The 230,686-nt window shown below is 38.1% G+C and carries 237 protein-coding genes, 1 other RNA gene, 2 riboswitches and 2 other annotated features (2 of these 242 only partly in view); of the genes, 204 read left to right on the top strand and 34 right to left on the bottom strand.

Features of this window, described 5'->3' with window-relative positions; all coding sequences use genetic code 11:
• From F7732_RS06295 to aroA, 18 genes are all read left to right on the top strand, one after another.
• Nucleotides 1–465, top strand: the 3' portion of a protein-coding gene (locus tag F7732_RS06295) for an NAD(P)H-dependent glycerol-3-phosphate dehydrogenase (RefSeq protein ID WP_151573093.1). 576 nt of this gene lie to the left of the window's left edge; 465 of the gene's 1,041 nt are visible here — the last part of the coding sequence; its start codon lies off the left edge, out of view; the stop codon is at nucleotides 463–465.
• Between the two features lie 330 nt (nucleotides 466–795).
• On the top strand, nucleotides 796–999 hold the full coding sequence (locus F7732_RS06290) for a DUF2768 domain-containing protein (RefSeq protein WP_066444135.1): 204 nt from the start codon (nucleotides 796–798) through the stop codon (nucleotides 997–999).
• Nucleotides 1,000–1,101: 102 nt separating this feature from the next.
• The gene (locus F7732_RS06285; RefSeq protein WP_151573092.1) at nucleotides 1,102–1,812 is read left to right on the top strand and encodes a hypothetical protein; all 711 of its coding nucleotides are present in this window, start codon (nucleotides 1,102–1,104) and stop codon (nucleotides 1,810–1,812) included.
• Nucleotides 1,813–2,135: 323 nt separating this feature from the next.
• A complete protein-coding gene (gene spoIVA / locus F7732_RS06280; RefSeq protein ID WP_151573091.1) occupies nucleotides 2,136–3,614 on the top strand; it encodes a stage IV sporulation protein A in 1,479 nt (492 codons plus the stop codon).
• 467 nt (nucleotides 3,615–4,081) lie between these two features.
• Nucleotides 4,082–4,354, top strand: a complete 273-nt coding sequence (hbs, locus tag F7732_RS06275) for a non-specific DNA-binding protein Hbs (RefSeq protein WP_066444147.1) — start codon at nucleotides 4,082–4,084, stop codon at nucleotides 4,352–4,354.
• A 248-nt stretch (nucleotides 4,355–4,602) separates the two neighbouring features.
• Complete coding sequence (gene folE, locus F7732_RS06270; RefSeq protein ID WP_066444150.1) at nucleotides 4,603–5,172, top strand: GTP cyclohydrolase I FolE; 570 nt, start codon at nucleotides 4,603–4,605, stop codon at nucleotides 5,170–5,172.
• A 110-nt stretch (nucleotides 5,173–5,282) separates the two neighbouring features.
• Nucleotides 5,283–5,513, top strand: a complete 231-nt coding sequence (gene mtrB, locus F7732_RS06265; protein WP_192913010.1) for a trp RNA-binding attenuation protein MtrB — start codon at nucleotides 5,283–5,285, stop codon at nucleotides 5,511–5,513.
• 359 nt (nucleotides 5,514–5,872) lie between these two features.
• Entirely contained in the window at nucleotides 5,873–6,688 is an 816-nt protein-coding gene (locus F7732_RS06260; protein WP_151573089.1) for a heptaprenyl diphosphate synthase component 1, read from the top strand.
• A 2-nt stretch (nucleotides 6,689–6,690) separates the two neighbouring features.
• The gene (locus F7732_RS06255) at nucleotides 6,691–7,398 is read left to right on the top strand and encodes a demethylmenaquinone methyltransferase (protein ID WP_151573088.1); all 708 of its coding nucleotides are present in this window, start codon (nucleotides 6,691–6,693) and stop codon (nucleotides 7,396–7,398) included.
• A gap of 75 nt (nucleotides 7,399–7,473) precedes the next feature.
• Nucleotides 7,474–8,436, top strand: a complete 963-nt coding sequence (gene hepT, locus F7732_RS06250) for a heptaprenyl diphosphate synthase component II (RefSeq protein WP_151573087.1) — start codon at nucleotides 7,474–7,476, stop codon at nucleotides 8,434–8,436.
• Nucleotides 8,437–8,566: 130 nt separating this feature from the next.
• Nucleotides 8,567–9,013, top strand: coding sequence for a nucleoside-diphosphate kinase (ndk, locus tag F7732_RS06245; RefSeq protein ID WP_151573086.1), 447 nt, complete (start codon nucleotides 8,567–8,569; stop codon nucleotides 9,011–9,013).
• Between the two features lie 161 nt (nucleotides 9,014–9,174).
• Nucleotides 9,175–9,948, top strand: coding sequence for a CheR family methyltransferase (locus F7732_RS06240; RefSeq protein WP_151573085.1), 774 nt, complete (start codon nucleotides 9,175–9,177; stop codon nucleotides 9,946–9,948).
• A 446-nt stretch (nucleotides 9,949–10,394) separates the two neighbouring features.
• Nucleotides 10,395–11,567, top strand: a complete 1,173-nt coding sequence (gene aroC / locus F7732_RS06235) for a chorismate synthase (RefSeq protein WP_151573084.1) — start codon at nucleotides 10,395–10,397, stop codon at nucleotides 11,565–11,567.
• On the top strand, nucleotides 11,567–12,649 hold the full coding sequence (aroB, locus tag F7732_RS06230; protein WP_151573083.1) for a 3-dehydroquinate synthase: 1,083 nt from the start codon (nucleotides 11,567–11,569) through the stop codon (nucleotides 12,647–12,649). Before aroC ends, aroB begins: the two co-directional genes overlap by 1 nt.
• Before the next feature lie 44 nt (nucleotides 12,650–12,693).
• Nucleotides 12,694–13,068 (top strand): chorismate mutase, encoded by a 375-nt coding sequence (gene aroH, locus F7732_RS06225; protein WP_151573082.1) that lies wholly within the window; start codon nucleotides 12,694–12,696, stop codon nucleotides 13,066–13,068.
• Nucleotides 13,069–13,109: 41 nt separating this feature from the next.
• A complete protein-coding gene (gene hisC / locus F7732_RS06220; protein WP_151573081.1) occupies nucleotides 13,110–14,210 on the top strand; it encodes a histidinol-phosphate transaminase in 1,101 nt (366 codons plus the stop codon).
• Nucleotides 14,211–14,342: 132 nt separating this feature from the next.
• The gene (locus F7732_RS06215; RefSeq protein ID WP_151573080.1) at nucleotides 14,343–15,449 is read left to right on the top strand and encodes a prephenate dehydrogenase; all 1,107 of its coding nucleotides are present in this window, start codon (nucleotides 14,343–14,345) and stop codon (nucleotides 15,447–15,449) included.
• A gap of 11 nt (nucleotides 15,450–15,460) precedes the next feature.
• Complete coding sequence (aroA, locus tag F7732_RS06210) at nucleotides 15,461–16,744, top strand: 3-phosphoshikimate 1-carboxyvinyltransferase (protein ID WP_151573079.1); 1,284 nt, start codon at nucleotides 15,461–15,463, stop codon at nucleotides 16,742–16,744.
• 136 nt (nucleotides 16,745–16,880) lie between these two features.
• Here the strand turns inward: aroA and F7732_RS06205 are convergent, their stop codons facing one another.
• Complete coding sequence (locus F7732_RS06205; RefSeq protein WP_151573078.1) at nucleotides 16,881–17,366, bottom strand: DinB family protein; 486 nt, start codon at nucleotides 17,364–17,366, stop codon at nucleotides 16,881–16,883.
• A gap of 254 nt (nucleotides 17,367–17,620) precedes the next feature.
• Here F7732_RS06205 and F7732_RS06200 point away from each other — a divergent pair, with 254 nt between their 5' ends.
• The 11 genes from F7732_RS06200 to F7732_RS06150 all read left to right on the top strand — a co-directional run bounded on the left by F7732_RS06200 (nucleotide 17,621) and on the right by F7732_RS06150 (nucleotide 26,669).
• Complete coding sequence (locus F7732_RS06200) at nucleotides 17,621–18,526, top strand: hypothetical protein (RefSeq protein WP_151573077.1); 906 nt, start codon at nucleotides 17,621–17,623, stop codon at nucleotides 18,524–18,526.
• Nucleotides 18,527–18,545: 19 nt separating this feature from the next.
• Nucleotides 18,546–19,811 carry a tetratricopeptide repeat protein gene (locus F7732_RS06195; RefSeq protein WP_151573076.1) on the top strand — a complete coding sequence of 422 codons (1,266 nt, stop codon included), beginning with the start codon at nucleotides 18,546–18,548 and terminating at the stop codon, nucleotides 19,809–19,811.
• A gap of 45 nt (nucleotides 19,812–19,856) precedes the next feature.
• Entirely contained in the window at nucleotides 19,857–20,399 is a 543-nt protein-coding gene (locus tag F7732_RS06190; protein WP_151573075.1) for a ReoY family proteolytic degradation factor, read from the top strand.
• A gap of 183 nt (nucleotides 20,400–20,582) precedes the next feature.
• Entirely contained in the window at nucleotides 20,583–21,047 is a 465-nt protein-coding gene (locus F7732_RS06185) for a YpiF family protein (protein WP_151573074.1), read from the top strand.
• A gap of 148 nt (nucleotides 21,048–21,195) precedes the next feature.
• Complete coding sequence (locus F7732_RS06180; protein WP_066444201.1) at nucleotides 21,196–21,702, top strand: QcrA and Rieske domain-containing protein; 507 nt, start codon at nucleotides 21,196–21,198, stop codon at nucleotides 21,700–21,702.
• Nucleotides 21,703–21,705: 3 nt separating this feature from the next.
• Nucleotides 21,706–22,380: a menaquinol-cytochrome c reductase cytochrome b subunit gene (qcrB, locus tag F7732_RS06175; RefSeq protein ID WP_066444203.1), complete on the top strand. Its 675-nt coding sequence runs from the start codon at nucleotides 21,706–21,708 to the stop codon at nucleotides 22,378–22,380.
• A gap of 35 nt (nucleotides 22,381–22,415) precedes the next feature.
• Entirely contained in the window at nucleotides 22,416–23,180 is a 765-nt protein-coding gene (locus tag F7732_RS06170; RefSeq protein WP_066444205.1) for a menaquinol-cytochrome c reductase cytochrome b/c subunit, read from the top strand.
• Nucleotides 23,181–23,340: 160 nt separating this feature from the next.
• Entirely contained in the window at nucleotides 23,341–23,940 is a 600-nt protein-coding gene (gene lhaT / locus F7732_RS06165; RefSeq protein WP_151573073.1) for a lipoprotein heptaprenylglyceryl N-acetyltransferase LhaT, read from the top strand.
• Between the two features lie 102 nt (nucleotides 23,941–24,042).
• Entirely contained in the window at nucleotides 24,043–24,813 is a 771-nt protein-coding gene (yunB, locus tag F7732_RS06160) for a sporulation protein YunB (protein WP_066444210.1), read from the top strand.
• Between the two features lie 314 nt (nucleotides 24,814–25,127).
• Nucleotides 25,128–25,913, top strand: a complete 786-nt coding sequence (gene ypjB / locus F7732_RS06155) for a sporulation protein YpjB (RefSeq protein ID WP_151573072.1) — start codon at nucleotides 25,128–25,130, stop codon at nucleotides 25,911–25,913.
• A gap of 75 nt (nucleotides 25,914–25,988) precedes the next feature.
• Complete coding sequence (locus F7732_RS06150; RefSeq protein ID WP_151573071.1) at nucleotides 25,989–26,669, top strand: zinc metallopeptidase; 681 nt, start codon at nucleotides 25,989–25,991, stop codon at nucleotides 26,667–26,669.
• Nucleotides 26,670–26,725: 56 nt separating this feature from the next.
• Here F7732_RS06150 and F7732_RS06145 read toward each other — a convergent pair whose 3' ends face one another.
• Nucleotides 26,726–27,598: a YitT family protein gene (locus F7732_RS06145; RefSeq protein ID WP_151573070.1), complete on the bottom strand. Its 873-nt coding sequence runs from the start codon at nucleotides 27,596–27,598 to the stop codon at nucleotides 26,726–26,728.
• Nucleotides 27,599–27,764: 166 nt separating this feature from the next.
• Here F7732_RS06145 and F7732_RS06140 point away from each other — a divergent pair, with 166 nt between their 5' ends.
• From F7732_RS06140 to F7732_RS06055, 18 genes are all read left to right on the top strand, one after another.
• Nucleotides 27,765–28,106, top strand: coding sequence for a nucleotide pyrophosphohydrolase (locus F7732_RS06140; protein WP_151573069.1), 342 nt, complete (start codon nucleotides 27,765–27,767; stop codon nucleotides 28,104–28,106).
• A 1-nt stretch (nucleotide 28,107) separates the two neighbouring features.
• Nucleotides 28,108–28,911 (top strand): 4-hydroxy-tetrahydrodipicolinate reductase, encoded by an 804-nt coding sequence (dapB, locus tag F7732_RS06135; protein ID WP_151573068.1) that lies wholly within the window; start codon nucleotides 28,108–28,110, stop codon nucleotides 28,909–28,911.
• Between the two features lie 13 nt (nucleotides 28,912–28,924).
• Nucleotides 28,925–29,335: a methylglyoxal synthase gene (mgsA, locus tag F7732_RS06130; protein WP_151573067.1), complete on the top strand. Its 411-nt coding sequence runs from the start codon at nucleotides 28,925–28,927 to the stop codon at nucleotides 29,333–29,335.
• Nucleotide 29,336: 1 nt separating this feature from the next.
• Nucleotides 29,337–30,041, top strand: a complete 705-nt coding sequence (gene bshB1, locus F7732_RS06125; protein WP_151573671.1) for a bacillithiol biosynthesis deacetylase BshB1 — start codon at nucleotides 29,337–29,339, stop codon at nucleotides 30,039–30,041.
• A 1-nt stretch (nucleotide 30,042) separates the two neighbouring features.
• Nucleotides 30,043–31,191 (top strand): N-acetyl-alpha-D-glucosaminyl L-malate synthase BshA, encoded by a 1,149-nt coding sequence (gene bshA, locus F7732_RS06120; RefSeq protein ID WP_151573066.1) that lies wholly within the window; start codon nucleotides 30,043–30,045, stop codon nucleotides 31,189–31,191.
• Nucleotides 31,181–32,386: a CCA tRNA nucleotidyltransferase gene (locus F7732_RS06115; protein ID WP_151573064.1), complete on the top strand. Its 1,206-nt coding sequence runs from the start codon at nucleotides 31,181–31,183 to the stop codon at nucleotides 32,384–32,386. Before bshA ends, F7732_RS06115 begins: the two co-directional genes overlap by 11 nt.
• Nucleotides 32,365–33,339 (top strand): biotin--[acetyl-CoA-carboxylase] ligase, encoded by a 975-nt coding sequence (locus F7732_RS06110; protein ID WP_151573063.1) that lies wholly within the window; start codon nucleotides 32,365–32,367, stop codon nucleotides 33,337–33,339. Before F7732_RS06115 ends, F7732_RS06110 begins: the two co-directional genes overlap by 22 nt.
• Before the next feature lie 422 nt (nucleotides 33,340–33,761).
• Nucleotides 33,762–34,598: a 3-methyl-2-oxobutanoate hydroxymethyltransferase gene (gene panB, locus F7732_RS06105; RefSeq protein WP_151573062.1), complete on the top strand. Its 837-nt coding sequence runs from the start codon at nucleotides 33,762–33,764 to the stop codon at nucleotides 34,596–34,598.
• Nucleotides 34,595–35,440: a pantoate--beta-alanine ligase gene (gene panC, locus F7732_RS06100; RefSeq protein ID WP_151573060.1), complete on the top strand. Its 846-nt coding sequence runs from the start codon at nucleotides 34,595–34,597 to the stop codon at nucleotides 35,438–35,440. Before panB ends, panC begins: the two co-directional genes overlap by 4 nt.
• Nucleotides 35,441–35,452: 12 nt before the next feature.
• Nucleotides 35,453–35,836 (top strand): aspartate 1-decarboxylase, encoded by a 384-nt coding sequence (panD, locus tag F7732_RS06095; protein ID WP_066444252.1) that lies wholly within the window; start codon nucleotides 35,453–35,455, stop codon nucleotides 35,834–35,836.
• A gap of 239 nt (nucleotides 35,837–36,075) precedes the next feature.
• Nucleotides 36,076–38,880 carry an ATP-dependent DNA helicase DinG gene (dinG, locus tag F7732_RS06090; RefSeq protein ID WP_151573058.1) on the top strand — a complete coding sequence of 935 codons (2,805 nt, stop codon included), beginning with the start codon at nucleotides 36,076–36,078 and terminating at the stop codon, nucleotides 38,878–38,880.
• 262 nt (nucleotides 38,881–39,142) lie between these two features.
• On the top strand, nucleotides 39,143–39,313 hold the full coding sequence (locus F7732_RS06085; protein ID WP_066444257.1) for a YpmA family protein: 171 nt from the start codon (nucleotides 39,143–39,145) through the stop codon (nucleotides 39,311–39,313).
• Nucleotides 39,313–39,789: a cell wall elongation regulator TseB-like domain-containing protein gene (locus F7732_RS06080; protein ID WP_151573056.1), complete on the top strand. Its 477-nt coding sequence runs from the start codon at nucleotides 39,313–39,315 to the stop codon at nucleotides 39,787–39,789. The genes F7732_RS06085 and F7732_RS06080 overlap by 1 nt, the downstream gene beginning before the upstream one ends.
• A 20-nt stretch (nucleotides 39,790–39,809) precedes the next feature.
• Nucleotides 39,810–41,009, top strand: coding sequence for a pyridoxal phosphate-dependent aminotransferase (locus F7732_RS06075; protein ID WP_151573054.1), 1,200 nt, complete (start codon nucleotides 39,810–39,812; stop codon nucleotides 41,007–41,009).
• A gap of 224 nt (nucleotides 41,010–41,233) precedes the next feature.
• Nucleotides 41,234–42,526 (top strand): asparagine--tRNA ligase, encoded by a 1,293-nt coding sequence (gene asnS / locus F7732_RS06070; protein ID WP_151573670.1) that lies wholly within the window; start codon nucleotides 41,234–41,236, stop codon nucleotides 42,524–42,526.
• A 134-nt stretch (nucleotides 42,527–42,660) separates the two neighbouring features.
• Nucleotides 42,661–43,368, top strand: coding sequence for a DnaD domain-containing protein (locus tag F7732_RS06065; protein WP_151573052.1), 708 nt, complete (start codon nucleotides 42,661–42,663; stop codon nucleotides 43,366–43,368).
• A gap of 28 nt (nucleotides 43,369–43,396) precedes the next feature.
• A complete protein-coding gene (nth, locus tag F7732_RS06060) occupies nucleotides 43,397–44,056 on the top strand; it encodes an endonuclease III (protein ID WP_151573050.1) in 660 nt (219 codons plus the stop codon).
• Nucleotides 44,049–44,564 (top strand): YpoC family protein, encoded by a 516-nt coding sequence (locus tag F7732_RS06055; protein ID WP_151573048.1) that lies wholly within the window; start codon nucleotides 44,049–44,051, stop codon nucleotides 44,562–44,564. Before nth ends, F7732_RS06055 begins: the two co-directional genes overlap by 8 nt.
• A gap of 85 nt (nucleotides 44,565–44,649) precedes the next feature.
• On the opposite strand, the gene F7732_RS06050 is transcribed toward F7732_RS06055, so the two are convergent.
• Nucleotides 44,650–47,286, bottom strand: coding sequence for a penicillin-binding protein 1A (locus F7732_RS06050; RefSeq protein WP_151573046.1), 2,637 nt, complete (start codon nucleotides 47,284–47,286; stop codon nucleotides 44,650–44,652).
• 128 nt (nucleotides 47,287–47,414) lie between these two features.
• Nucleotides 47,415–48,023 (bottom strand): Holliday junction resolvase RecU, encoded by a 609-nt coding sequence (gene recU / locus F7732_RS06045; RefSeq protein ID WP_151573044.1) that lies wholly within the window; start codon nucleotides 48,021–48,023, stop codon nucleotides 47,415–47,417.
• A 117-nt stretch (nucleotides 48,024–48,140) separates the two neighbouring features.
• On the opposite strand from recU, the gene F7732_RS06040 reads away from it, so the two are divergent.
• The 3 genes from F7732_RS06040 (at nucleotide 48,141) to F7732_RS06030 (ending at nucleotide 50,610) form a co-directional block, all read left to right on the top strand.
• The gene (locus F7732_RS06040) at nucleotides 48,141–49,145 is read left to right on the top strand and encodes a DUF2515 domain-containing protein (protein WP_151573042.1); all 1,005 of its coding nucleotides are present in this window, start codon (nucleotides 48,141–48,143) and stop codon (nucleotides 49,143–49,145) included.
• A 450-nt stretch (nucleotides 49,146–49,595) separates the two neighbouring features.
• Nucleotides 49,596–49,850 (top strand): hypothetical protein, encoded by a 255-nt coding sequence (locus F7732_RS06035; protein ID WP_151573036.1) that lies wholly within the window; start codon nucleotides 49,596–49,598, stop codon nucleotides 49,848–49,850.
• Between the two features lie 388 nt (nucleotides 49,851–50,238).
• Complete coding sequence (locus F7732_RS06030) at nucleotides 50,239–50,610, top strand: YppE family protein (RefSeq protein ID WP_240056553.1); 372 nt, start codon at nucleotides 50,239–50,241, stop codon at nucleotides 50,608–50,610.
• Between the two features lie 91 nt (nucleotides 50,611–50,701).
• On the opposite strand, the gene F7732_RS06025 is transcribed toward F7732_RS06030, so the two are convergent.
• Nucleotides 50,702–50,911 (bottom strand): YppF family protein, encoded by a 210-nt coding sequence (locus F7732_RS06025; RefSeq protein ID WP_151573669.1) that lies wholly within the window; start codon nucleotides 50,909–50,911, stop codon nucleotides 50,702–50,704.
• A 263-nt stretch (nucleotides 50,912–51,174) separates the two neighbouring features.
• Between F7732_RS06025 and F7732_RS22995 the strand changes: the two genes are divergently transcribed.
• From F7732_RS22995 to F7732_RS06010, 3 genes are all read left to right on the top strand, one after another.
• Nucleotides 51,175–51,741 (top strand): YppG family protein, encoded by a 567-nt coding sequence (locus tag F7732_RS22995; protein WP_240056552.1) that lies wholly within the window; start codon nucleotides 51,175–51,177, stop codon nucleotides 51,739–51,741.
• Nucleotides 51,742–52,006: 265 nt separating this feature from the next.
• Entirely contained in the window at nucleotides 52,007–52,870 is an 864-nt protein-coding gene (locus F7732_RS06015) for an ABC transporter permease subunit (protein ID WP_151573031.1), read from the top strand.
• On the top strand, nucleotides 52,863–54,059 hold the full coding sequence (locus F7732_RS06010; RefSeq protein ID WP_151573029.1) for an ABC transporter permease: 1,197 nt from the start codon (nucleotides 52,863–52,865) through the stop codon (nucleotides 54,057–54,059). The genes F7732_RS06015 and F7732_RS06010 overlap by 8 nt, the downstream gene beginning before the upstream one ends.
• A gap of 113 nt (nucleotides 54,060–54,172) precedes the next feature.
• On the opposite strand, the gene F7732_RS06005 is transcribed toward F7732_RS06010, so the two are convergent.
• Nucleotides 54,173–54,631 carry an Hsp20/alpha crystallin family protein gene (locus F7732_RS06005; RefSeq protein WP_151573027.1) on the bottom strand — a complete coding sequence of 153 codons (459 nt, stop codon included), beginning with the start codon at nucleotides 54,629–54,631 and terminating at the stop codon, nucleotides 54,173–54,175.
• Between the two features lie 250 nt (nucleotides 54,632–54,881).
• Here F7732_RS06005 and hcp point away from each other — a divergent pair, with 250 nt between their 5' ends.
• Together hcp and F7732_RS05995 are read left to right on the top strand one after the other, a co-directional pair.
• Nucleotides 54,882–56,168, top strand: a complete 1,287-nt coding sequence (gene hcp, locus F7732_RS06000; protein WP_151573025.1) for a hydroxylamine reductase — start codon at nucleotides 54,882–54,884, stop codon at nucleotides 56,166–56,168.
• A gap of 442 nt (nucleotides 56,169–56,610) precedes the next feature.
• A complete protein-coding gene (locus tag F7732_RS05995) occupies nucleotides 56,611–57,453 on the top strand; it encodes a pentapeptide repeat-containing protein (protein WP_240056551.1) in 843 nt (280 codons plus the stop codon).
• Nucleotides 57,454–57,886: 433 nt separating this feature from the next.
• On the opposite strand, the gene F7732_RS05990 is transcribed toward F7732_RS05995, so the two are convergent.
• On the bottom strand, nucleotides 57,887–58,564 hold the full coding sequence (locus tag F7732_RS05990) for a Crp/Fnr family transcriptional regulator (protein WP_151573021.1): 678 nt from the start codon (nucleotides 58,562–58,564) through the stop codon (nucleotides 57,887–57,889).
• Nucleotides 58,565–58,897: 333 nt separating this feature from the next.
• Here F7732_RS05990 and F7732_RS05985 point away from each other — a divergent pair, with 333 nt between their 5' ends.
• From F7732_RS05985 to F7732_RS05950, 9 genes are all read left to right on the top strand, one after another.
• Complete coding sequence (locus tag F7732_RS05985) at nucleotides 58,898–61,183, top strand: DEAD/DEAH box helicase (RefSeq protein ID WP_151573019.1); 2,286 nt, start codon at nucleotides 58,898–58,900, stop codon at nucleotides 61,181–61,183.
• Nucleotides 61,173–62,453 carry a ribonuclease H-like domain-containing protein gene (locus F7732_RS05980; protein ID WP_151573017.1) on the top strand — a complete coding sequence of 427 codons (1,281 nt, stop codon included), beginning with the start codon at nucleotides 61,173–61,175 and terminating at the stop codon, nucleotides 62,451–62,453. Before F7732_RS05985 ends, F7732_RS05980 begins: the two co-directional genes overlap by 11 nt.
• 308 nt (nucleotides 62,454–62,761) lie before the next feature.
• Nucleotides 62,762–63,127, top strand: a complete 366-nt coding sequence (locus F7732_RS05975; protein ID WP_151573015.1) for a CotD family spore coat protein — start codon at nucleotides 62,762–62,764, stop codon at nucleotides 63,125–63,127.
• Nucleotides 63,128–63,392: 265 nt separating this feature from the next.
• Entirely contained in the window at nucleotides 63,393–63,962 is a 570-nt protein-coding gene (locus tag F7732_RS05970; RefSeq protein WP_151573013.1) for an SLOG family protein, read from the top strand.
• A 67-nt stretch (nucleotides 63,963–64,029) separates the two neighbouring features.
• Complete coding sequence (gene gpsB, locus F7732_RS05965; RefSeq protein WP_151573011.1) at nucleotides 64,030–64,332, top strand: cell division regulator GpsB; 303 nt, start codon at nucleotides 64,030–64,032, stop codon at nucleotides 64,330–64,332.
• A gap of 79 nt (nucleotides 64,333–64,411) precedes the next feature.
• An RNA gene (gene rnpB / locus F7732_RS05960) (RNase P RNA component class B) lies at nucleotides 64,412–64,792 on the top strand.
• A 156-nt stretch (nucleotides 64,793–64,948) separates the two neighbouring features.
• The gene (locus F7732_RS05955) at nucleotides 64,949–66,091 is read left to right on the top strand and encodes a THUMP domain-containing class I SAM-dependent RNA methyltransferase (RefSeq protein WP_151573009.1); all 1,143 of its coding nucleotides are present in this window, start codon (nucleotides 64,949–64,951) and stop codon (nucleotides 66,089–66,091) included.
• A gap of 88 nt (nucleotides 66,092–66,179) precedes the next feature.
• Nucleotides 66,180–66,350: a hypothetical protein gene (locus F7732_RS22550; RefSeq protein WP_161598839.1), complete on the top strand. Its 171-nt coding sequence runs from the start codon at nucleotides 66,180–66,182 to the stop codon at nucleotides 66,348–66,350.
• A gap of 222 nt (nucleotides 66,351–66,572) precedes the next feature.
• Nucleotides 66,573–68,492: an ATP-dependent DNA helicase gene (locus tag F7732_RS05950; protein WP_151573007.1), complete on the top strand. Its 1,920-nt coding sequence runs from the start codon at nucleotides 66,573–66,575 to the stop codon at nucleotides 68,490–68,492.
• 20 nt (nucleotides 68,493–68,512) lie between these two features.
• Here the strand turns inward: F7732_RS05950 and F7732_RS05945 are convergent, their stop codons facing one another.
• Nucleotides 68,513–69,658 (bottom strand): MFS transporter, encoded by a 1,146-nt coding sequence (locus F7732_RS05945; RefSeq protein ID WP_151573005.1) that lies wholly within the window; start codon nucleotides 69,656–69,658, stop codon nucleotides 68,513–68,515.
• Between the two features lie 173 nt (nucleotides 69,659–69,831).
• Between F7732_RS05945 and F7732_RS05940 the strand changes: the two genes are divergently transcribed.
• Nucleotides 69,832–71,346, top strand: a complete 1,515-nt coding sequence (locus F7732_RS05940; protein ID WP_151573003.1) for a carboxypeptidase M32 — start codon at nucleotides 69,832–69,834, stop codon at nucleotides 71,344–71,346.
• Between the two features lie 62 nt (nucleotides 71,347–71,408).
• Complete coding sequence (locus F7732_RS05935; protein ID WP_151573001.1) at nucleotides 71,409–72,320, top strand: DMT family transporter; 912 nt, start codon at nucleotides 71,409–71,411, stop codon at nucleotides 72,318–72,320.
• Nucleotides 72,321–72,375: 55 nt separating this feature from the next.
• Here the strand turns inward: F7732_RS05935 and F7732_RS05930 are convergent, their stop codons facing one another.
• The 3 genes from F7732_RS05930 to F7732_RS05920 are packed head-to-tail and all read right to left on the bottom strand — an operon-like array spanning nucleotide 72,376 to nucleotide 74,683.
• The gene (locus F7732_RS05930) at nucleotides 72,376–74,034 is read right to left on the bottom strand and encodes a b(o/a)3-type cytochrome-c oxidase subunit 1 (protein WP_151572999.1); all 1,659 of its coding nucleotides are present in this window, start codon (nucleotides 74,032–74,034) and stop codon (nucleotides 72,376–72,378) included.
• Nucleotides 74,031–74,510, bottom strand: coding sequence for a cytochrome c oxidase subunit II (locus tag F7732_RS05925; RefSeq protein WP_080845513.1), 480 nt, complete (start codon nucleotides 74,508–74,510; stop codon nucleotides 74,031–74,033). The genes F7732_RS05930 and F7732_RS05925 overlap by 4 nt, the downstream gene beginning before the upstream one ends.
• Before the next feature lie 23 nt (nucleotides 74,511–74,533).
• Nucleotides 74,534–74,683: a cytochrome c oxidase subunit 2A gene (locus F7732_RS05920; RefSeq protein ID WP_151572997.1), complete on the bottom strand. Its 150-nt coding sequence runs from the start codon at nucleotides 74,681–74,683 to the stop codon at nucleotides 74,534–74,536.
• 381 nt (nucleotides 74,684–75,064) lie between these two features.
• A riboswitch (purine riboswitch) is annotated at nucleotides 75,065–75,166 on the top strand.
• 135 nt (nucleotides 75,167–75,301) lie between these two features.
• On the opposite strand from F7732_RS05920, the gene F7732_RS05915 reads away from it, so the two are divergent.
• The 11 genes from F7732_RS05915 to F7732_RS05865 all read left to right on the top strand — a co-directional run bounded on the left by F7732_RS05915 (nucleotide 75,302) and on the right by F7732_RS05865 (nucleotide 88,691).
• Nucleotides 75,302–75,898, top strand: a complete 597-nt coding sequence (locus F7732_RS05915) for a xanthine phosphoribosyltransferase (protein WP_151572995.1) — start codon at nucleotides 75,302–75,304, stop codon at nucleotides 75,896–75,898.
• Nucleotides 75,895–77,208 (top strand): nucleobase:cation symporter-2 family protein, encoded by a 1,314-nt coding sequence (locus F7732_RS05910; RefSeq protein ID WP_151572993.1) that lies wholly within the window; start codon nucleotides 75,895–75,897, stop codon nucleotides 77,206–77,208. The genes F7732_RS05915 and F7732_RS05910 overlap by 4 nt, the downstream gene beginning before the upstream one ends.
• A gap of 339 nt (nucleotides 77,209–77,547) precedes the next feature.
• Nucleotides 77,548–77,733: a hypothetical protein gene (locus F7732_RS05905; RefSeq protein ID WP_151572991.1), complete on the top strand. Its 186-nt coding sequence runs from the start codon at nucleotides 77,548–77,550 to the stop codon at nucleotides 77,731–77,733.
• Between the two features lie 104 nt (nucleotides 77,734–77,837).
• Nucleotides 77,838–78,593, top strand: a complete 756-nt coding sequence (locus tag F7732_RS05900; protein ID WP_205068211.1) for a DUF4236 domain-containing protein — start codon at nucleotides 77,838–77,840, stop codon at nucleotides 78,591–78,593.
• Nucleotides 78,590–78,940 (top strand): hypothetical protein, encoded by a 351-nt coding sequence (locus F7732_RS22895; RefSeq protein ID WP_205068210.1) that lies wholly within the window; start codon nucleotides 78,590–78,592, stop codon nucleotides 78,938–78,940. The genes F7732_RS05900 and F7732_RS22895 overlap by 4 nt, the downstream gene beginning before the upstream one ends.
• An 82-nt stretch (nucleotides 78,941–79,022) precedes the next feature.
• Nucleotides 79,023–79,244 (top strand): hypothetical protein, encoded by a 222-nt coding sequence (locus F7732_RS05895; RefSeq protein ID WP_151572989.1) that lies wholly within the window; start codon nucleotides 79,023–79,025, stop codon nucleotides 79,242–79,244.
• A gap of 1,394 nt (nucleotides 79,245–80,638) precedes the next feature.
• Nucleotides 80,639–81,721 (top strand): type III polyketide synthase, encoded by a 1,083-nt coding sequence (locus F7732_RS05890; protein ID WP_151572987.1) that lies wholly within the window; start codon nucleotides 80,639–80,641, stop codon nucleotides 81,719–81,721.
• Nucleotides 81,722–81,726: 5 nt separating this feature from the next.
• Nucleotides 81,727–82,260 carry an isoprenylcysteine carboxyl methyltransferase family protein gene (locus tag F7732_RS05885; protein ID WP_151572985.1) on the top strand — a complete coding sequence of 178 codons (534 nt, stop codon included), beginning with the start codon at nucleotides 81,727–81,729 and terminating at the stop codon, nucleotides 82,258–82,260.
• A gap of 382 nt (nucleotides 82,261–82,642) precedes the next feature.
• Complete coding sequence (locus tag F7732_RS05880; RefSeq protein WP_151572983.1) at nucleotides 82,643–86,281, top strand: dynamin family protein; 3,639 nt, start codon at nucleotides 82,643–82,645, stop codon at nucleotides 86,279–86,281.
• 102 nt (nucleotides 86,282–86,383) lie between these two features.
• Nucleotides 86,384–87,229, top strand: a complete 846-nt coding sequence (locus tag F7732_RS05875) for a sulfurtransferase (RefSeq protein WP_151572981.1) — start codon at nucleotides 86,384–86,386, stop codon at nucleotides 87,227–87,229.
• 571 nt (nucleotides 87,230–87,800) lie between these two features.
• Nucleotides 87,801–88,691, top strand: a complete 891-nt coding sequence (locus F7732_RS05865; RefSeq protein ID WP_151572977.1) for a 5'-3' exonuclease — start codon at nucleotides 87,801–87,803, stop codon at nucleotides 88,689–88,691.
• A gap of 64 nt (nucleotides 88,692–88,755) precedes the next feature.
• Here the strand turns inward: F7732_RS05865 and sspL are convergent, their stop codons facing one another.
• Nucleotides 88,756–88,893 carry a small, acid-soluble spore protein L gene (gene sspL, locus F7732_RS05860; protein WP_151572975.1) on the bottom strand — a complete coding sequence of 46 codons (138 nt, stop codon included), beginning with the start codon at nucleotides 88,891–88,893 and terminating at the stop codon, nucleotides 88,756–88,758.
• Between the two features lie 98 nt (nucleotides 88,894–88,991).
• Between sspL and F7732_RS05855 the strand changes: the two genes are divergently transcribed.
• Nucleotides 88,992–89,453 carry a divergent PAP2 family protein gene (locus F7732_RS05855; protein WP_066444376.1) on the top strand — a complete coding sequence of 154 codons (462 nt, stop codon included), beginning with the start codon at nucleotides 88,992–88,994 and terminating at the stop codon, nucleotides 89,451–89,453.
• A 60-nt stretch (nucleotides 89,454–89,513) separates the two neighbouring features.
• On the top strand, nucleotides 89,514–89,795 hold the full coding sequence (locus F7732_RS05850) for a DUF6123 family protein (RefSeq protein WP_066444380.1): 282 nt from the start codon (nucleotides 89,514–89,516) through the stop codon (nucleotides 89,793–89,795).
• Between the two features lie 420 nt (nucleotides 89,796–90,215).
• Here the strand turns inward: F7732_RS05850 and F7732_RS05845 are convergent, their stop codons facing one another.
• Nucleotides 90,216–90,623 carry a reverse transcriptase-like protein gene (locus F7732_RS05845; protein ID WP_151572973.1) on the bottom strand — a complete coding sequence of 136 codons (408 nt, stop codon included), beginning with the start codon at nucleotides 90,621–90,623 and terminating at the stop codon, nucleotides 90,216–90,218.
• A 115-nt stretch (nucleotides 90,624–90,738) separates the two neighbouring features.
• On the opposite strand from F7732_RS05845, the gene F7732_RS05840 reads away from it, so the two are divergent.
• Nucleotides 90,739–91,395: a ribonuclease H family protein gene (locus tag F7732_RS05840; protein WP_151572971.1), complete on the top strand. Its 657-nt coding sequence runs from the start codon at nucleotides 90,739–90,741 to the stop codon at nucleotides 91,393–91,395.
• A 20-nt stretch (nucleotides 91,396–91,415) separates the two neighbouring features.
• Nucleotides 91,416–91,592 carry a zinc-finger domain-containing protein gene (locus tag F7732_RS05835; protein WP_151572969.1) on the top strand — a complete coding sequence of 59 codons (177 nt, stop codon included), beginning with the start codon at nucleotides 91,416–91,418 and terminating at the stop codon, nucleotides 91,590–91,592.
• Nucleotides 91,593–91,661: 69 nt separating this feature from the next.
• Here F7732_RS05835 and cspD read toward each other — a convergent pair whose 3' ends face one another.
• The gene (cspD, locus tag F7732_RS05830) at nucleotides 91,662–91,862 is read right to left on the bottom strand and encodes a cold-shock protein CspD (RefSeq protein ID WP_057771282.1); all 201 of its coding nucleotides are present in this window, start codon (nucleotides 91,860–91,862) and stop codon (nucleotides 91,662–91,664) included.
• Nucleotides 91,863–92,142: 280 nt separating this feature from the next.
• On the opposite strand from cspD, the gene F7732_RS05825 reads away from it, so the two are divergent.
• The 10 genes from F7732_RS05825 (at nucleotide 92,143) to F7732_RS05780 (ending at nucleotide 101,445) form a co-directional block, all read left to right on the top strand.
• A complete protein-coding gene (locus F7732_RS05825) occupies nucleotides 92,143–92,436 on the top strand; it encodes a hypothetical protein (protein WP_151572967.1) in 294 nt (97 codons plus the stop codon).
• Nucleotides 92,437–92,675: 239 nt separating this feature from the next.
• The gene (locus tag F7732_RS05820) at nucleotides 92,676–93,611 is read left to right on the top strand and encodes a metal ABC transporter solute-binding protein, Zn/Mn family (RefSeq protein ID WP_151572965.1); all 936 of its coding nucleotides are present in this window, start codon (nucleotides 92,676–92,678) and stop codon (nucleotides 93,609–93,611) included.
• Between the two features lie 12 nt (nucleotides 93,612–93,623).
• Nucleotides 93,624–94,373, top strand: coding sequence for a metal ABC transporter ATP-binding protein (locus tag F7732_RS05815; protein ID WP_151572964.1), 750 nt, complete (start codon nucleotides 93,624–93,626; stop codon nucleotides 94,371–94,373).
• Between the two features lie 10 nt (nucleotides 94,374–94,383).
• Nucleotides 94,384–95,316 (top strand): metal ABC transporter permease, encoded by a 933-nt coding sequence (locus F7732_RS05810; RefSeq protein WP_151572963.1) that lies wholly within the window; start codon nucleotides 94,384–94,386, stop codon nucleotides 95,314–95,316.
• Nucleotides 95,313–96,200: a metal ABC transporter permease gene (locus F7732_RS05805; protein WP_151572960.1), complete on the top strand. Its 888-nt coding sequence runs from the start codon at nucleotides 95,313–95,315 to the stop codon at nucleotides 96,198–96,200. Before F7732_RS05810 ends, F7732_RS05805 begins: the two co-directional genes overlap by 4 nt.
• Nucleotides 96,201–96,326: 126 nt before the next feature.
• Nucleotides 96,327–98,483, top strand: a complete 2,157-nt coding sequence (locus tag F7732_RS05800; protein WP_151572959.1) for a DNA topoisomerase III — start codon at nucleotides 96,327–96,329, stop codon at nucleotides 98,481–98,483.
• A gap of 284 nt (nucleotides 98,484–98,767) precedes the next feature.
• Nucleotides 98,768–99,190, top strand: a complete 423-nt coding sequence (mntR, locus tag F7732_RS05795; protein WP_151572958.1) for a transcriptional regulator MntR — start codon at nucleotides 98,768–98,770, stop codon at nucleotides 99,188–99,190.
• A gap of 106 nt (nucleotides 99,191–99,296) precedes the next feature.
• Entirely contained in the window at nucleotides 99,297–99,860 is a 564-nt protein-coding gene (locus F7732_RS05790; protein WP_151572956.1) for a sugar O-acetyltransferase, read from the top strand.
• Nucleotides 99,861–100,016: 156 nt separating this feature from the next.
• Nucleotides 100,017–100,772 carry a class I SAM-dependent methyltransferase gene (locus F7732_RS05785; protein ID WP_338024074.1) on the top strand — a complete coding sequence of 252 codons (756 nt, stop codon included), beginning with the start codon at nucleotides 100,017–100,019 and terminating at the stop codon, nucleotides 100,770–100,772.
• Nucleotides 100,753–101,445 carry an AIM24 family protein gene (locus F7732_RS05780; RefSeq protein WP_151572955.1) on the top strand — a complete coding sequence of 231 codons (693 nt, stop codon included), beginning with the start codon at nucleotides 100,753–100,755 and terminating at the stop codon, nucleotides 101,443–101,445. Before F7732_RS05785 ends, F7732_RS05780 begins: the two co-directional genes overlap by 20 nt.
• A 134-nt stretch (nucleotides 101,446–101,579) precedes the next feature.
• On the opposite strand, the gene metA is transcribed toward F7732_RS05780, so the two are convergent.
• Nucleotides 101,580–102,488 (bottom strand): homoserine O-acetyltransferase MetA, encoded by a 909-nt coding sequence (gene metA, locus F7732_RS05775; RefSeq protein ID WP_151572953.1) that lies wholly within the window; start codon nucleotides 102,486–102,488, stop codon nucleotides 101,580–101,582.
• A 216-nt stretch (nucleotides 102,489–102,704) separates the two neighbouring features.
• Here metA and F7732_RS05770 point away from each other — a divergent pair, with 216 nt between their 5' ends.
• From F7732_RS05770 to F7732_RS05685, 18 genes are all read left to right on the top strand, one after another.
• Nucleotides 102,705–104,393 (top strand): formate--tetrahydrofolate ligase, encoded by a 1,689-nt coding sequence (locus tag F7732_RS05770; RefSeq protein ID WP_151572951.1) that lies wholly within the window; start codon nucleotides 102,705–102,707, stop codon nucleotides 104,391–104,393.
• Nucleotides 104,380–104,928 carry a hypothetical protein gene (locus F7732_RS05765; protein WP_161598838.1) on the top strand — a complete coding sequence of 183 codons (549 nt, stop codon included), beginning with the start codon at nucleotides 104,380–104,382 and terminating at the stop codon, nucleotides 104,926–104,928. The genes F7732_RS05770 and F7732_RS05765 overlap by 14 nt, the downstream gene beginning before the upstream one ends.
• Before the next feature lie 213 nt (nucleotides 104,929–105,141).
• Nucleotides 105,142–108,219, top strand: a complete 3,078-nt coding sequence (locus tag F7732_RS05760) for a GNAT family N-acetyltransferase (protein WP_151572949.1) — start codon at nucleotides 105,142–105,144, stop codon at nucleotides 108,217–108,219.
• 204 nt (nucleotides 108,220–108,423) lie between these two features.
• Nucleotides 108,424–109,281: an amidohydrolase family protein gene (locus F7732_RS05755; protein ID WP_151572948.1), complete on the top strand. Its 858-nt coding sequence runs from the start codon at nucleotides 108,424–108,426 to the stop codon at nucleotides 109,279–109,281.
• A 77-nt stretch (nucleotides 109,282–109,358) separates the two neighbouring features.
• Entirely contained in the window at nucleotides 109,359–110,201 is an 843-nt protein-coding gene (locus F7732_RS05750; RefSeq protein WP_151572946.1) for a DegV family protein, read from the top strand.
• Nucleotides 110,202–110,373: 172 nt separating this feature from the next.
• Nucleotides 110,374–111,039, top strand: a complete 666-nt coding sequence (locus F7732_RS05745) for an HD domain-containing protein (RefSeq protein WP_240056550.1) — start codon at nucleotides 110,374–110,376, stop codon at nucleotides 111,037–111,039.
• Nucleotides 111,020–112,903, top strand: a complete 1,884-nt coding sequence (locus F7732_RS05740) for an ABC-F family ATP-binding cassette domain-containing protein (RefSeq protein ID WP_151572944.1) — start codon at nucleotides 111,020–111,022, stop codon at nucleotides 112,901–112,903. Before F7732_RS05745 ends, F7732_RS05740 begins: the two co-directional genes overlap by 20 nt.
• Before the next feature lie 87 nt (nucleotides 112,904–112,990).
• Nucleotides 112,991–114,115, top strand: coding sequence for a conserved virulence factor C family protein (locus tag F7732_RS05735; protein WP_151572942.1), 1,125 nt, complete (start codon nucleotides 112,991–112,993; stop codon nucleotides 114,113–114,115).
• Nucleotides 114,116–114,218: 103 nt separating this feature from the next.
• A complete protein-coding gene (locus tag F7732_RS05730; RefSeq protein WP_151572940.1) occupies nucleotides 114,219–114,653 on the top strand; it encodes a BrxA/BrxB family bacilliredoxin in 435 nt (144 codons plus the stop codon).
• 68 nt (nucleotides 114,654–114,721) lie between these two features.
• On the top strand, nucleotides 114,722–115,507 hold the full coding sequence (locus F7732_RS05725) for a class I SAM-dependent methyltransferase (protein WP_151572938.1): 786 nt from the start codon (nucleotides 114,722–114,724) through the stop codon (nucleotides 115,505–115,507).
• A 386-nt stretch (nucleotides 115,508–115,893) separates the two neighbouring features.
• Nucleotides 115,894–117,090 (top strand): LL-diaminopimelate aminotransferase, encoded by a 1,197-nt coding sequence (locus F7732_RS05720; protein ID WP_151572937.1) that lies wholly within the window; start codon nucleotides 115,894–115,896, stop codon nucleotides 117,088–117,090.
• A 13-nt stretch (nucleotides 117,091–117,103) separates the two neighbouring features.
• Nucleotides 117,104–117,703 carry a YpjP family protein gene (locus F7732_RS05715; RefSeq protein WP_151572935.1) on the top strand — a complete coding sequence of 200 codons (600 nt, stop codon included), beginning with the start codon at nucleotides 117,104–117,106 and terminating at the stop codon, nucleotides 117,701–117,703.
• 108 nt (nucleotides 117,704–117,811) lie between these two features.
• The gene (locus F7732_RS05710) at nucleotides 117,812–118,393 is read left to right on the top strand and encodes a TerD family protein (RefSeq protein WP_151572933.1); all 582 of its coding nucleotides are present in this window, start codon (nucleotides 117,812–117,814) and stop codon (nucleotides 118,391–118,393) included.
• A gap of 93 nt (nucleotides 118,394–118,486) precedes the next feature.
• The gene (locus tag F7732_RS05705) at nucleotides 118,487–119,263 is read left to right on the top strand and encodes a TerC family protein (protein ID WP_151572931.1); all 777 of its coding nucleotides are present in this window, start codon (nucleotides 118,487–118,489) and stop codon (nucleotides 119,261–119,263) included.
• 369 nt (nucleotides 119,264–119,632) lie between these two features.
• Nucleotides 119,633–120,847 carry an HpcH/HpaI aldolase/citrate lyase family protein gene (locus F7732_RS05700; protein WP_151572929.1) on the top strand — a complete coding sequence of 405 codons (1,215 nt, stop codon included), beginning with the start codon at nucleotides 119,633–119,635 and terminating at the stop codon, nucleotides 120,845–120,847.
• Complete coding sequence (locus F7732_RS05695) at nucleotides 120,774–122,138, top strand: phosphoribosyltransferase family protein (protein ID WP_151572927.1); 1,365 nt, start codon at nucleotides 120,774–120,776, stop codon at nucleotides 122,136–122,138. Before F7732_RS05700 ends, F7732_RS05695 begins: the two co-directional genes overlap by 74 nt.
• The gene (locus F7732_RS05690; RefSeq protein WP_151572925.1) at nucleotides 122,135–123,244 is read left to right on the top strand and encodes a cysteine protease StiP family protein; all 1,110 of its coding nucleotides are present in this window, start codon (nucleotides 122,135–122,137) and stop codon (nucleotides 123,242–123,244) included. The genes F7732_RS05695 and F7732_RS05690 overlap by 4 nt, the downstream gene beginning before the upstream one ends.
• Complete coding sequence (locus F7732_RS05685) at nucleotides 123,244–124,050, top strand: HAD family hydrolase (RefSeq protein WP_240056549.1); 807 nt, start codon at nucleotides 123,244–123,246, stop codon at nucleotides 124,048–124,050. Before F7732_RS05690 ends, F7732_RS05685 begins: the two co-directional genes overlap by 1 nt.
• Here F7732_RS05685 and F7732_RS05680 read toward each other — a convergent pair.
• Complete coding sequence (locus F7732_RS05680; RefSeq protein WP_151572923.1) at nucleotides 124,047–124,304, bottom strand: hypothetical protein; 258 nt, start codon at nucleotides 124,302–124,304, stop codon at nucleotides 124,047–124,049. The genes F7732_RS05685 and F7732_RS05680 overlap by 4 nt on opposite strands.
• Nucleotides 124,305–124,555: 251 nt before the next feature.
• Here F7732_RS05680 and F7732_RS05675 point away from each other — a divergent pair, with 251 nt between their 5' ends.
• The 15 genes from F7732_RS05675 to F7732_RS05605 all read left to right on the top strand — a co-directional run bounded on the left by F7732_RS05675 (nucleotide 124,556) and on the right by F7732_RS05605 (nucleotide 138,571).
• On the top strand, nucleotides 124,556–126,187 hold the full coding sequence (locus tag F7732_RS05675) for a YceG family protein (RefSeq protein WP_151572921.1): 1,632 nt from the start codon (nucleotides 124,556–124,558) through the stop codon (nucleotides 126,185–126,187).
• 15 nt (nucleotides 126,188–126,202) lie between these two features.
• Nucleotides 126,203–127,300: a toxic anion resistance protein gene (locus F7732_RS05670; protein WP_420837674.1), complete on the top strand. Its 1,098-nt coding sequence runs from the start codon at nucleotides 126,203–126,205 to the stop codon at nucleotides 127,298–127,300.
• A 111-nt stretch (nucleotides 127,301–127,411) separates the two neighbouring features.
• Nucleotides 127,412–128,023 (top strand): TerD family protein, encoded by a 612-nt coding sequence (locus tag F7732_RS05665; RefSeq protein WP_151572919.1) that lies wholly within the window; start codon nucleotides 127,412–127,414, stop codon nucleotides 128,021–128,023.
• Nucleotides 128,024–128,257: 234 nt separating this feature from the next.
• Nucleotides 128,258–128,959 (top strand): anthrax toxin lethal factor-related metalloendopeptidase, encoded by a 702-nt coding sequence (locus tag F7732_RS05660; RefSeq protein WP_151572917.1) that lies wholly within the window; start codon nucleotides 128,258–128,260, stop codon nucleotides 128,957–128,959.
• Between the two features lie 39 nt (nucleotides 128,960–128,998).
• The gene (locus F7732_RS05655; RefSeq protein ID WP_151572915.1) at nucleotides 128,999–129,793 is read left to right on the top strand and encodes a thymidylate synthase; all 795 of its coding nucleotides are present in this window, start codon (nucleotides 128,999–129,001) and stop codon (nucleotides 129,791–129,793) included.
• Nucleotides 129,790–130,269: a dihydrofolate reductase gene (locus F7732_RS05650; RefSeq protein ID WP_151572913.1), complete on the top strand. Its 480-nt coding sequence runs from the start codon at nucleotides 129,790–129,792 to the stop codon at nucleotides 130,267–130,269. Before F7732_RS05655 ends, F7732_RS05650 begins: the two co-directional genes overlap by 4 nt.
• Before the next feature lie 154 nt (nucleotides 130,270–130,423).
• Entirely contained in the window at nucleotides 130,424–131,692 is a 1,269-nt protein-coding gene (ilvA, locus tag F7732_RS05645) for a threonine ammonia-lyase IlvA (RefSeq protein WP_151572912.1), read from the top strand.
• Between the two features lie 501 nt (nucleotides 131,693–132,193).
• The gene (locus F7732_RS05640; RefSeq protein ID WP_066444484.1) at nucleotides 132,194–132,391 is read left to right on the top strand and encodes a twin-arginine translocase TatA/TatE family subunit; all 198 of its coding nucleotides are present in this window, start codon (nucleotides 132,194–132,196) and stop codon (nucleotides 132,389–132,391) included.
• Between the two features lie 111 nt (nucleotides 132,392–132,502).
• Nucleotides 132,503–133,258 (top strand): twin-arginine translocase subunit TatC, encoded by a 756-nt coding sequence (gene tatC, locus F7732_RS05635; protein WP_151572911.1) that lies wholly within the window; start codon nucleotides 132,503–132,505, stop codon nucleotides 133,256–133,258.
• A gap of 125 nt (nucleotides 133,259–133,383) precedes the next feature.
• The gene (locus F7732_RS05630; RefSeq protein WP_151572910.1) at nucleotides 133,384–133,635 is read left to right on the top strand and encodes a DUF2535 family protein; all 252 of its coding nucleotides are present in this window, start codon (nucleotides 133,384–133,386) and stop codon (nucleotides 133,633–133,635) included.
• A 527-nt stretch (nucleotides 133,636–134,162) separates the two neighbouring features.
• Nucleotides 134,163–135,005: a DegV family protein gene (locus tag F7732_RS05625; protein ID WP_151572909.1), complete on the top strand. Its 843-nt coding sequence runs from the start codon at nucleotides 134,163–134,165 to the stop codon at nucleotides 135,003–135,005.
• 193 nt (nucleotides 135,006–135,198) lie between these two features.
• A complete protein-coding gene (locus tag F7732_RS05620) occupies nucleotides 135,199–136,179 on the top strand; it encodes a nucleoside hydrolase (RefSeq protein ID WP_151572907.1) in 981 nt (326 codons plus the stop codon).
• Nucleotides 136,180–136,322: 143 nt separating this feature from the next.
• Entirely contained in the window at nucleotides 136,323–136,856 is a 534-nt protein-coding gene (locus F7732_RS05615) for an SCO family protein (RefSeq protein ID WP_151573663.1), read from the top strand.
• Nucleotides 136,857–137,100: 244 nt separating this feature from the next.
• Nucleotides 137,101–137,976 (top strand): SGNH/GDSL hydrolase family protein, encoded by an 876-nt coding sequence (locus F7732_RS05610; RefSeq protein WP_240056548.1) that lies wholly within the window; start codon nucleotides 137,101–137,103, stop codon nucleotides 137,974–137,976.
• A gap of 13 nt (nucleotides 137,977–137,989) precedes the next feature.
• Nucleotides 137,990–138,571, top strand: a complete 582-nt coding sequence (locus F7732_RS05605) for a YpmS family protein (RefSeq protein WP_151572905.1) — start codon at nucleotides 137,990–137,992, stop codon at nucleotides 138,569–138,571.
• A gap of 107 nt (nucleotides 138,572–138,678) precedes the next feature.
• Here the strand turns inward: F7732_RS05605 and F7732_RS05600 are convergent, their stop codons facing one another.
• Nucleotides 138,679–139,431: a DUF4397 domain-containing protein gene (locus F7732_RS05600; RefSeq protein WP_151572903.1), complete on the bottom strand. Its 753-nt coding sequence runs from the start codon at nucleotides 139,429–139,431 to the stop codon at nucleotides 138,679–138,681.
• Between the two features lie 347 nt (nucleotides 139,432–139,778).
• On the opposite strand from F7732_RS05600, the gene rsgA reads away from it, so the two are divergent.
• Nucleotides 139,779–140,831 carry a ribosome small subunit-dependent GTPase A gene (gene rsgA / locus F7732_RS05595; RefSeq protein WP_151572901.1) on the top strand — a complete coding sequence of 351 codons (1,053 nt, stop codon included), beginning with the start codon at nucleotides 139,779–139,781 and terminating at the stop codon, nucleotides 140,829–140,831.
• 81 nt (nucleotides 140,832–140,912) lie between these two features.
• Here the strand turns inward: rsgA and F7732_RS22820 are convergent, their stop codons facing one another.
• Entirely contained in the window at nucleotides 140,913–141,077 is a 165-nt protein-coding gene (locus F7732_RS22820; RefSeq protein ID WP_192913000.1) for a hypothetical protein, read from the bottom strand.
• Between the two features lie 187 nt (nucleotides 141,078–141,264).
• Here F7732_RS22820 and msrA point away from each other — a divergent pair, with 187 nt between their 5' ends.
• From msrA to F7732_RS05585, 3 genes are read left to right on the top strand one after another with little or no spacing between them, the layout of a single operon-like run.
• Nucleotides 141,265–141,798 (top strand): peptide-methionine (S)-S-oxide reductase MsrA, encoded by a 534-nt coding sequence (msrA, locus tag F7732_RS22990; RefSeq protein WP_240056547.1) that lies wholly within the window; start codon nucleotides 141,265–141,267, stop codon nucleotides 141,796–141,798.
• A gap of 3 nt (nucleotides 141,799–141,801) precedes the next feature.
• Nucleotides 141,802–142,236, top strand: a complete 435-nt coding sequence (gene msrB, locus F7732_RS22985; protein ID WP_240056546.1) for a peptide-methionine (R)-S-oxide reductase MsrB — start codon at nucleotides 141,802–141,804, stop codon at nucleotides 142,234–142,236.
• Between the two features lie 18 nt (nucleotides 142,237–142,254).
• Nucleotides 142,255–142,749 (top strand): PTS sugar transporter subunit IIA, encoded by a 495-nt coding sequence (locus F7732_RS05585; RefSeq protein WP_151572899.1) that lies wholly within the window; start codon nucleotides 142,255–142,257, stop codon nucleotides 142,747–142,749.
• Between the two features lie 83 nt (nucleotides 142,750–142,832).
• On the opposite strand, the gene F7732_RS05580 is transcribed toward F7732_RS05585, so the two are convergent.
• Entirely contained in the window at nucleotides 142,833–143,918 is a 1,086-nt protein-coding gene (locus F7732_RS05580; protein WP_151572897.1) for an SGNH/GDSL hydrolase family protein, read from the bottom strand.
• A gap of 174 nt (nucleotides 143,919–144,092) precedes the next feature.
• On the opposite strand from F7732_RS05580, the gene F7732_RS05575 reads away from it, so the two are divergent.
• The 16 genes from F7732_RS05575 to F7732_RS05500 all read left to right on the top strand — a co-directional run bounded on the left by F7732_RS05575 (nucleotide 144,093) and on the right by F7732_RS05500 (nucleotide 161,531).
• On the top strand, nucleotides 144,093–144,263 hold the full coding sequence (locus F7732_RS05575; protein WP_151572895.1) for a YjcZ family sporulation protein: 171 nt from the start codon (nucleotides 144,093–144,095) through the stop codon (nucleotides 144,261–144,263).
• 110 nt (nucleotides 144,264–144,373) lie between these two features.
• Entirely contained in the window at nucleotides 144,374–145,729 is a 1,356-nt protein-coding gene (locus tag F7732_RS05570; protein ID WP_151572893.1) for an aspartate aminotransferase family protein, read from the top strand.
• 2 nt (nucleotides 145,730–145,731) lie between these two features.
• A complete protein-coding gene (locus F7732_RS05565) occupies nucleotides 145,732–146,424 on the top strand; it encodes a CoA transferase subunit A (protein WP_151572891.1) in 693 nt (230 codons plus the stop codon).
• Nucleotides 146,409–147,074 carry a 3-oxoacid CoA-transferase subunit B gene (locus tag F7732_RS05560; protein WP_151572889.1) on the top strand — a complete coding sequence of 222 codons (666 nt, stop codon included), beginning with the start codon at nucleotides 146,409–146,411 and terminating at the stop codon, nucleotides 147,072–147,074. Before F7732_RS05565 ends, F7732_RS05560 begins: the two co-directional genes overlap by 16 nt.
• A 27-nt stretch (nucleotides 147,075–147,101) precedes the next feature.
• Nucleotides 147,102–148,379, top strand: a complete 1,278-nt coding sequence (locus F7732_RS05555) for a peptidase (protein ID WP_151572887.1) — start codon at nucleotides 147,102–147,104, stop codon at nucleotides 148,377–148,379.
• 3 nt (nucleotides 148,380–148,382) lie between these two features.
• Entirely contained in the window at nucleotides 148,383–149,723 is a 1,341-nt protein-coding gene (gabT, locus tag F7732_RS05550; protein ID WP_151572886.1) for a 4-aminobutyrate--2-oxoglutarate transaminase, read from the top strand.
• Nucleotides 149,724–149,726: 3 nt separating this feature from the next.
• Nucleotides 149,727–151,148: an aldehyde dehydrogenase family protein gene (locus F7732_RS05545; RefSeq protein ID WP_151572884.1), complete on the top strand. Its 1,422-nt coding sequence runs from the start codon at nucleotides 149,727–149,729 to the stop codon at nucleotides 151,146–151,148.
• An 84-nt stretch (nucleotides 151,149–151,232) separates the two neighbouring features.
• Complete coding sequence (gene ablB / locus F7732_RS05540; RefSeq protein ID WP_151572882.1) at nucleotides 151,233–152,081, top strand: putative beta-lysine N-acetyltransferase; 849 nt, start codon at nucleotides 151,233–151,235, stop codon at nucleotides 152,079–152,081.
• Nucleotides 152,082–152,147: 66 nt separating this feature from the next.
• Nucleotides 152,148–153,551, top strand: a complete 1,404-nt coding sequence (locus tag F7732_RS05535; RefSeq protein WP_192912999.1) for a sigma-54 interaction domain-containing protein — start codon at nucleotides 152,148–152,150, stop codon at nucleotides 153,549–153,551.
• Nucleotides 153,552–153,742: 191 nt separating this feature from the next.
• The gene (gene kamA, locus F7732_RS05530; RefSeq protein ID WP_151572879.1) at nucleotides 153,743–155,167 is read left to right on the top strand and encodes a lysine 2,3-aminomutase; all 1,425 of its coding nucleotides are present in this window, start codon (nucleotides 153,743–153,745) and stop codon (nucleotides 155,165–155,167) included.
• Nucleotides 155,157–155,435 carry a YokU family protein gene (locus F7732_RS05525; RefSeq protein ID WP_151572877.1) on the top strand — a complete coding sequence of 93 codons (279 nt, stop codon included), beginning with the start codon at nucleotides 155,157–155,159 and terminating at the stop codon, nucleotides 155,433–155,435. Before kamA ends, F7732_RS05525 begins: the two co-directional genes overlap by 11 nt.
• A 210-nt stretch (nucleotides 155,436–155,645) precedes the next feature.
• Entirely contained in the window at nucleotides 155,646–156,794 is a 1,149-nt protein-coding gene (locus F7732_RS05520; protein ID WP_151572875.1) for a hypothetical protein, read from the top strand.
• Nucleotides 156,795–156,924: 130 nt separating this feature from the next.
• Complete coding sequence (locus tag F7732_RS05515; protein WP_151572873.1) at nucleotides 156,925–159,060, top strand: midas domain-containing protein; 2,136 nt, start codon at nucleotides 156,925–156,927, stop codon at nucleotides 159,058–159,060.
• 383 nt (nucleotides 159,061–159,443) lie between these two features.
• Entirely contained in the window at nucleotides 159,444–160,262 is an 819-nt protein-coding gene (locus F7732_RS05510) for an alpha/beta fold hydrolase (RefSeq protein ID WP_151572870.1), read from the top strand.
• A gap of 176 nt (nucleotides 160,263–160,438) precedes the next feature.
• Nucleotides 160,439–160,660, top strand: coding sequence for a YozE family protein (locus F7732_RS05505; protein ID WP_066444575.1), 222 nt, complete (start codon nucleotides 160,439–160,441; stop codon nucleotides 160,658–160,660).
• 175 nt (nucleotides 160,661–160,835) lie between these two features.
• The gene (locus F7732_RS05500; RefSeq protein WP_151572868.1) at nucleotides 160,836–161,531 is read left to right on the top strand and encodes a hypothetical protein; all 696 of its coding nucleotides are present in this window, start codon (nucleotides 160,836–160,838) and stop codon (nucleotides 161,529–161,531) included.
• Here the strand turns inward: F7732_RS05500 and F7732_RS22545 are convergent, their stop codons facing one another.
• Complete coding sequence (locus F7732_RS22545; RefSeq protein ID WP_161598837.1) at nucleotides 161,532–161,696, bottom strand: hypothetical protein; 165 nt, start codon at nucleotides 161,694–161,696, stop codon at nucleotides 161,532–161,534.
• A 178-nt stretch (nucleotides 161,697–161,874) separates the two neighbouring features.
• On the opposite strand from F7732_RS22545, the gene F7732_RS05495 reads away from it, so the two are divergent.
• The 3 genes from F7732_RS05495 (at nucleotide 161,875) to F7732_RS05485 (ending at nucleotide 163,526) form a co-directional block, all read left to right on the top strand.
• A complete protein-coding gene (locus F7732_RS05495) occupies nucleotides 161,875–162,048 on the top strand; it encodes a YozD family protein (RefSeq protein WP_066444583.1) in 174 nt (57 codons plus the stop codon).
• A gap of 145 nt (nucleotides 162,049–162,193) precedes the next feature.
• Nucleotides 162,194–162,964: a sporulation protein gene (locus F7732_RS05490; protein WP_151572866.1), complete on the top strand. Its 771-nt coding sequence runs from the start codon at nucleotides 162,194–162,196 to the stop codon at nucleotides 162,962–162,964.
• A gap of 253 nt (nucleotides 162,965–163,217) precedes the next feature.
• Nucleotides 163,218–163,526, top strand: coding sequence for a YodL domain-containing protein (locus tag F7732_RS05485; protein ID WP_151572864.1), 309 nt, complete (start codon nucleotides 163,218–163,220; stop codon nucleotides 163,524–163,526).
• Between the two features lie 66 nt (nucleotides 163,527–163,592).
• Here the strand turns inward: F7732_RS05485 and F7732_RS22815 are convergent, their stop codons facing one another.
• The gene (locus F7732_RS22815; protein WP_176215169.1) at nucleotides 163,593–163,739 is read right to left on the bottom strand and encodes a hypothetical protein; all 147 of its coding nucleotides are present in this window, start codon (nucleotides 163,737–163,739) and stop codon (nucleotides 163,593–163,595) included.
• A 203-nt stretch (nucleotides 163,740–163,942) separates the two neighbouring features.
• Between F7732_RS22815 and deoD the strand changes: the two genes are divergently transcribed.
• From deoD to F7732_RS05445, 8 genes are all read left to right on the top strand, one after another.
• Entirely contained in the window at nucleotides 163,943–164,647 is a 705-nt protein-coding gene (gene deoD, locus F7732_RS05475; RefSeq protein WP_066444594.1) for a purine-nucleoside phosphorylase, read from the top strand.
• Nucleotides 164,648–164,815: 168 nt separating this feature from the next.
• Entirely contained in the window at nucleotides 164,816–165,703 is an 888-nt protein-coding gene (locus F7732_RS22980) for a M15 family metallopeptidase (RefSeq protein ID WP_151572860.1), read from the top strand.
• 275 nt (nucleotides 165,704–165,978) lie between these two features.
• Nucleotides 165,979–167,448, top strand: a complete 1,470-nt coding sequence (locus F7732_RS05465) for a lmo1851 family serine protease (protein WP_476727083.1) — start codon at nucleotides 165,979–165,981, stop codon at nucleotides 167,446–167,448.
• Between the two features lie 218 nt (nucleotides 167,449–167,666).
• Complete coding sequence (locus tag F7732_RS05460) at nucleotides 167,667–168,584, top strand: LCP family protein (RefSeq protein ID WP_151572856.1); 918 nt, start codon at nucleotides 167,667–167,669, stop codon at nucleotides 168,582–168,584.
• A 494-nt stretch (nucleotides 168,585–169,078) separates the two neighbouring features.
• On the top strand, nucleotides 169,079–169,483 hold the full coding sequence (locus F7732_RS05455) for a hypothetical protein (RefSeq protein ID WP_151572853.1): 405 nt from the start codon (nucleotides 169,079–169,081) through the stop codon (nucleotides 169,481–169,483).
• Nucleotides 169,476–170,393 carry a CobW family GTP-binding protein gene (locus tag F7732_RS05450; protein ID WP_151572851.1) on the top strand — a complete coding sequence of 306 codons (918 nt, stop codon included), beginning with the start codon at nucleotides 169,476–169,478 and terminating at the stop codon, nucleotides 170,391–170,393. The genes F7732_RS05455 and F7732_RS05450 overlap by 8 nt, the downstream gene beginning before the upstream one ends.
• Before the next feature lie 57 nt (nucleotides 170,394–170,450).
• Nucleotides 170,451–170,621 (top strand): DUF2188 domain-containing protein, encoded by a 171-nt coding sequence (locus F7732_RS22805; RefSeq protein WP_180320209.1) that lies wholly within the window; start codon nucleotides 170,451–170,453, stop codon nucleotides 170,619–170,621.
• Nucleotides 170,622–170,670: 49 nt separating this feature from the next.
• On the top strand, nucleotides 170,671–171,537 hold the full coding sequence (locus F7732_RS05445) for a hypothetical protein (RefSeq protein ID WP_151572849.1): 867 nt from the start codon (nucleotides 170,671–170,673) through the stop codon (nucleotides 171,535–171,537).
• 23 nt (nucleotides 171,538–171,560) lie between these two features.
• On the opposite strand, the gene F7732_RS05440 is transcribed toward F7732_RS05445, so the two are convergent.
• On the bottom strand, nucleotides 171,561–171,803 hold the full coding sequence (locus tag F7732_RS05440; protein WP_151572847.1) for a DNA alkylation repair protein: 243 nt from the start codon (nucleotides 171,801–171,803) through the stop codon (nucleotides 171,561–171,563).
• Between the two features lie 239 nt (nucleotides 171,804–172,042).
• Here F7732_RS05440 and F7732_RS05435 point away from each other — a divergent pair, with 239 nt between their 5' ends.
• The 5 genes from F7732_RS05435 (at nucleotide 172,043) to F7732_RS05415 (ending at nucleotide 176,683) form a co-directional block, all read left to right on the top strand.
• Nucleotides 172,043–172,309: a hypothetical protein gene (locus F7732_RS05435; RefSeq protein ID WP_151572845.1), complete on the top strand. Its 267-nt coding sequence runs from the start codon at nucleotides 172,043–172,045 to the stop codon at nucleotides 172,307–172,309.
• Nucleotides 172,310–172,380: 71 nt separating this feature from the next.
• Nucleotides 172,381–173,364 carry a YncE family protein gene (locus F7732_RS05430; protein WP_151572843.1) on the top strand — a complete coding sequence of 328 codons (984 nt, stop codon included), beginning with the start codon at nucleotides 172,381–172,383 and terminating at the stop codon, nucleotides 173,362–173,364.
• Entirely contained in the window at nucleotides 173,361–174,041 is a 681-nt protein-coding gene (locus tag F7732_RS05425) for a response regulator transcription factor (RefSeq protein WP_066444632.1), read from the top strand. Before F7732_RS05430 ends, F7732_RS05425 begins: the two co-directional genes overlap by 4 nt.
• Nucleotides 174,038–175,432, top strand: a complete 1,395-nt coding sequence (locus F7732_RS05420; protein ID WP_151572841.1) for a sensor histidine kinase — start codon at nucleotides 174,038–174,040, stop codon at nucleotides 175,430–175,432. The genes F7732_RS05425 and F7732_RS05420 overlap by 4 nt, the downstream gene beginning before the upstream one ends.
• A 366-nt stretch (nucleotides 175,433–175,798) precedes the next feature.
• Nucleotides 175,799–176,683, top strand: a complete 885-nt coding sequence (locus tag F7732_RS05415) for a CAP domain-containing protein (protein ID WP_151572839.1) — start codon at nucleotides 175,799–175,801, stop codon at nucleotides 176,681–176,683.
• Nucleotides 176,684–176,734: 51 nt separating this feature from the next.
• Here the strand turns inward: F7732_RS05415 and F7732_RS05410 are convergent, their stop codons facing one another.
• Nucleotides 176,735–177,226 (bottom strand): Hsp20/alpha crystallin family protein, encoded by a 492-nt coding sequence (locus F7732_RS05410; RefSeq protein ID WP_151572837.1) that lies wholly within the window; start codon nucleotides 177,224–177,226, stop codon nucleotides 176,735–176,737.
• Between the two features lie 258 nt (nucleotides 177,227–177,484).
• On the opposite strand from F7732_RS05410, the gene F7732_RS05405 reads away from it, so the two are divergent.
• Both F7732_RS05405 and F7732_RS05400 read left to right on the top strand, forming a co-directional pair.
• Nucleotides 177,485–178,258 (top strand): SDR family oxidoreductase, encoded by a 774-nt coding sequence (locus F7732_RS05405; protein ID WP_151572835.1) that lies wholly within the window; start codon nucleotides 177,485–177,487, stop codon nucleotides 178,256–178,258.
• A gap of 151 nt (nucleotides 178,259–178,409) precedes the next feature.
• Entirely contained in the window at nucleotides 178,410–178,562 is a 153-nt protein-coding gene (locus F7732_RS05400; protein ID WP_151572833.1) for a DUF2639 domain-containing protein, read from the top strand.
• A 62-nt stretch (nucleotides 178,563–178,624) separates the two neighbouring features.
• On the opposite strand, the gene F7732_RS05395 is transcribed toward F7732_RS05400, so the two are convergent.
• From F7732_RS05395 to F7732_RS05385, 3 genes are all read right to left on the bottom strand, one after another.
• Nucleotides 178,625–179,188 carry a GNAT family N-acetyltransferase gene (locus tag F7732_RS05395; protein WP_151572831.1) on the bottom strand — a complete coding sequence of 188 codons (564 nt, stop codon included), beginning with the start codon at nucleotides 179,186–179,188 and terminating at the stop codon, nucleotides 178,625–178,627.
• A 382-nt stretch (nucleotides 179,189–179,570) separates the two neighbouring features.
• Nucleotides 179,571–180,692 (bottom strand): amidohydrolase, encoded by a 1,122-nt coding sequence (locus tag F7732_RS05390; protein WP_151572829.1) that lies wholly within the window; start codon nucleotides 180,690–180,692, stop codon nucleotides 179,571–179,573.
• 177 nt (nucleotides 180,693–180,869) lie between these two features.
• Nucleotides 180,870–181,658, bottom strand: a complete 789-nt coding sequence (locus tag F7732_RS05385; RefSeq protein ID WP_066444648.1) for an undecaprenyl-diphosphate phosphatase — start codon at nucleotides 181,656–181,658, stop codon at nucleotides 180,870–180,872.
• 179 nt (nucleotides 181,659–181,837) lie between these two features.
• Here F7732_RS05385 and F7732_RS05380 point away from each other — a divergent pair, with 179 nt between their 5' ends.
• The 6 genes from F7732_RS05380 (at nucleotide 181,838) to F7732_RS05355 (ending at nucleotide 185,903) form a co-directional block, all read left to right on the top strand.
• On the top strand, nucleotides 181,838–182,179 hold the full coding sequence (locus F7732_RS05380) for a DUF4870 domain-containing protein (RefSeq protein WP_066444651.1): 342 nt from the start codon (nucleotides 181,838–181,840) through the stop codon (nucleotides 182,177–182,179).
• Nucleotides 182,180–182,396: 217 nt separating this feature from the next.
• Complete coding sequence (locus tag F7732_RS05375; RefSeq protein ID WP_151572827.1) at nucleotides 182,397–182,600, top strand: PLD nuclease N-terminal domain-containing protein; 204 nt, start codon at nucleotides 182,397–182,399, stop codon at nucleotides 182,598–182,600.
• The gene (locus F7732_RS05370; RefSeq protein WP_151572825.1) at nucleotides 182,597–183,508 is read left to right on the top strand and encodes an ABC transporter ATP-binding protein; all 912 of its coding nucleotides are present in this window, start codon (nucleotides 182,597–182,599) and stop codon (nucleotides 183,506–183,508) included. The genes F7732_RS05375 and F7732_RS05370 overlap by 4 nt, the downstream gene beginning before the upstream one ends.
• Complete coding sequence (locus F7732_RS05365; RefSeq protein ID WP_240056545.1) at nucleotides 183,505–184,281, top strand: ABC transporter permease; 777 nt, start codon at nucleotides 183,505–183,507, stop codon at nucleotides 184,279–184,281. The genes F7732_RS05370 and F7732_RS05365 overlap by 4 nt, the downstream gene beginning before the upstream one ends.
• A 143-nt stretch (nucleotides 184,282–184,424) precedes the next feature.
• Nucleotides 184,425–185,219: a hypothetical protein gene (locus F7732_RS05360; RefSeq protein ID WP_151572823.1), complete on the top strand. Its 795-nt coding sequence runs from the start codon at nucleotides 184,425–184,427 to the stop codon at nucleotides 185,217–185,219.
• A gap of 108 nt (nucleotides 185,220–185,327) precedes the next feature.
• Nucleotides 185,328–185,903 carry a TlpA disulfide reductase family protein gene (locus F7732_RS05355; protein ID WP_240056544.1) on the top strand — a complete coding sequence of 192 codons (576 nt, stop codon included), beginning with the start codon at nucleotides 185,328–185,330 and terminating at the stop codon, nucleotides 185,901–185,903.
• 166 nt (nucleotides 185,904–186,069) lie between these two features.
• On the opposite strand, the gene F7732_RS05350 is transcribed toward F7732_RS05355, so the two are convergent.
• Entirely contained in the window at nucleotides 186,070–186,882 is an 813-nt protein-coding gene (locus F7732_RS05350) for an EcsC family protein (RefSeq protein WP_151572821.1), read from the bottom strand.
• Nucleotides 186,883–187,080: 198 nt separating this feature from the next.
• Here F7732_RS05350 and F7732_RS05345 point away from each other — a divergent pair, with 198 nt between their 5' ends.
• The 3 genes from F7732_RS05345 (at nucleotide 187,081) to dapF (ending at nucleotide 190,890) form a co-directional block, all read left to right on the top strand.
• Nucleotides 187,081–188,382 carry an NCS2 family permease gene (locus tag F7732_RS05345; RefSeq protein ID WP_151572819.1) on the top strand — a complete coding sequence of 434 codons (1,302 nt, stop codon included), beginning with the start codon at nucleotides 187,081–187,083 and terminating at the stop codon, nucleotides 188,380–188,382.
• A 205-nt stretch (nucleotides 188,383–188,587) separates the two neighbouring features.
• Entirely contained in the window at nucleotides 188,588–189,829 is a 1,242-nt protein-coding gene (locus F7732_RS05340) for an EAL and HDOD domain-containing protein (protein WP_151572817.1), read from the top strand.
• A gap of 89 nt (nucleotides 189,830–189,918) precedes the next feature.
• Complete coding sequence (dapF, locus tag F7732_RS05335) at nucleotides 189,919–190,890, top strand: diaminopimelate epimerase (RefSeq protein WP_151572815.1); 972 nt, start codon at nucleotides 189,919–189,921, stop codon at nucleotides 190,888–190,890.
• Nucleotides 190,891–190,912: 22 nt separating this feature from the next.
• Here dapF and F7732_RS05330 read toward each other — a convergent pair whose 3' ends face one another.
• Complete coding sequence (locus F7732_RS05330) at nucleotides 190,913–192,766, bottom strand: DNA ligase D (protein WP_066444677.1); 1,854 nt, start codon at nucleotides 192,764–192,766, stop codon at nucleotides 190,913–190,915.
• A 149-nt stretch (nucleotides 192,767–192,915) separates the two neighbouring features.
• On the opposite strand from F7732_RS05330, the gene ku reads away from it, so the two are divergent.
• From ku to F7732_RS05300, 6 genes are all read left to right on the top strand, one after another.
• The gene (gene ku / locus F7732_RS05325) at nucleotides 192,916–193,752 is read left to right on the top strand and encodes a non-homologous end joining protein Ku (RefSeq protein WP_151572813.1); all 837 of its coding nucleotides are present in this window, start codon (nucleotides 192,916–192,918) and stop codon (nucleotides 193,750–193,752) included.
• A gap of 305 nt (nucleotides 193,753–194,057) precedes the next feature.
• Entirely contained in the window at nucleotides 194,058–194,669 is a 612-nt protein-coding gene (locus F7732_RS05320) for a phosphatase PAP2 family protein (RefSeq protein WP_240056543.1), read from the top strand.
• Between the two features lie 864 nt (nucleotides 194,670–195,533).
• Nucleotides 195,534–195,616, top strand: a riboswitch (ZMP/ZTP riboswitch).
• Between the two features lie 42 nt (nucleotides 195,617–195,658).
• The gene (locus tag F7732_RS05315; protein ID WP_066444685.1) at nucleotides 195,659–196,519 is read left to right on the top strand and encodes a bifunctional 5,10-methylenetetrahydrofolate dehydrogenase/5,10-methenyltetrahydrofolate cyclohydrolase; all 861 of its coding nucleotides are present in this window, start codon (nucleotides 195,659–195,661) and stop codon (nucleotides 196,517–196,519) included.
• Between the two features lie 282 nt (nucleotides 196,520–196,801).
• Nucleotides 196,802–197,002 carry a cold-shock protein gene (locus tag F7732_RS05310; RefSeq protein ID WP_066444687.1) on the top strand — a complete coding sequence of 67 codons (201 nt, stop codon included), beginning with the start codon at nucleotides 196,802–196,804 and terminating at the stop codon, nucleotides 197,000–197,002.
• Between the two features lie 739 nt (nucleotides 197,003–197,741).
• Nucleotides 197,742–199,202, top strand: a complete 1,461-nt coding sequence (gene cshA / locus F7732_RS05305; RefSeq protein WP_066444692.1) for a degradosome RNA helicase CshA — start codon at nucleotides 197,742–197,744, stop codon at nucleotides 199,200–199,202.
• A 77-nt stretch (nucleotides 199,203–199,279) separates the two neighbouring features.
• Nucleotides 199,280–199,480, top strand: a complete 201-nt coding sequence (locus F7732_RS05300; protein ID WP_066444694.1) for a cold-shock protein — start codon at nucleotides 199,280–199,282, stop codon at nucleotides 199,478–199,480.
• A gap of 47 nt (nucleotides 199,481–199,527) precedes the next feature.
• On the opposite strand, the gene F7732_RS05295 is transcribed toward F7732_RS05300, so the two are convergent.
• Entirely contained in the window at nucleotides 199,528–200,352 is an 825-nt protein-coding gene (locus F7732_RS05295; protein ID WP_151572811.1) for a GNAT family N-acetyltransferase, read from the bottom strand.
• 194 nt (nucleotides 200,353–200,546) lie between these two features.
• Here F7732_RS05295 and F7732_RS05290 point away from each other — a divergent pair, with 194 nt between their 5' ends.
• Nucleotides 200,547–200,954 carry a cytosolic protein gene (locus F7732_RS05290; protein WP_066444699.1) on the top strand — a complete coding sequence of 136 codons (408 nt, stop codon included), beginning with the start codon at nucleotides 200,547–200,549 and terminating at the stop codon, nucleotides 200,952–200,954.
• A gap of 52 nt (nucleotides 200,955–201,006) precedes the next feature.
• On the opposite strand, the gene F7732_RS05285 is transcribed toward F7732_RS05290, so the two are convergent.
• Complete coding sequence (locus F7732_RS05285) at nucleotides 201,007–201,294, bottom strand: DUF6509 family protein (protein WP_151572809.1); 288 nt, start codon at nucleotides 201,292–201,294, stop codon at nucleotides 201,007–201,009.
• A gap of 266 nt (nucleotides 201,295–201,560) precedes the next feature.
• Between F7732_RS05285 and F7732_RS05280 the strand changes: the two genes are divergently transcribed.
• On the top strand, nucleotides 201,561–201,773 hold the full coding sequence (locus tag F7732_RS05280; protein ID WP_151572807.1) for a cold-shock protein: 213 nt from the start codon (nucleotides 201,561–201,563) through the stop codon (nucleotides 201,771–201,773).
• 147 nt (nucleotides 201,774–201,920) lie between these two features.
• On the opposite strand, the gene F7732_RS05275 is transcribed toward F7732_RS05280, so the two are convergent.
• Nucleotides 201,921–202,982, bottom strand: a complete 1,062-nt coding sequence (locus F7732_RS05275; RefSeq protein WP_151572805.1) for a DUF3900 domain-containing protein — start codon at nucleotides 202,980–202,982, stop codon at nucleotides 201,921–201,923.
• A gap of 173 nt (nucleotides 202,983–203,155) precedes the next feature.
• Between F7732_RS05275 and F7732_RS05270 the strand changes: the two genes are divergently transcribed.
• The 11 genes from F7732_RS05270 to F7732_RS05220 all read left to right on the top strand — a co-directional run bounded on the left by F7732_RS05270 (nucleotide 203,156) and on the right by F7732_RS05220 (nucleotide 215,450).
• Entirely contained in the window at nucleotides 203,156–203,989 is an 834-nt protein-coding gene (locus tag F7732_RS05270; RefSeq protein ID WP_151572803.1) for a hypothetical protein, read from the top strand.
• A 65-nt stretch (nucleotides 203,990–204,054) separates the two neighbouring features.
• Nucleotides 204,055–204,234 carry an H-type small acid-soluble spore protein gene (locus tag F7732_RS05265; protein ID WP_066444715.1) on the top strand — a complete coding sequence of 60 codons (180 nt, stop codon included), beginning with the start codon at nucleotides 204,055–204,057 and terminating at the stop codon, nucleotides 204,232–204,234.
• A 181-nt stretch (nucleotides 204,235–204,415) separates the two neighbouring features.
• Nucleotides 204,416–204,742 carry a metal-sensitive transcriptional regulator gene (locus tag F7732_RS05260; RefSeq protein ID WP_151572801.1) on the top strand — a complete coding sequence of 109 codons (327 nt, stop codon included), beginning with the start codon at nucleotides 204,416–204,418 and terminating at the stop codon, nucleotides 204,740–204,742.
• Between the two features lie 9 nt (nucleotides 204,743–204,751).
• Nucleotides 204,752–204,958 carry a copper chaperone CopZ gene (copZ, locus tag F7732_RS05255; protein WP_151572799.1) on the top strand — a complete coding sequence of 69 codons (207 nt, stop codon included), beginning with the start codon at nucleotides 204,752–204,754 and terminating at the stop codon, nucleotides 204,956–204,958.
• Nucleotides 204,959–205,661: 703 nt separating this feature from the next.
• Nucleotides 205,662–207,881 carry a ribonucleoside-diphosphate reductase subunit alpha gene (locus F7732_RS05250; protein WP_151572797.1) on the top strand — a complete coding sequence of 740 codons (2,220 nt, stop codon included), beginning with the start codon at nucleotides 205,662–205,664 and terminating at the stop codon, nucleotides 207,879–207,881.
• A gap of 19 nt (nucleotides 207,882–207,900) precedes the next feature.
• A complete protein-coding gene (locus F7732_RS05245) occupies nucleotides 207,901–208,941 on the top strand; it encodes a ribonucleotide-diphosphate reductase subunit beta (RefSeq protein ID WP_151572795.1) in 1,041 nt (346 codons plus the stop codon).
• A gap of 176 nt (nucleotides 208,942–209,117) precedes the next feature.
• Nucleotides 209,118–209,339: a hypothetical protein gene (locus F7732_RS05240; RefSeq protein WP_151572793.1), complete on the top strand. Its 222-nt coding sequence runs from the start codon at nucleotides 209,118–209,120 to the stop codon at nucleotides 209,337–209,339.
• A gap of 306 nt (nucleotides 209,340–209,645) precedes the next feature.
• The gene (locus F7732_RS05235) at nucleotides 209,646–212,117 is read left to right on the top strand and encodes a bifunctional diguanylate cyclase/phosphodiesterase (protein WP_151572791.1); all 2,472 of its coding nucleotides are present in this window, start codon (nucleotides 209,646–209,648) and stop codon (nucleotides 212,115–212,117) included.
• Nucleotides 212,118–212,467: 350 nt separating this feature from the next.
• On the top strand, nucleotides 212,468–213,229 hold the full coding sequence (locus tag F7732_RS05230; protein ID WP_151572789.1) for a hypothetical protein: 762 nt from the start codon (nucleotides 212,468–212,470) through the stop codon (nucleotides 213,227–213,229).
• Nucleotides 213,226–214,455, top strand: a complete 1,230-nt coding sequence (locus tag F7732_RS05225; RefSeq protein WP_151572787.1) for a glycosyltransferase family 2 protein — start codon at nucleotides 213,226–213,228, stop codon at nucleotides 214,453–214,455. The genes F7732_RS05230 and F7732_RS05225 overlap by 4 nt, the downstream gene beginning before the upstream one ends.
• A complete protein-coding gene (locus F7732_RS05220; protein ID WP_151572785.1) occupies nucleotides 214,455–215,450 on the top strand; it encodes a hypothetical protein in 996 nt (331 codons plus the stop codon). The genes F7732_RS05225 and F7732_RS05220 overlap by 1 nt, the downstream gene beginning before the upstream one ends.
• An 11-nt stretch (nucleotides 215,451–215,461) precedes the next feature.
• Here the strand turns inward: F7732_RS05220 and F7732_RS22540 are convergent, their stop codons facing one another.
• The gene (locus tag F7732_RS22540) at nucleotides 215,462–215,620 is read right to left on the bottom strand and encodes a hypothetical protein (RefSeq protein WP_156495756.1); all 159 of its coding nucleotides are present in this window, start codon (nucleotides 215,618–215,620) and stop codon (nucleotides 215,462–215,464) included.
• 148 nt (nucleotides 215,621–215,768) lie between these two features.
• The gene (locus F7732_RS05215; RefSeq protein WP_151572783.1) at nucleotides 215,769–216,059 is read right to left on the bottom strand and encodes a hypothetical protein; all 291 of its coding nucleotides are present in this window, start codon (nucleotides 216,057–216,059) and stop codon (nucleotides 215,769–215,771) included.
• Between the two features lie 214 nt (nucleotides 216,060–216,273).
• Between F7732_RS05215 and F7732_RS05210 the strand changes: the two genes are divergently transcribed.
• The 5 genes from F7732_RS05210 to F7732_RS23400 all read left to right on the top strand — a co-directional run bounded on the left by F7732_RS05210 (nucleotide 216,274) and on the right by F7732_RS23400 (nucleotide 221,244).
• Complete coding sequence (locus F7732_RS05210) at nucleotides 216,274–216,873, top strand: nitroreductase family protein (protein ID WP_066444749.1); 600 nt, start codon at nucleotides 216,274–216,276, stop codon at nucleotides 216,871–216,873.
• A gap of 536 nt (nucleotides 216,874–217,409) precedes the next feature.
• Nucleotides 217,410–218,162 (top strand): DeoR/GlpR family DNA-binding transcription regulator, encoded by a 753-nt coding sequence (locus tag F7732_RS05205; RefSeq protein ID WP_151572781.1) that lies wholly within the window; start codon nucleotides 217,410–217,412, stop codon nucleotides 218,160–218,162.
• On the top strand, nucleotides 218,159–219,082 hold the full coding sequence (gene pfkB, locus F7732_RS05200) for a 1-phosphofructokinase (protein ID WP_151572779.1): 924 nt from the start codon (nucleotides 218,159–218,161) through the stop codon (nucleotides 219,080–219,082). The genes F7732_RS05205 and pfkB overlap by 4 nt, the downstream gene beginning before the upstream one ends.
• Before the next feature lies 1 nt (nucleotide 219,083).
• Entirely contained in the window at nucleotides 219,084–220,952 is a 1,869-nt protein-coding gene (locus F7732_RS05195; RefSeq protein ID WP_151572777.1) for a PTS fructose transporter subunit IIABC, read from the top strand.
• 202 nt (nucleotides 220,953–221,154) lie between these two features.
• On the top strand, nucleotides 221,155–221,244 hold the full coding sequence (locus F7732_RS23400) for a putative holin-like toxin (RefSeq protein WP_367659892.1): 90 nt from the start codon (nucleotides 221,155–221,157) through the stop codon (nucleotides 221,242–221,244).
• Between the two features lie 199 nt (nucleotides 221,245–221,443).
• Here the strand turns inward: F7732_RS23400 and F7732_RS05190 are convergent, their stop codons facing one another.
• Complete coding sequence (locus tag F7732_RS05190) at nucleotides 221,444–222,700, bottom strand: bacillibactin exporter BcbE (RefSeq protein ID WP_151572775.1); 1,257 nt, start codon at nucleotides 222,698–222,700, stop codon at nucleotides 221,444–221,446.
• A gap of 130 nt (nucleotides 222,701–222,830) precedes the next feature.
• Between F7732_RS05190 and F7732_RS05185 the strand changes: the two genes are divergently transcribed.
• The 9 genes from F7732_RS05185 to cdaS all read left to right on the top strand — a co-directional run.
• The gene (locus tag F7732_RS05185) at nucleotides 222,831–223,472 is read left to right on the top strand and encodes an MOSC domain-containing protein (RefSeq protein ID WP_240056542.1); all 642 of its coding nucleotides are present in this window, start codon (nucleotides 222,831–222,833) and stop codon (nucleotides 223,470–223,472) included.
• 60 nt (nucleotides 223,473–223,532) lie between these two features.
• Nucleotides 223,533–223,792 (top strand) — a binding site (T-box leader).
• Nucleotides 223,793–223,826: 34 nt separating this feature from the next.
• Nucleotides 223,827–224,073 (top strand) — a binding site (T-box leader).
• Nucleotides 224,074–224,169: 96 nt separating this feature from the next.
• On the top strand, nucleotides 224,170–225,564 hold the full coding sequence (gene trpE, locus F7732_RS05180; protein WP_151572771.1) for an anthranilate synthase component I: 1,395 nt from the start codon (nucleotides 224,170–224,172) through the stop codon (nucleotides 225,562–225,564).
• Nucleotides 225,545–226,156 (top strand): anthranilate synthase component II, encoded by a 612-nt coding sequence (locus tag F7732_RS05175; RefSeq protein WP_151572769.1) that lies wholly within the window; start codon nucleotides 225,545–225,547, stop codon nucleotides 226,154–226,156. The genes trpE and F7732_RS05175 overlap by 20 nt, the downstream gene beginning before the upstream one ends.
• On the top strand, nucleotides 226,128–227,153 hold the full coding sequence (gene trpD / locus F7732_RS05170) for an anthranilate phosphoribosyltransferase (RefSeq protein WP_151572767.1): 1,026 nt from the start codon (nucleotides 226,128–226,130) through the stop codon (nucleotides 227,151–227,153). The genes F7732_RS05175 and trpD overlap by 29 nt, the downstream gene beginning before the upstream one ends.
• Before the next feature lies 1 nt (nucleotide 227,154).
• Nucleotides 227,155–227,940, top strand: a complete 786-nt coding sequence (gene trpC / locus F7732_RS05165; RefSeq protein ID WP_151572765.1) for an indole-3-glycerol phosphate synthase TrpC — start codon at nucleotides 227,155–227,157, stop codon at nucleotides 227,938–227,940.
• Nucleotides 227,937–228,560 (top strand): phosphoribosylanthranilate isomerase, encoded by a 624-nt coding sequence (locus tag F7732_RS05160; RefSeq protein ID WP_151572763.1) that lies wholly within the window; start codon nucleotides 227,937–227,939, stop codon nucleotides 228,558–228,560. Before trpC ends, F7732_RS05160 begins: the two co-directional genes overlap by 4 nt.
• On the top strand, nucleotides 228,557–229,759 hold the full coding sequence (trpB, locus tag F7732_RS05155; RefSeq protein WP_151572761.1) for a tryptophan synthase subunit beta: 1,203 nt from the start codon (nucleotides 228,557–228,559) through the stop codon (nucleotides 229,757–229,759). Before F7732_RS05160 ends, trpB begins: the two co-directional genes overlap by 4 nt.
• Entirely contained in the window at nucleotides 229,752–230,537 is a 786-nt protein-coding gene (gene trpA / locus F7732_RS05150) for a tryptophan synthase subunit alpha (protein ID WP_151572759.1), read from the top strand. Before trpB ends, trpA begins: the two co-directional genes overlap by 8 nt.
• Nucleotides 230,538–230,670: 133 nt before the next feature.
• Nucleotides 230,671–230,686 carry the beginning of a sporulation-specific diadenylate cyclase CdaS gene (gene cdaS / locus F7732_RS05145; RefSeq protein WP_151572757.1) on the top strand. 584 nt of this gene lie beyond the right edge of the window, so 16 of the gene's 600 nt are visible here — the first part of the coding sequence; the start codon lies at nucleotides 230,671–230,673; its stop codon lies beyond the right edge, outside the window.

The raw sequence follows: 230,686 nt of genomic DNA, 5'->3' as shown, positions 1-230,686 counted from the left end.
GCATTAAAAAATATTATTGCACTCGCTGCTGGAATAACAGATGGACTTGGCTATGGGGACAATGCCAAGGCAGCGCTCATCACAAGAGGATTGGCTGAGATCGCCCGTTTAGGGGTTAAAATGGGTGCCAGCCCCCTTACATTCTCTGGTTTAACTGGGATTGGTGACTTAATTGTTACTTGTACAAGTGTTCATTCCAGAAACTGGAGAGCGGGAAACTTGCTCGGTAAAGGCCAGAATTTGCAGGAAGTGCTTGATAATATGGGCATGGTGGTTGAAGGGGTCCGTACAACGAAGGCTGCTCATCAGCTTGCCGAAAAATATCAAGTAACAATGCCGATTACAGACGTGCTTTATAGTGTGCTTTTTGAGAATGTCAGTGCAAAAGATGCTGTAGAATTGCTAATGGCACGTGGAAAAACGCATGAGATGGAAGACCTTACAAACTTACTTGGCGGCCAGTAACCTCTATTTTAAACTGTACTCGTCTATTCATCGATTTGCTTTATATGGTCAATGCCGGTAATTTATTTAAAAATATAGGCATTTAAACGATACAGGAAGAAATGGAATTGCATACAATGCAACGAAGCAAACTGGTAACATGATCAGGGTGTAGGTTAATTTAGTCATATTGCCGGGAAATTGGAAATGCCCCTTCCGATTTCCCGGTTATTTTTATACAAAGAAAATGAAGTGTGCAAAGGTTTTAATTAGCATGAAAACGTTTGTGTACAGCCTATATTTCCTGCTTTTTCTATGTTATAATACTTTTCGGAAAAAGGAGTGAATTGAATGTCAGATTCTTTAATGAAAATGTGGATTTCTCTATCATCCATGGGCTTTATGTTTATATCCATTTTGTTAATATACTTAAGCCGCTTTAAATTAAAAAATAAAACACTAAAATTTATTACAGCCTTTATTGCCTATATTCTTATGATTATTAGCGGTATTATTATATTCCTGATCGTATTTGGAGGACCTACACCTGAATAATTTACTGTTTAAGGGATAGACCTTTCTGCTGTCTGGAGTTCCCATACAGAACTGAAGTCTTTGCAAAAAACACTAGATATACATACTAAAGGATTGATAATCATGAAAAAAAGCTTGCTGCGTTTAATAGGTGCAGCCACTATATTAATATGTTTGGCTGGCTGTGCATATCCACAGGAGCGGCTGGCGCAGAATCAAATTCCATATGAGGATCAGCTTGCTGCTGTTCAAAATGCAGTCGACCAATTCAGGGAAACAAATACGGGGCTTCTACCAATAAAAACGAAGGATATGGATACGCCAATCTATCAAAAATATTTAATTGATTTTAATAAGCTAACCCCTGCATTTATGGCTGAACCGCCAGGAAATGCTTTTGAAATGGGTGGTGTGTTTCAATATGTCATCGTAAATGCAGAAACAGAGCCTACTGTTAAGATCTTTGATTTACGTATGGCTGAAACAATCCGCGAAATTAAAATCCGTTTAAAAGGTCATGAGTACCCTCCTTTTAAAGAGCAAATCGAAAGCCATGTATTCACTCTCGATTTTGAAAAACTCGGCTATAAAGAGGATCCTGTAGCTATCAGCCCGTACTCCGGCAGAAATCTGCCATTTGTGATTACAGGTGATGGTGAAATTTATGTTGATTATCGCAGTGATTTATTTGAGGCTGTTGATCAAACGGATACTACGTTAAAACAGGGAGAAGACATCCGGAATATTTTAGTGGAGGATTCTCCTTTTGTGCCTTCCTATTCTTTGCCTTACACAATAAATGAAGACAGTGAACCAATCTTTTTGGTGAAATAGTCATAACCTTTCTTTTACAAAATATATTGTAAGAGAAAGGTTTTTTTTGTTTTACTATACTGCCGCGTAATCAGCAATACTCCTTTGTTAACATTCATGATTAGTTCTTATCTGCTATTCATAAATATTAGCTTCTCAAACCTAGTGAATACACTGTTTACAAAGGATAAGAGATATAGAAAAGATACTTTATTTGAGGGAGAGGGGAAATTTTTAAAAAAAGTTGGCATAACGATGTAGGACAACATCATAAACATATAGTGTCCAGATATACTTAATAGGATAATATTTCCCACTAACTCGGAGATTCAGGAGGGGATCACTTGGAAAAGGTAGATGTGTTTAAAGATATTGCCGAAAGAACCGGAGGCGATATCTATTTCGGAGTAGTAGGTGCAGTTCGTACAGGGAAATCAACGTTTATTAAAAAATTTATGGAATTAGTTGTGTTACCGAGCATGGCAAATGAAGCTGAACGGGCACGTACCCAGGATGAACTGCCACAAAGTGCTGCAGGAAAAACAATCATGACGACAGAACCGAAATTTGTTCCAAACCAGGCTGCATCTGTACATGTTGATGAAGGCCTTAACGTGAATATTCGTCTTGTCGATTGTGTGGGGTATACAGTTCCTGGGGCAATGGGCTATGAAGATGAAAATGGTCCAAGAATGATCAATACTCCTTGGTATGAAGAGCCGATTCCTTTTCATGAAGCAGCTGAAATCGGCACGAGAAAAGTCATTCAGGAGCATTCTACAATAGGTGTCGTCATCACTACGGATGGTACAATTGGTGAAATTCCAAGATCAAGCTATTTAGAGGCAGAGGCTAGGGTGATTGACGAACTGAAGGAAGTTGGAAAACCCTTTATTATGGTGATTAACAGCGTACAGCCTCATCACCCGAATACTGAGGCGTTAAGAGAGCAATTAGCTGAACAGTATGATATTCCTGTCATTGCAATGAGTGTGGAGGGAATGAGAGAGTCTGATGTTCTAAATGTAATGAGAGAAGCCCTTTACGAGTTTCCAGTCCTTGAAGTTAATGTTAACTTACCAAGCTGGGTAATGGTACTCCGTGATGATCACTGGCTTCGTGAGAGCTACCAGGAAGCTGTAAAGGAAACAGTGAAGGATATTAAAAGATTAAGAGATGTAGATCGAGTTGTCCACCAATTTGGTGACTTTGAATTCATTGAGCGCGCTGGATTAGCAGGGATTGAGATGGGGCAGGGAATAGCAGAAATTGATCTATTTGCTCCGGATGACTTGTATGATGATGTGCTTAAGGAAATTGTTGGTGTTGAGATCAGAGGAAAAGATCATTTATTAGAGCTTATGCAGGAATTTTCTCATGCAAAAGCAGAATATGATCAGATATCTGATGCCCTTACAATGGTTAAGCAAACAGGTTATGGGATTGCCGCTCCATCATTAGCCGATATGAGCTTGGATGAACCTGAAATTACGCGTCATGGCTCAAGATTTGGCGTCCGTTTAAAAGCTGTGGCACCATCCATTCATATGATTAAAGTGGATGTTGAATCCGAATTTTCACCAATCATTGGCACAGAAAAACAAAGCGAAGAGCTGGTTCGTTACTTAATGCAGGACTTCGAGGACGATCCGTTATCCATTTGGAATTCAGATATTTTTGGCAGAAGTCTGAGTTCGATAGTAAGAGAAGGCATACAAGCAAAGCTCTCCCTTATGCCTGAAAACGCTCGCTATAAACTGAAAGAAACGCTGGAAAGAATCATTAATGAAGGTTCTGGCGGCCTGATCGCCATTATCCTATAAGTATATGGATGCAAGGCAACGGACTCCTTATAGGGGTCTTTTTTTGCATTAAATAATAAATAAACTGCAACAATTCATAGGAGAGATAATTACTAAAACGTAGAGCGTTTAATTGTATAAATATATTCCGGTGGTTTGTCAATGTGCAAGATGGGGAATACATCTTTCTAGTTGGGCGTATTACAGTTATATTTCAAAAAAGAAAAGATTCCCATTAAATCGTGAAATATTCTTGATATGCATAAATGATTATGATAATCTTTTAACAGAATTACTGTTGTGATGCTTAAACCCTTATCACAAAAGGATTTTTTGCGTTATTGATTGAAAAATTCCGCGAGTTGATATATGATAAGGCATGCTTAAACAAATATACGTCACAACGTATAGAATTCAGTAATTTTGTTTACAAATGAATGTAAGAATCTATTTACTGAGTTATATTGTTTTGGGAGGAGGTGAAAGTAATGAACAAGACAGAACTAATCAACGCAGTTGCTGAAGCTAGCGAGCTTTCCAAAAAGGATGCTACTAAAGCAGTCGATGCTGTTTTCGATACAATTTTAGAAGCGCTTAAAAACGGTGATAAAATTCAACTAATCGGTTTCGGAAACTTTGAAGTACGCGAGCGTGCAGCACGTAAAGGCCGCAACCCGCAAACAGGCGAAGAAATCGAAATCGCTGCAAGCAAAGTTCCTGCTTTCAAACCAGGAAAAGCGCTTAAAGACGCTGTAAAATAAGTACATATATGTGCGATAGAAACCGCGAGATCATTCTCGCGGTTTTTGTTTGTGCTTAAAAAATTTAAATTTATGCTTAAGGGCTTCAGTTAGCAACATGGGCTTGAGTGAGATCGGTCATGACAAACATTAGGATGAAAAGATTAGCCCTAAACGTTTCGGCAAGATGTTTTTGCTAGTAAGTCATAGATTATGCTAATATGAAAGTTATGAGCTATAAGAACCAGTGATGATTAGGAGGAACAATCATGGCATCAGTTAATACTGCACAGATAGAAGAAGCGGTCCGTCTCATACTAGAAGCTATTGGAGAAAATCCAAACAGAGAAGGGCTATTAGATACGCCAAAACGAGTGGCAAAAATGTACGAAGAAGTATTTATGGGATTAAATCAGGATCCTAAAGAATATTTCCAGACTGTATTTGGCGAAGATCATGAAGAACTCGTGTTAGTGAAAGATATCCCGTTCTATTCTATGTGTGAACATCATCTTGTCCCGTTTTTTGGTGTCGCACATGTAGCATATATACCGAAAAACGGAAAGGTAACAGGATTAAGCAAGCTGGCAAGGGCAGTAGAGGCTGTTGCGAAACGTCCGCAGCTGCAAGAACGAATCACATCTACAGTAGCAGATTCAATCCTTGAAACATTAGAGCCGCATGGTGTTATGGTTGTTGTTGAAGCAGAGCATATGTGCATGACAATGCGCGGTGTTAAAAAGCCTGGTTCAAAAACGATTACATCTGCAGTAAGAGGAGTTTTTGCAGAGGATGCTATTTCTCGCTCAGAAGTACTTTCACTTATAGCGAAGAAATAAGCGAAAGCAATTTAAGCTAAACTGAAGGAACATGTTTTATGGGCAGAGCAGCCATGAAGTTTCTCATTAATAAATTCTCTGCCTTAAGTACTTCAAGAAAAAGGATGATCATGATGGAAAAAAACAGTAATGATTATATAGTCATCAAAGCTATTGAAGATGGTGTAAATGTAATTGGACTTACAAGAGGTTCCGACACAAAGTTTCATCATTCTGAGAAACTTGATGAAGGTGAAGTGCTGATCGCACAATTTACGGAGCATACATCAGCGATTAAAATTAGAGGAAATGCAATTATAAAGACATCCTATGGAGAAATTGAAAGCGATGCAAAGAAATAAGCACGCTGCTAAACTGGCAGCGTGCAAATTCCTTTTATATTCCTCTAACATGGTACTGTAATTTATGATATAATTGTCTCTGCCTTAAATGGGCAGCGGCAAAGTCAAATACAAGTTCAAAAGTAACCGCATGAGGTGCTTTTTTTATAGAATTGAACAGTGTTTATTAAATGAAAGAGCTTAACGTAAAAATTATATATACATATCATTTTATTTTTAAAAATGCCAAACATAATAGATAGATCTATTTCGCCAATGAAACATGATTGCTTATTCCTTAAAAGTAAAAGAGGTTTATTAGGACCGGCTGTCTGACTCAATGGTAGATGGATGAAAACTTTTGAATCAAGGGTGATTGCATGCAAAAACTTACCACTAATTTAGCAGATGTGAAATCACAAATACATGAGCATGTCAAACACTCATACTTATTTAAATATATAAATGAACCCGTTATTGATGAAGATAAACTTTTATTATTTACTTCAATTTTTTCTCTATATGATCTGCCAAAAGTGCAAGCCGAACAATATGCTGTGACTGCAATGCTCGTCCAAATAGCATTAGATACCCATGAACTCGTTGAAAATGGAGAACTGAATGCCGAATTGCATAAAAGCAGACAGCTGACCATTCTGGCGGGCACTTATTATAGCGGTCTTTATTATAAAATTTTATCATCAATTGAAGATGTAGGGATGATTCGTACGCTTGCAGAAGGAATTAAAGAGGTTAATGAACATAAAATCTCTGTCTATCGTAAAGATAGTAAAAGTATTAAAACCTTAATGGACTCGGTAAAGAAAATAGAATCTGCTCTTTTTGAAAGAGTTCTTACTTACTTTAATAGTGAGAATTTACAGGGCTTCACAGCGAATATTTTATTTTACAAAAAGCTTCTAATGGAAAGAGATCGCTTCTTTAAAGAGAAGCCTTCAATTGTTTTTGAAGCATTAGGAGAGCTTGTTTTTCCAGAGGCTGATCTGCAAAATAGCTCAATAGACTACAGAGATGAATTACTATCAATTGCTGATTCGTATATAGAAAATACAAGGCAGGAAATTGAAAAGTTGTACAAACAAATTCCTTATATGAACAGCTCACTTCAGCAAAAAATTCAGGCAATGATAGATTATGATACACATAAGGTGAAATCATTTGCGGAGGAAGGGTAAGCATGCAACAATCAAAAGAAGAACGCGTTCATAAGGTGTTTGAGAAGATTTATGGGAATTATGACAAAATGAATTCTGTCATTAGTTTTCAGCAGCATGTTAGATGGCGTAAGGATGTCATGAAACGAATGAATGTGCCTAAGGGTGCAAAAACGCTTGATGTATGCTGCGGCACTGCTGACTGGTCCATTGCATTAGCTGAAGCCGTTGGAGATCAAGGGGAAGTTTTTGGATTGGATTTCAGTAAAAATATGCTCAAAATTGGAGAGCAAAAAGTAAAAGAATTGCAGCTAAATCATGTAAAGCTAGTGCATGGCAATGCGATGGAGCTTCCGTTTCCAGATGATTCATTTGATTTTGTCACCATTGGTTTTGGTCTTAGAAATGTACCAGACTATCTGCAGGTTTTAAAAGAAATGCGCCGTGTTGTTAAACCAGGAGGAAAGGTCGTCTGTCTTGAAACCTCACAGCCTACACTGCCGGTATATAAACAGCTGTTTTATTTGTATTTCCGTCATATTATGCCGTTTTTTGGTAAACTATTTGCGAAGAGCTTTGATGAATATGCATGGCTGCACGAATCGGCAAAGGATTTTCCCGGCATGAAGGAGCTTGCAGAATTATTTAAAACTGCTGGATTGACGAATGTTCATTATAAATCGTACAGTGGCGGAGTAGCTGCTGTTCACATAGGGATGAAGGAAAAATAATATTGGATCTGAATGCTTTGTTCATTACTAAGTGTATGATGCATTAGGGATTTATAAGCTAGGTGAGATGAAGATATGAAATTGAAAATGATGTACTCATTTTTGAATTCAGATATAAACGTGATAGAAGAAGCATTGGAAAACGCTATTCAAGCCCAGTCACCGCTGCTTCACCAGGCTTCTCTGCACTTATTGCAAGCAGGGGGGAAAAGACTGCGACCTGTATTTGTATTGCTTGCAGGTAAATTTGGAGACTATGACATCAACAGAATGAAGGATGTTGCTGTTTCACTTGAGCTGATTCATATGGCTTCACTTGTTCATGATGATGTGATTGATGATGCAGAGCTGCGCAGAGGTCAGCTTACCATAAAAGCGAAGTGGGACAACCGAATCGCCATGTATACTGGCGATTATATATTTGCGCGGGCTCTTGAACTAATATCCAATATCGATAAGCCATATGCACATCAAATTTTATCAAATACACTAGTTGAACTTTGCATAGGTGAAATAGAGCAAATAAAAGACAAATATAACTTCGATCAAAACCTTCGCAGTTATTTGCGCAGAATCAAAAGAAAAACAGCTATTTTAATTGCTGTCAGCTGTCAGCTTGGAGCCATTGCAGCGGATGTAGAGGATGAGCTGCACAAAAAATTGTATAAAATTGGCTATTATATTGGCATGTCATACCAAATCATAGATGATGTGCTGGACTTTATCGGAACAGAACAAGAGCTTGGAAAACCTGCTGGCGGTGACCTGCTTCAGGGGAATATAACACTTCCCGCATTATTTGCGAGTGAAAATAAGCAAATACATGATAAAATGGTCAATGTTTCAGAGCACACAACACGTGAGCAAATACAAGAAATCATAACGCTTATTAAAAATTCTGGTGCAATCGAACGTTCTTTAAAGGTCAGTGACCAATATTTGCAAAAGGCACTTGTGCTGATTGACGAACTCCCAACTAACCGCTCAAAGCGGGCATTCCGAGATCTTGTGCGTGTGATTGGGAAGCGGCGATTCTAACTCGATTTTCATTTTTCTAAGTTATTTTATTTGACAGAAAAATTTGAAGTTGAATAATTGTCAAATAAATGTTAATATTTTCGTGGATTGTCTATGACAGCCATATACATATAACTTAGGAGTGGAGACTATGCAAAAGACGTTTTTAATGGTCAAGCCTGATGGGGTACAGCGGAATTTAATTGGTGAAATTGTTTCTCGTTTTGAAAAGAAAGGCTTCCAGTTAGTTGGAGCAAAATTAATGAGTATTCCAAAAGAGCTTGCCGAAGAGCATTATGGTGAACATAAAGAACGTCCATTTTTCGGTGAGCTTGTTGATTTTATTACTTCTGGCCCAGTGTTTGCTATGGTTTGGGAAGGCGAGAATGTGATCGCAACAGCTCGTCAAATGATGGGTGCTACTAATCCAAAGGATGCAGCTCCTGGAACTCTGCGCGGAGACTTTGGTGTCATTGTCGGCAAAAATATTATTCATGGTTCCGATTCTCCTGAAAGTGCGGAGCGTGAAATTGGCTTATTCTTTAAACAAGAAGAATTGGTTGAATATAATAAATTAATGAATGATTGGATTAATTAATCATTAGATAACTTTAGGAACTGGTTAATCAAAAAACCACTTGCATTTGCAAGTGGTTTTTTGTAACCGTATACAATGTTTAAGAGGAAATTTAGGTGATTCTATTTTCTTCTATTTTCAGTTATACTTTTAACTAGGACTATCGATAGAGGAGAATAGAAATGGTTCAAGAATATCAGGAATTTATAATGAATATTAAGAAGAAGACAGGAATTGACTTAGGGGCTTATAAGGAAGCACAAATGAAACGGCGACTGGAGTCTTTATACGATAAAAAAGGATTTACATCATTTCGTGATTTTTATCACGCTATCAACCAGGACAAAAGCCTTCTGGATGATTTCTTGGACCGTATGACCATTAATGTATCGGAATTTTACCGAAATGCAAAGCGGTGGGAGGTATTGGAGAATAAAATCCTGCCTCAAATATACGGAAGAACAAAGCAAGTAAAGGTTTGGAGTGCAGCTTGTTCTACTGGTGAGGAGCCCTATACGCTTGCTATGATTATGTCAAAAATGATGCCGCTCTCCCAAATTAACATCCTCGCAACAGACCTGGATGAAAAGGTCATTGATCGTGCCAAAATTGGGATTTATCCTGAAAGATCATTAAACGAAGTTCCTTCAGAAATGAAACAGAAATACTTTCAAAAAGAAGGCAGTTTATATAAAATTTCAAATGAAATCAAAAAAACGGTGACATATAAAAAGCAAAATCTGCTGTCTGATTCATTTGGCGGGCCATTTGATTTAATTGTATGCCGAAATGTTCTCATCTATTTTACCGAAGAAGCTAAAGATGGCCTTTATTATAAATTCAGCCAAGCATTAAAGCCAGAAGGGTTCTTTTTTGTCGGAAGCACAGAACAGATTTTCAATCCTGGAAAATACGGTTTCCAGACAGAGGATACATTCTTTTATAAAAAAAGCTGAAAAGAAGAGGCTGGACTGAAATATTTAGCACAACCATAGAAACGAATGGTTAGAAAGTGGATCTTTCTAACATTCGTTTTTTTATTTGTAATTCAAAAATATATCGTTTTAATTACAAGTATAATGGAGCGGAGGGCCTCGACTCCTGTGGATAATAAAGGAAAGCGGGAAGAACGGGCTAGGTTAAATAACCAAACCAGAACATTGAATTTCGTGTTCTAGACATATTATTCTAGTTTTGCCCCATCCAACTCTCTGCATTTTTTTCCACAGAACCTCATTTCCCAACCAGCACTCTGCTTTTCAGCTTAAAGCCTTCATGGTAAAATGACTGAAATTGATCAAACAAGAAAAATTTTCGAAATTCAAAAATTTTTCTATGTTTACATAAGGGCATATGTTATATTGGTACATAATCCTTTAACAAGTTGAAGGGGGAAAGAGTTTTGAGATACTTAACATCTGGAGAATCACATGGACCACAGCTGACAGCAATAATTGAAGGGTTACCAGCTGGGATGCCGCTAGTCGATTCGGATATAAATGAAGAATTATCAAGGCGCCAAAAAGGTCATGGAAGAGGGCGCCGCATGCAAATTGAAAAAGATACAGTCAATATTACAAGCGGTGTACGACATGGTTATACACTTGGCTCACCAGTCTGCCTTGCAGTCGAAAATAATGACTGGAAGCATTGGACCAAAATTATGGGTGCTGAGCCGTTACATGAGGACGAATTGGCTGAAATGAAAAGGGTCATTTCAAGACCAAGACCTGGACATGCTGATCTAAATGGTGCCTTAAAATATGGCCACCGAGATATGAGAAATGTACTAGAACGCTCTTCAGCACGCGAAACAACCGTGCGGGTTGCAGCTGGTTCTGTTGCCAAAAAACTTCTAAGCCTATTAGGCATAAAAATTACTTCTCACGTTCGGGAAATTGGCGGTATTAGTGCAGATATTAAAGAATATCCGCCAATTGATGAGATGATGAAAATTTCGGAAGCTTCTCCTGTCCGCTGTCTCGATGAAGATGCTGGACAGAAAATGATGAACTTAATAGATGAAGCAAAGCAAAATGGCGATTCAATTGGCGGTATTGTTGAAGTAATTGTTGAAGGCATGCCTCCTGGAGTTGGCAGTTATGTTCACTATGATCGAAAGCTGGATGCGAAGCTTGCTTCCGCCATTGTCAGTATTAATGCCTTTAAAGGAGTAGAATTTGGAATCGGTTTTCAGGCTGCAAGAAAACCTGGAAGTGAAGTACATGATGAAATTGCATGGAACGAAACAGATGGCTACTACCGCAAGTCTAATAACCTAGGAGGTTTTGAAGGCGGAATGACAACTGGAATGCCAATCGTCGTCCGCGGGGTTATGAAACCAATTCCTACACTATATAAACCATTGCAAAGTGTGGATATTGAAACAAAAGAACCGTTTACTGCAAGCATTGAAAGATCTGACAGCTGTGCTGTTCCTGCTGCAGCTGTTGTAGCAGAGCATGCAGTGGCATGGGAGCTTGCCTCAGCACTTGTTAGCCAGTTTTATGCAGACCGTTTCGAGACTCTTCTGGAAACAGTGGAGATGCAAAGAACATATGCGAGGGAATTTTAATGAAGGCTGTTTCTGTTCAAACTTCTTCAAAAGAGTATCCAGTTTTAATAGGGGAAAAGATCATCCATGAGCTTCCCCTTTTTTTACATAATGAATTTCCTCAGCTGACAAAGCTGATGATTATAAGTGATGAAAACATTGGCAGATTATATTTGCAAGATTTGCTTGAAGTGCTTTCAGACTTTGAATCCAGTCATATAATTGTTCCTAATGGTGAAAATGCAAAAACGTTTGAAGTATACCATGAATGCCTAACATTTGCGCTAAAACAGCAGTTGGACCGTAAATCACTCGTACTGGCATTTGGCGGCGGAGCAGTTGGAGATTTAAGCGGGTTTGTTGCTGCAACTTATATGCGCGGTATTCCTTTTATCCAGATCCCTACTACCATTCTGGCACACGATAGTGCAGTTGGAGGAAAAGTGGCGATTAACCATGAACTCGGGAAAAATATGGTTGGTGCCTTTTACCAGCCAGAAGCCGTTTTTTATGATTTAGAATATTTGCGTTCACTGCCAGAGAGAGAAAAGAGATCTGGCTTTGCAGAAGTAATCAAACATGCTCTTATTCATGACCTCTCTTTTTATGAGGAGCTCAAAGAAAAGGTCAAAACTATAGAAGATCTTCAAGCTCAATTGATACAACCTTATTTAGCTAGAGGTATTGAGATTAAAGCGAATATAGTAGGAGAAGATGAGAAAGAAACAGGTAAACGTGCCTTTTTAAATTTTGGACATACACTTGGTCATGCAGTTGAAGCAGAGATGGGCTATGGCGGCTGGTCTCACGGAGAAGCGATTATTGTTGGCATGAGGTATGCCATCCAATTAAGTAAAAAATATAATAATCTCGCTTTTAATGATGAAGAATTTACAAACTGGCTAATTTCATTAGGATATCAAACAGAGATCCCGGCTGAAATTCCAGCTGAAAAACTTCTGCAGCGCATGAAGCAAGATAAAAAAACGATTGGTTCATCCATTACATTCGTATTGCTTGAAGCAATAGGGAATCCAATACTGATGAAAATAGCTGATGAAGAATTAATGGCGGAACTTGAGCGTTTTGTCAAAAATGGATAAGACGAAGTAAAAATACTTAGACAGGATGTAAAGGAGGAAAAAAATTGATCAGAGGGATTAGAGGAGCAACCACGGTTGACGAAAACAGTGAAAAGCTCATTTTAGAAGAGACAGAAATGCTGCTCAAAGAAATAATTAAAGAGAATAAGCTCGAAGCGGAGCAAGTTGCCTCTGTACTCTTTTCAGTAACAGAAGATCTGACAGCGTGTTTTCCTGCAAAAGCAATGAGAGCAATTGACGGCTGGAAATACGTTCCTGTCATGTGTACACGAGAAATTCCTGTGCCAGAATCCTTGTCTCTCTGTGTGCGAGTGATGATGCATGTTAATACAAGCAAATCTCAGCAGGAAATAAATCATATATATTTGCGTAATGCCATTTCGCTGCGACCGGACTTGGCGGAAACGGAAAAAGAATAAACACTATTAATGAGGCTTTCTAATTAGAGGTGGGGATAACGATGAAATGGAAGGAACAGCTTTTAAGTTTAACACCATATCAGCCAGGAAAATCAATTGAAGAAGTGAAAAAGCAATATGGCTTAGCAGAAATTACAAAGCTGGCATCAAATGAAAACCCATTTGGCTGCTCAAAAGCAGCATCTGATGCTATGCAGAAGGACCTTTCTTTTTACGCTTTATATCCGGATGGTTATGCACAGGAACTGCGTGATACGCTTTCAAACTTTTTGAAGGTAAAACCAAGTCAGTTAATCTTTGGGAATGGATCCGATGAAATCATTTTAATGATTGCAAGAGCACTGCTAAGTCCTGGGACGAACACAATTACATCTGCTCCTACTTTTCCTCAATACAAACATAACGCTATTGTTGAAGGTGCAGAGATTAGAGAAGCTCCGCTTAAGAATGGCGGCTTTGACTTAGATAAGATGCTGGAGCTTATAGATGAAAATACATCCGTTGTATGGATCTGTACACCAAATAATCCAACTGGTGTCTATATTCCTGAAAAGGATCTCATTGCATTTATAGAAAAAGTTTCTGAAGATGTTTTAGTTGTAATTGATGAAGCTTATTGTGAGTATACCACTGCCGAAGATTATCATGATTCTGTAAAACTTGTAGAACGTTTTCCAAACGTCATTGCGTTAAGAACTTTCTCAAAAATATATGGCCTTGCCAGTCTTCGAATTGGCTATGGAATTGCTAATGAGAAGATCATTCGCGGCTTAGAGCCTGTCCGTGAACCTTTCAATGCAAATAGATTTGCTCAGGCTGCAGCAATAGCTGCCGTTGGAGACCAATCTTTTATTGAAAACTGTAAAGAAGCTAACCGGAAGGGATTAGAACAGTTTTATACTTTCTGCAAAAGCAGGGATCTGAAATATTACCTTTCCCAAGCAAACTTTATTTTAATTGATTTTGCTGCAGATGCAGATGAAGTTTTTCAATATTTACTTGAAAAAGGTTACATTGTACGTTCCGGCAAAGCGCTTGGATTTCCTGAAGCAGTGAGAGTAACGATCGGTTCAGAACAGCAGAATGCAGGAGTCATCTCTGCAATGGAGCAATACCTCAAAGATCAGAATGACCGCAATTAAAATAGTTTCAGAGGTGATCGATCTGCCTCTGAATTTTTTTCAATTTACACTTAAATTGAAGAGACTTTCCTTATTATTACAAATAAAAAGTTGATACAGTGTGAAACTCGTTTCAAAGGGAGAGGTCATATCATGCAAGGAAGAGTATTGATGATCGGATTGGGGCTTATTGGCGGATCTCTTGCCCTTTCAATTAAAAAAGCTCATGAAAAAGCTTGGGTTGTTGGCTATGATGTTAATGAAGAACAAGGAAGATTAGCAAAAATGCTGACAGTTGTAGATGAATTAGCAGTCTCAATCGATGAAGAAGCAGTGAAGGCAGATTTGATATTAATTGCAGCTCCTGTTATAGAAACCGAGCATATCCTTCATCAATTGTTGAGGCTCGAGCTTAAGGGAAATGTTATTATTTCGGATGCTGGAAGTACAAAGCAGGAGATTGTTCGTGCAGGTGCAAAATTTAAAGAAAAGAACATTGCCTTTATTGGAGGACATCCAATGGCAGGTTCACATAAAAGCGGAGTTTCTGCAGCTCGCCCGCTGCTTTTTGAAAATGCTTTTTATTTGCTCACACCTGAAGATCATATTAAAGAAAATCAACTAAATCTCCTGCAAAATTGGCTCTCAGGCACCAATGCAAGGTTTTTAGTTGTCAGTCCAAAAGAACATGATCAATTAACAGGGGTTATCAGTCATTTTCCGCATATTATTGCAGCCTCCCTCGTTCATCAGGCTAAGAGGTCTGGCGAAACCCATGAGCTTGTGCCACGTTTAGCTGCTGGTGGATTCAGAGATATAACAAGAATCGCCTCCAGTAATCCAAACATGTGGAGAGACATTTTATTGCACAACAAAGCTGTCCTGCTCGAGCTTTTGGAGGATTGGCAGCTTGAAATGGAAAAAGTGAAAACGATGCTTAGTTCTGCTAGTGGCTCGGAAATTCATCACTATTTTGCTGATGCCAAGCATTATCGTGATGATCTGCCCCAAAAGCAGAAAGGGGCTATTCCCGCTTTTTATGATTTGTTTGTAGATGTGCCCGATTATCCTGGTGTCATTTCGGAAATTACGGGATACTTAGCTAAAGAAGAAATTAGCATTACAAATATAAGCATACGTGAAACAAGGGAAGATATTATGGGTGTGCTCGTCATCAGCTTTCAAACAGAGGAAGATCGCAGCAGAGCCATTTCTTGTATAAAGTATCATACACAATATGACACAACAATAGGGTTTTAGGAGGTAAAATTGTGAAGATAGTACATGATATTCCTGGATTAAAAGGAAACGTACAGGTGCCAGGTGATAAATCAATATCACATCGCTCGATCATGTTTGGGGCAATCGCCACTGGAGAAACAAAAGTAACGAATTTTCTGCAAGGGGATGATTGTTTAAGCACGATTTCCTGTTTTAGAAAACTTGGTGTCCAAATAGAATTACAGGAAGATCAGGTGGTTATTAAAGGATCAGGCTTAGCTGGTTTAAAAGAACCTAAAGATATTTTACATGTTGGTAATTCAGGCACAACCATTCGACTAATGATGGGAATCCTGGCTGGCAGAGATTTTCACTCCGTTCTGATTGGCGATGAATCAATTGCCAAACGGCCAATGACAAGAGTAACAAAGCCGCTTCAGCAATTTGGTGCAAGCATCCAAGGAAGAAAAAATGCAGAATTCACGCCAATTTCTTTAAAAGGCGGTCCTTTACAGGGAACTACATATGAAATGCCGATTGCAAGTGCACAGGTAAAATCGGCGCTGCTGTTTGCTGGCCTGCAGGCAGATGGAACAACAACAATCATCGAGCAGGCAAGAACAAGGGATCATACAGAAAAAATGATCAAGGCTTTTGGCGGAAAAGTCCAAGTCGATGGATTGAAGGTCAGTGTGCAAGGCGGTCAAGAACTTAAAGGCACAACGGTGCATGTTCCTGGTGATATATCGTCAGCAGCATTTTTTCTCGCGGCTGGTGCCATCGTGCCAAACAGTAAAATCACCTTGAAAAATGTCGGTTTAAACCCAACGCGTACAGGTATGATTGATGTTTTATCAGCGATGGGAGCAAATTTACAAGTGGCTCCATACGAAAACGGGCAGGCTGAACCAGCTGGAGATCTTACCATTCAGACATCTGCTTTAAGAGGGACTGTTATTGATGGTGAATTAATTCCTCGGCTCATTGATGAAATTCCGATCATTGCTCTTCTCGCAAGTCAAGCAGAGGGTCAAACGATCATTAAAGATGCAGAGGAATTGAAGGTAAAAGAAACGAATCGTATTGATACTGTTGTGAATGAGCTACGTAAACTGGGTGTGAAGATTACTGCTACCGATGATGGAATGGTGATTGATGGGAAGTCAGCTATTTCAGGCGGCAAAGTATCAAGCCACGGCGACCACCGAATTGGAATGATGCTTGCTATTGCTGCTGCCATCAGCAAAGAAGAGATCCATTTAGAAGAAGCTGAAGCCATCTCGGTCTCATACCCGAATTTTTTTGAGCACTTGCACAGTTTAATTTCAGAATAATGTTTTGATTTTATCATTGTGTGAAGAGAAAACAGCCTGATAAGGAGGGATCAATTTGATCCTACCCAATCAGGCTGTTTTTTGCAGAAATGAAGATATTACCAGCTTGTTCTATTGAGAAGTAAACGATTGAAGGTTATACCTGTGGCGCAGTTTTACTGTTATGAATCGATTTCTTAATATCATTTATTGCCTGCAGATGCATTCCTTCATGGAAAATAGTTCTAATTAATACTTGCTCAATTGTTTGCATGCCCATTTCTGTTGGCGGAAATTCTTTGTCTAAACAATTGCTATATTGTTTAAGGATTAAATCAGGCTGCTTTTTCAGCAATTCTTTAAGTTCAGAATATGTAGGTGTCTCTTCATCAAAACTTTCTGGACTAGTTCCAAACCCAAAAGATTTTCGAATGCATTCAGGTATTTCAATGTTTTCTTTTGTTAAAGTCTCAATCCATAAGTATTGATCAAGATAAAGATGACCTATTTGCCACCTTATATTGTTGCGGAAATTTTCCGGAATCCATTCTGCTTCATGGTCAGTTACGTTCTCCAATGTGTGAAGTAGTTCTTCCCGGTAGGTTTTTAATTGCCTGAAAAGATTTTCCTGACGGCTATTCATTTTGAAAAACTCCTTTATTAAATTGATTAACAGTTTATGTTATAAAACTTATGCCTTAACGCTGAAGGTTGATGGAACATATTAGTTTATTTCGATTTTTTGGCTGATTTTACCTTCTTGAAACGGTGTTAAGTGAAAAAATTTTTTAAAAACTTTCTATAGGATTAAGAGTCCCGCGTTCTTCCGATGAGAAATAGTCATTATTTTCACATCATCTTCATAGCTTGTCTTAAGACCGTTAAGAGGGTGATTTGATGGCGTACATTATTGAAAATGCAAATATTGTTAGCGGAGATACAATTAAAGAGTCTTCTCTCTTCGTTGAGGAAGGGAAAATTTCCACGGTGAAAACTGCATTTCCACTCTATAAGCATATGAGGATGAATGCCAATTCTTTTTTGCTGACACCAATCCATGTAATGTATGATTCAAAATTTCCAAACCTGGGCTCTCATCCTAATCAGAAAAGCTATTTTACAGAGGAGTATATTTTAAAAGGAACCACTGCACTGCTGACATCCGTCTATGTGCACTTTGAAAAAGATCTTAAAACTAATATTAAGCGCTTGAAAACAAATTTGCTTAACAGTCCGATTGACTATATAATCGGAGTGCGCATCCCCCTGAGACTATTAACAACATCTTTTTTGTTAAAAACGAAACAGGAGAGGATTCCCGCATTATTTATAGAAATAGATAGTGTTGAAGAACTGAAAAATATGCCTTGGGGCTGGATTCGAGAAGCAATGTTTCCATACAATAGTCCTTTGATCCCTGTTATAAAATACGAGCAGCCCACCGAGCGGTCATTGGCTTTAAAGACGTGGAAGATGATTGTTAAGAATGAGAAAATCCCTGCCTTATTGGAGGAGCTGCCGGAAAAGCAAAATTTGTGCAGAAGTATATTGGCGAAAATTGGCATCTATCCTTTAAAAGCGGCAATTCAAATAGGAAGTGAGCTCTCCTACAATCTTTATCTTCCCAGCAGGGAAATCATAAAAATTGAAGAATTAGAGCTTAATGATTATCATAAAGAAAGGTTAGCGGTTACGGTTCATAAAGGAACAGTTATCCGAGCCGGTGATGAGGTTATGTACAGACCCGGATCCGGGGAACACGTACTTATTAAAACTCCTTCTTATTTTACATTTGGAGATTAGATAGCGAAAGGAAAAATACATGGATAAAGTTAAGCAAATCATTTCTCTATTAGAAAACGGTCAGCATGAAGAAGCAATTAACAATTATAAAGATATTTTAAAAGATGGGTCCCACGAAGAAAGGTTTGTGTTAGCGGAGGAGCTGCTGCAATTCGGGTTTCTTGAAGAAGCGAAAGCCCTGTTCGAACGCTTATTACAAGCCTATCCAGAAGAGGGAGAGCTGCTCGTTTTACTGGCAGAAATAGAGATCGATCTTGGCAATGAAGAGGAAGCGATTCTTGTTCTTGAGAAAATAGCTCACAATGATCCAAGTTACCCCCAAGCTCTTCTGCTCCTTGCTGATTTATACCAAATGCAGGGTTTGTTTGAGGTAAGTGAACAAAAGTTATTACAGGCAAAGTCTATCCTGCCTGAGGAGCGGGTCATTGATTTTGCGCTCGGCGAGTTATTTTCCGAGGAAGGAAAATTTCTTGACGCGATCAAGGCCTACCAGAAGGTCTTAAAGACTGATGAAGTTATTGCGGGGGTAAATGTAAACGAAAGACTTGCCGACGTTTTAAGTGCGTCTGGAGCCTTTGAGGATGCATTGCCATTCTTTGAAAAAGCATTAGAGCATAAACTTGAGATCAATACCTTATTCAGCTATGCCTTTACTGCCTTGCAAGCAGGCTTTAATCGTACAGCCATTGAAAAGTTTAATGAATTAAAAGAATTAGATCACGAGTATCATTCACTTTATTATCATCTTGCTAAAAGCTATGAGCGTGAAGAAGAGCTGGAAAATGCCTTTAATAGCATCAAAACAGGTATTGCACAAGATGAGTTTAATAAGGAGCTATTTTTCTATGGAGGAAAGCTTGCGCTGAAATTGGGAAAAGAAGATGAAGGTGTCGATTTATTCAGACAGGCGTTAGCTCTTGATCCTGAATATACAGAAGCTGCCCTAACACTAAATAAAGTATTTTTAAAGCAGGAACAATATGAAGATATGCTTGAAATTGTCACTTTAATGGAGCAGTTTGAAAATGAGGAGCCGCAAATTTTATGGGATGCTGCTGTAGCTTATCAGCATCTTGAAGAATTTTCACAGGCATTAAACAAATATCAGCATGCATATACTTATTTTAAACAGCAGCCGGATTTTCTTTCTGAGTACGGTTATTTTCTAATTGAGGAAGGAAAAAGAGAGGAAGCTGCAGAAATCTTTAAGCAACTCATAAAGCTCGATCCGGAAAATGGGGAGTATACGGATGTATTGGAACGGATTACAGACGAATACATGTAAAGGATCGGTCTAAAAATCTGGCTGTTAGCAGAGGAGGGAATCACATTGACGGCCCCTGTATCTGTCAACGAAAAAAAAGATTTTATTCGCTGGTTTTTGAATCACTATCAACTGAAGAGACGGGAATGTGTCTGGATTTTAAATTATCTGATGAGTCATGATGGTTTAATGGAAAAGGTTCATTTTGTGGACCAGGCACAATATTGTCCGCGAGGTTTAATCATGTCAGCACATTGTGTAGATGAAGCACCTTTTCGCTTCTATAAAGGCAATGTGATGACAACAGACGCGGAAAAGTCGTTTCATGACATCCGGCTAAACAGAGAAGAAGAGATTTATATTCAGTTAAACTTCCATGCGTCAAATCAAGCCCATCAGTATGCAGCTGTACTCGAAGAGAATCCATTTATGCCGAAGAAGCTGCAAATAAGTGATAAGGACCGTATCATAGCGGAAAGATTCCTTACTGAGAGCATTGAGAAATTTCAAAAAGAAAAACTGCTGTCCCTAATTGATGAAGCTTTAGATCGTCATGACAAGGATGCATTTGCAGTTTTAACAGAGCAATTAAAAAAACTTAAAAAGTAATAAATAGAGTCTGTACAATTGTGCAGGCTTGTTTTTTTTTGAATGAATTTTCATATTTTTTTCCGATGAAACTTCTTCTGAAACATCCTCATCGCAAACAGCATCCGCTTAAATAGGAACATTGTTGCCGTTTCCAGGACATGTTATGATTAGCTAAAATAGTATCTTTTTGGGGTGATTTGGATGAAGTGGAATTCAGAGGACATTGAAATGTTTATAAAGGAAAAGCAATATATTGATACAGTTGTATTGCCTTTATATCCTGTATCTTTTGGCGATGATATTAAGCAGGCTGTAGGCATGACAGAGTTTATATCATTGCTCTCCATTCAATTAGAGAGGCAGTTTAAAGGGAGATTATTAATGCTTCCTGGTTTTTCCTATTTAAAGAATGCAAATGAAGATAAACTTGTCAGTGATATAAAGCACTGGGAAACAGAGTTAATGTCACAAGGATTTTCGCATGTTTTCTATGTAACGAGTGACAGTAATTGGAAAATGTATGAAGAAAATCTGGACGGTGACTTGATCTGGCTGCCTTCGCTGCCGTTAGAGCATATGGAAGAGAAGTATAAAAATCAAATTCTGGAAGATCAAGTGAAACAGTTATTGAATTTATTTGTCCGGAAATGGCAAAATAATGAATGAAAGCAATATTAATCACTTTGTTTCCATCTTTGTGCACAGGATTATATTGACCTTATATAATTATTGATATATCATTGGTATGTCCTAGTTTTATATTGTGTTGAATTATGTCCGTTGGACTCAACTTCATAATAGAGGGGGGAAAAGTATGAGCAAAAATCGTGTTTCAAGACGTCAATTCCTAAACTATACTCTTACTGGTGTAGGCGGTTTCATGGCAGCGGGGATGTTAATGCCTATGGTTCGCTTTGCAGTGGATCCTGTTTTGCAGCATAAGGGTGAAAGCGATTTTATTCCAACAAAACAAAAGATTTCTGAAATCACTGAAGTACCAACAAGAGTTGATTACACATTTGAACAAGTGGATGCATGGTACACTTCTGAAGTTACTGGATCTGCTTGGGTTTACAGAGATGAAAATGGAGAAGTTGTGGCCTTATCACCTGTTTGTAAACATCTTGGTTGTGTAGTTGACTGGAATTCGGATGAGTCAAATCCTGAACACTTCTATTGTCCTTGTCATGGTGGATTATATACAAAGGATGGTACGAATGTGCCTGGAACTCCTCCAATTGCTCCACTCGATGTATTTCCAATTCAAGATGTAGACGGCTATTTGCATTTAGGTAAAGCAGAACCGCGAAAGGGGGCGTAATCTTTGTTAAACAAAATTTATGATTGGGTAGATGAACGTTTAGATATTACGCCAATCTGGCGGGATATCGCTGACCACGAAGTACCTGAGCATGTTAACCCAGCGCATCACTTTTCTGCGTTTGTCTATTGCTTTGGCGGTCTGACGTTTTTCGTAACTGTAATTCAAATATTATCTGGTATGTTCTTATCTATGTACTATGTTCCAGATATTCAAAATGCTTGGGAATCGGTTTATTATTTGCAAAACCACGTAGCATTTGGGCAAATTGTCCGCGGAATGCACCACTGGGGAGCAAGCTTAGTTATTGTCATGATGTTCTTACATACGCTGCGAGTATTTTTCCAAGGCGCTTATAAAAAGCCTCGTGAATTGAACTGGGTTGTTGGTGTACTTATTTTCTTCGTAATGCTGGCACTTGGTTTAACTGGTTATTTATTGCCGTGGGATATGAAAGCGTTATTTGCTACAAAGGTTACCATTCAAATTGTTGAATCGACACCGCTGATCGGGGAATACCTGAAAATTCTAATCGCAGGAGATGCAGATATTGTTGGTGCGCAAACTATTACAAGATTCTTTGCTATCCATGTTTTCTTCTTGCCTGCTGCATTATTTGCTTTAATGGCGGCCCACTTTATCATGATTCGAAAGCAGGGTATTTCTGGACCGTTGTAAAATTAAAATAATGAACGAAGGAGGGGAATTACCCAATGCATCGCGGAAAAGGTATGAAATTCGTAGGAGATTCACGTGTTCCTGCTGAGCGTAAGCCGAATATTCCAAAAGATTATTCGGAATATCCGGGGAAAACAGAGGCATTTTGGCCAAACTTCCTTTTAAAAGAGTGGATGGTTGGAGCTGTATTCCTAATTGGGTTCTTATGCTTAACTATTGCACACCAGCCTCCATTAGAGAAGATAGCTGATCCAAGTGATACAGCCTATATTCCATTGCCAGACTGGTATTTCTTATTCTTATATCAATTACTGAAATATACGTATGCATCTGGTCCGTACAATGCGATTGGAGCATTCATTATTCCAGGCTTGGCGTTTGGAGCTCTTTTACTGGCTCCATTCATTGACCGCGGACCTGAACGCCGTCCATCAAAGCGCCCATTAGCAACAGGTTTTATGTTATTAGCGCTTGCAGGTATTACATTCTTAACTTGGGAATCGGTTGCTCACCATGATTGGGAAGCAGCGGCACAGCAAGGGAAGATCGTTGCGGAAGCTGAGATTGATACAACTGCAGAAGGATATGCACTTTTAGAAGCTAACACATGCTTGTCATGTCACGGCACTGAACTGCAAGGTGCAGCTGGACCTGCATTAATCGACGTTGAACTAACTCCTGAAGAAATTAAAGAAGTTATTCAAAACGGTCGTGGCGCAATGCCAGGTGGCCTATTTGCAGGCACAGAGGAAGAACTTGATAAGCTAGTAGAATTTATTGATAGCGTAGAAAGTGAATAATGTAATCAAAAACCGGTATGTCAATTGACTGCCGGTTCTTTTTATGGTTCTGAACCTTCTGCTGAGTAATACATAACCAAAAAGCTATAGCCTTTATGTTGCTGTTGTAAATGGAATACTTTATGATAAAAGAGAAATTTAGGTAGAGATGAGGTAAGTTATGAAGTGGCTATATCCGTTTTTTGCTAATCGTACCATTCTATTATTACTCTTATTAATTAACTTAGGAGGAACTATTTACGGTTATATATGGTATGAAGGGCAGCTTGTCGAAACACCGCTGCATTTTCTCCCGTTTGTTCCGGATAGTCCTACTGCAAGTTTGTTTTTTGTATTTGTTCTTATTGCTTTTTTGCTGGGGAAAAATTGGCCGCTGTTTGAAGCTCTTGCCATTGTGACCTTAGTGAAATACGGTGTTTGGGCGGTTGTTATGAATCTGCTTGTCTTCCAAGTCACTGGTGATATTCAGCCTGCGGCTCTTATGCTGATTTTTTCACATGGTGCTATGGCAGTTCAAGGGATCTTATACGCTCCTTTTTATCGTTTGAAAACATGGCACTTAGTTGCTGCAGGAGTTTGGACCTTGCATAATGACGTGATTGATTATGTCTTTTTTATGCTGCCAAGATATCCAACCCTGGATTTATACATACCTGAAATCGGATACTTTACATTTTGGCTCAGTATTTTCTGTATAGCACTGACCTATTACTTATGTTTGCGAAAAAAATCCTTTCAATTAAGTATTACAAGTAATTAAGGATCGCTAGACTGTATAAGGGCATGAAATTGTCGGGATAAGAGACGATACTTGTTTTATTTTCCCTGTACAATCATATATTGTACAAAGGGAGGGTTTCATGTGTTCAGAAGAAAGAGGAAGGGACTGTTTAAAGGACCTTTACCAGCTAAGCATGTATTCTTCATTTCGTTAATCCTTTTTGTCCTTCTTACTTTTTTTGGTCTTCTTATGATTGATGAACAAATTGAACCAGTATTAATGGATATTGCTGAAACGCGTGCGAAGCAATTCTCAGCTCAAGCCATTAATGATGCCATTACAAAGGAATTATCGGAAACGATCGATGTAAACGAATTAATTGTTCGCCATGGTGATGGTGAAAATGCGCCTTACAGCTTTAATCAGCAGGTTGTAAACAAAGTGATGTCAGATACGAACCGGATGGTGCAGGAATATCTGGATTTAGTTGAGCAGGGTGAATTAGAGCAATTTGAAGCCTTTCGAAATGATTCTTATATTGATTATGAAGCTTCTCATAAGGAAAAAGGGATTATCTATCGAATCCCGCTTGGAATGGCTACAAAGCAAACATTATTCTCTAATCTGGGTCCAAAAGTGCCAATTAAATTTGAACTTTTAGGTCACTCAATGTCAAATGTGGAAACGAAAATTCTTGAAACTGGCATAAACAATACATATCTCGAAGTTTATGTGAAGGTTCAAGTGCAAATGAAGGTCATCATCCCGCTTGTTGAACGTGATATCGTTATGGAAAACTCGGTGAAAGTTGGCGATTTATTTTATCCGGGTAAGGTTCCTCAATATTTTAATGGCGGAAGCAGCGGGCAAGGAGATGTTAACCCTGTCATCATTCCGCAAGGCGGTAGTTGATATTGCCGTATATAGGAAAGTAAAGCCAGAGAATGTAGCTATAGCGTTCTTTGGTTTTTTTATGGTTCGTTTAAGTCATTTTAGAATATAATTTGATGATCGAAACAGGATCATAAGAGATTCCTTCTGGATGAGTCTCCGCATATAGATAGCCGGAGGATGTTCAGCATCTGCCCACAGAAGGCATGCACCAGAGGGCGTGAAAAAGAATATACTCTCTCTATATGGAATTGATCACTTCAATCATTTTTCATGTTCTAGCCTTGTCCATTTTCTCATACATTTTTTAATAGGGATTAGAGGAGGGACAAGGTATGAAGAAACCATATTTACTATTGTTAAGCATATTATTTTTAATTCTTATGCCGTTTTCGGTGTATGCAGAAAGCAGTTCACCTGTTGATAAATTAAATGAGATATCGGACGAAGCACTTCAAATGATGAAATTGAAGCGATATGATGATGCTAAAAGGCTGCTTGACTATTTCTCGGAACAATATGTATATGCGACAGGAAATGAGCGGCCATTTACATCTGAAGAACTAAGAGCAGTAACGTCCACTCATCATGAAGCGCTTAAGGCTGCTGTGAGTTCTGAAATGAACTACACGGACAGAGTAAATAGCCTAACAAAATTTCGTCTTGTTATGGATGCTGTAACATCTACATATCAGCCAATGTGGACTGAAATGGAATCACCGATCTTATCTGTTTTTAATGATGCCAAAGAGGCGGCAGAAAGGGGAGACACTGAAAAATTTCATGTTAGCTATAATTCCTTTTTAAACTTATATCATGTTGTATATCCAAGCATGAAGCTCGATATATCTCCTGAGAGAATGCAAAATGTTGATACACAGGTTCAATATATTGACCAATACCGTCCGAATATTATATCATCAGGACAACCGAATGAGCAGCTGGAAGCATTGGAAGCCGACCTGCAGTCCATATTTGAGGATATGACAGAGGATGAAGCGGATCCATCTCTTTGGTGGGTAATCATTTCGACAGGCAGCATCATTATACTTACATTATCCTATGTAGGCTGGAGAAAATATAACGGTGACAAGAGAAAACAAAAGAAGCAAGAGAGTTAATATAATTTCTATGTTTCCACGAGAGGCCATAAGGGGAAGATAACAACTAGAAGGTAAATAACAGGAGGGGTTATTATGGGAGCATATTTGATATACTTTGCCATAATTATCATCATTCCGATCTGGGCACAGTTTAAGGTAAAAGGAGCTTACAATAAATATTCTAAAGTAGCATCCTCTTCCCATATGACAGGTGCAGAGGTCGCAAGAAGAATATTAGATGCAAATGGACTTTACGATGTAAGTGTATCTGAAGTGCGAGGTCAGCTTACAGACCACTATGATCCAAGAACTAAAGCGGTTAGACTCTCTTCAGGTAACTATCATGGTCACTCAGTGGCTGCTGCAGCCATTGCTGCCCATGAAGTAGGTCATGCTATACAGGATGCAGAGAGTTATTCGTTTTTAAGATTGCGTCATACACTTGTTCCGGTAGCAAATATAGGTTCTAACTTTTCATGGATCTTAATTATGATTGGTTTTTTTGCAGGAGCCAGTGGTTTTGTCCTGCTGGGAATTCTCTTTATGGCTGGGGCTGTATTATTTCAAGTTGTTACCCTGCCAGTTGAGTTTAACGCCTCCAATCGTGCCATGGATCAAGTCGTTTCCCTTGGTGTGATCCGCAATGATGAAGAACGTGAAACAAAAAAGGTACTAAATGCCGCAGCGTTAACATATGTTGCTGCAGCTGCAGTAGCTGTTTTGGAGCTATTGCGTTTAGTACTCATATACACAGGTATGCAGAGGTCTGAATAAAAAAGAAATACCAGGTCGGTGATGGCCTGGTATTTTTATATTTGTGTAATTCTATTTTATCTTTCAATTGGCTTTTTATTTTCATCAAGTGTAAATCCTTCTCCCAGGACATCGTGAACAACAGTGACCGAAACAAAAGCGTGCGGATCAACTGACGTTATTACGCTTTTCAGTTTGACGATTTCATTGCGGGCAACAACACAGTATAATACTTCTTTATCCTTCTTCGTGTATGGTCCATAGCCTCGTAATACGGTCGCACCACGATCCATTTCTTTCATAATCTTATCTGCGATTTGACCGGTGTTTTCAGAAATGATCATCGCTCCTCTTGCGGCATATGCTCCTTCCTGCATAAAATCAATCACTCGTGCGCCAATAAAGACTGCAACAAGGGTATACATGGCTTCTTGATACGTTAAATAGAATATTAGAGAAAGTGCAATAACGACAGCGTCAAACATAAACATTGCCTTACCCATACTTATGCCTGCATATTTATTGGCAAGTCTTGCGATAATATCAACTCCGCCTGTAGTCCCACCATAACGAAAAATGATTCCAAGGCCAATACCGATAAAAACACCTGCAAAGAGGGCAGCTAAGGTAAGATCATCATTAAGCGGCATATTAATCTGGTAGCGCTGGAATATCCACAGAAAAATGGAAACACTAAATGTTCCAATAATGGTATATAAAAAGACACTTCTCCCAAGAAGCTTCCAGCCAATAAAAAAAAGCGGAATATTCAAGATTAAATTCGTATAAGATGGATCCCATTCCCACAAGAAATATAAAAGGAGGGTGATTCCTGTAAAACCGCCTTCTGCTAAATTATTTTGCATATTAAAATGAACAATCCCGAAGGAAAAGATAGCAGAGCCCAATAAAATAAAGAATATGTTTTTAAGTTTCAAACCAAATACCATAAAACCCCTCCACTTCCTTATTTAGCTCACATTATTATATAGGATAGAAATTGGAAGAGCAACATCGTGCCGTTCAGCAGAAAAACGTCAAAAATGTTTGTAAAACTTGGAGTATTTAGCTAACATGAAAGGGTGCAGTCACATATAAGTTTGGTGGTGAAAACAAATGAATAAACATAAAACAATGAAAGAGCTCCAAAAAGAAGTAGATAATTACATAAGTCAATTTAAAGAAGGTTATTTCAGTCCGCTTGCCATGACGGCGAGATTAACAGAAGAGCTGGGAGAACTGGCAAGAGAAATTAATCATCATTATGGAGAAAAGCCAAAAAAGAATAGTGAAGATGAAAAAGCGATAGAAGAAGAAATGGGAGATGTCCTTTTTGTCCTCATTTGCATGGCAAACTCCTTACATATTGATTTGCAGGATGCTCACGACAGAGTGATGCATAAATTTAATACACGGGATAAAGATCGCTGGACAAGAATTGAAGAAGGAGAACAATAAGATGACAACCAATTTAAAGATTGCTATTGCAGGTCCGCGCGGCCGAATGGGAAGAGAAGCTGTCCTGCTTGTAAAAGAAACAGAAGGATATGAACTTGCAGCTGTTTTAGATCACAAAAACGGGGGAGGTTTATTAAGCGATTCTGATGGCTTTGCAGGGATGGAAGTTCCAGTGTATTCAGATGTGCAATTGCTAATGCAAGAGGTGCAGCCTGATGTCTTGATTGATTTAACAACTCCTGAAGTGGGTATGCTGCATACAAAAACAGCACTTGAGCATGGCGTAAGACCTGTAGTAGGTACGACTGGCTTTACAAAAGAACAGCTTCAGGAACTGGAAGAACTATGTCATGATAAAGGCATTGGCTGTATTATCGCTCCTAATTTCGCTTTAGGTGCTGTTCTAATGATGAAATTCTCTCAAATGGCAGGCAGATACTTTCAAGATGTGGAGATTATCGAATTGCACCATGATCAGAAGCTTGATGCTCCATCTGGAACAGCCGTAAAAACGGCTGAGATGATTGCAGAAGTAAGGGAAACAAAACAGCAGGGCCATCCAGAAGAAAAAGAGACTATTAAAGGTGCAAGAGGAGCGAATTATGACGGCATGCATATTCACTCTGTCCGCCTTCCTGGGTTAATTGCTCATCAGCAGGTTATGTTTGGTGCAGACGGGCAAACATTAACGATTAGACATGATTCATATAACAGGGCATCCTTTATGTCAGGTGTAAAGCTTGCGGTCGATACGGTTGTGAAAATAGATACGCTTGTATACGGATTAGAAAATATTATTGAATAAGGTGGGGGTTAAGATGAATATTGCATTAATCGCACATGATAAAAAGAAAGATGATATGATGCGTTTTGCGACTGCATATAAGGGGAGCTTGTCAAGTCATAATTTATTTGCAACCGGTACAACTGGGCAGCGGATCATGGATGAGACAGGACTGCAGGTTCATCGTTTTCAATCAGGCCCGCTTGGCGGAGATCAGGAAATTGGGGCAATGATCGCTAATAACAAAATGGATATGGTGCTATTCTTCCGAGACCCTTTAACAGCGCAGCCGCATGAACCTGACGTAACGGCATTGCTTCGTTTATGTGATGTTTATGCTGTGCCGCTTGCTACGAATATGGGAACTGCTGAGATGCTCATTAAAGGTCTGGATAGAGGAGATTTAGCTTGGCGTTCGGTTGCAAACGGAGATAAAGGTGAATAAAATGGAAGACCACCACATTGATTTATTAGCATTTGGCGCCCATGCAGATGATGTTGAAATTGGGATGGGTGCTACAATCGCTAAATACACCAAGCAGGGCAAAAAAGTTGTTATTTGTGATTTGACTAAAGCTGAATTATCCTCTAATGGTACTGTTGAAATAAGAAATAGGGAAGCGAAGGAAGCAGCGGAAATCCTTGGCGTTACAGTTCGGGAAACACTTGATCTTCCCGACCGCGGCTTATTTTTAACAGCCTCCTATATCCAGGCAGCGGCAGAAATGATTCGCAAATACAAACCGCAGATTGTTTTTGCTCCATATTGGGATGATCGTCATCCTGATCATGGCAATTGTGCACGATTAGTAGAAGAAGCCGTTTTTTCTGCTGGCATCAAAAAATATTCTGCGAACGGTGAAGCCCATAAAGTGAAAAATACATACTTTTATCTGATCAACAGCACAGTAAAACCTGATTTTCTCATTGATATATCAGAGTATATGGAACAGAAAACGGCCAGTTTAAATGCTTATAAAAGTCAATTTATAAAAGATGAACATACGATAGATACTCCGCTTGTAAACGGGTATATAGAGATGATTCAGGCGCGCGAAAAGTTACATGGAACACAAGCCGGAGTGCTATATGCAGAAGGTTTTAAGTCCAAAAACCCGCTTGTCATAAATTCAGATTTATTTGGAGAATAACATGAAAAAATTAAAAATAGGCATTACTTGCTATCCGACAGTTGGCGGGTCGGGGGTCGTCGCGACTGAGCTCGGAAAAATGCTGGCTGAAAGAGGTCATGAAATCCATTTTATTTCCTCAAGCCTGCCATTTCGTTTGAAGAAAATGTATCATAATATTTTTTATCATCAAGTAGATGTAAATCAATATTCTGTTTTTCAGTATGCACCATATGATATTGCGCTAGCCAGCAAAATGGCTGAGGTTATTAAACGGGAAGACCTTGATTTATTGCATGTTCACTATGCAATCCCTCATGCCGTTTGTGCCATTTTAGCAAAACAAATGAGCGGACGGGATGTCAAAATTGTCACGACCCTCCACGGAACAGACATCACCGTTCTTGGCTATGATCCGTCGCTGACAGATGCAATAAAATTTGGCATTGAGAAATCTGATGCTGTAACAGCCGTTTCAAATGCGCTGATTGCACAAACATATGATTTAATTAAACCAGATAAACCGATCGAAGCAGTCTACAACTTTATTGATGAACGGGTGTATAAAAAAGTAGAAGCTTCACACCTTCGCAAAGAACTAGGAATAGGTGTGAACGAAAAAGCGGTCATCCATGTTTCTAATTTCCGTGCAGTCAAACGAGTGCCCGATGTTATTCATGCTTTTTCCAAGATTGCTGAAAAGATTCCAGCGAAGCTTTTGCTTGTTGGAGATGGACCGGAAATGACAACTATTTGTAAGTTAGTAAAGAAACTAGAGCTGTCAGATAAGGTCATCTTCTTAGGGAAACAAGATAATGTTGAAGACTTGTATTCAATCAGCGATTTAATGCTCCTACTATCAGAAAAAGAAAGCTTCGGATTAGTAGCACTGGAGGCTATGGCTTGTGGAGTTCCCTGTATTGTGACTAATATTGGCGGATTGCCGGAAGTGATTGCTGACGAAAAAACTGGTTTTATTTGTGAACTGGGTGATATTGCTGCTGTGGCAGGAAGAGCGATTGAGCTTTTAAGCAATTCAGAAAAACAGGCTGAATTTGCTCATAATGCAATTGCACATGTGCAGAAAAATTTTAGTGCAGACATGATTGTAGAACAATATGAACATATTTATGAAACCTTGCTTACTGGGGATGAGAAAAATGAATCCTGAGTTTCAAAAGGCAATCCCTTTATTGTCAAAAATAGAAGAAGCCGGTTTTGAAGCCTACTTTGTTGGCGGCTCGGTCAGAGATGATATACTCGGCAAACGAATAGCCGATGTTGATATTGCCACCTCAGCAATGCCAGAAGAAGTCAAAGCCATCTTTCACAAAACCATTGATATTGGCCTTGAACATGGGACTGTTGCTGTTTTGCATGAGGGAATACCATACGAAATAACGACTTTCCGTGCTGAGGCTGAATATAAAGACTTTAGAAGGCCGTCAGAGGTTTATTTTATCCGCAGTCTAAATGAGGATCTAAGCAGGCGCGATTTTACCATGAATGCCATTGCCATGAATGCGAATGGAAAAATAATTGATCCTTTTCATGGAGTTGACGATATCCGGCTGAAAGTGATTCAAACCGTAGGCAAAGCGGAAGACCGTTTTAAAGAAGATGCCTTACGCATGATGAGGGCTATCCGTTTTCACAGCCAGCTTTCTTTTACCATAAGCGAGGATACGATGAATGCTCTAATAAGAAATGCTCATCTGCTAGAGCATATTGCTGTAGAGAGAAAACTTGCGGAATTTGAAAAGCTCCTCTCTGGAGTGAATATCAATGGCGGCATTAGAGTGTTAGTTAATAGCGGGTTGTTTCATTATTTGCCGGAATTGCTGCCATATAAGCAGCAGCTTATTCATTTTGCAGAGATCGAGATGGCGGCATTAAATATAGAAGAAAGATGGGCATTACTGGTGCACATTCTTAAAAAGGATGCTCGGGAAGCGCAATCATTTTTAAAAAGCTGGCGGCTGCCGGGCAAAAGAATTAAAGTTATCATAGCGATACAAAATGGGCTGGATTTACGACTTCAGTCAGCATGGCAGCCATTAACTTTGTATCAATGCGGCTATGATACTGCGATTAGCGTGGAAAAAATCGTAAATATCCTGAATGGAAGACCGGCAAACGCACATTTAGAAGGTGTTGCTGATCAATACCAGGATTTGCCGGTTAAAAACAAAAGTGAAATACCGGTAACCGGAAATGAGTTAATGCAGTGGCTAGACAGGCAGGCGGGAGCATGGATTAAAACGGACTTGCAAAGCATTGAAGAAGCCATTATTCTAAAAAAACTGCCTAATGACAAGGAATCGATAAAGGAGTGGCTTTTGAAATGCAATCAGAGCTCCGAATGAAAATGCTTGATGCTTTTACAAAAAGCGGAGATGAGTTTGTATCCGGCCAGCATTTGGCCGATGTGCTTAATTGCTCAAGAACAGCAGTGTGGAAGCACATTGAAGAATTAAGAAAAGAAGGATTTATTCTTGAGGCAGTTAAACGAAAAGGATACCGCATTATAAAAGCTCCAGACCATATTGGAGTGGATGAAATCAGATTTGGCCTTCAGACAGACAAGCTTGGGAAGAATATTCATTATGAAGAAAGTGTCGGCTCTACCCAAAAAATCGCATCACGACTTGTTTTAGAAGGCGCACCGGAAGGTACAATTGTCATTGCAGAGGAGCAGGTAGCTGGAAGAGGCAGAATGGACAGGAGCTGGCATTCTCCAAAATATACGGGTATTTGGATGAGTGTGATATTACGCCCGAATATTCCCCCGCAAAAGGCTCCACAGCTAACGCTGATTACTGCAGTTGCCGTTGTACAGGCTATGGAGGAGGCTGGCCTTCATCCAGCCATCAAATGGCCAAATGATATTCTGCTGAATGGAAAGAAGGCAACAGGCATTTTAACTGAGCTTCAGGCTGATGCAGATCGAATTCAGGCTGTGATCATTGGGATCGGCATAAATGTGAATCAAAAACGCGAGGATTATCCAGAGGAGCTTCAGTCTATTGCTACATCGATGAGCATTGAAGCAGGCAAACAACTTGATCGTGCCCAGATTCTGCAGCATGTTCTATACCACCTTGAAAAGCTATATCTGCTCTATTTGGATAAGGGCTTTCAGCCGATTAAGCTATTATGGGAAAGCTATGCCATCACGATAGGCAAAAAGATAACCGCCCGGTCCATTAGTGAAACCATCCATGGTAAAGCGTTGGGCATTACCGAAGATGGAGTCCTTTTAATCGAAGACGAATCCGGGAAACAGCATCACATCTATTCCGCAGATATAGAACTATAAAGGGCCAGGAGATGTTTCTCCTGGTATTTTTCTGATTCCATTCAGTAACTAATAGCGATGGAGAAAACGGGACTAAGTAAAACATTTTGCCCTGCAGCAGCAAAATAAAATTCTAGCCAAAACTTATACATATTGCTATACTTTTGATGGGCAGTATCCATGCTGAACTGCACCCTTTTAAGTTCAAAAGTAGGCTTGTTTCTTAATATGATTTCATTGTTGAATGGAAAAGCTATGAACAAGATCCTATATGAAAATAGTTCTGCCTAGATCCAATATGGACCGGGACAGAGGGATGAGACACATTAATGAGTTCGTCATGTATAATCCTTCTGCTTATGCTGAAGGGTTTTATTATTTTCGTCACTTTATCTCATTACAGTCAATCAATCGCCTCTTCCCCAAAACGAGGAGGATACAGAATGAAAACAAGTACAGATTTTCTGAAAATGAAGGAGTCAGAAGAAAAGATAGTGATGCTGACAGCTTACGACTACCCTTCTGCAAAACAAGCTGAACATGCTGAAGTAGATATGATTCTTGTAGGAGATTCATTAGGAATGGTTGTTTTAGGTTACGATTCAACCGTACCAGTCACAATGGCTGATATGATTCATCACGGAAAAGCCGTAAAACGAGGTGCACCAAACACGTTTATTGTGATTGATATGCCTTTCATGAGCTATCATTTATCCGAAAGAGACACACTGTTAAATGCGGCTAGCCTTATCCAGGAAACAGGAGCACAAGCTGTTAAAGTAGAGGGTGGCGATGATGTCATCACCCATATAAAAGCGTTAACAAAAGCAGGCGTGCCGGTAATGGCCCATCTTGGCTTAACACCACAATCCGTAGGTGTGCTGGGTGGCTATAAAGTTCAGGGCAAAAACGCTGGGGCTGCCCGAAAGTTGATCGATGATGCTAAAAAATGTGAAGAGGCTGGCGCTTTTGCAATTGTACTTGAATGTGTTCCGAAACAGTTAACAGATGAGATTGTTAAACAGATTGGTATTCCTGTAATTGGAATCGGCGCTGGTGCCGGAGCAGATGGACAAGTGCTTGTTTATCACGATATTTTAACCTATGGAGTCGACAGGGTTCCGAAATTCGTTAAACAGTATGCAAATAGCGGCGAAATGATGGAGAACGCTATTTCAGCGTATAAAGACGAAGTAAAAGGCAAGCTGTTTCCCAAAGATGAGCACTCCTTTACGATGAAGGATCAGGAGCTATCAGGTTTATATGGAGGAAAAGCATGAAAGTCATCCGAAGTGTAAAAGAAATGCAAAATACAATGCTGGAACAGAAGAGCTCAGGTAAGTCTATTGGTTTCGTGCCGACTATGGGCTATCTGCATGAAGGACACTTAACGCTCATCAAACAAGCACGCAGGGAAAACGATGTAGTTGCGGTCAGTATCTTTGTTAACCCGCTTCAATTTGGAGCTAACGAAGATTTGAGCACCTATCCTCGCGATTTTGAGCGTGACAGCCAGCTGGCGGAAGAAAGTGGAGCGGATTACTTATTTTATCCTGATGCTTCTGAAATGTATCCAAGGCCATTAGCCATTAAAGTAACTGTCGGGGACAGAACAGACGTATTATGCGGTCGTTCCCGCCCTGGACATTTTGATGGAGTTGCAGCTGTTCTATTAAAATTATTTAATATAGTTGTTCCAGATTTTGCCTATTTTGGCATGAAGGATGCACAGCAGGTCGCGGTAATCGATATGCTAATAACGGACTACAATATTCCAGTCACGCTCAAGACGGTTGAAACGGTTAGAGAAAGTGATGGTCTGGCAAAAAGCTCTCGTAATGTTTATTTACAGCCAAACGAGAGAGAAGAAGCTGTCATTTTAAACAAATCCCTTAATGAAGCAAGAGAGGGAATCATTAACGGTGAAAGAGACCCTGAAAAGGTGTTATCATTCATGAGGGAACGAATTCAGCAAAATAGCAGCGGCACCATTGATTATATTGAACTATACAGCTATCCTGAATTGAAACCAGTGAAAGAAATCAAAGGAACTATTATTATTGCGTTAGCCGTGAAATTCACAAAGGCACGCTTAATTGACAATACAATCATATCCATCTAAGGGGGAATCCTCATGTTCCGCACAATGATGAACGGAAAAATCCATCGCGCAACCGTAACAGAGGCAAACTTGAATTATGTGGGAAGCATTACAATCGACAGTGATATTTTAGATGCAGTTGGCATGCTCCCTAATGAAAAAGTACAAATTGTTAATAATAATAACGGAGCAAGATTTGAAACATATATTATTCCCGGTGAAAGAGGAAGCGGCGTAATATGTGTAAATGGTGCTGCCGCAAGACTTGTTCATGAAGGGGACATTGTAATCATCATTTCTTATGCTTTTGTTGCAGAAGAAAAACTGGCAGATCACCAGCCTAAAGTAGCAATCATGGGAGAAAATAATGTGATCAAGCAGCTGCTGCATGCGGAGCCAGCGAGCACTGTTATGTAAAGTATGATGCTTGAAATGGGTACCTGTAACCCAATATAATAAGCTTGTGATCGTAAAGATCAATTGCAAACAAGGCTGAAGGGAAATTCTCCGCTTCAGCCTTTGCTACACCTATGGATATATAACAAACGATTTAATGCTGAATAGCAAAATGGTCAATTGGGTGGTAGTAGCTAAACCTTTTTCTTTTTTCTTTTTTATGTTACCGTTCTAATGACAGAACGTCCGAGGTGTAAGAGATGAGTAATAAATATGTTGTTGTTGATTTAGAAACGACAGGAAATGCCCCCAAAAAAGGGGATAAAATAATTCAATTTGCAGCAGTTGTGATAGAAGACGGGAAAATAACCAAAGAGTATTCATCACTTGTAAATCCAAACCAGCCTATTCCGCTGTTTATTGAGGAACTGACTGGCTTAACAGATCAAATGGTGAAGACAGCACCATTTTTCTCGGAAATCGCCGAAGAGATCAATGATTTATTAGAAGATGCCTATTTTGTCGCTCATAACGTGCTTTTTGATTTATCTTTTTTACAGGAAGAACTGATCAATGCAGGTTATATCGGCTTTTATGGTCCTGTCTTAGATACTGTAGAACTGGCTAGAATTCTGCTTCCTTCAGCAGACAGTTATAAGCTTTCCGAATTATCACAGAGTATCGGAATTATTCACGACCGGCCACATCAGGCGGATAGTGATTCATACGCTACAGCAGAGCTTTTATTGCTGTTATTAAATAAACTGCAAAAGTTGCCCAAAGAAACGATAAAGCAGCTATTTAGGTTATCTGGGGGCTTGAAAAGTGACCTATATACTTTACTTGAAGAGCTTCTACAGCAAAAAGAAACAAAGCTTGAAGAAACTCCTCCTATGCTTGAAATATTTAGGGGAATTGCGATTTGCAAGCAAGAAGATAGTGAAGGATCTAGTAATAATGAGACCGAACTAGATGAAACTTTTGAGCAATTGAATAAAGAATTAGTGTTAAATAAAGGTTTTGAAAGATACGAGAAAAGAGAAGGGCAATTAACTATGATGAACAGTGTTAATCATGCATTACGTTCATCAAAGCATGCCCTTATTGAAGCCGGTACAGGTGTCGGAAAATCAATCGCATATCTGCTGCCAGCCGTTTATTATGGAAGAGAAACACAAAAACCTATAATTATCAGTACATATACAACACAGCTTCAAGATCAGCTGCTTACGAATGATATTCCAAAATTGAATAAAATGCTTCCTTTTCAGGTGGACGCAGCGTTAATAAAAGGTCGTGGCCATTATATTTCAATGGAAAAATTTGAGCACACACTTAAGGAAAGAGAAGATAATTACGATACGGCTTTAACAAAAATGCAAATTTTAGTGTGGCTGACGGAAACCAAAACGGGAGATGTGGATGAATTAAATTTATCGAGCGGCGGTTCACTATTCTGGAGTCGAATTAAAAACGATCTTAATGTTTTTATTGAAACGAAAGAGTGGAAATCACGGGACTTTTACAGCAGTGCAAAAAAAAGGGCAAATGGTGCCAGTGTCATTATCACCAACCATTCCTTATTGCTGTCGGATTTAACATCAGAAAAAGCATTGCTCCCTAAATACCAGCATGTTGTGGTAGATGAGGCACATCATTTTGTAAAGGCTGCAGGAAAGCACCTCGGAAAACGGTTTGATTATTTGACGATTCGCATCCTGCTTAGCCAGATTGGCTTGCTTGAACAGAATCAGCTTCTAAATAAACTGGAAAAACGATTATCAAAACAGTCCATTCATTCTGTTAAGACCATTCATCCTCTTGAATTTAGTCGTCTAATGACTGCTCTGACTGAGAGTATGGATGAATTGTTTAAGATGATTGGAATCTATGCGAAAAGACACAGTAGTGTTAAAAGTCATCAAAACAAAATAAAGGTACTATATGAAAATGCTGGCCATATCAAAGAAAGTCAATATGTAAAAGCCAATGCAGAAAGGTTCTTATTTTCATTAATAGATGTTCTGCATGCAGTCAACGGGACCTTAGAAAGAGCAGCTCTTTTAAAGGATTTTTTAGCACCGGAAGAAAAAATTCTGCTTGAGGAAACAGCAATGTCTGTCCCAAAACTGGAAGAAATCGCCTCAATGACACGCTCCTTATTTTTGCGGGACGAAGAGGATTCTGTTATTTGGATTGAAATGGATCAAAGAGCAGCACAAAATGCGACTTCTGTATTGGCCGAACCAATTGAGACTTCAGCACATCTAAAAGATAGGTTCTTTGCTGTAAAGGAAAGTGTTGTTTTAACCTCAGCCACTTTAGTGGTGGATCATTCGTTCCAATATATTCTTAATCAAATTGGACTGACTAAGGAAGAATGTTTATTAAATCAGATTCCCTCGCCATTCCAATATAAAAAGCAAATGAAGCTAGTAGTGCCGACCGACTTGCCGGAAATTAATGCGGTGCCGTTAGAAGATTATGTCGCTTCAATAACGGAACATATAATCACGATTTCCGAAGCAACAAAAGGAAGGATGCTAATCCTCTTTACCTCATATGAAATGCTTAGGAAAACATATGAACTGATTAAAGAATCCGGGCTGCTTGAAGGATACGCCTTATTTGCACAAGGTATCTCTGGAGGAAGCAGAACACGGTTAACGAGAAATTTTCAGCGCTTTGAGAAATCAATTCTTTTTGGCACAAGCAGTTTTTGGGAAGGTGTCGACATTCCAGGAGATGACCTATCCTGCTTAATTATTGTGCGCCTGCCTTTTACGCCGCCTGATGAGCCGATTCACGCAAAGAAGTCAGAACATATTCGCAAGCAAGGCGGAAATTCTTTTTATGAATATTCCCTTCCGGAGGCAGTTCTTCGCTTTAAGCAAGGCTTTGGCAGATTAATCCGAACAGAACAGGATCGGGGATTCATACTAGTGTTTGATCGGAGAATCGTAACCACCAAATATGGAAGAGCGTTTCTCGAGTCTGTCCCTGCAATAGACGTTCAAGAAAAAAATATTAATGAAACAGTCCAATTAATTGAAAAATGGCTATAAGAGATTTTCGTCTCCAATAACAACCCTATGGCAACGGATTGCATCTGTCTGCTATACAAAAAAAAACACTGCGCCATAGAGGCGCAGCTTGCCATTTCGTGTTTGAACTAGAAGAAATATTTTTGATTTAGGTTATTCCAGCGTTGAAGTATAGCTGTTATACTGATATAAGAAGTTTTACAACTGATTGTAATACTATTTTATCCGAAATGAACGCTGATATAAGTTACAAATATTGTAGTCACTAGGGAGGAATTCCAGTATGGAAAGTAAAATTGAAGTGCTGTCAACAGTTAAAATCCAGCAAAGTCCAGATTTGTATAAAATTGTTGACGCATTGAACAGAACCTTAAAACGTGAAAACCTAATGTTTGGGTTAGCTTTAGATAAGCAAGACGACAAAAAAGCTGTTTTCACGATCTATCGTACATAATGAAAAAGGTCATCTTAATATGTTCTGTCATTTTAGTCATTTTACTCGCATTGGGTATTAATATTTACTTAAATTCAATTGAGCCAGTAAAGGCAGCAGAAGATGAAGCTGTTAAAAGGGCTAAAGAAGACACAAATCTTGTGTCAGTATCTGACTTTGAAATATATCATGGAAATGAAACGATCTTTGTTATTGAAGGCAAGGATGAAAATGGAGACAATGTTTTTGTCTGGGTTCCGGAGAATGAGGGAGAAATCCAGCTGTTAAAGCAATCTGAGGGAATTACTGAACAAGAGGCTCAGAATATTCTTCTTTCAGAAAAAGGGCAAGTGGACATTATTTCAAGGAAGCTTGGGATGGAAAAGAATATCCCATTATGGGAAATAGCTTATAAAACTGAGGGAGATTTGCTGAATTACTTTCTAATTGATTTTGAAACAGGCAATAAAAAGTTAAAAGTTATTGAAAACTTGTAATTTTTTAGGAGGCACTTTTAATGGATTTTGAATTGGCAAACAGAGTGAAAGCACTAACACCATCAACCACTTTAGCGATTACAGCAAAAGCAAAGGAACTAAAGGCACAGGGATTCGACGTTATTGGCCTTGGGGCAGGAGAGCCAGACTTTAATACTCCACAGCATATCATTGAAGCGGCAGCTGCTTCAATGAATGAAGGTCATACAAAGTATACGCCTGCAGCTGGGCTTCCTTTATTAAAAAAGGAAATCGCAAAGAAATTGGAGAATGATCAAGGACTTCATTTTGACCCATCTGAAATTATTGTGACGAATGGAGCAAAGCATGCTTTATATACATTGTTTCAGGTTTTGTTGAATGAAGGTGACGAGGTCATCATCCCTATTCCATATTGGGTAAGCTATCCTGAGCAGGTTAAGCTTGCAGGCGGGGTTCCTGTTTATACAGAAGGATTAGAGGAGAACGAATTCAAAATAACACCAGAACAGCTGGAAGCTTCCATCACAGAAAAAACAAAAGCAGTTATTATTAATTCGCCATCCAACCCAACTGGGGTTTTATATTCGGAAGAAGAATTGAAAAAGCTTGGTGAAGTCTGTTTAAAACATAAAGTTCTTATTGTTTCAGATGAAATTTACGAAAAGCTTGTATATGGAGATCATAAGCATATTTCCATTGCACAGATTTCACCTGAGCTTAAAGAGCAGACAATCATTATCAATGGTGTTTCAAAGTCCCATTCTATGACAGGCTGGAGAATTGGATATGCTGCCGGCAATCAGTCAATCATTAAAGCAATGACAAACCTGGCAAGCCACAGCACATCAAATCCAACAACACCAGCTCAATATGGAACCATTGCAGCATATGCAGGTCCGCAGGATAAGCTTGCAGAAATGAATGCCGCTTTTGAACAGCGTTTAAATATTATCTATGAGCAGCTTGTATCCATACCAGGGTTTACATGCATTAAGCCGCAAGGAGCCTTTTACCTTTTCCCAAATGTTGCTGAGGCAGCTGCATCAGCAGGCTATCAGAATGTTGATGAATTTGTTGCAGCACTGCTGGAGGAAGCGATGGTTGCGGTTATTCCAGGTTCAGGGTTTGGATCGCCAAATAATATCCGGATTTCTTACGCAAGCTCATTAGACTCCCTGGAGCAGGCAGTATCAAGAATAAAGAACTTTGTTCTTAGCAAAATAGAACAAACTAACTAACTGAAACCTGCTTTCTTGTCAGGCGGGAAATTTTATGGAATATTAACACGTATAAACCCCGCCATAAGCAATGAATGGTTTTTGGCGGGTATCTTTTATTAAATAGCAAGGCTAAAAACCGGTAATCACATGCTGATCTCAGCAAAGCATTGCTTGAGTGCAATGTGAAAGGTATAATATATTACGATACATAAGAGCGTTTCGTTTTGGAGGGAACATTAGTGATAAAAACAACAATTTCAGAAGTGTACAAGCACGCAGAAAAAGAGGTTAAAATTGGCGCGTGGATCGCAAACAAACGTTCCAGCGGTAAAATAGCATTTCTTCAGTTTCGCGATGGATCCGGATTTATTCAAGGAGTTGTCGTAAAAGCTGATGTATCTGAGGATGTATTCCAAACAGCGAAAACTGTTACACAAGAATCATCTGTGTATGTAACAGGAGTTGTTCAAAAGGATGAGCGATCTCCATTAGGATACGAATTGCTTGTAACAGGTATTGAGGTGCTTCATCATGCAGTTGATTATCCAATTACACCTAAAGAGCACGGAACAGAATTCTTGATGGATAACCGTCACTTATGGCTGCGTTCACGCAGACAGCACGCTGTGATGAAGATACGTAATGAAATCATTCGTGCAACGTACGAATTTTTCAATGAAAATGGCTTTTCGAAGGTTGATCCGCCAATTCTAACAGGCAGTGCTCCGGAAGGAACATCTGAATTATTCGCAACAAAATATTTCGATGAAGATGCCTATCTGTCTCAAAGCGGCCAGTTATATATGGAAGCTGCAGCAATGGCATTAGGAAAGGTTTTTTCTTTTGGACCAACCTTCCGTGCAGAAAAATCAAAAACGCGCCGTCATTTAATTGAGTTCTGGATGATTGAGCCAGAAATGGCTTTCACTGAGTTTGACGAAAACCTAGAAGTTCAGGAACAATATGTAGCATACATTGTACAAGCTGTTCTGAAGAACTGTAAGCTTGAGTTAAAAACATTAGGACGCGATACAGAAAAGCTTGAAAAGATTACAGCACCATTCCCGCGTATAACATATGATGATGCCATTGTATTCTTGCACGAAAAAGGCTTTGATGATATTAAGTGGGGAGATGATTTCGGCGCACCACATGAAACAGCTATCGCTGAAAGCTATGATAAACCTGTATTTATCACACATTACCCGACTTCGTTAAAACCTTTTTACATGCAGCCAGATCCAAACAGAGACGATGTTGTATTATGTGCAGATTTAATTGCTCCAGAAGGATATGGAGAGATTATCGGCGGATCTGAAAGAATACATGACTTTGAATTGCTGAAACAGCGTTTAGAAGAGCATAATCTTGAAATGGATGCATACAAGTGGTACCTAGAGCTGCGTCAATACGGCTCGGTTCCTCATTCCGGCTTTGGTCTTGGCTTAGAGCGTACAGTAGCCTGGATCAGCGGTGTGGAGCATGTTCGTGAATCAATCCCATTCCCGCGTTTGTTGAACCGTCTATATCCATAATACAAATAGTAAAAATGAAAATCCGCCAATGCGGATTTTTCATTTTTTACAGACCTTGCTGAAAAAACTTACCTTTATTTCTAACACCCAGTATGTAATCCTTCATGATATACTAAAAGGGAGGTGTCCAATTCATGGCGAAAGAACATTTATTAAAATGGCTTCAGGAAGGTAACATAAGTGTTCCTGGTGTCCTGCTTACCAATTATAAGGACTTAAATTTAAACGAATGTGAATTAGTGTTAATTCTCCAAGTCATTTCATTTATTGAAAAAGGCAATGATTTTCCTACCCCTGTTGAGTTATCTTCAAGAATGACAATTTCCGTTTCAGAATGTACAGATCAATTGAGAAGACTCATTCAAAAGGGCTGTATTGAGATAAAAGAGGAAATAACAAAAGATGGAATCCGCTTTGAAAAATATGATATTGAACCGCTTTGGGGCAAACTGATTGAGCTCTTTCTACATAAGGAAAAAAGAGAGAGTCAGTTAAAACATCAGCAGGATGAAACAGACTTATATACATGTTTTGAAAGAGAATTTGGCCGTCCTTTGTCTCCTTTTGAAATTGAGTCTTTAACATTATGGCTGGACGATGATCATCATGATCCCCATATTATTAAAGCTGCTTTAAGAGAAGCGGTGATGTCTGGAAAGCTTAATTTTAGATATATTGATCGCATATTGTTTGAGTGGAAGCGCAATGGCATTAAAACCATCGAGCAGGCGAAAAGCTATGGGAAAAAATTCAGGCAAAATCAGCAGCAGGCAAGCCGCCCTGACAAAGAGTCATCTTCACAGGCAAAGTCAGTGCCTTTTTATAACTGGCTTGAGCAATAATGTACAAAGAAACTAAGTGGTGAGGTTTATGTTAAATAAAACAGAAATTAGATACTGTTTAGACACAATCGGAGAAATGTTTCCAGAAGCACATTGTGAACTTGTTCATGAAAACCCATTTGAACTTGTCATAGCCGTGGCTCTTTCTGCACAATGTACGGATGTGCTTGTAAATAAAGTAACGAAAAACTTATTTAAAAAATACAAAACACCTGAGGATTATCTGCAGGTATCTTTGGAGGAATTGCAGCAGGATATTCGTTCCATTGGTTTGTACCGCAATAAGGCGAAAAATATTCAGAAGCTATGCCGAATGTTAATTGATGAATATAATGGGATTGTGCCAAAGACAAGAGATGAGCTTGTTGAGCTTCCTGGGGTCGGCAGAAAAACTGCAAATGTAGTTATGTCTGTTGCTTTCGGTGTCCCAGCGATTGCTGTGGATACGCATGTTGAAAGAGTCAGCAAAAGATTAGCTTTTTGCAGATGGAAAGACTCTGTACTTGAGGTTGAAAAAACATTAATGAAGAAAGTTCCTGAAGAGGAATGGTCTGTTACACATCACCGGCTCATTTTCTTTGGGCGCTATCATTGCAAGGCACAAAACCCCCAATGTCCGGATTGCCCGTTATTAGAGATGTGCCGTGAAGGCAAAAAAAGAATGAAAGCAGCACAAGCAAGTGGCTGATCTCTGGATTGAGGTTCCTCAGCAATTTTGCCACGTTTCATTCTATAAAAAAGGTACAATGATTTCAGTTAGAGAAGATATCTCTCCTGCAGATCTCACAGTGCCTTTTTTGGCGGACATTCTGTACATGAAAAGCTACTCTAAATTTTATCCTGCAGAGCATGTGGACATCTATATTCCAATGATGATAAAGCAATGGAAATCCATCAAAGAATTATTGGCTGTTAAGTTTGAACAGCGCCAGCTGGAGGGTGCAGGGGAGCAAATGAAATACGGAATAGCATTTGCGGTCCAATGGATACACTGGATGAATGGAAAAACAGTGGATTTAGGGAATATAGGTCATTTTGATGAATGGAAAATACATCCCGTGAACAGTACAGAAAGAATTCAATTTATTCTTTCAAGACCTGTTTTGTATCATTCTTTTGTTCAGCTTTGTGAGTTAACAGGAGAATTGGAGAAACAATACTTTAAAATGCTGGCAGTAAAAGGAAAGAGCAAATAGCATCTTCATAAACGTGTTAGCCGAAATATATAAAGAAAAAGCGCTCAAATTGAGCGCTTTTTCTTTATAAATAGAGAGAGGAAAGTTATTGTCCACTGCCATTATTGGTTCCTTGCTGATTATTGGAGCCTTCACTGCCGCCATCTGAGTCGCCAGAATTCTCTCCGCCTTCTTCTTCATTACCAGATCCGTTTTGATCTTCCTCTTCACCGTTTCCGGATCCTTCATTATTGCCATCTTCATTGCCAGAATCATTTCCGTTTCCATTTCCGTTTCCATTTCCATTGTTATTGCCATTACCGTTGCCATTTCCGTTTTCAGGGTTTTCACCGTTATTCTCTGATCCCTGATCATCTTCATTGTCATCGGCCTGTGGTATTTCAACACTGGCTGTAGCAGGATCACTTTGCAGGGAACCTCGTATAGCTCTCACGGTAAAGCGGTAAACGGAGCCTGGTTCAATGTCTTGAAGGGTTAATGACGTGTCACTCATCGTCCCGAGCTGCTGCTCAGCTCCTTCATTTAAAGATACTGATATATCGAACTGAACTCCATCAAGATCTTCAGGGTATGACCAGGTAACATTTACTTGATTTGTTTCAGGATTATATTGCGCCTGCAGTTCAGTTGGTGCGTTCAGCTTTTCAAATCGATCAGAGACAGCATTTGGAGCAAAACCTTTGACTGCATATTCATTTATGATTTGACTTTCCGGTGTATAGTCACTCGCAAGCTTCGCAGGATTGCTTCCTTTTTCTATCTGTACTTGTTCAACGCTGCTTGGCTGTTCAAAATCAGGTGTATCTATGCCTTCAGAGACATAACTCATGACATTGCGGAACAGCTGCTGTGCAATTCTTTGGTCATTGCCAGCTTTAATAAAGTTCTTTCTTTCGGTATATCCTGTCCAAATAGCTGCGGTGTAATTGGTTGTATAACCAGCGAACCAGGCATCAGGCACTCCGCCATTGGTTACGCCATACTCACGAATTTCTTCAGCAGTATAGTTTGTTGTCCCTGTTTTACCTGCAACAGGCAATCCGGGAACGTTTGCTTCACGGCCTGTGCCGTAAGAAGAATTGACAACACTTTTCAGCATGTCGCTGATCATGAATGCCGTATAGTCTTTCATAACGACTTCAGCTTCAGGTTTTGCATCAATCTTTGTTCCATCACGCATCTCAATTTCCTTAACAGAATATGGTTCTGTATAGAATCCATTGTTGCCAAAAGCACTATATGCTCCTGCCATCTGCAGCGGTGAAACTTCAAAAGCACCAATCGAATACGATTCAAGCATCGTTTCAACAGGGATGCCCAGCTTATTCGCAAATTCCTTCGATTGATCAAGTCCTACTTCTTGTAGTGCCTTTAAAGCAGGGATATTTCGGGAGCGGGCGAGCGCTTCACGCATGGACATTGGTCCCATATGGCGATTATCCCAGTTATTTATAGCTGTGCCGCCTGAATATGTGTATGGTTCATCCACAATCGTTTGATATGTGCCCCATTGTTTGTATTCAATGGCAGGTCCATAGTCAACGATCGGTTTAAAAGTAGAGCCCGCATGCCTTCTTAAATCGACAGCATAGTTAAATCCGCGTTTGACTTCCAGATTTCTTCCTCCGCCAATCGCTTTAATTTGACCAGTTTTCGTATCAAGCAAGGTGATTCCTGCCTGGAATTCGTCATCTGGATATTGAATAACGTCATTTCCATTCAGCAATCCTTCAACATGCTTCTGTGCATTTACATCCAGTGTCGTGTAGATTTTTAAGCCGTCAGAGAAAATATCTAAATCAGGATATTTATCTTCCACTTCATCAATCACAACATCAACAAATGAATCATAAGGCATGTCATCTGTTTCTCTTTGGTCCTCCGGTACAAGGGAGCTTTCAACTGGAATCTCCTGAGCCGCTTTCATTTCTTCTTCTGTAATAAATCCATGCTGATTCATCAGCGATAGAACGATATTACGGCGCTTTTCAGCTCTGTCTGGATGTTTAAAAGGATTGTAGTTCTCAGGACTCTGCGGCATTCCGGCCAGCATTGCCGCTTCATGGAGTTCAAGTTCATTTAATTCTTTTCCAAAATAAATCTTGGATGCAGTCAAAACACCATGGCTTCCCTGTGACATCCAAATTTTATTCACATACATTTCAAAAATTTCCTGTTTTGTATATTTGCGCTCCAGCTGGAAGGCAAGCCATGCTTCCTGTGCTTTCCTGCTGATTGTCTTTTCATTATTTAAGAATGAATTTTTAACAACCTGCTGAGTAATGGTACTTGCACCTTCTGAGCCAAAACCATCGGTAACGTTGGCTATCACAGCTCCACCTAAGCGGATTAAGTCCATACCATTATGTTTATAAAATCGGACATCTTCAGTTGCAAGAAATGCGTTTTCTACTAAATCAGGAATATCTTCGTAATTCACATAATCCAATTTTCCTGAACCAACTTTAGCGATTGTATTTCCTTCACTATCAAAGATTTCAGAAGGGATTGGATCCTTTAGGGCGGATTCATCAAGTGGCGGTGTATCCTTTACCATAAATGCAAAAGTAGCAGCACCAGCAATCATGCCGACAATGCCAAGAACAATTAAAGCAAGAAATATTCTTTTAAAGATGTTTTTGGATTTCTTTTTGCCCTTGTTTTTTGGCTTGGAGGCAAGCTCTTTTCGGCGCTCCTCCCTTGATTGGAATTTCTCTGCCATATATGTTCATCCTTTCTTACAAAAGCCAAATGTACTTCATAAGAACATTAATGTATTCGTCTTCTTATGGTCCTGCTCAAGTCATATAAATGTCAGAGCAAAACGAAACGTCTCAGCTTTTCTTCCTATTAAAGGTTATAAATATAATCTATTATTTTAATATAGTCAATTGTCGGTTGAAAGCCAAGCGGAATGGAATGGCCTTTTTCTTCAATCTCATCTTTTCTAATGGATTTTCTCCCACCATTTACCATTCTGTCCCAAAATTCAAGCAAATAGAGTGCATCCAGCAGGAATACTTCGTTGGTTTCAGAGAAGCGAAGCAAAACAAAGCAGATGCCCCTTTGATTTAACACCTTTTTCATATGGTTAATTTGGTGCTCGTGAAAGTTTTTAAGAGGAAACGAAGTCGTATTTTGCGTTTCCTTTGCCTCAAAATCAATATATTTTCCCTTATATACGCCATTATAATCAGTAGTGGATGCCTGTTTGAAATAGGCTTCTTTAATAACTGCTGCACTTCTGCTTGGATAATCGACCTGTACAATTTGCAGCGGTGTTGGTTTTTTATGAATGCAAGCTATACCATGTGTTAAATAGTATTCATTTGATTGATTGATATCTTCCTCCAATGTCATTCCTCTATTGCTGTAAGACCATTTTTTCTGAGCTGGCTGGCTTGCCGCTTTTTTCACAGCAGGCACATAACGTTTTCCATTCGGATAATGGAAGTTCATTGTAATTCACCTCACAAACTACTACCTATCATACCAAATGTACTTAAGGTTTTGGTGAATAATTAGCCCTATTAAGCAAACGCTAACCACATAAAACATCATGCTGGGGGAAAAGTAATGCTGATAAAAAGAAGACCAGCTTCCGGAAAAGAGCATCAAGATATAATCTTAGCCATTAACAATCAAACTGCTTTTTACAATAGAGACAATGTTTCACGAACAAATGCTTATTTGAACTATTATTTACAGCACCAGGACATTCAATGGGCATTTTTAGCAAGCATGGTTTCTCGCAATGCAGGCTGGAACATGTGCGATTTAGAAGGAGAACTCTTTCCTGATCTCCTCAGTGCTAATTTTCGAAGCAGATTGTTTTTAACTTATGAAAGAGCAAATTGGCTAATATTTCAAGATGCCTACCCGCAACTTCTCCTCTATCATTATTCGACGAAAATAGGGGAGCCTTTGTTTCATTTATTGAGAAATTTTCATGTTTCCTCCTTTATGGAAAAAGAATGGATGCTATATTGGCATCTTCAAGATCTGCAGAGGTTAATGACTTCATTAATTATTAATGAACAAAATGTCATTCAAAGACCTGTTATTGAATATGGTGTATACCGGGAAAAAGTTTTTGGTTCCATCCTCTTTTCCCTGCAGGATTGGTTTCATTTCAGTGTTGTCTTATTTCCTACAATCTACGGAGAACTTTATGGTGCAAGTGTGCATGGATTTAAAAATATAAGTAACCGTATTGAATTGGGAAAAGCATTAGCCACTGTCTTGTTCAGCAATGAACACTATGCTGATTTTCTTGAATTTGCTCTGAAAACAGAACATACAGGTTCCCGGCATGATTACGAAAGATATTTTCCCTTTAAACATAATCGGAAAACACCAATGCTTAGGCTTACTTTTCCTTTGGTGAGGCATCATCGGCATCAATTTGAGGATTGGAGCAATAGCACAGCAATAAAATCGCAATGGTACAAACGAGATAAAGGAATTGCAATGCCTCATTCCCTAACAGAATGGTATTTTTCTAAACAAGAGCAGCTTCAATTAGCACACGCATGTAAAAATGTGCTGCTTCGCTTTCTTAGTAAGAAGAAAAATCGCTGATTTATTTTTTCAGTAATTAAAAATAAGCAAGGAGTTTTATCTCCTTGCTTACAAGTATTAGGGCGATTATGTAGAGGGACGATCTGGGCCTTCTAGTTTTTTGTCGCCATATCCTGCTTTTTGTTCATTTTGTTTTTTGGGCTGTATATTGTTTTTCTTTTCCTGCTTTGCCATGCCTGACACCTCCGTTTATTCGCTTTATCGTGAATTATATTGCTATGACAAACTGCTTTGCTGAAACATACATTAAGCTTTTACAATTGTCATCGCTATTATTTTGTGCAAGTCCCTTACTTTCATACACAGAATATGTGTCGAAAATCGAAGGCTAATATTGGTGGAATAGTTCTTTCTTTGCCGAATCAGTTCTAGTTTTGTCATGGTGCAAGGATTTAAAAAAAGATCAGCGAAAAGTAATAGTCAAAGGTTAAAGTTATTGGAGGGTAAACAATGAACAATAATGATAAGGTAAAAGAAGAGCTCCTCACAATGCTTTCTGAGATTTGTGGACAGCTGGATGAACTGGAAGGTCTTCTGGAAAAAAATGCAGCTCGTACACGTAAAAAATTAATGAACAAACAGGCTGAGAAAATGATCTCATGTTACGGAAAAATGAATGATTTAGAAGAAAAGCTAATAAAAGATACATCTGCTCAAGGAACTTATACTAACACCCGCAGCCTTAAACTTGAACTTGGCTACTGATTTGCATAGAATAAGGCATATACTGTAAGTGGCTGGACATTAGTGTTCAAAAGATGATTTAACCGAATGATTAATGCTTTACATTGTTATTAAATGTTTGGTTTATAGTTCTGTTGGTTCGAATACTATTTTTAAAACGCGTGAAATGGAGCGGAGGGCACTCGACTCCTGCGGGAAATAGAGGAAAAGGTGAGACTCCGCAGGCTTGCCGAGGAGGCTCAGCTTCCTCCCCGAGGAAAGCGAGTGTCTGCAGCGCAATGGAACATACTTGTCCATACAGCTAACTAATTTATCAACATAAATATTGTTACAATATGTTGAGAAGATTCTTCATTTTAGTATGATGAGTTTAATTCGTCCCAGCCACGTTCTTGTGGAGTGATATATAGTGGAAAAACAAAGTCTTTTGCAGCAAACAGAAAAACTGATTGAGTATGTCAAAAGAGCAGATGAAAAATACAAAGAAATTAAACTCAGTGGAGAAAAAGGCGACTTTTATAATGAAGTGAAACCTTTCGCGGATGAAGTCAAAGAAATAAATGATCAATGGAAAAATACAGTCATTCAATGGATTCATACAGAAAGGCCTAAAAACATTCATGAACAGCAAATTGACTCATGTCATGAACATATTGAAATAATATCCATTCAATCTTTTTTCCCTGAGACAAGCAGAACAAGATTCAAAAATTTAGTCAGCTCATCTATATATGTTCTTCAAACAATTGTATTTGCATTAGACAATGACAAGCTTGGATAAAGAGTATTCAGAGAAAAAGCAAAGAGAGATCCAGTCAAAATGGATCTCTCTTTGCTTTGTAAAAACAATACGTAATATTTACGAGTGTCATTTAATTAGAACCAATGAGGGAGTTGTCCTCTAAATGATCAGGAAGTTGTGCTCCTAGGGCTTCTAGCTCTCGCACGAGGTCACGGTACACCTCAATAGGAATTTCATTTTGAATATATGCTCTTTTTGAGAAATCTAATAATTCATTGACATGCTCTGGATCACAATCGCGAAGCTGCTGAAATTTCTGTTTTAGCTCGTGAATATTCATCATCATTTGGTGCCCTCCTCAAAAGTCTACATGCATATGATACACTCCTGCAACTGTTCATTTTATAACGGTGCAGGTTTTCTATATGGTAACATGGAATAAAAAATATCTTCGTTTTTCCAAAATTTAAACTTCCGACAAAAACCTTCATCTTTTGACAAGTGCAGTCTCTTACATCAGCAAAGATTTTCAACAGTTTATCACCAGCTAGGCGGGTTCATCATATTTTGTAGTATAGATCTAAAAAAGGAGGAAGTCTGCTTATGTTTGGACGAAAAAGGCAAATAGTCCAATACCCTCATATTCGTACAAGAATGAATCATGTTAAACCTTATGCATCATCGGCTTTTGATATGTCTCAAAGCAGACAATCAAATCATCAATCCTATCAGCAGCAAGCATACTATGGAGGAATGAATCCGTACTTACCGTCATTTCAGCCGCCGCCGTCATTTCAACATAATGGGTACGACATGCAAACGAATGGCGGGATGGGCTATCCGCCAGGTGGGCAAGGGTATTATCAAAATCATCAAGGGTTCATGAATCAAAATGCAAATGTTTTTCAAAATCCGCTCGATCTCCCGCAAGAAAACAGCTATCAGAACCAGAATTACAATATGCAGCAAAATCCCTATCAAAATCCTTATCCAAAACAGTCTTTTATTCAAAAGAAACCTTCGGGTGTTCAATCGATTATGAATTCCTTTAAAGGACAAGACGGTTCGCTTGATTTTAATAAAATGATGGATACAGCAGGGCAAATGATGAATGCTGTAAACCAGGTGTCAACTATGGTTAAAGGTGTGGGCGGAATGTTTAAAGTGTAAATAAAAAAGTCCCGTTTTGGGACTTTTTTGTTGTTAAATTAGTATATCGTGAAAAGATTTACTGAACGAGAAAGTTCTAAAGGGGGTTTGCTTAAATTGACCCCCAGCCATACTGCAGAGGATTTCAGCTTAGCAAAATTACATTTAACAGGCTCAGTTAATGGCAATTTGTGTGAACAGGAAAAAGGATACGGAAAAATTTTTATTGACAATTATTTTAGAATAGTGAAAAAATACATAAAGGAAGTGATAGGGAGGAAATTGTATGTGGCGAGTTGTCCAGCAGATCATCATCATCCTGCTGCTCATTATCTTTTTGGCTTCTTTGCCAATGATGATCATGGTAGATCCAGACAGTCAATCGATTAAGCTGGATGTTCAGCAGCTGCCAGAGGTTTATGGGCAGTTTTTTACGAATTTAATGGAAGGCAGCTTAGGTACATATCAGCTAGGTTATCAGGAAAGATCAATAGCTTTGGATATCAGTGACAATTTTTTTACCAGCCTTTCGATCATGCTGATGGGAGTCAATTCTGCCATTCTTATAAGTATTGTGTTTGGCATTTTTATCAGCAGGTTTAAAATTACTAGAGTTTTTGGTGCCATTTTAAATATATTAGCGACCATACCTGACTTTATCATCATATTGTTGTCAATGATCCTGGCTGTTAATTTTTATAAAATAACAGGAATTCGGATTATTTCGATGAGACCTGAAGCAGGGGCACTTAATCTATGGTTTCCAATCATATTGACAGGCTTTGCGCCAACTGTTTATTTATTTAAATTAATCGCTGTGAAATATTATCAGACCGGCGGAGAAGATTACATTCGTACAGCAGTGGCTAAAGGGATGAAGTTAAATTACATCAATTTTCAGCATGTGTTTAAGAATATTGAACCATTCATTGCTGCTGAGCTTATAAAAGTGATTTCACTGGGGATCGGGAATTTATTTATTATTGAATACATATTAAATGTACCGGGCATCACGAAGTTTATTTTTCAAAGTGCAGAAATTCAGCCAATTGCCGTTGGATTAATTTGCATGCTGATTATTTCTTTACTCGTGTTTTTGTCTGTAAAACTCGTATTCTTTTTGTTTAAAAGAGGTTTTATATATGAATAAGGTGAAGAGCATCAATTACTCTTATTATCTAGGGATCTTTTTGGTAACATTCATCCTGTTTTTATGTGTTTTCGGCCCCATTATGGCACCACATTCTTTAAATGTCACCCTGGAAACACAGTATCAGGATGGCAAGGTTGTGGCACCGCCGCTCGAACCATTTGAGAATATAGATTTCCTGTTAGGAACCGATCGCTGGGGATATGATCTTCTTTCTATGATCTTATTTGGAATTCGTTACACAGTCTTTATTGCGCTGGCTGTTACTGTAATTAAAATGGCGGGAGGCACATTAATCGGCTTGTATGCCGGAACAATGAGAAAAACGCCTTCAATAATCATTGCTTTTGAGAAAGCGTGGAGTTATATACCATTATTTTTAATTCTTTATTTTTTTCTAATGCCTATCAGTGTGAATAGCGTGTTAGGGTCTGATACACTTGTAGTTTATTTTATTATGATTGCATCCATTATCAGTATTCCGAGTGTTGCTTCTTCCGTCAGGTTGAAGACAATAGAAGTAAATAAATCGATTTATATTGAAGCCGCCAAAACACTTGGCGCAAAGAGAAACAGATTAATCTGGAAGCATATTTTTCCGCAGCTGAAGGAATCTTTGCTCGTGATGTTCATCTTAGAGGTCGTCTATGTAATTACGATCATGGGGCAGCTTGCATTGATGAATATTTTTGTCGGCGGGACCATTATGCGTTTTGATCCAACAATCTATTTATCGGTTACAAAAGAACTGGCGGGACTTGTCGGACAGGCACAAGGCAATATTTATGGCAATGTACATATTTTATATGTCCCTCTCGCGGTTTTGCTTTTGACAACCATTTCTTTTAGTCTGCTTGCAAACGGCTTGAAAAATAAATTTCAGTCAGATTATCAGCGAACACCTTGGATAAAAACTGGACATGATCCGCGGATTACGCCGACAAGAAAGCGGTATGGTTCACATAGCTGGAAGAATGTTACGTTAAATAAAATTGTAATTGGCATATTAATGCTGCTGTTTGCCGCTGCGGGTGCGTATGTATATATGAAACAGGATGCAGATCCTGGAGTTGAACAAGGAAAACAATTTAACGGCGAGGCAGTGGTTGAAAGATTTGAAAATGAAGGGCCATCAAATACTGTGCATATTGGAGAAAAAAATAAAGCGGACGATGAATGGGTCAGCTAGTAATTTATTTCTTATAGATTGGTATGAATACCTTCAAAACTTCATCTGATACTTTAATCATTGCCTGGAGACAATGAAAGCAAGCAGCTAAAACGCTGTTTGCTTTTTTGCATTTAATCCTCTAAAAATATGGTTTTGCCTTTTTGTTTAGGAACTTTGATTTGCAGCAGCCCATTTTTATAGTTTGCTTTTACTTTTTTCTCGTTAATAGGCTGCGGCAGCGGAATGGTTCTGCTGGAACGCTGGAAAGATTGATGTCTTCTAGTGATCTGCCGGTTCTCATCTTCTTCAGTAAGGCTCTCCAATTGGTTGATTGTAATTGTAATATAATTATCGAGAACATCAAGCTGGATTTGTTCTTTATTTATGCCTGGCAGTTCTGCTGAAATAATATGGGCATCATCTGTTTCTGATACCTCAACATGAAAATGGGCAGCTGGAAATGGATTTTTAAAGAAGTCATCCATCGTTTGCATAAATCCTCTAACCGGCTTTTCATGAAAGCATTGATTCATAGATTTCATTATGTCACCAAAAGGCTCATTGCGAACTTTCTTCTTGTCATCGCTCATAATCGGACATCCTCCCTTGCACTCAATTCTGCTTATTGTATCGTATGCCTAAAGCTTGGGAATGGTTCAGTAAGCTTAGTTTAAAAATGAATAGTTTGTGACAATTGCCTATCAAGTGATTTACATCACTAAATACATATAAAATTCCCGTTAAGCTAAGGTAATAAGACAGTAGCGTCATTGCCTATTTTTTTCAATGAATAGGTGTGAACGCGGTAAGGGTATTTTTACATTAAAGGGGGATGAAGATATGTTCTGTCATCAATGTGAACAAACACCAGCAGGCGGCTGCAAAATTGTTGGGGTTTGCGGAAAAGATGAAACAATTGCAAGTTTGCAGGATACCATCATATTTGCTCTGAAAGGGATTGCGGCATACCGAACACACGCAAATCAGCTTGGCTGTACGGATTCTTTTGTAGACACAGTCACACACGAGGCGCTCTATATGACTCTAACGAATTCAAATTTTAATGTGCAGGAGCATATAGAGATGGCAATGAAGGTAGGTCAATCAGCTGTTCGGGTCATGGAAATGCTTGATGCTGCTCATACAAAAAAATTGGGGATACCAGAGCCCATTAGAGTATCACAAAATAAAATAGAAGGAAAATGCATCGTAGTCACAGGGCATAACTTGTATGCATTAGAAGAACTGCTTAAACAAACAGAAGGGTTAGGCATTAATATTTATACGCATTCTGAAATGCTTCCCGCTCATGGCTACCCTGCCTTAAAGAAGTTTGCACATCTTAAAGGAAATATTGGTAAGGCGTGGTATGATCAGCGAAGACTATTTGAAAAATTTCCTGGTGCTATATTAGCAACTACGAACTGCGTCATGCCGATTAAAGGCTCATATGCTGATCGGATGTTCACGTATGAAGTGGCGGGTCTTGAGAATGTTCAAAAAATAGAAGGTGATGACTTCAGCGCACTTATCAAAAGAGCGTTGGAGCTGCCGGAAGCGGCTATTGATTCTGATGAAACACTCTTAACCGGTTTCCACCATGAAACGGTCTTAGGTTTGGCACCAGAAGTCATTGCAGCAGTAAAGGAAGGGAAAATAAAAAGATTTTTTGTCATAGCTGGCTGTGATGCTCCAGGAAAAGGCGGAGAATATTATCGTGAGTTAGCAACATCACTGCCGCCTGAGACAGTTATTCTGACAACTTCCTGCGGGAAATTCCGATTTAATGATGTCGATTATGGAACAGTGCCTGGGACAGATATTCCTAGATACATTGATTTAGGGCAATGCAATAATTCTGGTTCCACAGTGAAGATTGCACTTGCATTAGCAGACGCTTTTGAATGTGAAGTGAATGAGCTGCCTGTAAGCATTGTGCTGTCCTGGTTTGAACAAAAAGCAGTTGCAATTCTATTAGGGCTTTTCAGCTTAGGTATTCAAGATATCCGCATTGGACCTAAACCGCCGGAATTTATCTCTGATGGAGTAATGAATGTTCTACAGGAAACGTTTGGCTTAAAGTTAATTGGAACTGCAAAAGAGGATATGGAAGAAATGCTGAAATGAACATAAAAGGAGAGGAGGGTGGGACATAAGTATTTAACACACCTATTGAACCGAATGGTTAGGAAGGTCATCTTTCTAATCATTCGGTTTTTTATTTATAATTATAAAATATATTTTATTTACATGAGTGAAATGGAGCGGAGGGCCCTCGACTCCTGCGGGCTGCAGAGCAAAGGGTGAGACCCCGCAGGAACGAAGTGACGAGGAGGCTCAGCTTGCTCCCCGCGGAAAGCGAGGGTCCGCAGCGCAATGGAACGGTCTTGATTAAATACCGAAACAAAGATATTGAATATTCGTGTTTTAGAAATATTAATTTCGTTTTGTCCCATCCTCTTTCAATTTAGTTTTTTGATGAGAGGGAATCTAGTCTTTAACTGCTGTGAAAATATGTTAATATGATGATAGAAAAGCTGTTTGGAATGATAAGAGGGAAGTGGCAGGATTGACTGATCGAGCAGTATTAAATAATGCAGCTGAAATTAATTTTAAAGCAGATTGTCTGAATTGTTTTGGGCTTTGCTGTGTAGCATTGCCTTACGCGAAATCAGCTGACTTTGCTTACAACAAAAATGCAGGCGCACCCTGCCGCAATCTGCAGAGTAACTTTTTGTGCAGCATTCACGAAAATCTGCGGGAAAGCAATTTCCGTGGCTGTGCTGTATACGAATGTTTTGGAGCAGGTCAAAAAGTTTCACAAGTGACCTTTAAAGGAAGAGACTGGAGGCAAAATAGCGACCTTGCAGATGATATGTTTCATGTGTTTCCAATCATGCAGCAGCTGCATGAGATGTTAATGTATGTGACAGAGGCCTTATCTTTTGCAGAAAACCGTTCACTGCATTCCTCTTTGAAAGAAGTCCAGTCTGAAACTGAAAGAATCACTTTTTTAGGTCCAGATGAATTGGTGAAGATTAATATAGATGAACATCGTGCTGCAGTAAACGAACTGCTGCTGAAAACAAGCAAGATGGTACGCTCTGAATTTCTGCCGAAAGATGGAAAAGAGCAGCAGGTCAGAGGGATGGAATTTATAGGAGCCAAGCTGTCGGGGAGAAAATTTAGAGGCAAGAGTTTTCGCGGAGCCCTGCTAATCGCTGCTGACCTAAGAAATGCTGATCTCCGTGTGACAGATATGATAGGTGCTGATTTGCGTGATGCAGATCTAAGTGGAGCAAATCTTACAGATAGTTTCTTTATGACACAGGCTCAGGTGAATGCTGCAATAGGAAATAAACAAACCCTGCTTCCGAAAGGACTTGAAATGCCAGAGCATTGGAAACTGTAGTTTGTTAGTTTATTTATATAAAAGGGCAGGGGACGTGGGTTAAACACCGAAGTCAGAGAATCTAGCTGAGATGGGTAGTTAAAAAGGGAAATAAACGACCGAAATCGGAGGATCTAGCCGAGATGGGTAGTTAAAAAGAGAAATAAACGACCGAAGTCGGCAGATGCAACCGAGATAGGTAGTTAAAAAGAGAAATAAACGACCGAAGTCGGCAGATGCAACCGAGATAGGTAGTTAAAAAGAGAAATAAACGACCGAAGTCGGCGGAAGCAGCCGAGATGGGTGGTTAAAAAGAGAAATAAACGACCGAAGTCGGCAGATGCAGCCGATATAGATAGTTATAAAGAGAGGTTACCTCCGCCGAAACCGGTCTGTCTAACAGAAATTGCTCTTTTATCCATAAGAATCTCCCTTCTCTAACAATTCTTTAAATTTAGTCCATTGCTGCGAGGAGCCGATCTGGTTCAATAATGATGCCGCCGGTGCTATGCTCTAAGATGATCTTTTCTTTTTTCATTTTGGTTAACGTCCTGCTGATGGTTTCTCTTGATGTGCCAATCATTTGGGCGATTTCCTTATTGGTCATTTTTAATTTAAGCAGGTAAGTCTCTTTATCGAGCATTTTTCCTTCTTTTTTCGCGAGCATAATCAGCAGTTTTACAAGCTGCATATTAGAATTATCCAAAACTTGCGCTTCCAGTCTCTCCTGAAGATCAACTATTTTTTCTCCCAGCACTTTTAGCATTTTGACCGCAAGCTCAGGGTTTGTCATGAGGATTTTTTCAAATTTTGTATTGGGTACGACAATAAGCTGAGCTTGTTCTATGACCTCTGCAAAGGCTGGATACTGTCCCCCTCTAAAAAAGCCAACATGCGGAAACATATCTCCTGCTTTCAGCATATTGACAATCTGTTCCTTCCCGCTGCTATCACATTTATATATTTTAATGCGTCCTCTTTTTATAAAGTAAACATTCTCCAGTTGTTCGCCTTGCAAAAAAACATGGCTGCCTTTATTCATTTCCCTAATGATCGAAATCTCTTTAATTTTTTTCAATTCAGTCGCGTTAAGCTGTTTAAAAACCGAAAATTGAGTAAGGAACTCTTCCATCTCTTTTCACTTCCTTATAGAGAAACCTTTATGATTTTTTGTTGGTATTCCCTATAATTAGCATAACAAAAATGTCAGAGGTGAGAAGACAGCTCTTTTGTCTATTAAATGAACTTTTCAATAGATTTTATGATCAATAAATAGTGAGCAAAAAGGGAAAAACCAGCTGTCGCTTTCACTGCCATTACTCGTTCAAATTCTTCAATGCGTCTTTATGGTCACAGTATTTAAGAAAGCAATTCCCGTTTTTCCTGCTGGAAATAATTTTTTTAGGTTAAGCTCTTTTGCAACGAACATTTATTCGCTAAAATAGATGGGAGAGGGGTGAGTGCTATGAAACTAAAAAAAAGTTTGCAGGATATATTAAAAGATTTAAATTCTTCGAGCCAATTCAATGAAAATATTGTTCATTGGAAAACGATAGAGGAGAAGGAAGCAAAGACCACCCACCTTCCAGATGATTTGCATCCATCACTTCAAAAGGCATTGCAGGAAAGAGGCATTTCAAATTTATATACACATCAAAAATCAGCATATGATGCAGTCATGCAAGGAAGAAGCATTGTTGCAGTTACCCCGACAGCATCTGGTAAAACACTATGCTATAACCTTCCTGTGCTTCAGACTATTATAAATGACTCAAATGCAAGAGCGTTGTATATGTTTCCGACGAAGGCACTTGCACAAGATCAGAAAACAGAAATAAATGAATTGATTGCCGGAACAGGCTTAAATATAAACAGCTATACATATGACGGAGATACGTCTCCGGGGATACGGCAAAAAGTACGAAAAGCAGGTCATGTGGTTATTACCAATCCTGATATGCTCCATAGTGCCATTTTGCCTCACCATACAAAATGGGTATCACTATTTGAAAACCTTAAATATGTTGTTATTGATGAACTGCATATTTATCGCGGCGTTTTTGGAAGTCATGTAGCCAATGTTATTAGAAGGCTGAAAAGAATTTGCCGTTTTTATGGAAGCGATCCTATTTTTATTTGTACATCTGCAACCATTGCCAATCCGCAGGAGCTTGCCGAAGAGCTGACTGAAAATAAAGCAAAACTTATAGATAATAATGGAGCTCCAAGCGGGAAGAAACACTTTGTTTTTTACAATCCGCCTGTCGTGAATATACCGCTTAATATTAGACGCAGTGCAACTCTGGAGGTCCGGAAGCTGGCTGGGACACTGCTGCAGAATAAAATTCAAACCATCGTGTTTGCGAGAAGCAGGGTAAGAGTTGAAATTTTGTTAACGTATCTGCAGGAACTTGTAAAACATAAGCTTGGCCCTAAAGCGATTAGAGGATATCGCGGCGGTTACTTGCCAACTGAAAGAAGAGAAATAGAAAAAGGTTTGCGCTCGGGAGATATTTACGGTGTTGTCAGTACGAATGCCCTTGAACTGGGTGTTGATATTGGTCAGCTGCAGGTTTGCATTATGACAGGATATCCCGGTTCGATTGCGAGCTCATGGCAGCAGGCTGGACGAGCAGGCAGAAGACATGAGGAGTCGCTGGTCATCATGGTAGCAAGCTCTAGCCCGCTTGATCAGTTTGTAATCAGTAATCCAGATTACTTTTTTAGTAAAAGTCCTGAAACGGCTCGTATCCATGCCAATAATCTGGTGATCCTTATTGATCATATGAAATGTGCTGCATTTGAACTTCCATTTAACCTTGGAGATACTTTTGGCAGCTTTGAAGCAGTTGAAGTGCTTGATTATTTAGCGGAAGAACGAGTGCTGCATCAAAATGGCGACAAATATTATTGGATGAATGATGCTTTTCCCGCTCATAATGTCAGTCTCCGTTCTGCATCACAGGAAAATGTCGTGATTATTGATCAAAGTGATATTGCTAATGTCAGGGTTATTGGTGAGATGGACCGTTTTTCAGCGATGACTTTGCTTCATGATGAGGCCATATACTTGCATCAAGGCAGACAATTCCAAGTAGAGCTTCTCGATTGGGAGGAAAAAAAGGCGTTTGTCAGGGAAGTAAACGCTGATTATTTTACGGATGCCAATTTAGCGGTAGAGCTAAAGGTGCTAGAACAGGACAAATCCAGAAGCGGAGGATATGGCGAAATCGGTTATGGCGATGTAAGTGTCAGAGCGATGGCTACTATATTTAAAAAGATTAAGTTCGAAACACATGAAAACATTGGGTCAGGTCCAATTACGCTGCCAGAGGAAGAGCTTCACACAAATGCAACTTGGATTTCACTGCAGGAGAACTTATTTCATAGTGATCAAAATCGCCTTGAACAGAGCTTAATCGGACTTTCACATGCCATTAAACATATTGTTCCTTTATTTGTGATGTGTGACCCGCAGGATGTTCATGTAGTGCCGCAGGTAAAGGCAACACATAATCAGCTTCCTGTCATCTTTTTTTATGATCGTTATCCAGGAGGTGTCGGATTGAGTGAAAAAATCTTTGATAACATCGAACAAATCATGAACGAGACAAAAGGGCTAATCACAAGATGCCAGTGTGAAAGCGGGTGTCCTTCCTGTATCGGGATGGATATTACGTCTTCCTCTGCCAAAAAAGATGTGCTTACTTTGATCAAATCCATTCATACCGGTGAGAAATATGAATCTTAAAAATAAACTTAATAGGCTTAAGCCTTTTCTTGGAACAGAGCAGCCTAAAAAAGAAACGATAAAGTCGTCAAGTCTGCATAATGAAACTGAAATTCCATTTCAATCGGAATGGGAAAAAGCAGGTTTTATTCCTTTTTATTTCGATCAAACGTATTGTCTGGTAAGAGAGAAACGTTATCCTCTTCATGCTAAGCATGGAACGTATGCCTTAAATGAATTTATTGATGCTGTGGAAGCTTGGAATCAAACAGATATAACCCATCCTCTTTCATCAGCTGGTCATAAACCAAGTGATCTTTTTTTCTTTGATACAGAGACAACCGGATTAGGAGGGGGAGCGGGCAATACAATCTTTTTGCTGGGGCATGCAAGCATAGCGGGAGATGAAGTAATCGTAAAACAGCATGTTCTCCCGCATCCGGGTGCAGAGGTTGCTCTGTACCAAAGCTTTTTAACAAGTGTTAATTATACAACTATGGTGACATATAACGGAAAGGCATTTGACTGGCCGCAAGTGAAAACACGTCACACTTTAATTCGTGACCAGGTGCCTAAGCTGCCTCCTTTTGGTCATTTCGATTTGTATCATGGTGCAAGAAGAATATGGAAGCATCAGCTTGAACGTATGAAGTTATCTATTGTAGAAAAAGAAATCCTTGGAGTACAGCGGCAAGATGATATCCCTGGATACTTGGCTCCAATGATTTATTATGATTTTCTGGAAAGTAAAAATCCCGAAGGCATGCTGGGTATTATTCGCCATAATGAAATCGATATCTTATCTCTGATCAGTTTGTATACCCACTTATCGTTTCAGCTGCTTCAATTTGAAAGGGAGCAAACAGCCAAGGCTGCTTATGAGACTGGAAGGTGGTATGCGGCACTTGGGGAAACAGCTGCCGCAGAATCAGCATTTAAAAAGCTGCTGAAAAGCAATGAGCCAGAAAAGTTTAAAGCAAAACATGAATTAGCAAAGCAGTATAAAAAGAATGGGAATGTGAAGAAAGCTCTTTCCCTTTGGAAAGAGGTTGCTGAATACGGTGAGCCAAAGCAAATGTTTGCAGCCTGTATAGAAATCGCAAAGTTCTGCGAACATAAAGAAAAAAACTATACGGAAGCAAGCAAATATGCGCATAAAGCCAATAGGCTCCTTAGGGCAAAGCAGCAAATCTCTATTCCTAACAATGAAAATATCCAAAAGCGCCTAGACCGGCTGGAAGCAAAATTATCGAAAGAGCAATCAATTTTGATTTCTATGAACAAAAAATGACAAATTTCTTCTATTATCCACATTTTCCTAGTTGTCTGTACATCTTAATGGCTGTAAAATGATATGTATAATGAGTAAACTTGGAAAAGTGAGTGAACTGCCAGTATGTATAAAGCGATTTTATTCTTGTTTTTTGCTGTAATCATTTTTACTGCTCTGCTTTTATCAGGCATGAAGGATAGTTTTTATAGCTTGCTATAATGGCAAAATGGGTTTAAATTAGGTTTTTTCATTAGTACAAGATACCCGGCTTCATCATAGATTATTAATGTAAATAAAATATAAATGATGAAAGGGGATCTTCACTTATGCATTGCGGACCAAAGAAAACGAATGTTTTACCTGCAGTTGTGCATCCGACGAAGTGCTGTGTGAACAACACATTCCAAAACAACGTGGTGCCACATATTCATCCAACTCATACAACTACAGTCAACCATATTAACTATGATCACGTTCATTACTTCCCGCAAACTCAATCTACTGTAAACGAGGTAACGAACCAGCAGTTTGTAGCAGGACCAGGTCCGGTACCAGGATTCGGAGCTGCTCCAGGATTTGGCGGTCCAGGACCAGGATTTGGTGCTCCAGGACCAGGATTTGGCGGTCCAGGACCAGGCTTCGGTACTCCAGGACCAGGTTTCGGCGCTCCTGGTTTCGGTTTCCGTAAATAAGGTTTTTGCTGAAAGCTTTGGAATGATGGAGATCATTCCAGAGCTTTTTTGTATTTCACAATATACACCATGGCACATTTTTACTCTAAGTATACAAAGGTCTTCTTCTTGCTGTTAGTAAATAAAGTTTTAAAACTAATAGACAAGTTCATGACTGATAAACACTTCGATTAATTTTCTTATCAAAAAGAAGTTATGTTATGGTAAAATAAAGTCAATACATAATCCCTGCTGCAGGCAGGTGATAAAATAGGGAGCTTTTTATTTGGCTAAAGTTGCAATGGTATCAGGGTACAAGCCGTTTGAACTTGGCATTTTTCAAATGGATCACCCTTCCGTTAATTTTATTAAGTTGGCACTCAAAAAGCATATAGTGCAATTAGCAGATGAGGGTTTAGAGTGGGTTTTAATCAGCGGACAGCTTGGCACAGAACTATGGGCGGCTGAAGTCGTATATGAATTGCAGCTTGAAGGATATCATGAACTGCAGCTCGCAGTTATCACGCCATTTTACGAGCAAGAACAAAAGTGGAGTGATAAAAATAAAGAATGGTATGAATCGGTGCTTGCCGGAGCAGATTTTATTGAATCGGTATCTCACAAACCATACGAGGGCCCGCAGCAGCTCAGGCTAAAAAACCAATTTGTTGTTGAAAAAAGCGATACACTAGTTTTATTTTATGATCCAGAAAAAGAAGGCAGTCCGAAGTTCTTATATGAGGCTGCTAAACAAAAGAACGATGCAGAGAACTATGAGATCAGGCAAATCACTTTCTATGATCTGCAAGTGCTTGTTGAGGAAGAACAACTGAATTCACATGACAGCTATGATTAAAATTGACAAAAGACTATAGATTTGAAAAAATATAAAGAATGATTGGCGATATACTGAGGTGAAGATGATGTTGGAGCAAAAGTTAAATTTAAGTGCTAAGGATATATTGGAAAAAGAATTTAAAACATCAATGAGAGGTTACAAACCAGAAGATGTTGATAAATTCCTTGATGTCATTATTAAGGATTACGAAACATTTTTCTCCGTTATTGATGAACTGCAGCAGGAAAACATGAGATTGAAAAAACAGGCAGAGGAAACACCTAGACGTGCTGCTGCACCGCAGACTGCAGGTACAACAAATTTTGATATTTTAAAACGTCTCTCGAATCTTGAAAAGCATGTTTTTGGCAACAAACTGTACGATTGACAGGATTTCTCTAGATTTCTTGTAAAAACCATTGCTATTGCATAACATATTTCATATAATACTATTTGTGTCATTAATAACGTTCGGGTAATCGCTGCAATTTTCATTGTAGAGGAAAGTCCATGCTCGCACTGGCTGAGATGCCGGTAGTGTTCGTGCCTAGCGAAGTCATAAGCTAGGGCAGTGTCAAAGCTGACGGCAGGGAAAACACCTAAGTCATTCCTTGATATGGTGTGAATACCTTGAAAGTGCCACAGTGACGTAGCCTTTTCAGAAATGAAAAGGGTGGAACGAGGTAAACCCCACGAGCGAGAAACCCAAATTATGGTAGGGGCACTTTCTCTGAGAAAATGAACGAAGAGAAGGACAAACATATATATGTTTGTAGATAGATGATTACCACCTATGTACGAGACTGAAGTCGTTTGCAGTACAATGGTACAAAACATGGCTTACAGAACGTTATTATTGCGATTTTTTTTGGGAATAATTATAAAGGCTCTCCACACAGGAGAGCCTTTCTTGCAGTATGTAACTAAAATTTGGCAGATAAAATTCGATCTCAAGAATTTTACATAGAATGTAAAAGCAGAGAAAATGATGTTAGGGTGAGAATATGACGAAATATGATTTAATTGCTACATCTGCAATGGGTCTAGAAGCCATTGTAGCAAAAGAAGTGCGCGATCTTGGCTATGAGTGCGAGGTTGAGAATGGAAGAATAACCTTTAAAGGTGACGAAACTGCCATTGCGAGAAGCAATATGTGGCTTCGAACAGCTGACCGCATTAAAATCAAGATCGGAGAATTTAGAGCAACAAGCTTTGATGAGCTGTTTGAGAAAACAAAAAGCATTCCATGGGAAAGATATTTGCCGGCAAACGCAAATTTTCCGGTTTCAGGAAAGTCTGTTAAATCAAAGCTTTTTAGTGTATCTGATTGTCAGGCAATCGTAAAGAAGGCAATTGTGGACCGCCTGAAAACGCATTATAAAATTCCAGGGTGGCTCGAAGAAAATGGACCAATGTTCAAGATTGAAGTAGCTCTTCACAAAGATGTGGCTCTTTTGACGATCGACGCCTCAGGAAGCGGACTGCATAAACGCGGCTACAGAATTGACCAAGGTGAAGCCCCTCTTAAAGAAACATTAGCAGCCGCTTTGGTGATGCTTACGAATTGGACAGCAGACAAGCCTTTTGTTGATCCATTTTGCGGTTCAGGCACAATCCCTATTGAAGCGGCATTAATTGGCCAAAATATTGCTCCTGGCTTTAACCGGGAGTTTATTTCAGAACAATGGGATTGGATACCACAGGATATTTGGGACAAAGTGCGTGAAGAGGCAGAGGATCTGGCTAAATATGATCAGCCCCTTGATATTACAGGTTCTGATATTGATCACCGTTTAGTGAAAATGGCAGAAGAAAATGCCTTCGAAGCAGGTTTGGGTGATTTGGTTCAATTCAAACAAATGCAAGTAAGAGATTTTACAACCACAAAAGAGTATGGAGTCATCATTGGCAATCCTCCATATGGTGAACGTCTCGGCGACAAGCCTGATGTTCAGAAAATGTACCGTGAGATGGGACAAGCACTTTCACCGTATGATACATGGTCCATTTATATGCTGACTTCCGACGAAGAGTTTGAAACTGTATTTGGAAAAAAGGCAACAAAAAAGAGAAAGCTGTTTAATGGATTTATTAAGACAGATTATTATCAATTCTGGGGAAAAAGACCGCCTCGTCAGCAGCAATAGTTATTTAAGGAACTCACTGAAACAGAAAGAATAGACTGATCCTCCGCTGAATATAATAGTTATATTATATTCGGCAGGAGGAAAGACGATGAAAGACAGCAGAATAGATTTTAATAAAATCGCTCACGCATTAAATGCCTCTATGGGGAAAATGATTGAGGAGAATGGCCAGTCGTATGCGGGTCTTGATAAACTCAAACATGCACAATTAGAACTGCAGCAGGCCATGACATTCTCGTTTTCAAAAAAAAGCAGTTAAATAGCCTACTGGCAAGTCCTAAAAGGAGCCACGATGTCGAGCCTTCTTCTGAGAGGCTCATTTATCCCTTTCTGATAGTATAAAAACGTTGTCGCATACGATATGAACTCCATCAACAAAAAAAGACGATAAAGAAAAACCATGCCCAGTGCAAGGTTTTTTATTTGTTTAATGAAATGATAGATCTAAATAAATTTAGAGCAGATTATACGGAGGGGTAGCATGCAAAGCCGAATGCCATTTGCAATTGCAAAAACAGAATCTTTTTACGAAAAACTCAGTGAGTGGATTGGAGATGTCTTTTACGATATTCTTCCTGAAGCTGGCTTTGAAATGCGGGATGAGCAGATCTTTATGGCCTTCCAGCTTGAGAAAGCTTTCAAAGAAAACAAAATAATCTTTGCTGAGGCAGGTGTAGGAACGGGTAAAACGATTGTCTATCTTTTATATGCGATTGCCTATGCCAGATACAAAAACAAACCTGCGATTATTGCATGTGCAGATGAGAACTTAATTGAACAGCTTGTGAAAAAAGAAGGGGATATTGCAAAGCTTGAAAAGGCATTGAATTTAAATGTTGATGTCCGTTTGGCAAAGTCCCGTGATCAGTATTTATGTTTAAACAAGCTTGATCAGCTTGTAGCAGCAAACGATAACGAAGTATATAATGAAGTGTTTGACATGCTGCCTGATTTTATTCATAGTGGATCTTCTATGCAAAAGTTTAACAAGTATGGTGATCGCAAGGATTATCCGCACTTAACAGATGAGCATTGGGAAAATGTTGCTTGGGATTCTTTGCAGGACTGCTTCACATGTGATAAGCGTCACCGCTGCGGACAGACTTTGCATCGCGAGCACTATCGCAAAGCAAGTGATCTTATCATTTGTTCCCATGACTTTTACATGGAGCATATTTGGACAAAAGAATCACGAAAACGAGAAGGGCAGCTTCCGCTCTTGCCAGAGAGCTCCTGTGTTGTTTTTGATGAAGGTCATTTATTAGAATATGCATCGCAAAAAGCACTGACATATCGTTTCACAGAGCAGATTTTAGAATCTCTTCTTACACGTTTAATGGCAAATGATGTACGGGAGACAACATTAAATACAATCGAAGATACGATTTATCAGAACGAAGTGTTCTTTTCAGAATTGGTTAATGCTTCTACTGAGGAACTTGGATCTGAAAAACGTACAATTCAAAAAACACCGGCTGTTCTGGCGGAAGGAAAGAAACTTCTTAATTTAATCAGCACGTTAGAAGAAGAGCTAGTATTCGAAAGTGAAATGTATGTCATTAATGAATATGATTTGAAAATTGTAGAGGAATATTTAGAGCAAATCTCTTATTCCCTTTCCTTATTCTTAAAAGAGTTAAAGGGTATTACATGGTTTGAAGACCATAACTTAGAACATACGCTGGTCATCATGCCAAAAATGGTAGAGGAAATTATGAAAGAAGAGGTCTTTTCCCAAAAACAGCCGTTTGTGTTTTCTTCTGCAACATTATCTGAAAACAAATCGTTTGAATATATGGCAAACAGCTTAGGGATGACAGACTATCTATCTTTCTCGGTAGAATCTCCATTTGATTATGATGAGAGTATGACCATAAAAATGCCAGTGTTTAAAACAGACGATTTACATGCGAAAATAGAGTATACAAAGGCACAAATAGAGAAATCAGAAGGACGGGCACTCGTTCTTTTCAATAATCAGGCTGAATTGGCTGCCTTTAAAGCGCAAGCTGCCGGGAAGCTGCAATGGCCAGTCTACTTTGAGGGTGAAAGTGAAATTAGTACTTTGGTATCTAAATTCCAAAATGAAGAACAATCAGTATTATGTTCAACGACACTTTGGGAAGGATTGGATATTCCAGGCCGTTCACTCGAAAATGTTATAATCTTTTCTCTGCCGTATCCGCCGAATGATCCAGTGTTTACTGCTAAAAGAGAAGGAGCAGAGGATCCATTCAAACAAGTGGACATGCCTTACATGATTTTAAGACTTCGCCAAGGGATCGGCAGGCTGATTCGAACTCACGAGGATCAAGGAACAGTACACATTTTATTACAGGAAAATGAAAACAGGGATGCTCTTTCAGCAATAGAAAAGGTCGTTCCTGTACAGCCGCAATAGACTGAACATATAAAATCCCCCTAAACCATATTAGGGGGATTTTTCCATATGTTATATAAGGACATCCATAATACATTACCAAATAAAAGACAGGCTGCAATCAGAAATCCGCTCTTAAAACTAACTGTCAGAGCACCGGTAATGGCTGAACCAGCAACAGAACCCAGTGAGAAAAAGGCATAAAAATAACCAAATGCTCTTCCCCTTACTTCTCTTGCTGTCTGTTGAATCAATAGGGCAGAAATAGATGGGAACAGCCATGCAAAGCCGAGGCCGTAAATAACCATCGAAACATACAGCATAAGCAGGCTTGTGCTATTGCTTAGAAGCAATAAAGCAAAGCCAATGACTGACATTCCCAGAGTCATTAAATGAAAAGGTTTATACTTGTCATAAAGCTTATTTGTTGGCAGTAAAAAGATACATATTGCCGTAATGCCAAATGTACTTAACAGTGTACCGCTTGCTGATGAGCTAAACTGCAGCATTTCCACTTGAAGAGGCAGCATATAAGCTAATACTCCTTGAGCAAACATCAAGCTAAAGGCACCGATAAAGCTGAATATCATCAGTGAACTGACGGTCCTGCCAGAATGATTGGCAGCCTTCTTTTCAGAAGAGCCTCCGCTGACTCCCTGCTTTGGAATGAAAAAAGGGACTGCGGCCGCTGTTAAAAGCATTAAAATTCCGTTTACAATAAAGACAGTCTGAACATTCCCAGAGCCGGCAATTCCGCCAAAAGCAGGTCCGGCGATAGCGGCAATTCCAACTGCTGCACCAGTAATGGCCATCGATTTGCCTTGAGCACCTGATTCGCTTCTGTTCGCAATCATGGTAAAGGCAGCAGGAACAATAAATCCGCTGATAAAACCATGAAGGAAGCGAATTCCTAATAATTGAACAGGAGTAACGGCAAAAGGGTAAAGAAAGAGAATTGCTCCGCAAAGACCAAGTCCAATCATCAGAATGGTTTTTCCTCTTTTGCGGTCGATATAATAACCGGCAAGCATGTTGCCGATCATATTAGAAAAAGAATACATCCCGACAATTATGCCGATAAAAGCAGCTCCTGCTCCTAAACCTTTTGCATATGTACTCATGATGGGCAATTGCGAAAACATGTCAAAAAAAGAAATAAACACAATGAATAAAATGAAAAATCTCATGAATTAAACTTCCTCATCCTATAATTTAAGGTATTCATAGAGTTATGGTACTTCCTAATTATAACGTACTAAAATGGCTTTGACATATGTGGGATTCAACGATTTTGAGAAATAATTTCAGAAAAATATGATAAGATGTAAATGTGAAGATGAATACATAGGAGGACTGCCTGATGGCGATTCAACAAACAGAACAAAAATTTCTTGATTATGTAAAGAAAATGGAAGCATATAATGAAGCACTTTCCCTTATTTTCTGGGATTTGCGCACAGGAGCACCTAAACAAGGTGTAGAACAGCGATCTGAAACGATTGGTGTGCTTTCTTCGGAGGTTTTTCACCTCTCAACTTCTGATGAAATGGCTGGTTTTCTTCAAGCCCTTTCCCAGGATGAAGTGAAAAATGAACTGTCTGAACGAACAGTGAAGACAGTTGAACTATGTCAAAAAGAATATGACCGAAATAAAAAAATTCCCGCTGAAGAGTATAAGGAATATGTTATTTTACAATCACAGGCGGAAAGTACGTGGGAAGAGGCAAAAGAGAAAGACGACTTTGACATGTTTAGACCTTATCTTGAAAAGCTTGTCTCAATGAATAAGCGTTTTGTTGAGTATTGGGGCTACGAAGGAAATAAATATAATACATTACTGGATATGTACGAACCAGGCATCACCGTTGAAACATTGGATGAGGTGTTTGGTAACTTGCGCGAGAAGATTGTTCCGCTCGTCAAGCAAATTGCAGAGGCAAAAGTAAAGCCTCAGACGGATTGTTTATATGAACATTTTCCAAAAGAAGCTCAGCGAGACTTCAGCTTAGAGATTCTTGAACAAATGGGTTATAACTTTAAGGCGGGAAGACTGGATGAGACGGTTCATCCTTTTGCGATCGGTCTGAGCCCTGGAGATGTGAGGGTTACGACAAAATACGATGAAAATGATTTTCGGACGGCTGTGTTTGGAACAATCCATGAAGGCGGCCATGCCCTATATGAGCAAAATATAAGCAAAGATTTAATTGGAACTCCGCTTTGTGATGGAACATCAATGGGCATTCATGAATCACAATCATTATTCTATGAGAACTTTGTTGGAAGAAATCTATCATTCTGGAAAAAGAACTATGATCTATTAAAGCAATATAGCAGCGGCCAGTTTGATGATGTAGCTGTAGAAGATTTTTATACAGCAATCAATGAAGCAAAGCCATCCTTGATTCGGATTGAAGCAGACGAGCTAACATATCCGCTCCACATTATTATTCGTTATGAAATTGAAAAGGGCCTTTTCAATGATGAAATTGAAGTAAAGGATCTGCCTGAAGTGTGGAATGCAAAATATAAGGAATACCTGGGCGTAGTGCCTGACAATAATGCAAAAGGTGTGCTGCAGGATGTTCATTGGTCTGGCGGCAGCTTTGGCTATTTCCCTTCCTATGCACTTGGATACATGTATGCGGCCCAGTTGAAAAATGCAATGCTGAAGGACTTGCCTCACTTTGATCAGCTGTTAGAGGAAGGCAATCTTACACCAATTAAAGAGTGGTTTACAGAGCATGTACATCAATTCGGCAAAATGAAAAAACCGCTGGAAATCCTCCAGGACGCAACAGGGGAAGGGTTAAACGCACAGCATTTAGTAGAGTATTTATACGAGAAATATAATAAAGTATATCAATTAAACTAAGAAAACGGTCCCTTGAACGGACAGGGTAATGGGCTCATCTCAATCAAAAAGGGATGTGAATGATGAATAAATACAAACCTGCGCTTTTCATTGCCTCAGGTGCTGCATTATGGGGTATGATTGCTTTATTTGTAAGAGAGCTAGGAAATATTGGGTTTTCTGCGATGGAAATTGTCGCAATTAGGGTTATATCTGCTGCATTTTTTCTTTTTTTGTTAGGAATCTTTTCTTATCGAAGAGAGATGCAGCTATCCAAATGGCATGATATCCGCTATTTTATCGGTACGGGGATACTTAGTATTGTATTTTTCAACTTTTGTTATTTTACAACGATGAATCAGGCAGGTGTTTCAATTGCGGTCATCCTGTTATATACCGCTCCTGCCTTTGTCACTGTTCTATCTTTCTTCTTTCTAAAAGAAAAGATAGATAGGAAGAAATTAATAGCTGTGTTCGCAACAATTTTAGGATGTGCTCTGATCACCGGCTTAAGTGGAGGGAATACAAATTTAACAGCCATCAGTTTTCTAATCGGGTTAGGATCTGGCTTGGGCTATGCTTTGTATACAATCTTTGGGAAATTTGCCTTAAGAAAGTACTCATCCTACACTGTTACTTTTTATACCTTTTTCGTAGCTTCTGTAGCGTTAGTTCCTTTTACAAGACTATGGGAGAAAATACATTTATTTATGACATTTGAAGTTTTGCTTCTAAGTCTTGGTTTAGGCTTAATACCAACTGTTGTTGCCTATATCTTATATACGAAAGGTCTGGAGCAGACAGAGGGAAGTAAGGCTGCGATTATAGCAACGATCGAACCTGTTGTTGCCTGTGTCATTGGAGTAGCGGTTTTCGGTGAATTCTTCGGTACTGCCCAAGTTTTAGGTGCTGTCTGTATTCTTGGGTCAGTGATTGCCGTCAATGTTAACAGAAAAAAGTTGAGAGTTCCAAGTGATAAAGGAGTTCACAACTAGTGAGAAAAAAAGCGTCTGCTGGTATGCAGACGCTTTTAAAATGTCTATTTTTGCTTTACCAGAGATTATTATATCCTTTTGAACCAGGCGGCGCGTTTTGAATAAGGTCAATAAACGGAATGGTATAAGCGAATAAAATTAATAAAACGGTAATGCCCATCCAAATTTTCCAGTTCTCAAAAACCATAGGAGCCGGTTCAGCATGAGTGGACATTTCACCAATAGGGAATTCCTCTTCTCCTTTAGGAGCAAAGAATGCAAGATTCACAAAGATATAGAGCATTAGAATAATCGCTAAAAATAGAATGGAACCTCCGACTGCTTGTGCGACTTGATAGGGAATCCATTCAGCGGCTTGCGGGGCGCCACCGTATTCAGAAAAAGCAGAGCGGCGCGGTGCACCTAACAACCCTGCAGCATGCATGGCACCGGACATAAACGTCATTCCAATTGCCCAGAGCACACCTTGAATGAGAGCTAATTTATTGATTGCTTTTGTTAATACACGTCCAGTTAGATGCGGAACTAACCAAAAAGTAATTCCAAAGAATGTCAAAACCACAGCGGTTGCGAGTGTTAAATGAAAGTGTCCTGTTACCCAGATGGTGTTGTGAACAACCTGGTTCATCTGGTTGGAAGCATTAATTAATCCACCTGCACCAGCGGGTATAAAGGAAAGCATTCCGATAAATGGAACAGCGAAGCGTGCATCTCCCCATGGCAGCATTTTAAACCAGCCGAATAAGCCTTTTGCTCCTTTAGAACGGCCAAATGTTTCAAAGGTTGCAAAGAGTGAGAAGGCTGTCATCAATGATGGAATAACCACCAGGAATGTTAAAACAACCTGAAGGAATTTCCATGCGGCGTCAATTCCCGGTTCTAGTAACTGATGGTGAAACCCAACAGGTATGGAGAAAAGTAAGAACAGGATAAAGGACATACGTGCTAAAGAATCTGAGAAAATTTTGCCGCCAATGATTTTTGGAATGATGACATACCAGGCCATATATGCCGGCAATAACCAGAAATAAACAAGCGGATGTCCAAAATACCAGAATAATGTACGGCTGACACCAACATTAACGGTTTCAACTAATCCAAGTGACCATGGAAGAAGCTGAATCAAAACGGTTGCAGCAACACCAAGAGTCGCGACAATCCACATTAAAACATTCACTAGAGCCATAAATGTGAGCAGCGGACTAGGTGTACCTGGATTAGCACGACGCCACTGAGCATATTTCATAATAATAGCTGCACTTCCCAGCCAGCTTCCTACTACGACTAATGTTAATCCAAGATAAAACAGGAAGTGGGCCTGAAGCGGAGCGTAGAAGGTGTAAAGCACGCTTGCTTCATTTAGAAGAATCATAACAGCAGCCATCACTGTTCCGATTGTCATTAACCAGAAACCAATCCATGCGATGGTTCGCTGTTTATTTGTAAATGTTCCTGCTGTTATACTTACACAAGCCTGCATAAATCCCATAATAAAGAAGGTTGTTAAAACGAGACCCAATACAACACCATGAACTGTTAAAATTTGATAATAACCGATTCCTGCCGGCAGCTCGAATCTGCCTGAGCGAACAAGTACCTGCAATAATCCTGCAAGTCCTCCTATTAATAATGCAATAAAAGCAACATAGATCTGTGCCATAACTAATTTGCCGTCACGGCGGTCAACTTTCAGTTTGACTGCTGAGTTGATCATGATTCAACCACCTCGATTTTGGAAGTCATTAAATGGTGACCTGCACCACAATATTCATTACAAAGAATTAAGAATTCACCTGTCTTATCAAATGTGGTGACATGTTCACTAATGTAGCCTGGCTCTAGCATCATATTGATGTTTGTGCCAGCAACTTCAAATCCGTGTATGACATCCTTTGTGGTTGCGATAATTTTCACTGTGGCACCAAGCGGAATTTCTACATCCCCCGGATTATAGTTAAATGCCTGTGCAACAAAGACAAGCTCATAATCCCATGCTTTTCCTTCTACTTTTTTCAAGCCTGGTTCATTAAATGGTGCCTGTGTTTCGACCTTTTCAGGATCAATCGTTGCCAAACAGCTAGGAGGCTGGTTTCCAAGATAGAATGCGCTTACACCTAAAACTGTTAGGAAGAAAAGCAATGTACTGACTCCAAAAATTAGCCAAATTTTTTCAAACTTATGCATATGCATGGCTATTTTCTCCTCTCAAATTATCAAAAACGATCTAAAAATAAAAAGAACACACCTACCCATGTAACAATTAGGAAAAAACCTAACAAGAAAACGGAAGCTAACGTTCCTTTAAGAGAAGAGCTATCTTCCACTTCTGTTTTTACATTCTTCCTGAGTTCCGTCTTCGCCACCTTTGTCCACTCCTTTCAAAGCTTTGAAAAATGAATGATTACAACTCCATCATACAAGAGTAAATGTTAGAATCTAGATAGATTTTACCAGTTCACAAAATGTTCATTGGTAGTATTTTCACTATGTTTATGGTGAAAAATTGATAGGTCGGTGATATATGTCACAATACAGATCGTTAATTTGTGAATAAAATGTGAAGAAGAAAAACAGAAACGAGATATGATAAAAAGGAGCACACAGCACGGGAAATTAGAACGCTATGATAATTATCACAGTTGAAATAATGATAAACACGAATATTCGGATTATTTTCAATCTATAAAGTTCGTAAAATAATGGATTTACTATTGAAATCTTTATTTGCGATGTTATAATGTTAATACAATTAAAAATGAATCATTCATATAATAGCAGGGATATGGCCTGCGAGTTTCTACCGAATCACCGTAAAGGATTCGACTATGAGTGAGCAGAAAATAAGAGACAACTCTCTTATTTTATTGTCTTTTCCGATGAAAACCTAAAGGCATTGCTTCACTCAACATGTGAAGCAATTGTTTTTAGGTTTTTTTATTAGGCAGATTTCATTTAAAAACATAGACAACAGGGGGAGAACGATGGAGAGACTTAAAGCAAAAATAGAAGCAGAAGGAAAGGTATTATCAAGTTCAGTACTGAAAGTTGACAGCTTTTTAAATCATCAAGTAGATCCGCATTTGATGATGGATATTGGAAAAGAGTTTGCATCCCGTTTTAAAGATGCGGGCATAACGAAAATTTTAACGATTGAATCTTCTGGTATTGCTCCATCTGTTATGACAGGATTGCATTTAAATGTGCCGGTCGTTTTTGCAAGAAAAAAGAAGTCACTTACTCTAACTGAGGATTTGATTACTTCGTCCGTTTACTCTTTTACTAAACAGGAAACAAACGAAATTTCGGTTTCAAAAAAGTTTTTGCAAAATAACGATACAGTTCTAATTATCGATGATTTTCTTGCTAATGGTCAGGCTGCAGAGGGACTTGTTGAGATTGTTAAAAAGGCAAATGCAGTTGTTGCAGGAGTAGGGATTGTCATTGAAAAAGGTTTCCAGGATGGAGGTAAATTATTGCGTGAATCAGGAATTAGAATCGAATCTCTCGCAATCATTGAATCTCTTGATAATGGGGAAGTCACATTTAGAAATAAAGAATTGGAGGAAGTGACACGATGAAACAGAATTCATTTAAGATCGCATCATTAGGCATTCAGCACGTACTTGCCATGTATGCAGGTGCAGTCGTTGTCCCGCTTATTGTTGGCGGTGCGCTTGGTTTAACAGGAGAACAGCTAACCTACCTTGTTTCAATTGATATTCTAATGTGCGGAGTCGCAACGATCCTACAAGTCTGGAAAAATAAGTTCTTTGGCGTAGGCCTGCCTGTTGTGTTGGGCTGTACGTTTACAGCAGTTGCTCCAATGATTACCATCGGCGGCGAGTACGGAATATCCGCCATTTATGGAGCCATTATTGCTTCTGGTATATTTGTTTTACTAATTTCTACTTTTTTTGGAAAGCTCGTACGATTCTTTCCGCCAGTTGTAACAGGTTCAGTTGTAACGATCATTGGAATTACATTAATACCTGTTGCAATGAATAATATGGCTGGCGGTGAAGGAAGTGCAGATTTTGGATCTCTTGAAAATATTGGTTTAGCTTTTGGGACATTGCTCTTTATCATTATCTTATATAAATTTTCAAAAGGCTTTATCCGTTCAATTTCTATCTTATTAGGACTTGGAGCAGGCACACTGGCTGCATTTTTCATGGGTATGGTTGATTTTACGGAGGTAGGAGAAGCTTCCTTGCTTCATATCCCGGCACCATTTTATTTCGGAATGCCAACTTTTGAACTATCTGCAATTTTAACCATGATTTTAGTCGCAATGGTCAGCTTGGTTGAATCAACTGGTGTTTACTTCGCACTTGGAGATATTTGTGAAGAAAAACTGGATGAAAAGGATTTGGCAAGAGGATATCGTGCTGAAGGTTTGGCGATCGTGCTTGGCGGATTGTTCAATTCATTCCCATACACAACTTATTCGCAAAACGTCGGTCTTATGCAATTGTCTGGCGTCAAAACTCGCAATGTTATTTACGTTGCAGGCGGTATGCTGGTATTGCTTGGGCTAGTACCGAAAATTGGTGCTCTGACAACAGTCATTCCGTCATCCGTTCTCGGCGGTGCAATGGTAGCGATGTTTGGAATGGTTATTGCTTACGGAATCAAAATGCTGAGCCAAGTGAATTTTGCTTCTCAAGAAAATCTTTTCATCATTGCATGCTCAATTGGGATGGGTCTTGGTGTAACGGTTGTGCCTGAAGTATTTGCTGAAATGCCAGCTGCCATCAGCGTTCTAACAGAAAACGGAATCGTAGCAGGCAGCTTAACAGCTATTCTATTAAATCTGATCTTTAACGAATTTGGCGTGAAAAAGTCAAAAGTTAAAGAGACAGAAATAGAAGTGCAGCAGGCTTCATAATCGTATATCTATCCACATATTTTAACTGAAAATACGTTTAATACGTCACCTGCATTTATCTTATCTAATTCATTTAGCTGGGTATTTGGAGGTGGCGTTTTTATATGCTTAGACCTAGAAAGTATGATTATCAAAAAAATATCCTGTTAGTATAGCTGCCTATGTTAAGCTTCCAATTGAGGCTGTCAATCAGTTAGATGAAATGGGTTATCCTGAAAACAAGGATCTATCAAAATTAGTTGAAAATCTGCTGCTAGAATTTTTAGAGCAGAACAAAAAAGATAAATAAAAAGACCATAAAACAGGTAATTCATCAAGAACACTAAAGAGGGGATATTTTTGGAGAAACAACCTTATGAACAAATAATAGAAGCCATGCATGAGTCATATAAGAGAACAGGGAATAAAGATGAAGTAGGTAAGCTATGTAAAGAAGCTTATGCTAAATATAAAGTCGGAGAGCTATCTAGCAAGGCTTATGACAAGATTTACTATGCTGCAATGACTATAGGTACTAATAGATAAAAAGAATTAAGATAAGATTTAGATATTTCCGGGCGAATTCCATTAATTGTATTATAATTAATGGTAATAGTAATAGTAATGAAAGTTAAAGGATGGTGTTACGAATGGGATTTGGGTTTAGAAAAAGTTTTAAAGTTGCTCCCGGTGTCAGATTGAATGTTTCACATAGATCAGTTGGTGCAAGCGTCGGTGTAAAAGGTTTAAGACACTCAGTTAATTCAAGAGGGCAAAGCAGAACTACAGCAAGTATCCCTGGAACTGGTCTATCTTTTACATCAACTAATAGCGGTAGGAGCTATAAAAGTGCTGCTCATAATCAACGTCAGCAATTATTGAGACAGCAGAAAGAGATTATGAAGCAAGAAGAACTACAACGTTCAAAATATGAGGTTGATTTGTTTAATAATCAGATAGAGTTAATAAAATCTATCCACAAAGAATGTGATGAGAATATAGATTGGCAACAAATAAGCATCTCTAAGCACCCGTACCACTCTGGTGAAAAAGGAAAACATGAACTTGAAGCTATAAATAATCTCAATAACTTTAAGCCTAGCTTTACACAAAAAATATTTAAGTCTGCTGAGAAAGAAAAACAAAAACTAAATGAGAATATTACATTAGCAATTGAACAAGATAAGCAAGAATTCGAAGAATTGAATAGGACAATAAAGATTGCGCACAAAGTCATGCAACAAGATGCAGACACTTACTTTCAAGTTATTGAAGAAATGTCTCCATTGGATGATTTATTGGATTACGGTAGTGGTTTTGAATTCTTTATTGAAGATCCCAACATTCTAGAAGTTGATTTTATGGTAAATTCAAAAGATGCAATCCCTAAAAAGCAAAAGGTATGACAAAAACAGGGAAACTGTCAGAAAAAGATATGCCACAAACTATGTATTTAGATATTTTTCAAGACTATGTTTGTAGTTGTGCAATAAGAATTGCAAGAGATATGTTTGCGATATTGCCATTTAAATCAGTTGTTGTAAACGCAATGGATGAGCAATTAAATACGGCTACTGGGAAGATAGAAGCTGCAGTAATTCTTTCAGTTAAGTTTGATAAGGATGTATTAAATACATTGCATTTTGAAGCTATAGATTGCTCAGACTCAATGAGTAATTTTGTTCATAATATGGACTTTAAAAAGACTAAAGGGTTTAAGCCTGTTGAAAAGTTAGAAGTAAATATTCAATGAAGCCATGATTTTTATATGGCTTCATTGTATCAATAAGTCAATAATTTACTCTATAGAACCGGAAGTTATAGGAGGCTTAAACTTGCTAAATGATGTTTTTATTCTTTTAGCTGCTGTTTGGCTTGTTGCTCTTATGATTACTGCTACATATACATTGCAAAGAAGGGATCCACCTAAATATATTGGTGTGTATGCTAATGGCTTTCTTTGGATTATGGTAATAGTATTTATTGTTAGAGGAATAGGACTTAAGGAGTATTATCTTAACTATCAAAGAGGACAATACTATAAATTATTTATATAAAACAAAAATGCCTGAACATACTGATGTTAGCAGTGAATTTGATGAATGGGCAAGGTACGTTAACACAGGCATTGAAATAATAGCAGTCGAAAGGTCTAAAAGAGGCAGGAAATTGAATGTTGAGAATTATTATAGTATAAAATGACAATATAATTTGTTCTTTAAATATTCACAATTATAGTTAAATATCCCCAGGTTATTATTTATAATTATAAAATATATTTTATTTACATGAGTGAAATGGAGCGGAGGGCCCTCGACTCCTGCGGGCTGCAGAGCAAAGGGTGAGACCCCGCAGGAACGAAGTGACGAGGAGGCTCAGCTTGCTCCCCGCTGAAAGGAGGGTCCGCAGCGCAATGGAACGGTCTTGATTAAATACCGAAACCAAGATATTAAATATTCGTGTTTTAGAAATATTAATTTCGTTGTGTCCCAGCCCCTTCTTTTTATTTCTCTTCCTTATTCCATTCAATTAATTTATCTATTGTAATTTTAAATACAATAGCTATCATTCCACTTTGTACTAAAGATGGTTACGTTTTATTCTGCCTCTATTTCAAAATCGTTTGTTCAGACACTCATATGCTTTAGCTATATACTTATTCTTAAATCCATTTTCTTCTATCAGGTAATCGATTCTATTTCCTCAATCAAAATCTTCATCAGTTTTCATAAAGATATTCCATATATTTCTTTAATTTCCTTTAATTATTTATTTTAAAAAATTTAACTTTAATGGATGGAGAAAATTCACACATTCTTCAATACGAAAAAGGAGTTGCCAACATGAATTTAAAAGAAATGACAGAGGGAACTTTATACCCTTTTTGGTATGATGTGATGGTGAAATACGCACTGATAGAAGTAATTGAAGAGATTGTTAATGTCTTAGAATACATTGAATAAGAACTTTTTTTAGAAAATGTCGTAGTGCTGATAACCAATCGACCGTTCGCTTTATAGCTCTATTTTTCTATCACAATTTAAAAATAATTTTATCCATAATAAGCATCATTTCTTCAATATACGAATATAATATCTCACAATCTTCTAGAATGTGGGGATCCTATGGAAAAATATTATTGTGACTATTGCAGGCAATTGTACAATGAACCAATCTTGTGTGAGAAATGCAGCACACCTGTCAGTAAAAAAATCAAAATTGATGTGCAGAATCAATCATCAAATAACTGGAAAAGTTTATACAATGAATAGAAAGTAAGAAGGATTTATAATAAAAGAGCACAACAACTCCTTCAAAACATTCGCTCCGCCCATATTGGGCGGAGTTTTTTTATATACCAAATACCTGCTTAGCTTAACTTATTATCGCAAATGAATAATTTTAAATGGTTTGGAAAAATTAACCGTATTGGAGGAAAAGGAGCGGTTATATGCCATCAATTATTTCAGTTGCTGAGGCGAGTCCAAAGCATGTCGTCGATCAGAATGAAGTGATGAATTTTGCGAGAGATTTGTTTTCTGAATCCTATAAAGATATTGAAAGATTATTAAAAGTATTTCAAAATGGCCAGATTGAAAAAAGGCATTTTGCAAAAGACTTGAATTGGTTTAAAAAAGACCATACCTTTCAGGAAAAGAATGATGCTTATATAGAATGTGCAGTTGAATTGGGAGCAGAAGCGATAAAAGCCTGCCTCACCAGCAAGGAATTTTTGGCTGAGGATATTCCTTTTGAAGAAATAGATGCGATTTTTACCATTTCAAGTACAGGCATTGCTACACCAAGCATTGAAGCGAGAATTATGAACATCTTGCCCTTTTCCGAATATACGAAACGAATCCCAATTTGGGGTCTTGGTTGTGCAGGAGGTGCATCGGGATTAGCGAGAGCCTACGAATATTGCCTTGCATACCCAAAAGCAAAGGTGCTTGTGCTGGCGATTGAATTATGCAGTCTTACGTTTCAGCGGAATGACTATTCAAAAAGTAACCTGGTTGGGACCTCTCTTTTTGCCGACGGTGTCGCTTGTGTGCTTGTGACTGGGGACGAAGGAAAACCCCCTAAATTAATTAAGGAGTCAGCACCTAGAGTGATTGCAACACAATCCACTACCATGAAACATTCATCAGATGTGATGGGCTGGGATGTTAAAAATGAAGGATTATATGTTATTTTCTCAAGAGATATCCCTTCGATTGTTGAAAAGTGGCTGAAACCGAATGCACTGGGATTTCTGGAGAATAATCATATAAAGCTGGAGCAAATTACTCATTTTATTGCACACCCAGGGGGTAGAAAAGTAATTGAAGCCTATCAGGAGTCACTTGATTTCATACCAGAGATGACCGAGACATCCCTTCAGGTGTTAAAAGAATATGGAAATATGTCCTCCAGTACAATTCTTTATGTACTGAGAAGATTCATGCATAGCGGGAAAAAAGGAGATATAGGGCTTGCAGCTGCATTGGGACCAGGCTTTAGCTCCGAATTGCTATTGCTGGAATGGAGTTGATCGTCATGAACGTGTTTTATATCGTTTTTAGCTTAATTGTGCTCCAAAGATTATGCGAGCTTTTTGTTGCAAAACACAATGAAAAGTGGATGAAAGAAAGAGGAGCTTTGGAATTTGGACAAGCTCATTATCCGTTCATTGTTCTCCTGCACACCGCTTTTTTTATTAGCTTGCTTGGAGAAACGGTGTTTTTGGAAAACTCGGTTTCATCTCTCTGGAAAATCTTATTGCCGATGTTTATTCTTTTGCAGGCAGGCAGGATATGGGCTCTTTTTTCATTAGGCCGCTATTGGAATACAAAAATTATTGTTATGCCTAATGCAGAAGCGGTACGTAAAGGTCCATACAAGTGGATCAAACATCCGAATTATGTCATCGTAGCTTTAGAATTAATGGTCATTCCTCTCTTATTTCAGGCATATATGACATTTGTTTTGTTCACATTATTAAATATTGGGATGATGATGATCCGTATTCCAGCGGAGGAAAAGGCTTTGCTGAATCTTGCAGGAGATAATCGCCTGTTAGAGAGAGAGTAAAATGTGTGAAAATTTCATGAACATATTGAAAATGATTCTCGTTCTATGTTAGAATTCTAATTGAGGTTGAAAATTATTATCAATTAAAGGATTTTAATAAGGAAGGTGTTGTTACATATGACAGCAGTCTTAGTTATTGGCACCATCGCCGCATATTCGATCGTCATGAAACACGTATTAAATAATGTAGTGAAACCAAACATATAAGAGATGCAAAACCAGGGCTGGCAGTAAAGTCCTGGTTTTTTTATTGTCTAATTTTATAGGTCCATTTTTAATGCAAAAAGTTTTGGATCTTTTAGAAAAATCAAAAGACATACATAGGAAAAGTGATAAAAATCATATACAATAATAACAATACAGATGGCAAGGGGAACTCAAAATGATTCAAACGGAACTTCAGCAGTTAGACAAAAATCAATTAATGGAAAAAATCACTTCATTTTATCAATATTTTCATAATAATGCTGATGTCAAAACAGCAGAAAGAGCGAAAGACCTAGCTCAAAAACTTCACAAGGAAGAGTATGCGATTGCGTTTTGCGGCCATTTTTCTGCCGGGAAATCAAGCATGATCAATTCTGTTGCAGGAGAGAATCTTCTTCCTTCCAGTCCAATTCCAACGAGTGCTAATTTAGTGAAAATTAAAGCAGGCGATGACTATGCAAAAGTGTATTTTAAAAGTGGTGCGATTAAACTTTATGAAGCTCCATATGATTATGAAAAAATAAAAAAATACAGCAAAGATGGAGATCAAATTCAATCAGTTGAGATAAGTCATTCTCAAACATCACTACCAGCCCATGCAATTGTTATGGATACTCCTGGTATTGATTCAACGGATGATGCTCATCGTATCGCAACGGAATCAGCGATGCATCTGGCTGACGTCGTTTTTTATGTGATGGATTATAATCATGTGCAAGCTGAATTAAATTTCTTGTTTACGAAAGAACTTGTCAATGCCGGGAAAAAGGTGTATCTAGTTATCAATCAAATTGATAAGCATAGAGAAGAAGAGCTTAGCTTTGAACAATTTCAAAATGGTGTGAGAGAATCGTTTGCATCATGGGGAGTTATTCCCGACAGGATCTTTTATACGACTTTAAAAGAAAATGATCATCCACATAACGAATTTACCGATTTACAGAACAATTTGCAGAATTTATTAAAAGATGGAAGAAAGCAGCTGCCGCAGTCTATTTATCATTCCTTAGAAAAATTAATGAAAGATCACCATATATGGCTGGAGGAACAAAACGCGGATCAATTAGATTCATATGAGCGTGTGTTAGCAGCTTTAAATGAAAGTGAGCGAGCGCTCGTTCCCGAAAAGCTACAGGAAATAAATAAGATTATCGATGAAAAAAAGAAAGCGGCTACAATAATTGAAGCTGACTTAAATGACCAGGTAGATGAAATTCTTAAGAGTGCTTATATGATGCCGTTTCAGACAAGAGAACTTGCTGAAAACTATCTGCAGGCAGAGCAGCCTGATTTTAAAGTCGGATTGTTTTTTTCCAAACAAAAGACTTTGGCTGAAAAAGAACAGCGGCTAACACAGTTTTATGATGACTTTTCTGATAAGGTAAACGCCCAGATTAATTGGCATCTGCGTCAGTTTTTGCAGAAGACACTGAAAGAACTGGAAATCAATAATGATACTCTATATGAACAGGCCCAGCAGTTTGAAGTGAAGTTCGATAAAAGCCTGTTATCAAATACCGTTAAGACCGGCGCAAGATTATCTGGTGATTATGTGCTTCAATATACCAATGATGTTGCCGAGAATATTAAAAAAATTGCAAAATCTGAGTATCGCTTGATGAGAGATCAAATCATTACTTCAATTAAAAAGAAGGGTGAAAAACAGCTTCTTCAACTATCAGCAGATCTTGCTGAACTAAAACGCTATGATGGAGCCATAAAGGAAGTACACACAGTTAAAGAACAATTAAAGCAAGCAAGGTCCTATATGAATGATCTTTTATCAGGAGCAGCTTCACCGGACAATATACAGATCACATGGGGTGATCTAATAGCAGATGAAGAAGCAAATGTAGAAATCGTTACGGAAGAATATGCTATAAAGGAAGAAAAGAAACACTCTAAAAAGATAATAGATCAGCCTGAAGCAGAAAAAGCTGCAGTTAGTCAGCAGGATACATCAGCATTGGTTGAAAAGCTTTTGCATACTTCAACTTTACTCGCTGATGTTCCTGGGTTTAAAACCATATCGGAGCAGCTGATCATAAAAGCAGACCGAATTAAAAATCAGCAGTTCACCGTAGCACTTTTTGGGGCCTTTAGTGCAGGGAAATCATCTTTTGCCAATGCATTAATAGGTGAGAAGGTTCTGCCGGTTTCACCAAATCCCACCACTGCAGCCATTAATAAGATTATGCCAATTGATACAGACCACGGGCACGGAACTGTTTTGGTATATGTAAAAAAAGAAGACATCCTCTTTCAGGATATTAATGAATCTTTAAAGGTTTTTGGTTTATCTGCATTCAATTTGAGTGATGCTCTGCAGAAAATTAATAAGATTTTTCAGCCTGAACAACAATTTGAGGCATATGAGAAAACACATTTTGCCTTTTTAAAAGCATTTTCACAAGGTTTTTCAGAATTTCAGAACAATCTTGGGGAAATGATCACAACCAATCTTAGCGAATTGGCAGATTATGTTGCGAAAGAAGAGAAATCCTGTTTTGTTGACTTAATAGAAGTGTATTATGACTGTCCGCTGACAAGAAGCGGTATTACTCTTGTTGATACTCCAGGAGCAGATTCGATTAATGCCCGTCATACTGGAGTGGCGTTTAACTATATTAAAAATTCAGATGCAATCCTGTTCGTAACCTACTATAATCATGCCTTCTCAAAAGCGGATCGGGAATTTCTCATTCAGCTTGGCCGTGTAAAGGATTCCTTTGAGCTTGATAAGATGTTTTTTATTGTCAACGCCATTGACCTCGCCAATAACGAGGATGAGCTTGAAGATGTTCGGACATATGTTAAGGAGCAGCTGACGCAATATGGAGTACGCCTTCCTTCCGTATATGGTGTATCAAGTCTGCTGGCGCTAGAGCAAAAGAAAAATAATAAGTCATTACATGAGGGAATGCAGCAGTTTGAAGAGCGTTTCTATTCATTTATACATCTTGACCTCATGAACATATCCATCTTAAGTGCTAAACGTGAACAGGAAAGATCAAAAGAGCAGCTGAATGCATTTATTTCATCTGCCATGGAAGATCAGTCACTAAAAGAGCAAAAAATTCAAGCTCTGGCAGAAGAACAGCAGCGCATGCAGCATCTGCTGAAAGAACAAAGAACAGATCTGCTGCAAAAAAGATTTGCTCAAGAAGCCGATGAGCTAACCTTTTATATAAAGCAGAGAGTATTTTTAAGATTTAATGACTTTGTCAAAGAATCTTTTAACCCCTCCTTACTGAAAGATGATGGCAGAAATTTAAAACGTGCATTAGAAGGAGCTTTAGAAGACTTTCTAAAAAGCTTTGGGTTTGATTTTGCGCAAGAAATGAGGGCCACATCTTTAAGAGCAGAAGTTTTTATAGGAAAAATACTGCAGGAGCAGTATGAACGTTTAATGAATGAAATGAAAGAAATCAATCAAAATATCTCTTTTACTTCATTTGAAAAAGCAAAGTTTGAACCTATAGAATTTACAACTGCTTTCTCTGATCTGGATCAGCAGATGTTTAAGAAAGCATTATCGTATTTTAAAAATCCTAAAGCATTTTTTGAAAAAAATGAGCGGAAGCTTTTGGCCGATGCATTACAGACTGCAATGGAGGATCCTGCGCTTGCCTACTTACAGAAAGAAGGAGAGCGGCTGAAAGATCATTATCATCCGCTGCTGGCTAATGAATATAGCCGTTTAGCCAACTCAATGCTCGAGCAAACCAGTGAATATTATAACGGCATACTTTCTGCTCTTTCAAACCAATATCCAATAGAGAAATTATATGAAATTGAAAAGCAAATTTCATAATTTTTAGAGGGGTTTTGGAAACAAAATCCCTCTTTCTTATAAGCTTTTAGGTAAAATGACAGCATATTGTAAAAGAAAACATGAAATGTAGGAGGAATTCAATTGAGAACAATTAATGCTAACTGGCTTAAACTGCACTTAAATGATGAAAAACTCGTTATCGCAGATTGCCGATTTAATTTAAGTGACCCAGAGGAAGGTGAAATGTTATATAAGAATGATCATATTCCTGGTGCGCTTTATTATGATCTAGAAAAGGATTTATCCGCTCCAGTTAAGCAGCATGGCGGAAGACATCCATTGCCGCCAATGGATAACTTTATCGAATTATTGGAGCGTTCGGGCATTGACCGGGCAACGACTGTTATCGCATACGACGGCGGACAAGGTGCTTATGCTTCGCGTTTATGGTGGATGCTTACATATGTAGGACATGAAAAGGTATATATTTTAAATGGCGGTTATGAAGATTGGAAGAAACAAGATGGTGCCATAACGAATAAGATACCAACTCCTGCAAAAAGCAGCTATAGTCCGTCCTGCAATCATGACATGATCGCTTCATATGAAGAAGTAAAAGAAGCTGTCAGTAAAAAAACGAAAAATATTGTACTAATCGATTCACGTGAGGAGAAAAGATACTTAGGAATAGAAGAGCCAATAGACAAAAAGGCAGGAAGAATACCTGGTGCCATAAACAAAGTTTGGTTTGAAGGCCTGGAAAATGGAAGATTTAGAAATGCAAAAGAACAGCAAAAAAGATTCACAGACATCGACCCTTCTAAAACACTAATCGTCTACTGCGGCTCAGGCGTCACCGCCGCACCAAACTACATCGCCCTAAAAGAAGCCGGCTACCCAAATGTCAAACTATACCCAGGCAGCTTCAGCGACTGGATCTCATATGAAGAAAATGAAGTGGAGACAGGAGCATTTAAAGGACTTTGATAGGTTCAATTGTAAAACGGAAGCTTTAAAGGACGCGAAGTATTTTTTCTGTTTTAAGCAAATTGATTTTGTAATCTACTATAGGATATAGGGAGCAATAAGAACAGAGCTTTTGATTGCAAAACAACTATACTGCTATCAAAAGGTATCTAAAATGGCGTAAATAGCTTTTAGGCTGGGCCATTAGATTTTAAAACGACAATATAACCGACTGTTAGAAAGTGTATCTAATCATTCGGTTTTTATTTGTTAATTATAAAATTTTTTCTTTTTAACACGAGTGAAATGGAGCGGAGGACTCTCGACTCCTGTGGGCAATAGAGGAAAGGGTGAGACCCCGCAGGAGCGCAAGCGACGAGGAGGCTCAGCTTCCTCCCCACGGAAAGCGAGGGTCCGCAGCGCAATGGAACGGGCTAGTTTTAATTCCTCAATCCATGACAATGAATATTTGAATTTTAGCCCAAGTATTATAGTTTTTTTAGCCTCTTTTGGCATTTTATATCCAGTTTTTATAGAACTTATTAACCTATGCTATAATAGTATCTACGCAGTTTTCCAAGGAGGAATATAAATGAAAGAAGATAAATCTACTCTACTATTAGTCGACGGAATGGCCCTTTTATTCAGAGCCTATTTTGCCACAGCAGTCAGCGGTCAATTTATGATCAATTCAAAAGGAATCCCAACCAATGCAGTCTACGGCTTTGTAAAACACTTTTTAACGGCTATGTCTTCATTTAACCCAAGCCATGTAGCTGTGTGCTGGGATATGGGCAGCAAAACTTTTAGAACAGAAATGTTTGATGGTTATAAATCTAACAGACCAGAGGCTCCAATTGAGCTTCAGCCACAATTCGAACTGGTAAAAGACGTGGTAGAAGCTTTTGATGTTCCGAACATCGGGTTATCAGGCTACGAAGCAGATGATTGTATCGGCACCATTGCAAGAAGTGCTTCCAAGGAATGCAATGTCATGATCTTGACTGGTGACCAAGACATTCTGCAGCTATTAGATGAACAGATCTCAGTTGTTCTTCTCCAAAAAGGATATGGTAACTATAAAGTGCATACAAAAGATACATTCTTTGAGGAAAAAGGAATTACACCGAAGCAGATGATTGATTTAAAGGCATTTATGGGGGATACAAGCGATAACTACCCTGGAGTAAAAGGAATTGGCGAAAAAACAGCATTAAAGCTGCTTCAGCAGTACGAGCATATTGAAGGAGTACTTGCTCATTTAACAGAGCTTCCAAAAGGGCAAAGAACGAAAATCGAACAAGATCTTGAAATGCTTCACTTAAGCAGACAGTTAGCGGAAATTAAATGCGATGTTCCTGTTACATGTACACTAGAACAATCGCACTATAAAATAAATCGCGAAAAAGTTCTTGCTAAATTTACAGAAGTTGAATTCCGCGGACTTCATAAATTGATACAGGAAGAACAGCAATACGCATAATATAAATACCGTGATAGAATACGGATTAGAAAAGGCCGATCAGTGATCGGCCTTTTTACTTGCTTTATTTTGTGTTTTTCTTCTTCGCTGCATTCTCAAGCTTGCTTTTAGGCTCTTCAGAAAACTCAGCATCCTGTCCGTAGCCTTGCGGATTCACACCAGATGCTTTTGTACCACGGTTATCATTGCCTTTTCTGCTCATTTCTTCATTCACCTCTCTTTTATGATCGATGTTTAGTAGTATGACCGAAAAGGAATAATTACACTACACAAACTCCAAAATAAACAGGAGGTGATGATATGAATAAAGGGGTCTACATAGCACTCTTAAGTATAGGACTTGCTCAAGGGTTAAAAATTCCGATCCATTATGCAAAAGAGAAAGAATTGCGGCCAGAACTCTTTTTTCAAACAGGAGGGATGCCTAGTTCACATTCAGCTGGAGTCTCCTCTCTGACAACATTCATTGCATTACAAAGAGGAGTTCCGACAGTTGATTTTGCGTTATCCCTCGTATACGGACTTATTGTCATGTATGATGCACAGGGAATACGCCGTCAAACGGGCGAACTTACATTAAAGGTAAATAGCCTTGGTGAACTAGTTGATAAAATCAATGCAGATGATACAGTAGAATTTAAAGAGGAAAAGCCAAAGAAGCTAAAAGAAATGCTGGGACATCAGCCTCAAGAGGTAATTGGTGGAGCGATACTCGGAGTTATTACAGGTACAATCGGCTATTATTTGACCAAAAAAAGGTAGATAATTGTCGAAATTTACGGTAATATTTGAGGAGGAATGCTTTGTCAATTAGGGAGAGGAATGAATATGACTGTGAAAACAGTGGAAGAATATGTTCGTTTTTTAGAAAGCAAAGGCTTTCAGCTGAAAGAAGACGCCATTGGTTTTATCTACTTCGGCAAGCATTATACGAATGCTGGGGATGAACTTGTGAATGCCGCTTTAGAACTTACTCTAAAAATACAAAAGTCATTTGATGGCAGTTTTTATATGTCCTTACTTGAAATGCTTACAACTCATGGTATAAAAAACAGGCAGGAAGCCATACAATTTGTAAAAGAAAAGCATTTGCTTGCCATATAAATTAATAAAGACAAAGAAGGCGTGCAACCACACGCCTTTTCTTTTTTATACCACGATCAATTCATAGCCTGGCACATTCGTTTATTCACCAAGCATGGTTGCCATGATGATCATATTTGTTTAATCCCATATATATATTTAAAGGAGTTAGCTAACAAGTTGTCGCCATTAAGTACAACCAGGATGTTATAATTCCTTTTCGGGATTTCTGCAAAAATTAAAATGAAAAAGTTTGCTTCTAGTAAAAACAATATGTATGAGGAATAATAATAATCCTGCTATAAAAAACGGATTGCATTAAAAGGAAAAGGCTCTAAAAAAGCCTTAGCATTTTGGACGACAACAAATGTCAGGCCAAAATGCTAAGGCTAAGAGCAGAAGAGAGAGATGGGCAACAGCTAACACTATGTTTATTATTTATCACTGTTCAATATCCTTTGTATTATTTTTCCGGATGGCAGCACGCGCCAGATCATCTGCACTTTTATTTTCAGAGCTAGGCACCCATTTTATAAAAAAAAGCGGAAGCTGCCTGCTTAGCTGCAAAGCTTGTTCTAATAAAGGAGAGTATCTTTTATTTTTTACAAATTCTTTTTCCATTGCCGCGTTAACAAGCTGTGAGTCGGTGCGAAATGAAACCGTCTGATAATTTTTCTGGATGCAAATTTCCAGAGCTTTTATTAATGCATGATATTCTGCTTCGTGATTCTCCATTATGCCTAATGGGATTGAGTACCTTTCAACATTGCCATTGGCTTTCAAAAATATGCCAGCACCGCTGGGTCCAGGGTTCCCGGCACTTGCTCCGTCAATATATACTTCAATCATTCATAATCCTCCATCAAATCCTGTAAATTATGTAAGCTAAAGATAAGTGTATCATAAAAGGATGACCACCTAAACAACATGATAAGCTTCAAATAAGGAAGAAAGGATAAATTAAATGAAATATAAATTAGAATGGAATTATAAATTAAAAGGAAGTTCCAATGTATTTTTTACATCAGATTGGCTCACAGGTGAATTGGCTCTTTTAACAGGAGAAGAACTTGCTAAGTCTGGCCGGGCTTTAGATATGGTATATTATGATGAACGGGGAACATCTTGGACGTTAAAGGAACTGGGAAAACTGCTGGAAGAAATTGAAGAAGAACCCCATGATATTGTAGTTTATTTTGATGGGGGCTATGATAAACAGGAACAGCTGGCAGGATTAGGGGCTGTAATCTATTATAAACAAGGCAAAAAAAAATACCGTCTGCGTGCAAATGAATTGCTCCATGAGATTGATGACAATAATGAAGCTGAATATGCAGCATTTTATTTTTGTGTTAATATGCTTGAAGAAATGGGTGTCCGCCATATGAGCTGTGAATTTAAAGGTGACTCACAAGTCGTTTTAAATCAGCTGGCTGGCGAGTGGCCATGCTATGAAGAAAATTTAAATCGATGGCTTGACCGCATCGAAGCAAAAATAAAGAAACTTGGATTAATACCGGCATATTCGCCAGTGGGAAGAAATGAAAATAAAGAAGCAGATAAACTTGCCACTCAAGCAATTGAAGGGAAAAACATCCACAGCAAAATGCAAATGACATAAGGAGCGGAGGTGTAAAGGTTATGGGAAGAAAAAAAGTGATCCAAGAGGCAGAATCCATTATGGAAACATATTGTAAAGGCTGTTTCTTGCATCAGCATCATAAAGAGGAAAAAGGAAGGCGCTTTGCACACCGCTTCTGCATCACACAATGTACAGTGGGGAAGAAAATAAAATCAATTGGAAAAGAATTGTGCTGATTCACCAGAAGTTGTAAGTCCTAAGAATGACAAAAGGCTGGCACAAGGCCAGCCTAGTTTATTATAAGATTATAGTTTTACTACGTTAGCAGCTTGAGGTCCGCGATTTCCTTCAACGATTTCGAAAGAAACTTCTTGACCTTCTTCTAAAGATTTGAAACCGTCACCTGTAATAGCTGTGAAGTGAACGAATACATCGTCTCCGCCTTCAACTTCGATAAAACCAAAACCTTTTTCATTGTTGAACCATTTTACTTTACCGTTTTGCATGTTAACTTTTCCTCCTAAACCTTAAAAGACACTCTAGTGCCTAAGATAAATATTATCACTCAACTTAAATATATTACAAATATATTGTATATATTCTGTTAAATGATGATTATAATATACACGAATGCCTGCCCGCAGTCAAGGTTCAAGATCGCAATAATTGGAAAAAAACCGAAAATATTAACAAAATTTAAAAAATAATATTTTTAAAGAAATAATACATAAAAATCATCCTTCTTCATACAAATATTTTAAACTCTGAGAAGAGGGTGAGAGAAAGATGTTCAGGTTTTCAATCGATGATTTAGAATGGATTTTAAGATTCTCTCCAAACTTTCATCTTGATGAAGATATTAAACAAGCAATAATCAACTCTATTCGGCTGATAGGAAAAGAGATCCTGGCATACTCTCATGGCGATTCTTTTATTATCATGAATGATCGAGTTGGATTAATTGTGTTTCATGTTGAAAAAATCCCCTCTCACATCCTAACCGTATCAAATGTTGTCAGTATGAATCGCTTTTATGTGCTTGAACATATGACGATCACTCCTTATAGAAAGAATGGTTAAAAGCAGCAAAGTATTTATAAAAGAATAAGGTTCTAATGTGAAAATCGGCTAATGGCCGATTTTTTTTTGCTTTTGAATTGACAAATATCTGAAAAGAGTTAAAATGTTGCACTAAGGAAACATTTATTGCTTAATAAAAAAAACATGTCTTATGTTAAAATGTGTGCACTAAGCATAAATTCGTGCATATACTCATCTAAGGCTGAACTAAATAATTTGCAAAGGGAGATGGGGAGAAAATGAAAAAGCTATTAGGGTTAACAATTGCTATGCTTGTAATGGTTTTGGCGGCGTGTTCAGGTGAGTCAGCATCGGAGGATACCGCACAATCAGACGGTGATAAGCTAACTGTTACAACAACAATTGGGCAAATAGCTGATGGAGTGAAAAATATAGGCGGAGACAAAGTGGAAGTTATTAGTTTAATGGGACCTGGAACAGATCCTCATCTTTATAAGGCAACACAAGGCGATATCGCAAAGCTTGAAGAAGCAGATATTATTTTTTATAACGGATTGCACCTAGAAGGTAAGATCTTAGAAGTTTTTGAAAAAATGAATGCTGATAAGCCAACATACGCAATTGCAGAAAATGTCAGTGAAGGAGAATTGCTGGAAGATGCTGAAGATCGTTCAGCTGCTGATCCCCATGTATGGTTTGATATCGATCTGTGGAAGCAGGCGTTAAAGAAAGTGGAAGAAGGGCTTATAGAGGCAGACCCGGATAATCAGGCATTTTATAAAGAAAATGCACAGAAATATTATGCTGAATTGGATGACTTAAAAGAATTTGCTGCAAAAGAAATGTCAAGCATTCCTGAAGATCAACGAGTTCTTGTAACAGCTCATGATGCATTTGGCTACTTTGGAAATGCTTACGATATGGAAGTAATGGGTTTACAAGGCATCAGCACAGAATCTGAATATGGTCTAGGGGATGTACAAACCTTAGTAGATACATTAACAGATCGTGAAATTAAGGCTGTATTTGTAGAGTCCAGTATTTCTGAGAAATCAATTAACGCTGTTATTGAAGGTGCAAAAGACAAAGGGCACACAGTAATGATTGGCGGAGAGCTATACTCTGATGCAATGGGTGAAGAAGGTACAGAAGAAGGAACGTATATCGGCATGTATAGACATAATGTTGAAACGATCGCTGATGCACTGAAATAAGGAGTGGAAATGATGAATCCAGTCGTTGTAAAAGGATTAACTGTCGCATATCAAGAAAAGCCGGTACTAAAGGATATAAACTTTGAAGTGCCGGAAGGAAAGCTTATTGGAATTATTGGGCCAAATGGAGCGGGTAAATCAACGTTAATAAAAGCCATTTTAGGGTTAATCCCTAAGGCGGCAGGACAGATTCAAATCTACAACAAACCGTATCGGGCGAAGGATCGGATTGTAGGGTATGTGCCGCAAAGAGGATCTGTTGATTGGGATTTCCCGACTAATGCACTTGATGTTGTGCTGATGGGCAGATATGGTCATGTTGGCTGGTTTAAAAGACCAGGCAAAAAGGATGAAGCTTTTGCTCTGGAATGTTTAAGGAAAGTCGGAATGGCTGATTTTGCAGACCGCCAAATTAGCCAGCTTTCAGGCGGGCAGCAGCAGAGAGTATTTCTTGCTAGAGCACTGGCACAAGAGGCAAAGGTTTACTTTATGGATGAACCATTTGTAGGTGTCGATGCAGCAACCGAACGTGCGATTATTGATTTACTTAATGAGTTGAAAGAACAGGGGAAAACAGTGCTTGTTGTTCATCATGACCTGCAGACTGTAAAAGAATACTTCGATCATGTTCTGCTTTTAAATGTTGAAGCAATTGCGTCAGGTCCAACTGAAAGCACTTTTACAATGGAAAACCTTCATCAAACGTACGGTGGGAAGCTGGCATTTTTGGAAAAAGGCCAGATGATAGCAGAACAAAAATGAGGTGCCTGTAATGAGTGATCTGATGAATATGGTTTTGAATAATGCTAATACACAATGGGTACTGCTCGCCACAATGCTATTAGGCATTGCGAGCGGTGTCCTTGGCAGCATCGCTTTATTAAGGAAGCAAAGTCTAATTGGAGATGCCGTTGCACACGCCGCTTTGCCGGGAATATGTATTGCCTTCATGCTAACAGGGGAGAAATCATTGCTTGCTCTGCTGATCGGCGCAACCATTACAGGTCTATTAGCTGCCTACTGCATTCAATTTGTTATCTCCAATTCCATTATTAAAGAAGATACAGCAATCTGTTTAATTCTCTCCGTCTTTTTTGGCTTTGGCATTGTGCTGTTAACAAAAGTAACCCAATCTCCCGCAGGCAATAAAAGCGGATTAAGCGATTTTATTTTCGGGCAGGCAGCATCACTCGTTGGCAGTGATGTTAAAATGATGGCCATTACCGCCGCCGCATTAATTGTCATCACAGCCTTAATCTTTAAAGAGTTAAAGGTACTGACATTTGATCCGGAATTTGCAAAGGGACTAGGCCTTCCGGCTGGATTTCTTAATCTGGTATTTTTATCTTTATTAGTGGCTGTCATTGTGATCGGTATTCAGGCAGTAGGTGTTATTTTAATGGCGGCGCTATTAATCACACCAGCGGTAGCTGCACGTTACTGGACGGATTCTTTAGGTAAAATGATTGTTATATCCGGAATCTTTGGTGCGATCTCTGGTGTGGCTGGCACATTAATCAGCACCTTGGGAGAAGGCCTTGCTACCGGACCGTTTATTGTTGTAACAGCAACGGCATTATTCTTATTCTCTATGTTCTTTGCACCAGGAAGAGGCATTGTAACGAAAGTTATTAAGAGACAATTAAATCATAAGAAGATTAATAGAGAACTGACAATGCAAAAAGAAAGAGGCGAGTACCTATGAGTTACGAGGCATGGATCATTTTAATCGGATCAATGGCTGGCATTACTTGTGGAATTACAGGCTGCTTTCTCATTTTGCGGAAACTTTCAATGCTGGCGGATGCCATTAGTCATACAGTTTTGCTTGGGATTGTGCTGGCTTTTTTAATCAGTCAAAGCATGAATGGAGTTTATATGCTCATTGGAGCAGCAGTTGTTGGACTGTTAACAGCTGTATTTGTTCAGCTTCTCCACAGCAGCGGTGTACAGGAGGATGCCTCCATCGGAGTGGTATTTACCTTCCTATTCGCAATAGGTGTTATATTAATTACTCTCTATGCAGGTGATGTGCATCTCGATGTTGATCATGCACTAATGGGAGAAATCGCATTTGTGCCATGGGATACAGTGCAAATTGGTTTTCTGCCGGAACTTCCTAAGGCATTCTTAATGTTATCGGCAGTATTGCTGATCGTTCTGGTTATTATTTTCCTTTTCTATAAGGAACTGAAAATTACATCTTTTGATCCTGCTATGGCTGCTGCAATTGGAATCCCAGTACTATTCATTCATTATTTGCTGATGGGAATGGTTTCTCTTACAACAGTCGCATCCTTTGATAGTGTCGGTGCTATTCTCGTTGTTGCCATGCTGATTGCACCAGGGGCTTCTGCCTATTTATTAACAGATAAAATGAGTGTGATGCTTATCTTAAGTGGAGTGTTTGGAGTAGCTGCAGCTATAATAGGATATTATGCTGCTATGCTGTTTAACGTATCCATCTCAGGAAGCATGGCCGCAGTCAATGGAATATTATTTGCTCTCGTCTTCTTCTTTTCTCCAGCAAAAGGGTATCTATTTAAAAAATTCGCATTAAAAAAAGTGAAATATGGCTCCGAACAATAAGGTTATATAAGAATAATAGTTTAATTGGAAAGAACGACAAAAAATAGTCGTTCTTTTTTACTTTCTCTTCAGCTCAATTACAGGTAAAATAGAAACTATTATTAGAACACTTGGAAGTGAAACGCTATGAAACTTATCATTGCTGAAAAACCAGATCAAGGTTTAACTCTAGCCTCAATCTTCAAAATGAAAAAACATCAAGGATTTGTTGAAATCCTCCCTGCTGATTTATTCCCCGAAGGAGCCCTTGTCACATGGGCAGTTGGCCATTTATGCCAGCTGTCAGCACCAGAAAAATACCATTCTTCCTGGAAAAAATGGTCGCTAACGAATCTGCCTATTATTCCAGAGCAGTTTCAGTATGAAGTAACAAAAGATAAGGCAAAACAGTTTAATGTCATAAAGAAACTCGTACAGGATAAGCGAGTCACAGAAATTATTCATGCTGGTGATGCTGGGAGGGAAGGAGAACTGATCATCCGCAATGTCCTTCGAGTTGCAGGAGCAAAACAACCCATGAAGCGGCTGTGGATCTCTTCCTTAACACCCAAATCAATAAGAGAAGGCTTTACATCATTACGATCAGAGTCTGATACGCGCAACCTCTATTATGAAGCTTATACTAGAGCATGTGCTGACTGGGTTGTCGGGATGAATGCGTCTAGGCTCTACAGTCTGCTGCTGAAAGAAAAAGGCTTTTCAGACGTCTTTTCTGTCGGCAGAGTGCAGACACCAACGTTAGCTTTAATCGTCAAAAGAGAAAAAGAGATTGAACGTTTTGTTTCAGAACCTTTTTGGGAAGTGACTGCCGAGTTTCATGTGAATGGCAAAACATATCAGGGCAAATGGGACAAAGATGGAGAGTCAAGAGCAGAATCAAAAGAGCTTGCTGAAAAAATCGCTGCTTTCTGTAAAGGGAAAAATGCAGAAATAACAGAAGTGAAAAAGGAAAAAAAGGAATATTTGCCTCCTATGCTATTCAACTTATCCGCTTTGCAGGCAGATGCAAACCGCAAGTATAAATATCCTCCCAAAAAAACGCTTGATATTTTACAAAAATTATATCAAAAGGGCTATGTTTCTTATCCTCGCTCAGATTCCAGACATGTAACAGCTGGAGAAGCAGAAATGTTTCCGGATATTTTAGCAAAACTATCAGATTTACAGGACCTTAAAACCCATTTTCCTCTGCCAATACAAACGCTTTTAGGCAACAAAAGATATGTCGATGATAAAAAGGTTACCGATCACTATGCAATCATTCCGACTGAACAGGTACCTTCAATCGAAAAGCTTTCTCCTGATGAACAAAAGATTTATATGATGATTGCCCGCAGTTTAATTGCTGCATTTAATGAAAAGTCTGTGGTGGAATATACAGAGGTTGATACGCTAGTAGACGGAAGAGCGATGTTTAAATCAAAAGGAAAAGTTCAGCTGGAACTTGGCTGGCGCAAAGTCATCCCCTTAGCAGAGAAAGATAAGGAGCCAAATCTTCCAATTCTTTCTAAATCTGAAAAAGGTGAGGTGCTAAAGGCAGAAGTAAAGGAAGGTAAGACACAGCCGCCTAAAAGATATACGGAAGGTCAGCTCATTACTTTAATGAAGACGGCCGGCAAGCATTTGGAGGATAAAGAACTTGAACAAATGCTGAACAAAACAGAAGGTCTGGGCACAGAGGCAACAAGAGCAGGAATTATTACTATGTTAAAGGATCGAGGATATATTGATATCCAAAAAAACATTGTCTATGCTACCTCTAAAGCGAAAATCTTAATTAGTGCAATTGGAGAAGAGATTTTGGCTTCTCCAGAGATGACGGCTAAGTGGGAAACAAGGCTTCAGCAGATTTCTGAAGGAACGGCATCACCTAAACAATTTATGGAGCAAACAAATAAAATGGTTCTCCATCTGATTCAGGCATCTTCCGAGAATAAAGATAAGTGGACATTTGCACAAGAGGATCAAGATAATTTCACACCGAAAACGTATAAGCAAAAAAGAACATCTTCGGTAGGGAAATGTTTGCTTTGCGATGGAAAAGTTGTTGATAAAGGAACGTTTTACGGATGTTCCAATTATAAGAAAAGCAATTGCGGCTTTAGTATATCGAAAAAGATCTTAAATAAAACGGTCACACAAAAGAACGTCAAATTGATTTTGAAGAATGGGGAGACCGAATTAATTGAAGGTTTTTCCAGCAAAGAAAAAATGTTTTCAGCCAAACTGGCATGGGACCAGAAAGATCACAAGCTGAAATTTATTTTCGATAAACAGGTGTAAATAAGAGCGGGGATGTTTGCTGTATACATCTCTGCTTGATGGTAATTTTGGGACATAAGCTTGTCTCCTATTGCCATTTTGTAGTAAACTTTTTAAAGGCTAATGTCATATTAGCCATGCACTTGATAAAAATGATTGCATCACAAATAAATGACATGGCTTAGTGTATATTTACATTGTGCTATAAATATAAATGAGAAATAGACAAGTTATTTCAGCGTCAAAGTACCTCAAATGGAAGTACTTAATCTTGGCGCTAGCGCTTTTCTTTTAGGAGGTACCCTATGCCAACACCAAGTATGGAAGATTATATTGAACAAATATACATACTCATTGAAGATAAAGGATATGCCCGTGTATCCGATATAGCAGAAGCGCTATCCGTTCACCCATCATCTGTTACCAAAATGGTGCAGAAACTGGATAAAGATGAATATTTAGTATATGAAAAGTATAGAGGTCTTGTTTTAACAACAAAAGGCAAAAAAATTGGCAAGCGACTAGTATATAGACATGAGTTGCTTGAACAGCTTCTCAAACTCATCGGAGTGAAAGATGAAAATATATATCAGGATGTTGAAGGCATTGAACATCATTTAAGCTGGGATGCAATAGACCGCATTGGGGATCTTGTCCAATATTTTGAAGAAGATGAAAACCGGATAAATGCTCTGAGGATTGTTCAAAAAAATAACGAAAATGCTTAAGCAAAAGAAAAATACACAGAAGTCTTGTGTGTTTTTTGTTTTGTGAATTTGAGAAAAGGCTTACAATATAAATGTTTAGATATAACAAAAGGGAGTGCTAGAGAAGATGCGAACAGAAAAAGATAAAATGATAGCTGGCGAAATGTATAACCCGTTAGATCCTGAATTGCTTCGTGCACGAGCAGATGCCAGAGAAAAGGTACGTCTATATAATCAGTCATTAGACTCAGACTTTGAAGAGCGAACATTCATGTTAAAAGAATTGCTTGGCTCGACTGGAGAAAATGTGTTTATGGAACCGAATATTCGCTTCGATTATGGCAGCAATACATATGTTGGCGAAAACTTTTTTGCAAATTTCGATTGCGTCATTCTTGACGTTTGTGAGGTCAGAATCGGTGATAATTGCATGATGGCACCGGGTGTACATATATATACGGCCACACACCCTCTAGATCCTGTTGAGAGGAACTCGGGCAAAGAATACGGCAAACCAGTAACAATCGGCAATAATGTTTGGATTGGTGGAGGAGCGATCATCAATCCTGGCGTAACAATTGGAGACAACGCTGTTATTGCCTCTGGAGCTGTCGTTACAAAAAATGTTCCTTCAAATACAGTCGTTGGAGGAAATCCTGCAGTAGTAATTAAACAGCTGGATTTATCATGAAAGAAGAGTTGTATGCCAGCTTTTATGCATACAACTCTTTTTATTATGCAGTTTATTTTTACCTTATAAGGGTTAATTAGTAAATAAATAGTTTTTAATATCAGACATAGATAGGATTGTTATGAATAAGTCTAGAATGTACATAGGATGAAACTTTTGAGAAAGTGTACCGTATATAAAGGAAAGATGGCGAGGGATGATATGCAAAATTGGAGTCTAGAATCAGAGAAACAATGGAATAAGCGATCTGCCAAATGGCATGCAAGCAGCAAAACGATGTGGGAAGAGGGCAGCCGCAAAGATATTATCCCTTTTTTTTGTAAAGTGGTTCCAGCCTATTCGAAAGTATGTGATCTTGGCTGTGGAGATGGCTATGGTTCATTAAAATTAGCAGAAATTGGTTATGAAGTGACTGGTTATGATGTTGCTGATGAAATGATACATAGAGCAAAAGAAACAAACAAACAGAATCATTCTCAATTCATCAAAGGCGATATAACCATACTTCAATTACCTAAAAATTCTTATGACGCAGTCCTTGCCATTAATTCGCTGGAGTGGACAGAAGATCCTCTGAAGGTATTAATGCATATGAAACATATGGTTAAGCCAGGAGGCTATGCATGTGTTGGCGTGCTGGGACCAACTGCAGGTCCCCGAAAAAGCAGTTTTCAAAGATTATATGGCGATCAGGTGATCTGCAATACTATGATGCCATGGGAGTTTGAGGCTCTGGCACTAGAAAATGGATGGGAAAAAATAGCGGAACTGCCCGTTTTCAAAAAAGCAGCAGAACAGGTATCCAAGGGTTCACTTCCAGTTGAGCTTAAGCAGGCACTATCTTTCATGTGGGTGTTTATGCTTAAAAATAGAAAAGAGGAGGAATTAGAAAATGAGCAGATATTCGATTGACGAATTTGTAAATCAAACAAAGCAAGAGGACAAAGGGGAAGGTTTGTTTGAATTAGAGACTCCTAGAATGCTGGAAATCAACTTATCCAATCAAATTTGGGCAAAATCAGGAGCGATGATTTCTTATCGGGGGCAAATTAAATTTGAGCGTGAAGGCATTTTAGAACACGGTTTAGGAAAAATGTTCAAAAAAGCGTTAACAGGTGAAGGCACTTCTTTAATGAAGGCAACTGGGAATGGAAAACTGTATTTAGCCGATCAAGGAAAGAAGATCTCAATCTTACATCTCAATGGCGAATCTATTTTTGTCAATGGGAATGATTTGCTCGCTTTTGAACCGTCAATTAACTGGGATATCAAATTGATGAGAAAAATTGCGGGAATGATGAGCGGAGGTTTATTTAATGTCCGTCTTGAAGGTACAGGAATGGTGGCTATTACCTCACATTACGAACCATTAACACTGCTTGTCACTCCTGATAATCCTGTTTATACAGATCCGAATGCCACAGTCGCTTGGTCTGGTAACCTTCAGCCGGAATTTGTGACAGATGTATCTTTTAAAACATTCATCGGCAGAGGAAGCGGAGAATCCATTCAAATGAAATTTGAAGGAAACGGATTTGTTGTGGTGCAGCCGTTCGAAGAAGTTTACTACAGTCAGCAATCATAAATAATACAAGCCTGGATGATTCGTCATCCAGGCTTATTTTTGATACAGGACATTGAGAAGTTCCGTAGCATTAATTAGAGAAAATAACAATGGCAGCTTAGCATGCTCTTTTGCCTTCCAGGCTTGCTAATGTTTTATGACCAATTATACGGTGTCTCCTGATACACATAATAATTCAGCCAGTTCGAGAAAAGCAGAAATGCATGTGAACGCCAAATATTAGCTGGAGCTTTTTGAGGGTTATCTTCTGGAAAGTAATGAACCGGGATTTTTATATCCAGACCTCTAGACGCATCTCTCTGATATTCTTCTAAAAGAGTAGTAGCTTCATATTCTAAATGCCCCGTTATCATAATTTGCTTCCCTCTATTGGCAGACATGATGAAAGCACCCGCCTCATGTGATGAAGAAAGCAGTGTAATTTCTTGATGAGCAAGCACTTCATCTAAAGACACATCTGTATGACGTGAATGAGGTGCCCAAAAATAATCATTAAAGCCGCTGAGGAGCTTTTCAGCTGATTTATATACGGTGTGAGGGAAGACTCCAAAGCATTTGCCTTCTAAATCATATTTTCCGATCCCAAAATGATAATATAAAGCTGCTTGTGCTCCCCAGCATATATGTAATGTCGATGTTACATTTGATTTTGTCCATTGCATGATGTCTTTTAACTCCTGCCAATAATCAACCTCTTCAAAGGGAAGGTGTTCGACAGGAGCACCAGTAATGATCATTCCATCAAATTTTCGGTCTTTAATATCTTGAAATCTTGAATAAAATTGATCAAGATGAAGCTGGCTTGTATTTTTTGATGTGTGTGTATCTGTTTTTAAGAATGTTATGTGTGTTTGCAGTGGTGTATTGCCTAGAAGACGAAGCAGATGAGTTTCCGTTTTTTCTTTTTGAGGCATCAAATTTAAAATTAGTATATTCAGCGGACGGATATCCTGTTGAAGGGCCTTGTCATCATCCATAATAAAAATATGCTCTTTTTCTAATATTTCACGGGCAGGCAAATTTTTCGGAATGTTAATAGGCAAAAGATCAACTCCCATTTTTTCTTCATTTGAAAGGCGATATACATATATAACAATATGCTCTATTATCCATTTTAATAAGATCATTATATAAACGATTACAATAGTCAGCAATGATAATGGTTTTTAATTTGCTAAGTTTTTTAAATATTATCTCACTGTGATGGTACAATAAAAAGTGGCAAATACATATCACATCACGTTGCAGGGGGAAGATGCATGAACACTAAACTTGAAGTCAAGTCAGATATAGAAATTGCTCAGCAGGCAAAAATGAAACTGATTACAGAAATTGCTGATTCAATTGGTCTACAGGAAGATGATATAGAATTATATGGAAGATATAAAGCGAAACTCTCAGCAGAGACATTAGAGAGAATCAAGACGAACGAATCTGGAAAAGTCATTTTGGTTACAGCGATCAATCCAACTCCAGCAGGAGAAGGGAAATCGACAGTAACAGTCGGTCTTGGTGATGCACTGAATGCTATTGGCAAAAAAACAATGATTGCCATCCGAGAACCATCCCTTGGACCCACAATGGGTATAAAAGGCGGTGCGGCTGGCGGCGGATTTTCACAGGTGCTGCCTATGGAGGATATTAATCTTCATTTTACGGGAGATATCCATGCCATAACCTCTGCTAACAATGCGCTGGCTGCCTTAATTGATAATCATATCCAGCAGGGAAATGAGCTGAGAATCGATCAGCGCCGTATTGTCTGGAAGCGGGCACTGGACTTAAATGACCGTGCGTTAAGAAAAGTTGTCATCGGCTTGGGCGGTCCGATGCAAGGCGTTCCGAGAGAAGATGGCTTTGATATAACCGTTGCTTCCGAAATTATGGCGGTGTTATGCCTTTCTGAAGATATAAAGGACTTGAAAAACAGACTTGGAAGAATGGTCTTTGCCTACAATATGGACAAGCAGCCAATTACTGTAGCACAGCTTGGTGCAGAAGGGGCGTTAACACTTCTGCTGAAAGAAGCCATCAAGCCAAACCTCGTTCAAACGATTGCTCATACACCTGCACTCATTCACGGCGGGCCATTTGCTAATATTGCTCATGGCTGCAATAGTGTTATTGCCACAAAAGCAGCTGCAAAGCTCGCTGATTTTGTTGTGACAGAGGCAGGGTTTGGAGCTGATCTTGGCGCAGAAAAATTCCTGCATATAAAAGCAAGAACCTCAGGGATTAAGCCAGAAGCTGTCGTGGTCGTAGCGACAATTCGAGCTTTAAAAATGCATGGGGGAGTAGCGAAGGGCCACTTAAAAGAAGAAAATACCAAAGCGCTTCGCTTAGGGTTTGCGAATCTGCAAAAACATGCTGAGACGTTACAGAATTTCGGTTTGCCATTTGTTATTGCTATTAATAAGTTTATAACAGATACAGAGGCAGAGATGAATACAATGCTGGAATTATGTGCTGCGAATGGAATGGAAGCAGCTGTTACAGAGGTTTGGGAAAGAGGCGGAGACGGAGGAATAGAGTTAGCACAAAAACTGGTTGAAGTCATCGAACAGCATGAAGGAACCTTTTCCCCTTTATATGAACTTTCTGATTCTCTCGAAAATAAGATAACAGCGATTGCGGAAAAAGTATATGGAGCTGGAAAAGTAGAGTATTCTCAAAAAGCCAAAAAACAAATAACCCAATTTGAAGAACTTGGCTGGGGGAACCTGCCGATTTGTATGGCAAAAACACAATATTCATTATCAGATGATCCTTCCAAACTCGGCAGACCATCAGATTTTTCAATTACCATTCGTGAACTTAAGCCATCGATTGGCGCTGGCTTTATCGTCGCATTAACGGGTGAAGTCATGACCATGCCTGGCCTTCCTAAAAATCCGGCTGCATTGCGGATGGATGTTGACGAACAAGGCCAAGCAGTTGGACTATTTTAATATGTTTGATCCTACAGCATTTGAAAATATGAAGGTTGTAATGGAAGGATGTCTTTACGATTACGACCTCGATGGCGAAGTCATTATTACTGACCGTAATGATTGGGTGAACTTGGCAAAGCTTTCCCGTAAGTTTGATATGACACTCAGGAAGAATTCAAGCAGCAAAGTATTATGTACATTTATTTTGCAAGCTGACCTTGCTAATTTAACAGCTGAACTGCTGCCTCTTTCAAATGGGGTCCAGCAAAGTGGTGCTTCTGTTTTTATTAAAACTACTCTTGAACATCCTGAGAACGAAGAATTATATAAAAAATCGGCAGAGCGATTAAAAATGATTTGGGGAGCCAATCATTCAGTTCAGCAGCATATTAGAAAAAATGCTTTAAATGAACTTGCTCACGTGGAAAATGAACTAACTATTTCTTTCAATCGCTTCATTCAGGAAGATCAAATTGATGACCTTCAAAACATGGCAGAACACATGGTCAAAACCGTAAATGAAATGGATCATCTTATAAGAACGTTTAATTGAGCAAACAAGGCGCTCTTCTTTATGAGTCGCCTTGTTTGTATTTGTGTAATAATCAGAATAATGTTTACAATTGTGCTGTGAACAGCTAGTATAAAATAGGGAAATCATTCCTATTATTAAGAAGGAGGAGAAGCTGATGATTATTTCATCTGTGCAAAAATCGGAAAATGAGGAGAAAAGACAAGAAGTCACCTAGCTTAGGAGGATAAGAGAATGAAAGTAAAAACAAATGAGATTGTGATTACCGAATATAGAGAAGAGCATGCTGCACAAGTAGCGAAGATGTGGAATCTGAGCAGAGATAGCTGGGGTGGAGATTCCAGAGTTACAACTGCGGAAGATGTGAAAACAAAAGAAGAGAACTCCGGCAATATTACCCTCTATTTAGCGGTGGACCAGGATGAGGTTGTAGGGTATTGCGGGCTTTCTAAATACAGGGAGGATATCGGAGCTCTTTATATACCACTTTTAAATGTACGTCCGGATTATCATGGCAAAAAGATCGGTAAAATGCTATTGATGAAAGCTATTTCTAAAACGGTGGAACTGGATTTTCCCCGCGTAGATTTATTTACCTGGCCGGGAAATTTGAAAGCAGTTCCTCTCTATAAAAAATGCGGCTTCTTTTGGGAAGATCGCGATGATACTACACATTTAATGAACTTTATTCCATCAGTGCTAAAGATGCCGGTTTTACAGCCGTTTTTTGCAGAAGCAGATTGGTATGAGGCGAGTACGAGATTTATAGAAGTTAAGCCAGATGGAGTTAAGAAAAACGGTTTTTCTTTTTATGAATATGAATGGAGTAGTCATGGTAAAAACGTACGGGTAACATTTGAGCGAACAGGAAGAGGAATTGCTGCAATTGAAACGGATGATTATGCGGTTGAACTTGTAGTGCCATCTCATGAAATGATAGAAGGACAGACTGAGCTAGTAGAAGTGCATGTGAAAAACAAAAGCGGAAACATTCTAGAGGTTCAGGCAGAAGGCAAAGACAGTGAACGTTCAACCCTTCGATTATCCTCAAATTTAAATGTAGCCAATGAGGCAATTATAAAAGGAACAGTGATACTTGCAGCTGGAGAAGAACCTAATATCTGGAAAACGCATCCAGTGGTTCAAGCAGAAGTCAAAATTAATGGAGTATCCTGTCTGTTATCGCTCGGTGTATTTCCAAAACAGCCGGCAAAAATCACCGGAAAATCAACTATGAATCTAGCATTTCAAAATGAGTTATCTCATTTTGAACTAGAGGTAGAGAACAGTTTGCCGGAAGAAGCAGCGTTTACTGTTGAAATTGGTGAAAATAATCATGTGGAACTTAAAACTAATCAATTTGTGCTCGAATTAAAGCCAAAGGAACGAGCGCTATTAACGGTTCCTTATATTATGAAAGAATATGGCTTCTACCAGCCGGAGATAAAAGTAAAAGCTGTAAAAATGGATGGGACTGTTCAGACTTTCCTGCATAATGAAGTGGGTTTTGGTCTAAAAGGCTTTGGAAAAAAATTTGGAGGGGAATCTAAAAAATATTGGCATTTGTATAATGGAGTCAGCCAAGTCAGGGTCAGCAAGCTAAATTATTCAACTACAGCCGGAAGAAATGAATTAATTGACCAGCCTTTTGCTTTTTTTATTCCAAAGCTTGGAAAGCCATATTCTTTTGAGTTTTCAAAGCAAAAACCTATTTCTCTTGAGTGGATTTTTGATGAAGAGTGCATTACGTTGAAAATGGTATTTGATTCTGAAGATTTTGCTGGAATACAGCTCGCAATCTATACATCCTTATTTGGTGAAGGCATCGTAAAGAGGTGGGCTGAAATAAAAAACAGCCATTCTGAGATATATAATCATCTTTTCCTTCAACAAGCAAATTATCATGACCTTGAAAATGCCATCTTCCCGCTTAAAGCTGGTATAACGAAGTTTTCGAGAGTAAGAGAGCTGGAATATGGTGATCTTCATAAAGGAGATCTGCAGGAAAATTGGTATTTTTGTGAGCATGAAGAGATGCCCATCGGTCTTTCTTGGGCTGACGGCTGGAAGGCGAATCCTGAAGGGTGGCAAATGCAGCTGGAGTTCCATATAGAAAAGCTTGTCCCAGGTGAACAGGTCGAATTGCCAGCTATTTCTCTTGCAATGGGTACATTTCATTCATGGAAGGAACAGCGTGAATTTGCCTTGAAAAAGAAAGTGAATAACCAGCCAACTTTATTATTCGAAAAAGATATTACCATTAATAATGGCAATCCAGTTCTTACTCTTGGCAAGGCAGACATCGTCTTAAAAACTGCCAGAAACAATTATCTGAACGGTAAATGGAAGATGCTCGTAAATGATGCAGTCGTTTTGGAAGAAAAGCTGACTGAGCAGGATGAGAACACAGAGTTTGGCTCTACACTTCAGCTTAAGGATCACTTAGGCATTCAAACCGTAAAAGGAAGTCTGCTTAGCGATCATGAAGAAATTAGATTTGAGGAGCTGGTCTTTGCAGCAGGTGGGAGTGTCCACTCATCAATAGAAAAAGGTGAACCATATGACACCTACGTTCTTCAAAATGAATTCATTGAATTGAAAGCATCGCCAGATTTCTATGCTGGCATCTATTCGCTTAAGATGAATGGAAAGCAGTGGCTGCACAGCTCTTATCCAGATTTAATCGCAAAAGGCTGGTGGAATCCGTGGGCGGGAGGATATAAAACCATTCCATCGAATGTCAGCCTATTTTCGCTGCAGCAAGCTAAAAGTGATGCCAAATTTGTTGATCTGTCTGATTCGTATGGTAATAAGTGGAGATCCTTGGCGATACGAACGGCATTTGATCAGCATGATACGTGGGGGGATTTTCAGTTCACACAATATTTTGGAGTTCTTCCAGGTATTCCGGCAGTTGCTCATTTTGTGCGCATTAATGACCAGAATGGAAAATCAATCGCAGGAGAAACCTGGAATACAGATGTCTTCTTAACAGGGGATCAGTTGAGTGATCTTGCTGTGCATTTGCCAGATGGCAAACAGCACCTATTTAAAGCTGGTGTGGAAGAGATGTCGATCTTTATGCATGCTGGCAGCAGCATAAGCTCTAACGGCCGAGAAGAAACATTATATGTTTTAACAGCAGAAGAACAGAGTGCAGCAGAAGCTTATTTAAATAAGGAAGTTGCTGAATTAACCTCTTCCCAAAAAACAGCTGCGGTAACTGCGCCAATGTTTATGATATTCGATCACCGTCCTCTTTCAGCAAATAGCTTTGAGAAGCTGCGAGGAATTTCATTTTTTAATAGCTAATATAACCCTAATCGTTTAATTATTGCTATTTTCAAATGATAAAATGCAGTGTAGTTTGTTAGAAGAGCCTTCAAAAGACCAAAAAGGTGATTGCCAGACAGCTTGGTAAATCACCTTTCTCTTTTAACATACATATCTTCTGGAATTAAGCAGATTGTTCAGTTACTATAATAGAAACAAACATTTTAACCTAAAGGAGTACATATGAAAATCATTGACGCACATATTCATTTTTCGAATGTAAAATCTTTTCATCATACTGCAGCAGAGATCTCTAAAGTGGACTATTCTTATGATGGCTATATAAGTGAATATAAAAATGCGAACGTTGTGTTAAGCATCGCTATGGGGCTAACAGAGACAGATAAGATGGGCTTTCCTGACCATGAGGCTGTAACGCCAATGGGCTTAGATCTCGGAGATGCTTTGCCGGAACAGATCGTATACTGTGCAGGAATAAATCCATTTGATTTGGATGAAGCTGCTTTAGGCAGGCTTGAGCAGGAACTGCAGCACCCAAGAGTGGTTGGGATTAAAATCTATCTTGGTTATTATCCTTTTTATGCATATGATGAGGTATATGAACCGGTGTATAAGCTTGCAGAAAAGTATGGAGTACCGGTCGTGTTTCATACAGGTGACACATATTCAGAGCGAGGGCTATTAAAATATTCTCATCCGCTTGCAATTGATGAAGTAGCTGTAAAGCATCGAAATGTCCAGTTTATGATGGCTCATTTTGGGGATCCATGGACGATCACTGGAGCAGAAATCATTTATAAAAATTCGAATGTATATGCCGACTTGTCTGGGATAATTGTTGGCACTGAAGAGGAGCTGAAAAAAAGAAGCGAAGGCCGTTTTTTAGATCATTTAAGACATGCTCTCGTGTTCGCTGATTCCTATGATAAGCTGTTATTTGGAACAGATTGGCCGCTGGCTCCAGTTGGTCCTTATATCCAATTTATCAAAGATTTAATACCAGAAGAGTATCATAAAGATGTATTTTATAATACAGCTGTAAAGCTTTTTCCGAAGATTAAACCGTTTTTAAAAGAATAAAGCAGGGCCGTCATTGCTGACGGTCTTTATTCAAGTGCTTGTACATATATTAAGGAAAAAGGGGGCTGATAATAGCGATGAAAATTGCGTGGATAACAGACAGTACGGCTGCAATGGATAAAGAAATGCTAAACCATCCTGATGTGTATGTTGTTCCAATTACGATTTTACTGGATCAGCAGGAATATATTGATGGAGTGGACCTTACTCCGGACGCTCTTTATGAAAGATTAAAGAGTGTAAAAGCAGTTCCTAAAACCTCTCAGCCTTCTATCGGCACGTTTCAGCAGTTGTTTGAAAAGCTGGGGGAGACATATGATGTGATCATTGCTGTTCATCTCTCTAAAAAATTGAGCGGGACCGTTTCTTCCTGTAAACAGGCCGCAGAACTTGTGAAGATTCCAGTTTACACAATTGATTCTGGGCTAATATCGTATCCGCTTACATGGATGGTAAAAAAAGGAATGCAGCTTGCTGAGCAAGGAATGCAGCCAGAACAGATTACAACAAAATTGGAATCATTAAAACACGCGAATGAATTATATGTTTTAATCGGAAGCTTGGAACAGCTTCATAGAAGCGGACGGATGAATGGCCTGCAATTTTTCCTGGGGAGCGTGCTTCAAATTACCCCAATCATCTCGCTGGAACAGGGTCAATTGAACACGAAAGAAAAGGTGAGAAGTAAGAAAAAAGCACAAGAAAAAATGATAAACTATTTAAAGACAGCATATGAACAGCATGAACTGAAAGAAGCCTTTATTCTTTATGGATTGCACAGGGAAATAGCAGAAGAATGGAAAAGGACAATCGAAATGGAAATTCCTGGTCTTGTCCTGAATTGTTACCCATTGGGAGCAGCAGTTGGCCTTCATGCAGGCGAAGATACACTGGGAATTAGCTGGTTTAACCAGCAATAAATATATATAGAAGCTAAAAGATTAATAATGACAATCATATATCTGAAACCGAACCATTAGCAGCTTTCAATAATATGCTGTCTAATGGTTCGGCTTTTTTTGCTTTTCACATAGTTAGGCTTCTTTTATTTATATGATAATATGTATTATAGCAGGATGAGGAGGGGCACAAGTGGATCAAAGAGAGATCATAAAAAAAACGGAGATTTTTGTGCAGCAAGTCATGCAGGAAGACTGCACTGGGCATGATTGGCAACATGTAAATAGAGTACGAGATACGGCGAAATATATACATAAACAAGAAAACCTTGGAGATTTGTTTATAATAGAAATGTCTGCACTCCTGCATGACGTGGCAGATGAAAAACTGAACAAATCAAAAGAAGCAGGAGAAAAAAAGCTGAACAGCTTTTTAAAAGAGCTTCCTTTGTCTTCTGAAATCACAGAGGAGATTATCAATGTCATTGCAGGCATTTCTTATAAAGGCGGAAATAATCATCGCACATTGACTATAGAGGCAAAGATTGTACAAGATGCAGATCGGCTGGATGCTTTGGGTGCTGTTGGAATTGCAAGAACCTTTGCATATGGGGGATCTAAAAATCAGCCAATTTATGATCCTGCTTTAACAGTTAGAAATGAAATGACTGTGGAGGAATACCGGCAGGGAAAATCGTCCTCCATTAACCATTTTTACGAAAAGCTCTTAAAGCTAAAAGAAAGGCTAAATACACAATCAGCCATAAAAATAGCAGATGATCGCCATCAGTTTATGGAGACTTTTTTACAGCAATTTTTTAACGAATGGAATGGTTATTATGAAAATGATTTCTCTTGAAAATATATATAAATCATATGGTGAAAAAGACTTGTTCAGCGGCATTGATTTTACAATTGCTGAAAAAGATCGAGCAGGATTGATCGGAGTAAATGGTACTGGGAAATCCTCACTTTTGAAGATTGTTGCAGGTGTTGACTTGCCTGATTCCGGTCATATAACAGCGCCAAAAGATTATTCAATTGCTTATTTGTCTCAGGAACCAGAGTTAAATCCTGACTTATCTGTTTTGGAGCAAGTCTTTGCGGGAGATGCTCCTGTTTTGAAGCTGTTAAGAGAATATGAAGAGACCTTGCTGAAGTTAAATGAAAATCCACAAGATCAAAACGTTCAGGAAAGACTGTTTCAGCAGCAAAAGCAAATGGATGCTTTGAATGCCTGGGAAACGAGTACAAATGCTAAAACTGTACTAACTAAACTCGGGATAGAAGATTTTAATAAGGCAGTTGGAGAGCTTTCAGGCGGGTTAAAGAAACGCGTTGCACTCGCGCAGGTCTTAATTCAATCACCTGATTTGCTTATTCTTGATGAGCCGACAAACCATCTTGATTATGAGTCTGTTAAATGGCTTGAAGATTATTTAAGCAAATATCAGGGAGCCTTATTAATTGTTACACATGATCGTTATTTCTTAGATGCTGTAACCAATCGGATGTTTGAATTAGAGGGCGGTAAATTATATGCCTATAAAGGCAATTATGCAGCCTTTTTAGAAGCAAAGGCTTTACGTGAGGAAAATGAGCAGGCAGTCATTGAAAAGCAGAAAAATTTGTATCGCCGTGAACTTGAGTGGATTAGAAGAGGTGCAAAAGCGCGAACAACTAAACAAAAGGCCAGAATTCAGCGATTTGATAAGCTGGACGACGAGTTATCCTCTGTAAAAGCAAATGAAAGGCTTGATATGTCGCTGCAGGGAAGCAGGCTTGGAAAACAAGTCTTTGAGTTTGAAAATGTGAACAAAACATACGGTGAAAAGACGATTATGAATTCTTATGATCTCCTTATTAAACCTGGTGATCGAATTGGCATCATCGGCAGAAACGGAACTGGAAAATCAACTTTCCTGAATATGCTTGCCGGTAATATCGCACCTGATACGGGAGAAGTTCAGGTTGGGCAAACCGTAAAAATTGCCTATTACACGCAAGAAAGTGAAGATATGGACGAAAATAAACGCATGATTGAATATTTAAAGGAAACTGCTCAGGTTGTTGAAACATCTGATGGCAAAACAATCTCTGCTGCACAGATGCTTGAACGCTTCCTTTTCCCTCCATATTCGCATGGCACGCCAATTCGAAAGCTCTCTGGCGGTGAAAAAAGAAGGCTGTATTTATTAAAGATCCTGATGTCAGAACCAAATGTCCTACTGCTGGATGAGCCTACTAATAACTTGGACACTCAAACATTAACGGTGCTAGAGGATTATCTCGATGATTTTTCAGGTGTGGTTATTACTGTTTCTCATGATCGGTATTTTCTTGATAAAGTGGCAGAGCAGCTTATCGTCCTTCGAGGCAATGGGGTCATTGAATCTATTTACGGAAATTATAGCGATTACTTAGAAAAAGAAAATCAGAAACAGCCTGTAAAAGAAAAATCAGATTCAGAAAAACCAAAACAACAACAGGAAAAGCCTAAGAAAAAGAAGATGACATTTAAGGAAACAAAAGAATGGGAAGAAATTGACGGCAAAATTGAGGCTGCGGAAGCGCGTATAGAAGAAATAGCAGCAGAACTTGCTAAGACGGGCAGTGATTTTGAAAAGGCCCAGTCCTTAACACAGGAAAGTGATGACTTAAATCAGCAGCTTGAATATTTAATTGAGCGATGGAGTTATTTGTCTGAGATAGCCGATCAATAAACGAACATAAGCATTCTGTATGAAATCAGAAGATTTGCTGTGATAAAATAAGTCTACATGCAGATCAAGTGATAAAGGGTGATACTTTTGAAGATAAAAGCGATTGAACCAACACCAAGTCCGAACACAATGAAAGTCATACTTCATGAAGAACTGCCAATGGGAAAAAGCCATAATTACAAAAAGGATCAAAGTGAAGGTGCTCCCCATGTGATTAAGGAAATCCTGGAGATACAGGGAATTAAAGGTGTATATCATGTTGCTGACTTTTTAGCAGTTGAACGAAATGCCAAATTTGACTGGCAGGAGCTTCTTCAGCAGGTTAGAGCCTGTTTTGGAGAAGAAACAGAAGCAAATCAAAATGAGCAGCGTATCGATGAGCATTACGGTGAGATAAACGCTTTAGTGCAAGTCTATAAAGGCATTCCAATGCAAGTGAAATTAACTAATGGGACAGAAGAGAAGAGATACGGTTTGCCAGAAGCATTTGTTCAGGCTGTTGGACAAGCACAAAGTCCAGATGATAATGTCGTTGTCGTACGGAAGTGGAAAGAATTAGGCGTTAGATATGGTGAATTTGACGCGATTGGAAAAGAAGTAGTAGAAGAGCTTTTAGCAGCTTATCCTCAGAAAAGATTAGATATTCTAGTGGAAATTGCCAATAATCCTGAACAGCAGGAACAGCTGAAGCAGAAGGAAAAAGGCAAGGTTACGCTGGAGGATCTAAATGATCCGGATTGGCGTGTACGCTATCAAAAGCTGGAGCAAATGGACGATCCTGAATTAAATGACTTGCCTGTACTTGAAAAAGCATTAACAGACGAAAAAGCATCTATCCGCAGGTTGGCAACCGTATATTTGGGTATGATTGAAGATCAGCAGGTACTTCCGCTTTTATATAAAGCCTTAAACGATAAAACCGTCACGGTCAGAAGAACAGCAGGAGATTGTCTCTCTGATTTAGGTTTCGAACAAGCAGCGCAAGCCATGATGGATGCATTAAAAGACAGCAGCAAACTTGTCCGCTGGCGTGCCGCTATGTTTTTATATGAAGTTGGCGATGAACAAGCGCTCCCGGCATTGAAGGATGCAGAAAATGATCCTGAATTTGAAGTGAGTCTGCAGATCAAGCTTGCCATTGAGAGAATCGAAATGGGCGAAGAAGCTAAAGGATCTGTTTGGAAGCAGATGACAGAGTCTAGAAAATCTTAAAACAAGATTTTAAGAAGCATTGACTGTCTCATTCACCAGATTTCACATTAAATTGATTATATAGTAAAATGAATTGCAATTCTAAAAAGGAGGCATTACAAATATGTCAATGGCCTATGAAGAATATATGAAGCAAATGGTAAAACCTATGCGTGATGAATTAGTCAGAGCAGGATTTGAAGAACTATTAACAGCAGAAGATGTCAATGAATTTATGAGTCAAAATAATGAATCAGCATTAGTAGTTGTGAATTCGGTATGCGGATGTGCTGCAGGACTGGCTAGACCGGCTGCTACACAAGCTGTAATAAATACAGAAAAGAAACCAGATCGTTTAGTCACTGTATTTGCTGGTCAGGATAAAGAAGCTACTGCCCAAATGAGAGAGTTTTTTGGTGAAATTCCGCCTTCTTCTCCATCGATGGCATTAATCAAAGGCGGAGAAGTAGTTCATTTTATTCACCGTAATGATATTGAAGACCATGCAATGGAAACCATTATGGAAAATCTCCTGACTGCATTTGACGAAAAGCTTTAATTTATATTAAAAAAGGATGTCCACAAAAGGCATCCTTTTTCTCTTATTAAACTGAGCAGGTGAATATTATGCTATTAACAACATGCGGAAGACCAGATGAACAAAACATACAACAAGCGAGACAAGCTGCAGAACAATTGGGAATTCGATTTGTTTACAGAAAAAAGAGATCGATTCAGAGCATACAAGAACAGGAAAATAGTGATTGCATCGTATATGGCAAAGAGAGACTGGAACTTTACCGAAAAGGTGATAGAGAACCATTCTTTTTCCATCCTAATTCAGCGATGTTTAGAATGAAAAGAATTATCAGAGATGAGCCTGATCCTTTTCTTACAGCATGTAACCTGTCTGAAGGAAAATCATTTTTAGATTGTACTTTAGGATTAGCCGGTGACAGCATAATGGCAAGTTATGCGGTTGGTTCAACTGGAGAAGTGGCAGGGATTGAAGCAAATCCTTTTATTGCTTTTATTGTAAAGAACGGATTGCGAACCTGGCGTTCTGGTATTGCCGAAATGGATGAAGCCATGAAGCGGATTACTGTCAGGCAGGGATATGCCTTAAATGTATTAAGAAATCTCGCTGATAACCGTTTCGATTGTGTCTACTTTGATCCCATGTTTGAAGAAAGCATTGATGCTTCAGAAGGCATTAAAACATTAAAGAATTTCGCTGTATATGAACCATTTACTTCTGAATTGATTAATGAAGCGATCAGAGTTGCAAAAGACCGTGTGGTTTTAAAGGATCACTTTCGCAGTGAGAAATTTATAGATTATAACTTTGAAGTAATGAAAAGAAAAAGCGCAAAATTTCACTATGGAATTAAATTAAAAGATAGCAATAACTAATAAAGGATTGACTGGGGGAAACTTCTTTCCAAGTCAATCCTTTATTAGTGCCTGATTTTAATCTAATCTGCGATAGCAAGGTAAATAAAATAGGCAATCATAACAAAGATAACACCAATAAGCACTACACTCATATCCATAAGAAGTCCTCCTATCACTTTCCGTTTTGTTTATTCATTATTCCCTCATTAAAATAGCTATAACCATGTTTATTAATGAAATCAAAAAAATATCGCTAATTTTAAGACGTTTTTTCATCTATATTCCCTATTATTATGATAAAATAGTATAAATTAAATGAGAGTAATTAAATGATACATAAAGTGAAGTTCCAGATTCCAGAAATATTTATTTTTATAGATTTAAGGTTAGTGAGGAACAAGACGATGGATATAATTAAATCACAGCGTATGAAATCTTTTCAGCAAAGTATATTTTCAGAACTTTCAAAACGAAAAAAATCAAAACTTTCTGAAGGTGCAGAGATGATTGACTTAAGCATCGGCAGTCCTGATACGCCTCCACCTTCTTTTATAACAGAGATGATCTCAGATTTGGCAAAAGATCCAACGATGTATCAATATACATTAAAAGGAACGGACGAATTTCATAAGTCTGTAGCAGACAATTATCTGAGAAATTATGATGTCAAATTGAATCATGATACCCAAGTCGCTCTTCTGATGGGTTCACAAGATGGCCTTGTCCATTTGCCGCTTGTTCTTTGTGATCCTGGCGATTATGTACTCGTACCAGATCCGGGTTATACAGCATACGAAGCAGGCTGTAATTTGGCCGGTGCAGTAAAATACCCTATGCCATTAAAAAGAGAGAATGGCTTCTTGCCTGATTTGTCACTTATACCAGATGAAGTATCTGAAAAAGCAAAATTAATGATTATCAGCTACCCGGGAAACCCAGTCCCCGTTTTGGCGACAGAGGAGTTTTTTAAAGAAGCAATAGCGTTTGCAAAGAAAAATAATATTGTTCTGCTCCATGATTTTGCTTATTCAGAACTTTATTTTGAGACCAAGCCGATCAGCTTATTATCAATTGAAGGCGGGATGGATGTAGGAATTGAGATGAACTCCCTTTCTAAGAGCTTTAGCATGGCAGGGTGCCGTGTTGCATTTGCAGCTGGCAGCGAGGAGGTCATTGGACTGCTCAGCAGTTTAAAATCAAATTTGGATTATGGTGTTTTTCATCCTTTCCAGATGGCTGCAGCCAAAGCGCTTCTCGATTCATCCGCCTTTTTAGATGAGATGAGAAGTAATTTGCAAAAAAGAAGAGATTTCTTAATATCAGGTTTTGCTGATATTGGCTGGCATATAGATCCTCCTCAAGGGTCAATGTTTATCTGGGCTGAAATTCCAAAGAACTATACGTCAATGGAATTTGCTTTTGAATTACTCGAAAAAGCACATGTGGTTGTCACACCAGGGAGTGCTTTTGGAGATCATGGTGAAGGCTTTATCAGAATGGCTATGGTTCAGCCGGAAGAAATTCTAGCTAAAGCCATTATGCAAATCAAAAACAACGGGATGATAACACCAAAAGCCTGGGCAGCAGGCAGTAACAGTTAAGGAGGTTTCAGGTATGTCAAAATGGCTGCGCAATTCATTTATCATTCTTGTTACTCTTTTTACATTTGGGGTCGTTACCCCTTCACAGGCAGCTTTACTATACGACAGCTCATATCAGGATCGCTCGCCTAAAAAGGACCATATTGAATTTCTGCATACAGAAAAAAATTATTCGCAGAATGATGATGAAGTTTCTTTTTTAGATGGCAGGGAGGAGTTTATAAAGCAAATGGTTAAAGAAGCTGAATGCCAATCATATGAAAAATTTGGTGCCAAAATCAAACCTGTTATTGAAGATGAATTCAATGTTTGTATTTTGCCGAATATTGAAGCAGCAATAGCTGAAATTGCTGAGCAGTATCCGGAGGAAGATCTGAAAAAATTAAGTATTACAGAGTCTCCAGCTGGAGGTAATTCTGAAAAGATTTTTCATATTTTGAATGATGAAACAAAAGAGGACGTCATTCGTTTTCATGTAAGAAGGGATCATCCCCCACAGCAAGGCTATTGGTTTAATTTTCATTTTCATACTTATCATGACGACTTTCAAAAGCATCATGAATTAGGCGCAATTTACTGGGATAAAAATACGCCTCCAAAGTGGATGAGTTAAAAATTGAAAAAAAATAAAATATGTGAAAAAATATAAGTGTGTTAACGAAACCATTTATGTACTTAGTACGTAAGAAATAAGAATTCAAAATATGGAGGTTTAACAAATATGGCTGTTAGTTTATCAAAAGGACAAAAGGTTGATCTGACGAAAACAAATCCTGGTCTATCAAAAGTGATTGTTGGCTTAGGATGGGATGTTAATAAGTACGATGGAGGTCATGATTTTGATCTTGATTCATCCGTATTCTTATTAGCAGAAAATGGCAAGGTAGCATCTGATAGCGATTTTGTCTTCTATAACAACACAACTGGCGGAAATGGATCCGTTGTACATACAGGCGATAACCGTACTGGAGAAGGTGACGGAGATGATGAACAAGTAAAAGTTGATCTATCTGCTGTTCCGCAAAATGTCTCAAAAATTTCATTTACCATTACCATTCATGATGGTGAATCCAGAAACCAAAACTTCGGACAAGTTTCAAATTCTTATGTCCGCATCGTCAGTGAAGACTCAGGAGAAGAACTAATTCGTTACGATCTAGGAGAAGACTTCTCGATTGAAACAGCAGTGGTGGTTGGTGAACTTTACCGCCATAATGGGGAGTGGAAGTTCAGTGCAAACGGAAGTGGTTATCAAGGCGGATTAGCTGCATTGGCAAAAGATTTTGGTTTACAGATTGGTTAATAGTCATTAAGATAAAAAAAGGAAAAGGCTCGGCATAGCCCGAGCCTTTCCAATGATTTATTTATATTTAACATTCAGGGGGAAATGAGCTTAATGGAAATTATTGATGGGATTTTACATACCTACTCTCAACTATTCAATTGGGGCATGTGGGCAGAAGCTTTATCACAGCCAGACAACTGGCTGTTAATTGGAACGCTAGTTATCCTGGAAGGTCTTCTTTCAGCTGATAATGCCCTAGTTTTAGCTGTAATGGTTAAGCATTTACCGCCGGAACAACGTAGAAAAGCCTTATTTTATGGATTATTAGGTGCGTATTTCTTCCGTTTCCTAGCAATTGGTGTAGGTGTATTCTTAATTGAATTCTGGTGGATTAAAGTCCTTGGTGCCGGCTATCTTGCATGGCTTGCGATCAAATACTTTATTGATAAGAAGAAAGCTCAGCAAGCAGAAGATGAAGAGGCTCTTGAAGGAATTAACCAGCGCGGCCTATTAATTCGATTATTTGGTACTTTCTGGGGAACAGTTATTTCTGTTGAGTTAATGGATATTGCATTCTCAATTGATAGTATTTTAGCTGCTCTTGGTGTCAGTCAAGAGATTTGGGTATTACTTCTAGGCGGTATGCTTGGAATCATCATGATGCGTGGAGTTGCAGGAGTATTCCTGAAACTGATTGATGCAGTTCCTGAAGTTGAAACAAGTGCATACGTACTGATCTTGCTTATTGCAGCAAAAATGCTCTTAAGTGCAGCTGGCGTTCACATTGATCATATTTACTTCTTCATGGTCCTTGTATTAGTATTTGCGATTACATTTGTTATTCACTTTAGAAATAAGAAAAAAGAAGCAGCCAAACAAGAATTATAATCAACTAGAGTATAAAAAGGGATCAGACATTTGTCCGCTCCCTTTCTTTTTATCTATTTTTCAAAAAAACAGCTAATTTAGCATTTTTGCAGATTAATTAATTTACAGGTAATGACAAATTACATTTTTTTTACTGAGCGAGCGCCTTCCACTTTTCTAAGTTGTCTAGTTCCAGCGCCTAGCCCCTCGAGGTGTCGGGGCTGAGCAAGGCGCTTCCACTTTTCTATGTTGTCTAGTTCCAGGCGCTAGGGACTCGAGGTCTTAAGCCATTCCAGTCAAAAGGTCAAAGAACGACCTTCCGTCTGGCTCGTCTTAAGCTTGTCGTCCCTGAGCGAGCGCCTTCCACTTTTCTATTAAGGAGTTGAGTATATGCGGTTGTTTTCTGATTTGCACGATGAGGAGCTGGATAAGATTTTTTATAAGCAGCCTGTCGATTTTAATAAGCGGTCCGATAAGGATCAGCTGGCATATGCTTTAGGTGCAACTCTTTATATGCCTGCTACAAGACCAAACATACATCAGGATTTGCTGTCGAAAAAGCATTCAGGTTTGACTTCTATGGTTATTTGTCTTGAAGATGCGATTGGTGACTGGGAAGTTGAAAGAGCCGAGAAGCTTGTTGTAGAAGAACTATTAAGACTGCAGGAAGATATGCAAAAAGGGTTTATTCAAGAAGATGATCTGCCTCTTCTTTTCATTCGTATCCGCAGCTATGAACAGCTTCTTCGGCTTATCAATCAGGCTGAGCACGCGCTCAGTTTGCTGACTGGTATCGTTATTCCGAAATTTAATCCGGTAAATGGAACAGAAATTATTAATGAAATTCAAATGCTTCATCAAAGAGAGAATTTTAAATTGTATGTTATGCCGATTCTTGAAACAAAAGAAATTATTTATAAAGAAACAAGACTGGACGAGCTTCTTAGAATTAAAGCTGCTCTAGATAAATTTAGTGATTATGTATTAAACGTCAGAATTGGAGCGACTGATTTTTGCGGTTTATTTGGGATTCGCAGAAATACAGATACAACTATATATGATATAGCAGTTATGAGAGACTGTATAACAGATATTTTGAACATTTTTTCGCGTTCAGATTCTCCATACTTAGTATCTGGACCTGTGTGGGAGCATTTTTCCTCGAAAGAACGCAGACTAAAGCCACAATTAAGGCAAACGCCATTTCGCCAGCGATATGGTCAAAAGGGATTAGAACTAAGAACCGATTTAATTGATCAGCAAATGGATGGGTTGATAAGAGAGGTTTTAATGGATATAACCAATGGCATTATCGGAAAAACGATTATTCATCCTACACATATTAAAGCGGTCCAAGCACTAAATACCGTCTCCTGCGAAGAATATTTGGATGCAAAAATGATCTTGGAACAGGCAGATGGTCAAAAAGGAGTTTTAAAGAGTTCATATAGCAACAAAATGAACGAAATAAAACCTCACTATTATTGGGCAGAGAAAACGATCAAAAAATCATTAATATACGGGGTGCTGCATGAGGACTACACATACATCGACATTCTTGAGTCAACCTTACACGCAAAACATTCTGAATCAGTTAAATATTGATATTACAATTACAAACAATCCATATTCACTTAAACCGGAAGATTTATTTGAGATGGCAGCAAGAATTAATAAAAAACGTTCCTTTTTATTTGTCAGTAAGGTGTTGGGGAAGCATATCCCGATCGCTCCATCCACTGGGTTAGTGTGTGGTGCTTTACTTGCAGACCGTTTCTTATTAGAAGTTAAAGGCGAAGCGTCAGGCAAAACGGATACTCTTCTATCTGCCTTTTTAAACCCATCGCAGCATTACGATGAGGATGCATTTGTCAGCAGCAAGTGGAATCCCGTCATTATTGGCTTTGCTGAAACGGCAACTGCACTTGGACATGCTTTTTTTAATGCGTTTACGGCAGGTGATTATTTTCACACAACACGAGAACAAATCGCAGATAAAGAATCGATTATTAATTTTGAAGAAGAGCATTCCCATGCTACCTCACATCGAACCTATATTGAAAAGGATATGATCGACAATAACAGAGAAATCATTCTTGTTGATGATGAGATTACGACTGGGAAAACAGCCATAAATATTATTAAATCAATTCATCAGCAGTTCCCTCGTACCCAGTATACGGTTGTATCTATTTTGGATTGGCGGACTGCAGAGCATAAGAAAGAGTTCGAACTGCTGGAAAAAGAGCTGAATATCAGCATCCACTGCGTTAGTTTAATGAGCGGAACAATAAGTGTGAATGGCAGCGTAAATCTGGACGAAGAGTCCGCGAAGTATGAAACAGAGAGAAATGAAGGAACTTATCATTTTATTAATATACAAAGCATCCTTCCAAATCAGCTAAAATCCATTCCTTCCACTTCCTTAGCAGAAAAAAATTCTCCTTCTTATCTGCAGGCAACTGGAAGATTTGGTTTGTCAGCTCAAAGCAATAAATCTAATTTTCCTGCATTCCGGGAAATTGGTGCTTATTTAGAATCACAGCGCGCAGGAAGCAGATCATTAGTGCTTGGAACAGGTGAATTTATGTATCTGCCGATGAAAATCGCTTCGTACATGGGGGAAGGAGTTTATTATCACAGTACAACACGCAGTCCTATTTTCCCATGCCATAATGAAGGATATGGAGCGAAAAATGCTTTTATGTTTTCAAACCCTCAGGATCAAAGCATTATGAATTATGTCTATAACTTAGCACCAGGAAATTACGATGATATATTTCTATTTTTTGAAAGGGAAGTGCCCAACCAGCAGCTCCTTCCATTTCTTGAATTGTTAAGCTCGGCAGTGCCAAATATAAAAGTCGTATATTTAAACGGGGAGGAAGATATATGAAGCATGTAAAAGAAGAACAAAAATTCGGTTCTTATGATTCTGATGACGTTATATTCTTACTTAAAGACTTAAGTGATTACAAGCTCGAAGGACCTGCCGAGCAGCGTGAAAAAAATATACAGTCAGGACAGCATTATAGCGAAAGTCTGCCCATTGAATATCAGCCGCCAGATTCCTATATGAACCTGTTCTTAGAAACACTTGAAACATATAAGCGAAAAGTAGCTCTAAGTACTGGAGTTGTGACTGAACAGGTGTATATGAAAAAGGGAAAAGATGTTGTATTAGTATCCCTTGCAAGAGCGGGTACACCTGTCGGAATTCTTATGAAAAGGTATTTAAAACAAAAATACCAATTAAACATTCCGCATTATAGTATATCAATTATTCGTGACAGAGGAATTGATGAAAATGCTTTGCATTATATACTCAAGACTCATCCGAACAAGGAAATTCAGTTTGTAGACGGGTGGACGGGAAAAGGAGCAATTTCCATTGAACTGACAAAGTCCTGCCAACAGTTTCGAGTCAAGTATGGCATTGCTTTGGATGATACATTAGCAGTTATAGCTGATCCGGGGCACTGTACAACTTTATATGGAACAAGAGAAGACTTTTTGATTCCGAGTGCTTGTCTTAACTCAACCGTATCAGGCTTAGTCAGCAGAACCGTCCTTAATGACCATTATATTGGGCCCGAGGATTTCCATGGAGCGAAATATTATAATGACTTAAGAGGTGCTGATGTATCAAATGACTATATTTCTGTAATCACGGCACAGTATGAACATATATTTAATGAAGCATATGGAAAAGCTTCCCAAATAGTGGAGCAGCAGCCTGAAGTAACATTTAGCGGAATGGCCAGTGTGAAACGTATTCAAGATGAATTTGGGATTGATTCCTCTCACTTTGTTAAACCAGGTGTTGGCGAAACCACACGTGTATTATTAAGACGTGTTCCATGGAAAATTCTTGTGAAAGATCAAAACAGCCCGTTTATTCGCCATATAAAAATGCTAGCAGAAGAAAGAGGAGTAGAAATGGTTGAATATCGTGACATGGATTACACTTGCTGTGGATTAATTAAGAAGGTTGAACAATAATGATGAATCTATTTGCGTCTGATTTAGATCGTACATTAATTTATTCAAAACGCGCTTTGCAATCTTTTTCTCAGGATCATCTTTCTGATCTTGTACCAGTGGAGAGAAAAGAAGAAAGTGATGTTGCCTATATGACAGGACGTTCTTTTGCTATGTTAAAGGAATTGGCAGAATCACTAATGTTTGTTCCTGTTACAACAAGAACGTATGAACAATACAAGAGAATTTTTATATTTTCAGAGGATATTAAAGTCAATTATGCTGTGACAGCAAATGGGGCTAATATTCATTATAAAGGGCAGGAACTGCTGGAATGGAAAGATGTGCTAAAAGCTCGGCTTGGTCAAGATTGTACACTTTACCAGGATATGATTGATAAGGTATCCTGCTTATCACTACAAGGGAATCTGAAAAAAGCAGAGAACTTGTTTTTCTATTATATTTTGGATTCAGTATCTGATCAGATTAATATAGAAGAAATAAGCAGATTTGCTTTTGAGCAAGGTTGGAGAATTTCACTTCAGGGTAAGAAGCTGTATTTTATGCCAAATCCGATTTGTAAAGGAGAGGCTCTGAAATTTATTAAAGAACGTGAAATGATTGATCATATGATTGGCGCTGGTGATTCAATCTTAGACTATGATTTTTTGCGACATTGTCAAGAAGCGCTTGTTCCGAATCATGGAGAGCTAGTGCAGCGTCCTGAAATTAAGGAGCTTTCTTGCAAGATTACTAAAAACAAAGGAGTTTGGGCAGGGGAAGAGATGCTTGATACTGTGATTAAAACAGTTAATATCCCAACTTAATCCCCTGGCTGCTCCTTCAGCCATAAATTCAACAAGCTGTAGAGAATTACCCCAAAAACATATGAACTTACAAAGATGATAAATCCAATAAAAATAGAACCGTGTGCTTCAAAAGTCAGCATGGTTAAAAGAAATGACCAGAAGATTAAATCAAGGAATACAAAATAGCCAGAACTTAATACTTTATTTAATATCTCTATATCGATTTGCTGGATGTTTCGAGTATATTTCTTTGTATCAAGAAACAATCTCATGCCTATTCACCTTTTTCTCGCTTATTTACCAAATCATATGCGGAACATAGGCAAAGGGTGAAAGCTAACAGGAATTTCTGCTGTACCATATCCGTAGAGCAGATTTTTTAACATATAAAATTGAAACTTTTTCTCAGAAACTTCGTATATATACGTAATCATTTAGATTAAAAGCATATATATGATATGATGTAGTTATACATATTTAAATTATTTTACTTCTTTCGCTCTGGAGAGGGGAAGGTTCAGTTATGAATAACGAGTATAATCAAATACAACCAATAGTCACAGCTGTTGCGGCTGAGAGCTGGTTAGAAACACTAAAGAAACAGACAAATAACAGAACATCTTATCATTTGAACAATGGGATATTGGAAATTGGCCAGGTAGTTGTTCGAATATTGGGTGTTAAGATGGATGAAGATGAATATTACAATGAACTTTTCTCACTTGTAAACGAACAAAATATTCGTTTTATCTTACTTAGTGAAGAGCATTTGGATAAAACAATTGATAACAATCATTTTCAATCCATTCAAAAGATCCTCAATATAAATAACGAGCAAAATTTATCAGTCAACCGCTTTGTTGCCTTTTTAGATGGTGAACAGCTTTTAATTAAATCTGAGAACGGTGCCATTCATCGCAAAATACGCGAGGCAATGATTGAAGTCCTTAAGCATTTTACTGCTAATGAAAAAGATGGGTTGAAAAATGCAGAGTTAAGAAGAGTGCTTGTAGACTTGGTCAAATGGTCTTTTAATCATCTTGAAAGCCAGCTTATTCAAGTCAATCCGGAAATTAGTATGCCGAAGATCCTTTGGTATGGAGAAACAGTAAAAAGTCACTATTATTTTATATACTTTATGTTAAAGCTCGGGTGTGACATGGTTATTTACAATCCGTCTGGCAAGGATCCGCTTGCTCCGCTGGCAAGCGAGCTATCGGCTGGTTTCTTAGAAACATATGCAAATGAAAAAGATCCAGCGTCTTTTCCAACTGAAAAAAGGAGGAGAAGTGCTACCGTTGCATACCGGGCATCCAGAGAGATTGAGAGCATTCTGAATCATGAAGGTTCAGGATTTTATAAACCATGGCAGCTTCGTGAGTATACTCCGGTATCTGTTACACTTAAGACTACTTATGATGAGCTGTATTTATTAATGAAAGAGAAAGCGATGATTCGTCCAAATTTTGAAGTGAAGGACGGCACAGTCAGTATTCCATCTATTTTTGCTAAAGTTCAAGGAGTAAGCAGAAATCGAAAGGAGTATTGGGACCGGCTTCAGCAATTAACGTCCTTGGATCATACACTTCTTATTAAAAGGTTTCCTTTCACAAATAGCATTAACAATGATTTTCGCTATCATTTCCAAAATGCACTCGATAAATCTGGTCTTTTGGATCCAGAAAAAATGATTTCAGCTCATTATTGGAAGTATGGACATCTGCCTGCAGGTTTGCAGACTGGGATTGCGACAGCTATCCGCAATATTTGTGCAGTTCCTGACTTAAAACCTCTGGCGCATGAATCAGAAGAGGATATAAAAACATATCTATTTGCACAAAGCATGCAGATACCTCCTAGTATGCTGAAACTTTTTCAAAAATTTGACTATTCGCAAGATGTTCCTAAAGTAGTACTGTATAATAATGAGGTAAATGGTTTTCTTGTCCGCACAGATGCAGCATTACTGCTGCTATTAAACCAATTTGGGATTGATATTGTGATCTATAATCCTCCAGGACACAATGACATTGAAAACTTTATTGATGAAAGTTTGTATGATGTGCACTGGCTCGAGGATGTTGTTTTTGATCAAGAGTTTAAGGAGCCTTCCATTATTAAAAGTACTATTTCTAAATTGTTTAAAAAGCTATAAAGGAGCAGGATAAAGATGAATTCAATGCCTACTGATCTTGTAAAAGCAAATACAGATGATAAATTAACAGAAGCAAATGCTTCCGAAATTAAATTAGCATTAAGGCAAGACCCGGATGTCCAAAATTTAGTTCGTACCATTGATGAGAGAGACCAAATTCAAATTCTTGAATTTGGTAAAGAACCTGCTGAACAAATCTCTCGTTTTTCTGACCAAATTCTCGGCAATATGCGGACAACCAAGGTAGAGGACTCAGGAGAGCTATTAAAGCAGCTTGGCAAAGTGATGGACAAGTTTGATAAAAAAGACTTCGAAAAATCGTCTGGCGGCCTCTTTGGGAAGCTCTTTAAAAGAGGAGAAAAACTTGTAGAAAAGCTATTTGGAAAATACCAGACAATGGGTCAGGAAATTGATAAAATATATGTTGAAATTTCCAAATACCAAAACGAAATGGTACAATCCACAACTACGCTTGATGAAATGTATGAACAAAACTATCAATATTATCTGACATTGGAGAAGTATGCTGTTGCTGGAGAAATGAAGTCAGAAGAATTAAAGCAGAATCAGCTTCCTCAGTTAGAAAGCCGTGCCTCTGCCGGAGATCAAATGGCTTCCATGCAGTTAGATACATTAAGAAACGCGGTTGATCTGCTGGATCAAAGAGTTTATGACCTTGAAATGGCGAAGATGGTTGCTTTGCAAACGGCTCCGCAAATTCGCCTGCTGCAGCGCGGGAATACGAAATTAATAGGTAAAATTAATTCAGCGTTTGTGACCACGATTCCGATTTTTAAAAACGGCTTAATCCAAGCTGTGGCTGCGAAAAGGCAAAAGCTTGTTGCTGATTCAATGAGCGAGCTTGATCGCCGTACAAATGAAATGCTTGTTCGCAATGCGCAAAACATCTCAACTCAAAGTGCGGATATTGCCCGTCTTGCTGGAGGGCCAAGCATCAAAATCGAAACAATTGAGGAATCCTGGAACATTATTATCAAAGGAATGCAGGAAACCAAATCCATTGAAGAAGACAACAAACGCCTTCGCGAAGAAGGAACGAAAAAGCTTGAACAGCTTCAGGACAACTTCAAAAAATTAAAACACCAAGGTTAACAATGGCCAATTAATATTAGATTCACGGCCTTAATAATGAAGCTTACTGTAAATTAGTAGATAGCTTCTATAAATAGACAAATATATAAACAATGATGAGGTGGAGAAATTATGGCAATTAACTTACAAAAAGGACAGCGTGTAGATTTAACGAAGGGGAATCCGGGTTTATCTAAAATTCTTGTTGGACTCGGCTGGGACCCTGTACAAAACCGCGGAGGCGGCGGTTTACTGGGTTCATTATTTGGCGGGGGCGGCAGTGCAAATATTGACTGTGATGCTTCTGTTATTATGCTTGGAGAAAACGATAAGATCAAAAGCAATAATGACGTGATCTATTTTGGCAATCTGAAGAGCAAGGATGGCAGCGTTCAGCATACTGGAGATAACTTAACAGGTGACGGAGATGGAGACGATGAGCAAGTCCTTATCGATTTAACAAGAGTGCCATCGACTATTCAAAAGCTGGTCTTTGTTGTAAACATCTACGATTGTGTAAAGCGCAAACAGCATTTCGGCATGATTCAAAACGCGTTTATTCGCATTGTTAACTCTTCTAACAATCAAGAATTGATTCACTTTAACTTAACAGATGATTATAGCGGCAAAACAAGCCTTGTTGTGGGTGAACTCTATCGTCATGGAACTGACTGGAAATTTGCTGCTGTCGGCACAGGAACAACTGCTTCCGGGTTAGCTGATGTTGTAAGAACTTATTCTTAATAGAGTTACAAGAAATTAAATACAATTGCTTTTTGAACAGGTCAAGGGTGTGGACTGTCACATTCTTGGCCTGTTTTTCTGTTGTAATGCCTCGTTGATTAGCATTAATTCCCACTCTTGATTTTCCTCAATTTAATAGAATCCTATGATATAATTTTAGTATATTCTAACTATTTAGCTTGCGGATGTATCCCTTATGAGTGACTTCCGGATTAAGCAGAAGGGACTACATACATGAAGAAGGTTACTATTTTTTCAATCATAATCTTTGCATCATTAGCGTTAATGGGAAATTCCCAAGCAAAAATGCACGGCACCCTATTAAAAGATTACCCGGCCAGTTCACTGTTGAAAATGAACTTAAATCTTGTATCTCCTCTTGAAATTGGCGATATTTTTATAGTGCCTGAAGGCCTTTTTGACGAGTTGGAAGCTGCTTCCATGATTTCAAGAGTGGACAGGATTCCTTCTACTTTATTGAATAAAGTAAATAAGGAAAATATCCATATCAAGCTTTTTTCAGGTAAACTGACAGATAACCCCACAGCTTCGCATTTACAAGGCATCATTCCCCGTGGCTATACAAGTAGTAAAACATGGGATGAGGTGCCAGGTATTGGAGGAAGCAGAACGGTTCTTGTGAAAATTGGCTCCAGTGAAAAGGGACAAGGACATGGATCGGTTAATTTAGAATTGCATGAATTGGCACACTCGATTGATCGACATGTATATCATGGCATTCGCTATAATATTCACTTTCTAGAAATATGGAATAAAGAAAAAGCAACATTATTTCCAGAGATTGAATATTTTTTGAATTATCCTGAGGAGTATTTTGCTGAAAGCTTTGCCATGTTTTTTGTAAATGAAGAATATCAAGCTCATTTAAAGGAAAAAGCCCCTCTCACTTATGGGTTTATAGATAGCTTAAAATAAGGTACAATATAACGAGCATAATGAGAGGTTGGGGAACACATGAAACAATATCTGCAATTGTGTGAGCATGTTTTGAATAATGGACAAGAAAAAAGTGATCGGACTGGAACTGGAACCATCAGCACATTTGGTTATCAGATGAGGTTTAATCTTCAAGAAGGTTTTCCGCTGATTACAACCAAAAAGCTGCATGTAAAGTCAATTATTCATGAATTGCTCTGGTTCTTAAATGGTGATACAAATATTCAATACCTCCAAGACAATGGTGTCCGTATTTGGAATGAGTGGGCGGATGAAAACGGTGATCTTGGACCTGTTTACGGCCATCAATGGCGCTCATGGACAGATCGTAATGGGGAAACTGTGGATCAAATTAGTGAGCTAATCCATCAGATCAAAACGAATCCTGATTCCCGCAGACTGATAGTGAATGCTTGGAATGTTGGTGACATTCCAAAAATGGCGCTGGCACCTTGTCATTGTCTATTTCAATTTTATGTGCAGGACGGCAAACTGTCATGTCAGCTATATCAGCGCTCTGCAGATGTTTTTTTAGGAGTGCCATTTAATATTGCATCATACGCTTTACTTACTATGATGATTGCACAAGTTTGTGATTTGGAGCCTGGTGAATTCGTACATACATTCGGAGATGTTCATATCTATCAAAACCATCTTGAACAAGTTCGATTGCAGTTATCCAGAGAGCCTAAAGAGTTGCCAAGAATGGTTATTAACCCGGATGTAAAGGATATCTTTTCCTATAGCTATGAAGATTTCACGCTTGAAGCCTATGATCCGCACCCGCATATTAAAGGAGTTGTCAGTGTATGATATCTCTAATTTGGGCTATGGATGAGAACGGTGTGATCGGTAAAGAAAACAAACTGCCTTGGCATTTGCCTGAAGACTTAAAGTTCTTTAAAAGAACGACAATGGGGCGGCCTATTGTAATGGGGAGAAAAACATGGGATTCTATCGGCCGTCCACTCCCAGGCAGAGAAAATATTGTAATTACTCGGGATCGGCAATTTACTTGTGACGATTGTACAATCTTTTATTCATTTGAAGAGTTATTACAATATTGCGGTACACTAGAAGAAGTATTTGTCATTGGAGGAGCCGAGATTTTTAAGCAGATTTTACCTGCAGCTGACCGCCTTTACATTACAAAAATCCATGATGTTTTTGAAGGAGACACCTATTTTCCTGAGTTAGACATCTCAAGGTGGACACTTCAATCAAAAGAACAAGGTATAAAGAATGAAAAAAATCCTTACGATTACGAATTCTTAATCTATGCAAAATAAACCAGGGGGGATAGCCTCCTGGTTTTTTATTCTCAATAAAAATGGGACTTAACAAAAAAACGAAATAATCTAAAATTTACAAATAATGCGTTGATTTACCGTTTCATCATGTTATAATGAAAAAATTAAACTTGAATTTGAAACGGGGTGCCATATGAAACATAGTGCTATAAAGGAGAAGAGAGTGCAGCTGGAAGATATTTTAATTGCTTATCAGCATCTCAAAGACATTGTAGCCCATACACCGCTGCAAAAAAATGAACGGTTATCTGATAAATATGAGTGTAATGTTTATTTAAAAAGAGAAGATTTGCAGCATGTTCGTTCCTTTAAATTAAGAGGTGCATATTATTGTATAAACTCATTAGGAGATGAGGAACGAAACGGCGGTGTTGTTTGTGCAAGTGCAGGCAACCATGCACAGGGAGTAGCATATGCTTGTAAGCATCTTGGAATTAGCGGGAAAATCTTTATGCCTGCAACAACGCCAAGACAGAAAGTAAGTCAGGTTGAGCTTTTTGGCCGTGGAAATGTAGAGATTGTTCTTGTTGGAGATACATTTGATGATGCATACGAAAAAGCGCTAGATTGTGCTAAGGAAGAGAGAAGAACATTTATCCATCCGTTTAATGATGATAAAGTGATTGCTGGCCAGGGAACGGTCGCGGTTGAGATCTTAAATGACTGTGAGGTCGCCCCTGATTATGTATTTGCCAGTATTGGAGGAGGTGGCCTCATGGCTGGAACATCTGCTTATATTAAGGCGATCTCTCATCATACAAAAATGATTGGTGTAGAACCGGATGGTGCTCCGGCGATGAAACAATCCTTGTTAGAACAAAAGGTTACTGCGTTACATAAAATAGACAAATTTGTTGATGGTGCCGCAGTTAAAGCTGTTGGCGACAAAACCTTTTCTATTTGCCAGGAGCTGGTAGATGATGTAGTGACAGTAGCAGAAGGAAAGGTCTGTACAACCATTTTGGAGCTGTATAACGAGCATGCGATTGTTGCCGAGCCTGCAGGAGCGCTGCCAATTGCTGCGTTGGATCTTTATAAAGATCAAATTAGAGGGAAGAATATCGTCTGTATTGTCAGCGGCGGAAATAATGATATCGGCAGAATGCAGGAAATTAAAGAGCGTTCCTTGCTTTATGAAGGACTTTTACATTATTTTATTGTGAACTTTCCTCAGCGGGCTGGAGCATTGAGAGAATTTCTTGATGAAGTACTTGGGCCAAACGATGATATTACTAGATTTGAATATACAAAGAAAAATAACAAAGAAAATGGACCAGCACTTGTGGGAATTGAACTGAAAAATAAAGAAGACTATTCTGGTATGATCCAAAGAATGGACAAGAAAGGATTCTCCTATCAAGAAATTAATAATGACAAGAAGCTGTTCCATTTAATAGTGTGAAGCTGTAGAATTCATAGAAAAAGAGGCTGGGACATAAGTAACTAACACACCTATTGAACCGAATGGTAAGGAAGGTCATCTTTCTAATCATTCGGTTTTTTATTTATAATTATAAAATATATTTTATTTACATGAGTGAAATGGAGCGGAGGGCCCTCGACTCCTGCGGGCTGCAGAGCAAAGGGTGAGACCCCGCAGGAACGAAGTGACGAGGAGGCTCAGCTTGCTCCCCGCGGAAAGCGAGGGTCCGCAGCGCAATGGAACGGTCTTGATAAAATACCGAAACTAAGATATTGAATATTCGTGTTTTAGAAATATTAATTTCGTTTTGTCCCAGCCTCTTTTTGATTGATCCAATAGCTGTCTGTGATTTTTATTGCATTCCTATATTATTATTGTTAATGTGTATATAATATGAATTTTTAGCTATCCTCTACACAATAGCCTAAATTAGTAATATAATGAAGACAGATTTACAAGACATATTAAGGAGATGTTTATATGCTATCAAACATCGGTGTACCTGGGTTAATTTTAATTTTAGTACTGGCTTTGATTATATTTGGTCCGAAAAAGCTTCCTGAAATTGGCCGTGCATTTGGTCAAACCTTACGTGAATTTAAAAAATCGACTCGTGAATTAACAAGCGATGTTATGGAAGAATTCGAAGACGATAAGAATAAAAAAACTGTTAAATAAGGTGTGAGATTCTTTCTTACACTTTTTCTTTTTGGATCAGTGAGAGGATTTATGATGCACTCACTTTTCCTTGCCTCTGGGCATGTAAACTGAAACAGGCAGGGGAAGATTATGGAAGATAAAGAATTAAATATAATAGATCACTTGGATGAACTCAGAAAGAGACTGATCTATACAGTTGTTGCGTTCTTTGCTTTTTTTATTTTAGGTTTTATCTATGTGGAAGAGATCTATAAATGGCTTGTTCGTGATTTAGACGTTAAACTGATTGTATTGGGCCCTAGTGACATTGTTTGGGTATATTTCACACTTGCTGGTGTTGTAGCTCTTGCAGGAACCATTCCAGTCTTAGCTGCACAGATTTGGATGTTTGTTAAACCGGCTTTAACGCCAATTGAACGAAAAATATCGCTTTCTTATATTCCAGCATTGTTCATTTTATTTATTGTGGGACTTTGTTTTGGTTACTTTGTTATTTTCCCGACAGTATTAGGTTTTCTTGTTGAGCTTGGTGAAGGCATGATGGTAACAAACTTTACCGCAGATAAATATTTCCGCTTTATTATGCATATGACATTGCCTTTTGGTGTATTGTTTGAACTGCCAGTAGTAGCCATGTTTCTTACAACACTTGGGATCATAAATCCATATGTGCTGCAGAAAATTAGAAAATATGCATATTTTGTACTTGTTGTCATCTCTGTCGTGATTTCGCCGCCAGACTTTATCTCAGATATTTTAGTGACAATTCCTTTATTATTCTTGTATGAAGTTAGTATTAACCTTTCTAAGATTGTATATAAGAGAAAGCTCAAGAAAGAGAAAGAGTGGGAAGAACTGCAAGGTACTGAAGATGTTATTGATTAGTCGAATTATTACAAGATGGCTAATATCTTGAGGTAATTATAATTATTTGCGGGCAAAAATCGACAATTTTCAATAGAGTTTTAGGGTATAATGATGTTAAACGGGTGAAAAAGAGGATTGATAATTTGTTATTCAAAAGCCTAGTGTTCAAAAATGCTGTTGGGCAGAAGGTTAAGATCATCGATATACCTGTTCTAGACAAAAATAATCCGAATTTCTTTCTAGTTCAGGCACGTTTGCAGATTTATATGAATCAAATTTATGCTTTGACAGAAGATAGACCATTTTATTCCTTTAAAGAATATATGAAAAAAATGACAAAATGGACGATCTATGAAGAAGTCTATCAATCGCCAAAATTACTGAATAATGCCTAAAAATGAAGAGAGTTGGACATAAGAATTTAACTCAGTGATACTTGCGAATGATTAGAAAATAACACTTTCTGGTCATTCGTTTTTTATTGATGGTTATAAAAAATATATCATTTGAGCTTGATTCAGATCGCTTTCTTCCAAAGGAAAGCGAGGGGTTCTCAGGGAAATGAGCGGACTAATGAAGACAGCTTAATGAATGCAGTGATTGTTGATATTTTGTATGGCAACTTAATTTTGTTTCTGCCTCTTTATTATCTGCCCCTTGGCTTTACCATGGGAATGAACAAGTAAAACTCAATATATGATTGTTTTAAGATGCTGATAAAATGGTAAGGAATATATTATAAATATTTTACCTTAAATGAGTAAGCAGCAATGGATTTAAAATTTACTATATCCATTTATACATTCGTGTGCAGCCTTCTATGAACTAAAGTTTAATAGGTATTGTATTAATGATATTGCTTTTCTTCATATATGTAAAATTGTATAATAAAATGGAATTGTTATAGCAGGGACGTGAATTCGTGAATAAAGTCAAAATTGTTACAGACTCTACAGTTGATTTGCAAGATGAAATTTTACAAAAATATGATATTGAAGTCGTTCCATTGTCCATTCATATTGAAGGTGAGACATATTTAGACCGAAAAGATATTACACCGGTTGAATTTATGAAAAAGATGAAAGAATCTGACGAGCTTCCAAAAAGTTCACAGCCTCCAGCAGGTGTCTTCTTAGAACTGTATGACCGCTTGGCTGATGAGGGTAATGATATTATTTCCATCCATATGACTGGCGGGATGAGCGGCACAGTGCAATCTGCAGAAAGTGCAGCCAGTATGGCAAAAGGCAATGTTAAAGTTGTTGATTCCCGATATATTTCTAAAGCGCTTGCATTCCAAGTGATTGAAGCTGCTAAAATGGCTATGAACGGAAGCTCAATTGAGGAAATATGTTCAGCACTGGATGATATTAGAGCGAAAACAAAATTATTTGTTGTCGTAGATACGCTTGAAAACTTAGTCAAGGGTGGAAGGATAGGAAAAGGTAAAGCATTATTAGGTTCTCTTTTAAATATAAAGCCAATTGCATCTCTTGAGGGTGGCGTTTACACACCAGTAGCCAAAGTGCGAAGCCATGCACAAATTGTGAAGTATTTAGCTAATCAATTTGCGGAAGATGCTAAAGGGAAAACCATTAAAAGTGTAGGGCTTGTTCATGCTGAAGGCTTTGAATTAGCATCTAAGCTAAAAGCAGCAATTGAAGATCTGACAGGATATACAGATATTTCTATTGAAGATACAACGCCAATTGTCAGTACGCACACTGGTGCAGGAGCCATCGGATTTATGTATTACCTGGATTAAAGAGTTAAAACAGCAGGGGGAATTCTCTGCTGTTTTTTTGCATTGCCTTTTACAAATCATCGTTATGTTCGTCCTCGCAATATTAACATTTCCTTATATATCAAATAGGAAAATATCACTGTTTTCTTAATGATACTGTTAAATATTTCTATTTATTTTCATCATGAATATTACTATAGTAGGGGGTGAAAAAGTGAAGGTTAAAAATATCCTGCTATTTAGTGATTTTGGAATCGATGACATGGTTGCAGCTGCGTTTGCGGTCTTTAACGAGGAAGTAAATGTTGTGGGTATTGTTGCGGATTATGGTAATGTTTCTAAAGAAAAAGCACTGCAAAATGCCGCATATTTGCGGGATCTTACCGGTTTGACTGAGATCCCTGTATTTGGAGGCGCTGGTCTCCCGCTCACTGGAGATATGCCTGAATTTTATCCAGAGATTCACGGTCTTAGCGGATTAGGGCCAATTCTTAATGAAGTTATAGTAGATGTTGATTTTTTTGAGAATTTTGACGAGATTAAAAGAATTATTGAACAATATGAAAATGATATACTAATTGTAAACATCGGCCGGTTATCCTCTTTAGCAACTGCATTTATTTTATACCCCAATTTATTAAAACAAGTATCCGATATATATATTATGGGTGGAGCATTTTTTGTACCTGGAAATGTAACCCCTGTAGCCGAAGCAAATATTTATGGTGATCCGTATGCTGCCAATATCGTTTTATCAAATGCACCAAAGAAGGTGTATATTATTCCACTGGATGTTACAATGTCTGCCATTATAACGCCCGCTCTTGTGGATCGGCTTCATGAACATTTTATTGAAACAGGCAATCAATTTGGCCAGCTGCTAAAACCGATGATTGACTATTATTATGAATTTTATCAAAAGCAGTTTGCTGATATATCCGGAAGCCCAATGCATGACTTACTTACTTTTTGGGCAATTATGGAGGATTCTGCAATCGAATATATTGAAGCGCCAGTCAAAGTAGTTGTCGATAAGGGAGTCGCATTTGGTCAAACGATAGGAGATTTCAGAAAATTGCCAGCAGAAAAAAAAGAGAATTATCAAGTTCATTATATTGCTGTAAAATTTGATTATAGGCAATTCATTGAGACGTTCTATCGGGTCATGACAAACCCTGTTGAAAGGGAGTTATAACTACTGTGTTCACAACTTTGTCATATTCTTTTCTTTCTTCTTTCATGGAGGTTTGCTAGAATGAAACTTGAACTTTAGTGAAGCAGGTGAAAGAAGTGAAGGTAAAGAGATATTTTGCAATTATAGCTATTCTTGCAGTTGCAATGCTTTCAGCATGCGGTGCTGGCGGTATTGATGGGGCTTTAGATTATGAAGTGGAGGATTTTGAATTTACAAACCAAAATGAAGAACAAGTGGGGTTACAGGATTTAAAAGGCAAGGTGTGGGTATCTGATTTTATTTTTACAAATTGTGATACTGTCTGCTTGCCGATGACCTCTAATATGAAAAAGCTGCAAACCATGGCAGAACAAGAGGGGATTGAAAATATTCAATTTGTCTCTTTCAGTGTCGACCCTGTCAATGATACTCCAGATGCTTTAAAAACGTTTGGAGATCTATATGAAGTTGATTATAATGGTTGGCATTTTCTTACGGGTTATGAACAAAAAGAAATTGAAGATTTTGCCTTGAATTCTTTTAAGGCACTTGTCCAAAAGCCAAAAAATGAAGAACAAGTCATTCATGATACAAAATTCTATCTTGTAAATAAAGAGGGCGTTATACAGAAATACTATGAAGGTGTGACTGGCGTTCCGTACGAGGAAATAATAGACGATATCAAAACATTGCAATAGACCTTTTATAACAGGTCTATTTTTTCATGATCTGCCTAAATATTCTATTGTCTAAAATAGATTGCAGATGGAGCGAAAATATTCAGCTAACTGCTTATTTCTATAAATACACTTGAGAGAACAGGCTAGCCTATTCTGCGGATAATCTTTACGTCCACCAGATCAAAGACTGATGTTTAAGTCTTATTTTTCAAGAATCTCATGATCATGCTATAATAGTTATACTTCTAAGAGGGGTGATGTAATGAAAAAAAAATTCACCTTTAAGCCTTCAACAGCAAGTAATTTATATATATCAGTAAAGCCTCTGTTATTAATTATTATGATTATAACTATGCTTTTCCTGTCTGCCTGTAATATTGGCTTAAGTAAAAGTAATGCCGAACATATTGAAAAAAGTGTTGTTTATGCTGAGAAGAAACAGGTCGATCCAGCATTTTTAATGCAAAACCTGGCAATTGTTTCTGTAGGCGATTCCTTAACACAGGGAGTTGGGGATAGTTCAGGCAAAGGCGGCTATGTGCCTTATACTGAAACTCTGCTGGAGAAAGAGCGCGGAATTGGCGATGCATCATTTGCTAATTATGGTGTACGCGGCAATCGTTCAGATCAGCTGTTAAAAAGATTAAAAACAGAAGAGGTTAAAGCTTCAATTGCAGAAGCAGATCTAGTCTTAGTTACTATTGGCGGAAATGATATTATGAAGGTCGTAAGGGAAAATTTCACAGCGCTTAATCTGCAGGCTTTTGCTCAGCAAAAGAAGACATACGAGAAAAATCTCCAGGATGTACTTCAAACGATTAAAGAATACAATCCACGAGTTAAAATTGGTCTAATTGGTTTATATAATCCTTTTTTAACTTGGTTTTCAGATATTAGAGAAATCGATGAAATTATGAGTGATTGGAATCAAACTAGTAAGACCATGTTGAGCCAATATTCAAATACATTTTTTGTCGATGTAGATGATATTTTTCAAACAGAAGGGGAAAACCTCCTATATACTGATTATTTCCATCCAAATGATCAAGGCTATGAAAAGATGGGAAATCGCATTTATGAGGTAGTGAAAGAAAGAGCATTAACAGATATTTTATTAGAGAAGTCAAGGGACAGCTAAGAGGTGAGGAGATTTGAAAAAGAATAAATGGAAGCTGTTTTTTTTCGTTTTGTTGGGATTAAATCTTGCATTATTCGTTTTATTAGCAGTTTTAATTTATACACCAACTGAACATCAGGCATATGAGCCAAAAGAATTAAATGAAAGTGCATATGCTCCTTTTTCAATTAGTGCAAATAAACAGGATTTGAATGGTGTCATAAACCATTACTTAGAAAGTGAAGGTATGACCGGAGCGTTTGATTATCAGATTTTCCTTAATGATGACGTGGAACTAATCGGCTCACTGCCTGTCTTTACTCAGGAAATACAGATGAAACTAGCGTTTGAACCCACTGCCCTGGAAAATGGAGATATTGTATTAGAAAAAAAAGAAATGTCTGTCGGTCAGCTGCAGCTTCCTGCATCATATGTGATGAAGTTTGTAAAGGATAACTATGATATTCCCGAATGGGTAGAAATTGTACCTAGTGAGGAGCGTATTTATGTCGCTTTAACGGATATGAAGCTGAAAAGTGATGTTAAAGTTAAAGTAAATGAGTTTGATTTAGAGCAAGATGATATTCGTTTTTCTTTGCTTGTACCTGTTCAGTAAGGAATATAACGAAAAGAATAGACTGTTAGTAAAAGAGGTGGCCAAGAAGGTCACCTCTTTTACTATGGAGAATACCGCAGTATATAATAGAGCCAATAAAAACAGCTTCACATCATTAAGACATCTAATTGTGGTCTGCCTGTAATAGATCCAACGAGAAAAATAGTGTTAATTGTATTTGCCTTAAAGACTATATTTTCGATTGGAAAAATATGATTATCACTTCCTGCTACTCTTGCATGAAGATGAACGGTTATTGGAGAGATGCCAAGATATTCGCTTGCTTGCCGGTAGCTGATGCTATGAAACACAACATCACCATTTTTAACGGCTAGATCAATGGCTGGTGCATCTGTAGATAAATGAATAAATCTAAATGACGCTTCACCATGGGGGACGATTTGATCATCTTCAAATATTGTACCTTTTATAGCTTCTCCAATACCTGATATGCTAATGGTGTATGCCTTGCCCTGCTCTATCTCAATCACTTGGTGCAGTAATCTTTGATCGGAATTGCCTGCTGGATATAGATCAAGCTGATACGTTCCCGAAGGCAAAGCTAAGTAACTGCTTCCATCAGAATAACGAAAGTTTTGTAAAATTTTTGAGCCATTTAAGTATATATCTGCTTTTTCTACATCATGTGCAGCATGAAGCAAGCGAATTCTGCTTGGCAGGACCTGCAGAGGCTGGAGAGAGTTCGTTCTGGAATGCTTCATCGCTCCATAAATGTGTTGTAAGTATTTTTGATAATTCTTTGTATATTTTTCAATATCTGTGTACTTATAATAGTCAGCTTTTATTCTATAGTGCTCAGCTTTCATAAAATGAGGCTGTGCTGATGAATGATTCTCCAAGATGGTGACCTCCTAACAATGGTTATAAAAGTATGTAATAGCAGATTATGCGAATTGCATTAGGTGAGTGCCTAAAAAAACCAAAGAATTAAGGATGACATGATAAACTGTTTGCTTTTTCTGAATTTAGTGATATAATAAAAAAATCAAAAGTGAAAGGGTGATGTGTTATGGCAAGCTTATTTGTAAATCAAACGTTAATTGAATGCACTAGCACAGCCCAAATGGATTTTAATCTGTAAAGTTTATAGAAGAAAGTATGTTTTTTTCTCTTTCGTTTATTAAACCATGGGCTGTGTATGCCTATGGTTTTTATTATTTTATAAACGAAAGTGGAGGAAATAAATTTGACATTAAAAAATTTAGGTTATGACGATCATTTTGAAGGTTTTTTTAAACCATTTGAGAAAGACGGATATGTGGCTGGAAGAGTCACATTAAAACATAAACGATCTTACCGGGTAGTGACCGAAACAAGAGAATTACTTTGTGAAGTATCAGGGAAATTTTCTTTTGAAGCAACCGAAAGAGAAGATTACCCTGCCGTTGGAGACTGGGTGGCCGTGAAAGAAATGAGCGGAGAAAACCGTGGCATCATTCACCGTCTCCTGCCTAGAAAAAGTAAGTTTTCACGGAAAACTGCTGGTGTAAGTACGGAAGAACAAATTGTTGCAACAAACGTGGATACTATTTTTTTAGTCAATTCATTAAATGAGGATCTTAATGTAAGAAGAATTGAAAGATATTTACTATTATCATGGGAAAGCGGCGCAAATCCTGTCATTGTTTTAACTAAATCTGATTTATGCAGTGATCTTGCCTCGAAAATTGCTCAAATTGAATCAGTAGCGCTTGGTGTACCTGTCATTCCAGTTAGTGTTGTGACAGAGGAAGGTCTTGATCAATTGACATCTTATCTGCAGCAGGGAAAGACAGTTGCTTTATTGGGATCATCGGGTGTGGGCAAATCCACTTTAACAAACTTTTTTCTTGGAAATGAAAAGCAAAAAGTACAGGAGATTAGAGGTACAGATGATAAAGGAAGACATACGACAACACATCGTGAATTAGTTTTACTTCCAAACGGCGGTATTTTAATTGATACCCCTGGAATGAGAGAGCTGCAATTATGGGATAGTGATCATGGAGTTAGTGAGAGCTTTAGCGATATCGAAAAGGCTTCCATGGATTGCAAATTTAGAGATTGTCAGCATGAAAAAGAACCTGGGTGTGCTGTAAAGGCAAAGATAAAGGCTGGAGAGATAGAAGAAGCAAGATTAAACAGTTATAAAAAGTTGCTGAGGGAGCTGGCATATCTAGACCGTAAACAAGATAAGCGGGCACAGGCAGAACAAAAAAAACTCTGGAAAAGTGTATCAGTTCAATCGAATAAAAGATAAAAGGCAAAAAGCGCAGGATCCTGCGCTTTTTTATATTGTTATTAACCTTTTTAATACAGATGCCTTGTAAGTATTTGTTGTTTATAACATTTCCTTTTTCTCATTATAAGTAATCATTGCACTAAAAAAGAAGATCGGTGAAGCATATTGGATATGAATAACTTCAATAAGAGGATCATTAATAAATTGATTGATTTTTTCGTCCATTTTTGTTTCGGTCCATCCATATAAAGTTTTTACTTTCATGTTTAAGCCTCCCTATAGAATTTTTCCGGTGTACTTGCCTGTAATCGTCTTTAATGAAATAGCTAATAGCCTTCTTCTAGTCTATTTTCTTGCATAATATCTATTTTTTCTTTACTCTTATGTTGAATGCGTTAAACCTCTTCGAATAGGGAATAAGTATGAAGAGAATGTGAAAGAGGTGGACGGAATGGAAAATCAGCGAAATAAATTAGCTACATTTGCTGGGGGATGCTTCTGGTGCATGGTAAAACCATTTGACGAACAGCCTGGAATTATTGAGGTATTGTCAGGTTATACAGGCGGCACAAAAGAAAATCCTACCTATGAAGAAGTCTGTTCGGAAACAACAGGTCATTATGAAGCTGTTCAAATTAAGTTTGATCCAGAAGTGTATCCTTACGAAAAGCTTCTTGAATTATACTGGCAGCAAATTGATCCCACTGATGCTGGCGGCCAGTTTTACGACCGGGGTCAATCGTATCAGACAGCCATTTTTTATCACGACGAACAGCAAAAAATGCTTGCAGAACAATCAAAGCACGATCTCGCTGAAAGCGGTAAATTCCGAAAGCCGATCCAAACCAAGATCTTGCCTGCTTCTGTCTTTTATCCTGCAGAAGATTATCATCAGCATTTTTACAAAAAGAATCCGACTAGGTATAATGCTTACCAGCAAGGATCTGGTCGAGCAGATTATATTAAAAGACATTGGGGTGAATAAAAAATGACGAATCAGAAGGACATAAAAGAGAAGCTTAGCCCAATGCAATACGAAGTAACTCAGAACAATGGAACTGAGCCGCCTTTCCGCAATGAGTATTGGGATGAATTCGGAGATGGCATTTATGTAGATATTGTATCAGGTAAACCTCTATTCAGTTCACTTGATAAATATGATGCCGGCTGCGGATGGCCAAGTTTTACAAAACCAATAGAAGAGGAAGAAATTCTTGAGAAAAAAGATTTAAGCCATTTTATGGTAAGAACCGAGGTAAGAAGCAAATCAGCTGATTCTCATCTTGGACATGTATTTGACGATGGTCCGGGACCCTCTGGCCTTCGTTATTGCATCAACTCAGCTGCATTACGGTTTATTCCGAAAGATCGGCTGCAAGAAGAGGGCTATGAGGTTTATTTAAAATTGTTTCAAGAAAAATAATAGTAAAAGGTGATTATGATGTTTAAAAAATTATTCGGTAAGAAAGAAGAAGTAAAATCTGTAGACATTTTTGCACCGCTTTCTGGTGCAGCTGTTTCTTTAGAAACTGTACCTGATCCTGTATTCGCAGAGAAAATGATGGGCGATGGTATTGCTATTGAACCAACTGAAGGTGTTGTTGTTTCTCCTGTAAAGGGTGAGGTGCTTCAAGTATTCCCTACAAAGCATGCGATTGGGCTGAAAGCAGAAAATGGAGCAGAAATCTTGATCCATATTGGTTTAGAGACTGTTTCTATGAATGGAGAGGGCTTTGAAGCACATGTTTCAGAAGGCTCAAAGGTAGAAGTTGGAGATCAGCTTGTTACTTTCGATATGAATCTGGTAAAAGAAAAAGCAAAAAGCACGATCACTCCAGTTATTATTACAAATAGTGACCAAGTTTCACTGGAAAAACAGTTAGCATCTTCTGTTCAGCGGGCATCGAATGTCGTTATGACAGTAACAATGAAGTAATTGAGACTTATATAAGTTTTCTTTTAACAAAAGCCTAAAAGCAAATTGCTTTTAGGCTTTTGTTTATCATATGAATCGAATTACTAATCCGTAATGATTGATGATATGGCTACAGTGTGATGGTCTGTAGTGTTGTTAAGTGATTTTTCACCTTTTGATACAAAAACAACTGTATGTTTCGTATTTTCTAAGCCGCTGGCAATATATAAATATCTTTCTCTTTCAAATGGCCACCAAGTAGAAATTTCTGTAATCCAATTGCCATTCAGATAAACATCAGCTTTTCCGCCTATTTCACTGCGCAATGCTCTTATGCCGAGCATTGTGCCTGTAAAGGAATATTCCAGTATATCCCCTTTTGATTCGCTAACCCAATAATTCTTTTCCGATGTAAATCCTATCGACCTTTGCACATCATATATCTCCGTTAAGCTAATATCAGCATTAGGATATATAGGTTCTGCCAAGTAAGCAATATTTTCCTGTTTAGATGTAAGTTCTTCAATCGTTTCTAATACGGCAGCGCTATACAGCTCATATCCCTTGTCATTAGGATGGACCAAGTCTGTTGTCAGTTTTTCTACAGGGTATTCAGATTCTGAAAAAGGAAGACGCATATCTATATTTTTAGCATGATAATGATAGGAAATTTCTTTAATACTCTCTGCAAATTCATCTTCCGTCAAAGAGCTTTCTGTAAATGTAATTATTTCGCTGTTAGGGTAGGTTTGTTTCGCTTTTCTTATCAGTGACTCATATGTTTGAGCAAATTGAGAAACGTCCATATATTTACGATCATTTTCTCCAAAGACGATAAAAACTAGATCAATATGTTCAAACGGCTTTGTGTTTTGAAGTTTGTATAAGCCCTCGAATGCGGTAGCGCCACTTTGGACAAGCAGCTGTCTTTCCGTTTTCACCCGGTATTTTGCAAACAGTGCAGCTTCCATCTTTCTGAACCAGGTTTTAGATTTATGTGAGGCACCAGAACCTCTGCCTATACTGTCTCCTATGATTAAATAGCTGATTTCTTCTCTTTTTGCCAGCTTTTCGTAAACACTTGCTGATTCAGCCAAACCTCTCGAAGACGAAAAATAATTTATTATAAACGTTATCCCAGTAACAGCAGCAATAATAAAAACGAAAATTCTGATTTTTTTCTTTAGCATATAATTTTTCCCTCGCATTTATGGACTAATCTAATCGTAACGTAAATGTAACATAAATGAAAGATAAAGAAACAATTGGAAATTTTAGAATCTAGGCGAATGCACACTCAGGTCAAGCACCTATTACATAAGTTAATATTGAAAATGCCTAATACAAATGAGGAGTGGATATTGATGAACTACGGATATAACTACGGATGCGCAGACCCATGCTACACACCTGGATACAGCTACCCAGTTGCAGGTGCATATACTTGTCATACAGGCGGATTTCAAGGTTTCGCGCTAATCGTTGTGTTATTTATCTTGTTGATTATTATCGGCGCAAGCTGCTACGGAAAATAAAATATGTAGGACTTAAAGAAACTGCCTGTTCATGGCAGTTTTTTTTGTATGAAAGAAACCGTCCTTAAGATCATATAATTTAAAGAATTGACAAGAATGAGGTGGGAACAGTGGATCCTTCTTATTTAATTAAACCACTGCTTGATGAAACATATCCGGTTATTGATTATGGCAAAGGAGTCTACTTATATGACATGGACGGAAATGACTATTTAGATGGAAGCTCTGGAGCGATAACAGCCAATATTGGTCATGGTGCAGAGGAGATTATCCAGGCAGCGGCGAAACAGGCTGAAAAAGTTTCTTTTGTATATCGCTCTCAATTTACTAGTGAAGCTGCTGAAAAGCTGGCATTAAAATTGGCTAAATTGGCTAAAGGTGATTTGAACTGGAGTTTTTTTGTTAACAGCGGATCTGAAGCAACTGAAACGGCAATGAAAATTGCCATTCAATATTGGCAGGAACAAGGTGTTTTTACAAAAACAAAAATTCTTTCACGATGGATCAGCTATCATGGAATTACGCTTGGTGCTTTATCCATGTCAGGACATAGAGGACGACGAGCACGATTTACTCCCCTTCTCGAAGATTGCCCTGTATTGCCGCCTCCCTATTGCTACCGATGCCCTTATGGTGAAATCGAGGGCAGCTGTCAGTATAGCTGTGCACATGAGCTTGAGCTTTTAATTAAAAGGATTGGACCTGAACATATAGCAGCTTTTATTGCCGAACCAATTGTTGGAGCTGCTGGAGCAGCCCTGACACCTCCAAAGGACTATTACAAGATTATAAAAGAAATCTGTAAAAAGCATGGCATCCTTTTTATTGCGGACGAAGTCATGACCGGTTTTGGCAGAACGGGAAAAATGTTTGCAGCAGAGCACTGGGACGTAACGCCAGACATTGTTGCATTAGGAAAAGGGATGGGAGCGGGTTACACGGCGATCGCAGCTGCTTTAGTCAGTGATTCTGTGATGGAGCCTATTTTAAAAGGCAGCAAAAGCATTATCAGTGGACACACCCTTAGTGCAAACCCGCAAAGCTGTGCCGTGTCATTAGCTGTTTTGGATTATATAGAGAAGTATGATCTTGTAAAGCATGCAGAAAAAAAAGGAATTTATTTGCTGAACCTTCTCCGGAAACTGCAAATTTCCTTTCCTTTTATAGGCGATATTCGCGGGAAAGGATTAATGATTGGTCTTGAATTTGTGCAAGATCCAATCAAAAAAACTGTATTCCCGCGTGAAATACTGTTTACGCAGCGTCTCATTTCAACTGCTCAGAAGAATGGTTTGCTTCTTTATCCAGCTGGTGCTGGTGAAGATGGAATCCATGGCGATGCTATTATCATTGCTCCACCTTTAACGATTACAGAACCCGAAATGGATGATTTAGGAAAGCGCCTTGAGAAAACGTTTCAAATGATGATGACTGATAGCAGTTCTACAAAGGAGGAAGGTGCATAAATTTGGTTAACCCCTTTAACAAAATAACATCGTTCAAGAAATTAAAGCATCTATTTACAAATGAAATGACTATTATGTATGGCGGTTTTGGAGGAATTGGAACACCTCCAGGGCTAATTGATGTAATTTTGGACAGCGGAGCAGAAAATTTGCATTTAATAGGAAATGACACAGGATTCCCAGACATTGGTATTGGCAAAGTTGTTTGTGCAGGAAGAGCTAAATCAATTATTACTTCACATATTGGTTCAAATCCCGTTGCTGGTCAATTTATGACAGAAGGTAAGCTGGATATCGAGTTCTCACCGCAAGGTATTTTAGCAGAAAGAATTCGGGCAGGCGGTGTGGGAATACCTGCCATACTTTCTGATATTGGAACGGAAAACTTATTTATAGCAAAGCATAAACCAAAAGTTAAGCTGGAGAACACAGAGTATTTAATTGAAACGGCTTTAACAGCTGATATCTCCCTTGTTTATGCAAAACAGGCAGATTCATACGGAAATTTAATTTACGACAAGAGTGCACGAAATACAAACCCGCTTGTTGCCATGGCAGGGGAAATCACGATTGCTGAAGTAGAGGAAATCGTTCCTGCAGGCAAACTTCATCCTGATCAAATTGTGACTCCTGGTGTTTTTGTGGATTATATCGTTGTATCTGAGGGGGTGAACTGGAAATGGGTTTGGGAATAGATCACCGCAATAAAATGGCGAAAAGAGCAGCAGCTGAAATTACAAATGGGATGATTGTCAATCTTGGGATCGGAATTCCTTCTCTTGTGCCTAATCATCTTCCAGATGAAATCCAAGTCATTTTTCATGCCGAAAATGGTATAACCGGTATAGGTCCAAGCCCAGAAATAGGGATGGAGGATGCTAATTTATGTAATGCAGGCGGTTTGCCTGTCACCTTAAAAGAGGGCGGATCCTATTGCGACACTACGATTGCTTTTGGAATGATCAGACGGGGTTTATTGGATATGACCATTTTAGGTGCATTACAAGTAAATGAAGAAGGCGACTTGGCGAACTGGATTGTGCCAGGCAAAAAGGTTCCAGGCATGGGCGGTGCAATTGAACTTGCGCAAAAGTCTAAAAAGGTTGTTGTCTTAATGAATCACACAGATAAAAACGGAAAATCAAAAATTGCAGCAAAGTGCTCTTTGCCGCTCACTTCCCCTAAATGTGTCAACTTAATCATTACGGATCTGGCAGTTATTGAAGTAACAGAGCAAGGTCTGCTGTTGAAGGAAGTATTTTCGCCTTACAGTATTGAAGATGTGATTCATTCCACCGATTGCCAGTTATCTATCGCAGAAAATGTAATAAGGCATGAAGAGTGAATACTTTTGCAGAAAGGAGGCAGGAAAGTGAATACAACGGTAAAAATTAATCAATGGCTGCAAAAGAACGAACATCGAGGGATCAAGCTGCTGCAGCAGCTTGTACAAGAAAATAGTGTAAGAGAAAATGAAAGTAGTGCCCAGGCAGTCATTATTGAAAAATGCAGAAAGCTCGGTCTTGACCTTGATATATGGGAAATTGGCAGTGATGAGCTTAAAGGGCATCAGGCATTTTATTGTGACCGTAAAGATTTTTCTGGCACTCCAAATGTCGTAGCCGTAAAAAAAGGAAGCGGAGGCGGGAAGTCGATTATTCTAAATGGTCATATTGATGTTGTGCCTGAAGGCAATGAAAAAGATTGGATCCATCATCCATATAGTGCTGTCGTCGAAAATGGGAAGCTATATGGTAGAGGCTCAACGGATATGAAGGGCGGTACAGTTGCTTTATTATTAGCTATGGAAGCGATTTCATCAGTGGGTATTCAATTAAAAGGAGATATTATTTTTCAAAGTGTTATAGAAGAAGAGAGCGGCGGAGCTGGCACATTGGCAGCTATTTTAAGAGGCTATAAGGCGGATGGAGCGATCATCCCGGAACCTACCAATATGAAAATATTTCCTAAACAGCAAGGCTCCATGTGGTTCAGAATTACCGTAAAAGGAAAATCAGCACATGGCGGCACACGATATGAAGGTGTTAATGCAATCGAAAAGAGTATTCTGGTTATGAATGCTTTAAACAGATTGGAAAAAGTGAGAAATGATCAAATTACCGATCCTCTATATAAAAATATTCCGATCCCCATTCCGATTAATATAGGGAAAATTACAAGCGGGCAGTGGCCATCCTCTGTTCCAGATTTGGCCTGGATTGAAGGAAGAATTGGAGTTGCACCGCATGAAAAAATGGAAGAGGCTGCAGTTCAGCTTGAAACCTGTCTGAAAGAACTGGCAGATGTTGATCCGTGGTTTAAAGAGTTTCCGGCAGAAGTAGAGTGGTTTGGAGCCAGATGGCAGCCGGGCAATTTAGAAACAAATCATGAATTAATTCAAACAGTAACAAAAGCTTATAAGAAAGTAAAAGGTATTGAGCCCGTGATTGAAGCATCTCCATGGGGTACGGATGGAGGGCTGCTCGCTAATGTCGGAAATACACCTGTTGTTGTTATTGGACCAGGTGTGACAGCCGCAGCACATGATGTAAATGAGTATATCGAATTAAAAGAGGTATTTACTGCTGCTGAAGTCATTGCTGAAGCAATCATAAATTGGTGCGAAAAAAGTGATGAACAGGGGGATTGAGGTATGTCAGATATCCATTTGAAAACAGCTATTCCGGGGCCGAAGGCAAAAAAGCTGCTTGCAGCAAAGGAACAGCATGTTCCCAGAGGTCCATTTAATACAGTAGAAACCTTCGCAGCTAAAGGAAACGGAGCATTGTTAACAGATGTTGATGGCAATACGTTTCTCGATTTTGCAGGTGCCATCGGTTCATTAAATACAGGTCATTGTCCACAGCGAGTGGTGGATGCTTTAAAAAAACAAATCGATTTATATCTGCATCCAAGCTTTCATGTCATGATGTATGAACCTTATATAAAGCTTGCTGAAAAGCTCAATGAAATGACACCCGGGTCACATCATAAAAAGACCTTTTTCTTAAGCACAGGTGCCGAAGCGGTGGAAAATGCAATTAAAATTGCAAGAAAATATACTGGAAGAAAAGGGATTATCTCATTCGAGCGCGGCTTTCATGGCCGCACATATATGTCCATGTCACTGACAAGCAAGGTGAAGCCATATAAATATGAGTTTGGTCCGTTTGTTCCAGAAACCTATAAATGGCCATATCCATATTATTATCGAAATGAACATGGTGATCAAAAAAGATTGGATGATATGCTTCTCGCTCAATTTCATGATTTTTTCCTAAATGAAGCCTCTCCAGAAGAGATCGCGGCGGTCATTATGGAACCTGTCCAAGGAGAGGGCGGCTTTGTTATTCCATCATTGTATTTTGTACAGCAGGTCAAAAAAATCTGTGAAAAATATGGGATTCTATTTATTGCCGATGAGGTGCAAACAGGATTTGGACGGACCGGGAAAATGTTTGCAATCGAACATTTTGACGTTGTTCCTGATTTAGTAACGATGTCAAAATCAATTGCAGCCGGTTTACCGATTAGTGCCGTAACAGGCAGGGCAGAAATAATGGATGCCCCAGGCGTAGGAGAGATTGGGGGAACGTATGGCGGAAGTCCGCTTGGCTGTGTCGCAGCGTTAGAGGTTATTAACATGATCGAAGAAGATGGCTTGATCGCACGCGCGGATCATATCGGAAGCCTTTTTGCTGAAAAATTCTCAAGACTTCCTTTACAATATAATAAGGTAGGCGAAATTAGAGCTTTAGGAGCAATGTGTGCCATTGAATTTGTTAAAGATTCAGTATCAAAGGAGCCGGACAAAGAGCTTGTTCAGCGCATTACAGCACTGGCACAAAGCCGAGGTTTAATTATCATGAGTGCTGGTTTATATGGCAACATTGTCCGCCTGCTAACTCCTTTAGTTGTGAGTGATGAACAGCTGGAGGAAGGCTTCTCAATTATAGAAGACGTTATAAAGGAATGCTGTCAGACAGGAGGATAAAAGATGAAGCAACATTTATGGATTAACGGAAAAAACGTTGAAACTAATACTTATTCTACATTAAAAAGTCCGTACAGCGGCAGGATGATTGCGGAAGTAGCTTCTGCAGCAGCAGAGGATGTAAACCTGGCAATTGAAGCAGCAGAAGAAGCTGCTTCTGCACTTGGAGAGATGCCCGCACATCAAAGGGCAGATATTCTCGAAAAAGTGGCAAGTTTCCTTGAAAGAGATCGGGAGGAATGTGCCAAGATCATTGCAAATGAAGCCGCTAAGCCAATAAAAACGGCTCGCGGGGAAGTGGATCGCACCATTATGACCTATAAATTTGCTTCTCAGGAAGCCAGGAGAATTTATGGAGAAACCATACCGTTGGATGCAGCACCTGGCGGAGAAAATCGAATTGCTTATACAATGAGAGAACCCCTAGGGATCATCGGTGCTATTACACCATTTAATTTCCCGATGAATCTGGTGGCTCATAAAATTGGGCCAGCTATTGCTGCAGGAAATACCGTTGTTCTTAAGCCTGCATCGCAAACGCCCCTTTCAGCCTATCGCATTGCCCAATATTTTCATGAAGCAGGCTTGCCTTCAGGTGCACTGAATGTTGTTTCAGGCAGCGGCAAAACCATCGGTGATCTTTTGGTCACAGATGAACGCCTCTCAATGATTACTTTTACAGGCAGTCCCGGCGTAGGACGGTCTTTAAGAGAAAAAGCCGGACTGAAAAAGGTAACACTCGAATTAGGCTCCAATTCTGCGGTAATTGTCGATGAAGGAACAGATCCCCAAAAAGCAGCAGAGCGTATTGCAGCGGGTGCATTTGTATATGGAGGCCAAGTGTGTATTTCGGTACAGCGCATCTTTGTACATGATACACTGATCGAAAGCTTTACAGAATCATTTTTACAGGCAGCCAAAAGCTTAGTTACTGGTGATCCTTTTAATGAAGAAACTGACCTATCAGCCTTAATCTCAGAGGATGACACGAATCGTGCACTAGAGTGGATTAATAGTGCTGTAAGCCGCGGAGCACAGCTGGCTTTGGGAGGAAACACAGAGAATGGTATTCTTCAGCCTACCGTTCTGCTAAATGTGCACGAACAGGAGAAGGTCTCTTGTGAGGAAGTTTTTGCGCCAGTTGTTCACATCAATTCATTTTCAAAGTTAGAGGATGCCATTACCATGGTGAACACATCGAAGTATGGCTTACAAGCCGGTATTTTCACTCAAAATATACAGCATGCAATGCATGCGGCGAAAAAATTAGAGGTTGGAGGGGTTATGATTAATGACTTCCCAACATTCCGTGTAGACCATATGCCGTATGGGGGTGTCAAGGAAAGCGGAACTGGCAGAGAGGGAATTAAATATGCAATCGAAGAGATGACAGAATTGAAGCTTATTACTATTAAGCTTGATTGATAGAAGCAGTTTTCAGGACCCGGTTTACCGGGTCTTTCTTTTCATATTATATTTTCAATTAAAGGTTGATTGGATGGTGAGGGTATGGGCAAAACAGTCGAATTCGAAAGAGATGCTTGTAAGCTGAGCATATATATAGACCCATTTAATAAAAGAATTCGTGTGGATAAGATGACAGGAAGTCTACTGGAATCTTTACTATATGCAGAAGAAATAGCCCGGGAGAATCAGGCAGAAAAATTAATCGTCAAAGGGAAACTTCAGCATTTACCCATTTTTCAGGAGCAGGGTTTTTCCTTAGAAGCTAAGATTGATAAGTTTTTCATGGGAACGGATATGTATTTTTTCTGTAAATATTATTCTAACGAACGCAGAAACAGTGAGCATTGGATTGAAGAAGATGACGTATTGCAGGATGTGAAGTCCAGAGAATTTTCTGAGTACACTGCTATAATTCTATCGAAACCATATAAATTAAAGGAGCTTTCTGCCAAAGACGTGCAAGCAATGGCATTGCTCTATCAAACTGTATTTGAAATCTATCCTGTACCGCTCCACGATCCGGTTTATATTCGTAAAACAATGGAAGAAGGAACCGTCTATTATGGAGTTTATTTTAAAGAAGAGCTAGTGAGTGCTGCTGCGGCGGAAATTGACTGGGAGCATAGGAATGCTGAGCTGACAGACTGTGCTACACTTCCTCAGCATAGAAAGCATCAATTAATGAAAATTCTTCTTGTTCAGCTTGAAGAAAGCTTAAAGAAGCATAACATTTATTGTGCTTTTTCCATCGCAAGATCTTTATCATTTGGCATGAATGCTTCCCTTCATACACTCGGATATAAATATCGTGGCCGTTTAACTAAAAATTGTTATATTTTTAATAAGCTTGAGGATATGAATGTGTGGGTGAAAGATTTATCTGCCCATTAAGACCTGCTGAAAAACGGGCACTATATGCCGAATTTTTGGCAGATGTAAAGGGAGAGGGTGGTGTGCATGAATCAGCAGATTTCAAGAGAGGTGTTAGATGCCATTTTAAAAGGGATTGACGAAGCCATTCATGTAGTCGATCTGACTGGCACCACGATTTATTATAATGATGTAGCGAGTAATCACGATGGGTTGAAGGCGAATGAAGTGGTTGGAAAGCAGCTTCTTCATGCATTTCCATCACTAAACAGCCAGTCAAGTACATTGCTGCGGGTGATCCATACAAGTAAACCGATTTTAAATGAAACACAAGTTTATGTAAATATCCATGGGAAGAAAATTGAAACGGTCAATTCAACCTATCCTCTATATGTAGAAGGAGAACTTGTTGGTGCTGTGGAGATTGCGAAGGATTACACAAGATTAAAAGCCATCTCAGAAAAATTACTGCATTTACAGAGCCTTATGTTTACACCACAGCAAAAACGAAAAAAAGCAACAAAGCATATATATACATTTGATAGCTTAATAACACTTAATAAAGAGTTAATGGAAATTAAGAAGCATGCTAAAAAACTGGCAAGTTCGCCTTCACCGATTCTTGTTTTTGGAGAAAGCGGAACGGGCAAGGAATTGTTTGTACAGGCCATTCATGAAGCCTCTACAGTAACTAAGGGGCCGTTTATCACCCAAAACTGTGCAGCCATTCCTGAGGCCCTTTTGGAAAGCATCCTATTTGGCACATCAAAAGGAAGCTATACTGGTGCACTTGACCGTCCAGGTTTGTTTGAACTTGCAGATGAAGGGACTTTGTTTTTAGACGAAATTCATGCAATGCCGCCTGAGCTCCAGGCAAAGCTGCTGCGGATTCTGGAGGATGGTGAACTGCGGCGAGTAGGCTCGGTTAGAAGTAAAACCGTTAATATACGCGTGATCGCAGCCATGAACATTCATCCAAATGAAGCGATCGAAAAAAAGCTGCTGCGAGCAGATTTGTTTTATCGGCTGAATGTATTAACCTTTGAACTCCCGCCATTAAGAAAAAGAAAAGAAGATATTCTGTATTTATCCAATTACTTTATCGGGCAATATAATCATTTGTTAGGCAAGCATGTACAAGGTCTGTCGAAACAAGTTGAATATATATTCTTAGACCATTCTTGGCCAGGCAATGTCCGAGAACTAAAACACACGCTTGAATATATGATGAATCTGTGTGAAGAGCAGATGCTGACAGAGACCCATCTTCCCGTTATGCTTAAACACAAAAAAGCGGATTCAGCAATAAGTTCCTTGCCATTAAGGGAGCAGATGATGAAATTTGAACAGGAGCTAATACAACAAGCAATTGAAAACACAGAAGGAAATATCAAAAAGGCAGCACAATTTCTGCAAATTCCCCGACAAACCTTACAATACAAAATCCAAAAATACAATATTACTGCTGCCGAAAATTCGGCAAATCATTAAAGATTAGCACTCCTCCTTATTAAGATATTTAAAGAAAATAAGTGCAGCTGAGCCTAGGGGGAGTATTATAGGCTGCCGAGTCGGCAAATTCGCATGATCCTGATCCTTTGAATATAGTAATGCAAAGGTTTTTATCTTTGGCATGAATCTTGCATTCTATATTTAGGAAAGAGGATAAAGGGGGAGTTTGCATGAAATACAATTTATATAAGCCAAAAAGACATTGGAAAGAGATTGAACTTTGGAAAGATGTGCCTGAGGAAAAATGGAATGACTGGCTTTGGCAGCTGACCAATACGATTCGAACTCTAGACGATTTAAAAAAGGTGATCAACCTAACAGAAGATGAAGAAGAAGGAGTAAAAATTGCGACAAAAACGATTCCTTTAAATATAACACCCTATTATGCATGGCTAATGAATCCAGATGATCCCCGCTGTCCAATTCGAATGCAATCAGTTCCCATCTCAAAGGAAATGTACAAAACGAAATACGACCTGGAGGATCCGCTTCACGAAGACGAAGATTCACCTGTTCCGGGTCTGACACACCGTTATCCTGACCGTGTATTATTTCTTGTCACCAACCAATGCTCGATGTACTGCCGCTATTGTACCAGAAGGCGGTTTTCAGGACAAATTGGGATGGGAGTGCCAAAGAAACAGCTTGATGCAGCCATTGATTATATTGCTTCCGCCGAAGAAGTTCGGGATGTTTTAATCTCAGGCGGTGACGGACTGTTAATTAATGATCAGATTTTAGAATATATTTTAAAAAGACTGCGTGAAATTGATCATGTGGAAATTATTCGAATTGGCACTAGAGCACCAGTTGTATTTCCGCAGAGGATTACCGAAAATTTATGTAATATTTTGAAAAAATACCATCCTGTTTGGCTCAATACCCACTTCAACACATCCATTGAAATAACGGAAGAAGCAAAAAAGGCATGCGAAATGCTTGCAGATGCAGGTGTTCCTGTTGGGAATCAGGCAGTCATCCTTGCCGGCATTAACGACAGCGTTCCGATTATGAAAAAGCTCATGCACGATCTCGTCAAAATCCGTGTCCGTCCTTATTATATCTATCAGTGTGATTTATCAGAAGGAATCGGCCATTTCCGTGCACCAGTATCAAAAGGGCTGGAGATTATTGAAGGACTGAGGGGACATACTTCTGGCTATGCAGTCCCAACCTTCGTTGTCGATGCACCTGGTGGCGGCGGGAAAATTGCATTACAGCCTAATTACGTGATTTCACAAAGTGCAGAAAAAACGGTGCTGCGTAATTTTGAGGGCGTGATAACAACTTATCCGGAACCAGAGAATTATACAGCAGGAAAAGCGGATGATTATTTTGCAGAAATCTATCCTGAGGTGTCGAAAAAGGAATCCAATGTAGGGATTTCAGCGTTATTGAATGACACAGCATTCAACCTTGTCCCAAAAGGGCTTCAGCGATTAAATCGGCGTGAACTGTATGATCAGGACCCTGCTCATAACTCCTTAAAGGATAAGCGGGAAAAGCGAGATGAACTGAAGGAAAAGAAATATCTTGCAGAACGAAAAAAAGCTGGCCAAATCAAAAAAGAAGGGGAGAATGTTGATGGGCAATAGCTGTGATTGGTGTGAAAGTGGCCATGTGATTATAACAAAGCAATCGGTTTATTGGGAATTGCCAGAAGGAACAAGAGCGATCGAAATTACTGATACCCCATCTATTTATTGTAATGATTGTCATATGATTTATCAAAATGATGAAATGGTGAAAAATATCGAAGATCAGTTATTCCTTATCAATCGTAAACAATTAAAAGACGTAATTTCATACAAAGATCTTATGCAGATGGAGAGAATATTAAAGAGAAACTATTTTGATTTTTAATATATTTATAAGTTCTAAATTATTTGCAGAATCGCCCTCTAGACAGGGTGATTCTTTTTTAGTAATTAAGTTGATAAAGCCAAGGATTTGTATTCCTTGAAGTTTAAATCAAGTCGCTGCTATGTTTACGAACTCCTTCTATGGGTAGACAGAGGAGGAAGCCTTAATTCTAGTATAAGCAGATTATTTGAGAGGAGGTGAGCAAAAAGAGTGTCAACTAGATTCGTACAAGCCTTCGTTCTTGCTTCCTTTTGCTTTATTCCCTCTACTGCATTGGCAGACGGTCTGCTGGAATCTGTGAGTGATCAGGTAAGCAGTACAGTAAAAGATACAGTGAATATTCAGCACAAAGATGAGAGCACAGACGAAAGTGAAAAAGAGCAAAATGTTGATTTAGAAAAGAGAGAAACACTTCTTGGCACAGTTACCGAAAACGTTGAAAAAACAATTGATTCTGTGGCTGACACAGTCATTAATGTGAACACCGACAAAGATAACGAAGCAGAAAATGATGCTGTGTTGAATGTTAACCTTTCTGAGGATCCATCTATAAAAGTGGATGCGGTGATAGCAGAGGCAAATGTTTCTGACTCAATCTCTATTAAGACTCCAGTTGCAGAAGCAGAAGCCGGAGATTCCATTAAGGTGGAAACGCCAGCAGCTGATGTCAAAGTCTCTGATTCTATATCTGTAAAAACAGGAATCGTTGACGCAGATATAGGAGATACAGTCGAGGTGAAAACACCAGTAGCTGATGTAAATGTATCAGACTCTATTTCTGTAAAAACGGGGATTGCGGATGCAAATATAGGAGACACAATCGAGGTAGAGACAACAATAGCTGATATCAATCTCTCTGATTCCGTTTCTGTATCACCTCCGGAAACTGAGGTGGATCACCATGATGCAAACAGGGCTGAAAACAAAGATTGGCATTTAAACACTCCAGATGAACAGCAGCAAGATCCTCCTGCAGCGGGTTCAGAAAATAAGGACCAGCCTGGAAACTCTGATGCCAAGGATGCTTTGGAGCCTATCGGTGAATTAAACGATTCAAAAATAAAGTCAGAAAATAAGAAAGATATTTTTACAGACTTTGAAAACTCATATGATCCAATACACCTGGAGCAATCGAAATATACTTCTAAAAAGGATTATATGGGGAAGGATGTAAGCAATAAGCAGGAATCTGATAAACCGGTCTTGCAGCGTGCGATTGGAACTGTCCCCGCAAATCATGGTACAAATAGTTCAATCACCTCTTCAGCAAATGGAGGGCATTCTTCTATAGGTGGAGCAGCCTTTCCGTCCATTTATTTTACGGACTTAGAATTGCTTGGTGACATTGGAGGAAAGTGAAATCGTAATGCTAGTGTTGCTTTTTTTCACGATCAATGGTTAAATGCACCACCTTCTCAACCGCCTCAATCATCCTTCTTCTCATACGTTTTTAAATAAAAAAACTAAAAAGAAGAAGGAGAGAATACGATTGAAAAACAAACACTTATTAAAAACATTAGCAATCACTGGTTTTGCAGCAGCAGGTCTTTTTGCAGGAGGTTCCAGCACTTTTGCATCTGAGGAGAGGGATCATCCATCACTTGATCTAACTTCTAAAGCAATGACAAGTTTAAATTCAAATGAAAATCATGATAAATCTTCAATTACTTCAAATTTAAATTTGAATTTGAGTTTTTCTGATTCGAAAGTTAATGAAAGTTCTCCTAAAGAAAGTGAATCTGCTGAGCATTCAGCTAATGAAAAAGAAAGTGTTGATTTCGATACAGGTGAAGAAAGTGACAAATCCAATGACTCTAATAGCATTGATGCTGATATTGGAGTAGATCTAGGACTAAAAGCTTCTGAGGAAAATTCTTCTTTAGACGTCAATACAGATGCTGATCTCGATCAATCTTCCCATGAAGAAAGAGCAGAGCAATCTTCTGCTAATCTAGGTTCAGAATTGAATTTAAGTGCATCATCTTCTGATGATGAAACTTCTTTAATGGGAGAAACGGAAATTGATGCTTCAGTAATGAAGAAAGATGAAGAGGAAGAATCTTCAGCTGATCTAAACACAGGTGTAAACGTTGGAGCAATGACAAGTGAAGACGAAGACACAGCCGGAGTATGGGCTGACACCAAAGCAGATGCTTCTGTGATGAAGAAAGATGAAGAGGAAAAATCCTCAGCTGATCTAAACACAGGCGTAAACGTTGGAGCAATGACAAGTGAAGACGAAGACACAGCCGGAGTATGGGCTGACACCAAAGCAGATGCTTCTGTGATGAAGAAAGATGAAGAGGAAGAATCCTCAGCTGATCTAAACACAGGTGTAAACGTTGGAGCAATGACAAGTGAAGACGAAGAAACAGCCGGAGTATGGGCTGACACAAAAACTGATGCATCTGTAATGAAGAAAGACGAAGAGGAAGAATCCTCAGCTGATCTAAACACAGGTTTAAACGTTGGAGCAATGACAAGTGAAGACGAAGACACAGCTGGAGTATGGGCTGACACAAAAGCAGATGCTTCTGTGATGAAGAAAGACGAAGAGGAAAAAACATCAGCGGATTTGAACACAGGTCTAAACGTTGAAGCAATGACAAGTGAAGACGAAGACACAGCTGGAGTATGGGCTGGCACCAAAGCAGATGCTTCTGTGATGAAGAAAGATGAAGAGGAAGAATCCTCAGCTGATCTAAACACAGGTTTAAACGTTGGAGCTATGACAAGTGAAGACGAAGAAACAGCCGGAGTATGGGCTGACACCAAAGCAGATGCTTATGTGATGAAGAAAGATGAAGAGGAAGAATCCTCAGCTGATCTAAACACAGGTGTAAACGTTGGAGCAATGACAAGAGAAGACGAAGAAACAGCCGGAGTATGGGCTGACACCAAAGCAGATGCATCTGTAATGAAGAAAGACGAAGAGGAAGAAACATCAGCCGATGTGAACACCGGTCTAAACGTTGGAGCGATGACAAGTGAAGACGAAGACACAGCTGGAGTATGGGCTGACACAAAAACTGATGCATCTGTAATGAAGAAAGACGAAGAGGAAGAAACATCAGCCGACCTGAACACGGGTTTAAACGTTGGAGCAATGACAAGTGAAGACGAAGAAACAGCTGGAGTATGGGCTGACACAAAAGCAGATGCTTCTGTGATGAAGAAAGACAAAGAGGAAAAAACATCAGCGGATTTGAACACCGGTCTAAACGTTGAAGCAATGACAAGTGAAGACGAAGAAACAGCTGGAGTATGGGCTGGCACAAAAGCAGATGCTTCAGTGATGAAGAAAGATGAAGAGGAAGAATCCTCAGCCGATCTAAATACAGGTGTAAACGTTGGAGCAATGACAAGTGAAGACGAAGAAACAGCTGGAGTATGGGCTGATACCAATTTGAATGCATCAATTGTAGATAGTGAAGAAAAAAACAGTTCTACTTTGGGTGTAAACACAAACTTAGGTCTTGCGTCTTTAAGTGACGAAGAAACAGCTGCTTTATGGATTGGGCTAGGTTTAAATCTTGCCAGCATGTCTGCTGAAAAGCAAGACGAAGATTTCTCTTCATTGGGCTTAAACATTGACCTTGGTCTGTATGGCGAGAATCTTATTTAATAAATTGAATGCTATAGCTTCTCTTTTTTGCGCAAGCCGAAATTCGCGACTTCAGCAAGTGTAATTCAGAAGCTAGTCTATGTAATAGAAAGGGAGCTCTGCGACGGCAGGGCTCCCTTTCTTGCACTTGAGAAGAAGAATCATTGCAGAGCTACAATAGAAGAAAGATTCAGTGCTTCTTAGCCTATCATTTATCTTTCAATTTTGGCAGCCAGCAAGTAATCTATATGGATTAACCACAACGATAATGTTTATTTTGCTTGCGATAGCAATACAAGTGATCCTGCTGCAATAACATTTTAAATCGATACGTTACTGTTTCCTTTTTAGACTTTAGGGTAAAAACAATAGAATGAGGAAATGAATTTGAAAGGAGACTCATTATGGGACACTACATTAACACTGAAAACAATATACAAATATATGCAGAAGATATTGGAGAGGGACAGCCTGTTATATTCCTGCATGGCTGGCCATTAAATCATGGAATGTTTGAATATCAAATGAATGAGCTCCCAAAACACGGGTTCAGGTTTATTGGAATTGATTTGCGTGGTTATGGAAAATCAAATCGACCATTTAATGGTTATGATTATGATACGATGGCAGATGATCTTCATGAAGTTATTCAAAAGCTAGATCTTAAAGATGCTGTATTAGCCGGTTTTTCAATGGGTGGGCCAATTGCTCTCAGATACATGTCGCGCTATAAAAGCGAAAGAATCTCAAAACTGCTGTTACTTAGTCCAGCTGCTCCTATTTTCACAAAACGGGATGACTATCCTTTTGGAATGGAGAAAGAGGAGGTTGACACACTGATTGATCAGCTGAAGACAGATCGGCCACACGCAATTGCAACTTTTGGTGAAAAATTCTTCGAGAAAAAGCCTTCTAAAGAATTTCAACAGTGGTTCTTAAGTATGGCTGTTTCCTCATCTTCATATGGTACCATACACTCAGCTATTGCATTAAGGGATGAAGACCTTCGCAATGAGCTGTCAGGAATTGCAGCACCAACCAAGATCCTTCATGGCAAAAAAGATCAAATTTGTCCATATGATTTTAGCCTGCAGCTGGCTGACCAGCTTCCTAATGCAAAGCTTGTTCCTTTTGAAGAAAGTGGTCACGGTGTTTTTCATGATGAACCTGAAAAATATAATAAACAAATTCTCGAGTTTCTTCAATCTTCTTCATTAGAATAAGCCGTATTCCTAAATGAGGCCTGGCGTGTGCCGGGTCTTATTTAAGTTTTGTTCCACTGAAATACAGCGTTTCAGCTTATGAATTTATATGGTCGCTTTATTTTTCTTCTTGATTTATTTTGTCTATTCAATCATCATATAACTAATTCTTAATGAAACAGAGAGGCGTTTAAAATATGGCTAAAACCTTTTATCATTTCTTAATGAAGTACAGACATCCGAATCCAAAAGACGAAATTAGCCAGTTTGCTAATGACGCTTACGAGGATCATAGCTTCCCAAAAACTTCTGAAAACTACGAAGAAATTAGCTCGTATCTCGAGTTGAATGGGAGTTATTTACAAAGTATGATGGTTTTTGATGAAGCATGGGAACTTTATTTGCTTTCTGAAGGATAACATACTGTCTTTTTGACACAACACTATATAATTTAAAAAAACACTCATTACGCTGGAGTGTTTTTTTGCTGTGTACTTCTAAAGGTAGATTCAAATCTTATGAAGCGAATTTTATCGTTTATGCATATACTATTGTATTCAAAAGCTGCGGTGATTCATTGAGAGGATGGAGGAAATGAATAATCGAAAGAAAGCAAAATACAATATAGGCGATACAGTCGTCATTAATATATATGGTACGGTCGGGAAAATAACAGATGTAAAATGGCTGGATGATATGTATGTGTATGAAGTGAATAAAAGTGAAGGTCTATATGTAGAATCAAGCTTACAGTTGTTGTCAGATTATAAAGGAAATATTGTCGAAAAAGAGCATGTCGATATTGAATATCAATATTTTTTCGGTGATTTAGTGCAGGTAAAAGGATATGGAACAGATATTTTCAAAATTGTAGGCTTTCGTACTGAAATATGGAGATACAAAGAGGATGCTTGGGAGGATGTAATCTATGAGCTCTCCAGGATGAATGATGGCGAATGGCTGGAAGCCTCAGAAGAAGAAATAACACTTCTTGCTGATGCAGAAAGTGCTGAGGCTTTTATACAAAAACTCGGTACTCTTTATTTAATGAACAAAAAAGAAAAGTTGCCTGAATTAAAGGAATCAAAAGCCACTTTCAGAAAAGCCGAGAAAGACCTTCTGGCAATCAAGCAGGATAAGCAGGAGCTAATCGATGGTCTCCTTGATATTTATAACGATTATCAGATCTTATACCGTTTATTCCAGGATGAAGAATACAAATATATCATGCGTATGATTATTAGAAAATTAAAAAACTTAGCTGAAAATGATGGAAAAAGCACCGTTTAACTAGATGAAAAGTTGAAGGATGCTATACCCAACAACCGGAATCCCTATTAATAAAAAGGTCTGGAACATTTTCTGAAGCCCTTTATTTAAGAAATTTATTATTTTACCTTGATCATCATTTTCATCTTCAATAAATGCTTCGGCTAAGCAGGATATTTTTTTCATATTAATACCTCCGGCTAATTAGTTGGATGAAAGCTGTATATGAATCTATCTTTATGCTAGTTTTAGACTGTATAGAACGGCGTACATTAAAATAAGAGGAATTAATAGATAGGAATGCAAGATGTCCGGCATGAAACAATACTGTCTGTCATACATTTGGTACAAAGGGGGCGTTGCTATGAGGGAAATTGAGGTTTTTATTGATACGGAGGAGATTGCAGAATTTTTCTTTCATGAGCTGGCGAAACGGGGATATGTCCCAACTGAGGGTGAATTAGACGATCTAGCTGACATTACATTTGAATATTTACTGCAAAAATGCATTATTGACGAACAAATAGACGATGAATAAAAGCTTAATACAGTACCCAATAGGTGACGATCAAGATGGCGAATAACATTCGCCATTTTTGCATTTTATTGAAACTTAAATTCTTTTTAAAACGTATACATACAGAAAATAAAAATACCTTTGTATTGATCCGGGAGGGAATAGGATGTCTTTTTTTAATAAGATGCTGGCTAGTGTAGGAATTGGCTCTGCCAAAGTAGATACAAAACTCGAAAGCGACAAAGTAATGCCTGGGAGTGAAGTAAGGGGAATTGTTGAGATTCAAGGAGGAAATACAGAGCAGCATATTTCTGACATATACTTAACCTTAAATACAACATATATTAAAGAATCAGATGATAAGAAAGTAAATGTGACAGGTCAAATTGAGCGTTATCATATTACTGAAGCTTTTACATTAAACGCCAATGAAAGAAGAGAGATTCCCTTTTCTTTTATTCTGCCGTTAGATACACCGCTTTCTTATGGCAGAACGAAAGTCTGGCTGGCAACCGGCCTGGATATAAAAAATGCAGTTGATCCAACAGACAAGGATTATATTACAGTTATACCGAATGAATTAGTAAATGCCGTTTTACATGCGGTTTCTAACCTGGGATTCCGAATGAGGGAAGTTGAGTGCGAACAGGCACCTCATCGTTTACGAAAAAGACTTCCATTTATCCAAGAATTTGAGTTTGTCCCAATCTCAGGATCTTTCCGCGGACGTTTGGATGAACTTGAAATCGTCTTTTTTCCTGTCTCCCTAAACCAGACAGAAATTTTAATGCAGGTTGATCGAAAAGCGCGCGGTCTAGGCGGCTTCTTATCAGAAGCATTGTCAATGGATGAGTCTAATTTAAGGTTAATGATTCATCAAAGCGACATACCAAATCTGCAGCAGAAATTGCAATCAGTTATTGCACAGTATTCATAAAGGATAAAAAGATGGGGAATTGCCTCATCTTTTTTTTGTCAGAAAACAGGTTCGAACCTTCGCTTTGGGCATCCATTATGTATAAAAAAGCAGGAATTGCTCGATTTAGCTAAAAAGATGTAAAATACTTTTTCTAAATCGACAAAAATAGAATGTTTCTGATAAAGGAAACGACAAGCCTAATCTCTAAACTGTTATACAAGGAAAGGACTTAGTTATATCCATTACTATGTAAACATTTGGAGGAATGAAGATGCTGAAGGAATTAGCAAAAACAAGAAAGAAACAATTTGATGTCACTATTTTTCAAACACCAATGTTTAACCAGAAAAAGGGGTATAAACAAGTTTACCGCATCATGGTGGAAAGTATAGATCATGATGAATGTTTAGGCAGCGTGTTCAAAACATTTAATGTATTAGATCGGCTGCCTGCTGATTTTCGGGGCAGATATATTTCAACTGGAGATATCCTCAATATAGATGAAGGTCGTCGCGGCCAGCGCTATTACCAGCTTCAGCCAGGAGGCTGGCAGGAAATTAATCGAATTCATATACGATAATCTATTTTCCCTAAAAAGAAGGAGTGAAATTCCCCTTCTCTTAGGGAGTTTTCATTTAATTTTCTATTATTTATGTGAACCGGGACCGTTTTTGCGCCCCCCGCTAGCTGAATATTCTTTTCCGTGAGCCTCTTGTTCGGCGATTATTGCCTCTTCGGGAATATGATTATTTTTCTTTGGTGAATTAATTCGATTGCGATGTTTTTTTCCCATATTGGTTCCCCTTCCTTTTTTAAAAGATACTGCGGAATATGAGTTAGCTGTACATTTCTCACTAAAAACTTGAGAAGCTAACAATAGTTTGTCCATGATGAGTATTCTCATTCTGGGGATGAAGGTTTCTTCACAAGAATCTATATGGTATATTGTGAATGTAACAAGAGTTAACACAGTTAGAAATTGGGAGGTTTTTTTTAATGAGTGTACATATTGGAGCAAAAGAAGGCCAAATTGCTGAGACGGTGTTATTGCCGGGAGATCCGCTCAGAGCAAAATATATTGCTGAGACCTTTTTAGAAGGTGCAGAATGCTATAACGAAGTCCGGAATATGTTCGGATATACAGGCACATATAAAGGAAAACGCATTTCAGTTCAGGGAACTGGCATGGGGGTTCCATCTATATCTATTTACATTAATGAATTGATGAACAGCTATAATGTCCAAAACCTAATAAGGGTAGGAACTTGTGGAGCAATCCAAAAGGATGTAAAAGTTAGAGATGTTATCCTTGCGATGACTGCATCAACAGATTCTCAAATGAATAGGCTTACTTTTGGCGGTGTTGATTATGCGCCAACTGCTAATTTTGATCTTTTAAAGAAAGCATACGATTCCGGTCTTGAAAAAGGCTTGAACTTAAAAGTTGGCAATGTTTTTACTGCAGATATGTTTTATAACGATAATGCTGAGCTGGAAAAGTGGGCTAAATACCAAATTCTTGCGATTGAAATGGAAACAGCTGCACTATACACGCTTGCGGCTAAACTGGATCGCAAAGCATTATCTGTATTAACGGTAAGTGATCATATTCTAACTGGTGAAGAAACGACAGCAGAAGAAAGACAAACAACCTTCAACGAAATGATCGAAGTTGCTTTAGAAGCAGCTATTAAAGAATAAGCAATGTTAAACTAAACTGGCCGGTTTGGCCAGTTTTTTGTTTTGACAATCGAATGAAGACTGTTATGAAAAATAGTATAAAATTTACCATTAACGACATTTTTCGCATTCATTTCTTGATCATGCTAAAATAGAGTGGAATGATTTAGAAAAAGATAGGTGAGAACATTGAAAAAGCAAATAGTGCTGTTAGGATTTCTATGTGTCCTTTTAGCAGGCTGCAGCCAATTGGACGGTTATTTAGAAAAAATTCCTTTTATAGGAAACGTAAGTGAAAATGATTCACAAAATGAAACTGAACCTGTGCAGAATGACGACAAAAATCAGGAAGAAGAAGTTAAAAATGACCCTCAGAAAGACAACGATGCAGAAAAATCAGCTAATGAAGAACCTGTAAACCAAGAAGATCAATTGGTGCTGGAAGCTTCATTCTTTAATGATATTAAGGTTGTCGATGGGAAAAATTTCATTCAAAATCCAGAGAATGTAATGGCATTAGTGAACAAGGAATATTATTATATTGAAAAATATACTCCCGCTGATCTTGTAAGACCAAACGTGGCGTTTTCTTTTGGGGATCAGGATATCGAAAAAAGCTATATGCGCAAGGAAGCAGCGCTGGCTTTAGAGAAGATGTTTTCCCAAGCAAAAAAAGAAAAGATAAACCTTTTTGCTGTATCTGGTTATCGGTCTTATGCTAGACAAAACGACCTTTTTAAGGCTGAGGTAGCAAAAGTTGGCGAGGAACTGGCAGCTCAAGTAGTTGCATATCCAGGCAGCAGTGAGCATCAATCAGGACTGGCAATGGATATTTCAAGCCAAAGTGCTGACTTCATGCTGTCTGAAGAATTTGCGAATACGGCTGAAGGAAAGTGGCTTGCAAATCATGCTCATTCCTTTGGATTTATTTTGCGCTATCCTAAAGGGAAAGAAAGTATAACGGGCTATAGCTTTGAGCCTTGGCATTATCGATATGTAGGACAAGAAGCAGCCAAAACGATTTTCGAAAATAAGTTAACCTTGGAAGAATACTTTAATTTGGTAAAGAAAATTTGACGAGTGAATGCTTTCACCTTTTAGCAGTCAGTTTTTGGAATTGTTAACCTGACTCATATTTTGCAATAATAAAGGCTAGAAGGAAGATGTGTTCATACTGCTTGAAATGATTTTTTTTATCCAAATGTTAAATGAATGGTGTATAATTTGAACAGGTTTTTATAAATGTCTCTTAGTGAATAAGAATGATTTTTTTGTTAATCACCATGAAAAAATGGTATTCTATTCAAAAGAAGCTTCGTTAGTACCTAACGGTTATGAAAGTGGTGAAGGGTTTGCAAGATGAGAACTTAAATCAAGAATCAACAGAAAAGCAATCAAGTTTTATAAAAATGAAGAAATTCCAATTTGTTATGCTGTTATTTATCATTGTCTTTCTGTCTGCTGGCATAACAACTTTTGCTTTGGCATTTGGAGACGAGAAAGCAGTCAGCGTAGGAAATGAAACAAGTCGAAGTGAATTTGATAAATTGTATACGGCCTTTGATACATTAAAGAATGGCTACTTCCAAGAGGTAGAAGATAATACCCTCATTAATGGAGCCATTAATGGGATGCTTGAATCTTTAGATGATCCATATTCAGATTATATGGATGTTGAAGAAGCTAAGAACTTCCATGAAAGCATTTCTTCTTCTTTTGAAGGCATTGGAGCTGAAATTACTGAACAGGAAGGATCCATTGTAATTGTTTCACCATTAAAAGGATCACCTGCAGAAAAAGCTGGATTAAAACCTAATGATGTCGTTTTATCAGTAGATGGAGAAAGTATTCAAGGGATGAGTTCAACAGAAGCAGTTCTGCTGATTCGAGGCGAGAAAGGATCTACGGTGGAGCTTGCCATCCAGCGCCCAGGCACAACTGAGCCGATCACATTCCCGATTGTTCGTGATACAATTCCGATTGAAACTGTTTATGGAGAAATGATTGATGATGAGATTGCAAAAGTCCAAATCACCTCTTTCTCTGAAAAAACGGGTCAAGAATTAGTGGAAACCTTGAATACCCTTCAAGCCGAAGGGATGAAGGGGCTTGTTCTGGATCTTAGACAGAATCCAGGTGGTCTTCTTGATCAAGCGATTTTAATTTCAAGCTTGTTTGTTCCTGAAGGAGAAATACTATTTCAAATTGAAGATCGTGAAGGCAATCGAGAAGCCATGCAGTCTACTGCACAAGAAAACACAGACATGCCGCTAGTTGTTGTTATTGACCAAGGAAGCGCAAGTGCATCAGAAATTTTAGCTGGAGCAGTACAAGAGTCAGCAGATGTTCCGCTTGTTGGCCAGAAATCTTTTGGTAAAGGTACAGTACAGCGTGCACAGGATTTCTCTGATGGATCAAATATGAAGTTCACTACTGAGAAATGGCTGACACCTGAAGGCAATTGGATTCACAAAAAAGGCATCCAGCCAGACTATGAAGTGGCATTGCCAGAATATGCTTCATTGCCATATGTCAGTCCAGATCTTGAATTAAAGCTTTCTTCTTCTTCCACACAAGTCCAATCAGCACAGAAAATGCTTGCTGCATTAGACATTGATCCAGGCAGAACCGATGGATTCTTTGATGAACAAACAGAAACAGCTGTCAAAGAATTTCAAAAGTCTGCCCAGCTTGAAGAAACAGGCATACTTACAGGCCAAACAACACTTAAGCTGATGGAAGAATTAAGAGCATTAATTGATCAAAATGATACTCAAATATTAAAAGCAACAGAATTATTAAAAGAAAAACTTAATTCGTAAATCTTGCTCCCCACTATCAGGTGGGGAGTTTATTTATTCTTACCTTAAATTTTAAGCAAAGCAGGATACTATAACTTAAGCACGTTTCTGAATAGCACAATTTGATTATATATAGGTAAAAGTTCTGTATTTAATTGATTACGTATAGAAAAGATCCTTCTGTATCACAATGGTTGTAAAAGGAGAAATTTTTACTCCTAACTTAGAGGTGAGCAGTTATGAAAAAAAGAGTAAGTCTTTTACTATTAATTACGGTGTCAATTTTGTCTGGCTGCTTAAATGCAGATCCATTAGCAGAGAAAGAGTCAGAGCCTATTAACTATTCATCAGATCATAAAAACTTTCTCTTGCTGGGAGTAGACAGCAGAGGGGAAGAGGAATCCAGGTCGGATGCAATCCTTGTTGCCCGCTATGAACCGGATGATCATTCAATGAAAATTGTATCGCTTATGCGTGACAGCTATGTGAAAATTCCTGACTACCCATTTGAATACAGCAAATTAAATCATGCCTACTATTTAGGCGGTAAAGAGTTGTTAAAGGATACGATCCAAGAAAATTTTGGCATTAAAATTGATCATACAGCAGTAATTGACTTTAATGGTTTTGCTGCTATGATGGACATTCTGGCTCCAGATGGAATAGAGGTTGAAGTTTCACAGCAGCTTATTGATGACATGAAACTTGATGTAACGCCAGGTAAACAAAAGCTTAACGGCGATCAGCTGCTTTCCTATGTTCGCTTTCGTCATGATGCAAAAAGCGACTTTGGAAGAGTAGATCGTCAGCAGGAGGTATTAATTTCGATTAAAGATCAAGTGATGAAGCAATTTACAACTCCAGAAGGATTAGTGAAATTTCCGGAAATGCTGAAAGATGTTATGAACTATGTGGAGACGGACTTAAACTTTGAACAAGCTTTTTCTATTGGTACTTCCTTCTTGCTGAATCCCATTACGGAAATTGAAACATTAAGAGTTCCTGTCGCTGACAGCTACGAAAACAAAAGCTACAATCATGCTGGTGCCGTGCTGGAGATGAATCTTGAGGAAAATACAGAGGCATTAAAACAATTCTTCAATGAAGTGAAAAAAGAAGAAATTATGAAACCAGAATCAAACAAAGAAGAAAACTGATTCATATTTTTGAGAAAAAATGCTGCAAATGAACAACAAAGGCTAAGAGAATTGTGAAGGAGGCTGGGACATAAGTATTTAACACACCTATTGAACCGAATGGTAAGGAAGGTCATCTTTCTAATCATTCGGTTTTTTATTTATAATTATAAAATATATTTTATTTACATGAGTGAAATGTAGCGGAGGGCCCTCGACTCCTGCGGGCTGCAGAGCAAAGGGTGAGACCCCGCAGGAACGAAGTGACGAGGAGGCTCAGCTTGCTCCCCGCGGAAAGCGAGGGTCCGCAGCGCAATGGAACGGTCTTGATTAAATACCGAAACCAAGATATTGAATATTCGTGTTTTAGAAATATTAATTTCGTTTTGTCCCAGCCTCCTTTTTTTCATGTTTTTGCTCATGAGATAAAACATTTGTACGTTTCAGGCAAAACCTTTAAAATAATTATTTAGAGTCTCACAATAAAAATGGAATATTGTAAACGAGGTGATTTCTTGAGACAGATTGTTCAATTTGATGAACATATTAGACAGGAAGTTGCTGCAATTGAATGTAAATGGGAAGTCATTGCGAATGAGATTTTTAACATCTACCACCAAAAATTCATTACGTTTAATGAAGATTTAATTATAGAGGTCATAAGGATTCAAAAAGGCAAAAAAGCAGCACAGGAAGACCTGTTCACACCTAATTATGAGTCTTTTTTAGAGATTGGCGTCGAAAATGATGATGAATACTATCCAAACGCTTATATTCCCATTTGGAAATGTAAACAAGAAATGTTTCAAAAGGTTGGTTACCTTACAAGACGAACACTTTCGGATGTGGGAAAAATGCTTCACAAAATGATGAAAGAAATGCTGGAAGAGAGAGCGGAAAATGGTGAACGTAATGAATAAAACAGAAATATATATTCTATCAGGTTTTTTAGGAAGCGGGAAAACAACACTTCTCAAGCAATTGCTGCTGGCAGAAAAAGAAAAGGGAAGAAAAACAGCTGTTATGATGAATGAGCTTGGAAAAGTATCCATTGACTCTGACGCAGTTGATACAGACGTTCCTTTAAAAGAGCTTCTCGACGGCTGTATATGCTGTACTATTCAAGATAAACTGGAGGCACAGCTTCAAGAATTATTAATAATGGATAAGCCTGAAGTGATCTATATAGAGTCAACTGGAGCTGCTCATCCCATTGAAGTTTTAGATGGAATATTGTCGCCAATTTTTGCAGATCAGTTGCTTGTAAAAGGCATTATCTCTGTGTTAGATGGGCATCTTTGGTTAGAAAGAAACAGATTAAGTCCGCAAATCAGACAGCTTCTTGTCGAACAGGTAAAGCATTCAGACTTACTTCTATTAAATAAAGCAGATAAGCTGACAGAGGCACAGCAAGCTCAGCTTGTCTTTGATGTTCAAGGACTTAATCCAAAAGTGCTGGCATTGCTGACCTCCTTTTCAAAAGTTCCAATGGAAAAGGTTAGAAACTTATCTGCCAGTAAAAAAGGAGCAAATGAAACGGCTCATGTAGTTCAAGATTTAAACTTAAGCACTTTTGTTTACACATTTAAACAGCCTGTCCATCGAGAAGATTTTATGAGCTTTCTGCATGGGCTGCCTGATACCATTTATAGAATGAAAGGGTACATTCAATTTACAAATTCGGTGTATCCTGAGCTTTTTCAGTATTCATATGGCATGCAGATTTTTCTGCCTGAAAACATGAAAATGCCATTGAATTTGGTGTTTATCGGTGAAAATATAGATTGGCATAACCTGAAGTCTCAATTAAAAGCTCTTGAGTCGGTCTAATCTTTAGGTTTTCTTCCATGCAAAAAGGGAATGACTCCATTAAAGGAGTGGATCGATATGCCATGGAGCAAAAATGATTATCCAGATGCTATGAAAAATTTAGACCCTACAGTCCGAAACAAAGCAATTGAGATTGCAAATGCCCTGCTGGATGAGGACTACGAGGAAGGGCGAGCCATTCCAATAGCCATTGATAAAGCGAAGGAATGGAAAGAAAACAGAGAATAACTTCATATAATAACGAATAGTCTCTCTAAATTTTAGGGAGACTTTTAATATGGACAAAAATACAACACGCAAATGTACATTGATGCTTACTTTTACTTTTCTCTATTTCTTTAGTTTCAACAGCCTAGAAGTTGACGCTTCCAAACATGGGATTGGATATCATATTGAGATGCTTGATTGGATTGAAGTAAATAAACAGCTTCCGAAATTCAGTAAATTTCATGTTTTGGATACAGAGTCCGGAAGAATGTTCGAAGTGCAGAGAAGAGCAGGATCTAATCATGCTGATGTTCAGCCTCTGACAGCAATGGATACAAAAATAATGAAGGAAATTTATAATGGCAAGTGGAGCTGGAGAAGAAGGTCGATTATTGTGATCACTAAGGATAGGTGGATTGCCGCTTCCATGCACGGAATGCCTCATGGAGCTGGTGCATTGCCTAATAATTTTCCCGGTCATTTTTGCATTCACTTTTACGGCAGCACCACTCACCGCACCAATGAGATGGATCTATCCCATAAATTAATGATATTCAAAGCTTCTGGAAGATTATACCCATATTTAACATTTGCCAGTGCTGAAGAAGTGATTCACTCTTATGTAACAGGTTTAAAGGAACATGACGAACAAATTGCAGATTTTATATCTTTGCAGACAATTAATTGGAAAACCGTTTTCCCAGAAATAGAAAATGCTAAACTGTCAGCTGTTGAGCTTCCGGAAGAAACCTCTTATCTGTCTGATTTAGTATTAGAGGTTCCTGTTAAAATCGAGTGGTATATTAAAGAACATGGAAAACAAATGTTTAACGGTAAGATCGTTTTAGTCAGATTTTCAGCAGCTGGTCCGTGGAAGGTTGATACTCTCCAATTTTTCAAAGACCATAAACAGTTCCTAACTGAACCTAAAAAATAAGCTTGAGAGGTATTCTCTCAAGCTTATCTCTTTTCTCCAAAAGCAATAAATGTTTTTTCATCTTCAACTAAACCGCAGGCAGCACATTGAACTTTGTGATTTGGGCCTTTATATGGAATGTGAAAAGGTGATAGGTCATTTGCAGAATATTCCTCAACGGTATCGCCTGTAAAAGGATCCAATTTTACTGGTTTTGAAACTTGTTCAATAATATTAAATCTGCTTCGATTTGTTTTACAGTTGGGACAACAATAGGGTGCACTCATTTGTTTTCTCCTTTCAATACCTGCCTCATTTTTGCAATGAACAGAGTAGATATTAACTTGTGCATGAAGTTCATTGTGATAAATAACATAAGAATATGCGTATTTGTCCAATTTCTTATTTTGGCTATTCTTATCCTAAGCAACAAGCAAATATAGCTATATCTTATATTTTGCATTTTTTCTTTTTTTTATGTGAAAATACTAAGTGAAGTGAAAAAGAATGAAAAAGGGAGAAAACCATGAAATATGAAAATTTATTGAATCAATACAAAAGCCTATGGCAAAACCGGCAATTAATCACTGATGAAAATACCCCGGAGCAAGTTTTAAAAATGACAATTCAACGTGAGCTTTTAGATGAAAATGCACATCCACGCGTACGCAAGTCCTTATATGAAAAATTCTATCAGGCGATTAAAAGGATTAACGAATCAACTTTGGTTGCAGAAGATAAAGAAGAGCTTATTTCTATTCATATTTTCCTAATGGAACAATTAAGAAAGTAAGAAATAGTTCACAAATTACACACAAAAAAGTCATATAGTATAGGCATAGAGTGACAAAGGGGAATAGAAAGATGTCAGTATTCAAAGCCTTCTTATACAGTATATCTGTGATCGTTTTCTTATCGTCATGCAGCAATAATACATATGATCCCATTCCTTCAGATATTTCATTGGCAGCAACCGTAAATATGAAAAGTATGTCTGTAACATTTATTGATGTAGAAAAACGTGAAATTGCAGCAGAATGGCAGCTTGAAAAACCTTATACAGGCGGAATTGTTTTTCCAGATGGCGATACTTTTTTATTGTATGGAAAAGAATTGGAAACGGCTGATTTGTTTTCTCTGAAAACAGGTGAAAAAATGACAAGCTGGGACACAGGAAAAGGAATTGTCAATGCTAAGGTAATAAATGATCAAAATGAAATCGCTCTTGTAAATCAAAACAATAGTTCAGTGCTTTTTTATGATTTAGATGGAGAGAAGCTTGCAGAAGCAGAAACAGAATCTTCACCGCTCTCGATTGCGGAAAACGAGGAAGATGGAGAATTATTTGTTTTAAGTTTTAAAAAAGAAACTTTATCTAGAGTGGATTTGAAAACGAAAAAAACAATCGGCGATTATCCTATCCATGGTGCTGCCTCTGGTGCACTTTTGTTAGAGGACGGAACTCAGCTTTGGTTAGGGGGACATGGTGAAGGAGCGACGATTGAAAAGGATATTCATGTGTATAATGCAAGTGACGGAGAGTTTATCAAAAAAATTCCCGCTCCTGTTATGCCAATAAACTTTCTGCAGAATCAGCAATCTATATTTGTTTTGAGCCACGGTTCAAATCAGCTCTATAAAATGGATCTTGATGGGAATATTATGGGGACAGTCAAAGTTGGAGCAAATCCTTTTGAATTGGCTTTAACGTCAGATCATACACTTCTTGTTGCCGGTTATGACAGCAATGACCTTTCATTTATCAATCCTGAAAATTTAGAGGAAGAAGATAAAGTTGAAGTTGGCAATGGCCCATTTAAAATTGTATTGAGGGAGAAGACAGAATGAGCAGCATTACCGTTTTAATCATTGATGATGAAGCTGATATGAGGCATTTAACCGAAATGTATCTTGCAAATTCAGGCTTTTTATGTGTTTCTGCCGGCAGCGGTACGGAAGCATATGAAGTGATGGAGAAGCGAAAAATTGACTTAATTATTCTTGATATCATGATGCCAGGTGAAGATGGCTATATGGTTTGTGCAAATTTAAGGAAAAAATATAATACCCCTATCATATTTCTATCCGCTAAAGGTGAAGAGTGGGATAAAGTTAAAGCGCTCCAATTAGGCGGAGACGATTATATCGTTAAACCGCTTAGTCCTGGAGAGCTCGTTGCTAGAATTCATGCAGTGTTAAGGAGAACTGGCCTCTCAAAACAGGAATCAGCTATTAACACGATCGGAAGAATCAGTTTAGATAAAAAAGCACGAAAAGTAATGGTTGATCAGCGAACGGTCAACCTTACTTTAAAAGAGTTTGAACTGCTGCTATTTTTTATGGATCACCGCAATCAGGCTCTTTCAAGAGAGCAGCTTCTTGAGCATGTTTGGGGAATAGACTATGAAGGCAGTTTGCGAACAGTAGATACACATGTAAAAACACTAAGGATGAAACTGCAGGAAGGCGATTATATCGAAACGGTTTGGGGAGTTGGGTATAAGCTAGAGGTTCCTTCTGCATGAAGCATTTAACAAATACACTGGCAAAAAAACTTTGGCTCACTGTTACAGCAGCCATTCTGATTACCATTCTATATTCCTATTTTCTTTCTTATTTATTCTATGAAAAACTTTATGTAGAGGATATTGAAGAATCTTTGTTTGAAGAAGGACTGGCCCTTGCTGAGGACTATGAAGGCGGACCTTTAACAACGGAGCTTAAGGAACAGGTAGAGTGGTATAACACGAAATCAGACTCTGAGATTTTTATTGTCAGTAATCCACGGGAATTAAGTGCTTGTTTGCCGTTTGATATTGATTACGAAACATTAATTGGCGAAGCTGAACGTGAAGAGCTGCTGCAGGGGAATGCAGTTTTTAAAGAAGGATTCGAGGAACGCTTTGATCGAAATATTATGGGTGTTATCATCCCGCTTCTTGATCAAGATCGTTTAGAAGGAATTATTTATATTTATTTGCCATTAGCCAAGATTACAGAAATCACACAAGACTTTGCTTACCTCTGGATGATTGCTTCCTTTCTATTTCTAATTGTAGCTTTAGGTACAGGTGCATGGCTGGTTAAAAGACTAACAAAGCCGCTATTAGATATGAAGCAGGCTGCCGATTCGGTTTCAAAAGGAAACTATGGTGTGCATCTGAACATTCAATCAAAGGATGAAATTGGGGAGCTTGCATTTGCTTTTAACCATATGGCTGATTCAATAAGACGTGAGGATGAAAGAAAGAGGGAGTTTCTTGCAAATGTTTCTCATGAATTAAGAACCCCTATTTCTTATGTCAAAGGTTATAGTGATGCATTAATGACAAATATGGTTACTTCTGAAGAAGATAGAATTAGATATTTACATTTAATTCATCGTGAGTCTGGAAGAATGGAAAGACTGGTTGGAGATTTATTAGATCTTTCGAAGCTGGAAACAGATGAATATCGATTAGAAAAGATGCCTCTGCCGCTTGCTCAATTAATTGAAGATGCACTTCAAAAATATGGGTCAACTCTTGAAGAAAAGAAATTATCTTTAATGAAGAATCTAGATCCTGACATTATTATTAATGGTGATGAAGGGCGAATAGAACAAGTGATTCAAAACATAATGGATAATGCTATTCGATATACAAATGAAGGTGGAATTTCAATTTCTTTATATGCTTCAAAAAATGGCTGCTGTATAGAAGTGACTGATACTGGATTAGGAATTCCTCAGGAAGACTTAGAAAAGGTAAAGCAGCGCTTTTATCGTGTCAATAAGGCTAGAACGCGGAGTGATGGTGGAACAGGACTGGGATTGGCTATTGCAGAGAAGCTTGTCCAGCTTCATGGCGGTGAACTGCTAATTTCGAGTAAAGTAAATGAAGGGACTACAGTAAAAGTGTTGCTGCCAGTCATCTGATAGAGAATGACACAAAGCTTGTCTTAAATAGGCAAGCTTTGTTACATATGTGTAATAAACGTAACGGCAGCTCTTGTCCTAAAAACCTGTCAATGCTCATTTCTTAGTATATAATTGGTATTCTCTTACGCTCATTGCCAATTTAGTATAATAGAACCTTAGAATAATTAACCAGAAGACTATAAGAAAAACATAGATGGCTATTAAGTTTTACTGATTGCTTCAAATGAAATTCATTGTTAATGATCTATCAATATACCTATTTGTTAAATCCTCCCTAAATTATTACGGTAAAACCCGTGGTATGATGATTCTGCAAGCAAGACAGCACAAAAAACTTTACAGATATCAGGGAGGAAACAATAGATGAATAAAAAAATGATTTTTTCAGTCGCAGCAGCAGCAACACTATTAATGTCAGCACCTGGAATCAATAAAGCAGATGCTGCTTCACCAGTACAAGCAAAAGTAGAAGCAAAGGTATATCACTATCAAGCTAGTAATGTGAATGTTGAACAGATTAATAGCATGCTTCAAAAATATATGAAAAACTACTATAATTTAGACTTGAATGCATTGCTGCAAAAAACAGCTATTCAGCAGCAAGCTAAACAAGAAACGGCAGTAAAAACACCAGTACAAACTGAAAAGCCAAAAACAGAAGCACCGGCAAAAGCACCAGTGCAAACTGAAAAGCCAAAAGCAGAAGCACCATCAAAAGCGCCAGTGCAAGCTCAAAAGCCAAAAACAGAAGCACCAGCAAAAGCACCAGTGCAAACTGAAAAACCGAAAGCTGAAACAACTGCTCCAGCAGCAAATACACAAACAAAAGCGCCAGCTCAATCAAACACAGCTACTCAAGCAAAATCTCAAGTATCTGCATACGAACAGCAAGTGCTTGATTTAACAAATGCTGAGCGTGCAAAGTATGGTGTGCCTGCTCTTAAGCTTGATACAGAATTGAGCAAGGTAGCACGTGAAAAGTCAAATGATATGAAAGCAAAAGGTTACTTTGACCATAATAGCCCAACATATGGTTCACCATTTGATATGATGAAGCAGTTTGGCATTACCTATAAAACTGCTGGTGAAAACATTGCTATGGGTCAGCGCTCACCTCAAGAAGTAGTAACTGCATGGATGAACAGTGAAGGACACCGTAAAAACATCTTAAATGCAAACTTCACACACCTGGGTGTAGGACATGTTGCAGATGGGAATTATTGGACTCAAATGTTTATCGGAAAATAATTTTGTGATAAAGAGAGCAGCCAGCTGGCTGCTCTTTATTTTTATTTGTAATCACTCATGCTTAGTAAATTCTATTTCAGAAAATTGAGCTTCAGCATTTTTAGGTAATTTTATTTCAAGAATGCCATCCTGATAATTGGCCTTTGATCCTTTTCGTTTTACAGCTGCTGGCAAAGTAATGGTTGTTTTGTCCTCAGAAGCAGGGATTGCCTCAATAATCATTTGATTTGATGTATGATATAACCTCATTTGATGAAGCCAGCCTTCATCTTCTATAAATACTTTTACATATACATCATCATGGGTTTCAAAGACGGATGTATTCAATTGTGCGGATTTCTGATCATTTTTAGACTCAGCATTTTCAGGATTAAGACCGCCGAAAATATCAGTGAAATTTGGCATACCATTTGATTGCTGGGGAAATACATTTCCCATTATATTATGAACATATTTATTAATTTCTTCCGGTTTCATTTTTTTAAAATCCTGGAAGTTATTTTTCATTTCTTTATTAAAAGGGAATAAGTTCCACGGAAACATCACAATCATCCTTTCAACAGAGCAAAACAATTAAATGGGTAAGAATGAATTCATGAATATATTGAGAAAACAATATTACGTTAACATAAAAGTTAGCATAAGTTATATACATGATAATCTATGCATTTGTACCACTTTTTGTACTTCTAATGCAGTGTTATTTTTTCATTTTAACGTTTTTGTTGCATATATGTATGGTACTAACTAGTATAATGATAATAGGTCTGTACAATAAAAAACAAAACGAGGTAATTATTTGTGGGAATAAGAACTGCTTTAATTACAGGAGGAGCAACTGGAATCGGTAAGATGACAGCATATAAACTCGCACAAGAGGGAATTAATCTCGTGATTAATTATCGTCACAGTCAGAAAGAAGCGGAAGAAATTTGTCAGCAATTAACAAAAGAATTTGGAACCAATAATATTTGCATCCGAGGAGATATAACGAAAACGGAAGACTGCGAATTTCTTATTGGCGAAGCTTTAAAAAAATGTGAATATATTGATATTATTATTCATAATGCCGGTCCCTACATACATGAGCGAAAAAGGATGACAGAATACACATTAGATGAATGGAGATATCTTGTAGACGGCAATTTAAATGCAGTGTTTTATTTATCAAAATTAGTCATTCCTAAAATGAGAGCTAAAAAATGGGGACGTATAATCACCATAGGATTTGACCGGGCTGAAGCTTCTTCAGGATGGATCTACAGATCGGCTTTCGCGGCGAGTAAATCGGCTGTTGCTTCATTAACAAAAACATTGGCAATGGAAGAAGCTCAATATGGAATAACTGCAAACATGATATCCCCTGGTGATATTGTGGGCGAATGGAAAGAGAAAGAGATTGAGAAAGCCATTCTTGTGAATGATAATAATACTCCTGTTGGAAGACCGGGAACGGGAGAAGACATTGCAAGATTAATTAGCTTTTTAGTTGAAGACAAGTCCAGTTTCATTACAGGAAGCATCATCCCAGTAACTGGGGGAAAAGATGTTTTAGGGAAAATACATAAATTATAGACAGAATAATCATATATTGCTTTTTCTCAGTTTTCTTTATGATCTTTCATTGTGTATAAATAAAGCTCGAGGCTAGGCCATAATGGCAAAAGTCATGTTTTCGACTTTCCTTCATATAGTATACGAATAAGTGAAAGAAGGAGAGAATGAGATGGCGTATTATGGATCAAAAGGCTGGTATATTGCAGAACTGAAAAAGAAAGGCATCCGCAAGCACCCGATTGAAGCAAAGAAGCTTGAGCATTACAAAACATTTGTAGTGCGCAAAATCTATTTAGATTCAATTTTTCAGCAGCGAGGGTAAATTTGAGCAGCAGAAAAAGCAGCCTAAGACGGTCGTCTCAGGCTGCTTTTTCTGCTTTATATTTATGCTTCTAACAAATGAGAGCTATCTTCAACAATGGCAGTATTTGTTCTCAGGACATGTAATGTATACAAGTCCTTTGGAATTTCGTACAAATTGTAAGTAGCTCCATTGGCATTTAATTGCTGTAATAATGATTTTCTTGATTCATTTGCTTTTACAACATAAGGCAGTTTTTCTGCGGCTTTCTGAGAACGAATATTTTCTACGCGTATTCTCATATAAATGGTTTCAATGCCTAATTCATAAAATAATTCCTCGAAAAAAGCATCTTTAGCCAATTTATTATAACCTTTTCCGTGATATTCTTTGCCAAGCCAAGTGCCTAAGAAACCAGCATTTTCTTGAATATCAAAAAGATTAATTGTGCCGATTGGAGAACCCCACTCATCAAGAATGGTGCGTGATATAAGTTCACCGCGTTCTTCAGCTTCAATCGTTTGTTTAGTTAAAAATAAAAATTCATCATCAGAGTATGCTTTTTGGCGCACGAAAGGGAAGACATCTGGATGCGTCATTAATTCGTACAAATCATGGCAATCTTGAAGATCGCGTTTCTTAAGCATGGGGGGTCCCTCCAAACTGAGGACAGTCCTTCTCCACGTCAAATAGAGAATCCGGTCCACCCTCGAAATTTTTTGTAAATGTTGCTAAAAAATTTCGGGGTGGGAATCGAACCCACTAGAACCAGTTATACTGGTGGCGCACCATTTGCCTTCCCTATATACTACTGCTTTTTATATACAAACAAAAATGTATTATTGCTCCCTTTTTAAGATCATCGTCTCTATATTTTCATTACTATCGTATAATACTAAAAAAAATAGAAAAAGGGAATAGATTTTTTTCTTATTTTTTTCATCATTTTTTGGCATATTTCTACATTGTTTATGCAGTTTGTTTTTGGCAAATTTGTGCTTTATTATATATAAACACGGTAGTGAAAACTTAATGATGAATGATTTCGCCGTTTATCATTGTCCAGATCGGTTTAGAAGAGAAATGGAAGGGATGAGAGCTCCATAATACAAGATCTGCATCTTTGTTCTGTTCAATGCTTCCAAGTTTATGGTCTATTTTCAAATTTCGTGCGGGAAGGATCGTTATTCCTTCTAAAGCTTTTTGCTCAGATAATCCTTCTCTAACTGCAACGGCAGCACAAACATTTAAGTATTGTATAGGTGTATAGGGATGATCTGTAGTTATGGATACCTCAACCTGCCGTTGTGCTAATTCTTGATAGGTATTCCATGTTTTATTTTTTAATTCAATTTTAGATTTTCTTGTTAAGGTCGGTCCAACAGAAACTTTTAAAGCACGATTTTTAAGCTCATCTGCTATTAAATGGCCTTCCGTACAATGTTCAATCCGTAAATCAAGGTTAAATTCTTCGGCAAAACGCAAGGCTGAAATAATATCATCTGCACGATGGGCATGCACCCTTACAGGGATCTCTCCTTTAAGAGCTTGAATGATAGGACGAAAACGGATATCTTCTGGATGATCTGTATAAAAAGCAGAATAAAAGGCTTCACGCAGCATACCCATTATGCCCATTCTTGTAATAGATTCTTTGTTTCCATGACTATGCATTCTTTTGGGGTTCTCACCTAAAGCAACCTTTAATCCTGCTGTTTCTTGAACGAGCATTTTTTGTATGTTTTTTCCATAAGTTTTAATAACTGAGGTTGTACCTCCGATAACGTTGGCGCTTCCTGGCATAATATGAACAGTTGTGATCCCATATTTAATTGCATCGGAAAATGCCGGATCTAATGGGTAGACACCATCCATAGCACGAATATGCGGAGTTAGCGGTTCGATTGTTTCATTTGCATCATTGCCTGCCCAGCCTGTTCCTTCATCATATAACCCTAAATGTGTGTGAACATCAATAAATCCGGGGAACAATGGACGTTTACCACATTCAATTACTGTACAATCCTCTGATATTGGAATACTTGGAGCAAGCTTGCTGATTATTCCATCAGAAACATACACATCTCCTAAAAATGGTGATCTAGTAATGGGATTAATATAAGCATCCTTCAGTAATATCTTTTTTGTCATTTTTTTCTCCCTTTTATGCAAAGAATGTACAATCGGCAGGTTTTGTAGAAGTGCTATGTTCATATATAACTTCTATTTACCTGCGTAAAAGAATGTTTAGCGTTCCCTCATTTACTTGCCAAGTTTTTTTATGATGAAAGTCTAATGATCAGCGATTATTCTTGAATAGGCTATAGATCAAAATACTCCAGTTATTTGAAGCAGGACGACTGTCACACCTAATATCCAAACATAAACGGCAAATACTTTTAACGATTTCTTTTTTAGAAAGTTAATCATCCAAACAACAGCAAAATAGCCAAACAGAGCGGATGACAGAGTAGCTATAAGTAAACTGCCAAGAGAAACAGCTTCTATATGTCCATTTACCATATCGCCAAACTTCATTACAATTCCGCCGGCAATAACCGGAATGGAAAGTAGAAAGGAAAAATAGGCGGCTGTTTCGCGATCAAGTTTCCGAAATAGCCCAGCAGCGATTGTCAGTCCGGAACGCGAAACAGCAGGAAATATAGCAGCTGCCTGAAAAGAACCAATAAAAATGGCATCGCCATATGACAGATCGTGCATTTGTTTCGATCCTTTTTTAACAGAGTCGGCCATCCATAAAATAAAGCCAGTAAAAATAAACTCCCATCCAATAGTTACACCAGTTTTTGAAATGCTCTCGAACAAGTCATTAAAAGTAAGTCCGATGATAACGGCAGGAATCGTACCGACGATGAGAAGCAGGGATAGCTTTCCAAATGGCTTTTTAATAATCTGGAGCAGTTCGTTTTTATAAACCACAATAACAGCTAATAACGTTCCAATATGAAGCATAGTATCTAAAAAAAGTCCAGCTTCGTCTAAGCCAAATAAATGTCTTCCTATATAGAGGTGCCCTGTACTTGATATTGGAATAAATTCAGTTAATCCTTGGATAATTCCTAATATAAAAGCCTCAATTTTCGATAACAAAACCATCACCCTTTGAAAGATATAATATAGTGTTTTAAAATATAGCCTAAGGAATTACAGCCTTGTTTCATTTTATTCAGGTTGTCCAAATCAAGAACTCTAAAAAATTGAATGAAACTTTTAGAGAGCGGGTACGTAAAATAAGATAAGAAGAAAATAATTATTAAATGAATAGGAGCGCTAAAATGAATTTAGATAAAATGGGAAGTCCTTCTCAAGACGAGCGGTTAATCGCAGCCGCCATTTATGTGACGAGCTTTTTTTCAGCCTTTCTTGGACCGCTGATTATTTGGCTTTTAAAGAAGGATTCTTCTTCGTTCGTTGATCACCATGGAAGAGAGTATTTGAACTTCTTTATTTCTTACAGTGTTTATTCCATTATTAGTGTTGTATTAATGATCGTATTAATTGGATTTGTAACCATTTGGATAATCGGTGTCTTAGCTTTTGTTTTCACCATTATCGCTGCCATCAAGGCATTTGAAGGAAAAGGATACCGCATCCCATTAGTGTTTCGAATTTTATAATGCGTAGCAGCCCCGGAGGAGATTCCTTCCGGGGCTTTTTCTTTTTTTAGAAGTTTTTGTACGTTTGGGAAGATTTTTTGAACGATTTCTGAACTTATTCGTCTTATCTGTAATGAAGGTGTTTCAGCCAATAGGAGGTTCAGGCTGCTTTTCATTTTTACTGCTTAAGATGGCGAATAAGCCGCGAAAGTAAAAAATATGAACTGGGAGGAACTGCATGGAAGTTTTAAATGAAATCAATTGGGAGTTACTGCTGCCATTTTTTATTTTACAAGGTATTCTTTTAATCCTTGCCCTAATTGATATTTTCAGGAATAAACAACTAAATGGCCCTAAATGGATGTGGATTCTTATTGTTCTTGTTGGAAATATTTTAGGTTCCATTCTTTATTTTGTAATTGGAAGGAGGCAAAATAGATGATTACATTGAGAGCTGAAAACTTAAAGAAGAAGTATTTAAAAAAGGAAGTTATTAAAGGTATTCATTTTGATCTTCCGGCGAATACATGTATTGCTTTATTAGGGGCAAATGGCGCAGGGAAAACGACCATTCTCCAAATGCTGGCTGGAATCATTCACCCAACTGAAGGGCAAATAATTGTAAATGGATCAGCATCTATAAAAAAACGAAGAACTGCCATAGGGTATTTACCTCAAAATCCAGCCTTCTTTGATTGGATGACAGGTTTGGAATACCTCATATACTCTACTAGATTAACAGGTGCAACCAAAAAGGCTGCTTACGATAGAGCGCTAAGTTTACTTGAAATCGTAGGTCTTGGTGATGCGGGCAACAACAGAATAGCTCAATATTCAGGAGGAATGCGCCAAAGATTAGGAATCGCACAAGCGATTACGCATCAGCCGGATATATTGCTGCTCGATGAGCCGGTTTCCGCACTGGATCCGGTTGGAAGAAGAGAGGTTCTCACCTTATTTCAGCAGCTGAAAAAACATACAACTGTGTTTTATTCTACACATATATTACATGATGCCGAGGAAGTCAGTGATGAAATTATCTTCCTTGATAGAGGGCAGATTGTAGAGGGAGGGTCACTGCAGTCTTTAAAGAAGAAATATAAAAAAAATAAACTATCAATTGTGTTTGAGGAAGATATGCAGGTTGTTATGGCCCAATTACAATCTGCATTTCCATTCTTTAAAATGGAAAGTGAAGGACAAATGATTCATATTTTTTCAGAGGATTGTTATGCAGCACAGCAATTATTAATGAAGGAAGTATTAGCAAGAAATTGGCGGACGCTTAAATTGGAAATAAGCAGCACTAGTTTGGAAGAAATGTTTTTAAAGGTGGCTGATCAAAAGTGAAACAATGGCGATTATTTGCAGAAAAAGAATGGCTTGAAATGTGGAGAAGCTATAAATGGGTTTGGATGCCGATTGTATTTATTTTGATTGGTGTACAGCAGCCCCTATCACTCTATTTTTTGCCAGATATTATTAATTCTGCTGGAAATCTACCTGAGGGAACAGTGATCGAAATTCCGACACCCTCTGCTGAGGAAGTGTTTGCAGCTTCCATTGGCCAGTACAATACTCTTGGCATCTTAACAATTGTTCTGGCTTTTATGGGGATGATATCAGCTGAAATGAAGAATGGAAGCGCGGGGATGATCCTGGCAAAACCTGTTTCGAGATCATCATATATTTTAGCGAAATGGTTTAGTTCAGCATTGCTATTATTATGTTCAATTTTGTGCGGTTATTTTGCCACATGGTATTATACAGGAAATTTATTTGCTTTTATTCCGCTTAAGGATTTTATTGAGTCGCTCTCTTTATATAGCTTATGGCTGCTATTTATTTTATCAATGCTTCTGTTTTTTAATAGTATTTTTAAATCTCAGGGCATGATTGCGTTTATTGTCTTTGCTATAGTGATTCTCATAAGTATGGTGAGCAGTGTGATTCCTGAAGGGTTATCCTGGAATCCATCTTTATTAAGCTCCTATTCTGGCTTAGTCCTGGAAAATGAACCATTTCCCAGCGGTTTTTACAGCGTTTTAACTATTACTGTTATTAGTATCTTAGTTTTTATAAGTTCTTCGATATTTATCTTTTCAAAGAGAGAACTTGTGTAAGCATGGTAGAAATGCAATCGTTCAAACGGCAGTAGAATTTTATTTTTATATAATTTTTAGTGGATTCTATCATGAAAATAAAAGGCTCATAATAGACTTACTAGAGTAGGAGATTGATAAGTCCAAAATAGTAGGTGAGTAAATTGAACATGCATATGTATTATAAACAAAAAGCGATTATCGCATTAAATGCAGGAATAGCTGCGCTGATTCCGCCGGTATATTTTACCGTGTATGGTCTGATTGATCCGCTTCATAGATACTTCGTATGGCTATTATGTCCATTTCTGGTTTATAGCTTTATTTGTTATTATGTATTTGTCTTAAACAAGAAAAGAAGTGAGGAAACAAAGAGTGTTATGGGAGAAGCAGCTGTCAGCCTTGAACAGGATGTTACCTCAATCGAAAAGCTATTAATTACGTTTTTGCCTTCGCCTAATTTGCATATGCAGCTATATGATCATAATGGATTTTTGGCAGGGGAGCTAAGAGATATAAATCAGAAAGCGGTTCGATGGTTTATGCCTTATTTTGCAGAAAAATTATTGACTAAAACGTATGGTCTATATGATCATAGCGGCAGGCTGAATGCTACGATCCTTATAAAGAAAAATACAATTGAACTGATTGGATTAAATGAAAAGGCAGTATTGCATTTTAAAGACCAGAGGAGTAAAGGATTCATTGAGTTTCTGGATTATGAACGCTCTAAAAGTTATTATCTTGAGCATGCTCTGTTTCGAATGGATGCTAAAATATTTATTAACTCTTCATCTGAAGCAGTTGTATTGCAAAAAGGATATATGCCGCTTTCATATCAATCATTTTTTAAAGACGCAAATACACCGCTATTAACCTTTCATAAAGAACTTAGCCACATAGAAAAATTAAGTGTTTTAGCTATTCTCGCTGACTATTTGTCTACAGTAGAACATTAAGGCTTTCCATCTATGGCCAGCATGATTCTTCACTTTTTTAAAATTTTGTGAAAACATATACGAGTGCTATAAACAGTGATATAATTGGCTTTGCATGAGGTGATAAGAGTGAAAAAGTTAGTGATCATTGTTATTGCAGTACTCGCTGTGATGTTCATAATAGATGTAACGATCTTAAAAGACAAAGGAATTATGCCAATTTCTTTTGGCGTAGAAAAATATGAAAAAATTGAAAATGTGGATGATTTAAATATGGGTTTAGAAGTAGGAGAGCTAGCCCCAGAAATTGACCTGCTTGATATGGAGGGCAACACTCAGAAGCTTAGTGAGCTGCGCGGGAAAAAAGTACTTTTAAATTTTTGGGCGAGCTGGTGCGGACCCTGTGAAATCGAGATGCCGCATATGGAAAAGCTGTATCAGAAATATAAAGATGAAGGATTTGCCGTTTTTGCAGTTAATATGAGTCAAAGTGAGCGAAACGATGATGATGCTGAAAAATTCGTGAAAAGGCATGAACTGACTTTTCCGATCCCTATGGATAGAGACGGAGTCGTAAGCAGGGATTATGATGTGGTTGGCTATCCGACATCCTATTTTATTGATTCAGATGGCGTAATCCGCCATATCGTTTTAGGTACCCTTGATGAAGAATATTTGGAGAATCAAATTTTAAAACTTCCATAAAAATATTAGAGGGCTATTAAGCCGGTCATGAAAAGAAGTGCCCGTCAGCAGAGAAAACAGAGTCTGGAGGGAACTAAGGCATCGCGAAAGTGCCTGTCAGCAGAAAAAACAGAGCCTAAAGGGAACTAAAAGAGCAGCGGACCCAGACTTGTCCGCTGCTTTTTATCTATTCCTCAATTACTTCTGTCACGCTCTGCAGTCGTTCCATAATTTTTCTTTTGCGATACAGCATCATTCCTGCTTCTGCGATATCATTTACAGCCGATCGATTAATAAAGGCACCGAATAACAGGCCGGCAACAGGAATCATTTGGAAAAGTTTTTTCCAGCCGATTTGATCTCTATATGAAAATACAACTTCACGCCAGCCTTGAAGCTCGGATATAACTTCTCTATTAGCTGGAAGACTTGGGTTATTCATATGTGTAATTTGATTTAAAATTGCTTTTTTGCCAACTATATCAGAGGAAACAAACTGAAGAATCTTTACAATAAACATTCGTTCTTGTTTATCATTTGGATCATAACCGTAGCAGAGGGCGATATCCTGCAATGTCTTTAATTGCATACCAAGCAAAAGCGGAATATCAATGGATAACGTGAAAATACCCCCAAATCCAGTGCTTGCTCCTTGAACAGTGGCTATTCGTTTTCTGTTTCCAGAAAGCTTTGTTACAGCTTCATCCATATCGGAGATTGGCAAGCGATCGACTTCTTCAAGGGCTGTAATGCCTTTTTCAGGATAGTATGATCGTAAGGATTTAACGGAACTTAAATATTTGCCGCCAGATTGAATATAGCTGCCAAGTTCATCTAAGATGACCCCAACTTTATTCTGCAGAAACTGTGGTGTAAATTTATCGAGCAGTTTAAAAGGAAGACGGCCTAATTTCTCCCAGAACCATAAATCCGACTGGTCTTTTTCCCATTCGTTAATCTTAGCTAATTCTTCGTTTAGATACTGTTTCGTTTCATTCAAAATCCATTATTCCTCTCATTTTAAGTTAATCTTTATACGGTTGAAAAAGCAGAAAGTTTCAATGAGTTTTTCTTTAAGCTGGTTTAGGTATCCTATTGGCAGTTCGCACTTTTTTTGTTACAATATTGACTTGTGGCTCACCTGTCTTAGCAGGGAGAGCGGGTAGGGAGAGGGCTAATTGAATAGTTAGGTAATACAATGAATAAGTGGTTAAATCAGCTTTTTCAGCTCACCAGTAATGGCACAACTGTCAAAAAAGAAATCATGGCAGGATTTATTGGCTTTTTTACTATTGTGTATATTATTGCAGTCAATTCACTCATTCTTTCTGAAGCGGGCATTCCTCTTGAAGCAGCTATTATGGCAACGATTATCACTTCAGTTGTCGGATGTCTGATCATGGGATTCTGGGCAAACGTTCCAATCCTGCTTGTTCCGGGAATGGGGATTAATGCACTGTTTTCATATACTATGGTACAGTCTATGGGTCTTTCATGGCAAGAGGCTTTAGCAGTTGTGTTTGTTTCGGGACTTATTTTTGTAGTGATTGCATTTACGCGGTTTGCAGCTGCATTAAGTGCTGCAATTCCTCAGTCTCTTAAGGAAGCAATCACAGTTGGGTTAGGATTGTTTCTTATGCTGATTGGCCTTGAAAAAGGCGGTATTGTTGTAAAAGGAACAAACTCATTGATTGCGCTTGGTCATCTGGGGGAACCCCATGTATTGGCGACCATTATAACCTTTTTACTGGCATTGGTACTTTTCATCCGCAATGTTCCTGGGAATTTCCTGATTACGGTTGTGGCAGGAACACTAATTGCCTGGTTATTTGGAACGATTCAGCCACAAGACTCTCAGAACGGTCATTTTGCGTTCAATGAATATTTTCAAGTTTTTGGAAGTATGTCGTTTGATAATATCCTGTCCATAACCTTTTGGATCGCTGTTTTTTCATTAACTATGGTACTGGTTTTTGAAAATATTGGTCTGGTCCATGGACATGTATCCTTTATTAATCGAAATGATCGCTTTTCACGTGCGTTTCAAGCCAATTCGGTTTCAGCTCTTTTATCAGGGGTTTTTGGCACAAGTCCTACTGTCTCAACTGTTGAAAGTGCTGCTAGTATGGCGGCAGGTGGAAGAACTGGACTGACGACTGTGACTGCAGGGATGCTCTTTTTGGCTTCAGCGTTTTTTATACCAGTTATTAAGCTGATTCCAAACAGTGCAATCGCACCAATTCTTATTATTATTGGCGGATTAATGCTGCAGAACATCCGTAATTTAGATATGAAGGATATGAGTGAAAGCTTTCCTGCACTCTTTCTAATTGCAATGATTCCGTTTACGTATAGTATTGCAGATGGAATTGCTATTGGCTTTATTTTGTATCCAATTCTTAAGATTGCTATTGGAAAAGCAAAAGAAGTATCGATTCCTCTCTATGTCATTGCGGCATTGTTTTTGTTTAATTTTGTTTTTCATGTAATAGGTTCATAATCTATAAGATCTAAAATTTAAGCAGAGGAGCCTCCTCTGCTTTTTTTGTGTGTTGAAAAAACGGCAATTGAGCAGGAATATATACTAATTAAAAACATGTAAATATTGTTAAATAAATTTTCGCCAAATTTCGACAAAAATCTTTATGTTTATACAGTACTATTATCCTAGGTATATATATATGTTCTGGTTAAGGGGGAGCATCATGGAGGTATTTGTTGCAAGACAGCCGATATTAACGAAAAATGAGGAAATATTTGCATACGAGCTTTTATATAGAGGAAATCAGCTGAACGCTGAAGTTGATGGTGACCAAGCGACAGCTGATGTTATTGTAAACGGATTTTTGAATATCGGAATAGATAAGTTGTCTGCAGGGAAGCCATGTTTTGTAAATTTTACAGAAAAGCTGCTTGAACAGAGGCTTCCTGTTTTTTTTGACCATAATGAACTGGTTGTTGAAATACTGGAATCAGTGAAACCAACACAGGAATTGATTGATATTTGCCTTGAATTAAAGCAATTAGGCTATCGAATCGCGTTGGACGATTTTATTCTTGATGAAAATAATAAATATAGCTTCCATTTATTAAGAATCGTAGATATTATAAAAATTGATTTATTAAATACGCCGGAAGAAAATCGGCTAAAAAGTGAATTTGTAGCAAAAAAATTAAATATTTCTTTGCTTGCTGAAAAAGTAGAAACAAGAGAAGCCTTTGAAGATGCAAAAAGGAGAGGCTATGATTATTTTCAAGGTTATTTTTTCTCAAAGCCTGTGACGATTTCAACATATGATGTGCCTGCATCTCTTCATACATACTATGAAATTATAAATAATATCTCTAATGGAAATCCGGATATCGATAAAGTTGCTGAATTGTTTGAAAGAGATATATCTCTTTCATATAAACTGTTAAAATTAATAAATTCACCCGCTTATCGCCCGAAAAATCGAATAAGTTCAATAAGGCAGGCTATTATGCTGCTCGGATTAAATGAGCTTGAAAAATGGATTTATATTATGCTGGTGCGAGAAGCGTCCTTTAAACAAGCTGGAAAATGTGATGAAATCATTCAGCTGTCACTTATTCGTGCAAAAATGTGTGAAGGTATATGTGCAATAACTGGTGCGGCGTTTTCATCTTCAAGCTACTTTATTACAGGCATGTTTTCGTTGATGGAATCTCTTGTTCATAGTCCCATGTCAGTAATCTTGAGAGATCTTCCATTAGATGAAGTTATTTGTGATGCACTTAATGGGAAAGAAAATCATTTAAAAATTGTCCTTGATCTCGCGACAGCGGTGGAAAGTGCTAATTGGGAAAAGATTGAGCAAATTTCAGCTGGTTTAAATATAACGAGCCCTAATTTATTTAAGATTTATACAGATGCAATTGAATGGACCGAGTCACTTTTAGCGGTAAATGAAACCGCTGGCCATTAAAATAATGAGAAGGTGCTTTGTTTTTCATTTGATGAAAGTGAACTTTTATGGCAATCTTTTTATAATTGCTTATTAAGGAGGATTATTTAATGGAATTTAACGTAATTAAGTGTCACGGATCAGGAAATGACTTTTTTATAATAGATGAAATAACACATCCATATTATTTAACAGATCAGCAGCGAAGCAGCTTAACTATTTTGCTTTGCAATCGGGAATATGAGCTTGGAGGAGCCGATGGAATTCTATTTGTTCAAGCAAGCGAACGAGCTGATGCACGTATGCGTGTGTTTAACTCGGACGGATCCGAAGCTTCAATGTGCGGCAATGGTCTTCGCTGTGTTGCGCGCTATGTATGTGAAAAGCTTTCTTTAAAAGAAGCAGTGATTGAAACAATGAAAGCAGATTTGCAGGTAAGTGTCCAGAATGATTTGTACGATGGCGTTCCTACGTATTTAGTTGAAATTTCTCCGATCTCTTTTAATGTTAAAGACTTGCCACTGCATATTGAAGGACAGGAATTAATACAGCGTCCCCTGCCATCCTTGTCTGAAGACTTAAAATTTACTGCTTTAGCAGTGCCTAATCCGCATATAATTGCGGTTGTAGAAAAGGAGCAGCTTCAATCTGATATTCAAAAAGGTATGAGCGAGTATGTAAACGGTCCGAATGATTTGTTTCCGGACGGTGTAAATGTCAGTTTTGTATTGCCTCTTAGAAAAGGACATATTTATGTTCGTACGTTTGAGCGCGGTGTTGGATTTACAAATGCATGCGGAACGGCAATGTCGGCTTCAAGCCTTGTTACATGCTTACTGGAATTGAACAACAAGGAAGAAATCATAGAAGTATATAATAATGGCGGTAAAGTAAGATGTGTTGTACATAAAGATCATATTGATTTGATTGGTAATGCATCATACGTTTTTAGCTGCCAAGTAAGTGCTGACTTGAATGCCAATGAATTCAATATTAAAAATAAAGAGGGATACCAAGAAGAAATAGCTCAATATAAAGAGCTGGAAATGCAAGCTTCCTCTTTTTTAGCAGAATATTTGTAGGTAATAGGATCCCAAAAGCATCTTACACTTTTGGGATCTTTTTTTCCTCTTGTTTTAAAAAGGACAGAACAGGAGAAAAAGGCTGAGTTACTTTTGAATCAAAATACGAATGAAAGGGATCGCCTGTATTTTTTAACCTTTCAATCATGTTGATGATCGTATAGTTTCCAATTTGCAGCGTTTGGTCCACTTCTTCCCAATACAATGGAGCAGCTACACTTGCCTGTTCTTTTCCTCGCGGAGAATAGGGAGCAATAATGGTTTTTCCTTCAGCATGCTGAATATAATCCACATACAGACGATTACCCCGATTTTTTTTCAGCCGCTCAATTGTGAAGGAATCTGGATCTTTTGTAATTAAATAGTGAGCAATAAACGTTGTAAATAGCCTTGTATCATCATACGTAAATTGATTTTCTGGCAGGGGGATGTATACTTGCAGTCCTTTACTGCCGGAAGTTTTAATATAACCTGTTAAGGACAAGCCATCTAAAACCTCTTTAATTAGCAGGGCTGCTTTTATCGCTAAATGAAATCCTTCTGCTGAAGGAGGATCCAGGTCAAAGACAATCTCACTCGGTCCTTTTGAATGGATCGTTTGAAAAGGAATATGAAATTCAAAAGCAAGCTGATTTCCAAGCCATAGAAGACTCTGCAGATTGTTGCACACAATATACTCAATGTCTTCATGCTGCTTTGTTTCGATAAAGCTCGGGGCATAATCTGGCACATTTTTTTGATAAAAAGGTTCTCCAAGCATGCCATGAGGATAACGAATAACGGTTAAAATTCGATCCTGTAAAAAGGGCAGCAAATAAGGTGATACTTCTTGCAAGAAATGGATGTAATCCATTTTTTTAATATCGGGTTTTGTCCATAATGGCTTTTCTGGATGGGTTATATTTATTTCAGCTGGAAGATTTTTTCGCTGCTGTGCAAAATCCTGATATGTACATTTTTCAGGCTGAAGATCAAATCGAAAACGGTGAAAATGAGGCTCGCGCATTTGTTCATCATACATTTCCAAGTATTTGATTTCTGTGCATATAGCAGGCTCAACATAAATGAAATTTTGATCTTCATCCGTTTTATTATTTTTTATGATTTGCATTAATGCGTTTTTTTCATCAGGCTTAAGTCCAAATAGAAACTGGCCGATTCCAATAATATGATCATGCTGATCAAAGACACCTGCATAAAAATAACCGTTTGATTTTTCATACTTTATGATAAAACAGTTTACATACTTCCAATTTTTAAACTTTAGCCACCCTGCGGACCTTTTACCAGCGTCATAGCTATACGAATTCCGTTTACTTACAATGCCCTCTCCATCTGAAAGAACGACCTGCTGCCATAGTGCCGGGAAATCATTTGTTCCAGGGATTAATTGGATGAGTTCTTTGCTTCGTTCATTTGGTTTTAAAGGAAGATTACACATAGAGAAAAAGTCAGTTAGGATGGTTTTCCTTTCAAGATAGGATTTGTTAACCTGTGATACACCTTTCAATAATAGGAGATCGAATACAAGAAGTCGGCAAGGGCGGTTATGTGCTTTCTCTAGTATTTTATCTTTAGCTCTCATGCGGCCCCTAATTTGAATTGCTGAAAAATTTGCTTTGAACGAATCCTCCAAAGACACAAGCTCTCCATCTAATATAAAAGGTACATAAGGCAAAAAGGTCTTCTTATTGTCCAGTAAAAACTGCATGATTTCCGGAAAAAGATCTCCAAGTGGTTTTTCATTTCTGCTCTTGATGAAAATTCCGTCCTTATTCCACTCAAGAATTGCCCGAAAACCGTCATATTTTACTTCATGATGCCAATCATCTCCTTTGACGGCTTCAAAGGTTAATGTTGGGAGCATTGGTTTCATAAGCTACCTCCCTCTGGATATTGGTGTTCTATAGTATGCCCTGCATTTCAAATCATAATTTCCTTAATTTCTATAGTGTGAATTCAGCTGCTATAGCGTAACTTAACGATAAAAGTATCTGCTGTAAGAACACTGAAGGAGGACCTAACATGCATACGATGTGGAAGGGAAGCATTAGCTTCGGCCTGGTTAATATACCGATTAAGCTGCATACAGCAACGGAAGATAAAGATATAAAATTACGGACACTTCATAAGGAATGTCATTCACCAATAAAATATGAAAAGGTATGTCCTGTTTGTGAAGTGGAGGTCCAAAATGAAGACCTTGTTAAGGCATATGAATATACAAAAGGCAAATTTGTTGTATTAGAAGCAGAGGAATTAGAAAAGCTTCGTAAAGAAAATGAAGATAAAGCAGTTGAAATTATTGACTTTGTGAAAATTCAGGAAATCGATCCTATCTATTTTGACCGCACATATTATATGTCGCCGGGAGATGGGGGAGGGAAGGCATACGGCCTTCTTCGCAAAGCTCTTTTGAACTCCGAAAAGGTCGGTATTGCGAAAATAATAATCCGTTCTAAGGAACAGCTTGCAGTTGTCCGTGTGTATGAAAATACAATCGTCATGGAAACCATTCACTTTCCGGATGAAGTAAGAAAACCTCAGGATGTACCGAATGTTCCGGTTGAGGACAAGGTGACAGGCAAGGAATTAGAAACAGCCATCATGCTTATTGATCAGTTAACTACCTCTTTTGAACCTGAAAAGTATAAAGATGATTACCGTACAGCACTGCTTGAATTGATTGAATCAAAACAAACTGGCAAAGAAGTTGTAACAGCAGCTGAAAAGACACCGGCAACGAATGTTACGGATCTAATGGCTGCATTGCAGGCTTCTATTGATAAGACAAAACCTAAAACAAAAACAGCAACTGCTAAGAAGAAGCGTGTGAGTACAAAGGTGAAAAAAGAAGCGTAAGAAAAAGGCTAGAAAATTTCAAAAATAAATAACCCGGCAGATTAGCAGGAATTTTTTCTCTGCGTAGTCGTCCGGGTCTTTTTAATGAAAGAGCATTTTTAAATGATGTAAATTTGGATATAGACTAAATGATAAGATACAATGATAAGAATAAATTGACGATTGAGAGAATGGTTTTTTCAACAGCACATTGGGTATTAGAATAAAAACGATATGGAGAAGTATATATTGAGATGAAATTTAAAAACTTTACACAACGGCAAATCGTATACTGGTCTTTCATTATTGGGAGCATTTCTATTTTTTTGTTCATATTTTTTCAACTGGTAGATGCTTTGGATGAGAGTGAATTATTATCCTATGAAATGCTTGTGATTTCATATGTACAGGGATTTCTTCATCCAACCCTTACAGAAATCATCATTTTTTTTACTTTCTTTGGTTCAGTTCTTTGGATCACAATTGGTACCATTGTTACTGTAATCATTTTACTGCTTCTGAAAAAAGTGGACCTGGCAATCTTAGCAGCTGCTGTTAATTTATTTGGCGGTTTATTCAATCTGCTGCTGAAATGGATCTTTCAGCGAGAAAGGCCGGACATACAGCCCTTAATTACAGAAGCGGGTTTTTCTTTTCCGAGCGGTCATTCAATGGGTTCATTTATCTTCTATGGAACGGTTGCGTATCTAATCTTCTTATTAGCGAGCAGGAAAGTATATGCCCTGCTAGGCTGCTTTATAATGGGATTGATGATTATTGGAATTGGACTATCTAGAATATACTTAGGTGTTCATTATCCAAGCGATGTTCTTGCTGGATTTTCTGCAGGAGCTGTTTGGCTTATCGCTTTTGCTCTGTTTTTAAAGCTCTACCATTTCCGGAGAAATAGGAGACGTATGAGAACACGGAGTGAATAATTCTGAATCGCTTCAAAAAGTTTTTCCATTTGAGGTAAGGGGAATTGTGCAGATTTGACCTGGAAACCTCTTACTTTTCATGGACTGTACTAATCCTTATAGAGCAACTGAAAAACAAAACAATAACCTCATAATGTTCAAAAAATTGTTATAAAGTAAATTCCCTTGACACCAACAGTGATATCCAGTATAATTCCAATTGTAGTATTTGAGCAATAAAGACGCCATTTCATTCTGGCGGAGACAATAATAAGAAAAGCGGCTCTTAATAACTGAGCGAGTAATTGGTATGTCAATTAAGAAATAATTTTGTGGACAACTATATGTTGGATTTCTTCTTATATCATCTTCTTTCATAACCGTATACTTTCTCCAAATCTAAAACGGCCGACCTCAGGCTGATCATTTTATAATTCACGAATATAGAGTTGCTTTTATCAAGATACCTTGAAATCCTGATTCCCACTGGAACAGCCAAGGAGCTGTAAGGATGGAAGAGAGGAAGGGCTTTCATTGTTTTAGGTAAAAGGATCGCGGTTCTCAAATATTAAATATGCTGACGGATTAGCATGTCAGCTGATAACAAACCCGAACGTTTAGCAGATATCATTTCTATTATCTGTTTAAACGTTTGGGTTTCTTTGTCATCTTAAAATACTATTGCAGAAACAGCTGCTTTAAATAAAAATCGGTAGGACACTGGATTACTGTCAAGAACCACACAGCTTCCTTCTAACATAAGCGGAGTCCAATGATTTTTTTAACATAATATGTATCCAGAGCTATTTTCCGAACGATAGAGATGAAAAATATTGAATTATATGTCTTTTGTGTTAAAATGATATTGAAAAATTGGATATGTTTAAAAATCGCAGTAACTGACGACAATGCGGAATGAACCGCTGGGGAGCTGCGTCTATGTATAGCCGGTCGTCTGGGCAGAGAGAGGGATTTCCTTGTCTCTTTTCTTATTAATTGGAGGGATATACATGGAGAAGAAAATGATTTTAGATGGAAATGCAGTTGCTGCAAGTGTAAAGGAAAGTTTAAAAGAAAGAATTACCCTTTTAGCACAAGCGGGAATTACACCGTGCTTAGCTACGATCCTTGTTGGGGATGACCCTTCTTCAGAAACCTATGTAAGAATGAAGGGCAATGCATGTGAAAAGTTAGGAATTATTTCTAAACGAATCCATCTTCCAAAAGAAACAACTACAGAAGAACTGCTTGAAACGATCACCGGACTGAATGAAGATGAAAATGTTCATGGCATTCTTCTACAGCACCCTGTTCCAGAGCAAATTGATGAACGAAAAGCATTTGAGACGATTGCTATTGAGAAGGACGTTGATGGAGTAACAAGCCTTGGATATGGGCAAACAGCATTTGGATTTGGTGTCTATCCTTCCTGTACTCCTGCCGCAATATTAGAAATAATGGATTTCTATAATATTGATGCTTCAGGGAAGCATGCAGTCGTAGTTGGAAGAAGTCCCATCCTTGGAAAGCCTGTTTCTGCACTACTGCTAAATAGAAATGCAACAGTAACCACTTGTCATTCTTACACAACAAATCTTGAACAGTTTGTTAAACAAGCAGATATTGTTGTCGCAGCCGTAGGGAAACCTAATTTTATTCAGGGTGCATGGATTAAAGAGGGCGCAGTGGTATTGGATGCTGGTTATAATAAAGGAAATATTGGAGATGCAGACTATGAAAGCTGTGCTGAAAAAGCATCAGCTATTACTCCGGTTCCTGGCGGTGTCGGGCCTGTCACCATTTCGATGCTCCTTAAACATACAGTAATTGCAGCAGAAAAGGGTATGTCGAAAAAGACTTCAACTTTATAATGTTATTTCGAAACTTAAGTTAAAGGTGATTCAATATCATTTTGGGATAATTTTCCAGTAATTATGCAGTACCCGAACTAACAATTAATTTGACATATCGGATTAAATCACTTATTATAAAGCTAACGCTGTAATGTTCGTTATATATATTTTATGGATAAGTGGTCGTAACTGCATTGAAATGTAGGCGATTTTACTCCTCATTTCGAGTGGTTGCGATCTTTTTATGTTTAAGCTTATATAATCAAGACTTATAGTGAACACATTTTTGGAGGTATTATCATGAACACAGGTAAAGTAAAATGGTTTAACGCAGAAAAAGGTTTTGGTTTCATCGAAACTTCTGAAGGTCAAGACGTATTCGTTCACTTTTCAGCTATCCAATCTGAAGGTTTCAAAACTTTAGAAGAAGGTCAAGACGTAACTTTCGAAATCGTTGAAGGTAACCGTGGACCTCAAGCTGCTAACGTTACAAAAGCATAATTATTGCTAACATGAGGTGATGCATGAAAGCCATGCATCGCCTTTTTATTGCACTTTAAGAACATAAAATGATCAGCTGAGAGAATATCACTACAGCTGATGATATTTAGGTTAATAAAAGTGTTAGCCTCTGGCATCGCCTTCGGAGGCTCGCCAATCGGCAAGTTTTCTTTATACTATCAAACCGATAAATGAGCAGCATGGGGAAGTTCAGCGCAGAGGCTCCTTTTAGGATTGTAGTATAAGTGCAACTAAGCCTCTGGCATCGCCTTCCAGGCTCGCCAATCGGCAAGTTTTCTTTATAAGATCTTTGACATAATATTTTGTCCCTTTCTGACTCCACACAAGCCGACTTCTTTTATTTCTTCAAAAGGAATTCCATCCACTATTAGCTGTGGCAGGAAAACGGTTTTATAAATCCTGTCAATAGAAGTGACATTATGTTTATTATGTTTTTCATAATCATCAACAATTAAATATATTTATATGTTTCTAACTGAAAGAGATCTGAATTAGCACTAGTAAGATCACCAGGAAATAAATACGTTATGTGTTTTTGAATATTGCCTCATTTATTCAAGACTATCAATTAAAAGTTTTCTTTTTTTTTGAATGAGGTAAAGACCTAAGAAGAAATCATAAAAATTAAATTCAAAATAATGATAAAAACAATTAAAAGCTGGGAAAACTAGCATTATTGATAAAATTAGCATGGAAAGAATTAAGGAGGAAATACATTTTGACAACTTTTTCAGATTTTGGTTTAAGCACAGAGCTAGTAAAAGCTCTATCTAATATGGGTTTCGAGGAGCCAACACCTATTCAGGCACAGGCTATTCCAATCGCCATTACTGGTCAGGACATGATTGGCCAGGCACAAACAGGTACTGGTAAAACGACTGCTTTTGGTGTGCCGCTACTGGAAAAAATTCAAGCAGATGAAGGAATACAGGGTCTTGTTCTTGCGCCTACTCGTGAGCTTGCTGTTCAGGTTGCCGAGGAATTAAACCGAATTGGTCAGGTAAAGGGCATTCGTACACTTCCAGTCTATGGCGGGCAAGATATAAACCGTCAAATTCGCGCTTTGAAAAATAGACCGCAAATTATTGCTGCAACACCTGGTCGATTAATTGACCATATCGAAAGAAAAACAATCAGGCTTGCTAATATTAAAACGGTTGTTCTTGATGAAGCAGATGAAATGCTGAATATGGGCTTTATTGAAGATATTGAAAGAATTTTAAGCGAGATCAAAGGTGAGCGTCAAACACTATTGTTCTCAGCAACTATGCCAAAGAGAATTCAAGCTCTTGCTGAAAAGTTTATGGTTGAACCACAAATCGTAAAAGTTAAGGCAAAAGAAATGACAGTTAAAAATATTGAGCAAAGCTATATGGAGGTACATGAGAAACAAAAATTTGATGTACTCTGCAGCTTGCTGGATATTCAGTCACCAGAACTTGCTATTGTTTTTGGACGCACAAAAAAACGTGTTGATGAAGTGGTTGAAGGATTAATTAAGCGTGGCTACTCAGCTGAAGGAATTCACGGTGATATTCCGCAAGCAAAACGTGATCAAGTAATCCGCCGTTTTAAAGAACAGACAATTGATATCATGGTTGCGACTGACGTTGCTGCACGCGGACTTGATATTTCTGGTGTTTCTCACGTTTACAACTTTGACATTCCTCAAGATCCTGAATCATATGTTCACAGAATTGGAAGAACGGGACGTGCAGGTAAAAAAGGATTGGCTGTTACATTTGTAACACCTAGAGAAATCGATCATTTAAAGATCATTGAAAATGTAACAAAGAGCAAAATGGCGAAACAGCCAGTTCCATCTTTTAAAGACGTATTGGCAGGCAATCAGCAGGCAACTATAAATAAATTAATGAATGTTGTAGAAAAAAATGAACATGGCGACTACAAGCGTATTGCAGAATCTCTGCTTGAAGATACAGACTCTGTAACAATGCTAGCTGCAGCTTTAAAGCTTCTTACAAAAGATCCTGACGTTACTCCGGTTAAATTGACTGCAGTAGAACCACTGCGCTCTAAAAAGCCAAAAAGCGGTACGCGTGATCGTAAACGCTATACCGATAGACCGCGTGGAAACAGAGACCGCGGCCGTGATCGCAGAGAAAGTGGAAGAGATAGAGACCGCAGAAGAAATAGAAATCGCAATAATGAATTATAAAATCCAGATAAATTAGGCATAATGAATATAGGCAGTTATTTTCTGCTCTGATTTAAAGATATTAGGAGGAAACAAAAATGGCAACAGGAAAAGTAAAATGGTTTAATTCTGAAAAAGGTTTTGGCTTTATCGAAGTAGAGGGTGGAGAGGATGTATTTGTACATTACTCTGCAATTCAAACGGAAGGCTTTAAAACACTTGAAGAAGGCCAAGAAGTTCAATTTGATATAGAAGATGGCCAGCGTGGCCCTCAAGCTGTAAATGTAACAAAAAACTAAGCCAAAAATAAAAAGCCGTTTTCGGCTTTTTATTTTTGGTCATTATATTAAATTGAATATGAATAATAGTCCTGTGAGCCATATTCTTTGAAGCCGCAGGAATGATATAGCTTAAGAGCATTATAATTGGTGGCGACTACATCTAAATGGATGGATTCGCCACCTTTTTTAGTTAGTGATTTTAAACATGAGGTTAATGCAGCTCTGCCAATCCCTTTGCCCTGAAATGAGGGATGAATGGCAAACGCATATATCCAGAACCCTGTCTCATCATTTTGGATGCGAATTTTTCCAACATCTTCTTGCTGGAAGGCAATGACATAATTTGTTTGATCATTATTACTAAGTGCTTTTCTATTTGTAACAATAGCGTTCTCTATTGTAATACCGAAGCAGAGATGGTCAATCAAACTCATTTTTTCTAAATCAGATTGAATTGCATGACGCAGTATAACATGATCTTTCTCTAAAGCTAATTCTTTTGGTATCCATTTCATCTGGTGCTCTGAAAAAGAATATTTATACTCTTTCGCATTTAGGAATGATTTTGCTGCGGCTGAGTTTGATGGAGCATTAATTAATATACTTTGATATGTCTTTAATATAGGTTTAGCTTCAGCGAGCAAGGCTGAAAAGATGCCCCTTCTTCTATAATCTGGATGAACCATCCCGCAAATCTCTGCCTCACTGCCAAATCCATATATTGCAGCAAAACCTGCTAACATTTGATGGTGATAATAAAAAAAGTCAGTTTTCAATTCATCATTTCTGTTCTTTAGCATATCCCAATTTAGCTTCAATTGAATATTGTCATGGTTCTCACAAAGAATTTGCAGCATCTGAATTTGCTCAAGTTCCTTTGAAGTTAGCATTTCATGATTCCCCCAGATGAAATAGTAATAAGAAAAAACTGATTATTAAAAATGAAGGTACGATTTGTATTAATCTTACTGTAAATGAATGAGGTTTGTATACAAAGATTATGTTTGATGAATGATAAAATGGTTTATAATACTAAAATCAAACTATTTATGCTATGATCAATTGAGAAAGCGGGGCGAACAAAATGAAAGCATTTTCTGTTAAGTTTCATAAAGAAGACCGAGTCGATGCAATGAATGTATTAAAATTAAATGAAGAAGATTTTCAAAGAGCCACAGAGGGCGGTACAAGGCACCTTTTTGAATTAGATACTAATATTGGTTTCTTTGTATATTTTGATGGTGTAGATGAGAACGGCAAGGAATCCTATATGGTCCTTCATTATGAAGGGGAAGAAGAGGAGCCAGATGCTTGTTATGCTTTTGAATTAAAAGATTTTTACCAATTTGCGGCCCTGCATTTGAATGATCTGGAATTTAATGAAGAACTGGAAGAGGATGAGGAGGAAGATGAGGAAATCTATACTCCAATCCATCATTTAGCTCATTTAATGTACCATATTATTGAAGAAGGCAAAACAATAGAAGTATAGAGCGAAAAGAAAAAGCTGAACCACAATCATGGTTCAGCTTTTTGCTTTGTTCTTATTCTGCAGAAGCAGCGTGCTCATTGCAGAATTGCAGGATCTCAGATTCTTCATCTTCCTCTAAAGCAAAATCAAGAATTTCACCAGTTCCTGTTTGGAAATGGTAATTTAAAACTCGGGAATCCTGTTCATCTTTATAAAATAAAACGCGTAAGCTAATACCAGCTTCTGAATATAATTCATCATCTTCATCAACTTCTAAACTTAAGAAAAACTCATATCTTAAACCAGAGAGTATTCCAGTAGGATCTTTTATTTGTTCAACAGTATAATGATTGATATTCATGTTATGTTCATCCTTTCCTTCTAACAGTCAACTTAGCCATTATACACTTTTTTAGTATAACAATGAAAATCTTTAGTCTATTTTGCTCAAAACTTCGGGCTTTGACGACTTAGACAAAAGGTGTTATAATAAAAAAGATTAATATTTGAATATTTTTGTGCTTTGACCACACTTGTTATAAAGAACCTATAACAAACGTTCTTTATATTAACGTGTGATTTTTATTTTTCTCATAGGGTTTTACTCTTTCTAGGAGGTGCCTGTTTATGGCAAAGGGATTTGGAAGAAGAAACATGGAAGAAGTAAAAACGGAAGAGGTTAAGATTTGGGAATGTACATCCGAAACATGTAATTGCTGGGTGCGAGACAATTTTAAAAGCAGCGAGAAGCCTCTTTGCCCTATCTGTAACAATGATATGAAGGAAAACATAAAAGAATTGCAAGTTGTAAACAACAGCAGTATTTTTTCGACTAAATAAATCATTTCTTGATCTTGAAAGCTGGCATACATATTGCCAGCTTTTTGCATTTTGGCTGTGCTTCCTCTAATAAGCTTTTTCCTTCATTGAGCAATTATACAGTTTGTTCTTTTATAGTGTTTGCAGTCTTTACCGAAGTTATTCCTGTTAATATTTCTTTTTCATTTTGTCTAGGACAGTGTCAAGTTCGTCCGGTCGGAGCAGCTCTATAGGAGAGTAGCCTTGTTCAAATTGAATCATATCAGCTTCTATCAGAAGCACATATTTTTGATTGATTTTGGCCAAATGTATCTGCTCACCGTAATCGCTTAACAGTCCCTTTATTGAAATATGATCTAACTTCATTTTCAGCTCAGCTTCAGGTGTTAGCTCTGTAATTTGGGCTGTGGCCTCTACTACTTGCTCTGTACTAAATCGTTCCTGCAGTTCTCTTTTTGGGCTAGTTGCCCAAACATCCATTGCAGTTTCAAATTGTTCTCTTTCTTCGCTTTCGACTTCAAATGATTCCTCTATATGTGATTGAACCATTGTCATTACTTGAGACTTAATAATTTCCGGCATTGATTCTCCGTACTCCACATACTTTAAAAAGTCTTCAAAATACCGCGCATGAGATGCCTGGTGGATTTTTAGCTCATTAGGCTCAATCATTCCTTCTTCGGGCATATAAGGATATTGGACAGATTTCATATTCTTTGTTGTTATGGCCATTTCCACATTTCTGATCAAGGTTGCTTCATCTGAGATAGACGCTACTTTTGGCTCGAAATCACACTTCATAATAAATAGAAAAGGTTCATCAAAGTACTTGCGAAGTTTTGCTGAAATAATGAGCAGCACACCGCCCCGAATAGCAGCTGTATCTGCATAGGCTCCTACGATCGCTTCGTTGGCTTCTTGAAACTCTTCTTTAGTAGCTGCATTTCTAACTTTGGAAAATACATTATAGTTTGGATTAGAGGTGAGATCATGTCCATCTTCCGTAATAAAGCGGCCAATTTTAGTTGGTGCATTTTCTGATTTAGGATGTCTTTCTACTTTTCTTTTATTAATCTTAGTGAGTTCTCCATCAAGAAAATCCTTTAGCGGACTTTCTTCGTAAGCAGCCTGATCTAATGTCTGGTAATGTTTATTCGACTTACTGACGTTTTCGCCTTCACCGTGTATATTAATTACATAAAATGATAAGAACTTAATTTCAAAATCCATTTATATGCTCACCTTTTTTAAATGTTATCGTAGCATACTTGGACTATTGTCCGATTCAGCACTACAAAAGTATAGGAGAATAATTGGAATACGTCAATCAATCAGCTGTTGCATATTATGGTGTTGATAGGAAAAAATAACGTGTATTAAAGATTCCTGCTGGATGTGATTGAATGCAAAACATGTTATGGTATGCCATTTTAGGAATCATCGGCTGTATTATGATTAGGTGCACATACAAAAAAACAGATTTACGTTTGTACATTGCTTTATATATTTTCACAATGGGACTTGCTTTTTTTTTGGATTACTTTGTACTAATACTATTTGATGCATATGCATATCACCCAAATGTATTTCGGGACCATTGGTATGATAACACAGTTGGATCCAGTATGTCACAGGCACTATTTATTCCAAGTCTGTTAATGTTAATGATTACCTTCCAAATGAAGCTAAGAACGATTGTGTTCTTATTATTTGGTGTTTTTTTGATAGAGGAGGTTTTTACCTGGATCAACATTTATGAGCATTACTGGTGGAAATCATGGTATACGTTTATCATTTTATTCATTTCCATTTACGTTTTGAAAATGTGGAGAAACTTGCTTAAGCTGCAAATTCCGTTTACTAGGTTTTTAACAATCTATATGGCAATTACCACATGTATGCAAGGGCTGACGATCATCATTCAAGCGTTCTGGAGAACTCACCATTATACTGTTGGCTGGTTTTCTGTGTTATCCAGAGATAGTATTGCATTTAACACTGCATACTGGATGGTTTATAGCTTGCTTTTAGCAGCTATTGTTTTATACTTTTTTTCTTTCTCAGCTTGTTCAATCCTGCTGATAGGTGATTTTTCAATTAATATTATCTTAGAGAGGGCCGGAATATTGCATATAAACCAATACTGGCATCCAATATTGTTTGGCATCTGTTTAATACTCGTTCTATTATTAATAAAAAAGTTAGATGATTATTTATTTTCCAGGATTCTAAAGTAGCGTATAAAACTTGCTGAACTGTTTAAAATAACTCTGATCACATACAAGGGAAAAGGGGTGTCCTGGTGGAAATAAACCGTGTGAAACAAATTTTATCATCAAGTGCAGATATTGAGGTTCAATATAATGGTGCATCTGTATGGATCGATGGCATCAATGAAGAAAATAAAATGGCAACAGTGCATTTGCGCGGCCCTTTAGAAGAACGAACGGAAGTAGCTATTTCAGATCTTAGAGAGATGTAAAGAGTTGCCTATTCAGGCGACTCTTTCTCTTTGTAAAAGTGTTAAACAGCCAAAAGCAGAATGCATGCCTGAGTATAAAGTGTTAAAACAATTGAAAAAAGGGTAAGTTAACATAGTATCAATGTTGTTGCCTTTAAATACGTTGCCAGAGTATAATACCCTTAAAAAAGGGGGCTAGCCCATGAATATAGATGCAGCAGATCATGCAGCTTGTGATCATCAAAATGTGCGTAAAAGCCATCATTCAGATGAGGTAAAGAAAAACCTGACTACCAGGTTAAATCGAATTGAAGGTCAAATAAGGGGCATAAAAGGTCTCATTGAAAAAGATACATATTGTGATGATGTTATCACTCAAATATCTGCTACTCAATCAGCATTAAATAGCGTGGCAAAACTGCTGCTGGAAGGTCATCTGAAGAGCTGTATAGTAGAGCGCATTCATGAAGGTGATGACAAGGTATTAGATGAATTTCTTACAACCGTTCAAAAATTGATGAAGAAATGAGGGGCACATATGGAGTACATAACTTTACAAGCTAGCGGCATGTCCTGCGGCCATTGTGTAAAAGCGATAGAGGACAGTGTCGGCGAATTACCTGGAGTCAGCAAGGTGAAAGTTCATCTTGAAAGCGGCAAGGTTGAGGTTGAATATGATCCGGCATCTGTTACACTAAATAAGATCAAAGCAGCAATTGATGAACAAGGATATGATGTTTTATAAGGAGATTGTAGAACGTGTATTTATAGCACGTTCTATTATTTTTTTAATCTGATAAAAAAATTTTTTTATTGGAAAATCGTGCTGAAACAAGTGTTTTTCGGGAGGAAAGGGTAAAAACAGAGTGTTCTAGCAAAATAAAAAAATTGAATTATATTTTTGCATATGATAGAATTACATACAATATCTAGTGTTGGTCTTGTTAGCGTTAACTATATATAGATAATTATACAAAACCATCCGGACTTAAGAGGGAATTCGCTAGCACGCTTATTATTGCGCTTATCATCTTAAGCTGCAATCAAAATAGTGAACCACTGATATAAATAGTTGCAAATGGCAATATGACGTGAGGGGCAACTAGTTGAAAAAATGCACAAGCCAGAGAAACTGCTTGCGCGAGCAAAAGTTTCTTTCTTCGGGAAGTGTTTTTTTTTGTGAAAATGATAATCAGCTACGGTCAAAAAAGATGTACGATGTTTCTAGAAACAGCAAAAACTTTTTGATTCTGGTTAAATTGAAGCAGCATACAGCATGAAACCTTTAATTTTCGTTTTGCTTGGCTCAAATCTGTGGGATGAAGCGTACTCTCAACTGTTTAAAGACACCTGAAAAAGGACATTTACATAATGTGCATCAGGTGCATAATGTGTTTCCAAAAGAACAGCATTCCGCTGATTCTTTCATGTTGAAGGAGGAATTATCAATGACGAGTTTAACAAAAGTTGTTAACTTTCAGGAACTGCAGGAAATGTTTCCTGAACTGCAAATGCAATATTTAGAAAAGAAAGCTGCGCAATTAGACAGCCTAAATGAAAATTCTTTTTATGATCAGCTGATTCTCGAGTGCTTATCCTTTATTTCAATGGATGAACCTAATTGGACATACGTGGCAGCTCATTTATATTTACAGCAATTATATCGTCATGCAGGTGAGAATCGAGGATATCAGGCAGATCACAAATATGGCAGCTTTTATGATCTATTACATAAACTCGTCTCATTAGATATATATGAAAGTAAACTAATAGAGAAATATGATAGAGCTGAAATTGATGAGCTAGGGCGTTTTATTAACCCTGAAAAAGATCAGTTATTTACTTATTTAGGGATTAAGATGCTCGCTGATCGATATTTAGCGAAAGACCGTCAAAAGAATATCTATGAATTGCCTCAGGAGAGATTCATGGTGATCAGTATGATTTTGATGCAAAATGAAGCTCGCTCTCAAAGAGTTGAACTAGTAAAAGAAGCTTACTGGGCACTAAGTAATTTATATATGACTGTAGCAACACCGACTATGTCAAACGCCGGGAAAAAATGGGGGCAGCTTTCAAGCTGCTTTATTGAAACAGTTGACGATAGCTTAGATTCTATTTACGACAGCAATACGGATATTGCTGCATTATCTAAAAATGGCGGAGGAATTGGTGTCTACTTAGGCAAAATCCGCAGCAGAGGCAGTGATATTAAAGGCTTTAAAGGGGCATCTTCCGGCGTTTTGCCATGGATGAAGCAGTTAAACAATACAGCTGTAAGTGTTGATCAGCTTGGTCAGAGACAAGGAGCAATCAGTGTTTATTTAGATGTATGGCATAAGGATATTTTCTCTTTCTTAGATGCTAAATTAAACAATGGGGACGAGCGTTTGCGTACACATGACCTTTTCACTGGCATCTGTATCCCTGATTTATTCATGGAGGCTGTTGAGAATAGAGGAGACTGGCATTTATTTGATCCTCATGAAGTCAGAAGAGTAATGGGGTTCTCGCTGGAGGATTATTTTGATGAAAAAGATGGTGAGGGCTCTTTCAGAGAAAAGTATCAAGAGTGTATTGATAATGAGCAGCTTAGCCGTGAAACCATTCCAGCTATCGAAATTATGAAATCCGTTCTTAGAAGCCAGCTTGAAACAGGCACTCCGTTTATGTTCTATCGTGATGAAGTGAATCGTAAAAATGCAAATGGACATAAGGGAATGATCTATTGCACAAATCTTTGTACAGAGATAGTTCAAAACCAAAGTGTTACAAAAAGAATAGAGGAATATACAAAGGACGGCAAAATCGTGATCGAAAAAACGCCAGGAGACTTTGTTGTATGTAATCTTTCTTCAATTAACCTAGCACGTGCTGTCAGCGATTCTGCTTTGGAAAGACTTATTAAGGTTCAGGTTAGAATGCTTGATAATGTTATCGATATTAATACGATTCCTGTTATACAAGGGCAGTTAACAAACCAAAAGTACCGTGCAATTGGCTTAGGGACATTTGGCTGGCATCATTTGCTTGCGATCAGTAAAATTGCTTGGGAAAGCGAAAGAGCAGTTCAATTTGCAGACGAGCTATATGAAAAAATCGCTTATTTAACGATTCAAAGCTCTATGGAACTTGCTGCTGAAAAAGAATCATATCCTGCATTTGAAGGCTCAGATTGGGATACTGGAGCATATTTTGAAAAACGCGGATATCTGCAGTCAGACAGCAATCTGGATTGGCAAGGGTTAATGGAGTCTGTGCAAAAAAATGGAATGAGAAATGCTTATTTATTAGCAGTAGCTCCTAATGCTTCAACAGCATTAATCGCAGGAAGCACACCAAGCATCGATCCTATTTTCAATAAGCAATATTCTGAAGAGAAAAAGGATTATCGTATCCCTGTAACTGCTCCAGACCTTAACAGTGAGACAACATGGTATTATAAATCTGCTTACTTATTGGATCAAAAATGGAGTATTCTGCAGAATGCGCAGCGTCAAAAACATATTGATCAGGCAATCTCTTTTAACTTATATGTACCAAATACAATCAAAGCAAAAGACCTTCTTGATCTTCATACAACAGCTTGGAAAGAAAAGTTAAAAACTAGCTATTATATTCGATCAACATCTTCTGAAATTGAAGATTGTGAATCATGCTCCAGCTGATTTGAAAGGGGAAATACGAATGGCAACGATCAATAAAAGAAAAATTATGGATGAGACCGCCCCAAACCGGTCTACGGCTATTATCAATGGCTCAACTTCAAATATATTAAACTGGGATGATGTCCGTTATTCTTGGGCATATCCTAAATACAAAAAAATGCTGGCTAACTTTTGGACGCCATTTGAAATTAATATGTCTCAAGACATTAAGCAGTTTCCTGCATTATCAAAAGATGAACAAGATTCCTTCTTGAAAATTATCGGGTTATTAGCTCTGCTTGATAGTATCCAGACGGATTATGCCGGCAAGGTTGCAGATTATCTGACAGATTCCAGCCTTTCAGCCTTGATGATCATTCTTGCACAGCAAGAAGTCATTCACAATCATTCATATTCATATGTACTATCAAGTATTGTTTCAAAACAAAAGCAGGACGAAGTTTTTGAATACTGGCGTACAGAAGAAACATTAATAAAGAGAAATGAATTTGTTACAAACGGCTATATAGATTTTGCAAAGGACCCAACTGCTGAAAATCTATTAAAGTCTATTGTTTACGATGTGGTATTAGAAGGTTTGTTCTTCTATTCCGGCTTTGCTTTCTTCTACTATCTTGCAAGAAATCAAAAAATGGTTTCCACATCCACGATGATTAACTATATTAATCGTGATGAACAAATTCACGTGGATTTATTTGTGAAGATCTTTAAAGAAATATTAGCTGAAAATCCTGAATTGGATACACCAGAACTAAAAGCGTTTGTGAAAGAAACATTTAAAGAAGCGGCAGAGCTTGAAATTGAATGGGCACGTACGGTTATTGGGAATAAATTAGAAGGTGTTCTGCTAAGCGATCTTGAAGCATATATTAAATTTTACGCAAATGTGCGCAGCAATCAGCTCGGTTTTGAACGACCGTTTGAAGGCTTTAGAACAAATCCATTGCGCTGGATTGTAGCATATGAAGAAGTTGACCAGGGCAAATCAGACTTTTTCGAGCAAAAATCACGTCAATATACGAAAGTGAATCAAGTCGATAACGGATTTGATGAGCTTTAACGAGAAAAAGGGTTAGTGACTTGAAAATGTCGCTAATCCTTTTTTATATTTTTATGTATAATGAATTTGTCAATAGTATTTCAAAGAGAATTTTTACGAATTTTTGAACGTTTTGATTGTATTCCTTCATAATCTAATTTATAATTATTATAAATAAGGTGAGGGAGTGAGAAATCATGATTCGCATTGCATTTTCCGGTTTCGGAGCGATTGTTCTGATCGTTATTGAATCATATATCGCTATGTACCTAAAAGGAGCATCAACCATTGAATTTGGAGGCTTAAGTCCTGTCATATCCATTTGGGCGATGAACTTTTTCTTGCTATTTACAATGTTTACTCACTATAAAATCTGGAAAGAAAACAGGGAAGTTACAAAGGAAAATACCTCTGTCTAAACGATTGAAACTGCGTTTGGGCCCACAGGGATTTATTTCCACCCAGGGTCCTAAGGCGCAAACTCGTATGATTGTATACATACTTGCGAAAAGCCTATCCAAAAAGGAAAGGCTTTTTTTATACTCAAAAAGGTAAATGCGTGAGAGATATTCTTTTGTAGAGAACGTAATTCCTTTATGAAAAAATTAAATATTTTAAATATGATAAATATCCTTTTTAGCTATTATAATATGTCTTATAGGAACATTTAACTATTATAATTCATTACCACTATAGAATTTTTTTAGAGAGGCTAGGTACATTTCATGGAGCTTACCAGCTACTATAATATAACTCTTGTTTTTATTTCCATTTTAATTGCTGTTATTGCTTCATATGCATCCTTAAATATTGTCAGCCGCCTGAGAAGATCTTCAGGCATGGTGCGTTATATTTGGCTTACTGCTGGTGCTTTTTCTTTAGGATTTGGTATATGGTCTATGCATTTTATTGCCATGTTGGCTCATCATCTAAGTATTCCAGTTATGTATGATACCTTTCTGGTGGTTTTATCAATCGTGTTGGCTGTAGTTGCATGTGCCATTGCTTTTGCGATTGTAAGTATAGGCTTAAACCGAGGGTTATTTATCTTTATTGGAGCTGCCTTTATATCAGCTGGAATTGCTTTAATGCATTATGTAGGGATGGAAGCAATGGTAATGGATGCTGCGATTATTTACGATCCATTATTATTTGTTTTGTCGATAATTATTGCTTTTGTTGCTTCATTAGCGGCTTTATATTTATTCTTTTATTTTGAAAAAAATGCGAATCAAAAATACACACATCTTAAAAAGATAGCGAGCTCTTTAGTTATGGGAGCTGCTATTTCCGGCATGCATTTTACCGGGATGGCTGCAGCAACATATGAATCTATGGGAATTGACCACAATCACGCACACGCTCATTCCTCAGCTGCAATCAATACCACAGTAATGGGGTTCAGTATAGGAATTGGAATGTTTCTGCTTCTCACAATCATTTTGGCAAGTACATTTTTAGATAGAAGGTTTCAGCAGAAAACCGATCAGCTTCAATTTTTGGATAATATGTATCAATCCATTATTATGACTGCGAATGATGCAATCGTTCTAGCTGACAGTAATGGAAATATCATTGCTTGGAATAACGCAGCAGAAGCTATATTTTACTACAAAGAAAATGAAATTATTGGAAAGAATCTGGACGTAATTATTCCTGTCAACTATCGTAAGGCACATAATAAAGGGTTAAAGGATTTTATTGCTTCTGGGAAAGAACAAATTATAGGTAAGTCGGTTGAACTGGAAGGACTCCGCAAAAATGGAGAAGTCTTTTCAATTGAATTAACGTTATCGACCTTGACGAATGATGAAAATACGTATTTCAGTGGAATCATTCGGGACATTTCTGAACGGAAAAAGAATGAGAAAAAAATAACGGAGCTTGTTTATCGTGATCCGTTAACAAACTTGCCAAATAGAAGATTTTTAAATAATTATCTTTCCTTAAGTATTGAACAGGCAGCAATCAATCATCAATCATTGGCCGTTCTTTTTATTGACCTTGACCGCTTTAAATATATAAATGATACACTCGGCCATAGTGTTGGTGATCATCTTCTTGTCGAAGTATCTAAGCGAATGTCTAAATATATTGAGAAAAAGGACATGCTTGCCAGACAGGGAGGAGATGAGTATATATTAATCTTCCCGCAAATGAACCATCAGCATGCAGCAAAAATTTCACAGCAAATTTTAGATGAATTATTAATGCCATTTCATTTTGAGGATAACGAACTGTTTATCTCCGCCTCAATCGGCATCAGTATGTACCCTGAAGATGGCGGAGAAGCTGATTTACTTGTAAAAAATGCAGATACTGCGATGTACAGGGCAAAGGATAATGGAAAAAACAATTATCAATTCTTTACATCGGATATGAATGACCTAATGGCCAAAAAAATGAGACTTGAGATTGGATTGCGCAAAGCAGTCATCAATAATGAACTAGAACTATATTATCAGCCGCAAATCCATGTTAACACTGGTCATATTAAGGGTGTTGAAGCTCTAATCCGCTGGAACCACCCGAAGATGGGCACCGTTTCGCCTGCTGAATTTATCCCACTCGCAGAAGAGACGGGGTTAATCATTCAGATTGGAAATTGGGTCATTGAAACAGCGTGCAGACAAGCGAAGGAATGGGAAATACAGGGTTATGCTCCAGTAAGAATGAGTATAAATATCTCAGCACGCCAATTCCAGCAGACCTCGTTTGTAGATACGGTGATGGAAATTATTGAAAATACTAAAATCGATCCTCAGTACTTGGAACTTGAATTAACAGAAACGATTGTACAAGATCCTGTTTATGCGATTCCAGTCCTAAATCAATTAAAAGAAATGGGCATAAAATTATCCTTAGATGATTTCGGAACAGGATATTCTTCCCTCAGCTATCTTAAGTCATTTCCACTTGATACATTAAAGATTGATCGCTCTTTTATTAGTACAGTCAACGAGAGCGGGAAAGACGCCGCCATTGTCAAAACGATTATTAATATGGCTAATAGCCTTGATCTGAATGTAATAGCTGAAGGTGTGGAAACGAATGAACAGCTGTTATCTTTAAAACAGGATGGCTGTGATGAATATCAGGGATACTTATTCAGTAAGCCGGTTAAAGCTCTTGAAGTACAAGAATTGCTGCAAAAATGTATGGAAGAAAAGTCATTAGAACAAATAGCAGAAGTTTAAAGCATCACCATTGTAATCGAAATTCTAAGAATAAATCGTAAACAATAGGGGAAACAAATGAACTAGACGAGAATTATATCTCCGTCTAGTTTTTTCTATTCGGAGAACTACGGCCTTCTTTATTTTTGTATCTGTTTTAGGAGGATAACATTTTATTATATACTTTTATGACTACAAGATCTTACCAGGATAACTTGAGGATGTACTCCAAATTCTCTAATATGAATGGGAAAAGTTGGACTATTATTATCTCTAGAAATCATTGTTATAATAATAGGTAAGTGTTAATCTGCGCAATGTCAATAAGCCACCTTTCTTAACACATTCATTTTCAAGGAGGCTGAATCATAATGAAAAGATCTATGCTTATTAATATAGTGGTAGTCGTCATGGTCAGTATTTTAGGTGTCATTTTCCTGACAGAATTGCCGTTCTACAAGCTTGCATTAATTCTAATTGCTTCATCCATCCTGCTTCTTTCTTTCACCAATATTAAATTTTTATTCCCTATCATTATTACAGTCATCTTAGGATTTGGAGCCTTTTTAACAGGCTATGCCTTTTTTTCAGCTCATCAAGAGAATATACAATTTTACTTTATGTATATTCATTTGCTATTAACTGCCTTTTTACTGCTTTACTGGGTTCTCGTATATTATCTGAAAAAGACAGTCAATGAGAGCAATCAGTTGTCTGAAAAAGTAAAATTGCTTGAGAAATATGACGTATCAACAAAATTATTAACGAAACATGAGTTTCTTGATCAGTCGAAAATAGTCCAAAAGGGTGCTATTAGAAGAAATGAATCACTTTGGCTATTAGTTCTGGAATTAAATCTGGAAAATAAGAACACATTATCAACTTTAAAGCATAAGCTTTCTCAAATTGTATTCTCTTCCATTCGTGAAGAGTATGATTTTGTTACCGCCACAAACAAAGGTATTCTGATTCTTCTGCAGAATACTAATGAAAAGGGTGTGGCTGTAGTTATAGAGAGGATACGTTCAAAATCTCATACTGTTTTTAATCAAATTCAACCACCTTACCAATATAAACACCGCCAAATATCCTCAATAGACCAAATTATTGAAGAAGTGGAGGAAAAGAAATGACAAATATCTTAACGATGATTATGATTTTCTTTTGGATTCTGCTTCTTTTTTATTCTGCCGTGACAATAAGCGGCTTATGGTACAGGGTTCGTTATAAGCATCCACCACCGCTCGAAAAGTATCCGAGTGTAGCTTTATTTATTCCTGCTTATAATGAAGGAGTCGTCATTAGTGATACATTAAGTGCCATGGGGAAGCTGAACTATCCAGGAAAACTTGACATCTACTTGCTTGATGATGGTTCAAAGGATGATACCGCCGACATTTCCAAGGAATTTTCAGAGGCTTTTGCAAACATTCATTATATTCCTGTTCCGGATGGTGAGCCTAGAGGAAAATCACGTGTTTTAAACTATGGATTAAAAATTTCATCTTCAGATTATTTTATTGTTTACGATGCAGACAACCAGCCTGAAGCAGACGCTGTTACAAAATTAGTGGAAGCTGCTGAAACAACAAATGGTGCGGCTGGTGCTGTTGGCTATGTGAAGACACAAAACAAAGAAACGAATATGTTAACCAGAATGATTGCTCTCGAGTTTCGGGTATTTCAGCTATTAATGCAATGTGGGAGATGGTCCTTGTTTAAGCTGGGATCATTAGCTGGAACGAATATGCTGCTTAGAAGAAAAGTGATTGAAGAACTTGGCGGGTATGATGTTTATGCTTTAGCCGAAGATGCGGAGTTAACGGTCAGATTAACTGCAGCTGGATATTTGCTGCCAGTAGTTCCGACATCATGTACGTGGGAACAGGAGCCTGAAAATCTGAAGGTATTTATTAAGCAAAGAACACGCTGGTTAACTGGTAATATTTATTTGCTGGAAAAATCATTAAGAGAGTTCTCTTTCTGGAAAGGCAGAACATTTATCCTTTCTCTGCAGCATTTATTAACGTATGCAGTATTTATTGGACTGCTTTTATTTTCACATATCTTCTTTCTGCTTAGTATATTGGGTCTAGACCTTCCGAATATTGCCGCACCGCTTCTTATGCTATGGTTTATGAGCTATATTGTGTATAGTGCTCAGCTGTTAAGTGCCATTGTGATTGATGATGATATTACCCTTCGTAATGTAGCCTACGTGTTTATCATGTATTTCACCTATGCGCAATTATTTGTGATATTGCTGATCAGAAGCATGTATATTTATATTAAAAGCAGAATGAAAGGGCAAACTGTTTCATGGGATAAAACCCAGCGTTTTAAACAGACGGAAATGTAATGAAGAAAAATAGTCTATTAATAATCATTCTGCTGGTGCTAGTATTCATTGCTATATTCACTTGGAGCAAAAATGGGGACGGTGTTACCGTGCAGAAATATGTAAAAGACCATTATATGAATGATTCACTTATTTCTACCTATACATCAGGTGAAGATCAGCAATATTTATCTGAAAGTCTAGGTTTGTATATGAATTATTTGCTGCTTGGCGGATATGATAAAGCGTTTCGTGAGCAAGTAGATGTTCTTAAAAAACATTTCCTTCTTTCAAATGAAAAGGGCATATATATACGCTGGTCTCTTGACCAGCAGGCAGCAGCTAATGCATTAATTGATGATGTAAGGATTATTCAGGCGCTTATCAAAGGTTCATTATCATTTAAGGAACAAGAATATCAAAAATTAGCAGATGAACTAAGGGACTCTTTAGTAAGTTTGCAGTATGCAGATGGACTGTATCGTGATTTCTCAGATTGGACTACAGGTGAACCAGCAGGAAGAATAACATTAAGCTATTTAACAGATGACTTTTTTCGAACACTAACAGATACAAATGAAACAGAAGAGCTGCTTTTAAATGCATTAACTATCGAAGGACCATTTTTTCCAGAATACTACGATATAAGCAAGCAAGCATATCAATATAGTGATGAGGTTCATATGGTCGATCAGCTGTTAATCGCTGCCAACAAAGTGAAGCGTGGACAAGAACTTCCCTTATTCAACAATTGGCTGCTCACACAATTGGAGGAAGAAGGAAAAGTGTTTGGCCGTTATGATAGAAACAGCGGAAAGCCCCTTGTTTTGTATGAATCATTGGCTGTTTATGCTTTTGCGTATGATTACTTATTGTTAATTGGAGAAGAGCAAGTTGCAGAACGTATGTGGAACCATGTTATCGAGCTTGAAAAATCGATCGCTTCTGAGGAAGAACATTTCTTTGATTATATTTTATTTCATACAGTTAATGACTTTAGCACCGCTCCGCTATAGGAGTGGTGCTTTTATTTTAATTCCTCGATCGTAATCCTTACTTTTTCTCCATGAATGTCTTTTAATAATTGAAGCAAATCTTCACCGCCAATTGATAAGTTCAGCGATTTTTCTTCGTTTGTCTGAATGTCCGTGTGAACAATTCCTTCTAAATTTATATCCAGCAACATAATGACCTCCATTTATTTTATTTACTGATTATATTCACGATTCAAGCTGTTGTTAAACATTAAGATTTATGTGATGGATTTCACAATTGAATTAAAAAAAAGAGGGTGAAGCCAGGTAAGGGGGAGTGGATGAAGGATATAGGAAAGATTAGTTTACTTTTTTATATAGTTCTTCTGTTTCTCTTGCATGTGCACAGGCTGAATTGAAAGAATCAAACCGCTCTGATTGGTAGACAAGGTCATTCCATTCAAAGTTTCCTATTTCACTTGATGGGTAAACCGCAACTCGCCAGCTGTAATTTTTCTTTTTCTCTAATTTGCCTTCTATGGCAATGAGCCAGTGACTGCTGGAAATAGAGTTATTTTTCATTTTAAAAGCTGGCAGGGGGATAATTGATTTTTGAAAAAAATCAACATAACTTTTTGTGAGGGTGTCCATTTTTAAATACCGCCTTTCAAAAGGGATTAATTTTATTATATGTTCTTGAAGGGTGTTTTTCTGTCACACCTTTCTGAATTAAATTGACAAGAAAGTTACTTTTGACACTTTTAAATGCTTTAATTCAAGAAAATTACATCTTATGTCTAATCTGCTTGTTAAGTGGTCAATAATAACTGTGTATCTGATCGAATTTAATTTAGGAGGAAATAATATGAGTTCAGCTTTTTTTAATGCTATTAAAAACCGCCGCTCCATTTACGGTATTAGTAAGGAGCATGTTGCTTCGAATGAAGCTATAAAAGAAATTATTCACGAAGCAGTTCTCCATACACCATCATCATTCAACTCGCAAAGCACGCGAGTGGTCTTATTGCTGGGTGAGAATCATGATAAAGTTTGGGAATTAACAAAGGATGCTTTAAGAAAAGTTGTACCAGCTGAAAATTTTTCGCCTACAGATGAAAAAATCAATTCTTTTAAAGCTGGATATGGCACCGTTTTATTTTATGAAGATCAGCAAGTAGTAAAAGGACTTCAGGAAGATTTTGCGTTATATGCAGACAATTTCCCTGTATGGTCAGAGCATACATCTGCTATGCATCAATTTGTAATATGGACTGCTTTAGAGGAACTTGGTTTTGGGGCCTCTTTACAGCATTATAATCCGTTAATCGATGAGTCAATCCAGCAGGAGTGGTCAATTCCGTCATCATGGAAGTTAATTGCACAAATGCCATTCGGAAAACCAACTATAGCTCCTGGAGAAAAAGATTTTAAACCGCTGGAAGAGCGTATTAAGATATTTGAATAATTACCTTAAAGGGTACTAGACATGAAGAACCTGGATGATTAACTCTATATAATCATTCAGGTTTTTTGTTTTGTGCTACTGTGTTATAAAAATTAAAAGGAAAGTAAACCCAACGGACAAAGCTGCGGGTATGATTCAGATTTTTTACAGGAATTTCAAATTCCCATCTCATTTATCCGCTAAGAAAGAAATAATTTCAGAACAGCAGGCAAAAAATATAGGAACATAAAAAGATCCGCTCCACAAGGAGACGGATAAAAAAGAGACTATGGAATCATTAGAAAAAACAAAGATAAAACAACATATAGTATTTGTTATGAAGATTAAAACTATATGTTGTTATTTTAGATTTTAGCATAATACATAATATAGATCAAACTATTATTTTGAGATAATTCTAAAAATAATAGTAAATTCAATTTCCATTCAAAAACAATCATTAGTTGAATGTTTTTGAAAGAAAATGATTGAAATCTGCAATCGGTTTCAGTACAATAAGAACATGATAAAGCTTCAGTAAAAAGGAGATTTTTATAATGCTTACGCCAGACAGGCACCAGCTTATATTAAAACTATTAAAGCAGCAGTCAACGGTGAAAATACAAGATATCGTAGAGGCTACAAATAGTTCAGAATCGACGATCAGACGTGATTTAACTCAATTGGAAAAAGGGAAATACCTGAAAAGAGTACATGGAGGGGCTTCGAGATTACAAGGAAAGCTTCAAGAGCCAAGTATGATTGAAAAATCAGCCAAAAACCTTCAAGAAAAAAAACAAATAGCCAAGCATGCAGCATCGCTGGTTGAAGAAGGAGATTCCATTTACTTAGATGCAGGTTCTACAGTAGCTGAAATAATCCCTTTCCTGCCTGTTCATAATATAGTTGTTGTTACGAATGGACTTACACATGTAAATCAATTAATAGATCGAAACATTACGACTTACATTATTGGCGGCTTTGCGAAGCCAAAAACAAATGCAGTAATTGGCCGCGGAGCACTTGAAAGCTTGAAACAATACCGTTTCGATAAATGTTTCATGGGGGTCAATGGGATTCATCCCGAATTTGGCTTTACAACGCCAGATCAGGAAGAGGCATTGATTAAGCAGACGGCCATTGGTTTAGCCCGTGAAGCATATGTGCTGGCTGATGATTCTAAGTTGTTTGAAATTGGATTCGCTAAAATAGGAGATTTGCACGAAGCAGTAATTATTACAAATGAACATGATGAAGAGAGTCTAATCGAAATAAAGAGTAAAACTATGGTAAAGGTAGTGAATTCATGATATATACACTAACGCTAAACCCTTCTGTAGACTATATCACATCCCTTAATCAATTTAATGTGGGTCATTTAAATCGGGTTGAAGAGGGAACTAAGCTGCCAGGCGGCAAGGGAATCAACGTTTCCCGTCTTTTAAAAAGAATGGGAGTTACTAGTGTTGCACTTGGTTATGTCGGAGGATTTACTGGCAAGTATATCGAGACGTATTTACAGGGTGAGCAAATAAATACAGATTTTGTACACGTTAACGATGATACAAGAATTAATGTAAAAATTAAGGCAGCAGAAGAAACAGAACTGAATGGAAAGGGACCAAATATAGCAGAGGAAGAAATGGATCTGTTGAAAAGGAAAATTTCTGCTTTAACGGAAGAAGATCTGCTTGTTATTGCTGGGAGCATTCCAGCTAGTATGCCTGCTTCAACATATGAAGAAATCGTGAAAATACTAGCAGGTAATGGAACATCTTTTGTGGTTGATGCTGAAGGTGAGCTATTACGAAAGGTGCTTCCATATCGCCCGTTCCTCATTAAGCCAAACCATCATGAGCTTGGTCAGCTTTTTGAGACAGAGATTACATCAGCAGAGCAGGCCATTCTATATGGCAGACAACTGCTGGAGATGGGTGCTCAACATGTCATTGTTTCAATGGCAGGGGACGGTGCCATTTTTATCAGTGAAAATGAAGTTTATACCTCAAATGTTCCAAATGGAGAGGTGAAAAGCTCGGTTGGTGCTGGTGATTCGATGGTAGCTGGCTTTTTAGCTCAATATGAAAAAACAAAGAATATTGAAAAGGCATTTCAATATAGTGTGGCGAGCGGCAGTGCAACCGCATTTTCTATTGGGCTTGCGACCGAGGAAAAAATTCAGCAGCTCTTAGATGAAGTGAACATAAGAAAAGGAAATGGAGCGAACTAAGATGAAAATAACAGAATTGCTGACAAAGGAGACCATTTTACTTTCGATTAATGGCAGCAAAAAAGATGAAGCAATCGAAGCATTAGTCAATAAATTAGACTCAGCAGGCAAATTAAATGACCGAGATGAATTTAAGAAAGCTATTCTTAAAAGAGAAGAGCAAAGTACAACAGGAATTGGGGAGGGAATTGCGATTCCGCATGCTAAAACTTCCGCAGTCAAAACTCCTGCCATTGCTTTCGGTAAGTCTGAAAATGGTGTTGATTATCAATCACTGGACGGACAGCCGGCATTTCTTTTCTTTATGATTGCTGCTCCTGAGGGTGCAAACAATACACATTTAGAAGCATTGTCACGTCTTTCCTCCATTCTGATGAATGAGGAAGCACGTCAAAAACTGCAAAACGTTAAAGTAGAGCAAGATGTTATTGATATTATCAATTCATATGATCAAGAAGAGGAAGAAGAACCTCTTCAAGAGGAAATTAATGAGAGCGAGCAATTTATTGTTGCTGTTACTGCATGTCCAACTGGAATTGCACACACCTATATGGCGGCAGATTCCCTTAAAGCAAAAGCTGCTGAAATGGGTGTGCAGATTAAAGTTGAAACAAACGGTTCTGGCGGTGCGAAGAACGTCTTAACAGCTGAAGAAATTGAGAAAGCAACTGCAGTTATTGTTGCAGCTGACACAAAAGTAGAAATGGCTCGTTTTGGAGGCAAGCATGTCCTGCAAACGCCAGTTGCTGATGGAATTCGAAAGCCTAAGGAGTTAATTGAAAAGGCATTAAATCAGGATGTGCCTGTATACAGTGCGGATAATAATTCAAAGTCAGGTGAAGGGCAAAAAGAACAAAAAGCGGGGATTTACAAGCATTTAATGAATGGTGTATCAAACATGCTGCCATTTGTTGTCGGCGGAGGAATTTTGATTGCGATTTCCTTTATGTTTGGTTATAATGCTTCAAATCCTGATGACCCATCATATCACCCAATTGCTGAAGCATTAAATACAATCGGCGGTGGCAGTGCATTTGGTCTTATTATTCCAATTCTGGCAGCCTTCATCGCAATGAGCATTGCTGACCGTCCAGGGTTTGCAGCTGGTGCTGTTGGCGGAATGCTTGCTGCAACAGGAGGAGCTGGCTTCCTTGGCGGTATTATTGCCGGATTCTTGGCTGGATATTTAGTTGTAGGATTGAAAAAGGTGCTTTCAGGATTGCCCGCAGCATTAGAGGGAATTAAAACAATTTTATTATATCCTTTACTTGGTATTGGATTAACTGGATTCATTATGCTTTATGTTGTTAATAAACCAGTAGCCGCTTTAGATGATGCCATTACAGGCTGGTTAACAGGTTTAGGAACAGGGAATGCTGTTTTGCTTGGTGCCGTTTTAGGGTTAATGATGGCTTTTGATATGGGAGGGCCAGTCAATAAATCCGCATATGTATTTGGAACAGGTCTTCTTGCAAGTGATGTATTTGGACCAATGGCAGCTGTTATGGCAGCAGGAATGGTTCCGCCATTAGCAATTGCTTTAGCAACTACTTTCTTTAAAAATAAATTTACGAAACAAGAAAGAGAAGCAGGAAAAGTCAACTACATTATGGGTGCTTCATTTATTACGGAAGGAGCCATTCCATATGCAGCAGCTGATCCGCTTCGTGTTATTCCTTCGATGATGGTTGGTTCAGCTATTGCCGGTGCTGTGTCCATGATGGCCAATATTGGTTTAAGAGCACCGCATGGCGGAGTATTTGTTATTCCATTGGTTGAAGGTTCATGGCTTGTATACCTAATAGGAATTGTAGCGGGAGCAATTGTATCAGCTCTATTAATAGGACTTTTGAAAAAACCAGTAAAATAATGTAAGTACATTTTAGATACTGAAAAGGCGCTTCCAGCTTCGTAAAAGCAGGAGGCGCCTTTTGTTTAAATATAGGAATGAAGACTCAATTTCAATATTTAGAACATGTGTTCGATTATTAGGACAAATTTATGGTATAATTAAATAGCAGTAGAAAGTTTCTCTATAGGGTGGTCGGCTAACCCCGTTCTGAGAGGGGGTGATGCCTTTGACAGTATATGAAGGAATGATGATTATGATTTCCTTTGCAAGCTTAATTATTGCTGTCTTAAGTTTTAAAGACAAAAAATAGACCTCCCTTGAGCTAAAAAGAAGGGTGAGGTCTACGTGATTTGGGCCGATCCCCGATGGAAACGGACTATTGTAAATGGCTGTGAATGCTGCAACATTCACAGCTGTTTTTATTAAGTATTTAAGTTTACTTAGTTAAAGGATATCATATCAACCATGCAAAGTCACGGCAATTTATTTGAAATTCCTCAGATCTTGCGTTAGGCAGCTTCCTTTTCAGGTTTTATTGCCCACAGTGTTGCTAATGCTGCTAGGACAGTAAGTGCGCATAACAAATAGAAAAGCCAGTTTTCAGCATACTTTAATAGCAATGCAATGGCAGGTGGTCCCCCTGCAACTCCAATAAAGCGCATTGAACTGTATACCGAGGAAATCGTTCCCCTTTCCTCTTTTTCAATTCCTTCTGTAATTAAAGCATCGAGACATGGAAGAGCTATGCCAATTCCAATTCCACAAAGTAAAAACAAGCAAATCATATAGATTAGATTTTCAGAAAAACTAAGCAGAACAACGGAAGCTGCAGATAATGAACAGCCAATGAAAATAATCCATTTCATCATGATTTTATTTTCTTTAATCTTTTTTCCAGTAATATAGGATCCTAAACATAATGCCCCAAGAGGTACAGCGAGCAAAAATCCTTTTTTAAGATTTTTTATATCATAAGTATTCTCAAGAACATCAGATAAATAAAAGAGCACACCAAACAGTACAAACATCAAAATAGCACCAATCAGAAAGATGGCATATAACCATTTGCCATTATCTTTGAAAATCTGCTTGATCTTTTTGAAAAACTTTTTAATAGGCAAGGGTTTTTCTTTTTTTTTCGGCGTCTTAACTAGAAAAAACATTAGTAAAATAGAAATACCGCAAAACACTGGAAATGAAAAAAAAGGTAAAAACCATATAAATCCAGCTAATAATGATCCAAGGATAGGACTGAGAACTTTTCCGAACGTATTTGCCGTTTCAATCAAGCCTAAGGAGCTGCTGATTTCATCATCATTTTTGTACATATCGCCAACAAGCGGCATTACAATAGGTGCAGCACCTGCTGCACCCACTCCCTGAAGTGCTCTTCCTAAGAGGATAATCATGTATGGATCATTCATTTTCCATGAAGCCCAGCCAGAGATAATGCCTCCAATTCCAGCTATAAAAAGGCTTGGAATGATAACTCTTTTTCTGCCGATGTGATCAGATAACAAGCCGGCAAGGGGTATTAAAAAGATGGCCACAATTGAATAAACTGTTATAATCATACTAACTTGGAAAGAGGAAATGTTTAGTTTTTTTTCCATCTCAGGCAGCACTGGAATGAGCATCGAATTTCCCAAGGTCATAACCAATGGTATGGATGAAATGGATAAGATAGCCCATTTTTGATTATTCTTATCTTCTTGCTCGTTGTTCCCTTTTTTCTTTTTTGCAACAATCTGTTCAATATTGTCCATGAGTGGGCTAACCTTCCTTCTGTTTAAGGTCACTAAGCTTAATATGGACGATTTATGACAAAAATAATTGCTGAATTGACTTATTTTTTTGGTAATCAATAGGAATAAAGTGTAGATGGGGTGTTTTATTTTGAAAGGAAAAATTATAACTTTAAGTATCGGAAAACCTAAAGTTTTTCAATGGAAAAGAAAACCTGAACAATCAGGAATTGCGAAGACAATTGTCGAAGAAGTCCAATTAAATAAGCAATGCTTTGAAGGTGATGGGGTTGCTAATGAGAAGTTTCACGGCGGACCAGATCGTGCTATTTGCGCATACCCTTTTGAACACTACGAATATTGGGAAAAAGTCTTTCAAAAGCCATTTGCTCCACCGTCATTTGGAGAAAATATTTGTGTGAAGGATATGATAGAAAAGGATGTCTACATAGGTGACATTTTTCAAACAGGAAATGTTATCATACAAATCACGCAAGGAAGAATTCCATGTTCGACGCTTTCAAAATTCAATGAAACCGATGCATTACTTTCAAAAACATTTGAAACAGGCTATACAGGCTATTTTTTTAAAGTGCTTGAAGAGGGTACGGTTTATTCAGAGAGTTCTTTAGAACTGATCGAGAGAAAGCAGGAAAGTATTTCAGTTTTAGATGCTAATTTAATTATGTTTGAGCGTAATGATCCGCAAAAAATGAGAGATCTTCTAACTTTACAAGATCTGGCCGAAGAGTGGAAAATTAAGCTGGAAAAATACATAAGAGCTGCAAAATAATTTTTTTGTAAAATACTCTTGACATTTTTGGAATTGACAAATATGATAATAAACAAATATGAAACGGCAATGACGAAGAGTAGTAACTTCTGTAAATACTTCAGAGAGCTGGTGGTTGGTGCAAACCAGTGTAGCTGCAGTTGCGAATGGACTTCAGAGCTTTCAAACCGAACAGGAACACTCCTTATTAGGCTTTGGCGAAGCGTCTCATCGTTACAAGAGACAGGTATTTGGAATGCTTTTAAGCATTTAGATATCTGTTTAAGTGAGCTGAATTTTTCAGCTAATGAAGGTGGCACCACGGGTTTCTCGTCCTTTTTATGACGGGAAGCCCTTTTTGTATTTCAAAAAAAAATTAAATTGATGATCAAGAGTAGTATATTGAAAAGAAGCACTTCAGAGAGCCGGGAATGGTGGGAACCGGTGTGATTCTTCAATGGAATGGACTTGTGAGAGGTCTTCTGAATGGCAGTAGGAAGACACGGGGATCCTCCGTTATTAGGAAAAGGTACTTCTGTTATACAGATGTACCGTTCAGAGGGAGTATGTTTAAAAAACTCCGAACTGAGGTGGCACCACGATCGAAAGATTCGTCCTCTATGCGCATTGCGATGCGTATAGGGGATTTTTTTATTTCTCTTAAAAAGGCAGTGCAGCATTTAGTAAACGTAATGAATAAAAGAATGGAGGATGCAAAATGATTGCCTCGAAAAATCAGTTAATTATTCAACAGCTTTCTGGAGATACTCTAACACCAATTTCCATTTATATGAAATTGCAGGGCGGCCGAAAATTTATTTTTGAAAGCTCACTAAAGCATGAAAAGTCTGGCCGTTATTCATTCATAGGAACAAACCCTGTTTTGGAGCTAACAGGCACGAATGACCAATGCAAATTGAGCTTTTCTGGCCAAGTGGTAACCAAGAAGCAAAAACCCATTGAAGCATTAAGGGAACTGCTTCCCATGATAGACCAACAATCTGATCTCCCATTTTGCGGAGGTGCTGTTGGCTTTGCAGGATATGACGCTATTCGCCAATATGAAAACATCGGCAGTATCGGAGCAGACGAACTGAAACTGCCGGATGTTCACTTTATGGTATACGAGGAAGTTGTCGTTTTTGATCATCTTGAGCAAAAAATCTACCTTGTTGGCTTTCCAATTATAAACGGGCAAGAAAAGGTAAGAGCCAGCCTTGAAAAATTAACAAATGACATTCAACAGACTGATGGCTGTTTTCAGCAGAATGAGGCAAAGCTGTCACACTTTACTCCGTCAATGAAGAAGGAGGAATACGAAAATATAGTAAAAAAAGCAAAGAGATATATTGAGAAGGGAGATATCTTTCAAGTCGTGCTATCGCAAAGGTTCACAGCAGATTTCAAAGGAGACCCATTTTCTTTTTATCGAGAATTGCGGATTAGCAATCCATCCCCCTATTTATATTATATGGATTACGGTTCCTATTCGGTTGCTGGTGCATCACCTGAAAGCTTAGTAAAGGTAAGCGGTCATAAAGTATTAACAAATCCAATAGCAGGAACACGGCCGCGCGGCAAAACGGATCAAGAAGATGTGGAACTTGAAGCGGATTTACTCGCCGACGAAAAAGAGCTTGCGGAACATAGAATGCTTCTTGATCTCGGCAGAAACGATATTGGAAGAGTGGCTCACTTTGGCTCAGTTGAAATCCAAAAAAACATGCTAGTAGAAAGATTTAAACATGTGATGCATATTGTGTCCGAGGTATCTGGAACGTTGAAAGAGCCTAATACAGCATTTGATGCTCTTATTGCCTGTTTGCCAGCAGGAACTGTATCAGGAGCACCAAAAGTAAGAGCAATGGAAATTATTAATGAACTTGAAACATTGAAAAGAGGGTTATATTCCGGTGCAGTCGGTTATTTCTCTGTAACAGGCAGCATGGACTTTGCCTTAGCAATCCGGACGGTGATTATTAAAGGAAATAAAGCCTTTATACAAGCTGGAGCTGGAATTGTCCATGACTCTATTCCTGAAAAAGAATATGAAGAAACCATTCATAAACTAAAAGCATTCATGGAGGACGAAGATGATTTTATTAATCGATAATTACGATTCGTTTACGTACAATCTCTATCAATATTTTGGCGAATTGGGTGAAGAGCTGCTGGTTGTTCGGAATGATGAAATTACTGTGGACGAAGTCCGTAAATTAAATCCTAAGGGCATTGTCTTATCACCAGGTCCAGGTCATCCAAAGCATGCTGGGGTTTGTATAGACCTTATTCGTGAATTCTTTGCAAGCATTCCAATATTAGGTGTTTGCCTGGGACATCAGGCCATTGGATATGCATTTGGTGCAGATGTTGAAAAAGCGGAAAAAATCATGCATGGAAAAATTTCAAAATTAAAGCATCAAAGCTCATCCCTTTTTGAAACAATTTCTCAGCAAATCGATGTAATGAGGTATCATTCACTCGTTATAAAAAAAGAATCACTTCCAGACTGTATAGAGGTATTAGGCTATTCGCTTGAGGATCATGAAATTATGGCAGTCAAACATAAACAATATCCTGTTTACGGTTTTCAGTTTCATCCTGAATCCGTAGGAACACCAGTTGGAAAAGAGCTTCTCAGCAGTTTCCTGAATAAAATTGAGAGGAGAAAAACAGATGAAAGCCATTCTGCAGCAACTAGCTGATCAACAATCATTATCTGAGGAAAGTGTGATAAAAGCCATGGAGTCGATCTTCGAGAAAAAAGCAACTAGTAGTGAAATCGCGGCTTTTCTAATGGCGTTAAAGATAAAAGGAGAAACCGCAGAAGAGCTTACCGGATTAGTTAAGGCAATAAAAAAAAGGTCTTTGCCTTTTGCAAAACAGTTTCCGAATGTGATTGATAATTGCGGAACAGGAGGAGATGGATCCAGGAGTTTTAACATCAGCACAACCTCTGCATTTGTTATTGCCGGAGCAGGAATTCCTGTCGCAAAGCATGGCAATCGCAGTATTTCCAGTAAAACCGGCAGTGCTGACGTACTTGAAGAGCTGGGCATCTCCCTTGATTATGCACCAGATATTGCAGAGGAATTACTAGGCGAAGTTGGGATATGCTTTATGTTTGCTCCACATGTACATCCCTATATGAAGGAGATTATGAAGGTACGCAGTGATTTGCGGATTCCGACTATTTTTAATTTAATCGGACCTTTAACAAATCCTGTCCCCCTTGAAAATCAACTAATCGGAATTTATCGGGAGGATTATTTGAAAACATTTGCCGAAGTATTAAAATCACTTGGAAGAAAAAGAGCGATTGTACTTCATGGAGCAGGAGGTATGGATGAAGCTTCTTTGATTGGAGAGAACAAACTGGTCATCCTTGAAGATAGCTCCATTTCAGAAATGACCTTACATCCAGCTGAAGTTGGGCTCCCGACTTATCCCGCAGAGTATATTATCGGCGGAAATGCAGCTGAAAATGCCGGAATATTGAAAAAAGTGTTATGCGGTGAACATGGGCCTTTTCGCGATACCGTCTTGCTTAATGCAGGTTTAGGAATCTTCACTGGAGGGGGAGCATCAACCATTGAAGAAGGAATTAAGCTTGCGAAAGAATCCATTGATTCTGGAGAAGCTTTGCAGAAACTACTGCTTTTAAAAGATGCCAGCAAAAAATATAAGCAGGAGGTTATATAGGATGTCAAACATATTAGATAAAATACTCGCCGAAAAAGAAAAAGAAATTGAAATGCTGAAAAGTGCAGCATTACGGCCAATAGGCAGTGAAAAGCGTTCATTCCTTTCACATTTGCAGAACGCAGTTGAACTGGCTGTTATTGCAGAGTTTAAAAGGGCTTCTCCATCAAGAGGAGATATTAATATGCACAGAGATCCAGTTTCACAAGCATTATCATATGCACAAAACGGTGCTGCTGCTGTGTCTGTTCTCACTGATCAATCTTTCTTTAAAGGAGATTTTAAAGATTTGACACTTGTAAAAGAGGCAGTGAAAATTCCGGTTTTATGTAAAGACTTTATGATTGATGAAACACAAATCATCAGGGCAGAACACGCAGGAGCAGATATCATTTTATTAATCGCTGCTGCACTTAACAGAAAGAGACTGCAGGAGTTGCATCAATTTGCTCAAGAGCTTGGTTTCGATGTCCTTGTTGAAGTTCATAATCAAGCTGAGGCAGAAAGTGCCATTAATATCGGTGCAAAGCTTATTGGAATAAATAATCGAAATTTAACTACGTTTCATGTTGATATAGCAAAAACAGAAGAACTGGCACCAATTATTAAAAATAGTAGAGCATATGTAATTAGTGAAAGCGGCTTGAAAACAAGTGAGGATATTGTAAGGGTAAAGCATGCAGGTGCAAACGGAATTCTAGTTGGTGAAGCATTTATGGCAGCAGATGGAGTGAGTGAAATGTTTGACAGAATAAAGCGTTCAGGAAAGGAGCATAGCTCAGTATGAAAGTAAAAATATGCGGGATTACAGATCTAAATACAGCTCAAGCCGCAATAAATAACGGAGCAGATGCGGTTGGCTTTGTATTTGCAGAAAGCAAACGGCAAATAACGGCTGAACAGGCTTCATCAATTATTAAAAATCTTCCGGAATCTGTTCTTAAAGTTGGTGTTTTTGTTAATGCAACACGCGAAAAGATAGAGGCTATCATTCAACAAACGGGAATTAATGTGGTCCAGCTTCATGGAGATGAATCTCCAGAAGACTGTCTCTATTATGAGGTCCCTGTCATTAAATCGTTTAGTATTGAATCAAGGAGTAACCTAAACACGTTAGCCCTGTATCAATGTGACTTTTATTTACTTGATAGTCCTAAAGGAAAATACAGAGGAGGAAATGGCACTTCTTTTAATTGGAAGATTACTAAAACACTTAATAAAGATGGGAAAAAAATCATTCTTGCTGGAGGATTGAATGCATTAAATGTGGCCGAAGCAATCAACATCGTTGATCCATACATGGTTGATGTGAGCAGCGGAGTAGAAACGGAAGGTGTAAAAGATGCAGATAAAATAAAAGAATTTATGCTGCATGCAAATGGAATGAAGGAGGAGGCAAACAAATGACCTATACAATGCCAGACAAACGCGGCCACTATGGAACTTATGGCGGAAGATATGTACCGGAAACACTCATGCAGGCCGTTTTAGAATTAGAAGAACAATACAGAAAAGCATTAAAAGATAAAGCTTTTACAGAAGAGCTCAATCATCTTCTTAAAAACTATGTAGGCAGGGAAACACCTCTTTATTTTGCTGAGAATTTAACGAAATATGCAGGTGGAGCAGAGATTTATTTAAAAAGAGAGGACCTAAATCATACAGGTGCCCATAAAATAAATAATTCTCTCGGGCAAGCTTTGCTGACTGTCAGAATGGGCAAAAAGAAAGTTGTGGCCGAAACTGGAGCAGGACAGCATGGAGTGGCAACAGCCACTGCCTGTGCACTTTTGAATCTTGAATGCATTATTTTTATGGGAGAAGAAGATATTCGCAGACAGCAGCTGAATGTCTTTCGAATGGAATTGCTTGGAGCAAAAGTTGTGAGTGTCTCATCTGGTAGCGCGACTCTAAAAGATGCGGTAAATGAAGCCTTGCGTTATTGGGTAACCAATGTGGAAGATACCCATTATATACTTGGTTCGGTAATGGGACCGCACCCGTTTCCGGAAATGGTTCGGCACTTTCAAAGTGTAATTGGCAAGGAAACAAAGAAGCAATTCCTTGAGATAAAAGGCAAGCTTCCAGACGCTGCAGTTGCGTGCATTGGAGGGGGCAGTAATGCGATGGGCATGTTTTACCCTTTTATTGAAGACGAGAGTGTGGAGCTCTTTGGGGTAGAAGCTGCCGGCAGGGGCCTTGAAAGCGGAAAACATGCAGCTTCGTTAACAAAAGGTAATCCTGGGGTACTTCATGGTTCATATATGTATTTGCTGCAGGATGTAAACGGACAAATCGAAGAAGCTTTCTCAATTTCTGCGGGTTTGGATTATCCAGGAGTTGGTCCAGAGCACAGTTACTTAAAGGATATTGGAAGAGTGAAATACACGTCCATTACAGATACAGAAGCTTTATCTGCACTGCAATTACTATGCAGAACAGAAGGAATCATTCCCGCTCTTGAAAGCGCCCATGCCATATCCTATGGTGTTAAACTTGCGGAAGATTTGGGAAAAGAAAAATCAATTGTCATCTGTTTATCAGGCAGAGGGGATAAAGATGTATCTTCTGTACAAGGACGACTTGGAGGTGACCAAAATGAATAGAATTGAAAAAGTATTTAATACAATAAATGATAAGGGAGAAAAAGCATTTGTTCCTTATATTATGGCAGGAGACGGCGGTTTAGCAAACTTAGGAGAACGAATAACATTCCTGGAGAGGGCTGGTGCCACAGCGGTAGAGATCGGCATTCCATTTTCAGACCCGGTTGCTGATGGGCCAATTATACAAGAGGCAGGTATAAGAGCTTTGAAGAACAATATCTCATTAAGAGATGTCATTCAAGCAATTCGCAGCATACGCCCGATTATTCATATACCTATTATATTAATGACATACCTGAACCCTGTTTTAGCATACGGAAGGGATCGATGCTTTGAGGATTGCAGAAATGCTGGAGTAGATGGATTTATTATTCCAGATTTGCCGATTGAAGAGGAAGAACTACTTTTAGAAAAGGCGGATAGAGAAGGTATTGAGCTGATTCGCTTAGTAACACTGACCAGTCCAGTAGAGCGTATTCAGGAAATTGCTCAAAGAGGTAAAGGCTTTTTATATGCTGTTACCGTTAACGGAATTACTGGTACACGTTCGGAATTTCACTCTCAGCTCGGCGATTATTTGCAGAGTATAAAAGAAGTTTCTTCTATTCCTGTATTAGCCGGGTTTGGTATTTCGAATCCAGACCAAGTAAGATCCATCAGTTCTTATTGTGATGGAGTAATCGTTGGCAGCAAAATTGTTCAGTTATTTGAACAAAATAAGCTGGATGAAATTGAAGCTTTGATTGGAGCTGTGAAGAAGGTAAATATAACAGGATAAAACTAAAAAAGGCTGATCTTCTGTAAGATTATTAAATGACGTCATGAATCATTATAGATGCAAACAAATTTGAATAAGAAAGATGAATAGGGAAATTTTATAAAAGAAGATATAATCACGGAGGTGTCCTGCTGTGATTTATGGCCCTG

This window comes from Bacillus mesophilum, assembly GCF_008923265.1.
In the GTDB taxonomy this organism is placed as follows: domain Bacteria; phylum Bacillota; class Bacilli; order Bacillales; family Cytobacillaceae; genus Cytobacillus; species Cytobacillus mesophilum.
This window is presented reverse-complemented; position numbering and strand designations above follow the sequence as displayed.

Coding starts and splice junctions, on each gene's coding strand:
- mtrB (WP_192913010.1), top strand. CDS start 5,283: ATGATGGAAAAAAACAGTAATGATTATATAGTCATCAAAGCTATTGAA.
- F7732_RS05805 (WP_151572960.1), top strand. CDS start 95,313: ATGAGTTACGAGGCATGGATCATTTTAATCGGATCAATGGCTGGCATT.
- F7732_RS05675 (WP_151572921.1), top strand. CDS start 124,556: ATGAATAACGAGTATAATCAAATACAACCAATAGTCACAGCTGTTGCG.
- F7732_RS05240 (WP_151572793.1), top strand. CDS start 209,118: ATGATTCGCATTGCATTTTCCGGTTTCGGAGCGATTGTTCTGATCGTT.
- ablB (WP_151572882.1), top strand. CDS start 151,233: ATGGGCAAAACAGTCGAATTCGAAAGAGATGCTTGTAAGCTGAGCATA.
- F7732_RS05450 (WP_151572851.1), top strand. CDS start 169,476: ATGAATAAAACAGAAATATATATTCTATCAGGTTTTTTAGGAAGCGGG.
- F7732_RS05230 (WP_151572789.1), top strand. CDS start 212,468: ATGAAAAGATCTATGCTTATTAATATAGTGGTAGTCGTCATGGTCAGT.
- F7732_RS05425 (WP_066444632.1), top strand. CDS start 173,361: ATGAGCAGCATTACCGTTTTAATCATTGATGATGAAGCTGATATGAGG.
- F7732_RS05825 (WP_151572967.1), top strand. CDS start 92,143: ATGTTCAGGTTTTCAATCGATGATTTAGAATGGATTTTAAGATTCTCT.
- F7732_RS05690 (WP_151572925.1), top strand. CDS start 122,135: ATGAAGCATGTAAAAGAAGAACAAAAATTCGGTTCTTATGATTCTGAT.
- F7732_RS05585 (WP_151572899.1), top strand. CDS start 142,255: ATGTTTAAAAAATTATTCGGTAAGAAAGAAGAAGTAAAATCTGTAGAC.
- F7732_RS06085 (WP_066444257.1), top strand. CDS start 39,143: ATGGAAAGTAAAATTGAAGTGCTGTCAACAGTTAAAATCCAGCAAAGT.
- F7732_RS05195 (WP_151572777.1), top strand. CDS start 219,084: ATGAAAATAACAGAATTGCTGACAAAGGAGACCATTTTACTTTCGATT.
- F7732_RS05190 (WP_151572775.1), bottom strand. CDS start 222,700: ATGGACAATATTGAACAGATTGTTGCAAAAAAGAAAAAAGGGAACAAC.
- F7732_RS05890 (WP_151572987.1), top strand. CDS start 80,639: ATGCCATCAATTATTTCAGTTGCTGAGGCGAGTCCAAAGCATGTCGTC.
- F7732_RS05290 (WP_066444699.1), top strand. CDS start 200,547: ATGAAAGCATTTTCTGTTAAGTTTCATAAAGAAGACCGAGTCGATGCA.
- F7732_RS05435 (WP_151572845.1), top strand. CDS start 172,043: ATGAAATATGAAAATTTATTGAATCAATACAAAAGCCTATGGCAAAAC.
- F7732_RS05385 (WP_066444648.1), bottom strand. CDS start 181,658: ATGGTTTTGTTATCGAAAATTGAGGCTTTTATATTAGGAATTATCCAA.
- F7732_RS05280 (WP_151572807.1), top strand. CDS start 201,561: ATGGCAAAGGGATTTGGAAGAAGAAACATGGAAGAAGTAAAAACGGAA.
- F7732_RS05210 (WP_066444749.1), top strand. CDS start 216,274: ATGAGTTCAGCTTTTTTTAATGCTATTAAAAACCGCCGCTCCATTTAC.
- F7732_RS05940 (WP_151573003.1), top strand. CDS start 69,832: ATGGCGATTCAACAAACAGAACAAAAATTTCTTGATTATGTAAAGAAA.
- bshB1 (WP_151573671.1), top strand. CDS start 29,337: ATGGAAGACCACCACATTGATTTATTAGCATTTGGCGCCCATGCAGAT.
- trpD (WP_151572767.1), top strand. CDS start 226,128: ATGAAAGCCATTCTGCAGCAACTAGCTGATCAACAATCATTATCTGAG.
- F7732_RS22550 (WP_161598839.1), top strand. CDS start 66,180: ATGAAAGACAGCAGAATAGATTTTAATAAAATCGCTCACGCATTAAAT.
- F7732_RS05485 (WP_151572864.1), top strand. CDS start 163,218: ATGCTGAAGGAATTAGCAAAAACAAGAAAGAAACAATTTGATGTCACT.
- trpE (WP_151572771.1), top strand. CDS start 224,170: ATGATTGCCTCGAAAAATCAGTTAATTATTCAACAGCTTTCTGGAGAT.
- F7732_RS05580 (WP_151572897.1), bottom strand. CDS start 143,918: ATGCTAAAGAAAAAAATCAGAATTTTCGTTTTTATTATTGCTGCTGTT.
- F7732_RS05420 (WP_151572841.1), top strand. CDS start 174,038: ATGAAGCATTTAACAAATACACTGGCAAAAAAACTTTGGCTCACTGTT.
- F7732_RS06240 (WP_151573085.1), top strand. CDS start 9,175: ATGGTTCAAGAATATCAGGAATTTATAATGAATATTAAGAAGAAGACA.
- F7732_RS05500 (WP_151572868.1), top strand. CDS start 160,836: ATGAATAATCGAAAGAAAGCAAAATACAATATAGGCGATACAGTCGTC.
- F7732_RS05670 (WP_420837674.1), top strand. CDS start 126,203: ATGAATTCAATGCCTACTGATCTTGTAAAAGCAAATACAGATGATAAA.
- F7732_RS05160 (WP_151572763.1), top strand. CDS start 227,937: ATGAAAGTAAAAATATGCGGGATTACAGATCTAAATACAGCTCAAGCC.
- F7732_RS06215 (WP_151573080.1), top strand. CDS start 14,343: ATGCAAGGAAGAGTATTGATGATCGGATTGGGGCTTATTGGCGGATCT.
- F7732_RS05930 (WP_151572999.1), bottom strand. CDS start 74,034: ATGATCAACTCAGCAGTCAAACTGAAAGTTGACCGCCGTGACGGCAAA.
- F7732_RS06150 (WP_151573071.1), top strand. CDS start 25,989: ATGGGAGCATATTTGATATACTTTGCCATAATTATCATCATTCCGATC.
- F7732_RS05800 (WP_151572959.1), top strand. CDS start 96,327: ATGAAACTTATCATTGCTGAAAAACCAGATCAAGGTTTAACTCTAGCC.
- F7732_RS06040 (WP_151573042.1), top strand. CDS start 48,141: ATGCTGATAAAAAGAAGACCAGCTTCCGGAAAAGAGCATCAAGATATA.
- F7732_RS05865 (WP_151572977.1), top strand. CDS start 87,801: ATGAAAGAAGATAAATCTACTCTACTATTAGTCGACGGAATGGCCCTT.
- F7732_RS05560 (WP_151572889.1), top strand. CDS start 146,409: ATGGGTTTGGGAATAGATCACCGCAATAAAATGGCGAAAAGAGCAGCA.
- F7732_RS05410 (WP_151572837.1), bottom strand. CDS start 177,226: ATGTTTCCGTGGAACTTATTCCCTTTTAATAAAGAAATGAAAAATAAC.
- F7732_RS05260 (WP_151572801.1), top strand. CDS start 204,416: ATGAATATAGATGCAGCAGATCATGCAGCTTGTGATCATCAAAATGTG.
- mgsA (WP_151573067.1), top strand. CDS start 28,925: ATGAATATTGCATTAATCGCACATGATAAAAAGAAAGATGATATGATG.
- sspL (WP_151572975.1), bottom strand. CDS start 88,893: ATGAGCAGAAAAGGCAATGATAACCGTGGTACAAAAGCATCTGGTGTG.
- F7732_RS05760 (WP_151572949.1), top strand. CDS start 105,142: ATGAAAGTAAAAACAAATGAGATTGTGATTACCGAATATAGAGAAGAG.
- F7732_RS22820 (WP_192913000.1), bottom strand. CDS start 141,077: ATGAAAGTAAAAACTTTATATGGATGGACCGAAACAAAAATGGACGAA.
- hepT (WP_151573087.1), top strand. CDS start 7,474: ATGAAATTGAAAATGATGTACTCATTTTTGAATTCAGATATAAACGTG.
- F7732_RS06180 (WP_066444201.1), top strand. CDS start 21,196: ATGAGCAAAAATCGTGTTTCAAGACGTCAATTCCTAAACTATACTCTT.
- F7732_RS05275 (WP_151572805.1), bottom strand. CDS start 202,982: ATGGATTTTGAAATTAAGTTCTTATCATTTTATGTAATTAATATACAC.
- F7732_RS05780 (WP_151572955.1), top strand. CDS start 100,753: ATGAGCAGATATTCGATTGACGAATTTGTAAATCAAACAAAGCAAGAG.
- pfkB (WP_151572779.1), top strand. CDS start 218,159: ATGATATATACACTAACGCTAAACCCTTCTGTAGACTATATCACATCC.
- F7732_RS06035 (WP_151573036.1), top strand. CDS start 49,596: ATGAACAATAATGATAAGGTAAAAGAAGAGCTCCTCACAATGCTTTCT.
- F7732_RS22805 (WP_180320209.1), top strand. CDS start 170,451: ATGCCATGGAGCAAAAATGATTATCCAGATGCTATGAAAAATTTAGAC.
- F7732_RS05950 (WP_151573007.1), top strand. CDS start 66,573: ATGCAAAGCCGAATGCCATTTGCAATTGCAAAAACAGAATCTTTTTAC.
- F7732_RS05650 (WP_151572913.1), top strand. CDS start 129,790: ATGATATCTCTAATTTGGGCTATGGATGAGAACGGTGTGATCGGTAAA.
- F7732_RS05810 (WP_151572963.1), top strand. CDS start 94,384: ATGAGTGATCTGATGAATATGGTTTTGAATAATGCTAATACACAATGG.
- F7732_RS06195 (WP_151573076.1), top strand. CDS start 18,546: ATGGATAAAGTTAAGCAAATCATTTCTCTATTAGAAAACGGTCAGCAT.
- F7732_RS05430 (WP_151572843.1), top strand. CDS start 172,381: ATGTCAGTATTCAAAGCCTTCTTATACAGTATATCTGTGATCGTTTTC.
- F7732_RS06200 (WP_151573077.1), top strand. CDS start 17,621: ATGGCGTACATTATTGAAAATGCAAATATTGTTAGCGGAGATACAATT.
- F7732_RS05615 (WP_151573663.1), top strand. CDS start 136,323: ATGCTTTCAGCATGCGGTGCTGGCGGTATTGATGGGGCTTTAGATTAT.
- ndk (WP_151573086.1), top strand. CDS start 8,567: ATGCAAAAGACGTTTTTAATGGTCAAGCCTGATGGGGTACAGCGGAAT.
- F7732_RS05415 (WP_151572839.1), top strand. CDS start 175,799: ATGAATAAAAAAATGATTTTTTCAGTCGCAGCAGCAGCAACACTATTA.
- F7732_RS05315 (WP_066444685.1), top strand. CDS start 195,659: ATGGAGAAGAAAATGATTTTAGATGGAAATGCAGTTGCTGCAAGTGTA.
- hbs (WP_066444147.1), top strand. CDS start 4,082: ATGAACAAGACAGAACTAATCAACGCAGTTGCTGAAGCTAGCGAGCTT.
- F7732_RS05850 (WP_066444380.1), top strand. CDS start 89,514: ATGAATATGACTGTGAAAACAGTGGAAGAATATGTTCGTTTTTTAGAA.
- F7732_RS22995 (WP_240056552.1), top strand. CDS start 51,175: ATGTTTGGACGAAAAAGGCAAATAGTCCAATACCCTCATATTCGTACA.
- trpA (WP_151572759.1), top strand. CDS start 229,752: ATGAATAGAATTGAAAAAGTATTTAATACAATAAATGATAAGGGAGAA.
- F7732_RS05845 (WP_151572973.1), bottom strand. CDS start 90,623: ATGATTGAAGTATATATTGACGGAGCAAGTGCCGGGAACCCTGGACCC.
- F7732_RS06170 (WP_066444205.1), top strand. CDS start 22,416: ATGCATCGCGGAAAAGGTATGAAATTCGTAGGAGATTCACGTGTTCCT.
- bshA (WP_151573066.1), top strand. CDS start 30,043: ATGAAAAAATTAAAAATAGGCATTACTTGCTATCCGACAGTTGGCGGG.
- F7732_RS06050 (WP_151573046.1), bottom strand. CDS start 47,286: ATGGCAGAGAAATTCCAATCAAGGGAGGAGCGCCGAAAAGAGCTTGCC.
- F7732_RS05715 (WP_151572935.1), top strand. CDS start 117,104: ATGTCAAAATGGCTGCGCAATTCATTTATCATTCTTGTTACTCTTTTT.
- panB (WP_151573062.1), top strand. CDS start 33,762: ATGAAAACAAGTACAGATTTTCTGAAAATGAAGGAGTCAGAAGAAAAG.
- F7732_RS05855 (WP_066444376.1), top strand. CDS start 88,992: ATGAATAAAGGGGTCTACATAGCACTCTTAAGTATAGGACTTGCTCAA.
- F7732_RS05750 (WP_151572946.1), top strand. CDS start 109,359: ATGAAAATTGCGTGGATAACAGACAGTACGGCTGCAATGGATAAAGAA.
- F7732_RS06110 (WP_151573063.1), top strand. CDS start 32,365: ATGCAATCAGAGCTCCGAATGAAAATGCTTGATGCTTTTACAAAAAGC.
- F7732_RS05955 (WP_151573009.1), top strand. CDS start 64,949: ATGACGAAATATGATTTAATTGCTACATCTGCAATGGGTCTAGAAGCC.
- F7732_RS06145 (WP_151573070.1), bottom strand. CDS start 27,598: ATGGTATTTGGTTTGAAACTTAAAAACATATTCTTTATTTTATTGGGC.
- F7732_RS05300 (WP_066444694.1), top strand. CDS start 199,280: ATGGCAACAGGAAAAGTAAAATGGTTTAATTCTGAAAAAGGTTTTGGC.
- F7732_RS06010 (WP_151573029.1), top strand. CDS start 52,863: ATGAATAAGGTGAAGAGCATCAATTACTCTTATTATCTAGGGATCTTT.
- F7732_RS05815 (WP_151572964.1), top strand. CDS start 93,624: ATGAATCCAGTCGTTGTAAAAGGATTAACTGTCGCATATCAAGAAAAG.
- F7732_RS05655 (WP_151572915.1), top strand. CDS start 128,999: ATGAAACAATATCTGCAATTGTGTGAGCATGTTTTGAATAATGGACAA.
- ilvA (WP_151572912.1), top strand. CDS start 130,424: ATGAAACATAGTGCTATAAAGGAGAAGAGAGTGCAGCTGGAAGATATT.
- F7732_RS05660 (WP_151572917.1), top strand. CDS start 128,258: ATGAAGAAGGTTACTATTTTTTCAATCATAATCTTTGCATCATTAGCG.
- F7732_RS05490 (WP_151572866.1), top strand. CDS start 162,194: ATGTCTTTTTTTAATAAGATGCTGGCTAGTGTAGGAATTGGCTCTGCC.
- F7732_RS06290 (WP_066444135.1), top strand. CDS start 796: ATGTCAGATTCTTTAATGAAAATGTGGATTTCTCTATCATCCATGGGC.
- lhaT (WP_151573073.1), top strand. CDS start 23,341: ATGAAGTGGCTATATCCGTTTTTTGCTAATCGTACCATTCTATTATTA.
- gabT (WP_151572886.1), top strand. CDS start 148,383: ATGTCAGATATCCATTTGAAAACAGCTATTCCGGGGCCGAAGGCAAAA.
- folE (WP_066444150.1), top strand. CDS start 4,603: ATGGCATCAGTTAATACTGCACAGATAGAAGAAGCGGTCCGTCTCATA.
- dapB (WP_151573068.1), top strand. CDS start 28,108: ATGACAACCAATTTAAAGATTGCTATTGCAGGTCCGCGCGGCCGAATG.
- F7732_RS05945 (WP_151573005.1), bottom strand. CDS start 69,658: ATGAGATTTTTCATTTTATTCATTGTGTTTATTTCTTTTTTTGACATG.
- trpB (WP_151572761.1), top strand. CDS start 228,557: ATGACCTATACAATGCCAGACAAACGCGGCCACTATGGAACTTATGGC.
- F7732_RS05915 (WP_151572995.1), top strand. CDS start 75,302: ATGGAGAGACTTAAAGCAAAAATAGAAGCAGAAGGAAAGGTATTATCA.
- F7732_RS06255 (WP_151573088.1), top strand. CDS start 6,691: ATGCAACAATCAAAAGAAGAACGCGTTCATAAGGTGTTTGAGAAGATT.
- F7732_RS05985 (WP_151573019.1), top strand. CDS start 58,898: ATGAAACTAAAAAAAAGTTTGCAGGATATATTAAAAGATTTAAATTCT.
- F7732_RS05245 (WP_151572795.1), top strand. CDS start 207,901: ATGGCAACGATCAATAAAAGAAAAATTATGGATGAGACCGCCCCAAAC.
- recU (WP_151573044.1), bottom strand. CDS start 48,023: ATGAACTTCCATTATCCGAATGGAAAACGTTATGTGCCTGCTGTGAAA.
- ypjB (WP_151573072.1), top strand. CDS start 25,128: ATGAAGAAACCATATTTACTATTGTTAAGCATATTATTTTTAATTCTT.
- F7732_RS06075 (WP_151573054.1), top strand. CDS start 39,810: ATGGATTTTGAATTGGCAAACAGAGTGAAAGCACTAACACCATCAACC.
- mntR (WP_151572958.1), top strand. CDS start 98,768: ATGCCAACACCAAGTATGGAAGATTATATTGAACAAATATACATACTC.
- F7732_RS05525 (WP_151572877.1), top strand. CDS start 155,157: ATGGGCAATAGCTGTGATTGGTGTGAAAGTGGCCATGTGATTATAACA.
- hisC (WP_151573081.1), top strand. CDS start 13,110: ATGAAATGGAAGGAACAGCTTTTAAGTTTAACACCATATCAGCCAGGA.
- F7732_RS05440 (WP_151572847.1), bottom strand. CDS start 171,803: ATGAGTGCACCCTATTGTTGTCCCAACTGTAAAACAAATCGAAGCAGA.
- F7732_RS05345 (WP_151572819.1), top strand. CDS start 187,081: ATGAATAAGTGGTTAAATCAGCTTTTTCAGCTCACCAGTAATGGCACA.
- copZ (WP_151572799.1), top strand. CDS start 204,752: ATGGAGTACATAACTTTACAAGCTAGCGGCATGTCCTGCGGCCATTGT.
- tatC (WP_151572911.1), top strand. CDS start 132,503: ATGGAAGATAAAGAATTAAATATAATAGATCACTTGGATGAACTCAGA.
- F7732_RS05460 (WP_151572856.1), top strand. CDS start 167,667: ATGAAAAAAAGAGTAAGTCTTTTACTATTAATTACGGTGTCAATTTTG.
- F7732_RS05445 (WP_151572849.1), top strand. CDS start 170,671: ATGGACAAAAATACAACACGCAAATGTACATTGATGCTTACTTTTACT.
- F7732_RS05925 (WP_080845513.1), bottom strand. CDS start 74,510: ATGCATATGCATAAGTTTGAAAAAATTTGGCTAATTTTTGGAGTCAGT.
- F7732_RS05910 (WP_151572993.1), top strand. CDS start 75,895: ATGAAACAGAATTCATTTAAGATCGCATCATTAGGCATTCAGCACGTA.
- F7732_RS05575 (WP_151572895.1), top strand. CDS start 144,093: ATGAACTACGGATATAACTACGGATGCGCAGACCCATGCTACACACCT.
- F7732_RS06015 (WP_151573031.1), top strand. CDS start 52,007: ATGTGGCGAGTTGTCCAGCAGATCATCATCATCCTGCTGCTCATTATC.
- aroB (WP_151573083.1), top strand. CDS start 11,567: ATGAAGGCTGTTTCTGTTCAAACTTCTTCAAAAGAGTATCCAGTTTTA.
- F7732_RS05370 (WP_151572825.1), top strand. CDS start 182,597: ATGATTACATTGAGAGCTGAAAACTTAAAGAAGAAGTATTTAAAAAAG.
- F7732_RS05510 (WP_151572870.1), top strand. CDS start 159,444: ATGGGACACTACATTAACACTGAAAACAATATACAAATATATGCAGAA.
- F7732_RS05935 (WP_151573001.1), top strand. CDS start 71,409: ATGAATAAATACAAACCTGCGCTTTTCATTGCCTCAGGTGCTGCATTA.
- F7732_RS05310 (WP_066444687.1), top strand. CDS start 196,802: ATGAACACAGGTAAAGTAAAATGGTTTAACGCAGAAAAAGGTTTTGGT.
- F7732_RS05680 (WP_151572923.1), bottom strand. CDS start 124,304: ATGAGATTGTTTCTTGATACAAAGAAATATACTCGAAACATCCAGCAA.
- F7732_RS22540 (WP_156495756.1), bottom strand. CDS start 215,620: ATGTTGCTGGATATAAATTTAGAAGGAATTGTTCACACGGACATTCAG.
- F7732_RS05495 (WP_066444583.1), top strand. CDS start 161,875: ATGAGGGAAATTGAGGTTTTTATTGATACGGAGGAGATTGCAGAATTT.
- F7732_RS05610 (WP_240056548.1), top strand. CDS start 137,101: ATGAAAAAAAAATTCACCTTTAAGCCTTCAACAGCAAGTAATTTATAT.
- F7732_RS05380 (WP_066444651.1), top strand. CDS start 181,838: ATGAATTTAGATAAAATGGGAAGTCCTTCTCAAGACGAGCGGTTAATC.
- F7732_RS06080 (WP_151573056.1), top strand. CDS start 39,313: ATGAAAAAGGTCATCTTAATATGTTCTGTCATTTTAGTCATTTTACTC.
- F7732_RS05990 (WP_151573021.1), bottom strand. CDS start 58,564: ATGGAAGAGTTCCTTACTCAATTTTCGGTTTTTAAACAGCTTAACGCG.
- F7732_RS05505 (WP_066444575.1), top strand. CDS start 160,439: ATGGCTAAAACCTTTTATCATTTCTTAATGAAGTACAGACATCCGAAT.
- F7732_RS05820 (WP_151572965.1), top strand. CDS start 92,676: ATGAAAAAGCTATTAGGGTTAACAATTGCTATGCTTGTAATGGTTTTG.
- F7732_RS05205 (WP_151572781.1), top strand. CDS start 217,410: ATGCTTACGCCAGACAGGCACCAGCTTATATTAAAACTATTAAAGCAG.
- F7732_RS05535 (WP_192912999.1), top strand. CDS start 152,148: ATGAATCAGCAGATTTCAAGAGAGGTGTTAGATGCCATTTTAAAAGGG.
- F7732_RS05705 (WP_151572931.1), top strand. CDS start 118,487: ATGGAAATTATTGATGGGATTTTACATACCTACTCTCAACTATTCAAT.
- F7732_RS05885 (WP_151572985.1), top strand. CDS start 81,727: ATGAACGTGTTTTATATCGTTTTTAGCTTAATTGTGCTCCAAAGATTA.
- F7732_RS05330 (WP_066444677.1), bottom strand. CDS start 192,766: ATGAAACCAATGCTCCCAACATTAACCTTTGAAGCCGTCAAAGGAGAT.
- F7732_RS06205 (WP_151573078.1), bottom strand. CDS start 17,366: ATGAATAGCCGTCAGGAAAATCTTTTCAGGCAATTAAAAACCTACCGG.
- F7732_RS05900 (WP_205068211.1), top strand. CDS start 77,838: ATGGGATTTGGGTTTAGAAAAAGTTTTAAAGTTGCTCCCGGTGTCAGA.
- F7732_RS05285 (WP_151572809.1), bottom strand. CDS start 201,294: ATGAATATCAATCATTATACTGTTGAACAAATAAAAGATCCTACTGGA.
- F7732_RS06115 (WP_151573064.1), top strand. CDS start 31,181: ATGAATCCTGAGTTTCAAAAGGCAATCCCTTTATTGTCAAAAATAGAA.
- F7732_RS05395 (WP_151572831.1), bottom strand. CDS start 179,188: ATGCTTAAGAAACGCGATCTTCAAGATTGCCATGATTTGTACGAATTA.
- msrA (WP_240056547.1), top strand. CDS start 141,265: ATGGAAAATCAGCGAAATAAATTAGCTACATTTGCTGGGGGATGCTTC.
- hcp (WP_151573025.1), top strand. CDS start 54,882: ATGTTCTGTCATCAATGTGAACAAACACCAGCAGGCGGCTGCAAAATT.
- gpsB (WP_151573011.1), top strand. CDS start 64,030: ATGTTGGAGCAAAAGTTAAATTTAAGTGCTAAGGATATATTGGAAAAA.
- F7732_RS05840 (WP_151572971.1), top strand. CDS start 90,739: ATGAAATATAAATTAGAATGGAATTATAAATTAAAAGGAAGTTCCAAT.
- F7732_RS05295 (WP_151572811.1), bottom strand. CDS start 200,352: ATGCTAACTTCAAAGGAACTTGAGCAAATTCAGATGCTGCAAATTCTT.
- F7732_RS05720 (WP_151572937.1), top strand. CDS start 115,894: ATGGATATAATTAAATCACAGCGTATGAAATCTTTTCAGCAAAGTATA.
- F7732_RS05685 (WP_240056549.1), top strand. CDS start 123,244: ATGATGAATCTATTTGCGTCTGATTTAGATCGTACATTAATTTATTCA.
- F7732_RS05740 (WP_151572944.1), top strand. CDS start 111,020: ATGAAAATGATTTCTCTTGAAAATATATATAAATCATATGGTGAAAAA.
- F7732_RS23400 (WP_367659892.1), top strand. CDS start 221,155: ATGCCTTTGACAGTATATGAAGGAATGATGATTATGATTTCCTTTGCA.
- trpC (WP_151572765.1), top strand. CDS start 227,155: ATGTCAAACATATTAGATAAAATACTCGCCGAAAAAGAAAAAGAAATT.
- deoD (WP_066444594.1), top strand. CDS start 163,943: ATGAGTGTACATATTGGAGCAAAAGAAGGCCAAATTGCTGAGACGGTG.
- F7732_RS05880 (WP_151572983.1), top strand. CDS start 82,643: ATGATTCAAACGGAACTTCAGCAGTTAGACAAAAATCAATTAATGGAA.
- F7732_RS05220 (WP_151572785.1), top strand. CDS start 214,455: ATGAAGAAAAATAGTCTATTAATAATCATTCTGCTGGTGCTAGTATTC.
- F7732_RS05390 (WP_151572829.1), bottom strand. CDS start 180,692: ATGACAAAAAAGATATTACTGAAGGATGCTTATATTAATCCCATTACT.
- nth (WP_151573050.1), top strand. CDS start 43,397: ATGTTAAATAAAACAGAAATTAGATACTGTTTAGACACAATCGGAGAA.
- F7732_RS05975 (WP_151573015.1), top strand. CDS start 62,762: ATGCATTGCGGACCAAAGAAAACGAATGTTTTACCTGCAGTTGTGCAT.
- F7732_RS05235 (WP_151572791.1), top strand. CDS start 209,646: ATGGAGCTTACCAGCTACTATAATATAACTCTTGTTTTTATTTCCATT.
- F7732_RS05665 (WP_151572919.1), top strand. CDS start 127,412: ATGGCAATTAACTTACAAAAAGGACAGCGTGTAGATTTAACGAAGGGG.
- F7732_RS06285 (WP_151573092.1), top strand. CDS start 1,102: ATGAAAAAAAGCTTGCTGCGTTTAATAGGTGCAGCCACTATATTAATA.
- F7732_RS05770 (WP_151572951.1), top strand. CDS start 102,705: ATGAACACTAAACTTGAAGTCAAGTCAGATATAGAAATTGCTCAGCAG.
- F7732_RS22545 (WP_161598837.1), bottom strand. CDS start 161,696: ATGAAAAAAATATCCTGCTTAGCCGAAGCATTTATTGAAGATGAAAAT.
- F7732_RS05640 (WP_066444484.1), top strand. CDS start 132,194: ATGCTATCAAACATCGGTGTACCTGGGTTAATTTTAATTTTAGTACTG.
- F7732_RS05375 (WP_151572827.1), top strand. CDS start 182,397: ATGGAAGTTTTAAATGAAATCAATTGGGAGTTACTGCTGCCATTTTTT.
- panD (WP_066444252.1), top strand. CDS start 35,453: ATGTTCCGCACAATGATGAACGGAAAAATCCATCGCGCAACCGTAACA.
- F7732_RS05835 (WP_151572969.1), top strand. CDS start 91,416: ATGGGAAGAAAAAAAGTGATCCAAGAGGCAGAATCCATTATGGAAACA.
- F7732_RS05790 (WP_151572956.1), top strand. CDS start 99,297: ATGCGAACAGAAAAAGATAAAATGATAGCTGGCGAAATGTATAACCCG.
- F7732_RS06260 (WP_151573089.1), top strand. CDS start 5,873: ATGCAAAAACTTACCACTAATTTAGCAGATGTGAAATCACAAATACAT.
- F7732_RS05695 (WP_151572927.1), top strand. CDS start 120,774: ATGAGGACTACACATACATCGACATTCTTGAGTCAACCTTACACGCAA.
- dapF (WP_151572815.1), top strand. CDS start 189,919: ATGGAATTTAACGTAATTAAGTGTCACGGATCAGGAAATGACTTTTTT.
- F7732_RS06140 (WP_151573069.1), top strand. CDS start 27,765: ATGAATAAACATAAAACAATGAAAGAGCTCCAAAAAGAAGTAGATAAT.
- F7732_RS06185 (WP_151573074.1), top strand. CDS start 20,583: ATGAAGTGGAATTCAGAGGACATTGAAATGTTTATAAAGGAAAAGCAA.
- kamA (WP_151572879.1), top strand. CDS start 153,743: ATGAAATACAATTTATATAAGCCAAAAAGACATTGGAAAGAGATTGAA.
- F7732_RS05755 (WP_151572948.1), top strand. CDS start 108,424: ATGAAAATCATTGACGCACATATTCATTTTTCGAATGTAAAATCTTTT.
- F7732_RS06025 (WP_151573669.1), bottom strand. CDS start 50,911: ATGAATATTCACGAGCTAAAACAGAAATTTCAGCAGCTTCGCGATTGT.
- F7732_RS22815 (WP_176215169.1), bottom strand. CDS start 163,739: ATGGGAAAAAAACATCGCAATCGAATTAATTCACCAAAGAAAAATAAT.
- dinG (WP_151573058.1), top strand. CDS start 36,076: ATGAGTAATAAATATGTTGTTGTTGATTTAGAAACGACAGGAAATGCC.
- cspD (WP_057771282.1), bottom strand. CDS start 91,862: ATGCAAAACGGTAAAGTAAAATGGTTCAACAATGAAAAAGGTTTTGGT.
- F7732_RS05730 (WP_151572940.1), top strand. CDS start 114,219: ATGTCAATGGCCTATGAAGAATATATGAAGCAAATGGTAAAACCTATG.
- ku (WP_151572813.1), top strand. CDS start 192,916: ATGCATACGATGTGGAAGGGAAGCATTAGCTTCGGCCTGGTTAATATA.
- panC (WP_151573060.1), top strand. CDS start 34,595: ATGAAAGTCATCCGAAGTGTAAAAGAAATGCAAAATACAATGCTGGAA.
- F7732_RS06065 (WP_151573052.1), top strand. CDS start 42,661: ATGGCGAAAGAACATTTATTAAAATGGCTTCAGGAAGGTAACATAAGT.
- F7732_RS05250 (WP_151572797.1), top strand. CDS start 205,662: ATGACGAGTTTAACAAAAGTTGTTAACTTTCAGGAACTGCAGGAAATG.
- F7732_RS05545 (WP_151572884.1), top strand. CDS start 149,727: ATGAAGCAACATTTATGGATTAACGGAAAAAACGTTGAAACTAATACT.
- msrB (WP_240056546.1), top strand. CDS start 141,802: ATGACGAATCAGAAGGACATAAAAGAGAAGCTTAGCCCAATGCAATAC.
- F7732_RS05175 (WP_151572769.1), top strand. CDS start 225,545: ATGATTTTATTAATCGATAATTACGATTCGTTTACGTACAATCTCTAT.
- F7732_RS05980 (WP_151573017.1), top strand. CDS start 61,173: ATGAATCTTAAAAATAAACTTAATAGGCTTAAGCCTTTTCTTGGAACA.
- F7732_RS05400 (WP_151572833.1), top strand. CDS start 178,410: ATGGCGTATTATGGATCAAAAGGCTGGTATATTGCAGAACTGAAAAAG.
- F7732_RS22895 (WP_205068210.1), top strand. CDS start 78,590: ATGACAAAAACAGGGAAACTGTCAGAAAAAGATATGCCACAAACTATG.
- F7732_RS05340 (WP_151572817.1), top strand. CDS start 188,588: ATGGAGGTATTTGTTGCAAGACAGCCGATATTAACGAAAAATGAGGAA.
- F7732_RS05215 (WP_151572783.1), bottom strand. CDS start 216,059: ATGGACACCCTCACAAAAAGTTATGTTGATTTTTTTCAAAAATCAATT.
- F7732_RS05710 (WP_151572933.1), top strand. CDS start 117,812: ATGGCTGTTAGTTTATCAAAAGGACAAAAGGTTGATCTGACGAAAACA.
- F7732_RS05270 (WP_151572803.1), top strand. CDS start 203,156: ATGCAAAACATGTTATGGTATGCCATTTTAGGAATCATCGGCTGTATT.
- F7732_RS05725 (WP_151572938.1), top strand. CDS start 114,722: ATGCTATTAACAACATGCGGAAGACCAGATGAACAAAACATACAACAA.
- F7732_RS05700 (WP_151572929.1), top strand. CDS start 119,633: ATGCGGTTGTTTTCTGATTTGCACGATGAGGAGCTGGATAAGATTTTT.
- F7732_RS06005 (WP_151573027.1), bottom strand. CDS start 54,631: ATGAGCGATGACAAGAAGAAAGTTCGCAATGAGCCTTTTGGTGACATA.
- F7732_RS05225 (WP_151572787.1), top strand. CDS start 213,226: ATGACAAATATCTTAACGATGATTATGATTTTCTTTTGGATTCTGCTT.